General features: G+C 33.0%; 194 protein-coding genes, 20 tRNA genes, 14 rRNA genes, 81 pseudogenes, 1 riboswitch and 3 other annotated features (2 of these 313 running past the window's edge). Of the genes and pseudogenes, 202 read left to right on the forward strand and 107 right to left on the reverse strand.

Features of this window, described 5'->3' with window-relative positions; all coding sequences use genetic code 11:
* From PL321_RS08045 to PL321_RS08085, 8 genes and pseudogenes are all read right to left on the reverse strand, one after another.
* Window positions 1-297 (reverse strand): 16S ribosomal RNA (locus PL321_RS08045) (it extends 1221 nt beyond the left edge of the window).
* Window positions 298-690: 393 nt separating this feature from the next.
* A pseudogene (locus PL321_RS08055) lies at window positions 691-2063 on the reverse strand (sodium-dependent transporter); the annotation flags it as partial.
* Between the two features lie 126 nt (window positions 2064-2189).
* Window positions 2190-3550 (reverse strand): annotated as a pseudogene (gene murD, locus PL321_RS08060) (UDP-N-acetylmuramoyl-L-alanine--D-glutamate ligase).
* A 13-nt stretch (window positions 3551-3563) separates the two neighbouring features.
* Window positions 3564-3824, reverse strand: coding sequence for a uracil-DNA glycosylase family protein (locus PL321_RS08065; protein ID WP_337961128.1), 261 nt, complete (start codon window positions 3822-3824; stop codon window positions 3564-3566).
* Entirely contained in the window at window positions 3821-4135 is a 315-nt protein-coding gene (locus PL321_RS08070; RefSeq protein WP_273964137.1) for a uracil-DNA glycosylase family protein, read from the reverse strand. The genes PL321_RS08065 and PL321_RS08070 overlap by 4 nt, the downstream gene beginning before the upstream one ends.
* A gap of 146 nt (window positions 4136-4281) precedes the next feature.
* Window positions 4282-4503, reverse strand: coding sequence for a DUF3892 domain-containing protein (locus PL321_RS08075; protein WP_273964138.1), 222 nt, complete (start codon window positions 4501-4503; stop codon window positions 4282-4284).
* A gap of 57 nt (window positions 4504-4560) precedes the next feature.
* On the reverse strand, window positions 4561-5088 hold the full coding sequence (locus PL321_RS08080) for a uracil-DNA glycosylase (protein ID WP_273964139.1): 528 nt from the start codon (window positions 5086-5088) through the stop codon (window positions 4561-4563).
* Window positions 5089-5326: 238 nt separating this feature from the next.
* The gene (locus PL321_RS08085) at window positions 5327-5641 is read right to left on the reverse strand and encodes a winged helix-turn-helix transcriptional regulator (RefSeq protein ID WP_273964140.1); all 315 of its coding nucleotides are present in this window, start codon (window positions 5639-5641) and stop codon (window positions 5327-5329) included.
* A gap of 145 nt (window positions 5642-5786) precedes the next feature.
* Here PL321_RS08085 and PL321_RS08090 point away from each other — a divergent pair.
* Window positions 5787-6346: pseudogene (locus tag PL321_RS08090) on the forward strand (nitroreductase family protein).
* A gap of 519 nt (window positions 6347-6865) precedes the next feature.
* Here PL321_RS08090 and rrf (PL321_RS08095) read toward each other — a convergent pair.
* The 23 genes and pseudogenes from rrf (PL321_RS08095) to dnaA form a co-directional block, all read right to left on the reverse strand.
* Window positions 6866-6980: ribosomal RNA gene (rrf, locus tag PL321_RS08095) — 5S ribosomal RNA — on the reverse strand.
* 17 nt (window positions 6981-6997) lie between these two features.
* Window positions 6998-7073 (reverse strand) — tRNA-Ala (locus tag PL321_RS08100).
* A gap of 9 nt (window positions 7074-7082) precedes the next feature.
* Window positions 7083-7159, reverse strand: a tRNA-Ile gene (locus PL321_RS08105).
* A 6-nt stretch (window positions 7160-7165) separates the two neighbouring features.
* Window positions 7166-7280, reverse strand: a 5S ribosomal RNA gene (gene rrf, locus PL321_RS08110).
* A gap of 28 nt (window positions 7281-7308) precedes the next feature.
* Window positions 7309-10197: ribosomal RNA gene (locus PL321_RS08115) — 23S ribosomal RNA — on the reverse strand.
* Between the two features lie 97 nt (window positions 10198-10294).
* Window positions 10295-11812 (reverse strand): 16S ribosomal RNA (locus PL321_RS08120).
* 778 nt (window positions 11813-12590) lie between these two features.
* Window positions 12591-12725, reverse strand: a pseudogene (locus PL321_RS21205) (alpha/beta hydrolase family protein); the annotation flags it as partial.
* A gap of 107 nt (window positions 12726-12832) precedes the next feature.
* Window positions 12833-13165: pseudogene (locus PL321_RS21210) on the reverse strand (alpha/beta hydrolase); the annotation flags it as partial.
* Between the two features lie 568 nt (window positions 13166-13733).
* Window positions 13734-13849 (reverse strand): 5S ribosomal RNA (gene rrf, locus PL321_RS08130).
* Between the two features lie 17 nt (window positions 13850-13866).
* Window positions 13867-13942 (reverse strand) — tRNA-Ala (locus tag PL321_RS08135).
* 9 nt (window positions 13943-13951) lie between these two features.
* Window positions 13952-14028 (reverse strand) — tRNA-Ile (locus tag PL321_RS08140).
* A gap of 6 nt (window positions 14029-14034) precedes the next feature.
* Window positions 14035-14149, reverse strand: a 5S ribosomal RNA gene (rrf, locus tag PL321_RS08145).
* 28 nt (window positions 14150-14177) lie between these two features.
* Window positions 14178-17065 (reverse strand): 23S ribosomal RNA (locus PL321_RS08150).
* A 218-nt stretch (window positions 17066-17283) separates the two neighbouring features.
* A 16S ribosomal RNA gene (locus tag PL321_RS08155) occupies window positions 17284-18801 on the reverse strand.
* A gap of 258 nt (window positions 18802-19059) precedes the next feature.
* Window positions 19060-21492, reverse strand: a pseudogene (gene gyrA, locus PL321_RS08160) (DNA gyrase subunit A).
* A 12-nt stretch (window positions 21493-21504) separates the two neighbouring features.
* A pseudogene (gyrB, locus tag PL321_RS08165) lies at window positions 21505-23408 on the reverse strand (DNA topoisomerase (ATP-hydrolyzing) subunit B).
* Window positions 23409-23423: 15 nt separating this feature from the next.
* Window positions 23424-23680, reverse strand: a pseudogene (remB, locus tag PL321_RS08170) (extracellular matrix regulator RemB).
* Window positions 23681-23775: 95 nt separating this feature from the next.
* The gene (locus tag PL321_RS08175) at window positions 23776-24078 is read right to left on the reverse strand and encodes a hypothetical protein (RefSeq protein WP_337960995.1); all 303 of its coding nucleotides are present in this window, start codon (window positions 24076-24078) and stop codon (window positions 23776-23778) included.
* A gap of 166 nt (window positions 24079-24244) precedes the next feature.
* On the reverse strand, window positions 24245-24571 hold the full coding sequence (locus PL321_RS08180) for a hypothetical protein (RefSeq protein WP_273964141.1): 327 nt from the start codon (window positions 24569-24571) through the stop codon (window positions 24245-24247).
* Entirely contained in the window at window positions 24568-24852 is a 285-nt protein-coding gene (locus PL321_RS08185; RefSeq protein ID WP_273964143.1) for an AAA family ATPase, read from the reverse strand. Before PL321_RS08185 ends, PL321_RS08180 begins: the two co-directional genes overlap by 4 nt.
* 8 nt (window positions 24853-24860) lie before the next feature.
* Window positions 24861-25070 carry an RNA-binding S4 domain-containing protein gene (locus tag PL321_RS08190; protein WP_273964144.1) on the reverse strand — a complete coding sequence of 70 codons (210 nt, stop codon included), beginning with the start codon at window positions 25068-25070 and terminating at the stop codon, window positions 24861-24863.
* 63 nt (window positions 25071-25133) lie between these two features.
* The gene (dnaN, locus tag PL321_RS08195) at window positions 25134-26198 is read right to left on the reverse strand and encodes a DNA polymerase III subunit beta (RefSeq protein WP_337961130.1); all 1065 of its coding nucleotides are present in this window, start codon (window positions 26196-26198) and stop codon (window positions 25134-25136) included.
* A 297-nt stretch (window positions 26199-26495) separates the two neighbouring features.
* Window positions 26496-27877: pseudogene (gene dnaA, locus PL321_RS08200) on the reverse strand (chromosomal replication initiator protein DnaA).
* Between the two features lie 528 nt (window positions 27878-28405).
* On the opposite strand from dnaA, the pseudogene rpmH reads away from it, so the two are divergent.
* The 9 genes and pseudogenes from rpmH (at window position 28406) to noc (ending at window position 35391) form a co-directional block, all read left to right on the forward strand.
* Window positions 28406-28538: pseudogene (gene rpmH / locus PL321_RS08205) on the forward strand (50S ribosomal protein L34).
* Between the two features lie 76 nt (window positions 28539-28614).
* Window positions 28615-28940 (forward strand): annotated as a pseudogene (gene rnpA, locus PL321_RS08210) (ribonuclease P protein component).
* Window positions 28940-29149 (forward strand): membrane protein insertion efficiency factor YidD, encoded by a 210-nt coding sequence (gene yidD, locus PL321_RS08215; RefSeq protein ID WP_027308714.1) that lies wholly within the window; start codon window positions 28940-28942, stop codon window positions 29147-29149. Before rnpA ends, yidD begins: the two are co-directional and overlap by 1 nt.
* Window positions 29133-29840 (forward strand): membrane protein insertase YidC, encoded by a 708-nt coding sequence (gene yidC, locus PL321_RS08220; protein ID WP_273964146.1) that lies wholly within the window; start codon window positions 29133-29135, stop codon window positions 29838-29840. The genes yidD and yidC overlap by 17 nt, the downstream gene beginning before the upstream one ends.
* A gap of 17 nt (window positions 29841-29857) precedes the next feature.
* Window positions 29858-30517 (forward strand): annotated as a pseudogene (jag, locus tag PL321_RS08225) (RNA-binding cell elongation regulator Jag/EloR).
* 60 nt (window positions 30518-30577) lie between these two features.
* Window positions 30578-31956: pseudogene (gene mnmE, locus PL321_RS08230) on the forward strand (tRNA uridine-5-carboxymethylaminomethyl(34) synthesis GTPase MnmE).
* 11 nt (window positions 31957-31967) lie between these two features.
* A pseudogene (gene mnmG, locus PL321_RS08235) lies at window positions 31968-33836 on the forward strand (tRNA uridine-5-carboxymethylaminomethyl(34) synthesis enzyme MnmG); the annotation flags it as partial.
* 87 nt (window positions 33837-33923) lie between these two features.
* A pseudogene (rsmG, locus tag PL321_RS08240) lies at window positions 33924-34563 on the forward strand (16S rRNA (guanine(527)-N(7))-methyltransferase RsmG).
* Window positions 34564-34592: 29 nt separating this feature from the next.
* Window positions 34593-35391, forward strand: a pseudogene (noc, locus tag PL321_RS08245) (nucleoid occlusion protein).
* Here noc and PL321_RS08250 read toward each other — a convergent pair.
* Window positions 35344-35694: a TMEM165/GDT1 family protein gene (locus PL321_RS08250; protein ID WP_337960996.1), complete on the reverse strand. Its 351-nt coding sequence runs from the start codon at window positions 35692-35694 to the stop codon at window positions 35344-35346. The pseudogene noc and the gene PL321_RS08250 sit on opposite strands and share 48 nt — an antisense overlap.
* Window positions 35695-35784: 90 nt before the next feature.
* Between PL321_RS08250 and PL321_RS08255 the strand changes: the two are divergent.
* The 4 genes and pseudogenes from PL321_RS08255 to PL321_RS08270 all read left to right on the forward strand — a co-directional run bounded on the left by PL321_RS08255 (window position 35785) and on the right by PL321_RS08270 (window position 38223).
* Window positions 35785-36550 (forward strand): annotated as a pseudogene (locus tag PL321_RS08255) (ParA family protein).
* 45 nt (window positions 36551-36595) lie between these two features.
* Window positions 36596-37391: pseudogene (locus PL321_RS08260) on the forward strand (ParB/RepB/Spo0J family partition protein).
* A gap of 45 nt (window positions 37392-37436) precedes the next feature.
* Window positions 37437-37923: pseudogene (locus tag PL321_RS08265) on the forward strand (DUF4446 family protein).
* 45 nt (window positions 37924-37968) lie between these two features.
* The gene (locus PL321_RS08270; RefSeq protein WP_273964147.1) at window positions 37969-38223 is read left to right on the forward strand and encodes a YkuS family protein; all 255 of its coding nucleotides are present in this window, start codon (window positions 37969-37971) and stop codon (window positions 38221-38223) included.
* Window positions 38224-38291: 68 nt separating this feature from the next.
* Here the strand turns inward: PL321_RS08270 and PL321_RS21215 are convergent.
* From PL321_RS21215 to PL321_RS08290, 4 genes and pseudogenes are all read right to left on the reverse strand, one after another.
* A pseudogene (locus tag PL321_RS21215) lies at window positions 38292-38527 on the reverse strand (DUF1256 domain-containing protein).
* 38 nt (window positions 38528-38565) lie between these two features.
* Window positions 38566-38850: a DUF1256 domain-containing protein gene (locus PL321_RS08280; RefSeq protein ID WP_337961132.1), complete on the reverse strand. Its 285-nt coding sequence runs from the start codon at window positions 38848-38850 to the stop codon at window positions 38566-38568.
* Between the two features lie 78 nt (window positions 38851-38928).
* Window positions 38929-39516 (reverse strand): AI-2E family transporter, encoded by a 588-nt coding sequence (locus PL321_RS08285; RefSeq protein ID WP_273964149.1) that lies wholly within the window; start codon window positions 39514-39516, stop codon window positions 38929-38931.
* Between the two features lie 62 nt (window positions 39517-39578).
* Entirely contained in the window at window positions 39579-39971 is a 393-nt protein-coding gene (locus PL321_RS08290; protein WP_273964151.1) for a hypothetical protein, read from the reverse strand.
* 71 nt (window positions 39972-40042) lie between these two features.
* Between PL321_RS08290 and PL321_RS08295 the strand changes: the two genes are divergently transcribed.
* The 28 genes and pseudogenes from PL321_RS08295 (at window position 40043) to PL321_RS08435 (ending at window position 57037) form a co-directional block, all read left to right on the forward strand.
* Window positions 40043-40336: an ArsR/SmtB family transcription factor gene (locus PL321_RS08295; RefSeq protein ID WP_273964152.1), complete on the forward strand. Its 294-nt coding sequence runs from the start codon at window positions 40043-40045 to the stop codon at window positions 40334-40336.
* Window positions 40333-40482 (forward strand): hypothetical protein, encoded by a 150-nt coding sequence (locus PL321_RS08300; RefSeq protein WP_273964153.1) that lies wholly within the window; start codon window positions 40333-40335, stop codon window positions 40480-40482. Before PL321_RS08295 ends, PL321_RS08300 begins: the two co-directional genes overlap by 4 nt.
* Window positions 40483-41201: 719 nt before the next feature.
* Window positions 41202-42049: pseudogene (locus PL321_RS21220) on the forward strand (sigma-54 interaction domain-containing protein); the annotation flags it as partial.
* Window positions 42050-42219: 170 nt separating this feature from the next.
* Window positions 42220-43518 carry an L-cysteine desulfidase family protein gene (locus PL321_RS08315; protein WP_273964154.1) on the forward strand — a complete coding sequence of 433 codons (1299 nt, stop codon included), beginning with the start codon at window positions 42220-42222 and terminating at the stop codon, window positions 43516-43518.
* 116 nt (window positions 43519-43634) lie between these two features.
* Window positions 43635-44946 (forward strand): annotated as a pseudogene (glnA, locus tag PL321_RS08320) (type I glutamate--ammonia ligase).
* Between the two features lie 13 nt (window positions 44947-44959).
* Complete coding sequence (locus PL321_RS08325; RefSeq protein ID WP_273964155.1) at window positions 44960-45466, forward strand: ANTAR domain-containing response regulator; 507 nt, start codon at window positions 44960-44962, stop codon at window positions 45464-45466.
* A 69-nt stretch (window positions 45467-45535) separates the two neighbouring features.
* Window positions 45536-46114: a sulfurtransferase-like selenium metabolism protein YedF gene (gene yedF, locus PL321_RS08330; RefSeq protein WP_273964157.1), complete on the forward strand. Its 579-nt coding sequence runs from the start codon at window positions 45536-45538 to the stop codon at window positions 46112-46114.
* Window positions 46115-46127: 13 nt separating this feature from the next.
* Window positions 46128-46385 carry a DUF3343 domain-containing protein gene (locus PL321_RS08335; protein WP_273964158.1) on the forward strand — a complete coding sequence of 86 codons (258 nt, stop codon included), beginning with the start codon at window positions 46128-46130 and terminating at the stop codon, window positions 46383-46385.
* Window positions 46386-46417: 32 nt separating this feature from the next.
* The gene (locus PL321_RS08340) at window positions 46418-46603 is read left to right on the forward strand and encodes a hypothetical protein (RefSeq protein WP_273964159.1); all 186 of its coding nucleotides are present in this window, start codon (window positions 46418-46420) and stop codon (window positions 46601-46603) included.
* A 40-nt stretch (window positions 46604-46643) separates the two neighbouring features.
* Window positions 46644-47063: a mechanosensitive ion channel family protein gene (locus PL321_RS19855; protein WP_337960997.1), complete on the forward strand. Its 420-nt coding sequence runs from the start codon at window positions 46644-46646 to the stop codon at window positions 47061-47063.
* A complete protein-coding gene (locus PL321_RS19860) occupies window positions 47060-47263 on the forward strand; it encodes a mechanosensitive ion channel family protein (protein ID WP_337961133.1) in 204 nt (67 codons plus the stop codon). Before PL321_RS19855 ends, PL321_RS19860 begins: the two co-directional genes overlap by 4 nt.
* On the forward strand, window positions 47264-47476 hold the full coding sequence (locus PL321_RS08350) for a DUF951 domain-containing protein (protein WP_273964160.1): 213 nt from the start codon (window positions 47264-47266) through the stop codon (window positions 47474-47476).
* An 84-nt stretch (window positions 47477-47560) separates the two neighbouring features.
* The gene (rpsF, locus tag PL321_RS08355; RefSeq protein ID WP_027308691.1) at window positions 47561-47848 is read left to right on the forward strand and encodes a 30S ribosomal protein S6; all 288 of its coding nucleotides are present in this window, start codon (window positions 47561-47563) and stop codon (window positions 47846-47848) included.
* A 19-nt stretch (window positions 47849-47867) separates the two neighbouring features.
* The gene (locus tag PL321_RS08360) at window positions 47868-48311 is read left to right on the forward strand and encodes a single-stranded DNA-binding protein (RefSeq protein ID WP_273964161.1); all 444 of its coding nucleotides are present in this window, start codon (window positions 47868-47870) and stop codon (window positions 48309-48311) included.
* A gap of 30 nt (window positions 48312-48341) precedes the next feature.
* Window positions 48342-48581 carry a 30S ribosomal protein S18 gene (gene rpsR, locus PL321_RS08365; protein WP_027308689.1) on the forward strand — a complete coding sequence of 80 codons (240 nt, stop codon included), beginning with the start codon at window positions 48342-48344 and terminating at the stop codon, window positions 48579-48581.
* A gap of 96 nt (window positions 48582-48677) precedes the next feature.
* The gene (locus tag PL321_RS08370) at window positions 48678-49001 is read left to right on the forward strand and encodes a MazG-like family protein (RefSeq protein WP_273964162.1); all 324 of its coding nucleotides are present in this window, start codon (window positions 48678-48680) and stop codon (window positions 48999-49001) included.
* A gap of 2 nt (window positions 49002-49003) precedes the next feature.
* Complete coding sequence (locus PL321_RS08375; RefSeq protein WP_273964163.1) at window positions 49004-49153, forward strand: hypothetical protein; 150 nt, start codon at window positions 49004-49006, stop codon at window positions 49151-49153.
* The gene (locus PL321_RS08380) at window positions 49123-49965 is read left to right on the forward strand and encodes a YybS family protein (RefSeq protein WP_273964165.1); all 843 of its coding nucleotides are present in this window, start codon (window positions 49123-49125) and stop codon (window positions 49963-49965) included. The genes PL321_RS08375 and PL321_RS08380 overlap by 31 nt, the downstream gene beginning before the upstream one ends.
* A gap of 25 nt (window positions 49966-49990) precedes the next feature.
* Window positions 49991-50299: a hypothetical protein gene (locus tag PL321_RS08385; RefSeq protein WP_273964167.1), complete on the forward strand. Its 309-nt coding sequence runs from the start codon at window positions 49991-49993 to the stop codon at window positions 50297-50299.
* Window positions 50296-50547: a hypothetical protein gene (locus tag PL321_RS08390; RefSeq protein ID WP_273964168.1), complete on the forward strand. Its 252-nt coding sequence runs from the start codon at window positions 50296-50298 to the stop codon at window positions 50545-50547. The genes PL321_RS08385 and PL321_RS08390 overlap by 4 nt, the downstream gene beginning before the upstream one ends.
* Window positions 50548-50597: 50 nt before the next feature.
* Window positions 50598-50987: a hypothetical protein gene (locus PL321_RS08395; RefSeq protein ID WP_443110762.1), complete on the forward strand. Its 390-nt coding sequence runs from the start codon at window positions 50598-50600 to the stop codon at window positions 50985-50987.
* Window positions 50988-51037: 50 nt separating this feature from the next.
* On the forward strand, window positions 51038-51520 hold the full coding sequence (locus PL321_RS08400; protein WP_273964170.1) for a DHH family phosphoesterase: 483 nt from the start codon (window positions 51038-51040) through the stop codon (window positions 51518-51520).
* A gap of 79 nt (window positions 51521-51599) precedes the next feature.
* A complete protein-coding gene (locus PL321_RS08405) occupies window positions 51600-51866 on the forward strand; it encodes a DHHA1 domain-containing protein (RefSeq protein WP_273964171.1) in 267 nt (88 codons plus the stop codon).
* A 96-nt stretch (window positions 51867-51962) separates the two neighbouring features.
* Window positions 51963-52409, forward strand: a complete 447-nt coding sequence (rplI, locus tag PL321_RS08410) for a 50S ribosomal protein L9 (protein WP_273964172.1) — start codon at window positions 51963-51965, stop codon at window positions 52407-52409.
* A gap of 65 nt (window positions 52410-52474) precedes the next feature.
* Window positions 52475-54293: pseudogene (gene lonC, locus PL321_RS08420) on the forward strand (Lon family ATP-dependent protease).
* 11 nt (window positions 54294-54304) lie between these two features.
* Window positions 54305-55635, forward strand: a pseudogene (locus PL321_RS08425) (replicative DNA helicase).
* Window positions 55636-55964: 329 nt separating this feature from the next.
* Window positions 55965-56126: a transposase family protein gene (locus tag PL321_RS21225; protein WP_443110716.1), complete on the forward strand. Its 162-nt coding sequence runs from the start codon at window positions 55965-55967 to the stop codon at window positions 56124-56126.
* The gene (locus tag PL321_RS08435; RefSeq protein WP_337961026.1) at window positions 56099-57037 is read left to right on the forward strand and encodes an ISL3 family transposase; all 939 of its coding nucleotides are present in this window, start codon (window positions 56099-56101) and stop codon (window positions 57035-57037) included. The genes PL321_RS21225 and PL321_RS08435 overlap by 28 nt, the downstream gene beginning before the upstream one ends.
* Before the next feature lie 207 nt (window positions 57038-57244).
* On the opposite strand, the gene PL321_RS08440 is transcribed toward PL321_RS08435, so the two are convergent.
* The 7 genes and pseudogenes from PL321_RS08440 to PL321_RS08470 all read right to left on the reverse strand — a co-directional run bounded on the left by PL321_RS08440 (window position 57245) and on the right by PL321_RS08470 (window position 61650).
* Complete coding sequence (locus PL321_RS08440) at window positions 57245-57460, reverse strand: transposase domain-containing protein (RefSeq protein WP_273963010.1); 216 nt, start codon at window positions 57458-57460, stop codon at window positions 57245-57247.
* Window positions 57379-57693, reverse strand: a complete 315-nt coding sequence (locus PL321_RS21230) for an IS66 family transposase (protein ID WP_443110763.1) — start codon at window positions 57691-57693, stop codon at window positions 57379-57381. Before PL321_RS21230 ends, PL321_RS08440 begins: the two co-directional genes overlap by 82 nt.
* A pseudogene (gene tnpC / locus PL321_RS21235) lies at window positions 57663-58525 on the reverse strand (IS66 family transposase). Before tnpC ends, PL321_RS21230 begins: the two are co-directional and overlap by 31 nt.
* A gap of 5 nt (window positions 58526-58530) precedes the next feature.
* Window positions 58531-58875 carry a transposase gene (locus tag PL321_RS08455; RefSeq protein WP_273964176.1) on the reverse strand — a complete coding sequence of 115 codons (345 nt, stop codon included), beginning with the start codon at window positions 58873-58875 and terminating at the stop codon, window positions 58531-58533.
* Window positions 58876-58967: 92 nt separating this feature from the next.
* Entirely contained in the window at window positions 58968-59189 is a 222-nt protein-coding gene (tnpB, locus tag PL321_RS08460; protein ID WP_273964477.1) for an IS66 family insertion sequence element accessory protein TnpB, read from the reverse strand.
* A gap of 213 nt (window positions 59190-59402) precedes the next feature.
* Window positions 59403-59645, reverse strand: coding sequence for an IS66 family insertion sequence element accessory protein TnpA (gene tnpA, locus PL321_RS08465; RefSeq protein ID WP_273962111.1), 243 nt, complete (start codon window positions 59643-59645; stop codon window positions 59403-59405).
* Window positions 59646-59734: 89 nt separating this feature from the next.
* Window positions 59735-61650 (reverse strand): annotated as a pseudogene (locus PL321_RS08470) (NAD(+) synthase).
* 72 nt (window positions 61651-61722) lie between these two features.
* Here PL321_RS08470 and PL321_RS08475 point away from each other — a divergent pair.
* The 8 genes and pseudogenes from PL321_RS08475 (at window position 61723) to PL321_RS08510 (ending at window position 65872) form a co-directional block, all read left to right on the forward strand.
* Window positions 61723-62034, forward strand: a complete 312-nt coding sequence (locus tag PL321_RS08475; RefSeq protein WP_273964177.1) for a hypothetical protein — start codon at window positions 61723-61725, stop codon at window positions 62032-62034.
* On the forward strand, window positions 62031-62198 hold the full coding sequence (locus PL321_RS08480) for a hypothetical protein (RefSeq protein ID WP_273964178.1): 168 nt from the start codon (window positions 62031-62033) through the stop codon (window positions 62196-62198). Before PL321_RS08475 ends, PL321_RS08480 begins: the two co-directional genes overlap by 4 nt.
* 556 nt (window positions 62199-62754) lie before the next feature.
* Window positions 62755-64134: pseudogene (locus tag PL321_RS08485) on the forward strand (NAD(P)/FAD-dependent oxidoreductase).
* 4 nt (window positions 64135-64138) lie between these two features.
* Window positions 64139-65422 (forward strand): annotated as a pseudogene (locus tag PL321_RS08490) (adenylosuccinate synthase).
* 133 nt (window positions 65423-65555) lie between these two features.
* Window positions 65556-65630 (forward strand) — tRNA-Glu (locus tag PL321_RS08495).
* 3 nt (window positions 65631-65633) lie between these two features.
* A tRNA-Val gene (locus PL321_RS08500) sits at window positions 65634-65709 on the forward strand.
* Between the two features lie 5 nt (window positions 65710-65714).
* Window positions 65715-65791: transfer RNA gene (locus PL321_RS08505), tRNA-Asp, on the forward strand.
* Window positions 65792-65796: 5 nt separating this feature from the next.
* Window positions 65797-65872: transfer RNA gene (locus tag PL321_RS08510), tRNA-Thr, on the forward strand.
* Between the two features lie 85 nt (window positions 65873-65957).
* Here PL321_RS08510 and PL321_RS08515 read toward each other — a convergent pair.
* The 3 genes from PL321_RS08515 to PL321_RS08525 are packed head-to-tail and all read right to left on the reverse strand — an operon-like array spanning window position 65958 to window position 67867.
* Entirely contained in the window at window positions 65958-66332 is a 375-nt protein-coding gene (locus tag PL321_RS08515; RefSeq protein ID WP_337961134.1) for an ATP-binding protein, read from the reverse strand.
* 22 nt (window positions 66333-66354) lie between these two features.
* On the reverse strand, window positions 66355-66939 hold the full coding sequence (locus tag PL321_RS08520; protein WP_273964179.1) for a hypothetical protein: 585 nt from the start codon (window positions 66937-66939) through the stop codon (window positions 66355-66357).
* Window positions 66929-67867, reverse strand: a complete 939-nt coding sequence (locus PL321_RS08525) for a DnaD domain protein (protein ID WP_273964180.1) — start codon at window positions 67865-67867, stop codon at window positions 66929-66931. Before PL321_RS08525 ends, PL321_RS08520 begins: the two co-directional genes overlap by 11 nt.
* A gap of 177 nt (window positions 67868-68044) precedes the next feature.
* Here PL321_RS08525 and PL321_RS08530 point away from each other — a divergent pair, with 177 nt between their 5' ends.
* The 3 genes from PL321_RS08530 to PL321_RS08540 are packed head-to-tail and all read left to right on the forward strand — an operon-like array spanning window position 68045 to window position 69391.
* On the forward strand, window positions 68045-68311 hold the full coding sequence (locus PL321_RS08530) for a hypothetical protein (RefSeq protein WP_273964181.1): 267 nt from the start codon (window positions 68045-68047) through the stop codon (window positions 68309-68311).
* Window positions 68312-68337: 26 nt separating this feature from the next.
* Window positions 68338-69222: a G5 domain-containing protein gene (locus PL321_RS08535; protein WP_273964182.1), complete on the forward strand. Its 885-nt coding sequence runs from the start codon at window positions 68338-68340 to the stop codon at window positions 69220-69222.
* Window positions 69200-69391 carry a M23 family metallopeptidase gene (locus PL321_RS08540; RefSeq protein ID WP_273964183.1) on the forward strand — a complete coding sequence of 64 codons (192 nt, stop codon included), beginning with the start codon at window positions 69200-69202 and terminating at the stop codon, window positions 69389-69391. The genes PL321_RS08535 and PL321_RS08540 overlap by 23 nt, the downstream gene beginning before the upstream one ends.
* A 10-nt stretch (window positions 69392-69401) precedes the next feature.
* Here PL321_RS08540 and PL321_RS21240 read toward each other — a convergent pair whose 3' ends face one another.
* From PL321_RS21240 to PL321_RS08555, 3 genes are all read right to left on the reverse strand, one after another.
* The gene (locus tag PL321_RS21240) at window positions 69402-69755 is read right to left on the reverse strand and encodes a S8 family serine peptidase (RefSeq protein WP_443110764.1); all 354 of its coding nucleotides are present in this window, start codon (window positions 69753-69755) and stop codon (window positions 69402-69404) included.
* Window positions 69740-70327 carry a S8 family serine peptidase gene (locus PL321_RS08550; protein ID WP_273964185.1) on the reverse strand — a complete coding sequence of 196 codons (588 nt, stop codon included), beginning with the start codon at window positions 70325-70327 and terminating at the stop codon, window positions 69740-69742. The genes PL321_RS21240 and PL321_RS08550 overlap by 16 nt, the downstream gene beginning before the upstream one ends.
* 137 nt (window positions 70328-70464) lie before the next feature.
* The gene (locus PL321_RS08555) at window positions 70465-70593 is read right to left on the reverse strand and encodes a hypothetical protein (RefSeq protein WP_273964186.1); all 129 of its coding nucleotides are present in this window, start codon (window positions 70591-70593) and stop codon (window positions 70465-70467) included.
* 132 nt (window positions 70594-70725) lie between these two features.
* Here PL321_RS08555 and PL321_RS08560 point away from each other — a divergent pair, with 132 nt between their 5' ends.
* Window positions 70726-70887, forward strand: coding sequence for a zinc ribbon domain-containing protein (locus PL321_RS08560; protein WP_273964187.1), 162 nt, complete (start codon window positions 70726-70728; stop codon window positions 70885-70887).
* 26 nt (window positions 70888-70913) lie between these two features.
* Here the strand turns inward: PL321_RS08560 and PL321_RS21245 are convergent, their stop codons facing one another.
* The 3 genes from PL321_RS21245 to PL321_RS08570 form a co-directional block, all read right to left on the reverse strand.
* Window positions 70914-71042: a Spo0E family sporulation regulatory protein-aspartic acid phosphatase gene (locus PL321_RS21245; RefSeq protein ID WP_443110765.1), complete on the reverse strand. Its 129-nt coding sequence runs from the start codon at window positions 71040-71042 to the stop codon at window positions 70914-70916.
* 423 nt (window positions 71043-71465) lie between these two features.
* A complete protein-coding gene (locus tag PL321_RS19865) occupies window positions 71466-71996 on the reverse strand; it encodes a LysR family transcriptional regulator (protein ID WP_337961135.1) in 531 nt (176 codons plus the stop codon).
* Window positions 71993-72088, reverse strand: a complete 96-nt coding sequence (locus PL321_RS08570) for a LysR family transcriptional regulator (protein ID WP_273964188.1) — start codon at window positions 72086-72088, stop codon at window positions 71993-71995. The genes PL321_RS19865 and PL321_RS08570 overlap by 4 nt, the downstream gene beginning before the upstream one ends.
* 202 nt (window positions 72089-72290) lie before the next feature.
* On the opposite strand from PL321_RS08570, the pseudogene PL321_RS08575 reads away from it, so the two are divergent.
* Window positions 72291-73560, forward strand: a pseudogene (locus PL321_RS08575) (UDP-N-acetylglucosamine 1-carboxyvinyltransferase).
* Between the two features lie 35 nt (window positions 73561-73595).
* Here the strand turns inward: PL321_RS08575 and PL321_RS08580 are convergent.
* Window positions 73596-74767 (reverse strand): annotated as a pseudogene (locus tag PL321_RS08580) (NAD(P)-dependent malic enzyme).
* Window positions 74768-74871: 104 nt separating this feature from the next.
* Between PL321_RS08580 and PL321_RS08585 the strand changes: the two are divergent.
* The 8 genes and pseudogenes from PL321_RS08585 to PL321_RS08620 all read left to right on the forward strand — a co-directional run bounded on the left by PL321_RS08585 (window position 74872) and on the right by PL321_RS08620 (window position 80711).
* Window positions 74872-75658: pseudogene (locus PL321_RS08585) on the forward strand (MBL fold metallo-hydrolase).
* Window positions 75659-75987: 329 nt separating this feature from the next.
* Window positions 75988-76599, forward strand: coding sequence for a S1C family serine protease (locus PL321_RS08590; RefSeq protein WP_273964480.1), 612 nt, complete (start codon window positions 75988-75990; stop codon window positions 76597-76599).
* A gap of 23 nt (window positions 76600-76622) precedes the next feature.
* Window positions 76623-76745, forward strand: coding sequence for a hypothetical protein (locus PL321_RS08595; protein ID WP_273964481.1), 123 nt, complete (start codon window positions 76623-76625; stop codon window positions 76743-76745).
* A gap of 85 nt (window positions 76746-76830) precedes the next feature.
* On the forward strand, window positions 76831-77310 hold the full coding sequence (gene rlmH / locus PL321_RS08600; protein WP_273964482.1) for a 23S rRNA (pseudouridine(1915)-N(3))-methyltransferase RlmH: 480 nt from the start codon (window positions 76831-76833) through the stop codon (window positions 77308-77310).
* A gap of 255 nt (window positions 77311-77565) precedes the next feature.
* Window positions 77566-77661 (forward strand): annotated as a pseudogene (locus PL321_RS08605) (IS200/IS605 family transposase); the annotation flags it as partial.
* A 60-nt stretch (window positions 77662-77721) separates the two neighbouring features.
* Window positions 77722-78792, forward strand: a pseudogene (tnpB, locus tag PL321_RS08610) (IS200/IS605 family element RNA-guided endonuclease TnpB).
* Between the two features lie 369 nt (window positions 78793-79161).
* Window positions 79162-79680: an RNA polymerase sigma factor gene (locus PL321_RS08615; protein ID WP_273964483.1), complete on the forward strand. Its 519-nt coding sequence runs from the start codon at window positions 79162-79164 to the stop codon at window positions 79678-79680.
* Window positions 79677-80711, forward strand: coding sequence for a DUF4179 domain-containing protein (locus PL321_RS08620; RefSeq protein WP_273964189.1), 1035 nt, complete (start codon window positions 79677-79679; stop codon window positions 80709-80711). Before PL321_RS08615 ends, PL321_RS08620 begins: the two co-directional genes overlap by 4 nt.
* A gap of 146 nt (window positions 80712-80857) precedes the next feature.
* Here PL321_RS08620 and PL321_RS08625 read toward each other — a convergent pair.
* The 14 genes and pseudogenes from PL321_RS08625 to PL321_RS21250 all read right to left on the reverse strand — a co-directional run bounded on the left by PL321_RS08625 (window position 80858) and on the right by PL321_RS21250 (window position 95281).
* Window positions 80858-81639, reverse strand: a pseudogene (locus tag PL321_RS08625) (ABC transporter permease).
* A pseudogene (locus PL321_RS08630) lies at window positions 81629-82445 on the reverse strand (ABC transporter permease). Before PL321_RS08630 ends, PL321_RS08625 begins: the two co-directional pseudogenes overlap by 11 nt.
* 1 nt (window position 82446) lies before the next feature.
* A pseudogene (potA, locus tag PL321_RS08635) lies at window positions 82447-83485 on the reverse strand (spermidine/putrescine ABC transporter ATP-binding protein).
* A 17-nt stretch (window positions 83486-83502) separates the two neighbouring features.
* Window positions 83503-84040 (reverse strand): annotated as a pseudogene (locus tag PL321_RS08640) (helix-turn-helix domain-containing protein).
* A gap of 231 nt (window positions 84041-84271) precedes the next feature.
* A complete protein-coding gene (locus PL321_RS08645) occupies window positions 84272-85030 on the reverse strand; it encodes a Na+/H+ antiporter NhaC family protein (RefSeq protein ID WP_337961136.1) in 759 nt (252 codons plus the stop codon).
* A complete protein-coding gene (locus PL321_RS19870; protein WP_337960998.1) occupies window positions 84984-85382 on the reverse strand; it encodes a Na+/H+ antiporter NhaC family protein in 399 nt (132 codons plus the stop codon). The genes PL321_RS08645 and PL321_RS19870 overlap by 47 nt, the downstream gene beginning before the upstream one ends.
* Before the next feature lie 640 nt (window positions 85383-86022).
* Window positions 86023-86634, reverse strand: coding sequence for a molybdopterin-dependent oxidoreductase (locus tag PL321_RS08655; protein WP_337961137.1), 612 nt, complete (start codon window positions 86632-86634; stop codon window positions 86023-86025).
* On the reverse strand, window positions 86594-87223 hold the full coding sequence (locus tag PL321_RS08660) for a hypothetical protein (RefSeq protein ID WP_273964191.1): 630 nt from the start codon (window positions 87221-87223) through the stop codon (window positions 86594-86596). The genes PL321_RS08655 and PL321_RS08660 overlap by 41 nt, the downstream gene beginning before the upstream one ends.
* On the reverse strand, window positions 87220-89112 hold the full coding sequence (locus PL321_RS08665; protein WP_337961138.1) for an FAD-dependent oxidoreductase: 1893 nt from the start codon (window positions 89110-89112) through the stop codon (window positions 87220-87222). The genes PL321_RS08660 and PL321_RS08665 overlap by 4 nt, the downstream gene beginning before the upstream one ends.
* Window positions 89022-89519, reverse strand: coding sequence for a 2Fe-2S iron-sulfur cluster-binding protein (locus PL321_RS08670; RefSeq protein ID WP_273964192.1), 498 nt, complete (start codon window positions 89517-89519; stop codon window positions 89022-89024). The genes PL321_RS08665 and PL321_RS08670 overlap by 91 nt, the downstream gene beginning before the upstream one ends.
* A 15-nt stretch (window positions 89520-89534) precedes the next feature.
* Window positions 89535-91286 (reverse strand): annotated as a pseudogene (locus tag PL321_RS08675) (NADH-ubiquinone oxidoreductase-F iron-sulfur binding region domain-containing protein).
* The gene (gene nuoE / locus PL321_RS08680; protein ID WP_443110701.1) at window positions 91276-91812 is read right to left on the reverse strand and encodes an NADH-quinone oxidoreductase subunit NuoE; all 537 of its coding nucleotides are present in this window, start codon (window positions 91810-91812) and stop codon (window positions 91276-91278) included. Before nuoE ends, PL321_RS08675 begins: the two are co-directional and overlap by 11 nt.
* A gap of 195 nt (window positions 91813-92007) precedes the next feature.
* A pseudogene (locus tag PL321_RS08685) lies at window positions 92008-93173 on the reverse strand (iron-containing alcohol dehydrogenase).
* A gap of 194 nt (window positions 93174-93367) precedes the next feature.
* Window positions 93368-95281 (reverse strand): annotated as a pseudogene (locus PL321_RS21250) (sigma-54-dependent Fis family transcriptional regulator).
* Between the two features lie 203 nt (window positions 95282-95484).
* A riboswitch (Fluoride riboswitch) is annotated at window positions 95485-95544 on the forward strand.
* Window positions 95545-95603: 59 nt separating this feature from the next.
* Here PL321_RS21250 and PL321_RS08715 point away from each other — a divergent pair.
* The 4 genes and pseudogenes from PL321_RS08715 to PL321_RS08730 all read left to right on the forward strand — a co-directional run bounded on the left by PL321_RS08715 (window position 95604) and on the right by PL321_RS08730 (window position 98146).
* Window positions 95604-96813, forward strand: a pseudogene (locus PL321_RS08715) (cation:proton antiporter).
* Window positions 96814-96827: 14 nt separating this feature from the next.
* The gene (locus PL321_RS08720) at window positions 96828-97088 is read left to right on the forward strand and encodes a hypothetical protein (RefSeq protein WP_273964196.1); all 261 of its coding nucleotides are present in this window, start codon (window positions 96828-96830) and stop codon (window positions 97086-97088) included.
* A complete protein-coding gene (locus PL321_RS08725) occupies window positions 97043-97819 on the forward strand; it encodes a chloride channel protein (RefSeq protein WP_273964197.1) in 777 nt (258 codons plus the stop codon). Before PL321_RS08720 ends, PL321_RS08725 begins: the two co-directional genes overlap by 46 nt.
* A gap of 168 nt (window positions 97820-97987) precedes the next feature.
* Window positions 97988-98146 (forward strand): hypothetical protein, encoded by a 159-nt coding sequence (locus PL321_RS08730; protein WP_273964198.1) that lies wholly within the window; start codon window positions 97988-97990, stop codon window positions 98144-98146.
* 95 nt (window positions 98147-98241) lie between these two features.
* Here PL321_RS08730 and PL321_RS08735 read toward each other — a convergent pair whose 3' ends face one another.
* The 5 genes and pseudogenes from PL321_RS08735 to PL321_RS08755 all read right to left on the reverse strand — a co-directional run bounded on the left by PL321_RS08735 (window position 98242) and on the right by PL321_RS08755 (window position 102129).
* The gene (locus PL321_RS08735; protein ID WP_273964199.1) at window positions 98242-98778 is read right to left on the reverse strand and encodes a DUF5317 domain-containing protein; all 537 of its coding nucleotides are present in this window, start codon (window positions 98776-98778) and stop codon (window positions 98242-98244) included.
* 3 nt (window positions 98779-98781) lie between these two features.
* Window positions 98782-98934 (reverse strand): hypothetical protein, encoded by a 153-nt coding sequence (locus PL321_RS08740; protein ID WP_273964201.1) that lies wholly within the window; start codon window positions 98932-98934, stop codon window positions 98782-98784.
* 44 nt (window positions 98935-98978) lie between these two features.
* Window positions 98979-99590 carry an HD-GYP domain-containing protein gene (locus tag PL321_RS08745; RefSeq protein WP_273964202.1) on the reverse strand — a complete coding sequence of 204 codons (612 nt, stop codon included), beginning with the start codon at window positions 99588-99590 and terminating at the stop codon, window positions 98979-98981.
* Between the two features lie 684 nt (window positions 99591-100274).
* Window positions 100275-100892: a hypothetical protein gene (locus PL321_RS08750; protein WP_273964203.1), complete on the reverse strand. Its 618-nt coding sequence runs from the start codon at window positions 100890-100892 to the stop codon at window positions 100275-100277.
* A 212-nt stretch (window positions 100893-101104) separates the two neighbouring features.
* Window positions 101105-102129 (reverse strand): annotated as a pseudogene (locus PL321_RS08755) (branched-chain amino acid aminotransferase).
* Window positions 102130-102322: 193 nt separating this feature from the next.
* Window positions 102323-102563 (forward strand) — a binding site (T-box leader).
* A 74-nt stretch (window positions 102564-102637) separates the two neighbouring features.
* On the opposite strand from PL321_RS08755, the pseudogene PL321_RS08760 reads away from it, so the two are divergent.
* The 6 genes and pseudogenes from PL321_RS08760 to ptsG all read left to right on the forward strand — a co-directional run.
* Window positions 102638-103407 (forward strand): annotated as a pseudogene (locus PL321_RS08760) (amino acid ABC transporter substrate-binding protein).
* Between the two features lie 11 nt (window positions 103408-103418).
* Window positions 103419-104060, forward strand: coding sequence for an amino acid ABC transporter permease (locus PL321_RS08765; protein ID WP_273964204.1), 642 nt, complete (start codon window positions 103419-103421; stop codon window positions 104058-104060).
* Window positions 104061-104068: 8 nt separating this feature from the next.
* A complete protein-coding gene (locus tag PL321_RS08770; protein ID WP_273964205.1) occupies window positions 104069-104245 on the forward strand; it encodes an ATP-binding cassette domain-containing protein in 177 nt (58 codons plus the stop codon).
* A gap of 17 nt (window positions 104246-104262) precedes the next feature.
* Window positions 104263-104631 carry an ATP-binding cassette domain-containing protein gene (locus PL321_RS08775; protein ID WP_273964206.1) on the forward strand — a complete coding sequence of 123 codons (369 nt, stop codon included), beginning with the start codon at window positions 104263-104265 and terminating at the stop codon, window positions 104629-104631.
* 213 nt (window positions 104632-104844) lie between these two features.
* Window positions 104845-105665, forward strand: a pseudogene (gene speD, locus PL321_RS08780) (adenosylmethionine decarboxylase).
* A 246-nt stretch (window positions 105666-105911) separates the two neighbouring features.
* Window positions 105912-107414, forward strand: a pseudogene (ptsG, locus tag PL321_RS08785) (glucose-specific PTS transporter subunit IIBC); the annotation flags it as partial.
* Window positions 107415-107443: 29 nt separating this feature from the next.
* On the opposite strand, the pseudogene PL321_RS08790 reads toward ptsG, so the two are convergent.
* Window positions 107444-108844: pseudogene (locus PL321_RS08790) on the reverse strand (alanine/glycine:cation symporter family protein).
* Between the two features lie 110 nt (window positions 108845-108954).
* Between PL321_RS08790 and PL321_RS08795 the strand changes: the two are divergent.
* From PL321_RS08795 to PL321_RS08820, 6 genes are all read left to right on the forward strand, one after another.
* Window positions 108955-109491 carry an MBL fold metallo-hydrolase gene (locus PL321_RS08795; protein ID WP_273964207.1) on the forward strand — a complete coding sequence of 179 codons (537 nt, stop codon included), beginning with the start codon at window positions 108955-108957 and terminating at the stop codon, window positions 109489-109491.
* Window positions 109492-109508: 17 nt separating this feature from the next.
* Window positions 109509-109784 carry a hypothetical protein gene (locus tag PL321_RS08800; protein WP_273964208.1) on the forward strand — a complete coding sequence of 92 codons (276 nt, stop codon included), beginning with the start codon at window positions 109509-109511 and terminating at the stop codon, window positions 109782-109784.
* Window positions 109744-110349: an MBL fold metallo-hydrolase RNA specificity domain-containing protein gene (locus tag PL321_RS08805; protein WP_273964209.1), complete on the forward strand. Its 606-nt coding sequence runs from the start codon at window positions 109744-109746 to the stop codon at window positions 110347-110349. The genes PL321_RS08800 and PL321_RS08805 overlap by 41 nt, the downstream gene beginning before the upstream one ends.
* 40 nt (window positions 110350-110389) lie before the next feature.
* Window positions 110390-110607, forward strand: a binding site (T-box leader).
* Window positions 110608-110690: 83 nt separating this feature from the next.
* Window positions 110691-112082, forward strand: coding sequence for an asparagine--tRNA ligase (asnS, locus tag PL321_RS08810; RefSeq protein ID WP_273964210.1), 1392 nt, complete (start codon window positions 110691-110693; stop codon window positions 112080-112082).
* 123 nt (window positions 112083-112205) lie between these two features.
* A complete protein-coding gene (locus PL321_RS08815; RefSeq protein WP_273964211.1) occupies window positions 112206-112442 on the forward strand; it encodes an ECF transporter S component in 237 nt (78 codons plus the stop codon).
* 17 nt (window positions 112443-112459) lie between these two features.
* Window positions 112460-112654 carry a hypothetical protein gene (locus tag PL321_RS08820; RefSeq protein WP_273964212.1) on the forward strand — a complete coding sequence of 65 codons (195 nt, stop codon included), beginning with the start codon at window positions 112460-112462 and terminating at the stop codon, window positions 112652-112654.
* A 217-nt stretch (window positions 112655-112871) separates the two neighbouring features.
* Here the strand turns inward: PL321_RS08820 and PL321_RS08825 are convergent, their stop codons facing one another.
* Window positions 112872-113180 carry a DUF3842 family protein gene (locus PL321_RS08825; protein ID WP_273964213.1) on the reverse strand — a complete coding sequence of 103 codons (309 nt, stop codon included), beginning with the start codon at window positions 113178-113180 and terminating at the stop codon, window positions 112872-112874.
* Between the two features lie 136 nt (window positions 113181-113316).
* Window positions 113317-113529, forward strand: a binding site (T-box leader).
* Window positions 113530-113643: 114 nt separating this feature from the next.
* Between PL321_RS08825 and proS the strand changes: the two genes are divergently transcribed.
* Window positions 113644-115086 (forward strand): proline--tRNA ligase, encoded by a 1443-nt coding sequence (gene proS, locus PL321_RS08830; protein WP_273964214.1) that lies wholly within the window; start codon window positions 113644-113646, stop codon window positions 115084-115086.
* Window positions 115087-115108: 22 nt separating this feature from the next.
* On the opposite strand, the pseudogene PL321_RS08835 reads toward proS, so the two are convergent.
* The 6 genes and pseudogenes from PL321_RS08835 to PL321_RS08850 all read right to left on the reverse strand — a co-directional run bounded on the left by PL321_RS08835 (window position 115109) and on the right by PL321_RS08850 (window position 124096).
* Window positions 115109-116093, reverse strand: a pseudogene (locus PL321_RS08835) (asparaginase).
* Between the two features lie 52 nt (window positions 116094-116145).
* The gene (locus tag PL321_RS19875; RefSeq protein ID WP_337961141.1) at window positions 116146-116538 is read right to left on the reverse strand and encodes a zinc dependent phospholipase C family protein; all 393 of its coding nucleotides are present in this window, start codon (window positions 116536-116538) and stop codon (window positions 116146-116148) included.
* Complete coding sequence (locus PL321_RS21255; RefSeq protein WP_443110702.1) at window positions 116508-116732, reverse strand: zinc dependent phospholipase C family protein; 225 nt, start codon at window positions 116730-116732, stop codon at window positions 116508-116510. Before PL321_RS21255 ends, PL321_RS19875 begins: the two co-directional genes overlap by 31 nt.
* A 133-nt stretch (window positions 116733-116865) precedes the next feature.
* A complete protein-coding gene (locus tag PL321_RS08840; protein WP_273964215.1) occupies window positions 116866-119808 on the reverse strand; it encodes a hypothetical protein in 2943 nt (980 codons plus the stop codon).
* Window positions 119724-123044: a hypothetical protein gene (locus tag PL321_RS08845; RefSeq protein WP_273964216.1), complete on the reverse strand. Its 3321-nt coding sequence runs from the start codon at window positions 123042-123044 to the stop codon at window positions 119724-119726. The genes PL321_RS08840 and PL321_RS08845 overlap by 85 nt, the downstream gene beginning before the upstream one ends.
* Window positions 123045-123247: 203 nt before the next feature.
* Window positions 123248-124096 carry a hypothetical protein gene (locus PL321_RS08850; protein WP_273964217.1) on the reverse strand — a complete coding sequence of 283 codons (849 nt, stop codon included), beginning with the start codon at window positions 124094-124096 and terminating at the stop codon, window positions 123248-123250.
* Between the two features lie 153 nt (window positions 124097-124249).
* Here PL321_RS08850 and PL321_RS08855 point away from each other — a divergent pair, with 153 nt between their 5' ends.
* The 9 genes and pseudogenes from PL321_RS08855 (at window position 124250) to PL321_RS08895 (ending at window position 129805) form a co-directional block, all read left to right on the forward strand.
* Window positions 124250-124720 (forward strand): hypothetical protein, encoded by a 471-nt coding sequence (locus tag PL321_RS08855; RefSeq protein WP_273964218.1) that lies wholly within the window; start codon window positions 124250-124252, stop codon window positions 124718-124720.
* A gap of 449 nt (window positions 124721-125169) precedes the next feature.
* Window positions 125170-125349: a hypothetical protein gene (locus PL321_RS08860; RefSeq protein ID WP_273964219.1), complete on the forward strand. Its 180-nt coding sequence runs from the start codon at window positions 125170-125172 to the stop codon at window positions 125347-125349.
* 69 nt (window positions 125350-125418) lie between these two features.
* Window positions 125419-125826 carry a hypothetical protein gene (locus PL321_RS08865; protein WP_273964220.1) on the forward strand — a complete coding sequence of 136 codons (408 nt, stop codon included), beginning with the start codon at window positions 125419-125421 and terminating at the stop codon, window positions 125824-125826.
* A gap of 82 nt (window positions 125827-125908) precedes the next feature.
* Entirely contained in the window at window positions 125909-126049 is a 141-nt protein-coding gene (locus PL321_RS08870; RefSeq protein ID WP_273964221.1) for a hypothetical protein, read from the forward strand.
* 20 nt (window positions 126050-126069) lie between these two features.
* On the forward strand, window positions 126070-126252 hold the full coding sequence (locus PL321_RS08875; RefSeq protein ID WP_273964222.1) for a hypothetical protein: 183 nt from the start codon (window positions 126070-126072) through the stop codon (window positions 126250-126252).
* Between the two features lie 157 nt (window positions 126253-126409).
* The gene (hepT, locus tag PL321_RS08880; RefSeq protein WP_443110766.1) at window positions 126410-126784 is read left to right on the forward strand and encodes a type VII toxin-antitoxin system HepT family RNase toxin; all 375 of its coding nucleotides are present in this window, start codon (window positions 126410-126412) and stop codon (window positions 126782-126784) included.
* 94 nt (window positions 126785-126878) lie between these two features.
* Window positions 126879-127140: pseudogene (locus tag PL321_RS08885) on the forward strand (metal-sensing transcriptional repressor).
* Between the two features lie 8 nt (window positions 127141-127148).
* Window positions 127149-129596, forward strand: a pseudogene (locus tag PL321_RS08890) (heavy metal translocating P-type ATPase).
* Window positions 129593-129805, forward strand: coding sequence for a heavy-metal-associated domain-containing protein (locus PL321_RS08895; RefSeq protein WP_273964223.1), 213 nt, complete (start codon window positions 129593-129595; stop codon window positions 129803-129805). Before PL321_RS08890 ends, PL321_RS08895 begins: the two are co-directional and overlap by 4 nt.
* 13 nt (window positions 129806-129818) lie before the next feature.
* Here the strand turns inward: PL321_RS08895 and PL321_RS08900 are convergent, their stop codons facing one another.
* The 3 genes from PL321_RS08900 to PL321_RS08910 all read right to left on the reverse strand — a co-directional run bounded on the left by PL321_RS08900 (window position 129819) and on the right by PL321_RS08910 (window position 131934).
* Window positions 129819-130382: an MFS transporter gene (locus PL321_RS08900; protein ID WP_273964224.1), complete on the reverse strand. Its 564-nt coding sequence runs from the start codon at window positions 130380-130382 to the stop codon at window positions 129819-129821.
* Entirely contained in the window at window positions 130379-130627 is a 249-nt protein-coding gene (locus PL321_RS08905; RefSeq protein ID WP_337961142.1) for a hypothetical protein, read from the reverse strand. Before PL321_RS08905 ends, PL321_RS08900 begins: the two co-directional genes overlap by 4 nt.
* A gap of 446 nt (window positions 130628-131073) precedes the next feature.
* Window positions 131074-131934 (reverse strand): AraC family transcriptional regulator, encoded by an 861-nt coding sequence (locus tag PL321_RS08910; protein WP_273964226.1) that lies wholly within the window; start codon window positions 131932-131934, stop codon window positions 131074-131076.
* A 119-nt stretch (window positions 131935-132053) separates the two neighbouring features.
* On the opposite strand from PL321_RS08910, the gene PL321_RS08915 reads away from it, so the two are divergent.
* Complete coding sequence (locus PL321_RS08915; RefSeq protein ID WP_273964227.1) at window positions 132054-132971, forward strand: carbohydrate kinase family protein; 918 nt, start codon at window positions 132054-132056, stop codon at window positions 132969-132971.
* A 29-nt stretch (window positions 132972-133000) separates the two neighbouring features.
* Here PL321_RS08915 and PL321_RS08920 read toward each other — a convergent pair whose 3' ends face one another.
* From PL321_RS08920 to PL321_RS08945, 4 genes and pseudogenes are all read right to left on the reverse strand, one after another.
* Window positions 133001-133528 carry a hypothetical protein gene (locus PL321_RS08920; RefSeq protein ID WP_273964228.1) on the reverse strand — a complete coding sequence of 176 codons (528 nt, stop codon included), beginning with the start codon at window positions 133526-133528 and terminating at the stop codon, window positions 133001-133003.
* 83 nt (window positions 133529-133611) lie between these two features.
* A pseudogene (locus tag PL321_RS21260) lies at window positions 133612-134020 on the reverse strand (lipopolysaccharide core heptose(II) kinase RfaY).
* Between the two features lie 23 nt (window positions 134021-134043).
* Window positions 134044-134442: an AarF/UbiB family protein gene (locus PL321_RS08940; protein WP_337961143.1), complete on the reverse strand. Its 399-nt coding sequence runs from the start codon at window positions 134440-134442 to the stop codon at window positions 134044-134046.
* Between the two features lie 195 nt (window positions 134443-134637).
* Window positions 134638-134942, reverse strand: a pseudogene (locus PL321_RS08945) (phasin family protein).
* A gap of 180 nt (window positions 134943-135122) precedes the next feature.
* Here PL321_RS08945 and PL321_RS08950 point away from each other — a divergent pair.
* Window positions 135123-135467, forward strand: a complete 345-nt coding sequence (locus tag PL321_RS08950; protein WP_273964230.1) for a hypothetical protein — start codon at window positions 135123-135125, stop codon at window positions 135465-135467.
* 126 nt (window positions 135468-135593) lie between these two features.
* Here the strand turns inward: PL321_RS08950 and rocF are convergent.
* Window positions 135594-136516: pseudogene (gene rocF, locus PL321_RS08960) on the reverse strand (arginase).
* Between the two features lie 540 nt (window positions 136517-137056).
* Between rocF and PL321_RS08965 the strand changes: the two are divergent.
* The 11 genes and pseudogenes from PL321_RS08965 to PL321_RS09015 all read left to right on the forward strand — a co-directional run bounded on the left by PL321_RS08965 (window position 137057) and on the right by PL321_RS09015 (window position 145656).
* On the forward strand, window positions 137057-137560 hold the full coding sequence (locus PL321_RS08965) for a hypothetical protein (RefSeq protein WP_273964233.1): 504 nt from the start codon (window positions 137057-137059) through the stop codon (window positions 137558-137560).
* 302 nt (window positions 137561-137862) lie between these two features.
* A complete protein-coding gene (locus PL321_RS08970; RefSeq protein ID WP_273964234.1) occupies window positions 137863-138150 on the forward strand; it encodes a hypothetical protein in 288 nt (95 codons plus the stop codon).
* A 249-nt stretch (window positions 138151-138399) separates the two neighbouring features.
* Window positions 138400-139816, forward strand: a pseudogene (cls, locus tag PL321_RS08975) (cardiolipin synthase).
* Between the two features lie 71 nt (window positions 139817-139887).
* Window positions 139888-140088, forward strand: a complete 201-nt coding sequence (locus PL321_RS08980; RefSeq protein WP_273964235.1) for a helix-turn-helix domain-containing protein — start codon at window positions 139888-139890, stop codon at window positions 140086-140088.
* Between the two features lie 136 nt (window positions 140089-140224).
* Entirely contained in the window at window positions 140225-140539 is a 315-nt protein-coding gene (locus PL321_RS08985; protein ID WP_273964236.1) for a S24 family peptidase, read from the forward strand.
* Window positions 140540-140699: 160 nt separating this feature from the next.
* Window positions 140700-141149, forward strand: a complete 450-nt coding sequence (locus PL321_RS08990; protein WP_273964237.1) for a hypothetical protein — start codon at window positions 140700-140702, stop codon at window positions 141147-141149.
* 25 nt (window positions 141150-141174) lie between these two features.
* Window positions 141175-142278, forward strand: coding sequence for a sodium-dependent transporter (locus tag PL321_RS08995; RefSeq protein WP_273964238.1), 1104 nt, complete (start codon window positions 141175-141177; stop codon window positions 142276-142278).
* 530 nt (window positions 142279-142808) lie between these two features.
* Window positions 142809-143087, forward strand: a complete 279-nt coding sequence (locus tag PL321_RS09000) for a hypothetical protein (RefSeq protein ID WP_273964239.1) — start codon at window positions 142809-142811, stop codon at window positions 143085-143087.
* Window positions 143088-143708: 621 nt separating this feature from the next.
* A complete protein-coding gene (locus PL321_RS09005) occupies window positions 143709-144125 on the forward strand; it encodes a hypothetical protein (RefSeq protein WP_273964240.1) in 417 nt (138 codons plus the stop codon).
* A gap of 224 nt (window positions 144126-144349) precedes the next feature.
* Window positions 144350-144862, forward strand: coding sequence for a GGDEF domain-containing protein (locus tag PL321_RS09010; protein ID WP_273964495.1), 513 nt, complete (start codon window positions 144350-144352; stop codon window positions 144860-144862).
* A 68-nt stretch (window positions 144863-144930) separates the two neighbouring features.
* Complete coding sequence (locus PL321_RS09015) at window positions 144931-145656, forward strand: phosphatase PAP2 family protein (RefSeq protein WP_273964241.1); 726 nt, start codon at window positions 144931-144933, stop codon at window positions 145654-145656.
* Between the two features lie 150 nt (window positions 145657-145806).
* On the opposite strand, the gene PL321_RS09020 is transcribed toward PL321_RS09015, so the two are convergent.
* The 5 genes from PL321_RS09020 to PL321_RS09040 form a co-directional block, all read right to left on the reverse strand.
* Window positions 145807-146880, reverse strand: coding sequence for an ISL3 family transposase (locus PL321_RS09020; protein ID WP_273964333.1), 1074 nt, complete (start codon window positions 146878-146880; stop codon window positions 145807-145809).
* A gap of 173 nt (window positions 146881-147053) precedes the next feature.
* Complete coding sequence (locus PL321_RS09025; RefSeq protein ID WP_337961144.1) at window positions 147054-148316, reverse strand: SpoIID/LytB domain-containing protein; 1263 nt, start codon at window positions 148314-148316, stop codon at window positions 147054-147056.
* 106 nt (window positions 148317-148422) lie between these two features.
* On the reverse strand, window positions 148423-148806 hold the full coding sequence (locus PL321_RS09030; protein ID WP_273964242.1) for a hypothetical protein: 384 nt from the start codon (window positions 148804-148806) through the stop codon (window positions 148423-148425).
* Between the two features lie 243 nt (window positions 148807-149049).
* Window positions 149050-149712, reverse strand: coding sequence for a hypothetical protein (locus tag PL321_RS09035; protein WP_273964243.1), 663 nt, complete (start codon window positions 149710-149712; stop codon window positions 149050-149052).
* Complete coding sequence (locus PL321_RS09040) at window positions 149676-149834, reverse strand: hypothetical protein (protein WP_273964244.1); 159 nt, start codon at window positions 149832-149834, stop codon at window positions 149676-149678. The genes PL321_RS09035 and PL321_RS09040 overlap by 37 nt, the downstream gene beginning before the upstream one ends.
* Before the next feature lie 548 nt (window positions 149835-150382).
* Here PL321_RS09040 and PL321_RS09045 point away from each other — a divergent pair.
* From PL321_RS09045 to PL321_RS09085, 9 genes and pseudogenes are all read left to right on the forward strand, one after another.
* Complete coding sequence (locus tag PL321_RS09045; RefSeq protein ID WP_273964245.1) at window positions 150383-151477, forward strand: ISNCY family transposase; 1095 nt, start codon at window positions 150383-150385, stop codon at window positions 151475-151477.
* A gap of 237 nt (window positions 151478-151714) precedes the next feature.
* Complete coding sequence (locus PL321_RS09050; protein ID WP_273964246.1) at window positions 151715-152005, forward strand: hypothetical protein; 291 nt, start codon at window positions 151715-151717, stop codon at window positions 152003-152005.
* An 85-nt stretch (window positions 152006-152090) separates the two neighbouring features.
* Window positions 152091-152594: a hypothetical protein gene (locus tag PL321_RS09055; protein ID WP_273964247.1), complete on the forward strand. Its 504-nt coding sequence runs from the start codon at window positions 152091-152093 to the stop codon at window positions 152592-152594.
* A 301-nt stretch (window positions 152595-152895) separates the two neighbouring features.
* Window positions 152896-153891 carry a hypothetical protein gene (locus PL321_RS09060; protein ID WP_273964248.1) on the forward strand — a complete coding sequence of 332 codons (996 nt, stop codon included), beginning with the start codon at window positions 152896-152898 and terminating at the stop codon, window positions 153889-153891.
* 364 nt (window positions 153892-154255) lie between these two features.
* Window positions 154256-155364, forward strand: a pseudogene (locus PL321_RS09065) (ABC transporter ATP-binding protein).
* A 13-nt stretch (window positions 155365-155377) separates the two neighbouring features.
* Complete coding sequence (locus tag PL321_RS09070; protein WP_273964249.1) at window positions 155378-156304, forward strand: PucR family transcriptional regulator; 927 nt, start codon at window positions 155378-155380, stop codon at window positions 156302-156304.
* Between the two features lie 5 nt (window positions 156305-156309).
* On the forward strand, window positions 156310-156558 hold the full coding sequence (locus tag PL321_RS09075) for a LacI family DNA-binding transcriptional regulator (RefSeq protein WP_273964250.1): 249 nt from the start codon (window positions 156310-156312) through the stop codon (window positions 156556-156558).
* Window positions 156559-156563: 5 nt separating this feature from the next.
* Window positions 156564-157334 carry a substrate-binding domain-containing protein gene (locus PL321_RS09080; RefSeq protein ID WP_273964497.1) on the forward strand — a complete coding sequence of 257 codons (771 nt, stop codon included), beginning with the start codon at window positions 156564-156566 and terminating at the stop codon, window positions 157332-157334.
* Window positions 157335-157421: 87 nt separating this feature from the next.
* Window positions 157422-158128: pseudogene (locus PL321_RS09085) on the forward strand (2-phosphosulfolactate phosphatase).
* Here the strand turns inward: PL321_RS09085 and PL321_RS09090 are convergent.
* Window positions 158095-159236 (reverse strand): annotated as a pseudogene (locus PL321_RS09090) (class I SAM-dependent rRNA methyltransferase); the annotation flags it as partial. The pseudogenes PL321_RS09085 and PL321_RS09090 sit on opposite strands and share 34 nt — an antisense overlap.
* Before the next feature lie 492 nt (window positions 159237-159728).
* On the opposite strand from PL321_RS09090, the gene PL321_RS09095 reads away from it, so the two are divergent.
* The 6 genes from PL321_RS09095 to PL321_RS09120 all read left to right on the forward strand — a co-directional run bounded on the left by PL321_RS09095 (window position 159729) and on the right by PL321_RS09120 (window position 162908).
* Complete coding sequence (locus PL321_RS09095; protein WP_273964251.1) at window positions 159729-160064, forward strand: hypothetical protein; 336 nt, start codon at window positions 159729-159731, stop codon at window positions 160062-160064.
* Window positions 160065-160220: 156 nt separating this feature from the next.
* A tRNA-Pro gene (locus tag PL321_RS09100) sits at window positions 160221-160296 on the forward strand.
* A gap of 107 nt (window positions 160297-160403) precedes the next feature.
* A tRNA-Pro gene (locus PL321_RS09105) sits at window positions 160404-160479 on the forward strand.
* Between the two features lie 133 nt (window positions 160480-160612).
* Complete coding sequence (locus tag PL321_RS09110) at window positions 160613-160879, forward strand: hypothetical protein (RefSeq protein ID WP_273964252.1); 267 nt, start codon at window positions 160613-160615, stop codon at window positions 160877-160879.
* A gap of 297 nt (window positions 160880-161176) precedes the next feature.
* The gene (locus tag PL321_RS09115) at window positions 161177-162568 is read left to right on the forward strand and encodes a transposase (protein ID WP_273964253.1); all 1392 of its coding nucleotides are present in this window, start codon (window positions 161177-161179) and stop codon (window positions 162566-162568) included.
* A 264-nt stretch (window positions 162569-162832) separates the two neighbouring features.
* Window positions 162833-162908 (forward strand) — tRNA-Pro (locus PL321_RS09120).
* Window positions 162909-162962: 54 nt separating this feature from the next.
* On the opposite strand, the pseudogene murC reads toward PL321_RS09120, so the two are convergent.
* Window positions 162963-164337, reverse strand: a pseudogene (murC, locus tag PL321_RS09125) (UDP-N-acetylmuramate--L-alanine ligase).
* A gap of 212 nt (window positions 164338-164549) precedes the next feature.
* On the opposite strand from murC, the pseudogene purR reads away from it, so the two are divergent.
* The 36 genes and pseudogenes from purR to PL321_RS21280 all read left to right on the forward strand — a co-directional run bounded on the left by purR (window position 164550) and on the right by PL321_RS21280 (window position 185434).
* A pseudogene (purR, locus tag PL321_RS09130) lies at window positions 164550-165359 on the forward strand (pur operon repressor).
* A gap of 89 nt (window positions 165360-165448) precedes the next feature.
* A pseudogene (gene spoVG / locus PL321_RS09135) lies at window positions 165449-165729 on the forward strand (septation regulator SpoVG).
* 199 nt (window positions 165730-165928) lie between these two features.
* Window positions 165929-166306, forward strand: coding sequence for an NTP transferase domain-containing protein (locus PL321_RS09140; RefSeq protein ID WP_273964499.1), 378 nt, complete (start codon window positions 165929-165931; stop codon window positions 166304-166306).
* Window positions 166273-167253, forward strand: a pseudogene (gene glmU / locus PL321_RS09145) (bifunctional UDP-N-acetylglucosamine diphosphorylase/glucosamine-1-phosphate N-acetyltransferase GlmU); the annotation flags it as partial. The gene PL321_RS09140 and the pseudogene glmU, both read left to right, overlap by 34 nt.
* 16 nt (window positions 167254-167269) lie before the next feature.
* Window positions 167270-168222, forward strand: a pseudogene (locus PL321_RS09150) (ribose-phosphate diphosphokinase).
* 143 nt (window positions 168223-168365) lie between these two features.
* Window positions 168366-169043 (forward strand): response regulator transcription factor, encoded by a 678-nt coding sequence (locus tag PL321_RS09155; RefSeq protein WP_443110703.1) that lies wholly within the window; start codon window positions 168366-168368, stop codon window positions 169041-169043.
* A gap of 84 nt (window positions 169044-169127) precedes the next feature.
* Window positions 169128-169523 (forward strand): hypothetical protein, encoded by a 396-nt coding sequence (locus tag PL321_RS09160; protein WP_273964255.1) that lies wholly within the window; start codon window positions 169128-169130, stop codon window positions 169521-169523.
* Window positions 169524-169584: 61 nt separating this feature from the next.
* Window positions 169585-170451: a HAMP domain-containing sensor histidine kinase gene (locus PL321_RS09165; protein ID WP_273964256.1), complete on the forward strand. Its 867-nt coding sequence runs from the start codon at window positions 169585-169587 to the stop codon at window positions 170449-170451.
* 74 nt (window positions 170452-170525) lie between these two features.
* Window positions 170526-170699: a hypothetical protein gene (locus tag PL321_RS09170; RefSeq protein WP_273964257.1), complete on the forward strand. Its 174-nt coding sequence runs from the start codon at window positions 170526-170528 to the stop codon at window positions 170697-170699.
* 200 nt (window positions 170700-170899) lie between these two features.
* Window positions 170900-171649 (forward strand): S1C family serine protease, encoded by a 750-nt coding sequence (locus tag PL321_RS09175; RefSeq protein ID WP_273964501.1) that lies wholly within the window; start codon window positions 170900-170902, stop codon window positions 171647-171649.
* A 122-nt stretch (window positions 171650-171771) separates the two neighbouring features.
* Window positions 171772-172340 (forward strand): annotated as a pseudogene (pth, locus tag PL321_RS09180) (aminoacyl-tRNA hydrolase).
* 388 nt (window positions 172341-172728) lie between these two features.
* A pseudogene (locus tag PL321_RS09185) lies at window positions 172729-172967 on the forward strand (hypothetical protein); the annotation flags it as partial.
* A gap of 90 nt (window positions 172968-173057) precedes the next feature.
* The gene (locus tag PL321_RS09190; RefSeq protein ID WP_273964720.1) at window positions 173058-173432 is read left to right on the forward strand and encodes a hypothetical protein; all 375 of its coding nucleotides are present in this window, start codon (window positions 173058-173060) and stop codon (window positions 173430-173432) included.
* 164 nt (window positions 173433-173596) lie between these two features.
* Window positions 173597-175841, forward strand: a pseudogene (mfd, locus tag PL321_RS21265) (transcription-repair coupling factor); the annotation flags it as partial.
* A gap of 63 nt (window positions 175842-175904) precedes the next feature.
* Entirely contained in the window at window positions 175905-176096 is a 192-nt protein-coding gene (locus PL321_RS09220) for a SurA N-terminal domain-containing protein (protein WP_273964262.1), read from the forward strand.
* Window positions 176080-176265, forward strand: a complete 186-nt coding sequence (locus PL321_RS09225; RefSeq protein WP_273964263.1) for a hypothetical protein — start codon at window positions 176080-176082, stop codon at window positions 176263-176265. Before PL321_RS09220 ends, PL321_RS09225 begins: the two co-directional genes overlap by 17 nt.
* A gap of 47 nt (window positions 176266-176312) precedes the next feature.
* Window positions 176313-176510, forward strand: a complete 198-nt coding sequence (locus PL321_RS09230) for a hypothetical protein (RefSeq protein WP_273964264.1) — start codon at window positions 176313-176315, stop codon at window positions 176508-176510.
* A 49-nt stretch (window positions 176511-176559) separates the two neighbouring features.
* Window positions 176560-176877: pseudogene (locus PL321_RS09235) on the forward strand (peptidylprolyl isomerase); the annotation flags it as partial.
* A 99-nt stretch (window positions 176878-176976) separates the two neighbouring features.
* The gene (locus tag PL321_RS09240; RefSeq protein WP_273964265.1) at window positions 176977-177129 is read left to right on the forward strand and encodes a hypothetical protein; all 153 of its coding nucleotides are present in this window, start codon (window positions 176977-176979) and stop codon (window positions 177127-177129) included.
* 126 nt (window positions 177130-177255) lie between these two features.
* Window positions 177256-177805, forward strand: a pseudogene (spoVT, locus tag PL321_RS09245) (stage V sporulation protein T).
* A 173-nt stretch (window positions 177806-177978) separates the two neighbouring features.
* Window positions 177979-178488 carry an oligosaccharide flippase family protein gene (locus PL321_RS09250; protein WP_273964504.1) on the forward strand — a complete coding sequence of 170 codons (510 nt, stop codon included), beginning with the start codon at window positions 177979-177981 and terminating at the stop codon, window positions 178486-178488.
* A 65-nt stretch (window positions 178489-178553) separates the two neighbouring features.
* Window positions 178554-179405 (forward strand): polysaccharide biosynthesis C-terminal domain-containing protein, encoded by an 852-nt coding sequence (locus PL321_RS09255; RefSeq protein ID WP_273964266.1) that lies wholly within the window; start codon window positions 178554-178556, stop codon window positions 179403-179405.
* Between the two features lie 4 nt (window positions 179406-179409).
* Window positions 179410-180907: pseudogene (gene mazG, locus PL321_RS09260) on the forward strand (nucleoside triphosphate pyrophosphohydrolase).
* A 50-nt stretch (window positions 180908-180957) separates the two neighbouring features.
* On the forward strand, window positions 180958-181233 hold the full coding sequence (locus PL321_RS09265) for an HU family DNA-binding protein (protein WP_027309061.1): 276 nt from the start codon (window positions 180958-180960) through the stop codon (window positions 181231-181233).
* 77 nt (window positions 181234-181310) lie between these two features.
* On the forward strand, window positions 181311-181568 hold the full coding sequence (locus PL321_RS09270) for an RNA-binding S4 domain-containing protein (RefSeq protein WP_273964267.1): 258 nt from the start codon (window positions 181311-181313) through the stop codon (window positions 181566-181568).
* A gap of 152 nt (window positions 181569-181720) precedes the next feature.
* Window positions 181721-182005, forward strand: a complete 285-nt coding sequence (yabP, locus tag PL321_RS09275) for a sporulation protein YabP (RefSeq protein WP_273964268.1) — start codon at window positions 181721-181723, stop codon at window positions 182003-182005.
* A 134-nt stretch (window positions 182006-182139) separates the two neighbouring features.
* Window positions 182140-182442 (forward strand): spore cortex biosynthesis protein YabQ, encoded by a 303-nt coding sequence (gene yabQ, locus PL321_RS21270; RefSeq protein ID WP_443110767.1) that lies wholly within the window; start codon window positions 182140-182142, stop codon window positions 182440-182442.
* Window positions 182443-182475: 33 nt separating this feature from the next.
* The gene (locus PL321_RS09280) at window positions 182476-182799 is read left to right on the forward strand and encodes a septum formation initiator family protein (RefSeq protein ID WP_273964269.1); all 324 of its coding nucleotides are present in this window, start codon (window positions 182476-182478) and stop codon (window positions 182797-182799) included.
* Between the two features lie 33 nt (window positions 182800-182832).
* Window positions 182833-183232, forward strand: a pseudogene (locus PL321_RS09285) (S1 domain-containing RNA-binding protein).
* Window positions 183233-183447: 215 nt separating this feature from the next.
* Window positions 183448-183537 (forward strand) — tRNA-Leu (locus tag PL321_RS09290).
* 7 nt (window positions 183538-183544) lie between these two features.
* Window positions 183545-183620: transfer RNA gene (locus PL321_RS09295), tRNA-Met, on the forward strand.
* A 4-nt stretch (window positions 183621-183624) separates the two neighbouring features.
* Window positions 183625-183701, forward strand: a tRNA-Met gene (locus tag PL321_RS09300).
* Window positions 183702-183775: 74 nt separating this feature from the next.
* The gene (locus PL321_RS09305) at window positions 183776-184264 is read left to right on the forward strand and encodes a hypothetical protein (RefSeq protein WP_273964270.1); all 489 of its coding nucleotides are present in this window, start codon (window positions 183776-183778) and stop codon (window positions 184262-184264) included.
* Window positions 184228-184410: a hypothetical protein gene (locus PL321_RS09310; RefSeq protein ID WP_273964271.1), complete on the forward strand. Its 183-nt coding sequence runs from the start codon at window positions 184228-184230 to the stop codon at window positions 184408-184410. The genes PL321_RS09305 and PL321_RS09310 overlap by 37 nt, the downstream gene beginning before the upstream one ends.
* A 22-nt stretch (window positions 184411-184432) precedes the next feature.
* Window positions 184433-184857, forward strand: a pseudogene (locus PL321_RS21275) (DNA adenine methylase).
* Between the two features lie 136 nt (window positions 184858-184993).
* Window positions 184994-185434 carry a DNA adenine methylase gene (locus PL321_RS21280; RefSeq protein WP_273964505.1) on the forward strand — a complete coding sequence of 147 codons (441 nt, stop codon included), beginning with the start codon at window positions 184994-184996 and terminating at the stop codon, window positions 185432-185434.
* A 213-nt stretch (window positions 185435-185647) separates the two neighbouring features.
* On the opposite strand, the gene PL321_RS09325 is transcribed toward PL321_RS21280, so the two are convergent.
* Window positions 185648-186226 carry a hypothetical protein gene (locus tag PL321_RS09325; protein WP_273964272.1) on the reverse strand — a complete coding sequence of 193 codons (579 nt, stop codon included), beginning with the start codon at window positions 186224-186226 and terminating at the stop codon, window positions 185648-185650.
* 329 nt (window positions 186227-186555) lie between these two features.
* Here PL321_RS09325 and spoIIE point away from each other — a divergent pair, with 329 nt between their 5' ends.
* From spoIIE to PL321_RS09445, 28 genes and pseudogenes are all read left to right on the forward strand, one after another.
* Complete coding sequence (gene spoIIE, locus PL321_RS09330; protein WP_273964273.1) at window positions 186556-188931, forward strand: stage II sporulation protein E; 2376 nt, start codon at window positions 186556-186558, stop codon at window positions 188929-188931.
* Between the two features lie 138 nt (window positions 188932-189069).
* Window positions 189070-189306, forward strand: a complete 237-nt coding sequence (locus PL321_RS09335) for an ATP-binding protein (protein ID WP_273964274.1) — start codon at window positions 189070-189072, stop codon at window positions 189304-189306.
* A 100-nt stretch (window positions 189307-189406) separates the two neighbouring features.
* Window positions 189407-189778: a tRNA lysidine(34) synthetase TilS gene (gene tilS / locus PL321_RS09340; RefSeq protein WP_443110704.1), complete on the forward strand. Its 372-nt coding sequence runs from the start codon at window positions 189407-189409 to the stop codon at window positions 189776-189778.
* A gap of 104 nt (window positions 189779-189882) precedes the next feature.
* The gene (locus PL321_RS09345) at window positions 189883-190263 is read left to right on the forward strand and encodes a hypothetical protein (protein WP_273964276.1); all 381 of its coding nucleotides are present in this window, start codon (window positions 189883-189885) and stop codon (window positions 190261-190263) included.
* A complete protein-coding gene (gene tilS, locus PL321_RS09350; protein ID WP_273964277.1) occupies window positions 190247-190432 on the forward strand; it encodes a tRNA lysidine(34) synthetase TilS in 186 nt (61 codons plus the stop codon). Before PL321_RS09345 ends, tilS (PL321_RS09350) begins: the two co-directional genes overlap by 17 nt.
* A gap of 1 nt (window position 190433) precedes the next feature.
* A pseudogene (hpt, locus tag PL321_RS09355) lies at window positions 190434-190975 on the forward strand (hypoxanthine phosphoribosyltransferase).
* A 67-nt stretch (window positions 190976-191042) separates the two neighbouring features.
* Window positions 191043-192842 (forward strand): annotated as a pseudogene (gene ftsH / locus PL321_RS09360) (ATP-dependent zinc metalloprotease FtsH); the annotation flags it as partial.
* 136 nt (window positions 192843-192978) lie between these two features.
* Window positions 192979-193316, forward strand: a pseudogene (locus tag PL321_RS21285) (thioesterase family protein).
* Between the two features lie 127 nt (window positions 193317-193443).
* Window positions 193444-193641, forward strand: a complete 198-nt coding sequence (locus PL321_RS21290; RefSeq protein WP_443110768.1) for an OadG family protein — start codon at window positions 193444-193446, stop codon at window positions 193639-193641.
* Window positions 193590-193772: a hypothetical protein gene (locus PL321_RS09370; RefSeq protein ID WP_273964278.1), complete on the forward strand. Its 183-nt coding sequence runs from the start codon at window positions 193590-193592 to the stop codon at window positions 193770-193772. The genes PL321_RS21290 and PL321_RS09370 overlap by 52 nt, the downstream gene beginning before the upstream one ends.
* Window positions 193773-193786: 14 nt before the next feature.
* Window positions 193787-194002 (forward strand): hypothetical protein, encoded by a 216-nt coding sequence (locus PL321_RS09375; protein WP_337961003.1) that lies wholly within the window; start codon window positions 193787-193789, stop codon window positions 194000-194002.
* Between the two features lie 5 nt (window positions 194003-194007).
* The gene (locus PL321_RS19900; RefSeq protein WP_337961004.1) at window positions 194008-194118 is read left to right on the forward strand and encodes a biotin/lipoyl-containing protein; all 111 of its coding nucleotides are present in this window, start codon (window positions 194008-194010) and stop codon (window positions 194116-194118) included.
* A gap of 14 nt (window positions 194119-194132) precedes the next feature.
* Window positions 194133-195277 (forward strand): annotated as a pseudogene (locus tag PL321_RS09380) (sodium ion-translocating decarboxylase subunit beta).
* A gap of 94 nt (window positions 195278-195371) precedes the next feature.
* A pseudogene (locus PL321_RS09385) lies at window positions 195372-196147 on the forward strand (type III pantothenate kinase).
* Window positions 196148-196151: 4 nt separating this feature from the next.
* Window positions 196152-197099 (forward strand): annotated as a pseudogene (gene dusB, locus PL321_RS09390) (tRNA dihydrouridine synthase DusB); the annotation flags it as partial.
* A gap of 398 nt (window positions 197100-197497) precedes the next feature.
* A complete protein-coding gene (locus PL321_RS09395) occupies window positions 197498-197821 on the forward strand; it encodes a helix-turn-helix domain-containing protein (RefSeq protein WP_273964279.1) in 324 nt (107 codons plus the stop codon).
* Window positions 197815-198021 carry a hypothetical protein gene (locus PL321_RS09400; RefSeq protein ID WP_273964280.1) on the forward strand — a complete coding sequence of 69 codons (207 nt, stop codon included), beginning with the start codon at window positions 197815-197817 and terminating at the stop codon, window positions 198019-198021. Before PL321_RS09395 ends, PL321_RS09400 begins: the two co-directional genes overlap by 7 nt.
* A 10-nt stretch (window positions 198022-198031) precedes the next feature.
* The gene (locus tag PL321_RS19905) at window positions 198032-198394 is read left to right on the forward strand and encodes a hypothetical protein (protein WP_337961005.1); all 363 of its coding nucleotides are present in this window, start codon (window positions 198032-198034) and stop codon (window positions 198392-198394) included.
* The gene (locus PL321_RS19910) at window positions 198388-198687 is read left to right on the forward strand and encodes a hypothetical protein (protein WP_337961006.1); all 300 of its coding nucleotides are present in this window, start codon (window positions 198388-198390) and stop codon (window positions 198685-198687) included. The genes PL321_RS19905 and PL321_RS19910 overlap by 7 nt, the downstream gene beginning before the upstream one ends.
* A 70-nt stretch (window positions 198688-198757) precedes the next feature.
* The gene (locus PL321_RS19915; RefSeq protein WP_337961007.1) at window positions 198758-198958 is read left to right on the forward strand and encodes a hypothetical protein; all 201 of its coding nucleotides are present in this window, start codon (window positions 198758-198760) and stop codon (window positions 198956-198958) included.
* Window positions 198959-199206: 248 nt separating this feature from the next.
* Window positions 199207-199641, forward strand: coding sequence for a transcription elongation factor GreA (greA, locus tag PL321_RS09410; protein WP_443110769.1), 435 nt, complete (start codon window positions 199207-199209; stop codon window positions 199639-199641).
* A gap of 18 nt (window positions 199642-199659) precedes the next feature.
* A pseudogene (gene lysS / locus PL321_RS09415) lies at window positions 199660-201178 on the forward strand (lysine--tRNA ligase).
* 352 nt (window positions 201179-201530) lie between these two features.
* Window positions 201531-201605 (forward strand) — tRNA-Asn (locus PL321_RS09420).
* Window positions 201606-201792: 187 nt separating this feature from the next.
* Window positions 201793-203309, forward strand: a 16S ribosomal RNA gene (locus tag PL321_RS09425).
* A 142-nt stretch (window positions 203310-203451) separates the two neighbouring features.
* Window positions 203452-203528, forward strand: a tRNA-Ile gene (locus PL321_RS09430).
* A gap of 45 nt (window positions 203529-203573) precedes the next feature.
* Window positions 203574-206460 (forward strand): 23S ribosomal RNA (locus PL321_RS09435).
* A gap of 28 nt (window positions 206461-206488) precedes the next feature.
* Window positions 206489-206604: ribosomal RNA gene (gene rrf / locus PL321_RS09440) — 5S ribosomal RNA — on the forward strand.
* 12 nt (window positions 206605-206616) lie between these two features.
* Window positions 206617-206691, forward strand: a tRNA-Asn gene (locus PL321_RS09445).
* 214 nt (window positions 206692-206905) lie between these two features.
* On the opposite strand, the gene PL321_RS09450 is transcribed toward PL321_RS09445, so the two are convergent.
* Window positions 206906-207979, reverse strand: a complete 1074-nt coding sequence (locus PL321_RS09450; protein WP_273964333.1) for an ISL3 family transposase — start codon at window positions 207977-207979, stop codon at window positions 206906-206908.
* A 344-nt stretch (window positions 207980-208323) separates the two neighbouring features.
* Between PL321_RS09450 and PL321_RS09455 the strand changes: the two genes are divergently transcribed.
* From PL321_RS09455 to PL321_RS09500, 11 genes are all read left to right on the forward strand, one after another.
* Window positions 208324-208399: transfer RNA gene (locus PL321_RS09455), tRNA-Ala, on the forward strand.
* A gap of 12 nt (window positions 208400-208411) precedes the next feature.
* Window positions 208412-208488: transfer RNA gene (locus PL321_RS09460), tRNA-Ile, on the forward strand.
* Window positions 208489-208533: 45 nt separating this feature from the next.
* Window positions 208534-211588 (forward strand): 23S ribosomal RNA (locus tag PL321_RS09465).
* Between the two features lie 28 nt (window positions 211589-211616).
* Window positions 211617-211729: ribosomal RNA gene (rrf, locus tag PL321_RS09470) — 5S ribosomal RNA — on the forward strand.
* A 12-nt stretch (window positions 211730-211741) separates the two neighbouring features.
* A tRNA-Asn gene (locus tag PL321_RS09475) sits at window positions 211742-211816 on the forward strand.
* Between the two features lie 351 nt (window positions 211817-212167).
* A complete protein-coding gene (locus PL321_RS09480) occupies window positions 212168-212542 on the forward strand; it encodes a hypothetical protein (RefSeq protein WP_273964281.1) in 375 nt (124 codons plus the stop codon).
* Complete coding sequence (locus PL321_RS09485) at window positions 212539-213300, forward strand: LuxE/PaaK family acyltransferase (protein ID WP_273964282.1); 762 nt, start codon at window positions 212539-212541, stop codon at window positions 213298-213300. Before PL321_RS09480 ends, PL321_RS09485 begins: the two co-directional genes overlap by 4 nt.
* Window positions 213287-213484 (forward strand): hypothetical protein, encoded by a 198-nt coding sequence (locus tag PL321_RS09490; RefSeq protein WP_273964283.1) that lies wholly within the window; start codon window positions 213287-213289, stop codon window positions 213482-213484. The genes PL321_RS09485 and PL321_RS09490 overlap by 14 nt, the downstream gene beginning before the upstream one ends.
* A complete protein-coding gene (locus PL321_RS09495; protein WP_273964284.1) occupies window positions 213454-214611 on the forward strand; it encodes an acyl-CoA reductase in 1158 nt (385 codons plus the stop codon). The genes PL321_RS09490 and PL321_RS09495 overlap by 31 nt, the downstream gene beginning before the upstream one ends.
* A gap of 9 nt (window positions 214612-214620) precedes the next feature.
* Window positions 214621-214827: a hypothetical protein gene (locus PL321_RS19920; RefSeq protein ID WP_337961008.1), complete on the forward strand. Its 207-nt coding sequence runs from the start codon at window positions 214621-214623 to the stop codon at window positions 214825-214827.
* The gene (locus tag PL321_RS09500) at window positions 214812-216020 is read left to right on the forward strand and encodes an aspartate aminotransferase family protein (protein WP_337961145.1); all 1209 of its coding nucleotides are present in this window, start codon (window positions 214812-214814) and stop codon (window positions 216018-216020) included. Before PL321_RS19920 ends, PL321_RS09500 begins: the two co-directional genes overlap by 16 nt.
* An 18-nt stretch (window positions 216021-216038) precedes the next feature.
* Here PL321_RS09500 and PL321_RS09505 read toward each other — a convergent pair.
* Window positions 216039-216644: pseudogene (locus PL321_RS09505) on the reverse strand (DNA-3-methyladenine glycosylase).
* 213 nt (window positions 216645-216857) lie between these two features.
* Between PL321_RS09505 and PL321_RS09510 the strand changes: the two are divergent.
* A complete protein-coding gene (locus PL321_RS09510) occupies window positions 216858-217133 on the forward strand; it encodes a hypothetical protein (RefSeq protein WP_273964285.1) in 276 nt (91 codons plus the stop codon).
* Window positions 217134-217696: 563 nt separating this feature from the next.
* Window positions 217697-221035: pseudogene (locus PL321_RS09515) on the forward strand (ribonucleotide reductase N-terminal alpha domain-containing protein).
* 13 nt (window positions 221036-221048) lie between these two features.
* On the opposite strand, the gene PL321_RS09520 reads toward PL321_RS09515, so the two are convergent.
* The 7 genes and pseudogenes from PL321_RS09520 to PL321_RS09545 form a co-directional block, all read right to left on the reverse strand.
* Window positions 221049-221270 (reverse strand): hypothetical protein, encoded by a 222-nt coding sequence (locus PL321_RS09520; protein WP_273964286.1) that lies wholly within the window; start codon window positions 221268-221270, stop codon window positions 221049-221051.
* A gap of 100 nt (window positions 221271-221370) precedes the next feature.
* Window positions 221371-221655 carry a methyl-accepting chemotaxis protein gene (locus PL321_RS09525; RefSeq protein ID WP_443110705.1) on the reverse strand — a complete coding sequence of 95 codons (285 nt, stop codon included), beginning with the start codon at window positions 221653-221655 and terminating at the stop codon, window positions 221371-221373.
* Between the two features lie 28 nt (window positions 221656-221683).
* On the reverse strand, window positions 221684-221827 hold the full coding sequence (locus PL321_RS09530; RefSeq protein ID WP_273964287.1) for a hypothetical protein: 144 nt from the start codon (window positions 221825-221827) through the stop codon (window positions 221684-221686).
* A complete protein-coding gene (locus tag PL321_RS09535; RefSeq protein WP_273964288.1) occupies window positions 221818-221979 on the reverse strand; it encodes a hypothetical protein in 162 nt (53 codons plus the stop codon). The genes PL321_RS09530 and PL321_RS09535 overlap by 10 nt, the downstream gene beginning before the upstream one ends.
* A 6-nt stretch (window positions 221980-221985) precedes the next feature.
* Window positions 221986-222084: pseudogene (locus PL321_RS21295) on the reverse strand (HAMP domain-containing protein); the annotation flags it as partial.
* A gap of 221 nt (window positions 222085-222305) precedes the next feature.
* Window positions 222306-222428, reverse strand: coding sequence for a hypothetical protein (locus tag PL321_RS09540; RefSeq protein ID WP_273964289.1), 123 nt, complete (start codon window positions 222426-222428; stop codon window positions 222306-222308).
* A gap of 125 nt (window positions 222429-222553) precedes the next feature.
* Window positions 222554-222835, reverse strand: coding sequence for a hypothetical protein (locus PL321_RS09545; RefSeq protein ID WP_273964290.1), 282 nt, complete (start codon window positions 222833-222835; stop codon window positions 222554-222556).
* Window positions 222836-223321: 486 nt separating this feature from the next.
* On the opposite strand from PL321_RS09545, the gene PL321_RS09550 reads away from it, so the two are divergent.
* The 7 genes and pseudogenes from PL321_RS09550 (at window position 223322) to phoU (ending at window position 229364) form a co-directional block, all read left to right on the forward strand.
* A complete protein-coding gene (locus PL321_RS09550) occupies window positions 223322-225061 on the forward strand; it encodes a GGDEF domain-containing protein (RefSeq protein ID WP_273964291.1) in 1740 nt (579 codons plus the stop codon).
* Window positions 225062-225204: 143 nt separating this feature from the next.
* On the forward strand, window positions 225205-226110 hold the full coding sequence (locus PL321_RS09555; protein ID WP_273964292.1) for a PstS family phosphate ABC transporter substrate-binding protein: 906 nt from the start codon (window positions 225205-225207) through the stop codon (window positions 226108-226110).
* 51 nt (window positions 226111-226161) lie between these two features.
* Window positions 226162-227067 (forward strand): phosphate ABC transporter permease subunit PstC, encoded by a 906-nt coding sequence (gene pstC / locus PL321_RS09560; RefSeq protein WP_443110706.1) that lies wholly within the window; start codon window positions 226162-226164, stop codon window positions 227065-227067.
* Window positions 227067-227282 (forward strand): hypothetical protein, encoded by a 216-nt coding sequence (locus PL321_RS09565; protein ID WP_273964293.1) that lies wholly within the window; start codon window positions 227067-227069, stop codon window positions 227280-227282. The genes pstC and PL321_RS09565 overlap by 1 nt, the downstream gene beginning before the upstream one ends.
* Window positions 227276-227938: a phosphate ABC transporter permease PstA gene (pstA, locus tag PL321_RS09570; protein ID WP_273964294.1), complete on the forward strand. Its 663-nt coding sequence runs from the start codon at window positions 227276-227278 to the stop codon at window positions 227936-227938. Before PL321_RS09565 ends, pstA begins: the two co-directional genes overlap by 7 nt.
* Window positions 227939-227950: 12 nt before the next feature.
* Window positions 227951-228705, forward strand: a pseudogene (pstB, locus tag PL321_RS09575) (phosphate ABC transporter ATP-binding protein PstB).
* 14 nt (window positions 228706-228719) lie between these two features.
* Entirely contained in the window at window positions 228720-229364 is a 645-nt protein-coding gene (gene phoU / locus PL321_RS09580; RefSeq protein ID WP_273964295.1) for a phosphate signaling complex protein PhoU, read from the forward strand.
* Between the two features lie 21 nt (window positions 229365-229385).
* Here phoU and lepB read toward each other — a convergent pair whose 3' ends face one another.
* Complete coding sequence (lepB, locus tag PL321_RS09585) at window positions 229386-229715, reverse strand: signal peptidase I (protein ID WP_273964508.1); 330 nt, start codon at window positions 229713-229715, stop codon at window positions 229386-229388.
* Window positions 229694-229900: a S26 family signal peptidase gene (locus PL321_RS21300; RefSeq protein ID WP_443110770.1), complete on the reverse strand. Its 207-nt coding sequence runs from the start codon at window positions 229898-229900 to the stop codon at window positions 229694-229696. The genes lepB and PL321_RS21300 overlap by 22 nt, the downstream gene beginning before the upstream one ends.
* Window positions 229901-230126: 226 nt before the next feature.
* Here PL321_RS21300 and fusA point away from each other — a divergent pair.
* Window positions 230127-230686: pseudogene (fusA, locus tag PL321_RS09590) on the forward strand (elongation factor G); it runs 1524 nt beyond the window's last position.

A 230686-nucleotide genomic window follows, 5' to 3' on the forward strand; every position in this document is an offset into this window, starting at 1 on the left:
GCCGGCTACCCATCGTCGCCTTGGTGAGCCGTTACCTCACCAACTAGCTAATGGGCCGCGGGCCCATCCTTGAGCGGAATTAACCTTTGGCTAAGACGCCATGCAGCATCTTAGCGTTATGCGGTATTAGCAGGCCTTTCGACCTGTTATCCCCCTCTCAAGGGCAGGTTACCCACGTGTTACTCACCCGTCCGCCGTTGAGGTTCAAGAAGCAAGCTCCTATCCCCTCCGCTCGACTTGCATGTGTTAGGCACGCCGCCAGCGTTCGTCCTGAGCCAGGATCAAACTCTTATGTTATAACCTAGCTTTTATTTGGTACGTTCGCTCTCGCTGTTCAGTTTTCAAGGACCGTTGACGCTTATTTATATTATCACGTCTTTTTATCTTGTCAACACCTTTTTATCGATGTTTTTTATTTTCTTCTGTCGCTCGCTTCAAGCGACTTTTATATAATATCACTCAGCCTTTATTATATCTAATGTATTAAACCCAATTAATATGAATTACCACATAATATCTTTAGATTTTTTGTTTTTTCTCTTTTTATTTGCTATGACACACCTAGTTCCGTTGAAGAACTTTTTATTATATGCTGTTTAAAATAATATATAGCAACTTTTCTTCAAACCTTAAAATACCCATTACTTAATTTTTATAAGTAATGGGTATTTTAAATGTAAAATCAATTTCTTATTTTAAAATTATATTAAGTATTTTATTCATAACACCTATTGAGTTTAGGAATATTATTACAACTAATATTGGAGATATATATCTTACTAATGTAAAGAATATAGCAAGTACTGCATTGTTACTTATTCTTCCTCCATTGCTTAATTCATTTACTATATCGTTTCTATCAATAAAATATCCAATAAATAAAGTGATGAATAATCCACCAAGTGGTAGTAGTATATTACTTGATATAAAGTCAAATAAATCAAAAAGTTCTTTCCAAAGGCCTTAACTTCAGCTATTGCATTTCCACCTGCTATTGATGCTGTCGCTAAGAATCCAAATGCAAGTATTATTACTCCTGTTAGTAAAACTGCCTTTTTCTATCCATCTTCTTTTCTTCTGATAGATATGCAACAGGAACTTCTACCAACGAAATCATTGCAGTTGTAGCTGCAAAGGAAGTTAATAAAAAGAATAATGTCAATAACACTCTACCTAGTGGCATCTTTGAAAATACTAAAGGTATTGTCATAAACAGAAGTCCTGGTCCTGCTGTTGGTTTCATTTGAAAACTAAATACAGCTGGAAATATAGCTAATCCTGCAAGTAGTGATACTAAAAGGTCTGAAAACGCAACTTTAACTGCAGTTTGTGGCATATCATTATCTTGTGTAAAGTAACTACCATAGGTAATCATAGTTCCCATACCTATTGAAAGTTTAAAGAAGGCTAATCCTAAAGCTATTAATATACTTGCTTGTGTAACCTTAGAAAAATCAACTTTAAATAGGAATTTTACACCTTCAAATGAGTTTGATAATGTTAATGCTCTAATATCCATTATAATAATCAATATAAATAAAATTGGCATTAAAGTTTTAGTTACCTTTTCTATACCATTTTTAACTCCCATTATTAAAATTGTTGAAACAACAACAATAACAATTACTTGCCATAAATATGCCATACCGTAGTTTGATATTGTTGAAGTAAACAACTCTTCTGCTTTTTCTGGAGTTACTCCATTGAAGGTACCTATCAAACTTTTAAATACGTATGAATAAACCCATCCTGCAACTCCACTATAAAAAACATAATTAAAAAGATGATAAAACACCCATAAGTCCTATAAATTTAAAATTACTTTTATTTAATTTTGAAAATGCCCCTACAGCATTTGATCTTGTTTTTCTTCCTATATAGAATTCACTTATCATTATAGGTATACCAACAAGCAGTATACACAATATGTAGATGAATAAAAATCCACCTCCACCATTCATACCTGTAATATATGGGAATCTCCATATATTACCCAAACCTACTGTTGATCCTAATGTTGCAAAGAAAACTGCAAGTCCCGATGAAAACGTCTCTCTTTTTTGTTCTGCATAAAAATCCCCCTTTAATAATTTAAATTGTTAAACTTTTGTTATAAAACAAGGCACCCAACATATTTTGGGTGCTTTGTTTATTGTTTATAATTTTATAAAAATGCAAGTTTAAGTCAATTAAATTTTATTTACAAATTCTTTGAAGATTCGACCTCTTTCTTCAAAGTTTTTAAACATATCAAAACTAGCACACGCTGGTGATAGAGTTATTATGTCTCCTTTTTCTGCTGCACTATATGCCTTTAATACTGCATCTTCTAAGCTATCTGCAATTATTATTGGCAATTCTATATTTCTTTCACCCATAACCTTTAAAAATGCATTTTTATCTTATCCTTTGTCTTCCCCAGTAACACTAAACATTTTATATGCTCTATACCTTCTTCTGCCAATGGCTCAAAGGGTATATTTTTGTCATACCCACCCGCGATTAATATAACCTTTTGTTTAAAGGATTTTAAACCTGCTATCGTTCTTGCTGGACTTGATGCAATTGAATCATTATAGAACTTTATTCCATTTACTTCTCTTACAAACTCTATTCTATGTTCTACTCCAGAAAAATTCATTGCAATGTATCTCATAGTATCTATAGAAACAAAATCATATACTGCTGCAAAGGCAGCAAGTAAATTTTCTATATTATGCATACCAGGTAGCTTTACTTCATCGATATTACAAACTATATTACCATTTACTATTAATTTATCATCTTCTAAGCACGAAAAAGCCTTATCTTTTCTTGAAAATAACCTAACATTTTTATCTGTTTCTTCGGATATTTTTCTTGTTATATCATTATCCTTATTTAAAACAACAATACCCTCTTCATTTTGATTTAAGAATATATTTTTCTTTGCATCTATATACTCCTGCATATCCTTATGAATATCTAAATGATTAGGAGTAATATTAGTTATAATAGATACTCTTGGAGAGTATTTTGCATCAATGAGTTGGAAACTTGATAATTCAAGTACTACAAAATCATCTTCTTTTATCTCTTCTACCCTATGAAATAAGGGATTTCCTATATTTCCGCCTAAAAATACATTGTATCCTTGCTTTTTAACATTTCATATACAAGAGTTGTTGTAGTTGTTTTTCCATCGCTACCTGTAATGCCTATTACTTTTCCTTTACAATACTTTAGAAATTCCCCATCTCTGATGTTACATAAGCACCTCTATCAATAGCTTCTTTTATATATGGATTTGTTGGCATTAAAGATGGTGTTCTAAATATTATATCTGCATCTTTTATTCCTTCTAAATATTTTTCACCTAAATAAAGTTCTACACTCTTATTTTTAAGCTCTTCTTCATATTCTCCTAAACTTGTCTTTTTATCACAAACAACTACATCTGCACCTAAATCTAACATCATTTGAATAAGAGGTGTATTACTTACTCCTGCTCCGACTATAGCTACTCTTTTTTAAATACAAAATTTTTAAATTCATCAAATGAATGTACCAATTAAAACGCCTCCCTAAAAATTACTCTTGATATACTTCTTTAAATTTTTAAGATCTTCAATGTAAACATCATATAAGGCTCTATTATATATTATACTAGCAGGATGATATAATGGATATACAAATCTTCCATTATAATCTATTAATTTTCCGTGTAAATCTCCAATTCTTACATTTCCTAACAACGCCTTCAAAGGAGTATTTCCTAAAGTTACAATTATTTTTGGTGATACTATTTCAATTTCCTTTAGTAAAGTATCTAAGGATAACTCTATTTCTTTTTATTTGGAGCTCTATTTACTTTTCTTCCTGTTTTTTCGTTTATTTTAAATGGCCTTATCTTAACAACATTTGTAATAAATAAATCCTCCCTATTTATCTCTAATATATCTATAAATTCATCTAAATTTTTCCCAGCTTGACCAACAAAAGGTTTGCCTTGTTCTTCTTCAAATCTTCCAGGTGCCTCTCCTATTAGCATAATTTGTGCATTTATATTTCCATCTCCATAAACTATCTTTATATCTTCTCCATAGGCTTCTTTTATTTTATTTTCATATTCATTATAAATAGTTTTTAAATCCATACTTTCACTCCTTATTATGTATTTAATATAATATCTAAAATTAGAAAAAATATAGTATTAAAAGCACAATAAAAATTATATCACATTGTAATAATTTAATTGATTATAAATTATTACAAACTAAAAAATAGGTGGAAAACCACCTATTACATTATCTCAGGTAAATTATCAAGGTTATTTCTACTATCTCCATCAGGTAAACTTCTTAAAAACTTTTCTCCTGTTTTTGATACACCAACTGTAACACCTTCTATCTGTCCTTGTTCTGCAAGCTTTATACCTTCACCCTTGGAAATTATTTGTCCCGTACTTAATCTATAAGAAATTATTTCTCCATTTTTATCGTGCTTTACTCCAGTAATTCTCATTTAAACCCCTCCTTTTTAGTTATTGTTTCACTTAAGGAAGAGTTTCATACATTGCCTTTATCTTTTTAAATCCTCCCAAGCCAGTTTCTTTTTATTTTCATCTCTTAATAGAGCTGCTGGATGAAAGGTTGCTAAAATATAAAAATTACCCTTTTTATACCATATCCCTCTATCCTTTGTTATCTTTATTTTTTCATCTATAACATACTTTGCCGCTGTAGAACCTAAACAAACAATTATTTTAGGTTTTACTATTGCAACCTGTTTTCTTAAATAAACTATACAAGTCTTTGCTTCATCTTCAAAGGGAACTCTATTATTAGGCGGTCTACACTTTACTATATTTGCAATATAAACCTCTTCTCTTTTAATATTTACTGCCTCAAGCATCTTATCTAAAAGCTTTCCTGCCTTTCCTACAAAAGGCCTACCTGTATTATCTTCTTCTTCACCCGGTCCTTCACCTATAAGCATAAGCTTTGCATTTATATCTCCCTCACCAAACACAACATTTTTTCTGTTTTGAGATAGTCTACATCTTTCACAATTATTAACATATACTTTTAATTCTTCTATACAACTCATATAATCTACCCCTATTTATTGTTATAGAACGTATTAATGTATTATATAACAGAATATATAATACATTAATATATTTATTACTTAAATTTTTTATTATTTTTAATTAAATATGTTGCACTTTAAATATAAATGTGTTATATTTATATTGTATTAAATAGCGAAAAGACCCTTTCATATAACATATCCCCATGATTAAACCCTATTAACTGACCCTAGCCAGGAGACCCCTGGCTCTTTTTTACATATTTTTAGAACCCCATTCACAAAGTGCCTTTAAAACTGGCATCAACCCTTTTCCTTTTTCAGTTAAAGAATACTCTACCTTTGGTGGAATCTGATAATATTCCTTTCTATTTATTAGACCATCCGCCTCTAACTCTTTTAGTTGATTGCTTAATGTTTTGTGTGTTATTCCATTTAGAAGTCTTTTTAATTCACCATATCTTAATACCTCATTGTTGGAAAGATGCCATAATATTACTGTCTTCCATTTACCACCTATTATACTTAACGTATATTCAACAGGACAATTGTATTTTTTATCTCCTTGCATTTTCTTTACTCTCCTTTTTGATAGTATATTACTTTAAAGTGCATACTTTATTTTTAAATTATATGCTTTATAATTTAAGTATAATATGTTCGAACATAGATGTAAATAATAATATAAAAATATACGTAAATTATGGAGGTAAAAAATGAACGAAACTTTAAAGGTAATAAAATCAAGAAGAACAACCAGAAAATTTAAATCTGAACAAATAAAGAATGAAGAACTTCAATCAATAATTGAAGCAGGTTTATATGCTCCAAGTGCCCATAATCAACAATCTTGGAATTTTACTGTTATTCAAAATAAAGAAATTATACAAGAATTAAATAGAGAATCTAAAGAAGCTGCAAAGGGATTTAATGATGAGGTAATTCAAAAATGGCTAACAACGAGAAACTGGATGTATTTTATGGAGCTCCTACACTAATAATAGTATCTGGAATGAATAGTGCTATGATGCCCCAAGTAGATTGTGCTGCAGCTACTGAAAATATGTTAATTGCTGCTGAATCATTAAATATAGGTTCCTGCTGGAATGGATTTATATCCTTCTTATTTAATAGTCCTAAAGCTGAAGAATATAAAAACAAATTAAATATACCAGAAGGATTTACTCCATACTATGCTGTTGCACTTGGATATAAAGATACTAAAGCAATAAATGCACCAGCAAGACGTGAAGGAACTGTACAATATATAAAATAAGTTTGTTTTAAAAAATATAAAAAATTAGCCGCTTGAAGGATTACTTTGACATTTCTTCAAGCGGCTCTTTAATTTAAATACATTGTATATCTTTTCAAAAACTAAAGCTATGATTTGATATTAACAGAGCAATAAAAAGCAAATCTTTAAGCGGCCTACTCTCCCACACCGTACAATGCAGTACCATCGGCCCTGCGGAGCTTAACCGACCTGTCTCGGAATGCGTACGGGTCCTCCAACGATTTTTTCTATGGCAATAAAAAAGCAAATCTTTAAGCGACCTACTCTCCCACACCGTACAGTGCAGTACCATCGGCCCTGCGGAGCTTAACCGACCTGTCTCGGAATGCGTACGGGTCCTCCAACGATTTTTTCTTGGCAATAAAAAAACAAATCTGGCAACGACCTACTCTCCCACACCGTACAGTGCAGTACCATCGGCCCTGCGGAGCTTAACCGACCTGGCTCGGAATGTGTACGGGTCCTCCAACGATTTTTTCTATGGCAATAAAAAAGCAAATCTGGCAACGACCTACTCTCCCACACCGTACAGTGCAGTACCATCGGCCCTGCGGAGCTTAACCTTCGTGTTCGGAATGGGAACGGGTGTTTCCTCCGCGGCATTGTCACCAGATTTGCTTTATTCTTTTATGGTGGAGATGAGGAGATTCGAACTCCTGACCCCCTGCTTGCAAGGCAGGTGCTCTCCCAACTGAGCTACACCCCCATATTATGTTGGTGGGCCTTCAGGGACTCGAACCCCGGACCGACCGGTTATGAGCCGGTTGCTCTAGCCAGCTGAGCTAAAGGCCCTTAACTATCCGGCAACGACCTACTCTCCCACACCGTACAGTGCAGTACCATCGGCCCTGCGGAGCTTAACCTTCGTGTTCGGAATGGGAACGGGTGTTTCCTCCGCGGCATTGTCACCGGATTAGTTCTTTCAAAACTGCACAGCCTATATGATCAAGCCCTCGACCTATTAGTACCAGTCAGCTAAACGCCTCACGACGCTTACACCTCTGGCCTATCAACCTGATGTTCTTTCAGGGGTCTTACTAGCTTAACGCTATGGGAAATCTCATCTTGAGGTGGGCTTCGCGCTTAGATGCCTTCAGCGCTTATCCCTTCCGAACTTGGCTACCCAGCTGTGCCACTGGCGTGACAACTGGTGCACCAGAGGTTCGTCCATCCCGGTCCTCTCGTATTAAGGACAGCTCCTCTCAAATTTCCTACGCCCGCGACGGATAGGGACCGAACTGTCTCACGACGTTCTGAACCCAGCTCGCGTGCCGCTTTAATGGGCGAACAGCCCAACCCTTGGGACCTACTTCAGCCCCAGGATGCGACGAGCCGACATCGAGGTGCCAAACCTCCCCGTCGATGTGGACTCTTGGGGAGATCAGCCTGTTATCCCCGAGGTAGCTTTTATCCGTTGAGCGATGGCCCTTCCACTCGGTACCACCGGATCACTAAGCCCGACTTTCGTCACTGCTCGACTTGTCAGTCTCACAGTTAGGCTCCCTTCTGCCTTTGCACTCTACGCGCGATTTCCAACCGCACTGAGGGAACCTTTGGGCGCCTCCGTTACTCTTTAGGAGGCGACCGCCCCAGTCAAACTGCCCGCCTAACAATGTCCCGTGACCAGATTCATGGCCTCCGGTTAGAGCTTCAGTATCATCAGGGTGGTATCCCAACGTCGGCTCCATAGCGCCTAGCGACGCTACTTCTCTGCCTCCCACCTATCCTGTACAGACAATACCGAAACTCAATGCTAAGCTGCAGTAAAGCTCTACGGGGTCTTTCCGTCCAATCGCGGGTAACAAGCATCTTCACTTGTACTACAATTTCGCCGGGTCCCTTGTTGAGACAGCGCCCAGGTCGTTACGCCATTCGTGCGGGTCGGAACTTACCCGACAAGGAATTTCGCTACCTTAGGACCGTTATAGTTACGGCCGCCGTTTACTGGGGCTTCGGTTCAAAGCTTCGCTTGCGCTAACCTTTCCCCTTAACCTTCCAGCACCGGGCAGGCGTCAGCCCCTATACATCGTCTTTCGACTTAGCAGAGACCTGTGTTTTTGCTAAACAGTCGCCTGGGCCTATTCTCTGCGGCCTACCTTGCGGTAGGCACCCCTTCTCCCGAAGTTACGGGGTCAATTTGCCGAGTTCCTTAACAAGGGTTCTCCCGCTCGCCTTAGGATTCTCTCCTCACCTACCTGTGTCGGTTTGCGGTACGGGCACCAGCATCCTCGATAGAGGCTTTTCTCGGCAGTGTGAAATCAGCTGCTTCGTCTTACGACTCCCCATCAACACTCAGCTTATCCTCCCGGATTTGCCTGGGAGGCACGCCTTGTGCCTTGGACACACATATCCATCAGTGTGCTCAGCCTATCCTCCTGCGTCACCCCATCTCTCAAACGGCTACTGGTGGTATCGGAATATCAACCGATTGTCCATCACCTACGCCTTTCGGCCTCGGCTTAGGTCCCGACTAACCCTCAGCGGACGAGCCTTCCTGAGGAAACCTTAGGTTTTCGGCGAATAGGATTCTCACCTATTTCTCGCTACTTATGCCAGCATTCTCACTTCTTAGCAGTCCACCAGTCCTTCCGGTCTGACTTCTACCCGCTAAGAAAGCTCCCCTACCACCCGTTAGGGTCCATAGCTTCGGTGGTATGTTTGAGCCCCGGACATCTTCGGCGCAGGACCTCTCGACCAGTGAGCTATTACGCACTCTTTAAATGAATGGCTGCTTCTAAGCCAACATCCTGGTTGTCTTGGAAATCCCACATCCTTTTCCACTTAACATACACTTTGGGACCTTAGCTGATGGTCTGGGCTGTTTCCCTTTGACCACGGATCTTATCACTCGTAGTCTGACTCCCGGGCATCAAGATCATGGCATTCGGAGTTTGATAAGGTTCGGTAACCTAGACGGCCCCTAGCCCATTCAGTGCTCTACCTCCACGTCTCTAACCCGAGGCTAGCCCTAAAGCTATTTCGGGGAGAACCAGCTATCTCCGAGTTCGATTGGAATTTCTCCGCTATCCACAGCTCATCCCATGGTTTTTCAACACCAACGTGGTTCGGGCCTCCAGTGAGTTTTACCTCACCTTCACCCTGTCCATGGATAGGTCACCCGGTTTCGGGTCTACGGCATGCAACTTTTCGCCCTTTTCAGACTCGGTTTCCCTACGGCTTCACACCTTAAGTGCTTAACCTCGCTACATACCGTAACTCGCTGGCTCGTTCTACAAAAGCACGCCGTCAGGCCTTAACGCCCTCCGACTGCTTGTAGGCACACGGTTTCAGGTTCTATTTCACTCCCCTCCCGGGGTTCTTTTCACCTTTCCCTCACGGTACTATACGCTATCGGTCACCAGGTAGTATTTAGCCTTGGGAGGTGGTCCTCCCTGCTTCCCACAGGGTTTCACGTGTCCCGTGGTACTCTGGATCAGGTCTAGCTTAAATTCTCTTTCGCCTACAGGGCTATTACCTTCTGTGGCCGGCCTTTCCAGGCCTCTTCGACTAGAGATTTTAAACCGTTATGACCTGTCCGCAACCCCAGAGTTTCCTCTGGTTTGGGCTCTTCCCTTTCGCTCGCCGCTACTTAGGGAATCGATTATTCTTTCTCTTCCTCCGGGTACTTAGATGTTTCAGTTCCCCGGGTGTGCCCTCCTTAACCTATGGATTCAGTTAAGGATACCTAGTGTTTACTAGGTGGGTTCCCCCATTCGGACATCTGCGGATCACAGCCTGTTTGCGGCTACCCGCAGCTTTTCGCAGCTTACCACGTCCTTCTTCGGCTCCTGGTGCCAAGGCATCCACCATGCGCCCTTTGTAGCTTGATCTTACAAAGAACTTGTTACCTTTGGCTGTGCAGTTTTCAAAGAACTTAGAACCTTAACGGTTCTTCAAAACTAAACAGCGAGAGCTATTTCCTCTTAGAAAGGAGGTGATCCAGCCGCAGGTTCTCCTACGGCTACCTTGTTACGACTTCACCCCAATCACCAGCCCCACCTTCGACAGCTGCCTCCCTTGCGGGTTAGCCCACTGGCTTCGGGTGTTGCCGGCTCTCATGGTGTGACGGGCGGTGTGTACAAGGCCCGGGAACGTATTCACCGCGGCATGCTGATCCGCGATTACTAGCAACTCCAGCTTCATGTAGGCGAGTTGCAGCCTACAATCCGAACTGGGACCGGTTTTTGAGATTAGCTCCCCTCGCGGGTTTGCAACTCATTGTACCGGCCATTGTAGCACGTGTGTAGCCCAGAGCATAAGGGGCATGATGATTTGACGTCATCCCCACCTTCCTCCTGGTTAACCCAGGCAGTCCCTCTAGAGTGCCCAACCGAATTGCTGGCAACTAAAGGCAAGGGTTGCGCTCGTTGCGGGACTTAACCCAACATCTCACGACACGAGCTGACGACAACCATGCACCACCTGTCTCACCGTTCCCCGAAGGGCACCCCCGTGTTTCCACAGGGTTCGGTGGATGTCAAGCCCTGGTAAGGTTCTTCGCGTTGCTTCGAATTAAACCACATGCTCCGCTGCTTGTGCGGGCCCCCGTCAATTCCTTTGAGTTTTAATCTTGCGACCGTACTCCCCAGGCGGGGTACTTAATGCGTTAGCTGCGGCACAGAGGGCTTCGCCCCTACACCTAGTACCCATCGTTTACAGCGTGGACTACCAGGGTATCTAATCCTGTTTGCTCCCCACGCTTTCGTGCCTCAGCGTCAGTTACAGTCCAGAAAGCCGCCTTCGCCACTGGTGTTCCTCCCAATCTCTACGCATTTCACCGCTACACTGGGAATTCCGCTTTCCTCTCCTGCACTCTAGCTCTCCAGTTTGGAGTGCAGTTCCTGGGTTGAGCCCAGGGATTTCACACCCCACTTAAAGAGCCGCCTACGCACCCTTTACGCCCAGTAATTCCGGACAACGCTTGCCACCTACGTATTACCGCGGCTGCTGGCACGTAGTTAGCCGTGGCTTCCTCCTCCCTTACCGTCATTATCGTCAGGGAAGACAGAGCTTTACAACCCGAAGGCCTTCATCGCTCACGCGGCGTCGCTGCGTCAGGGTTTCCCCATTGCGCAATATTCCCCACTGCTGCCTCCCGTAGGAGTCTGGGCCGTGTCTCAGTCCCAGTGTGGCCGACCACCCTCTCAGGCCGGCTACCCATCGTCGCCTTGGTGAGCCGTTACCTCACCAACTAGCTAATGGGCCGCGGGCCCATCCTTGAGCGGAATTAACCTTTGGCTAAGACGCCATGCAGCATCTTAGCGTTATGCGGTATTAGCAGGCCTTTCGACCTGTTATCCCCCTCTCAAGGGCAGGTTACCCACGTGTTACTCACCCGTCCGCCGTTGAGGTTCAAGAAGCAAGCTCCTATCCCCTCCGCTCGACTTGCATGTGTTAGGCACGCCGCCAGCGTTCGTCCTGAGCCAGGATCAAACTCTTATGTTATAACCTAGCTTTTATTTGGTACGTTCGCTCTCGCTGTTCAGTTTTCAAGGACCGTTGACGCTTATTTATATTATCACGTCTTTTTTATCTTGTCAACACCTTTTTATCGGTGTTTTTTATTTTCTTCTGTCGCTCGCTTCAAGCGACTTTTATATATTATCACGTAATGAATGTATTTAATATATCATTATACGTTATTAACTTAAAATATACACTATAATCTTAAAAATTCTATATATATCTCTTGTTTTCATATAGTGACACTCTAGGTAATGTTGTATGTAAACAAACTACCACAACTTATAAAAGTATCACTTCATAGTCAAGATTACCCAAGCTCAAAGGGCTTACATCCTAAGTTTTATCATTCATACAACCTGTTTTCCTTGATACTAATGATATTACTAAGGAAGGATTTTTATCAAGCGACATTCATCACCCACTTATAGAAGTGGGCGATGAATGTCGCTGATTAGGTTAAATATTTAATAATACGTTATTTTATTATGTTGTCTTCACTATAATCTATACCTATGGATAGATATCATAACAACATAACTTACCCCAACAAAAATGCTATAATATAAAAAACTACTTCACATTTTTAAGTGAAGTAGTTTTTCCTTTTAAAATCCTATCTCTTCTAAAAACTCACCTACTAACCTATCATATTCCTCTCTATTATTCCAATACGCTTCAGCGTGTCCAGCATTAGGTGCCAAATATATTTTTTAATTCCCTTCTTTTTAGAATTATACATATCTACACTCATCTTATATGGAACATAATCGTCATCTTTTCCGTGAATGAAAAATATAGGTGTTTCAACATTTTCAATAGCTCTAATTGGAGATACTTCCCTAAAAATATTCCTGCTCTTATTTTTGTTATCAAGCTTGCTGAATAGTACAATGGAAAGGGATGTAGGTGAAAATCTTTTCTCATTCTATGTTTTAGGATATCAGACATACTTGAATATGGACAGTCTGCAATGTAAAATGAAATTCTATCGTCTATTCCTGAATTTAATAATACTGTTGCAGCTCCCATCGATTCCCCCATTATTCCAACTTTACCACCATATCCTAATTTTTGAAACAACCAATCTGAAACGGTCTTTAAATCATACTTTTCATAATGACCAAAGGTTGTATTTTTGCCTCCACTTAATCCGTGATTTCTATGATCATATATTAATACACTAATTCCTCTGTTAAGAAACAAGTCTATGTATTTAACAGAACCATACAGTGTGTATGTTATTCCGTGGCATATAATAACGGCTTTCTTTGAATTTGGAACTTCAAAATATAAGGCATTTAATTCATATCCATAAGGAGATTTTATACTAATAGTCTCTTTTTTAGGTTATTGAATTTTTCCTCAACTATTCTTCCCTTTTCTACTTCTATCTTATATGTTTCTTCATATTTGAAACACTTAGGATGTATTACTTGTTCTGAAAAGTAAATACCTCCTATTAATATTATTAATACAATCCCCCAACTAAAACTTCTGCTACCATTATTAAATCCCCTTTAAATATTACTCAATCTTAATTATATTTTATCATTAAAGTTAATTATACCAAATATTTATATAAATTTATTTATCCACAACCTTCATAGGTTTTAATTTTATTTATGTATTAATACTAATTTTGCTGTTAATAACTTTAAGTTTAATAAAATAAAAAAGCAGGCATTTGCCTACTTTCATTATTTTAAATTTAACCGACCTGTCTCGGAATGCGTACGGGTCCTCCAACGATTTTTTCTTGGCAATAAAAAAACAAATCTTTAAGCGGCCTACTCTCCCACACCGTACAGTGCAGTACCATCGGCCCTGCGGAGCTTAACCGACCTGGCTCGGAATGCGTACGGGTCCTCCAACGATTTTTTCTATGGCAATAAAAAAGCAAATCTGGCAACGACCTACTCTCCCACACCGAATTGGTGCAGTACCATCGGCCCTGCGGAGCTTAACCTTCGTGTTCGGAATGGGAACGGGTGTTTCCTCCGCGGCATTGTCACCAGATTTGCTTTATTCTTTTATGGTGGAGATGAGGAGATTCGAACTCCTGACCCCCTGCTTGCAAGGCAGGTGCTCTCCCAACTGAGCTACACCCCCATATTATGTTGGTGGGCCTTCAGGGACTCGAACCCCGGACCGACCGGTTATGAGCCGGTTGCTCTAGCCAGCTGAGCTAAAGGCCCTTAACTATCCGGCAACGACCTACTCTCCCACACCGTACAGTGCAGTACCATCGGCCCTGCGGAGCTTAACCTTCGTGTTCGGAATGGGAACGGGTGTTTCCTCCGCGGCATTGTCACCGGATTAGTTCTTTCAAAACTGCACAGCCTATATGATCAAGCCCTCGACCTATTAGTACCAGTCAGCTAAACGCCTCACGACGCTTACACCTCTGGCCTATCAACCTGATGTTCTTTCAGGGGTCTTACTAGCTTAACGCTATGGGAAATCTCATCTTGAGGTGGGCTTCGCGCTTAGATGCCTTCAGCGCTTATCCCTTCCGAACTTGGCTACCCAGCTGTGCCACTGGCGTGACAACTGGTGCACCAGAGGTTCGTCCATCCCGGTCCTCTCGTACTAAGGACAGCTCCTCTCAAATTTCCTACGCCCGCGACGGATAGGGACCGAACTGTCTCACGACGTTCTGAACCCAGCTCGCGTGCCGCTTTAATGGGCGAACAGCCCAACCCTTGGGACCTACTTCAGCCCCAGGATGCGACGAGCCGACATCGAGGTGCCAAACCTCCCCGTCGATGTGGACTCTTGGGGAGATCAGCCTGTTATCCCCGAGGTAGCTTTTATCCGTTGAGCGATGGCCCTTCCACTCGGTACCACCGGATCACTAAGCCCGACTTTCGTCACTGCTCGACTTGTCAGTCTCACAGTTAGGCTCCCTTCTGCCTTTGCACTCTACGCGCGATTTCCAACCGCACTGAGGGAACCTTTGGGCGCCTCCGTTACTCTTTAGGAGGCGACCGCCCCAGTCAAACTGCCCGCCTAACAATGTCCCGTGACCAGATTCATGGCCTCCGGTTAGAGCTTCAGTATCATCAGGGTGGTATCCCAACGTCGGCTCCATAGCGCCTAGCGACGCTACTTCTCTGCCTCCCACCTATCCTGTACAGACAATACCGAAACTCAATGCTAAGCTGCAGTAAAGCTCTACGGGGTCTTTCCGTCCAATCGCGGGTAACAAGCATCTTCACTTGTACTACAATTTCGCCGGGTCCCTTGTTGAGACAGCGCCCAGGTCGTTACGCCATTCGTGCGGGTCGGAACTTACCCGACAAGGAATTTCGCTACCTTAGGACCGTTATAGTTACGGCCGCCGTTTACTGGGGCTTCGGTTCAAAGCTTCGCTTGCGCTAACCTTTCCCCTTAACCTTCCAGCACCGGGCAGGCGTCAGCCCCTATACATCGTCTTTCGACTTAGCAGAGACCTGTGTTTTTGCTAAACAGTCGCCTGGGCCTATTCTCTGCGGCCTACCTTGCGGTAGGCACCCCTTCTCCCGAAGTTACGGGGTCAATTTGCCGAGTTCCTTAACAAGGGTTCTCCCGCTCGCCTTAGGATTCTCTCCTCACCTACCTGTGTCGGTTTGCGGTACGGGCACCAGCATCCTCGATAGAGGCTTTTCTCGGCAGTGTGAAATCAGCTGCTTCGTCTTACGACTCCCCATCAACACTCAGCTTATCCTCCCGGATTTGCCTGGGAGGCACGCCTTGTGCCTTGGACACACATATCCATCAGTGTGCTCAGCCTATCCTCCTGCGTCACCCCATCTCTCAAACGGCTACTGGTGGTATCGGAATATCAACCGATTGTCCATCACCTACGCCTTTCGGCCTCGGCTTAGGTCCCGACTAACCCTCAGCGGACGAGCCTTCCTGAGGAAACCTTAGGTTTTCGGCGAATAGGATTCTCACCTATTTCTCGCTACTTATGCCAGCATTCTCACTTCTTAGCAGTCCACCAGTCCTTCCGGTCTGACTTCTACCCGCTAAGAAAGCTCCCTACCACCCGTTAGGGTCCATAGCTTCGGTGGTATGTTTGAGCCCCGGACATCTTCGGCGCAGGACCTCTCGACCAGTGAGCTATTACGCACTCTTTAAATGAATGGCTGCTTCTAAGCCAACATCCTGGTTGTCTTGGAAATCCCACATCCTTTTCCACTTAACATACACTTTGGGACCTTAGCTGATGGTCTGGGCTGTTTCCCTTTGACCACGGATCTTATCACTCGTAGTCTGACTCCCGGGCATCAAGATCATGGCATTCGGAGTTTGATAAGGTTCGGTAACCTAGACGGCCCCTAGCCCATTCAGTGCTCTACCTCCACGTCTCTAACCCGAGGCTAGCCCTAAAGCTATTTCGGGGAGAACCAGCTATCTCCGAGTTCGATTGGAATTTCTCCGCTATCCACAGCTCATCCCATGGTTTTTCAACACCAACGTGGTTCGGGCCTCCAGTGAGTTTTACCTCACCTTCACCCTGTCCATGGATAGGTCACCCGGTTTCGGGTCTACGGCATGCAACTTTTCGCCCTTTTCAGACTCGGTTTCCCTACGGCTTCACACCTTAAGTGCTTAACCTCGCTACATACCGTAACTCGCTGGCTCGTTCTACAAAAGCACGCCGTCAGGCCTTAACGCCCTCCGACTGCTTGTAGGCACACGGTTTCAGGTTCTATTTCACTCCCCTCCCGGGGTTCTTTTCACCTTTCCCTCACGGTACTATACGCTATCGGTCACCAGGTAGTATTTAGCCTTGGGAGGTGGTCCTCCCTGCTTCCCACAGGGTTTCACGTGTCCCGTGGTACTCTGGATCAGGTCTAGCTTAAATTCTCTTTCGCCTACAGGGCTATTACCTTCTGTGGCCGGCCTTTCCAGGCCTCTTCGACTAGAGATTTTAAACCGTTATGACCTGTCCGCAACCCCAGAGTTTCCTCTGGTTTGGGCTCTTCCCCTTTCGCTCGCCGCTACTTAGGGAATCGATTATTCTTTCTCTTCCTCCGGGTACTTAGATGTTTCAGTTCCCCGGGTGTGCCCTCCTTAACCTATGGATTCAGTTAAGGATACCTAGTGTTTACTAGGTGGGTTCCCCATTCGGACATCTGCGGATCACAGCCTGTTTGCGGCTACCCGCAGCTTTTCGCAGCTTACCACGTCCTTCTTCGGCTCCTGATGCCAAGGCATCCACCATGCGCCCTTTGTAGCTTGATCTTACAAAGAACTTGTTACCTTTGGCTGTGCAGTTTTCAAAGAACTTTTTGCTTAAACTAAAAGACGTATCCTATTTAAAAGCGTCTTTAATCGAAGGGATTTCGGCCTTTCGGCTCCGGGGCAATTTAAACGCTAATTTGATTAGCTAAATTGCCCGCCGAAATCCATTCAGGATTTCGGCCCCTCAAAACTAAACAGCGAGAGCTATTTCCTCTTAGAAAGGAGGTGATCCAGCCGCAGGTTCTCCTACGGCTACCTTGTTACGACTTCACCCCAATCACCAGCCCCACCTTCGACAGCTGCCTCCCTTGCGGGTTAGCCCACTGGCTTCGGGTGTTGCCGGCTCTCATGGTGTGACGGGCGGTGTGTACAAGGCCCGGGAACGTATTCACCGCGGCATGCTGATCCGCGATTACTAGCAACTCCAGCTTCATGTAGGCGAGTTGCAGCCTACAATCCGAACTGGGACCGGTTTTTGAGATTAGCTCCCCTCGCGGGTTTGCAACTCATTGTACCGGCCATTGTAGCACGTGTGTAGCCCAGAGCATAAGGGGCATGATGATTTGACGTCATCCCCACCTTCCTCCTGGTTAACCCAGGCAGTCCCTCTAGAGTGCCCAACCGAATTGCTGGCAACTAAAGGCAAGGGTTGCGCTCGTTGCGGGACTTAACCCAACATCTCACGACACGAGCTGACGACAACCATGCACCACCTGTCTCACCGTTCCCCGAAGGGCACCCCCGTGTTTCCACAGGGTTCGGTGGATGTCAAGCCCTGGTAAGGTTCTTCGCGTTGCTTCGAATTAAACCACATGCTCCGCTGCTTGTGCGGGCCCCCGTCAATTCCTTTGAGTTTTAATCTTGCGACCGTACTCCCCAGGCGGGGTACTTAATGCGTTAGCTGCGGCACAGAGGGCTTCGCCCCTACACCTAGTACCCATCGTTTACAGCGTGGACTACCAGGGTATCTAATCCTGTTTGCTCCCCACGCTTTCGTGCCTCAGCGTCAGTTACAGTCCAGAAAGCCGCCTTCGCCACTGGTGTTCCTCCCAATCTCTACGCATTTCACCGCTACACTGGGAATTCCGCTTTCCTCTCCTGCACTCTAGCTCTCCAGTTTGGAGTGCAGTTCCTGGGTTGAGCCCAGGGATTTCACACCCCACTTAAAGAGCCGCCTACGCACCCTTTACGCCCAGTAATTCCGGACAACGCTTGCCACCTACGTATTACCGCGGCTGCTGGCACGTAGTTAGCCGTGGCTTCCTCCTCCCTTACCGTCATTATCGTCAGGGAAGACAGAGCTTTACAACCCGAAGGCCTTCATCGCTCACGCGGCGTCGCTGCGTCAGGGTTTCCCCATTGCGCAATATTCCCCACTGCTGCCTCCCGTAGGAGTCTGGGCCGTGTCTCAGTCCCAGTGTGGCCGACCACCCTCTCAGGCCGGCTACCCATCGTCGCCTTGGTGAGCCGTTACCTCACCAACTAGCTAATGGGCCGCGGGCCCATCCTTGAGCGGAATTAACCTTTGGCTAAGACGCCATGCAGCATCTTAGCGTTATGCGGTATTAGCAGGCCTTTCGACCTGTTATCCCCCTCTCAAGGGCAGGTTACCCACGTGTTACTCACCCGTCCGCCGCTGAGGTTCAAGAAGCAAGCTCCTATCCCCTCCGCTCGACTTGCATGTGTTAGGCACGCCGCCAGCGTTCGTCCTGAGCCAGGATCAAACTCTTATGTTATAACCTAGCTTTTATTTGGTACGTTCGCTCTCGCTGTTCAGTTTTCAAGGACCGTCATTCAACATAAATTATTTTATAACACTCAATCAATTTTGTCAACAACTATTTTTATTTTTTATTTAATCTTTACTTGCTTGCTGCTGACATTTATATATAATATCATCCAAATCATTTTATGTCAACACTAATTTTTATATTCATTTTTCTTAATGAAAATAGGCAGAAATTCTAATTGAATTTCTGCCTATACCAGTAAAATTATTCTTCATCATTATCTTCATTTATTATCTTAGCAATAGAAACAATTCTTTGATCTGAATCTGTCTTCATTAGAGTAACTCCCATTGTATTTCTGCTTGTTTTTGAAATCTGTGCAACCTCTAATCTGATTATTACACCGTTGCTGTTTATTAGCATTATCTCATCTTTATCTTTTACTGTCTTTGCTCCAACTATGTGTCCAGTTTTTTCTGTCACCTTATATGTTATTAATCCTTTTCCACCTCTGTTTTGAATAGAATATTCTGTACAAGGTGTTCTCTTACCATATCCATTTTCACTAACAACAAGTAGATCTGAATCCTCATCAAATACATCCATCGCTACTGCTACATCGTTATCTCTCAATGTAATACCTCTAACCCCTGCTGCAGTTCTTCCCATACATCTTACATCACTTTCTTCAAATGTTATTGAATATCCGTTTTGTGTAACTATTGTTATTTTACTATCTCCATCAGTAAGCTTTACTCCTATTAATTCATCATCAACCTTTAAGTTTATTGCATTTAGACCGCTTCTTCTAATAGAACTAAATTCACTTAATGATGTCTTCTTAACAATTCCATTCTTGGTTGCAAAGAATATAAACTTATCTTCATCAAATTCCTTAATAGCTATAACTGCTTGTATTTTTTCTCTTGGGCTAAGAGGTAGTATATTAACAATATTTGTACCACGTGCTGTTCTTCCTGCCTCTGGTATTTCGTAAGCTTTTAATTTATATGCTCTTCCTAAGTTTGTGAAGAACAATATATTGTTATGTGTTGAAGTTATAAATATATTTTCAACAAAGTCATCTTCTCTTGTTGTTATACCTTGAATACCCTTTCCGCCTCTTTTTGACTCTTATAAGTATCAATAGGTATTCTCTTTACATATCCTGCGTGTGTAATAGTTATAACAACTTCTTCTTCTTGAATTAGGTCTTCTATATTTATTTCTTCTGTACTATTTATTATCTTTGTTCTTCTTTCATCTGAATACTTTTCTTTTATTTCTATTAGTTCATCCTTTATTATGTTAAGAACTAATCTTTCATTAGCTAAAATTTCTCTTAATCTATTTATTGTTTTTAAAAGTTCCTCATATTCCTGCTCTATCTTATCTCTTTCAAGACCTGTAAGTCTTTGTAATCTCATATCTAATATAGCCTGAGCCTGTTTTTCTGAAAGTCCAAATCTACTCATTAATCCACTTCTTGCTTCATCAACTGTCTTAGAACCTCTTATTAAATTAATAACTTCATCTATATGATCAAGTGCTATTTTTAGTCCTTCTAAAATATGTGCCCTTGCTTCTGCCTTATCTAATTCGTATTTAGTTCTTCTTCTTATTACAACCTTTTGGAATTCTAAGTAGTGCGTTAAAACTTCCTTTAGATTAAGTATTTTTGGCTCTCCTTCAACTAAAGCAAGCATAATTACACTGAAGGTGTCCTGCATTTTTGTATGCTTGTATAGTAAATTTAAAACAACATTAGGATTTGCATCCCTCTTAAGTTCAATAACAATTCTCATTCCTTCTCTATCTGATTCGTCTCTCAAATCAGATATACCTTCTATTTTCTTATCTTTTACAAGCTCTGCTATATCCTCAATTAATTTAGCTTTATTAACTTGATAAGGTATTTCTGTAACTATTATTCTATGTTTTCCTTTTCTTCTTCTATTTCAGCCTTTGCTCTTACAGTAATTCTTCCTCTTCCTGTCTCATAGGCCTGTCTTATTCCCTCTTGCCAAGTATTACTCCTGCTGTTGGAAAATCTGGGCCTTTTATCTTGGACATTATTTCCTTAACTGTGGCCTCAGGATTGTCTATTAACACAACAAGTCCATCTATTACCTCACCTAAATTATGAGGTGGTATGTTTGTTGCCATACCAACAGCAATACCTGATGAACCATTAACTAAAAGATTAGGATATCTTGAAGGAAGAACCAATGGTTCCTTTTCTGTTCCATCAAAGTTATCTATAAAATCAATGGTATCCTTGTTTATATCCCTTAAAAGTTCCATTGAAATCTTTGAAAGCCTTGCCTCTGTATAACGCATTGCAGCTGCACCATCACCATCAATGGAACCAAAGTTACCGTGTCCATCAACTAAAGGATATCTTGTTGAAAAATCCTGAGCCAATCTTACCATTGCATCATAAACAGCACTATCACCATGTGGGTGATATTTACCCAGAACATCCCCAACGATTCTGGCCGACTTTCTGTACTGCTTATCAGGATATAATCCTAATTCGTGCATTGAATATAAAATTCTTCTATGAACAGGTTTTAAACCATCCCTAACATCAGGAAGTGCACGACCTACAATTACACTCATTGCATAATCGATATAACATTTTTTCATTTCATCCTTTATATCGACTGAAACAATTTTTTCTCTTATATCTTCCATTTTTCCACCTCATTATATGTCAAGATTTTGAACCTTCTTAGCATTTCTTTGTATAAATTCTCTTCTTGGCTCAACCTTATCTCCCATAAGTATAGTAAATATCTCATCTGCTGCTACTGCATCCTCTATTTCAACCTTAAGAAGTGTTCTTGTTTCTGGATTCATAGTTGTTTCCCAAAGCTGTTCTGCATTCATTTCTCCAAGACCCTTATATCTTTGAATTTCTACATTATCTCTTCCAATTTCATTAAGCTTCTTTTCAAGTTCCTTATCTGAATATGCATAATGAATCTTTTTATTCTTAGTTATCTTATAAAGTGGTGGTTGTGCAATATAAACGTGTCCTTCCTCAATAAGCGGTCTCATATATCTATAAAAGAATGTTAATAATAGTGTTCTAATATGTGCTCCGTCAACATCGGCATCTGTCATTATAATTATCTTATCATATCTGATTTTGCTTATATCAAATTCGTCTCCAATTCCTGCCCCAAAAGCTGTTATCATATTTCTTATTTCTTGATATGATAAAATTTTATCTAATCTTTGCTTTTCAACATTCATTATTTTTCCTCTAAGAGGAAGTATAGCTTGGAATCTTCTATCACGTCCACCCTTTGTTGATCCCCCTGCAGAATCACCCTCAACAAGGTATATTTCACAAAGTTTTGGATCCTTTTCTGAACAGTCAGCAAGCTTACCTGGAAGAGATGTAGAGTCTAAAACAGATTTTCTTCTTGTTAATTCTCTTGCTTTTCTTGCTGCTTCCCTTGCTCTTTGAGCCATTATACATTTTTCTAATATTATCTTTGATACATGAGGATTTTCTTCTAAAAGGCTGCAACCTTATCTCCAACTATTGTATCAACAACACTTCTAACTTCAGTATTACCAAGTTTAGTCTTTGTTTGACCCTCAAACTGAGGATTTGTAATTTTAACAGATATAACTGCAGTCAATCCTTCACGTGTATCTTCTCCTGCTAAGTTTTTATCATTTTCCTTAAGAAATCCGTATTTTCTTGCATAATCATTTATAACCTTTGTAAGTGCTGTTTTAAATCCACTTACGTGAGTTCCACCTTCAGGGGTGTGAATGTTATTTGCAAAGGAGAATATATTTTCATTGTAGCTGTCGTTGTACTGCATTGCTATTTCTACTATTACATCATCCTTTACACCTTCTACATATATAGGTTCCTCACTTAAGACCTCTTTATTTCTATTTAGATACTTTACAAACTCCTTAATTCCACCTTCATAATGGAACTTTTCTTCCTTCTCTTCTCTTTCGTCCTTTAAAGTTATACTTATTCCTTTATTTAAAAATGCAAGTTCTCTAAATCTTTGTGCTAAAGTATCATAGTCATATTCCAATTCTTCAAATATTTCAGCATCAGGTTTAAAACTTACAGTTGTTCCTGTACTTTCCGCATCTCCTACTTCCTTTAAATCGCAAAGAACCCTTCCTCTTTCATACTTTTGATAATATTCTTTTCCGTTTCTTCTAACTCTTACTTCAAGCCATTCTGATAATGCATTAACAACTGAAGCACCAACTCCGTGTAATCCCCCAGATACTTTGTATCCTCCGCCTCCAAACTTACCACCTGCGTGTAAAACTGTAAATACAACTTCAACAGCAGGTTTATTAAGTTTTGGGTGTATATCAACTGGTATACCTCTACCGTTATCTACTACTGTTATTGAGTTATCCTTATGTATTATAACTTCAATATTACTACAATATCCTGCTAAGGCTTCATCTATTGAGTTATCAACTATTTCATAAACTAAATGGTGAAGCCCCTTAGGCCCTGTACTACCTATATACATACCTGGTCTTTTTCTTACAGCCTCAAGCCCTTCAAGAACTTGTATCTCATTTGCACTATACTGCTGTACATTACTGCTCATTTTTTTCACCTCTTCTTATAGTTCATTTAAAAATTCTGTTCTTTTTACCAATGTAAGTGAAGAAATTGGAGAAAGATAGATTATACTTTTTTATTTCTCTCCGTTAAAACAAAGGATTTTGGTGGTTCATTTGTTATTCTTGTTACAAAGCCTTCTTCTTCTGCTATCTTTAGAAAATTTCTTGTGTCAGAATTGAAGGTAGAATTTATATCGAAGATTGCAATAACTTCACTTAATGGAATAACTACATTTTCTCCTAAATGAAGAAACATAAAAAAGCCTCCCTATTTAAAAATCATTTTTATTATAAATCTAATTTACAAAATAAACAACATATTTTATTACAATCGAACAATAGTTCCTCTTTTTACTTCAAATACACTTTTTCGGCAAATTTCTTAATATCTATATCTTTAGTACTTGTACAAGTTATTATAGTTTGTATATCCTTTAAAGAATTAAGCAAATAAAACTGCCTTTTAGGATCAAGTTCTGAAAGAACATCATCAAGAAGCAGTACAGGATATTCTCCTACTTCTGATTTTACAATCTCAAGTTCAGAAAGTTTTAAAGAAAGTGCTGCTGTTCTTTGCTGTCCTTGAGAACCAAAATTTCTAACATCTATGCCATTTATAAATATAGCTAAATCATCTCTATGCGGACCAACCAAAGTAAATCCTTTTTTATGTCATCTTCAGTACGATTAATATAGTATTCAAGTAAATTTTCCTTAATTTCTTTAAGTGATGTATTAACATTTATATCACTTCTATATAAAACTTCAAGTTCCTCTTTACCATCTGTAATTTTTCTATGTATTAATCTTGCTATTAAAGTTAATTTTTTATGAATTCTATTCTATTTTGAATTATTACGCTTCCATAATCAGCAAGCTGTTCACTAAAAATCTCTAAAGTAGTCCTATTAGAAGGAGAAAACATCAAGGTTTTTAAGATATTGTTCCTCTGCATTAAAACTTTGTTGTATTGGCTTAATATATAATAATACTTTGGTCTTATCTGACTTAATTCATTATCTATAAATCTTCTCCTTAAAGCAGGTCCTTCTTTTATTAACTTTAAGTCTTCAGGTGAAAAGATAACTGTATTTAATGTCCCTAAAATATCAGTTGATTTATTTACTTTAACTCCATTTAGTTTCATCTGTTTTTGCCTTCAACATCAAGCAAAAACTCTAATTTATAATTACCTAAATTTTTAACAATATCCGCCTTAACATATGCTTTATTTTTATTCCAAAGTATCAACTCTCTATCTTTGTTGGTTCTATGAGACTTTAATGCACTTAAATAATACATAGCTTCTAAAACATTTGTTTTACCCTGTGCATTTTCTCCAACAAATATATTAATTTTATTGTTTAACTTAAGTTCAAGCTTTTCATAATTTCTGTAGTTTATTAGTTCAATTCCATCTATATACATATTCCCACCTATACCACCTTAAAACTTCCTACACCTTCAACCTCAACTATATCTCCCTTATAAATCTTTTTTCCTCTATTTAAAACTACTTCACCATTAACCCTAACATCTCCATTTTGAATTATGAGTTTAGCAAAAGCTCCTGAATCTGCTATATTTGCCCATTTTAGCAGCTGATCTAATTTTATATATTCTGTGTTTATAGTTATCTGTTCCATTTATATAACCTCCTCCATTAAATATAAAAAGCAAGGGGACTATCCCCCATTGCTTTTTACATTTTATTCTTCAACTAATCTAACAGGTAATACAAGATATACGTAATCATCAGAATTGCATTTTTTAACCACACAAGGACTTACATTTGTAGTAAATTCTAAATAAATTTCCTCTGAATCTATTATTCTTAATACATCTAAGAAATATTTAGAGTTGAAGGCTATTTTTAAATTTTCTCCCTCAAGTTCAATATTAACTTCTTCATAAACTTTACCTAATTGTGAATTAGAAGTAATTATCATACTTGAATCCTTTATATCAAACTTTATCAAATTAGTCTTTCCTTCTCTTGCAAGAAGTGATGCTCTTTCTATACTGTCTAATAATTCGTTTCTATTTACTTTAACCTTTAGCTTATATTCTTCAGGTATAATTTGTCTATAATTTATAAACTCACCATCTAAAAGTCTTGATATTACTTTAGTATTTCCTAAGTTAAACAATATATGATTTGGTGTGAAAGTTATCTTTGCCTTTTCATCTGTTGTTTCAAGTATCTTAGATATTTCATTTAAAGTTTTCCCTGGTATTACAGCACTTATTTCATTATCCGAATGTATATCATATCTTTTTAAAGCTAATCTATATCCATCTAATGCAACAAAACTTAATTTTCCATCTTTTACTTCAAACAATACCCCTGTAAGTATAGGTCTTGTTTCTTCCTGTGCAATTGCAAAGATTGTTGAACGAATCATACTTTTTATTAAATCTTGTGAAATTTCATACATGGAATTTTCGTTTATTGTTGGAAGCTTAGGAAATTCATCTGGATTATTTCCTAAGAGTACAAACTCAGATTTTTGGCAAGTTATATATACATTGTTGTTTTCCATTTTTATTATTATCTTGTCATTAGGAAGTTTTCTTATAAATTCCCCAAATAATTTAGAATTAACAACTGTTGCACCTTCTTGATAAACTTCAGTCTCTATAAAGGTTTCTATACCTAAATCTAAATCTGTCGCAGTAAAGGTTACTTTGTTATCCTTTGTTGCCTTTATATGAATTCCTTCAAGGATAGGATATGTTGTTTTTGTTGAAGTAGCCTTTTGAACAGTATTTATTGCTTCTTGTAATAATTCTTTTCACATATAAACCACATAATTAAATCCTCCTTTTATCCACAGTGGATAATTTTTTATTATAGATAGAGGTTATAAACAATATTTTAGTAGTAATAGTAATAGGTGCTGTTGATATGTTGATAACTATATCAAAGCAAGAAAATAAAATGGTTTAATAAAAAATAATTTGTGGATAAGTTGATGAAAATATCTTAATTTTATCCACATTATAAAGAGAGTAAAAATTAAAATCCAACTATCCACAAATTATAAACTGCGATTATTAACATATGTGAATTATTTTTGGTGTATCTTTTTAATTAATTCATCTATTGTTTCCTTTAGTGCATCGTCCTTTTCTAAGTCCTCAGAAATCTTTTCATATGCGTGGATTACTGTTGTGTGGTCACGTCCACCAAATTCTTCTCCAATCTTAGGTAGAGATAAATCTGTAAGTTTTCTTGCTAAATACATTGCAATTTGTCTTGGGTAGGCAACGTTTTTAGTTCTCCTTTTTGATTTAAAATCATCTATTCTTAGGTTGTAGTAACTTGCAACTACATCTTGAATTAGTTCAACTGTAATTTGTTTATTGTTTTTATTAGATATTATGTCCTTTAGAACATCAGTTGCAAGTTCCACACTTATTTCTTTATTTGATAGAGAGGCAAAAGCAACTATTCTAATTAATGCACCCTCTAATTCTCTAATATTTGATTGAATTTTATTTGCTATATAAACCATTACTTCATTTGGAACTTGTAGATTTTCCATATCAGCCTTTTTCTTTAGAATGGCTATTCTTGTTCTCAAAATCTGGTGGTTGTATATCTGCTATAAGCCCCCATTCAAATCTTGATCTTAATCTGTCTTCCAGTGTAGGAATTTCCTTTGGAGGTCTATCACTTGATATAATTATTTGTTTATTTGCTTCATAAAGTGCATTGAAGGTATGGAAAAACTCCTCTTGTGTTCTTTCTTTTCCGGCAATGAACTGTATGTCGTCTATTAAAAGAACATCAACGTTTCTATATTTATTTCTAAATTCAACGTTTTTATCATCTTTTATAGAATTTATAAGTTCATTAGTAAATTTTTCAGAGGATACATATACAACTCTGGCTTTTGGATTGTTGTTTAAAATGTAATGTCCTATTGCGTGCATCAAGTGGGTTTTCCTAAACCTACTCCTCCATAGATAAACAAAGGGTTGTATGCCTTTGCAGGAGCCTCTGCTACAGCTAAAGATGCAGCGTGGGCGAATCTATTACTATTTCCAACCACAAATGTATCAAAGGTGTATTTTGGATTTAATGTAGAAGTTGTAAGCTCATCGTTTGTTTGTTTAGGTTTAGATTCAGTATTGGTTTCATTTGAAGTTGCTTCAGAAGGTTTATTTAATGATCCGTCTAATTCTTTAAAAATATCATCGCTTTCCAAAACAAACTTTATTTCATATTTTTTAGAAGCAACTAATTTAAAGGCGTTACCTATTAAGTCTTTATACCTTGCATCTAATATGTTTTTGAAAACTCGGTTGGAGCTAGTAAATAGAAGGCATCCTGTGTTAATTTTATGGGCTTTAATGATTTAATCCATGTATTAAAACCTACTTCTGTAAGTTCTGTTTTTACGATATTTAAAGTTTTTTCCCAGAGAGAATGGATGTCTGTGCCCATAATAAACCTCCTGTTCTTAAGTAAATTTTTGTAACAAACAAATAGGCGAATATATATTAACAAAGTTATTCACAACCTTATAATCAAAAATTAGTTGTTGACAAAAAATAAAAAGATATTCACAGGATGTGAAAAAATAATTTTATTTTTGTGCTAAATAAAATTATTCACAAATTAAAATCAACACAATTAACAATCAAAAAAATTATATTTCTTAAAGGTTTTATGAAAATAATAAGAAGGAATTCAACAAGTTATACACAAGCTTATCCACAGAATGTGAATAACTTTACATAATCCACAAAAATAAACAAAAGCACATAAAATTATCCACATTGTATTAATATATTATCAAATTAATTATTCACAGGCAATAGTTATCCACAAAAACACATATGTGAATAAAAAATTATCAACAACAAAGTATTTCTTGACATTAGTAAGACATAAATATATAATTTTTATGTAATATGCCTTTTGAAAATGTTACCCTGAGATATATATTCTTTTTAAAGGAGGTGCATTTAGATGTTAAGAACATATCAACCAAAAAGAGACAAAGAAAAAGGAACATGGCTTCAGAAAGAGAATGAAGACTAAGAATGGAAGAAAAGTTCTACAAAGAAGAAGAAGAAAAGGAAGAAAGAGATTGACAGCATAAGGCCGCGATACGTGGCCTTTTTATTCAATATTATGTTTTTAATAATCTGAGGGATTAATATGAAAAAGAAGAAAGAATTAAAAAGAATGCTCACTTTAGGCTGATATATAAGAAGGGAAAATCAGTTAGTGATTCAAATTTGGTTATGTATTATAGTAAAAATGGTAATAATTTAAATAGGGTTGGTGTATCAGTAAGTAAAAAGTAGGTAAAAGTGTAGTAAGAAACAGATATAAAAGATTAATTAGAGAAAGTTTTAGAAAAAATAAGTCTATTTTTAAACAAGGATATGATATAATATTTATAGCAAGAGTTGGTATATTAAAAAGTAATTACAACGATGTAGAAAAATCAGTGATTGGACTTATGAAACGCGTAGGTCTGTTAAAAGAGGGAAAATAATGCGAAAATTTTTAATATTTATAATTAAACTATATAGAAAGTACATATCGCCCTTAAAGCCGCCTAGTTGTAGGTTTTATCCAACTTGTTCTATGTATGCAATTGAGGCTATAGAAAAGTATGGAGCTTTAAAAGGGGGATATTTAGCTATAAGAAGAATTTTAAGGTGTCATCCACTAAATAAGGGTGGTTATGATCCTGTTCCATAAAGGAGGTAATTTATTTGGCAGGTATCAATTCAGCTTTAACAAGTTTTTTAATCTAATTCACAGCGTTGTAAGTTTAGGGGTTAAAAATTTAAGTTTTGCATATTTCTTGGATATTTTTATATTTACAGCTATAATTAAGCTAATACTTCTGCCACTTACTATAAGCCAAACAAAATCCCAAGTTAAAATGACAGAAATGCAACCTAAATTAAAGGAATTACAAGAAAAATATAAGGGAGATCCTCAAAAGCTTCAACAAAAACAAATGGAACTATATAAAGAGATGGGGGCAAGCCCATTTTCAGGTTGCCTACTAATATTTATTCAATTCCCTATATTCATAGCAATGTACCAAGTAATATATAAATACACAGGATTTAACGACGTAGGATTCTTATGGATTAAGAGTTTAGGACAAAAGGATTCACTTTACATACTTCCAATATTATCAGGTATAACTACATACATACAAGGTATAATGATGACACCAAAGGGTGATGATGCACAGGCAAAGAGCCAAAAGCAAATGAACATTTTTATGACATTGTTTATAACTTGGGTATCTATTAATTTTAAAGCGGCACTTGTTTTATATTGGATAATAAGCAACGTAATACAAATTGGTATACAATATTTCATAGTAAATAAGATAAAAAATAAGGAACAGGAAGCTTTAGCGATTAAGAAGTAGGGTGGTGATTTGGGCCTATGAAATCAATTGAAATGACAGGGAAAACTGTTGAGGATGCTATTGAGGCGGCACTTAAGGAACTTGGAGTTAAGAGTGATTCGGTTGATGTTGAAATTTTAGATAGGGGAAGTAAGGGTATATTAGGATTGATTGGTGCAAAGCCTGCAAGGGTTAAAGTTACTTTAAAGAAGGATTATGCAGCAATAGCTAAAAGTTTTTAAGAGATGTCTTAGACAAGATGGGTGTTAAATGTGAAATACATATTAAAGAAGAAGATGATGTGCTTAAGATTAATTTAATAGGTCAGAGATTAGGAGTGTTAATTGGACATAGAGGAGAAACATTAGATGCTCTTCAATTTTTAGTAGGTTTAGTGATAAATAAAGATAACACAGATGCAGAACATAAGAAGGTTATATTAGATGCAGAGAACTATAGAAAAAGAGAGAAGAGATACTTATTGGTTTAGCTAAGAAGCTTGCATACAAGGTTCAAAAACAAATAAATGTGTAAAGCTTGAACCTATGAATCCTTATGAGAGAAGAATAATTCACTCAGCATTACAGGATCATCCATTTGTAACTACTTATAGTGAAGGAGAAGAACCCTTTAGAAAAGTTGTAATTGATTTAAAAGATAATAAAATATGCCTGCCAAATGGCAGGCATATTTCTTGATTATTGTTTCTTTATATTTTGGTATAATATATAATGACTACACTTATAGAGGTGAATTTTATGTTTATAGATGACACTATAGCGGCAATTTCTACACCTGTTGGAGAAGGTGGAATTGGAATTGTTAGAATGTCCGAAAAGATTCTTTAAATATTATAGAAAAGATATTTAAAAGCTATAAAGGAAAAAATATTAAGGATATGAAGTCTTATACGATGATGTATGGATTTATAATAGATCCAAATACAGAGGAGAAGGTTGATGAAGTTATAATAAGTTATATGAAGGCCCCAAATACTTATACAAGGGAAGATATAGTAGAAATTAACTGTCACGGTGGAGTTGTTGCAGTAAAGAGAATATTATCTTTAGTTTTAAAAAATGGTGCAAGGCTTGCAGAACCAGGTGAATTTACAAAAAGGGCCTTTTAAATGGAAGAATAGATTTATCTCAAGCTGAGGCAGTTATTGATTTAATAAGAGCAAAGACAAGTGAAAGTATGCATATTGCATTAGAACAATCTCAAGGAAAATTATCACAAAAGATAAAAGGTATAATGAACAGGCTTTTAGGTATACTTGCCCACATAGAGGCATCAGTGGATTTTCCTGAAGATGATATTGAGAATGTTGTTTCATCTAAGATTATTAATGACTCAAATGAAATAATTAAGGAACTTGAAAATTTAATTAAAAATGCTGAAACAGGAAAAATATTAAGAGAAGGTTTAAATACAAGTATAGTAGGTAAGCCTAATGTAGGAAAATCTTCTCTACTTAATGCACTTTTAGAGGAAAAAGGGCAATTGTAACTGATATACCAGGTACAACAAGAGATGTTATTGAAGAATATATAAACATAAGAGGAATCCCTGTTAAAATTATAGATACAGCCGGGATTAGAGAAACACAGGATATAGTTGAAAAAATAGGTGTTGAAAAGTCAAAGGAGTATATAGAAAAATCTGATTTAATTATTTTTATGTTAGATTCAAGTAGACCACTTGATGATGAGGATTTTGAGATAATAGAGCTTATAAAGAGTAAGAAGGTAATAGTTGTAATTAATAAAATAGACTTACCTATGAAATTAGATTTAGATATAATTAAAAGTAATTTCAGTGAAGAGAATATTTTATTTGCTTCTATTAACACAGAAAAGGGTATAGAGGATATAAAACAAAAATTGAAAATTTTGTATTCTCAGGAGAGGTAAAGTCAAAGGATATATTTGTTACTAATGTAAGACATAAGGATATATTGTTTAAGGCAAAGGAAAGTATAGAAAAGGGAATAGAAACTATAGAATTAGGACTTCCTTTAGATATTGCTTCTGTAGAGTATAAGGATGCATATTTAAAGCTGGGTGAAATAACTGGAGATACAGCTGCAGAAGATATTATAGATAGGATATTTAGTGATTTTTGTATAGGTAAATAGGAGGTGAGTTTTTGTATTTTGCGGGTAGCTATGACGTTATAGTAGTTGGAGCAGGACACGCAGGATGTGAGGCAGCTCTTGCGGCTGCAAGAATGGGATGTAAAACACTATGTATTACATTAAACTTAGATAGTATAGCAATGATGGCTTGTAATCCTTCAATAGGAGGTACAGCAAAGGGACATTTGGTAAGAGAAGTAGATGCTCTTGGTGGACAAATGGGTATAGCTATTGATAATACATATCTACAATCAAAAATGTTAAATACAGCTAAGGGACCAGCTGTTCAATCATTAAGAGCACAAGCAGATAAAAAAGATATCAGGAATATATGAAGCACGTTTTAGAAACACAGGAAAATTTAACCTTAAAGCAGGATGAAGTTGTTGCACTTGATGTAAAGGACAATAAAATAGTAGGTTTAAAGACTAAAAATGGTGCTTATTTTGAATGTAAAACAGTAGTAATCACTTCGGGAACATATTTAAAGAGTAGAATAATAATTGGTGACGTCAGCTATAACGGAGGACCAAATGGTTTGTTCCCAGCAAATGAGCTTTCAGACAGCTTAAAAGAATTAGGGATAAGTCTAAGAAGATTTAAAACAGGTACTCCAGCCAGAATTAATAGAAGGTCTATAGATTTTTCTAAGATGACGATACAGCCAGGAGATGAAAGAGTAATACCCTTCTCCTTTATGTCAGACAATATTGAAAGGGTTCAAATACCTTGTTATTTAACTTATACTACAGAGGAAACTCATAAAATAATAAAGGAAAATATACATAGATCACCACTTTTTACAGGAGATATTGAGGGTGTAGGTCCAAGATATTGTCCTTCAATAGAAGATAAAATAGTAAAATTCCCTGATAAAGAAAGGCATCAAATATTTGTTGAACCAGAGGGAGAAAATACAGAAGAAATGTATATTCAGGGAATGTCAAGTTCAATGCCTGAGGATGTTCAAATAAAATTTTATCGATCAATTCCAGGTTTAGAAAATGCAGAAATAATGAGAACAGCCTATGCTATTGAATATGATTGTATTGATCCTCAGCAACTTAAACTTTCACTTGAACTTAAATTTATTGAAGGATTATTCTTTGCTGGTCAGATAAATGGAACTTCAGGATATGAGGAGGCTGCTGCACAGGGAATAATAGCAGGTATTAATGCTGCACTTAAAGTTAAAAATAAGGAACCATTAATACTTGATAGGTCAGATGCGTATATTGGAGTATTAATCGATGACTTAGTAACAAAGGGAACTAATGAACCCTATAGAATGATGACATCAAGGGCAGAATATAGATTACTTTTAAGACAGGATAATGCAGATTTAAGATTGACAGAGAAGGGATATAATGTAGGTCTTGTAACAGAGGAGAGATACCAAAGATACTTAAAGAGAAAAAGGCTATTGAGGAGGAAATTCAAAGAATTAAAAAGGTTACGTTGCCTCCAAGCGAAGAAGTAAATGAGTTTTTAAGAAGAAATAATAGTTCAGAGATAAAGTCAGGAATACATCTTTATGATTTAATAAAAAGACCTGAACTAACTTATGAGTTAACAAAGGAAATCGATAAAGAAAGACCTGATATTCCTTATGATGTTGCAAGAGAAGTTGAAAATCAAATAAAGTATGACGGATATATACAGAAACAACTTCAACAGGTAGAACAGTTTAAAAAGATAGAGCAAAAAGAATTCCTGATTTTATTGATTATAACCAAATACAGGGGCTTAGAATTGAAGCACAGCAGAAACTTTCAAAGATAAGACCTCAGAACATAGGTCAGGCTTCAAGAATATCTGGAGTATCACCAGCAGATATTTCAGTACTTCTTATATACTTAGAACAGCTAAGAAGAAAAAGGGAGAGTAGTTATGGAATTAAAGGAACTTCTTTTGAGGGTGCAAAGGTATATGGTATTGAATTAGATCAAAACAAAATAGAGCAGTTTATGCTCTATAAAGAATTATTAAAGGAATGGAATGAAAAAATAAATTTAACAGCTATAACTGATGATGAAGGAATAATAAAAAGCACTTTATAGATTCAATTTCAATAGTTAAAAGTGGATATATAAAGGAAGGAATAAAGGTTATTGATGTTGGCACTGGAGCAGGATTTCCAGGTATACCGATAAAGATAATAAATCCCAATGTAGAAGTAGTACTACTTGACTCATTAAATAAGAGGATTAACTTTTTAAATGATGTTATATCTAAGCTTGGACTTAAAGGTATAGTTGCAGTACACGGAAGAGCAGAGGATATGGCAAGAAAAGAAGATTATAGAGAAAAATTTGATATTGTAACAGCAAGAGCAGTAGCAAATATGATGGTTCTTACAGAGTACTGTATGCCATATGTAAAGGTTGGAGGTAAGTTTATTGCTCTAAAAGGTCCTTCAGCATATGAAGAGGTAGAAGAAGCAAAAATGCAATTGGTACTTTAGGAGGAAAATTAAATAGTATTGTAGAAACTAATATATTAGGTGAGGATATTAAGCATAACCTTGTTATAGTCGATAAAATAAAGAGCACTGATAAAAGATATCCAAGAAAACCAGCTCAGATTGAAAAGAAGCCTCTAAGATGAATTTTAATATTTTAAAAGGGATGGTGGATATGAGGGCTGAAAAAGAAATTATTAATATACCAATAACTAAAATCAGACAAAATATGTATCAGCCAAGAAAAGTATTTAACCAAGAAGCACTACTTGAACTTTCGGAGTCAATAAGGGAGTTCGGAGTATTACAACCTATAAGTGTACGAAGAATAGATGATAATTTATTTGAATTAGTTGCAGGGAGAGAAGGTTAAGGGCATCTCAACTTGCAGGATTAACAGAAATACCTGCAATAGTTGTAGATATAACAGATACTGAATCAGCTGTACTCGCACTTATTGAGAATCTCCAAAGAGAAGATTTAAACTATATTGAAGAGGCAGAAGGATATTTTAATTTAATTAAAGAACACGGTTTTACGCAAGAGGAGTTAGCGGTTAGAATAGGAAAAAACAGTCTACTATTGCTAATAAGCTTAGATTATTAAAACTGTCAAATGAAGTGAAAGAGAGACTTATAAGTGAAGGGTTAACAGAAAGACACGCAAGAGCGTTACTCAAGCTTGAGGATGACGAATTACAAAAAAGGTAATAGATGAAATTATAAAAAAGGTTTAACAGTTAAAAAGACTGAGGAATTGATTGAAAAAATTGTAAATGAGAGACAAGAAAAAGTAAAAATAACAAAAATAAAAACAACAAGTATAAATGGAATATAAATACAAAAATAATAACTAATACCATAAAACAAATTATGGAAAAAAGTGGAATAGAAGCAGAGTACAAACAAAAAGAGTTAGAGGATTGTTTAGAAATAGTAGTGAGAATTCCAAAAAGTGAGAAACAAAAAGTGTAAAAAGAATATTCTGAAAAAAGGCCTATTAGGCCTTTTATATTTTTCTAAAAGCAGTAATATTCCTATAGTAATAAAGGCTATTGCAGCACCCTTTTGTATATATTGGGGTGGGATAATACTACTTAATTTATCTCCTAATACAACAGCAACTAAGGAAGAACAAATTAAGGCTAAGCTTGAACCAATAAATATTATTGATTTTTGTTTTGAATTGGCAGAGAGCATCATAGTTGCAATTTGTGTTTTATCACCTAATTCGGCTAAGAAAATTGTTATAAAAGTTGAAAATAATAATTTTATCATAAAATCCTCCTAAATGTATTTAAACTAATTCATTCTTACTGTAAAATATATTATATGACGTGTCATAATATACATTGGGGTGTAATTTTAATGGGAAAAATAATATCCATATTTAATCAAAAGGGTGGTGTTGGGAAAACTACTACCAGTATCAATTTAGCTGCGTATATTGCAAGTTTTGGGAAAAAGTTTTATCTGTTGATATAGATCCACAGGGAAACACAACAAGTGGTTTAGGTGTAGATAAAGATACTTTAGAGTATTCTATGTATGATGTTATAATGGGATTAGATGCAAATAAAGCAATAGTTGAAGTTTTTGAGAATTTATATTTACTTCCTTCAAATGTTGAATTGGCAGGTGCAGAAATAGAATTAACGGCAAGAATTAATAGAGAGAGTAAATTAAAGGAGGCGTTAATGGGTATAAAGGATGATTATGACTATATCTTCATTGACTGTCCGCCTTCCCTTGGGTTATTATCAATTAATGCACTTACAGCTTCAGATAGTGTGCTTATTCCTATTCAATGTGAATTTTATGCACTTGAAGGGGTAGGGCAATTGATGAATACCATTCAGTTAGTTAAAAAGAGTTTAAACCCAAAGCTGGATATACAGGGTGTAATTATGAGTATGTTTGATGGTAGAACTAATCTTTCTATTGAGGTTGTAGAAGAAGCAAAAAATATTTTAAAGGAAAGGTGTATACTACAATTATTCCAAGAAACGTTAAATTGGCAGAGGCACCAAGCCACGGTATACCTATAATGCTGTATGATAAAAGTTCAAGAGGAGCAGAGGCATATATGGAGCTTGCAAAAGAATTTTTAGAATATGATGAAGGAGGATATTGATATGACTGCAAAAAGAGTGCATTAGGTAAGGGATTAGGTGCTCTAATACCAGAAGTTGAAAATAAAGGCCAAGAGGGTGTAAAGGAAGTCGATATAAATGATGTTTTTCCAAACGAGGAACAGCCAAGAAAAAATATTGACACAGAAAAAATAGAACAATTGGCACAATCAATAAAGGAACACGGTATAATACAGCCTATAATAGTAAAAAAGAAGGTGAATATTTTAAAATTATTGCAGGAGAAAGAAGATGGCGTGCAGCAAGGCTTGCAGGGTTAAAAAAGTACCTGTTATAGAAAAGGAAATTAGTGAAAAGGAAGTAATGGAGATTTCATTAATAGAAAACATACAAAGAGAGGATTTAAACCCTATTGAAGAGGCTCTTGCATATAAAAAGCTTATTGATGAATTTGGTTTAACTCAGGATGAGTTAGCTAAAAGGCTTGGAAAATCAAGACCTGCAATTACAAACTCTTTAAGACTTTTAAATTTAGATAAAAGAGTAATAGATATGATTTTAAATTTAGATATAACTGAGGGACACGGTAAAGTTATTGCAGGAATAGAAGATAAAAATAATCAGTATGAAATAGCAATAAAGGTTGTAAATGAAGGATTGAATGTAAGGCAAACAGAAAAGTTAATTCAAAATTTTAATAATATGATGGATAAAAAGAAAAAAAGAAGTAAAAGATATATATATCAAGGATATTGAAGATAGATTGAAGAATGTCTTTGGTACAAAGGTAAGCATAAATAAGGGTAGAAAAAAGGGAAAATTGAGATAGAATATTATAGCGAAGACGATTTACAAAGAATATTAGATATATTAAATTTATAACAAAATGTTTCACGTGAAACATAAAAAAGGGGTTGATTTTATGGAATTTATAAAAAACTTTTTCAGGCTTATGGCCTTTTTATTAACATAGGTATATTAATATTAGTTCTTTTAATTTTATTTTTAGAAATATTAAACAGAGTAGAGCTTAACAGAATAGAAAAGCGTTATAGAAGGTTAATGAAGGGTAACAATAATAAAAATTTAGAAGAATTAATAATGCAATATACAGATAATATTGATAAGGCATTAGAAGAGGTTAATAAAAACACACAATTATACAATGATGTAAACCAAAGATTAAAAAATGCATACAAAAAGTAGGTATTGTAAGATATAGAGCCTTTGATGATGTAGGAAGTGATTTAAGTTTTTCAGTTGCACTTTTAGATGAAAATAATGATGGAATAGTACTTACTGGTCTTTTGGAAGAAGCGAGTGCACTACCTTTGCAAAACCTATAGAAAATGGTATTTCTAAATATGATTTGTCAGACGAAGAAAAACAAGCATTAGAACAGGCACTTAAGTAATAATAAAGCACCTCCTGTGAAATAATAAAAACAGGAGGTGCTTTTATGATTATAAGTGTTCAGGATAATCTAAGGGAAGTAATATTGAATTTAGAGAGTTTGGGTTATAATGTTCATAAATTTAGTGAGGGTGTACCTTCAGATGTATATATTTATAAGGACGAAGAACTTGGTTTATCTAATTTAACAAATCATATAAAAACATCTGATAGAGGAGCACTTCTTATAAATATAGATAATAAAAGTATGAAAGAAATTCTGTATGCCATTAATAATAGAACCTATTCACCTCTATTTTAGTCAAATCGTATAAAAAATCAGTTTTATAATTGCGGGGAATAAGTGGTATGTTCAAGAAAATAATATATCTATTCTATTGCAACTTTACAATTGTAAATTTGTTTTATAGCCATATAAATGCTTGTTGTTATAACTTCAGCCATTTTCATTACAATACTTAATCTTGTATTTTGTAGTACTATATATTCCATAAAACCAGAACTATTAACGATACCAGTTACACTTATATCTCCTATAGGCTGAAGTTTTTGTTAACACCTGCACCTGGATAAACAGGTCCCTTTATTAAATTTATATTGCCTATATTTTCAGTTTTTCCGAGAGATGCATCTACAGCTAAAACTAAAGGATTTTTATGTTATTATATATAAAGTCAATATGTTCATCTAAATTTTTAGCGTGTACGGGAGTATTAAGGGTTCCAAATATATCTATATTTTTGTTTAAGGTTAATCTGTTGAGTTTATAACCAACGAGGGGACCTAAGCAATCTCCTGTAGATCTGTCTGTACCTATACAAAGTATAACTAATTTTTTATTATATATGTCATTATCTATAATTACCTCTATTAACTTTTTAGAAAGTAGATAGCTGGAGTTTATGTTGTTTATGTTGGTTGAAAAAATATATTATTATTTATAGACATAGTAAAACCTCCCATTTTTCTATATAGTAAGTTTATCCAAATGGGAGGTTTTATATTCCTATAAAATTTTTGTTTTCTTTAATATGTTATATAATACCATTAGAAAAATGAGATATATCATACCTATAAAACCATAGGCCTTTATACCTATAAAAATAGCAGCTAAAACTGCAACTGGATGAAGACCAAGCGAGGCAGATACAAGTTTAGGTTCTAATATTTGACGTACAACGGTAACTAAAAGATATAATATAAATATTCCAATAGCAATAATATAATTTTTAGTTATTATAAAATAAAGAGCAACAGCAGTATAAACTGCTCCAATTCCTAATATAGGTAAAACGTCAAATATAGCAGAAATAATACTTAATATTAAGGCATACTTTATGTTTAATATTGAAAAACCTATATATGTTTCTAAAAATGTAAGTGTAACAATAAAGGAATATGCTCTCATATAACTTGTTAAAGATTTATTTAATTCCTCAACAATCAATGAAAATTTTCTTTTTCCATCAGGTGTAAATATATTTAATATTGAGGCTCTAAAGTTTAGCATATCTTTACTAAAGAAATAAGAAGATATAAGAGAAACAAAAAGTATTAAAAATATAACAGGAAGTTGTATTATAATAGACAACAATTTATTTAGTGCTGCTAAGGATATATCTAAACTTGTATATGCAAACTTTGTAATCTGTTCATTTATTTTTGAACAATAGTTGGATCAATTGTGTCATAATATAATCTTAATTTATCAAAGTATTCTTGAATGTATGGAATAAATGTGTTAACGTTAGGTATAGAAGATATAAGTTGTTTTATCTCAAAGGTTATTTTTGTGAAAATACCAATCAGTAATAAAATAAATATAGAATAGACTAAAAGGACAGAAGCTAATGATGCAATAGAATCCTTAAATTTTAATTTGTGTTTTAAAAATTTTACTAATGGTAAAGAAATTAAGGAAACAATAATTCCTATAACAAATGGAAGTGTATAGGACAAGGTTGAAAAAAATATAAAAAATACTAAAGTATAAATAGCTATGAAAATAGCAAAATTTCTTAATTTAATTAGAAATAATTTGTCAAACATACATAAAACCTCCTTTATTTTAACATTATATCACAATAAATAATAATAATCATCTGGAAGAGGTGAAAATTATGAATAATTTAGACAATCAAGTATTCTTAGAAACTGCAGAGATTTTAAAGGTTATAGGTCACCCTATTAGACTGTGCATATTAAAGGGGTTATATGTTGAAGGTGAAAAAAATGTAACTACTATGCAAGGATGTTTAAATATTCCACAATCTACTGTTTCACAACATATTGGAATTTTAAAAAATAAAGGTATTATAAAGGGAAGGAGAAATGGACTTGAAATAAATTATTCCATATGCAATGAAAAGGTTATTAAAATATTGGAGACCTTATTAAAAGAGGAATTGATATGAAAAACTTAAAGGATATTAAGGATTATGCTCAGAATATAGCAGATATTATAAAAAGCGTAATTGGTGTTGACGTTACAATAGTTGATTCAAATAATATTAGGGTGGCTGCAACTGGAATGTATAAAAACTTGATTGGAAAAAGATAGTGGATAAGTCTGCCTTTAAAAAGTCAATGGAATTAAAGAAGATATTAATAATAGATAATCCGAGGGAAGATGAAATATGTCTTGAATGCGAAAATAAAATTAATTGTATAGAATATGCAGAGGTATGTTCTCCTATCGTAGTTGAAAGTAGTGTTGTAGGAGTAATTGGATTAGTGGCACTCTCAAAGCAACAAAAGATGCAATTGAATAATAATAAGGAAAATTTAATAAAATTTTTAACTAAAATGAGCGATATGATTAGTACTAAAATTTCTGAATTAAATATATGTGAAAAACAAAACTTGATTATAAGACAAATAGAAACGATAATTAATTCAATTGATGAAGGGATTATTGCTGTTGATTTAGATAAAAATATTTTATTCAAGAACAAGATGGTAAATGAAATTTTAAAGGAGGAAGAGATAAATCTATTTATTTCTAAACTGCTACAAGAGGATATATATAAGAATGTCCTTTTAGGTAAAGAGATAAAAAATATACAGTTTGGAATAGAGGATAGAAATTTTTTGGTTTCTATAAAACCGATAGTTGATTGTAATAAGTTGCAAGGAACTATTATTTCTTTAAAAAATATGAAGGATATTAGTAAAATAATAAGAGATATGACACTTATAAATAGTGATACAACATTTGATAGTATTATAGGGAATTCAGATAATTTTTTAAAGGCTATAGATATAGCAAAGAAAACATCAAAATCAGACTCAACAGTATTGATACTTGGAGAGAGTGGAACGGGTAAAGAGTTATTTGCAAGAGCTATACATAATGAAAGTAAAAGAAAAAAAGGCCCTTTGTTGCGGTAAACTGTGCAGCAATACCAGAATCGCTTCTTGAAAGCGAGCTTTTTGGTTTTGAAGAGGGAGCCTTTACAGGTGCCAAAAGGGAGGTAAAATTGGTAAATTTGAACTTGCACAGGGAGGAACACTTTTTTAGATGAAATAGGGGATATGCCTTTGCATTTACAGGTTAAACTTTTAAGGGTGCTTCAAGAAAAATATATCGAAAGAATAGGCAGTAATAGGCAGATAGAAGTTGATATTAGAATTATAGCAGCTACACATAAAAATTTAGAGGAAATGGTGTTAAAGGGAGAGTTTAGGCAGGATTTATATTATAGGTTAAATGTTATTCCTATTAAAATACCTCCTCTTAGGGAAAGAAGAGAGGATATTAAGGTACTTATGGATTACATATTAAATAAGTGCTCTTTAAAGCTCAACAAGAATATAAAGGGTTTTGATGAAGGTGTATATGAGGCATTTTTAAATTACCATTGGCCTGGAAATGTTAGAGAATTAGAAAATATAATAGAATATCTTGTTAATATAGAAAATGGAGAATTTATAACCTATGATAAAATTCCAGAAAAACTAAAAAATAAAAAGCAAGAAGGTGCGACTATATTTGATCTAAAATATCACGAAAAAATTTAATAAAAGAAGCACTTGAAAAATTTAATTCAAGGGATGAAGCTGCAAAGGCATTAGGAATAGGAAGGGCGACCTTGTTTAGAAAGATAAAGGAGTATGGATTAAATTAGTATCAAAATGATACTTTTAGTATCATTTTGATACTAAAGAAAAGGGTATTTGAATAGGTGGTTTTAAGGGACAATAAGTATCAATTTGATACTTATTGTCCCTTAAATTGTTTATTTTATTTTGGCACGTGTTTTGCAGTAATATATGTAGGTAAGGTTATTTAGGAGGTTTGCAGTATGAGAAATTTAATAAAAACGTGCTAAAGCAAGAAGTAGTATTGGCATTAGGATGTACAGAACCAGTAGCAGTTGCACTTGCATCAGCTTCAGCTTATAGTGTAGTAAAGGGTGAAATAGATAATATAAACGTTATAGTGAGTTCAAATATATTTAAAAACGCCTTTGCAGTTGGTATTCCTGGAACTAAAAATGTAGGACTTCATATTGCAGCTGCATTAGGTGCAGTAGGAGGAGACTGCAAATTAAAGCTTGAAGTATTGAAAAATATAAATTTAAATCACGAAAAGCAAGCTAAAAAAATAGTTGAAGAGGGAAGAGTTAGAATAGATGTTGATGATTCAAAGGCACCTTTTTATATAAGGGTTGAAGTTTATACAAATAATGGTTTAGGTGTTTGTGAGATAAGGGAAAAGCACTCCAATATAGTTTATCTTGAGGCAAATGGAAGAGTTTTATATGAAAATAGGGAGGTAGCTTTAAGTAATTCAAAGGTTGAATATGATTTAAAAAATTATAGACTATTAGATTTAATTAAATGCATAGAAGAAATGGAATATGACGAATTAGAGTTTTTATTAGAAGGTGCTGAAGTCAATATTGAAATTGCAGAGGAAGGTCTAAAGAACAGCTATGGTATGGAAATAGGAAAAAGATATAGGAAAATGATTGAAGAAGGAATTTTATCCAATGACATTCAGAATAATATAATAATGATGACTGCAGCAGCTTCAGATGCAAGAATGGCGGGATGTTTTATGCCTGTTATGAGTAGTGCAGGTTCAGGAAATCACGGAATAACTGCAATTATTCCTGTTGCGGTTTGTTCTAAACTTTTAAATAAAGATAAAATTACACTTGTGAAGGCACTTGCTATATCACATATAACAACAATATATATAAAACAGTTTACAGGTAGATTATCAAGCGTTTGTGGTTGTGGTGTTGCAGCAGGAGTAGGTGCTGCCTGTGGTATTTGTTATTTATTAGGTGGTAAAGAAAAGGAGTTTGAGTATACAATTAAAAATATGGTTGGGGATATAAGTGGTGTAGTTTGTGATGGTGCAAAGCCAGGATGTGCTATAAAACTATCTACAGCAGCTGCTGCAGCCTACAAAGCAGCACTACTTGCAAATAGAGGAGTTTATGTTCCTTGTGGAAATGGAATTGTAGGATGTGATATAGAAGCTACTATAAGAAATTTAGGTGTATTTACTATAGAAGGAATGAAAAATGTTGATAGAACAATAATAAACATAATGCTTAAGAAGGAATACGAGTCTGTATGCTGATTTATGTATAGGTATTTTAACATTTTCACCATTAACAATAGTTTATAAATTGTTAATGGTGTTTTTGTTTTGGAATATTATAATAGAATAAAAGGAGGTTGATAGATTTGAATAAAATGGATATTTTAAACAGAATAAAAGAGGAAGAAGTTGAGTTTATTTATCTTCAGTTTACAGATATATTTGGAATAATGAAAAATGTTGCCATTACAACAAGTGAGCTTGAAAGAGCGTTAAATAACGAGATAGTTTTTGATGGTTCGTCTATAGATGGTTTTGTTAGAATAGAAGAATCCGATATGTATCTATATCCTGATATTAATACATTTTTAGTGTATCCTTGGTACTCAAGTTTTGGAAAAGAAGCAAGATTTATTTGCGATATTTATGATTCAGAGGGCAAGCCCTTTGAAGGAGATCCAAGATATGTTTTAAAAAAGGTATTAAAAGAAGCAAAAGAAATGGGATATAGCATAAAAATAGGTCCTGAGTGTGAGTTTTTTTATTTAATACTGATGAATTTGGTAAGCCAACATTAACAACCCACGATGATGCAAGCTATTTTGATTTAGCACCTGTAGATTTAGGAGAAAATGCAAGGAGAGAGATGGTTTTAACCCTTAATAAAATGGGATATGAAGTTGAGGCATCACATCACGAGGTTGCACCGGGCCAGCACGAAATAGATTTAAAAAATGATGATGCATTAGCCTCTGCAGATAAAATAGTAACCTTCAAACAGGTTGTAAGGAAAATAGCTAAAAATCACGGTTTGCACGCTACTTTTATGCCAAAACCAATATACGGAATACCAGGTTCAGGTCTTCATACCAATATATACGTATACAAAGAGGGTAAAAACATATTTTATGATAAAGATGACAATCTGAATTTATCTAAAGAGGCATATAGTTTTATAGCGGGTATTATGGAGCACGCAAAGGCTATATGTGCAATAACCAATCCCAATGTTAATAGCTATAAAAGGTTAGTATCGGGTTATGAGGCTCCAATGTATATATCTTGGTCTTGCAAAAATAGAAGTCCTTTAATTAGAGTACCTTCAAGGTTAGATAAAAATGCAAGAATAGAACTTAGAAGTCCAGATCCTTCTTGTAATCCATATTTAGCATTAGCAGTTATAATAAAGGCAGGATTAGATGGTATAAAAAAGGATTAAAACCTTCTGAACCTGTAGATAGAAATTTATATGAACTTACTGATGAGGAAAGACAAGAAGTAGGTTTAGATTTACTGCCTCAATCACTTAGGGAGGCAATAAAAGAACTAAAGAGGGATGATATTATAAAAGAGGCGTTAGGAAGCCACGTATATAATAGATTTATTGAGGCAAAAGAGATGGAATGGAAGGAATACAAAAGTGTAGTTACATCTTGGGAAGTAGAAAGATATTTAACAAAGTATTGATGAGGGGCTAAATATGGATAGGCTTAAAATAGCTTTAGCAGATAATGATGAAGAAATATTAAAAACTGTTCAGATAATGTTAGTGCAAATGGGATTTAATGTAGTTGCAACTGAAAAATCAGGTTCATCACTTTTAAGAAAAATAAGAAGTATAAATCCTGATGTTGCTATAATAGATGTAAATTTAAGAGGTATGTCTGCCTTTGAGATAAGTGATGTAGTTGAAAAACAAGGTATATGCCCTTGTATTATAACTATAAAAGGAAGTATAGATGAATATTTTGATAGATTAAAAAATAAATTAGTATTTGCATATATTCAAAAGCCCTTTAATGCTACAAGTTTAAGATATGCAATAGAGTCAGCATATTTTAACTACAAAAATTTAATGGATATGGATAGAAAACTAAAGGAACGAAAGCTTATTGATAAGGCTAAGGGATTAATAATGAAGAAGTACAACTTAACTGAAGACAAAGCCTATGAATATATTAGAAAAAAAGTATGGATAAAGGGTTAAGTATGTATAGAATTGCCCAGGCAATAATTGATATAATTGAAGGTAGTAATAAAAATGGAGGGGATAATAATGAAAAAGCTTGATTGTAGAGGTTTTGCTTGTCCAAGACCTGTAATTATGACAAAGAAGGAAATAGATAATATGGTTAGTGGTGAAATTGAAGTTTTAGTAGACAATCAAGGAGCTAAGGAAAATGTATCTAAACTTGCACAAAGCTATGGACTTGAGTATAGTATAAAGGAAGATAGTGAAGGAATACACGTAATTATTAAAAAGACACAGATTAAAGAAAACAGTTTAGATAAGGATGATAAAAACATTGTAATAGCTATAACAACAGATTGCTTTGGACACGGAGATGATGTATTAGGTAGAACGTTAATGAAGAGCTACATATATTCTTTAACAGAGGTTGATAAAAAGCCCAAAACATTAATATTCATCAATGCAGGAGTAAAATTAACTACTGAAGGTTCTGAGGTTTTAGAAAGTTTAAAGGTTTTAGAAGAACAGGGAGTAGAAATATTATCCTGCGGAACGTGCTTGAATTTTTATAATTTATCCGATAAATTAAAAATAGGTACTGTATCCAATATGTATACAATAGTTGAAAAGATGCACGAGGCAGCAAATACTATTAAAATATGAGGTTGATGTGTATATGGAATATATTATAGTTACATTTGAAAGCACAAACTTTGCAATACAAGCAGAATCAGTATTAAAACAGCTAAATCTTAATGTTCAAATAATACCAACTCCCAGAGAAATTACATTAAGTTGTGGAATATCTATTTTAACTCAAATTGAAAATCTTAAAGAAATAGATGAACTTGTTAAAGTAGGTAAGATAAGAATTAAGGAAGTATATAATTATATAAAGGATGATGTAAAGAAACTTGAGAGATTAAGACCATAGGTCTTAATCTCAAATTTTAAGGAGGTGATATTATGAATATAGTTAATAAATTTAAAGAGGCAGTTGAGAGTAATTTAACACAAGAAAAAATTATAGAAGGTTCTTTGAAATTTTTTAAGGCGATTGCAATAATAGTAATATGTTTAGTAATAATAAAGATAGGTGAAAAGATAATTCATTCATTTTTGAAAGGCAAAAGAAGTCTAAGTTTGGTTTAAATGAAAAAAGGCTGCAACGCTTCAGGAGCTTTTTAAGAGTTTGCTAAGATATACAATGTATTTTGTTGCAGCTATATGGATATTTGATATAAAAACAGTTATTGCAGTAACTGGAGTTGCTGGTGTTGCAATAGGTTTTGGTGCACAAAATTTAGTTAAGGATATAATATCAGGAGTTTTCATATTGTTTGAGGATCAATTTGCAGTAGGTGATTATGTTGTTATAGATGGTTTATCAGGATTTGTGGAAACTATTGGTATTAGAGTAACAAAACTAAGAGATTTTTCAGGAGATTTGCACATAATACCAAATGGAACAATATCTAAGGTTACAAATAAAACAAGAGGTAATATGAGGGCTCTTGTTGATGTAGATATTGCCTATGAAGAAGATATAGATCACGCAATCTCTGTTATAAAAGAAGTTTGTGAGGAAGTAAAAAAGATTTACAAGACATAGTAGAAGGTCCAGATGTTCTTGGAGTTGTAAAATTAGGTGAATCTGGTATAACTATAAGAGTGGTAGCAAAGACTATTCCAATGAGACAGTGGGCTATTGAAATGGAACTAAGAAGAAGAATAAAATATAGATTAGACAAAGAAGGAATTGAGATACCATATCCAAGAAGAGTTATATATAGCAAGGAAGGAGGAAAGTAGTTGGTAAAGGTATTTAATTTAGGCGATATAGTTGAGACAAGAAAGGAACATCCCTGTGGAAGTAAGACGTGGGAAGTTATAAGGCTTGGTGCAGACATAAAAATAAAATGCACAGGCTGTGGAAGGATAGTTATGCTTCCAAGGGCAAAATTCGAAAAGTCTGTAAAGAGGATAATAAAATCAGCAGTTGAAGAAAATAGTGACTTGACTTAATATTAATAATGTGTTAATATAGAGAAGTTGTAATCCCTGCTCATTTTATGAGCCGTTTAGTCCGGAGGGAGGAGGTGAACGATAATGAGAAAGTACGAAGCACTATATGTTTTAGCACCAAACCTAACTGAAGAAGAAATAAAGGCAAACGTAGAGAAGTTCAAGAACGTTGTTGTTAATGGTGGTGGAGAAGTAGAAAATATAGACGAGTGGGGCAAGAGAAAGCTTGCTTATGAAATAAACCACGTTAACGAAGGATACTATGTACTTATGAACTTCTCAGCTAATTCCGAACTACCAATGGAATTAGACAGAGTGCTAAGAATCTCCGATAGCGTTATAAGACATCTTGTTGTTAATTTACAAAAGTAATTTATAGGTGGTGTTTAAAGTGAATAAGGTTGTTTTAATTGGCAGATTGACAAAGGACCCTGATCTTAGATTTACAGCTGGGTCTGGTATTGCCGTAGCCACCTTTACTGTTGCAGTAGAAAGAAATTACGTAGGTCAAAATGGACAAAGAGAAGCAGATTTTATACCAGTTATTTGTTGGAGAAAACTTGCTGAAAATGTTGCAAACAACCTAAACAAAGGAAGGCTTGTGGCAGTATCTGGGTCTATTCAAACAAGAAAATATCAGGCTCAAGATGGAAGCACAAGATATATTACAGAGGTTGTTGCGGATGAGGTTAAATTTTTAGATTGGCCAAAGGACGGAGGTTCGGCACAAAGAGGAGCTTCAGGCATGTACGGCCAAAGCTATGAATCTCCTATCGATGATTATAACGGTGGAGATTTTATTCCAGTTGATGGAGAAGAAGAAGTTCCATTCTAGTCTAATTCTTGAGGTAAGGAGGGTAGAAAAATGGCAAACGCAAAAGGAAACTTTAAGCAAAGAAAGAAAAAGAGAGTTTGTGCTTTCTGTATGGATAAAGTTGAATACATCGATTACAAGGATGTAGCAAAGCTTAAGAAGTACATCACAGAAAGAGGAAAGATTCTTCCAAAGAGAATCACAGGAAACTGTGCAAAGCATCAAAGAGAACTAACAATAGCAATAAAGAGAGCAAGAAATATAGCTCTTCTTCCATATACAGCAGAATAATAAAGTGCCTAAAATTTAGGCACTTTTTATTTTACATTAATAATAAATATGCTATAATTGTATTAATGTAAACATAGAAATTTTTGGGGGATTTATATGTTTAATGCCGATGAACTTAATATATTAGATAATATAAAACTTATTGAAAACTACAAAGCATTTTTACTTTCATCAGTTGCAGATCTTTTTACAAGTATGGCAAAGGGAAATAAATCAAGTACCGATGAAATAACAGATGAATTATCAGAAATAATAATATTATCCTATATGCTTGGAAGAAGATTAGGTATTAGCTTTTCAGAAATAGATGAAAAGGTAATAAAGAAGCTAAAGCTTGGACTTTTAAAGGAGGAGGCAGATACACAGTATCAAGACTGTGCAAAGCTTATATCTTACATTAGAGAAGGAAGAGAGGTTTGATTATGAAAGATAGAACATCAACTCGCTCGATAGTAGAAGCAGGTTTGTTTACAGCTATAAATGTTGTATTAATTTTAGCCAGTATATACATTCCTTTTATATACTTTGTAGGCATATTTTTATGGCCAATACCTATAGCATTGACCTTTTAAGACATAATTTTAAGTATAGTCTATTATCTGTTATTGCAACAGGTGCAATTGTTGCTTTTACGGTTGATCCAATTACTGCAGTTACATTTGCAATTATATATGGTGCACTTGGACTTGTAATGGGCTATTGTATAAAAAATAAAAAGTCAGTTGCAATTACATTTACTTTTATGGCTGTAGTTGTATTTATATCAACAGCAATACTTATTAAACTGTCTAATTTAATTTTAGGACAGGATTTATTGAAATCTATGATACAGATGATAGAAGAAGCCTCAAAAATGACAAGAAAATTATATGTAGGATTAGGAGTACCAAAAGAGCAGATAGATGCGTTATTAAGTAGGCTGATACCAAGCTCAGAAGTTATTACAATGGTATTCCCAGTGACAGTGCTTTTATATTCATTGTTAAGTGCACTTATTAGTTACCTATTTGCGTACAAAATATTTAATAGATTTGGTTATAAGGTAGAAAAGGTAAAAACACTTTCACAGTGGTATATTCCTGTTAAACTTGCAACGGCAATATTAGTGATTGTATTAATTAGTTATATACTTGTAGTAACAAATTTCCCAAATGCACTATCATATTATTTTAACGCACAAATTTTATTTAGTTTTATATTTACTATAAATGGCATTGCGGCAATTGATTTTTATTTAATAAAGAGAGAGATGAAGGGATTTTTAAGGTTTTTGATAATCTTCTTTGTTATGACTTCGCCACTTGCTAATATTGTATTTATAATAGGTATTATGGATTATATATTTAACTACAGGAAACTTGATTATAGGAGAATAAGAAAATAAAAATTCCTCGCAGGAGGAGATATTTATGGATAATAAATTTTATAGATTTTTTCCAAATACAAAACTTTATATGTTATTTATAGCTATTCTTTTAGCCTTTTTAATGTTTTATAACTATCCTATAGGCATTATAGGTTTAGTTATTTATGCTTATCTTATATACTATAATTTAAAGATAAATAAAATAAGAAGCCAGGAGTTTTCAAAGTTTGTAGAGACTCTCTCGGCGGATATTGACATTGCTGGTAAGAACACACTATCCAAAATTCCTATTCCTCTTGTTATAGTAGATAGTAGTGGTAAAATTCTTTGGGCAAATTCTCTTTTTATATGAATACAAAAATTAATTTATATGGCAAGGATATAAGGGAATTCATAAAGAATTTTGATTCAAATTTAATATTAAAAAATAAAGAATATTTCTTTGAAAAGGTAGCAATTAAAGATAAGATATTTAATGTTTTGGTCAGTCCGGTTGAGGCAGAAAAGGAAAAGGATAGATATATATTTTTGCTTTATTTTATTGACTATACTAATTATTATACTTTATACGATATGTATAATGAAAAAAATCTATTGTAGCACTTTTAGAGGTTGATAATTTTGATGAAGTCATAAAAAGTACAGAGGATATAAACAGACCTACACTTCTTGCAGAGATAGATAATAGAATTAATGCATTTGCCTATTCCATAGATGCATTGATAAGAAAGTATGACAACTATAAATATATATTAGTGTTTGAAAGCCACTATTTTGATGTGTTAGTAGAAAATAAGTTTGATATATTAGATAAAATAAGAGAGATTGATGTAGGAAATAAAATACCTGTAACGTTAAGTATTGGTTTAGGTAGAAATGGAGAAACAATTGCAAAAACACATCAATTTGCAGTTGCAGCAAAGGATTTGGCATTAGGTAGAGGAGGAGACCAGGCTGTTGTTAAAGATGGCGATAGGTTATCCTTCTATGGTGGAAAGACAAAGGAAGTTGAAAAAGAACAAGGGTTAGGGCAAGAGTAATTGCCCACGCTATTTCAGATTTAATAGAACAGACAGAAGAAGTTGTAATTATGGGGCATGAAGTTCCTGATATAGATTGTTTAGGGGCTTCCCTTGGGATGTATAGAGGCGTAAAATTATGTGGTAAAGAAGCCTATATAGTTTTGAATACTGTTAATAGTTCAATTGAAAAAATGATGGAGAAGGTTATAAAGTCTGGACAATATAATGGAGTTTTTATTAAAAGCGAATTAGCATTACAAAAGGTGATGGCAGGTGCACTTTTAATCATTGTGGATGTTCATAGAAGAAATTTGTTGGAGTGCCCAGAACTTGTAGATTATGCCAAAAATATAGTAATAATTGATCACCATAGAAAAAGTGCAGATTTTATTGAAAAAGCAACTATGAACTATATTGAGCCCTATGCAAGTTCAACCTGTGAACTTGTTACAGAAATACTTCAATATCTAAAAGAAAAACCTCAAATTGAACCTTTAGAGCTTCAAGCACTAATGGCAGGTATATATATGGATACAAAACTTTTCATTTAAAACAGGAGTTAGAACCTTTGAAGCAGCAGGTTTTTTAAAGAAAAATGGAGTAGATATAATAGAGGTAAAAAAGTTGTTTATGGATGATTTAGAAACATATAAAGAAAGGACAAAATTAGTTGCAAATGCAGAAATAAATGATAAAATAGCAATTGCAGTATATGATGGTATAGTTAAAAATCATTTGGTAATACCGCAGGCTGCAGATGAACTTTTAACTTTAGAGGGTGTCGAAGCATCCTTTGTACTTGCAAAATTAGATAATGAGGTTGTAATAAGTGGAAGATCTTTAGGTGGTATTAATGTACAGCTGATATTGGAAAATTTAGGGGCGGAGGTCATATGACCATAGCAGGTGCTCAACTTAGCAATGTTGATATACAGGACGCAAAATTGTTGTTATTAGAATCAATAAAAAATACTTTAAGGAGAGTGACGAAAGATGAAGGTAATATTAAAGGCTGATATTAAGGGTGTAGGTAAAAAGGATGAGGTAATAAATGTATCAGATGGATATGCAAGAAATTTTCTATTTCCAAAGAAGCTTGCAGTTGAAGCAACAGAGGGCAACTTAAGGGTTTTAGAGGAACAAAAGGCAAAGGAAGCTGAAAAGAAAAGAGAAGAGATAAAGGCTGCACAGGAGCTTGTAAAGAAGTTAGCTACATTGACTGTTGAAGTTGCTGTAAAGGTTGGAGATAATGGTAAGATTTTTGGTTCAGTAACATCAAAGGATATAGCAGATGCATTAAAGAAACAACACAATATAGATATTGATAAGAAGAAGATAGATTTACCTGAAGCAATAAAGATTGCTGGAGTATACACTGTTGATGTTAAGGTATATCCAGAGGTTACGGGAAAGCTTAAGGTATCTATTTTACAAAAATAGAGAGGAGTATTTGATTGAATAAAAGAAATAACTTAGCAATTGATTTAAAAAATAATTTTACAAATATGATGAATGACATTGATGTACAGGTTGAAGCACTTAAGGAACTATTAAATAAGCTATATGGTGAAAAATATGTAAATGATGTGTTAAAGAAATTAAATCTAAAAAGCAGTATAAAAGTGATAAAGTAGAAGACAAAATATTTGTTTTACAAAGGTTAATTTTAAAGAAGGAGGATTATATAGATAATCCTATAGAATGTCTTCAGGAGATAAAAAGGAACTCTCAAAAAAATAGCTTTAAGACACGTTGAGGATGAAATAGACGGAGAGGTTGAAAAATATCTTCTTGAAAAACAAGACAAGCTTATAGAGGAAGTAAAGCTAAGCATAATTAAAAAGAAAAATGGTTCAGAAAACAGCAAGACATTAAAGAAACTTGTGGAATTACAAAAGCTTGATACAATAAAACTTTCAAAATCAATAATGGAGTTCTTAAGGCCTGAAAATAAGGATGAAATAGTAGGGCAGGAAAGAGCTTTAACAGCACTTGTATCAAAGCTCTGTTCACCATACCCACAGCACATAATACTTTATGGTCCTCCAGGTGTTGGAAAAACAACAGCAGCAAGACTGGCACTTAAGATTGCAAAGGAGTTTAAGACGTCTGTATTTAATGAGGATGCACCCTTTGTAGAAGTTGATGGAACAACATTAAGGTGGGACCCAAGAGAGATAACAAGTCCTCTTTTAGGTTCTGTGCACGATCCTATATATCAAGGAGCAAAAAGGATTTTATAGAAACAGGAGTCCCAGAACCAAAACTTGGACTTGTAACAAAGGCCCACGGTGGTGTTCTTTTTATTGATGAAATTGGAGAAATGGATGAAATGCTCCAAAACAAACTATTAAAGGTATTAGAAGATAAAAGGGTTGAGTTTTCATCATCATATTATGATCCTGATGATGAAAGTGTGCCTCTTTATATAAAGAAACTATTTAATGAAGGAGCACCAGCTGACTTTATATTAATTGGTGCAACTACAAGGGATCCAAGTGAAATAAACCCTGCATTAAGGTCAAGATGTGCCGAGGTGTATTTTGAACCTTTGACTAAAAAGCACATTAAGCAGATTGTTTTAAATGCAGCAAATAAGTTAAAAATTAATATAGAAGATAGGGCAACTGATGCAATAAGCGAATATACGCTTGAAGGAAGAAAGGCTGTTAATATACTTGCTGATGTATATGGATATGTTGTTCAAAAGAGGGAACAGAAAATATTACAATAACCCTTCAAGATGTATATGAGGTTGCTGCACTGTCAAGATTAACTCCTCAGTTTAAAAATTATTCAAAGGAGACTAAGGAAATAGGAAAGACTTATGGACTTGGTGTATATGGATTTTTAGGTTCTGTTCTTGAAATAGAGGCAGTAGCCTTTAAAAAGGATTCGCCTTCAGGTACAGTAAGGTTTAATGATACTGCTGGAACTATGGCTAAGGATTCTGTCTTTAATGCAGCAACTGTGATAAGACAGATTACTGGAGAAGATATTTCAAATTATGATGTTCACGTTAATGTTGTGGGCGGAGGAAATATAGATGGTCCTTCTGCTGGACTTGCTATAACACTATCTATTTTAAGTGCAATTGAAGAAAAACCTCTAAGACAGGATATTGCAATAACAGGTGAAATATCTCTAACTGGAAGTATTAAGCCTGTTGGAGGAATACCTGAGAAGATATATGGGGCTCTTCAGGGAGGAATTAAGAATATTATTATTCCAAAGGAAAATTTAAAGGATGTTCCAATAAACATTGAAGAGGCTAATATTATACCTGTAGACCATATTAATGAAGTACTTGATATTGTATATTAGGAGGTGAGGAAATGGAAACACAGTTAAGAGTTCCTCCACATAATATTGAGGCAGAACAGTCTGTACTTGGTGCTATGATAATAGAAAATGATATTATCTATGAAGTGTCTGAAATACTAACAGGTGATGAGTTTTATAAAGAGGGACATAGAGTTCTGTATAAAACTATAATGGAAATACACAATGATGGAAAACCTGTTGATACAATAACATTGATTGATACTTTAAAGGGAAGAGATTTGCTTGAGGTAGTTGGAGGAATTTCTTATATAAGTGACCTTATCTCCTCAGTACCTGCAGTATCAAATGCTAAGCACTATGCAAAGATAGTTGAGGAAAAGTATCTACTTAGAAGCTTAATATCTGCATCTCATAGAATTATGGATAAATGCTATAATGAACAGGATGATGTAGAAGAGGTTTTAAGTGATGCAGAAAAAGTATATTTGATATATCTCAAAAAAGAAAAATGAGGATTTTGAATCAATAAAGCCTATATTAGAGAGAAGTTTTGAACAAATAGAACACGTATACAAATTTAAAGGGGATACAACAGGAATACCTTCTGGTTTTATTGATTTAGATAAAAAACATCTGGTTTTCAAAAGGGAGATTTTATACTGGTTGCGGCAAGACCATCAATGGGTAAAACTGCCTTTGTATTAAATATAGCTCTTCACGCTGCACTTAGAGATTCAAAAGCGTAGCTATATTTAGTCTTGAGATGTCAAAGGAACAGCTTGTATATAGAATGCTTTGTGCAGAGGCAAATGTTGATATGCTAAAGCTTAGAACAGGGGATTTAGATGATGAGGATTGGCTAAGACTTGCAAGAGCAGCAAGCCCTATGGCAAAGGCTTCAATATTTATTGATGATACACCAGGTATTTCAATAATGGAGATGCGTTCTAAATGTAGGCGATTAAAGATGGAAAAGGGCCTTGATTTAATAATGGTAGACTACCTTCAGCTTATGAGTGGAGGTAAGAAATCTGAAAGTAGACAGCAGGAAGTTTCAGAAATATCAAGGTCATTAAAGGCTATTGCTAAGGAGATGAATGCACCTGTAATTGCATTATCCCAGCTTTCTCGTGCACCAGAGGCAAGATCAGACCACAGGCCAATTCTATCAGACCTTAGAGAATCAGGTTCTATAGAGCAGGATGCTGACCTTGTTATGTTTTTATATAGAGATGAATACTATAACAAGGAATCGGAAAAGAAGAATATAGCAGAAGTTATTATTGCAAAGCAAAGAAATGGTCCAACGGGAACTGTTGAACTTGCTTGGCTTGGACAATATACTAAGTTTGGAAATCTGGATAAGTACCATAATGTGTAAAAAGCAAAAGGTGCAACACACCTTTTGCTTTTTTATGTAAGCGTCAAAATTTTAGCACCTACAACTTTTATAAAAAGACATTAAAATATCCGGTTCTATAATAAATGTTGGGGCGTAGACCCAGCATATTTTTTACAAAAAATATGTGCACCTGATTAGACACCTGGTAAAATTAAAATAACCAAACAAAAACCTTACCTGAAAGGAGGCATCCATCAAGTGCACACTAATAATTCTATCAAAAATTTATTAGGTTTTAAAGATGTTATTATAAAAAGATTATTCATAATGACACGTACATTGAGATATACTTAGAAACTAAGAAAAAAATTTGTACTTGCCCTAATTGTAATTCCAAAGTTACAAGAGTTCACGATTATAGAATTCAGCGTATTAAAGACATACCCTTATTCTTTAAACATACTTTTATCATTCTTAAAAAACGTAGATATCGTTGTAATGCCTGCGGCAAAAATTTTATGAACATATAGAATTTTTACCTCGTTATCATAGAATAACTAATAGATTAGCTATGTTTGTAATTTATGAATTATCTAATGAATATAGTATGACATCAGTTGCTAGAAAAACTAATCTATCTATCGATACTATAAAACGTATTTTTGATAATGTATCTTACTCTTCTCCTACTAATTTACCTAAAATAATATCTATAGATGAATTTAAAGGTAACTCTGGTGGTTCTAAATATCATTGTGCAATAGTCGATCCTGTTAATCATAAAATACTAGACATTATTAAAGATAGAAAAGAGCATATTCTTATAGATTATTTTAGAAAAATTAAAAATCGCGATAGCGTTACACACTTTATTTGTGATATGTGGCAACCCTATATTGATTTAGCTAAAACTTATTTCAAAAATGCTGTAATTGTTATAGATAAATTTCACTATATTAGACAAGTCATATGGGCAGTAGAAGCGGTAAGAAAACGTATCCAAAGAGAACTATCAATTAAATTAAGAAAATACTTTAAAAGAAGTAAAAAGCTTATTTTAAAAAGATATGGCTTACTTGATACAGATTCAAAGTTAGCTTTACAAGTTATGTTTTCTTATAATAGTGAATTAGCAATTGCCCACACTTTAAAGGAAAAGTTATTGAGTATTATTGATGCTTCACCTTCTTCTAACGAAGCTCGTGTCCTCTTAAAAGATTGGATTAAACTTGCACAAAATAGTGGTATCAATGAATTGAAAAGATGTGCAAATACCTATATCAGATATTTTAATGAGATTTGTAATTCTTTTGATATTCCTTATACAAATGCTTGTATAGAAGGATTTAATAATAAAATCAAAGTTATTAAAAGAATAGCCTTCGGCTATAGAAATTTTGATAGATTCAGGAATAGAATTCTTCATTGTTGTAATAAATAATCTGTTAAATATTGTATTTTAGGAAATCCAACTATCGTTGGTCTTTTTGTCGTGCAATTTTTTAAGGGTAAACTCCCCTCATCCTATCTATCTTGCTAAAATCATTATCAAATAAGAAAGGACAGGCATTCTAATCTAATGCCCGCCCCAACTATTGACAAAGAGCCAAATATCCTAGTAAGGCAAATAAGCTTTACTAGGATTAATTTATTTCTTATCTTTAATTTTCATATCTTCAGGTATTTTATGAGACCAAGGCATAAGATTACCTAAGCTATCGCTATCTTGCATATCTATTTTTGATAGGTTATCAAACAAATAGACTAAATACTTTTCTACAACTATATTGTTAGCCTTGGCAGTTTCAATAATACTATATATAATAGCACTAGATGTTGCACCTTTTGCTGTATTTGCAAACAAAAGTTTTTTCTACCTATTACAAAAGGTTTGATAGCTCTTTCTGCTGCATTATTATCAATTTCTAAAGAACCATCAAGCAATACATTCTTTAGTCCAGGTAAATGTTTTTTAGCGTAGTCTAGTGCTTTGCCTAATGGACTTCTTGGAAGAGCATTAGGTATTTCTCTTTCAACATAATCTATAAATTCATCTAATAGCGGAGCTAATTTTTCAGCTCGTATTTTATATCTAATTTCATAATAGTTTTCATCACTTGAATAAGATTCTCGTAATTCTTTTCAAGTTTATAAATTTGCTCACAAAAATTAAACCCTATTATAGCTCTAGAGTCCTTTAGGGCTTCCTCATCCAGCTCTGCAATTATATTATAAAAGTGTCTTCTTATATGAGCTAAGCAGTACACTCTTGTAGCATTTGAAACAGAGTTATAGCCACTATAACCATCTGTTTGAAGATACCCACTAAAATCTCCTAAGAAATTTTTAGGGCAAGAGCTTGAACAGGTATTTTGATAATCATACAAAATTACAGGCTTTGAATTAGTATTACTCATATATAACCACATATATTTTTAGATTTAGACTCTGTACCATTATCATTAATTACAGTTAGAGTAGTTTCATCTGCATGAATATAATTTCTACTTAACAATTCTTTTTTCATGTGGTTATATATTGGTTCTAGAGCTTTGGCTGCCGCCATAGTCCAGTTTGATAGAGTTTGCCTTGAAAGTGTGGCTCCCATCATATCAAAATATGTTTCCTGCCTGTAAAGTGGTATAGCATGTTGATATTTTAAAGTAAGAGTATGTGCAACCAATTCATGTGAAGCCATGCTGTTGTAAAAAATAGTCTTTGGAGCTTCCGTTGAAATTATATTACTTTCGCCTGTTTCTTTTTCACAAGCTTTACAAGCGTAGCTGTATATAATATGTTCTTCAACTATAAGTTTAGCTGGAACATACTTTATAATTTCCTTTCTAGATTTAACACCAATTTCAACAAGATCTTCACCACATTCTTTGCATTTAAGGTCTTCGCCTTCTAATTTATGTTCAATAACCACTCTTTCTAAATTTGCAAGATTATCTTTTTACCTGTACTGTTATTTCTCTTAGCTCTTCTATATGTAATTTCTTCTAAAGTAGGTTCTTCTGCTTTTGAATCACTATGTTTTTCAGCCTCGTTAAAAAGAGATAGTTGGTTAGCATCTACTTGTTCACTAGATGTTCCAAATATCTTTTTATTCTTATTTGATATAATAGACTTTAAAAATTCTATTTCATTTTTAAGATTTTTTATTTCTTCATCTTTTTGACTTAATTCCTTTGATTTCGCATTGATTTCTTCTTCCATCTTTTCTATTAATGCTTTTGTAGTATCATCTATTTCATTAGTTAAAATTTCGTGATTCATCGTAAAGTACCTCTTTAGAATTTATTTTACAAATTAATTATATCATAAAAGTCCTTGAAAATAAAGGTTTCTCAAGGACTTTTTATGTTCTATTAAAAATAATTACTTGGTTTTATAGGTTTAAATTTAGATACTGTTCTTACTTCGTAACCTTTTAAAAGCCAACGTAATTCTTCTATATTAACTTTTAATGCTTCTTGTGGATTTGATGGCCATTTAAAGCGATTAGCTTCTAAACGATAATAATATAACCAAAAGCCTTCGTCAAAATGCAGAATCTTTAATTTATCCATTTGTTTGTTGCAAAAACAAATAAGGCTTTTTCAAATGGGTCTAGCTTCAATTGACTTTGGACTATCATTACTAGACCATCTATACTTTTTCTTAAATCCGTAAAGCCGCAGGCAAGATAAACTGTTTGTACTTTTTCTATATTTAGCATGATATAGATAATTCCTTTATTATTTTAGATATTAGATTGACTTCATCAGAAGGAATGATTACAGTTACATTACCTACGGTAATTTTTACTTCTTTTGATAATTTAGCAGTTTCTTTTGCTCATCTTGTATAGCTAATGGAATAGCGTGAAATACAATGTCTTTTCTATCATTTGATTCTTCCTTTTGCAATCTTTTTCTATGGTAATAGAATTGTGTTTTACAAATGTCATTTTCTATACAAAAATCCTTTACTGTTATTGAACCATTATATGATTCAAATTTCTTTATATATTCTTCCCATTTAGCATGACTCATTCTTTTACCCATAAATTACCTCCCATTAATAATATTTGCTTTTATTCTATCAATGGGAGGATGAGATATCTAGGTACTTAATTTTTGACGCTTACTTTTTATTATACTAACCATATACTTGAATCAGCATCTGAGGGCATTCTAAGGTCTCCTCTTGGGGAGAAGCATACGCTTCCAACTTTAGGGCCATCAGGCATACAAGAACGTTTAAACTGTTGAGAGAAAAATCTTCTATAAAATACATTTTGCCACTTCTTTATATATTCCTTATCATATTTATCGGAAAAGGCATATTCAGCCAGGAATAGTACCTTTTCAGGAGGCATATTGTATCTTACAGCATAGAAAATAAAGAAATCGTGAAGTTCATAGGGACCTACTGCATCTTCTGTTTTTGTTTTATATTACCCTCTTTATCAGGGGGAAGAAGTTCTGGGCTTATTGGTGTATCTAATATATCCTTTAGTATGTCTTGTGTTTTCTTATCTTCTGTTTTTTCAGCATACCAATTTACTAAAAATTTAATAAGTGTTTTTGGTATACTTGCATTTACAGCATACATTGACATATGATCTCCGTTATATGTACACCATCCAAGTGCAAGTTCAGAAAGGTCGCCAGTACCAACAACTATTCCACCTATTTTATTTGCTATATCCATTAGTATTTGAGTTCTTTCTCTTGCTTGAGTATTTTCATAGGTTAAATCGTGTATATCTTTATCGTGTCCAATATCCTTAAAGTGCTGTAGGCACGCATCTTTAATATTTATTTCCATTAAAGTACATCCAAGAGATTTAATTAGATTAACAGCGTTTGTATAGGTTCTATCTGTTGTTCCAAAGCCAGGCATTGTTATAGCAATAATGTTTTGAGAAGGTATGTTTAATTCCTTAAAGGTTTTATAGGTAACAAGAAGAGCAAGGGTAGAATCAAGTCCACCAGAGATACCTATAACAGCCTTTTTAAGTCCCGTATGTTCAAAACGCTTTGATAAACCTGCAACCTGAATATTAAATATTTCATTACATCTAATGTCTATTTCTTGTTTATTGGAGGGTATAAAAGGAGTTTTAGAAATATATCTGTCAAAACCTTCGATATTAATTTTATTAAAGTTAATATAGACTGTTTGAGGTTTTATATTAGAGATTTTTAGGCTATCTATAAATGTCTTGTTAATTTGTCTTTCGGAGTTTAATCTGTCTATATCTATGTAGGAATATATAATTTGACTCTCTCTTTTAAACCTTTGTGAAGAGTTTAATAGAGAACCATTTTCACATATTAATAGGTCTCCGCTAAAGACCAAATCAGTTGTCGATTCGTGAACTGATGCAGAGGCATATATATATCCACATATGCATCTTGCACTTTGGCCCTTTATGAGCTCACGCCTATAATCTGACTTTGCAACAACTTCATTGCTGGCAGATAGGTTTAATATTATATTTGCACCATTTATACAAAGAAAACTACTTGGAGGTATAGGTGCCCATACATCCTCACATATCTCAACACCAACTCTTAAGTCTAAGTTTTTATCTTCAATTATCACATTTCCAAAGGGAACTTTTTGGTCTAATAAAGTTATCTCCTCAAGGCTTTCAACCTCAAATCCAGAAGAAAACCATCTTTTTCATAGAATTCTCGGTAATTAGGGATATACATTTTAGGTACAACGGAGAGTATTTTTCCAGATTTAAATACAACTGCACAATTTAAAAGTATATGGTTTACTAAAATAGGCGTTCCAACAGCACAAAGTATATCTGTATGCTTTGTTGATTCTATAATGTTTTTTAGTGCTGTATAGGCGTCGTTTATTAATTTTTTTGGGAAAATAAATCAGCACAGGTGTATCCGGTTATACTAAGTTCAGGAAATACAATTATCTTTGCTGAATTTTTATCTGCCTCTAATATAATATTTTTATTTCCTCTGCATTATAAAAGGGATTAGCAACTTTTAGCTTAGGTGAAGATGCTGCCACCTTTATGAAACCAAAATTATTCACAGTATCACTCCCTCTTTAGTATCTAATTCTAATTTACTACAAATTTTTAATTTTGGTAAGAAGGATATATTAATGTTAGATAGAACTTTTACTATTGAGGAGAGTGATATAATGTATAGAGCAACGAAAAGTGCAAAGATTGAGAGTTTACTGCTTGTAATGTTTGGTGTATCCATAGGTATTATTCCTTTATTAAGTGGGAAAAATATAGGCGTTGAAAATATTTTAACTTCTATTTTAGTGATAATACTCAGGATTTTTATGTACAAAAGGGTAAACAGGATAAGGGTTATTATCCACAATGACAGGGTAGAATACTATGGTGAGTCTAAAAAAGCGATAGAGTTATATACTTTAACAACATATATCTTGTGGAAACTGTGAATAAACCAGGAGCTTTTTTAACCTTTATTGTGGATAAGTATAAAGAGGGTGGAAGATGGATTATTAGAGGTACTTTTCCACAGGCAACAGAGAGGGAAATGGGAAAGGATAAGGATATTAAGCTGGATTTTAAAAAAATCTTTGTATTGACAGCAGAAAGATAGAAAAAGCAGAGAAATAATAGAGATTATATGCTCTAAAATATCAAAAACAAGAATTGGAGATGGCACAGAGAGATATATAAAGGGGATAAACGAAGAGCATAGGGATGAGGCTGAGGAGGTTAAGATAAGTAGTTTTGTATATAAAATAGTAATGTCGATTAATTTAATAGGTCTTTTAATAGTTTTAATGATATTAGAAGGAAAATCTCCTATATTACGAAACACTTATTTTAGAATAGTAACGTTAATAGTTTTTTATTAAATGGAGTTTTTTCATTATATTTACGTGTTAAATATAAGAATAATAAAAACTATAAAATCATATTTAATATAGGAATGATAATAAGTGCTCTTATAATATCATTACTGTTTATATAAGCCCTACAATGCAGTAGGGCTTATATACGTTATAGTTGGAACTATTATTATTATCTACAAGATTAATGTACGCTAATTAACGAAAAATATATAATTCAATAATAATATTATTCGATTTTTCGTTGACTTATTAAAAAGGGTTTGGTAGTATTTTATTGGAGTAAAAAGGAGGGGTATTATGAAAAAATATGATGTAATTATAGTAGGTGGAGGACCTGCTGGAATTTTTACTGCCCTTGAATTAGTAAAACAAAATCCTAACTTAAGTATTGCACTCTTTGAAAAGGGTAAAAGTATGCTAAATAGAAAATGCCCCAGCAGCGAAAATAAGGTAAAATGCGTAAAATGCAATCCTTGCTCTATTGTTTCTGGATGGGGAGGAGCAGGTGCGTATAGTGATGGTAAGCTAACTTTAACAACTGAATTTGGCGGAGTGTTAGACGAATATATTAGTAAAGGCGAACTACAAAGTCTAATTGATTATATAGATAATATATATTTAGAATTTGGAGGACCGAGTGAAATACACGGAGAGATAACTCCAAAGGTCGAAGAAATAATGAGAAAAGCAGCTGCTGCTGATTTAAAATTTATACCAGCAAGAATAAGACATTTAGGAACAGACAATTGTTTTAATATATTAAAGGAGATGGAAGAATATTTAAGAAAGAAAATAGATGTTTATACTCTAAAGCCTACAAGGGAGCTTATAATTGAAAATGATAAGGCAAAGGGAGTCATTACACAGGATGGAGAAGAGTATACTGCTGAATATGTTGTAGTTTGTCCTGGACGTGAGGGTTCAGATTGGTTTTTAAAGAGGTTGAAAGATTAAATTTAGAGTTTGATACAAACCCAGTTGACATTGGTGTTAGAGTAGAGTGTCCAGCAATAGTTATGAAGGATATAACAGATGCGGTCTATGAGTCAAAGCTTATATACTATACAAAATCCTTTGATGATAGGGTTAGAACGTTTTGTATGAATCCAAATGGTGAAGTGGTTGTGGAAAATAATGATGGAATAAAAACCGTAAATGGGCACAGCTATGCCAATAAAAAACTAACAATACTAATTTTGCACTGCTTGTAAGTAAAAACTTTACAAAGCCCTTTAAATCTCCAATAGCCTACGGTAAGTATATTGCCAGCCTTGCCAATATGTTGGGAGAAGGGGTTATAGTGCAAAGATTAGGAGACCTTTTAGAGGGAAGAAGAACAACCGAGGAAAGGTTAAAAGAGGACTTGTTGAACCAACTTTAGTTGATGCAACTCCTGGAGATTTAAGTTTAGTTTTACCATATAGGTTTTTAACTGATATAATAGAAATGTTAGAAGCTCTTGATAAGGTAGCTCCAGGCATTTATTCTAAACATACTCTTTTATATGGTGTAGAGGTTAAGTTTTATTCAATGAGATTAAAGCTTACAAATAACCTTGAAACTCAAATTAAGAATTTATTTGCAGCAGGTGATGGAGCAGGAGTAACAAGAGGACTTGCACAAGCTTCAGTATCTGGGGTTATTATTGCAAGAGAAATTATTAATAGGATGAGGTGATTATATGTCAGCACTTGTAGTTATTGGAGCCCAATGGGGAGATGAAGGAAAAGGAAAAATAACAGATTTTTTAGCAGAGGGAGCAGACGTTGTAGTTAGATATCAAGGTGGAAATAATGCTGGTCATACAGTTGAAGTTTTAGATAAAAATATAAGCTTCATTTAATTCCATCAGGTATTCTTTATGATACAAAACTTTGTGTTATAGGAAATGGAGTTGTTATTGACCCAATGGCGTTTTTGACGAGTTAAATTATTTAGAAGGAGAAGGGGTTAAGGTTTCACCAGAAAAATTAGTTGTGAGTGATAGAGCCCACGTTATAATGCCATATCATAAGATTTTAGATAAACTATCAGAACAAAAAGAGGAAGTAGAGATATAGGTACAACAGGTAAGGGGATAGGTCCCTGCTATACAGATAAACACGAAAGAACTGGAATTAGAGTTTGTGATCTTTTGAATAAAGAAACCCTAAAGGAAAAACTTGAGCTTAATATTGCTGCAAAGAATAAAATAATAAAGGAAATATATAATGGAGAAGAATTAAGCTTTGATGAAGTTTATTCACAATATATTGAGTTTGGAGAAAGATTAAGACAGTACGTTAGAGATACTTCAGTCATTCTATATGATGCTATAAAATCTGGAAAAAAGGTTTTGTTTGAGGGAGCACAGGGAACGCTTTTAGACATAGATTATGGAACATATCCATATGTAACATCTTCACACCCAATTTCAGGTGGTGTATGTATTGGAGCGGGAATTGGACCAACTATGGTTTCAAATGCAATAGGAGTATGTAAGGCTTATACAACAAGAGTTGGTAAAGGACCTTTCCCAACAGAGCTATTTGATGAAATGGGAGATCATATAAGAGAAAAGGGATTTGAGTATGGAACAACAACAGGACGTGCAAGAAGATGCGGATGGTTGGATTTGGTCATATTAAAGTATGCAGTTAGAATATCAGGATTAACAAGTCTTGCAATAACTAAATTAGATACTTTATCAGGTATAGATAAAATAAAGGTTTGTGTAGGGTATGAGCTTGATGGAAATGTAATAGATTATTTCCCAGCCTCCTTAGATGATTTAGAAAGATGTAAACCTATTTATAAAGAGTTTGATGGTTGGGATAGCTCAGTAGAGAAGGCAAAGACCTTTGATGATCTACACGAAAATGCTAAAAAGTATTTAAGATTTATAGAGGAGTATACAGATACAAGGATATCAATAGTATCAGTAGGTCCAAACAGAAGTCAAACTATAGTGGTTAATAAATATTAAAATGAGGGTGGTTAGATCCACCCTTATTCCAAAAATTACATCAAAAATTTTTTAAAAAAGGTGTTGACTTTCAAAAAAAATCGTGTATTATATACAAGTGTCGGGGCGATGAGCCGAGACGATAAAGAAAGTTGGCCCCTTGGTCAAGCGGTTAAGACACCACCCTTTCACGGTGGTAACAGGGGTTCGAGTCCCCTAGGGGTCACCATATGGGCGCGTAGCTCAGCTGGGAGAGCATCTGCCTTACAAGCAGAGGGTCACAGGTTCGAGCCCTGTCGTGCCCACCATAAATGGCCCAGTAGCTCAGTTGGTTAGAGTGCCGGCCTGTCACGCCGGAGGTCGAGGGTTCGAGCCCCTTCTGGGTCGCCATATTTGCCGGCTTAGCTCAATTGGCAGAGCAACTGACTTGTAATCAGTAGGTTGTAGGTTCGATTCCTATAGCCGGCTCCAAAAGCACGCATAATGCGTGCTTTTAATTTTTGTGGCAACTTATTTTAATGTCAGTTAAAAAATGCTGGGTTCTTCCCAGCATTTTTTATTTTTTAAACTTTTTCTGTATTCTTATATCCTCGCCATAAAACTTAAATAGAGTAAAATGGCCGAGTATTCTTGAGGTTATTCTTTCAGGATAGTTTTGTATTATATCATTTAGTTGAAAATTTGTAGATATAAGCATTTTCTTTTTATTTAATATTCTTGTATTTATTATATTAAAAAGTTCAGAGTATGAATAGGGTGTTACAGGTTCTGTTCCAAGGTCATCAATTATCAAAAAGTCGCACTCTAAAAGCTCATTTAGTTCATTATAGTTAGAAGTATCTTCAAACCTACATCTTCTTATAATATCCATTAGGTTTGAGGCAGTCTGATAAATAACTACTTTTCCTTTATCAAGAAGCTCCTTTGCGATGCAGTTTGATAAAAGGTTTTTCCTAAACCAGAACTACCATAGAAGAAAAGACTCTCGTTAGTTTTATCGAAGTTTTTGTATAGTTTACTGCATAGGCATATATTTTTTCTATATTTTCCCTTGGGCTTAAGGGTTCGTTTTCATAGGGAATACTTGAGTAATATTCAAAATTGAAGGTATCAAAATTTTCAACTCTTAAAATTTCATTTAAATTTGACTGCTGATAATATCTATTTATTAATTTTTGTCTAAAACAACTGCAGAACTTATTGTTAATATATCCTGTATCCTTACATTTTTTACATTTATATTTTATTTCCATATAGTCAATTGGATATCCGTATTTTGATAAAAGCTCTGTTTTTTCAATTTTTAAATCGGTTATTCTTTCCTTTTGAGTTTTGATATATTCTTCTACATCTTCTATCTCTTTTGAAACAACTGAAGTTGCTATATTAAATCCTATGGAGGATATCTCTTTATCTATTTCTTTAATTCGTGGTATTTTAGTATATATTTCTTCTATTCTTTTTTCTTGTTCAGTTTTTGCATATTCCCTAAGTTTTTCATATTCATTTATAATTTCAGATACATATTTATTCTTCATTTAGTTCACCCCTTCCAAGGAGTTTTTTCTCAAGCTCACTAATATCGTACTGCCTTTGTCCGCTATATGCAATATAAGGATGCTGAGTTTTTGACGTTTTATCCTTTTTACTTATCTTTTTATCAAGTCGTTTTATATCGCTAACATTTTTTACACCCAGATTATACCAATCTGTTACTATTTTATCTATATAATTTAAGTTTGGTTCATTTATTCTCATAATAGCAATTCTGCAGGCCTCCAAAACAACATCAATAGGCATACTGTAATTATATAGCCATTTTTCTAATAGTTCTTCTTGTGGGACAGAAATATCTGAATCCTTAAGGCCAATGAAGTTTAAAATTTGTCTATATTTTGTCCATTTTTCTTCATATTTTCTTATGTGGTTTTGAGCATCTTCTATAGTTTTTATCCCCTTTTCGTGCCAACCTATGGCTACCTTTTCGATATACCTGATATCTGTCTTTTTCTTAGATACGCAGTATTCAATTAAAAATATTAAAACCTCAAAGGAAAAATGAAATTTGTCCATAAGCATAGTAAAAAATTTGTAATCAGAAGGGGTTAGAGGTCTTGCTAAAGCTATTTCAATATCCTTAAAAATGTTTTTGTTATTGTCAATGATAACAAAACAGGAATCGTCATCTAAATTTAATGTATTAAAGCTAACCTCTCCAGAATCCGATATGTGAATCAAACCATTTTCCTGCCAATAGCCTAAAGCATTTATAATTTCAGATTCAGATATATTTAACTTCTTTGAAATAGATTCTGTTGAGCAACTTGTGTTTGTATAGGAAAGTCTAAGCAGAGTTAGATAGACTTTAATATAATCTCCGTGGGCTTTAGGAATATATTTGTCTATAAATAATGTTGATAGAGGTATAAATTTTGGTTCTGGAGGTGTTAAGGATATATTTGGCATTTCAATCACTTCCCAATGTTTTTTAGCTTATATTATTATATCAGAAGTGATTTCATACCACAATAAAGTAAAGATATGAATAAAATATTAAAAAATACATATAATATGTTAGAAACTGTTACTTGCCCAATTTAGTAAGTTATAGTATCATAGAAGTGTATGAAAGGAGGGGAAGTGGTGTATTCATTGGGGAAAATACAAAAGAAAATAAATATTTCTTCTTTATTGGGGGTTCTATTAGGATTAGTATTATCACTATTTGCATTAAACCTTCAAATTAAGTCTAATTCAATCTATATGGTTAAAGCATTAGATAAAGAAGTAGGTTATGTAAAAGGTATTGATGTAGTAAAGAATGTTTCAAATAAGATAAGAATGACAGATGGAATAGATTTATCAAAGGATGTTAAAGTGATTGTTGAAAAAATACACATAAACATTTAATAGACGAACAAGAACTTGAAGTTAAGTTGAGAAAGGAATTTAAGCTTAAAATACCTGCCTATGTTGTAAAAGTAGGAAATGAACAAATAGCAGTACTTGCAAGCAAGAAAGATTATGAAACATTAATTGAAACAATAAAAAGCAGATATATACCTAAATATGAAAAAACTAAGAATGTGGAAATAAAATCTTTTAAAATAGATGAAAATGTTTTAGCAACAATACAATACGTAGATGCAGCTTTAGTTGAAGATGTTGATGATGTAGCAGAAAAAATAATAAAAGGAAAGTTAGTTGAAGAAAAGTATGTAGTTAAGCAGGGAGATACAATATGGAATATCTCATTAGAAAAAGGAATAGGCATTGATGAAATAGCTACATACAATCCTAACCTAAATTTAGATAAGATAAAACCTGGTCAAGAAATTATAATAGTTAAAAATGAACCATATCTTAATATTGAAATAGAAGTTAATATAGTAGCAGACGAAGAAGTTCCTTATGAAGAAAAGCAAGTTTTTGATAAAACTATGAATAAAGGTAAAAAAGTAGTAAAGGAACAAGGTAAAAATGGTCTTGCTGAAGTTACTAAAAGTGTAAAGATTGTAAATGGTAATGTTGTAGAGGAAAATGTAGTTTCATCAAAATTAATAGAGGCACCTAAAAATAGCCTTGTAGTAATTGGAACTAAGCAATCAAATATAGTTGCAACAGGAATGTTTATAAGGCCATCAAGAGGATATATATCTTCTTATTTTGGTCAAAGATGGGGTAGAATGCATCAAGGAATAGATATAGCAGGTCCAACAGGAACACCAATATATGCTGCTGATGCAGGAAAAGTTGTTTTTACTGGTTGGATGGGTAGTTATGGTAAGTGTGTTATGATTGACCACGGAGAATGGTTATAGAACTGTATATGCCCACGCAAGTAAAATATATGTTTCTGAAGGAAAAAGAGTAACAAAGGGACAATTAATTGCAGCAGTAGGCTCAACTGGTAGATCAACTGGACCACATCTTCACTTTGAAATCAGAAAAAATGGAGTACCTCAAAATCCATTAAAATATATAAAGTAAGCCTTTAGGCTTACTTTATTATTTTATCAAAAACAAACATTCCGCTGCCTTGAGCATTCTTGCTTTCACCAATTGATTTAGAGGATAATGTAAGAAGGCTTTTAATATCCTTTATTGAAACATTGTTATATTTTTCTAAAATTAGTGCAATAGAAGCACATATTATGGCACAAGCAATAGATGTTCCAGAGGCAGATTTGTAAGGGGTTGAAATTGAATATTTATGTTTTGCTGTTGGTATATATTTTGTATCTGAATTTAAAGATACTATATCTATACAAGGAGCTACAATATCAGGTTTATTGATTCCATCAAATATTGGCCCTCTTCCTGAAAATTCAGCAATAGTTATGTGTTTTTTGATAAATCGACATAAATTCCACCTACTGTTATGACATTTTTCATATTACCCGGGAAATAAATGCTCATATTTTGCGGTCCTAAATTTCCTGATGGCACAACAGGTATGATATTATTATCTAAAAGTTTATTAATTGCCATCTCTAAAGGGTTAAGGTATAGTTTGTTTAAATAAGGAAATTCAAAGGGTAAACAGGCTATTTTGAGATTGTATTGATCTTTTATAAGAATTGCTTCTTGAATGGCTAATATAATATCTGACATATAACCGAAACCAAGGGAATTAAAACATTTAAATATACAAAGTTTAGAATCAGGTGCAATTCCTTTATAGGATTTATTAGTATGCCCGCTTGAAGCAATTATACCCGATAAAAAGGTTCCGTGCCCGTTATCATCATAGGGTTTGTCAATTTTATTTATATAATCTTTAAAGTATATAATTGTATTTTTATTTGTTATGAGATCAGGATGAGGAAAGCAACCAGTATCAAAAAGTGCAATTCCGATGTCTTTGCCTGTTAAGTTGAGATTATGGGCAAGTTTTACACCTATACTTTGTGAAACATTATTCAAACATAGAGAGGCTTTGTAATCAAAACAAATGAAGGAAATGTCAGGATTTTCAGACAACCTATCTATAGATGAGGGAAAAATTTCGCAGGATACTGCATTTATTATATTGTATTCATATTTTATTTTTCCACCATTACTTAGGATGGAACTTTTTGTAGATTTAATATTTTTTTATAACATACAATAACAGGAATCCTTCTTTTAGATGTTATTGTAATATATTCTTTTAGTGCTTTATCTATCTTTTTATTAAATAATAAAAACATAAAACCACCTAATAAATTTATGCAATACATTATATGCATTTATTTTGAAAACTGTTACAACTTGATTGTATTTATAGAGCAGCAATGTTAAAATAATAGGGGAGGGATTAATATGGCACTAATAGATTTTAAATGCAAAGAATGTGGACACGAATTTTTGAAATAGTAAATTCAGAAGAAAAGGTTAATTGCCCAAAATGTAAAAGTGAAAATGTAGAAAGAGTATATAAGGGAAAGTTCTATGGAAAAGGAAATTGTAGTGGAGGATGTTCAACCTGTTCTGGATGTCACTAAATTCTATTTAAAGTATAAAAACTGCCTCAACTTATGTTGAGGCAGTTTAAATTATATAGATAATACTTTTTTGTATATGATACTATTAGTTTGTCAAGTTCTTGGCTTAATTTTAATATTTTATGGTATTCATCTTTTTTATTCCATCTTTTAATTCTAAATTAAGTTGATTTGAAAGTACTTCTATTTTACTTTTAATTTCATCTTTTAGCATTTTCATCCCCCACCATTTACACTTTTTAAGACAGCGACAAGGGATATTTTAACACTATTAAAGATGTAAATCAATGATTGTTAAAATAAAATTTTTAAGATTGTGTAATAAATTGACTGCGTTTTATGTGTTCAATAAATGTTCTTGAAGCAGGTGATAGTGTTTTTTGTTGTGATAAACAAGATAAATAGGTCTTGTTATATCTAAATCTTTTATACTATGAAATCTTAAAAGATTAGCTTCTATTAAATCTTTACAGGCATAATAGGAGACAATAGCCACTCCTATTTTATTTTTACTAATTGTATTACTGTTTCTAAGGAGTTTGCATTTATTATTACGTTTAAATCATTGATATTAACTCCTATTTCAGATAGTTTTTTTCAAATATATGCCTTGTTGCAGAACCATCTTCCCTTTGAATAAAGGGCAATTTAATTAGGTCGTTAAAGTCTATCTTTTGATCTAAGAAATTGAAATTGCTGATTAGTACAAGCTTATCTTGAAATATATTTGTGTATGTTAGTTTGCAGTCATCTATCATATCTCCAACAATACCTAAATCAACATTAAAGGATGTTAGCTGGTCGACTACATATTGTGTACTTCCTTCCTTAATATCATAATTTATGTCATTATATAGTTTGTTGAAGGATTCTATAGCTTGTGGCAGTAAAAATCTACAAGGTGTAGTGCTGGCAGCAATAGTTATTGTACCGCATATTCTATTATCATAAAGAGAAAGACTTGAAATAGCATTATCTCTGATGCTTATTAAGTTTATAGCATATTCATAAAAGAGTTTTCCTGCTTCAGTTAAGCGTATATCCTTTCCATTTCTATCAAATAAAACAACTTTTAATTCCCTCTCTAAAGAGGAGATATGAGAACTTATTGTAGGTTGTGATAAAAAGTAGCTTCAGCTGCCTTAGAAAAACTTTTATATTTTGCAACATTTATAAATGCTTCAATTTGTTTAAAATCCATACCATCACCCCAATTATATAGTATATGAATAGTATTAATTTTTCAACAAATAATACACATTAACAATAGAGTTATAATTTGTTATCAAAAATATAAAAATATGTATTAAAAAATTGAATATAAAATGCTATAATATCAATTATGGGTATAAAATAGGATAATTATCTCTAAATATAGATTACAAAAAGGATGGGTGCTGTTTATGGAAAAATTAATTATAGAAGGTGGTATTCCTTTAAAGGGAGAAGTAGTTATAGGCGGAGCAAAATGCGGCTGTAGCAATACTACCTGCAGTTATACTTGCAGATAAGGGAGAGTTTATAATTGATAATCTTCCTGAAATTGAAGATATAAAGTGTCTTGAAGAAATATTAAGAGGCCTTGGGGCTAAGGTTGAAGAAGTTAGTGATACAGCAGTAAAAATAGACACAAAGGAAGTTAAGGATTTTAGAGCATTAGGTGAAGAAGTAAAGAAGATGAGGGCTTCATACTATCTGTTAGGTTCACTGCTTTCTAAGTTTGGACGTGCGGAGGTTGCATTCCCAGGCGGATGTCCAATAGGAGTAAGACCAATTGACCAACACATCAAAGGATTTGAAGCAATGGGAGCAAAGGTAACTATTGAGCACGGTGTTATTAAGGCCTATACAGATAATGGTCTAAAGGGTGCTCATATCTATCTTGACGTTGTAAGTGTAGGAGCAACAATAAACATTATGCTTGCTGCCACTAAAGCAAAGGGTGTTACAATTATTGAAAATGCTGCAAAGGAACCTCACGTTGTTGATGTTGCAAACTTTTTAAACAGTATGGGAGCAAAGATAAAAGGTGCAGGAACAGATGTTATAAAGGTGTATGGTGTTGAAGAATTGGTTGCTTGCAATTACAGTGTTATACCAGACCAAATAGAAGCAGGAACATATATGGTTGCAGCAGCGGCAACAAGAGGAGATGTGGTATTAAAGAATGTAATACCAAAGCATCTTGAGTCTATTACTGCAAAGCTTTTAGAGATGGGTGTAACGGTTGAAGAGGGTGATGATACAGTAAGAGTCTGTGCAGATAAGAGACCGAAGGCAATAAATATAAAAACTCTTCCATACCCAGGTTTCCCAACGGATCTTCAACAACCTATGTCAACTCTTTGTACTATATCAGAGGGTGTTAGTATTATAAACGAAAGTATCTGGGAAGGTCGCTTTAAGCATTGTGATGAACTAAAGAGAATGGGAGCAAAAATTAAGGTTGAAGGAAGAGTAGCCGTAATCGAGGGAATTGAAAGATTATCTGGTGCAGAGGTTGTAGCAACAGATTTAAGAGGTGGAGCTGCCCTTGTTGTTGCTGGTCTTGTAGCAGATGGCGTTACTGAAGTTACAAATATACGCCATATAGATAGAGGATATGAAAAGATAGAATATAAGCTTCAGGCCTTAGGTGCAAAAATAAAGAGAGTAAAAGAAGGGGATAACTAATAGGTTATCCCCTTTAAAAATCTGACTTTATGATTTTATTTGTTTCTTGCCACTCCACTTTTTATAGCTGATTCAAATACGGATTTTGCAACCTTTTTTGTACTTCTAAATTAAAGGGTTTAGGAATTATGTATTCCTCATTTAGTTCATTTTCTGTAACTGATTCTGCTATTGCAAGGGCTGCTGCTATTTTCATATCTTCATTTATTGTTTTTGCCCTTGCATCAAGTGCACCTCTAAATATTCCAGGGAAGGCTAAAACATTATTTATTTGATTTGCAAAATCAGAACGGCCTGTACCAACAATTCTTGCCCCTGCTTCCTTTGCATCTTGTGGGAATATTTCTGGTGTTGGATTTGCCATTGCAAATACAATAGCATCTTTTTCATTGTTTTAACCATCTCTTTGGTTAACACGTTTGGAGCAGAAACACCTATAAAAACGTCTGCATCTGCTATTACATCTTTTAGTTCTCCTTTTTCGTTGTTTGGGTTTGTAATTTCTGCAAGTTTCTTTTTGCCTCATCTACATTTTCTATTCCTCTATAGAGTGCACCTATCTTGTCACATACAACTATATTTTTAGCACCATAGGATAAAAGAAGGTTACATATGGATGTTCCTGCAGCACCAGCACCATTTATAACTATTTTTAAGTCTTCAAGTTTTTTATTTACTATTTTTAGAGAATTAATGAGTGCTGCAAGACATACAATAGCAGTTCCGTGCTGGTCGTCGTGAAAAACCGGAATATCAAGCTTTTCTTTTAGTTTTTCTTCGATTTCAAAACATCTTGGAGCAGAAATATCCTCAAGGTTTATTCCTCCAAAGGAAGGGGATATTTTTGTAATTGTATCAACTATTTCATCAACATCCTTTGTATTTAGGACTATTGGGAAGGCATCGACGTCTGCAAATTTTTTAAACAGAACAGCTTTTCCCTCCATAACAGGCAGTGAAGCAAGAGGTCCTATGTCACCAAGTCCTAAAACTGCAGTTCCATCTGAAACTACAGCAATAGTATTCCATTTTCTTGTGTAGGTATAAACAAGTTCATGATTTTTATGTATTTCTATACAAGGTTGTGCAACACCAGGTGTGTATGCAAGAGATAGGTCAACGGAATTATTTACTTCAACTCTTGATATTACCTCTATTTTACCCCTTTTTCTTCGTGAAACTTTAGTGCTTCATCATAAATACTCATTTTATCACCCCGTTTTTTTAATATCAAGAATATTATAACATAAATAATTTCCATTGTAGTTATAAATGAAAAAAGTAAAATATACATATGAAAGGAGAGAGAATATGGATTTTTGTAGTTTGTACAGTGGAAGTAGTGGTAATTCAATATATGTAGGGAATCAAAGAACAAAAATATTGGTTGACGCTGGGTTGAGTGGAAAAAGATTCAGGAGGGGCTTTTGGAAATAGGAGTTAAACCAAATGAAATAAAGGCAATTTTAATAACTCACGAACACGATGATCATATTAAAGCAGCAGGAATACTATCGAGAAGATTTAATATACCTATCTATGCAAATTCGGACACTTGGAGTGCAATGGAGTCACAAATAGGTGAAGTTAAAGAGGAGAATATAAAGGTATTTAGTAATTATGAGCCCTTTGAGATAGGGGATATAACAGTTATACCCTTTAAGATACCTCACGATGCGTCAAGTCCTTGTGGATATAGTTTTGCTGAGAAAAATAAAAAGATTTCAATAGCAACAGATATTGGTCACGCAAGTAAAGAAGTAAAGGATAATATAAAGGATTCTGACTTAATACTTCTTGAATCTAACCACGATGTTGAGATGTTGAAGGTAGGACCATACCCTTACTATTTAAAAGAAGAGTATTAAGTGATGTAGGACATTTATCAAATGAGGATTGCGGAAGAACAATTGTGGATATACTAAATAGTAGGATAAAAAGGATAATATTAGGTCATTTAAGTAAAACAAATAACTATCCAGAACTTGCATATAGAACGGTTTTATCTATATTAGAGACTAATGGAATTAGGGATGGAGTAGATATTGATTTAGATATAGCACATAGGGATAGGGTAGGTAAATATTATTCAGTATAAGAGGTGAGGTTATGGAGTATTATGGCAGGAGAAGACCTTCTCCGTTTGGCTATTTTTATCAGCATTTCTTGGGGCAATTGTAGGTGGATTTTTACTTTTAACCTTTGCACCTGAGGCACTTTTTCAAAGGTTTCAGGTTAATGAGCCAGAGAAGGTTGAGGTTAAAAGGAGGTTGTTTATGAGACTGCAACCTTTGATGTTACAAAGGCTGCAGAGGAGGTTATTCCTTCTGTTGTTGGTATAAAAACAACAAAAATACAAAGAAGTTTTTTCAAAATAAAAGAGTTCAGGGTGTAGGAAGCGGAATTATAATAGATAATCAGGGGTATATACTAACAAATAATCACGTTGCAGGATATTCGACTTCTAATATTGTTGTATCCTTATATGATGGTAGGGAGACAAATGGTAGAGTTGTTTGGGCAGATGAGGTTTTAGACCTTGCTATTGTAAAGATAGATGAGGCAAACTTAAATATTGCAAGGCTTGGAGATTCTAAAAATGTAAAAATAGGGGAGCCTGTAATTGCTATAGGAAATCCTCTTGGGCTTACATTTCAAAGAACTGTTACAGCAGGAATCGTAAGTGCTTTAAACAGAACAATTGAGAATTCTGAGGGAGTCTTTATGGAGGATTTAATTCAAACAGATGCCTCAATAAATCCAGGAAACAGTGGAGGACCTTTGGTTAATACTAAAGGAGAAGTTATAGGTATAAATACTGTAAAGGTTACGACTGCAGAGGGAATAGGTTTTGCAGTTCCGATAAATATAGTAAAACCAATAATTAATTCAATAAAGGCAACAGGAAAATTTGAAACACCTTCCCTTGGAATAAAGGGATTTGATAAAAATCTTGCAGGATATTATGATTTTAAAATAGAAAAGGGTATATATGTTTATGATGTTTTAAGGGAAGTCCAGCAGGGAGGGCAGGTATAAAAGAAGGAGATGTTATTGTATCTATTAATGGTAAGGAAATAAATACTATGATGGAGTTAAAGGAAGAAATATATAAGATAGGTGTTGGAGGCAGCTGCACTATTACAATAAAAACTCCCGTTGGAACAACAAAAATGTGGAAGTAAAACTATAGGCCTAAATAGGCCTATTTTTATGTATAAAAGGGATAATTCTATTGGTAAATATGGTTCATTAGAAAGGAGAGTAAAAATGAATATAACTATAATATCAGTAGGAAAATTAAAGGAAAAATATTTAAAGGAAGGAATAAATGAATATCTAAAGAGACTTTCAAAATATGCAAAGGTTGATATTATTGAGGTTCCAGACGAAAAGGCACCAGAGAACCTTTCACAAAAAGAAGAGGAGATGGTTAAGGATAAAGAAGGACAAGGTATTTTAAAGCATATAAAGGATAATATGTATGTTGTAGTGCTTGATATAAAGGGTAAACAGCTCTCTTCAGAGGAACTTGCAGACTTTTTAAGCCAAAGGGCTCTTTTAGGTGAGAGTAATGTTGCATTTATAATTGGAGGTTCTTTAGGGCTTTCACAAACTGTCCTAAACAGGGCAAACTATAAATTGTCCTTCTCAAAGATGACCTTCCCACATCAACTTATGAGGCTTATATTGCTTGAACAAATATATAGGGGATTTAGGATTATAAACGGTGAACCGTACCATAAGTGAGGGGAATTTTGATAAAATATGTTAAAAAATATTAAGTAAAAAGGTTAAAATATCGAATAAAAATTAATGTTTCATAAATATAAGAGAATTTTCAAAATAATTTTCTTAACAAGGTAAGATATAGTAAAAAGTTTTGATTTTAACCTAATCAGCGACAGAAGTCACCTACTTCTATAAGTGGGTTATGAATGTCAGTTAACAAATTCATCGTTCAGATACAAAATAAGCATTAGAAAAATGAGGTTATATAGATATATAGATTTAGATAATAATGATCATTCAGTGTTCTTGCTATATTATCATCTTGTTTTAGTAACGAGATATAGAAGAAAGCTTATAAATGATAATATTGTGAAGGCAAATTGAAGTTATTAAAAAATATATAGAAAAGCAAGGTGAATAGGTGTGACTTTGCTAAAAGCCTATAAATATAGAATATACCCAACAAAAGAACAAAAGGAATATTTATCAAAAGTATTTGGTTGTGTAAGGTTCATATACAACAAAATGCTTAATGATAAGATAGAGCATTACAAACAAACAGGAAAAATACTTAAAACAACTCCTGCACAATATAAAAAGAATATACTTTTCTAAAAGAAGTAGATAGCCTTGCTCTTGCTAATGCACAGCTTAATTTAGAGAAGGCATACAAGAGCTTTTTTAGAGATAATAGCATAGGCTTTCCTAAATTCAAGAAGAAAAAAGGATATCAATCCTATACAACAAATAATCAAAATGGGACAGTTGATATTATAGACGGTTACTTAAAAATACCAAAGTTAAAAACAAAGATAAAAATAAAACAACATAGGCAATTTGAAGGAATTATTAAATCAGTAACAATATCTAAAACACCAACAGAAAAATATTATGCTTCTATATTAGTAGAAACAGAGATAAAGGAGTTACCAGAAGTAGATAAAAAAATTGGAATAGATTTAGGGTTAAAGGAATTTGCAATATTATCAGATGGAGCAAAAATAGAAAATCCCAAATGGCTAAGAAGAACTGAAAAAAGAATAAAGAAACTACAAAGAGATTTATCAAGAAAACAAAAGGGCAGTAAAAATTATGAGAAAAATAGACAAAAACTTGCTAAATTACACGAAAAAATAACTAATCAAAGAAGAGATTTTCTTCATAAATTGTCCTCTAAAATTATAAACGAAAACCAAGTTATAGTTTTAGAGGATTTGAAGGTAAAGAATATGCAACAAAATAGATGTTTATCAAAATCAATAAGTGAAGTATCCTGGGCAGAATTTAGAAGAATATTAGAATATAAAGCAAAGTGGTATGGAAGAGAAATAATAATAGGCACCACAAAACTATGCATCAAGTCAAATATGTTCAGAGTGTGGATATAAAAACATAGAGGTAAAGAATTTAGCATTGAGGGAGTGGGAGTGTCCTAATTGTGGTGCTAAACACGATAGAGATGTAAATGCAGCAAAGAACTTACTAAAATTAGCCATATAAATGGTAAAACTGGGGATGGAACAGCCCTTTGAGCGTGGGTAAACTGGTAGCAGAAGCTACCTTGACCACGAAGCCACCACCTCTATAGGTGGGGGTAGTTCACATATGGTGGTAATATGATAAGAGTAATATAAGGAGACACACTGGTTATTAAAGAATTATAAAAAGGAGAACCATTGGATTAGAATAAGACTTGTATTTATGTTTATATTTTAGAAAAATTTTTAGCTCTAAGATAGATTGTTGCAACCATTTTCTGTTTTTTATGTCTAATATATGTAACAAATTCATATGCGCATATGAAAGCTTAGGAGGACACTTTATGGAACTACTTATAAAAAAGCACAAAAGGGTGATAAAGAAGCATTTATACAATTGATAAATGATAATATGAATCAAATGTATAAGGTTGCAAAATCCAGACTTCTTTCGGATGAGGATGTAGGTGATGCAATTCAAGAGACTATTCTTGCAGCGTATAAGAATCTTGATAAACTTAAGGAGGTTCGTTATTTTAAAACTTGGCTCATTAGAATACTTATCAATAAATGCAATGATATTGTCAGTAAAAGTAAGAATATTATTTATATTGAGGATTACAGTTTAATTAATAATGGAATGAGTATGAAAACAAATAATGAGAGTATTGAAGACAGACTTGATTTTATAAAGACTTTAGAAGTGCTGAGTGAGGATTATAGAACCGTTGTTGTACTGTATTATGTAAATGGTTTCACTACTAAGGAAATAAGTGAAATATTAGGTGAAAAAGAAGGGACTATTAAGTCAAGACTTAACAGGGCAAGACAGAGGCTAAAGGATTATTACTTAGAAATTAATGATGATAAAAGTTTGATAGGATATAAAATAGGAGGGGATACGTTATGATTAACAATTTTGAGGATAATATTAAAGATTTACTATCTCAAGATATTAAAATACCAGATAGTGTATTATCAAAGGCGGAATTGGCTTTTGAGCAAATAAGATATTCTGAAGATGTAAAGACTACAAAGTTTAAGGAATTTAAAAGACAATCTATTGCAGCGGTGGCAGTGATATGTGTTTTAAGTCTAACTGTATTTGGAGGTTCTGCTTTTGCATTAATTAGAGCACTTTTTAGTGATAAGGGCATTCAAAATGCTGTAGAAAATGGATATGTCCAATCATCATTAGGAAATGTGGTGAAAGACAATGGAGTTGCAATAAGTGTTGATGACATAGTAGTAGACAAAACGAAGATGGCAGTTTCCTTTACATTAAATTTTGACGATAAAAGCAAATTAAGAAATGTTAGTGATATATTATTAGGATTAACAATAAAGGATTATAAAGGAATAATTATAGAGGAAGATGGAAATGCAGATTCAGTGGTTAGAGGATTGTTTTCAAAAATTGATGCATCTCAAAAGGAAAAAGGAGAACTAAAATATTATTTAGAGATGTATTCAACATCAGGAGAAATCACAGGTATAGATAATGTGATAATAGATATAAACTCTGTTAACTTATTCGAAGAGGATAAAGGAAAAAATATTGAAAATATTAATGGTAATTGGAAATTTTCATTAAAATTAGATGATAAGTTTACAGAATCAAAAGAAATTAAATTTAGAGCTGAAAATAAGAGTGATATTATTGAAATTGTATCAGCAAAGATGCTGCCAACAGGAATGTCTATAGAGTGTATTGTTAATAAGCCAGTAGATGAAAATATAATAAACAAAATAAATTTAATAGATGAGCAGGGGAATATATATATACCATCACCAATTGCTTCAATTGATAGTATATCAAATAATAGAAATGTAATTAAATTGACCTTTGATGCGACTTTATTCCAAAGCAAAGATAAGTTAATAATGCGTATAAGGGATATTTATGGTAAAAACGAAGAAATTAGATTGGTTAAGGAATAATATAGTGATTAGCCTAATGTAAAAACGTTCTTTTAGTGCAAAGTAAATTTTTTATAAACTTACTTCTGTGTTTATAAATGGTAAATTAAGGAGAGTATTTGCTCTCCTTAATTTTTTAAACTCTGTAAAAATAGATATATTTTCACCTATTTCAATTCCTTTGTTTCTTTATTTGATATTTTGTTTATTAAAAGTAAAAGAATTAAAACTACTGTAAACAATATAGTTGATAGTGCATTAATTTCAGGTTTAATTCCTCGTCTGGCCATAGAATAAATAGTTATTGATAGATTTGAAACACCGTTACCTGTAGTAAAAAACTTATAACGAAATCATCTACAGATAGAGTAAAGGCAAGTAGAGCTCCTGATATAATTCCAGGCATTATTTCAGGGATTATAACCTTTCTAAGAGCATATGAAGGTGTCGCACCTAAATCTAATGCAGCCTCATAAATGTTAGGATTAAGCTGTTTTAGTTTTGGAAGAACAGATAAAACAACATATGGCAAACAAAAAGTTATGTGGGCAATAATCATTGTTAATAATCCTAATTCAAGCTTAATAGCAATAAATAAAACCATTAAAGATATTGCTGTAACTATGTCTGGATTTAATACAGGTAAATAGGTTAAATTTAAAGATATCTTTTTAGGTGTTTTTCTCATATTATGTATTCCTATTGCAGCAAATGTACCTAATATTGTAGATACAATAGAAGCAATAGATGCAACTAAAAGTGTATAGTACATTGACTGCATTATTTGTCTATCTCTTAATAATTCTTTATACCATTTTAAAGTAAATCCAGTAAAGTTTCCTCTGGATTTAGACTCATTAAAGGAAAATATTATTAAGATTAGGATAGGGGCATATAAGAAGATATAAATTAGTATTGCGTAAAGTCTTTTTAAAAATTTATTTACCATAGATTAACCCCTCCTTATCCTTATCAAATCTGTTCATAATTCCTATGGAAATTAAAATTACAACCATCATTACGATTGAAATGGCAGAACCAAAATTCCAGTCACCAACAGTTATGAACTGTCTTTCTATTAGGTTGCCTATTAAAGTAAACTGACCACCACCTAAAAGTCTGGATATTGCAAATGTAGTAACAGAAGGCATAAATACCATAGTAACACCTGATATTACCCCGGAAGGCTAAGAGGAAAAACAACTTTAATAAATGTAACTAATTTATTTGCTCCAAGGTCATAGGCAGCCTCAATATAACTTTTATCGATTTTTATAAGAACTGTGTATATTGGTAGAACCATAAAAGGTAAAAAGTTATAAACCATTCCAAGTATCACAGAACCATTTGTGTATAGCATTGAAAGAGGTTTAATTCCAAATAAGGACAAAAATTTATTTATTATACCATTTTTTTCGAGTATGGTCATCCAAGCATATGTTCTAAGCAAAAATTCATCCACATAGGTATAATGAAAAACAATATTAATGTATTTCGTGTTTTTATATTTGATTTTGAAATTATATATGCCATTGGATAGCCGAGGATAAAACAAATTATTGTACTAATTAAGGCTAAGTTTATAGAACGGATAAAAACATCTAAATATAATGGGTCAAAGAATTTTAAAAAGTTCTCAAAGGTAAAAGAACCATTTTTAGTAGTAAATGCATAGAATAAAACTAAAAATAGTGGGAGTACTGCAAAAATGGTCATCCAGGTTAAATAAGGTATTGAATAGGAGTTTCTTTTCATATTACTTCACCTTTTTCATTATATGAATATTTTCAGGTTCAACATCTAAATAAACTTTAGTTCCCACAGGCTCCATTTTTGTGCTATGTATTTTGAATTTAAATCCTGCGGTATCAACAATCATTTCATAATGTACTCCCTTAAAAATAACATTTTCAACATATCCTTCTATCTTGCAATTTTTTCTCTACTTATCTCAATGTCTTCAGGTCTTATAACAACGTCTACATTTTCATTAATAGAAAAGCCTTTATCTACACATTTAAACTTATGTCCCATAATTTCAACAAGATAATCATCAAGCATAATTCCATCAAGTATGTTGCTTTCGCCGATAAATTCTGCAACAAAGGCGTTTTTAGGTTCGTTGTATATATCTTCAGGACGACCTATTTGCTGTATAATACCACCATTCATAACAACAATAGTGTCTGACATTGTTAGTGCTTCCTCTTGGTCGTGTGTAACAAATATAAATGTTATTCCAAGTGCCTTTTGCATCTTTTTAAGTTCGGTTTGCATCTCTTTTCTTAGTTTTAAGTCAAGGGCACCAAGAGGTTCATCAAGTAGGAGAACTTTTGGTTCATTTACAAGTGCTCGAGCGATTGCAATTCTTTGTTGTTGTCCACCACTTAGGGAGGAAATTTCTCTTTCTTCATAACCAGAAAGGTTAACTAAAGAGAGCATATTTTTAACCTTTTGTTTTATTTCAGTTTCAGATACCTTTTTAAGTCTAAGTCCAAAGGCTATATTTTCAAAAACGTTTAAGTGAGGAAAAAGAGCATATTTTTGAAAAACGGTGTTTACCTGTCTTTTATAAGCAGGCAAATTTGTAATGTCTTTATCCTCAAAAATATTCTACCGCTGGTTGGACTTTCAAATCCTCCAATAAGTCTTAGTGTTGTTGTTTTACCACATCCGCTGGGACCTAAAAGTGTGATAAATTCATTTTTTCTTACATAAAGGTTTAAGTTGTCAAGAACTGTATTACCATCATAAATCTTTGTTAATCCTTGTAGATCCAGTATTTTTTCTGACAATTAAAAAACCTCCCTTTCTAAAAACTTGGTGGACTAGAAATCCATAAAACTTGAGCCTTTGTTTTACCATTATTTTTAATATAATGGTTTTTGTTTGGTTTAAAGTAAAAGGATTCGCCCTTCTTTAATTTGTATTTTTATTTCCTATGAAAAGGATAACAGAACCAGATAAAACATAACCAAATTCTTCTCCTTGATGGGGTGCATCTATTTCTGATGAGCCTTCTACATCAAGAGTAATTAAAATAGGTTCCATTATATTCTTCTGTGCATTTGGTATAACCCAAGTTATTTTGTTTTTTAGTTCTTCATCTTCCTTTTCAAACATATCCTCCTTTTTAAAAACAACTCTTTCATCATCTGTTTCGTTAAAAAGTCCTTTATATTTGTTCCAAGACATTCAAGAATGTCCATAAGAGTTGCAATAGAAGGGGATGTTAAATCCCTCTCAAGTTGAGAGATAAATCCTTTAGATAATTCACACCTACTTGCCAGTTCCTCCTGTGTCAACCCATTTTTAATTCTTAAATCTTTAATTTTTTCACCTATATTCATTTTAACACCCTTTTACATTATATTAAACTTTATGTTTACAAAGACTAAACTACAATGATTATAATTATACAAAATATCAAATAAATGTCAAGAAAATTTTGAAATAAAACACAAAAAAGGAGAGATCACTCCTTTTTTATTCCAGATATTATAAAAAACATATTATTAATAAACTAACTTTTAAGATTTAAATGTATATGGAAAATTTAATAGAAATAAAAGAATTATGCGTTAGTTATTGTTTGGTAAAAATTTATTTAATTTTACTTCTGAAAAGTAAATGTAAGTAAAATTAATTATAGGTAGTAGATATAGATAAACTGCATAGGGTATAAAACCTGTACTGCTAACCTTCATAGCAGTTGTAGGTACAAAGGCAGCAATATTCCAAGGTATTATAGCAGCTAAAACAACTGCAGTATTTTCAATATCTAATGATAATTGGTAGTTATCAATTTCGTTGTTTTCGTAGCTTTTACTCATAAGATGCTGAGTAAGTATAATTGAAATAGATTGATTACATCCAAAGGCTGCAGTTATTATGCTTGTTATAGCTGTATACAAAAATAAAGTATACCTACTCTTTGCTTTTAACAACACTTCTTCAACAGTTTTAAACATATTTGTTGTACTAAATATACCAGATAAAGCACAGGATATAAAAACAACTAAAGCAGCTTTCCACATAGAAATGATTCCGCCACCCTTTAAAATAAAGTTTAGTGGGTTTGAAGAATCAAGTTTAAAACCTAATACTAAAAATATGAATACTTCCTTTACAGTGTATTTTTGAAGCAGAACAGCAATAGAGGAGGCAGTTAGGATACTTATAAACATTGAAATTTTAACATCTACTTTAAATAAGGATAATATTAATATAATTATTGCTGGAATTAGAACGAATGCGTTTATTTTAAAGGTTTCTATTATTTGTTGGCTTAAGTTATTTTGTATGAAACTTATTGGCTTTTGCAGAGATAAAAGAAGTATATAAGGATACTAAGTATAAAAGGGAAATAGACGTCTTTAACATATTCTGTATGTTAGTATATAGATTTGTCTTGGTAAGATTTGCAACAAGGTTTGCACTTGATGCCATTGGAGAACATCTATCGCCAAAGTATGCACCAGCTATTATAGCACCTGCTACAATATTTATATTGATGTTAGTGCTCTTTGCCATTAGGGTAAGTGCTACTCCAACAGTACTTACAGTAGCAAGAGCAGAACCTAATAGAAGAGATACGATGCAGCTAATGATAAAGCTGTAAAGTATAAAAAACTTTGGATTCATATATTTTATACCATAGTATATGATTGCAGGAACTGTTCCTGAAGCCATCCATATACCTGTTATTGCTCCAATTAATACAAATATTTTAAGTACAACAAGGGATTTTTACTTCCGTCAAGGGACATTGAAATAATGTCTTTTAAACTAAAGCCTCTTTTAAAGGAAATAAAAGAGAAAATTAAAAACCCAAGTATTAAGGGATACCCCACAAATATGCCTTTATAGATAGAAAATACTATTACTAAAAAGTAGCTGCCATACCAAAAATAACATCCATATTAACCCCTCTTTCGTATTTTATTCCCCTTTAATTAGTTACAAAAATATAACAAATATTCACAATTGTATAATAACATAAACAAATTATTTATACAAAGTATTTTTATGACGAAGAAGAAAATTTGTAGAAAATACAATATTTTAGAAAAATAAATAGATTGCTTGTACATTTTGTATCTGTTAGAATAGAAGGTGATTTTAATTATTTTCAACTACTTGATATTTTAAAAATTTGGAGGATGGGTATATAGTAGTTTTATAATAATATATCTTATGGAACAAAGCTTTATATAAAGTAACCCTGCAAAGCTCTGCTTTGCAGGGTTACTTTATATTTTTATGTTGTTTTTCTGTGCAAAATTATAAAAATCTTCTTCAACGGTATCATAAACCTTTTTATTATGGAATATTAAATTAGCCTCTTCAAAAATAAGGTTAGCCTTTTTATTATCCGTCTTAAATCCATCTGTGTATAATACTTGACTTCCCTTGAATTGTCCAATGGTACAAAAATGTTTTCTAAGTTATTATACAATTTATAGAAACCTTTGTAATTTGGTACTTCTTTAGATATATGTTCTATAACATCTTTAATATCTTTAAACTCTATACCAATATTTGTTGCAAGTTTCAAGAATAATTCTAAGTTATCAACTCCTAATAAAGGTTTGATTGCTCTATTTAATTTTTGTATTTTTCTACAGGAGTTTGTGTAGGTTCCATATCCTTCTGCAGAACTTGCTATCGGTATAATTATATTTGAATTTTTTGTAGTATCTGTTTCAAATAGGTCAAAGGTAGCAAGAAGTTTTAAATTCTTTAGTGTGTTTGAGTAATCACTATATATGTCTTCGCCTATTACGACAAGTCCCTTTATTTGTCCGTCTTCGATTGCTTTTATTATTTGGTCTCCAGATGTAGTTATTCCCATATCAATAAATCCCTGTGTATTTGCCTTTGAGCGAAGGATTATTATACCATTATGGGGGTTCCAACTTTTTACATAAGGAAGCCGCGTCAGCTAAGAGCATAAGGGCAGCATCATAAGTAGTGTCCTCATCAACTACTATTATTGCCTTTTTAGCTTCTGCGTAAATGCTTGCAAACTCCTCAGCTTCATAAGATGGAACAGTATCCTTTACAAAATTCTTTAATGCTTCAAAATTGTTGCATCTATTTACTACTTCCTTTTCATCAATATACTTTTCTATAAGTGTTTTTATAAATCCCTTTAAAAAGCTTAGGTTATTATCCACCTTATAGAACTTGTTTGACCATTCCTTAACTCTTGTATCACTACTATTTACTGAAATAAGTTTTACTTTGTTTGAAGCATCCTTTAGCCTTGCAGCAAAAGCAGGATGATTTTCAGCTACATCTCCAAAGGATACTATAAGTTCAGTACTAAATAATTCATCGTAGCTATTTGTTGAGGCATCATAACCAAATGTCTTTTCAAGTACATTATTTTTAATTGCCATAGAACCTATATATTTTGTATTCAACTTGTCAGCAATTTTTCTTAAAACAAAGGCCTCTTCATTTGTAAACTTTGGAGAAACTAAAATACCAATACTATCTTTTCCATATTGTCCTTCAATAAGTTTCAATTTCTTTGATAGAAGTGATATAGATTCATCAAGAGGAACTTCATTTTTATATCATCATAAACAATATATGATGTTTTAATCCTTAAATCACTGTTTATGTGCTCTGTACCAAATCTTCCTCTTGCACAGAGTATTCCTGACTTTTGTTTATTTGGTAGAGCCTTAAATACTAAATCTCCCTTTGATTGATATACAACTTCACATCCAGCTCCACAGAAGCTACAGATAGAAGTAGTTTCATCCAATTCAACAGGAACCTGTTTTTTAACAGAGGCCTTATCGATTAATGCACCAGTTGGACAAACATCTACACACTGTCCACAGGAGATACAGGAGCTTTGGTTAAGAGGAAGGTTAAACTCAGGTACAACCTCGGAATTAAAACCTCTTCCTTTAAGTCCAAGGGCTGTTATTCCCATAACTTCTTCACAGGTTCTATAGCAAAGCCCACATAAAATACACTTGTCAGCATTCCTTAAAATGAAAGGATGAGCATCATTTATATCTCTTTTATGTTTTTCTCCCTTAATTCTATCTGTTTTAATATTATATTTTTGAAGATAGTTTACTAATTTGCATTCAAAATAGTCGTGACATCCACATTCAAGACATCTTGATGCTTCTTTTATTGCTTGTTCTTCTGTAAGTGCCTTTGAAATAGGCCTAAAGCTCAATCTTCTTTCACTACTTGGAAGTACATATTGTTCTTGTCTTTCTTCTTTATCATATTTAATAAAATCTTCTTGAGTTAAATCATCTTGCACAATAAAGCAGGGGTTTGCAACAGAAACATCTTCGCCCTTTAAGTAGTTATCTATAACGTAGGCGGCATTTTTACCCTGTGCAATTGCTTCTATTGCTATTTTTGGGCCTGTTACAGCTTCACCACCAGCAAAAACACCCTCTATACTTGTTTTGAAGTTGTTTGGGTTTACTGAAATAGTTCCCCATTTTGTTGTTTCAAGTTCCTTTACACATTCAGGATTAACCTTTTGTCCGATTGCAGAGATTATAAGATCGGCTTCAAAGGTAACTACTTCACCTTCAATTGGAATAGGTTTTCTTCTGCCTGATTTATCAGGTTCACCAAGCATCATTCTTTGACATTTTATTGCCTTTGCTCTTTTTCCATCTCCAACAATTTCAATAGGAGCAACAAGGAAGGTAAATTCTACACCTTCTTCCTGTGCTTCTTTAACTTCTATCTCTTCTGCAGGCATTTCTTCCTTTGTTCTTCTATATAAAACTTTTACACTTTTTGCACCAAGTCTGACAGCAGTTCTTGCTACGTCCATAGCAGTATTACCGCCACCTATAACAACAACATTTTCTCCAAGGTATATAGGCTCTGAAAGGGTTGCTTTTCTTAAAAATTCAATTCCACCCATAACCCCATCTAATTCTTCACCTGGACAATTAAGTGGTGTGCTTGCCCAAGCACCTATTGCTATGAATACAGCATCATAGTTTTTCTTTAGATAAGGTAGTGTAATATCTTCACCAAGTTTAGTATTGCAGACTATCTCAACACCCATTTTAGTTAATGTGTTTATCTCAGCATCTAAAAGATCCTTTGGAAGACGATATTGAGGTATTCCGTATCGTAGCATTCCTCCTGGATGAGGCTGTGCTTCATATATAACTACTTTGTGGCCCTCCATTGATAGAAAATAGGCACAGGATATACCAGCAGGTCCCCCTCCTATAATAGCAACTTTTTTGCCTGTTGAAGGCTTTATTTCTGGAACATAGGTGCCATTTTTTACATCAATTTCACCAATATATCGTTTTAAATCTGCTATGGCAATAGGTTTATCCACTTTACCACGCCTACATTCGCTTTCACAGGGATGAGGACAAACTCTACCAATGCTTGCAGGCAGAGGTATAACCTTTTAACAAGCTTTATAGCCTCATCATATTGTCCGTTTGCAATAAGTCCAACATATCCCTGGCAGTCAGTATGTGCAGGACAGGCATTAACACAGGGTGGCCTACAATCTCCTCTGTGGTCGGAGGATAAAAGTTCAAGGGCTGTTTTTCTTGCAGCTATTGTACGTTTTGTGTTCGTTTTTATAATCATCCCATCGTATGGAAAAGTTGAACAGGCACGAACAAGTTTAGGATTTCCCTCAACCTCAACAACGCAAAGCCCACAGGAACCATAGGGTTTTGTTTTTTGACTGTAGCATAGGTTTGGTATGTCAATGCCATTTTCAAGAGCAATCTGAAGAATTGTTTTATCATCCGTTGCGGCAATCTCCCTATTATTTATATTAACCCTTATTAAAGACACATCCATCACTCCCCTTTATTCAATATAAATAGCACTAAACTTGCAAGTCTTTAGGCAGTTTCCGCATTTAATGCATTTATTTTCATCTATAGTATGTGGTTGTTTCCTATCGCCTGAAATTGCATTAGTAGGACAGTTTTTGCACACATTGTACATCCTATACATTTTCGGAGTCAATTTTATAGTATAGAAGTGATCTGCATTGTTTTGTAGGACATTTTTTATCATTTATATGAGATAAATATTCCTCCTTAAAATATTTTAGTGTTGTAAGAACAGGGTTTGGTGCTGTTTGGCCAAGTCCACACAATGAACCATCCTTTACGCTATAACAAAGTTCCTCAAGTATTTCAAGGTCTTCAATGGTTCCTTTTCCTTCAGATATGTTGTTTAAAATTTCAAGCATTCTTTGAGTACCTATTCTGCAGTAAATACATTTTCCGCAGGATTCTTTACAGGTAAAGTCAAGGAAGAATCTTGCTATATCCACCATACAGGTTGTCTCATCCATAACTATCATACCGCCAGAACCCATAATAGCACCTGTACTATTTATTGATTCGTAGTCAACAGGAGTGTCAAGAAGTTCCTTAGGTATACATCCTCCAGATGGTCCACCCATTTGTACAGCTTTAAATTCTTTATCTTCCTTAATACCTCCACCTATATCATAAATAACTTCCCTCAAAGTCATACCCATAGGAACTTCAATTAGTCCACCACGCTTAATTTTACCTGCAAGTGCAAAGACCTTTGTTCCTTTGCTTTTTCTGTACCGTATCTTGCAAATGCACTACCACCATTTTTGATTATCCAAGGTACGTTTGCGTAGGTCTCAACGTTATTTATGTTGGTTGGCTTGCCCAAGAAACCTGATTGTGCTGGGAATGGTGGCTTTAGTCTTGGCATACCACGTTCCCCTTCAAGGGAGGCGATAAGGGCAGTTTCTTCACCACATACAAAGGCACCAGCTCCCATTTTAATCTTTAGATCAAAATCAAATCCAGAATTCAATATATTCTTGCCAAGAAGGTTCTTCTCCTTTGCTTGGTTTATTGCAATATTTAATCTTTCTATTGCAAGAGGATATTCAGCACGAACATAAACAAAGCCTGTATGTGCTCCAATTGCATAGGCAGCAATTATCATACCCTCTATAAGTGAATGAGGGTCACCTTCAATAACACTTCTATCCATAAAGGCACCAGGATCACCTTCATCGGCATTACAAACTATATATTTTTCATCTCCCTTTGAGGCTCTTGCAGCATTCCATTTAAACCAGGTAGGGAACCCTGCACCACCTCTTCCTCTAAGACCAGATATTTTTATTTCTTCAATAACCTGCTCTGGAGTCATATCATTTAGAACCTTCTTAAGTGCAGAGTAACCACCAGATTCTATATATTCTTCAATGTTTTCAGGATTTATAATTCCACAATTTCTTAATACAATCCTAACTTGTTTTTCAAGCTGAGGGTGAGGTTTTTTATCGGTTGATACAATGTACTTTTCAATAGGTAACCCCTTTTGAATATGTTCTTTAAATATTTCTTCAGCCATAGATGGTGTTACGTTAGCATATGTAAAGGTTCCATTATCATCAATAACATCCACTATTGGTTCAAGATAACACATTCCTATACATCCGGTTGTTACTATCTCAATTTTTATGTTGTTTATCTTTAAAAGCTCTTCAAATTTATTTTTAATCTTTCTACCCCCTGCGGCAATACCACAACTTCCAAGCCCTATCCTAATTTTCATCGGAGTTTTTCCTCCTTTCCTTTTCATATATATCCCTTATAATTTTTCTTGCACTATCTGGAGTTAGGTTACCGTAAGCTTCTCCGTTTATCATAATTACAGGTGCAAGACTGCAACATCCAAGACAGGCAACATCTTCAAGGGTAAAAATACCATCCTCTGTTGTTTCGCCAGGCTTTATATTAAGCTCTTCACATATTGCTCTGCTAACTTCCTTAGAACCATTTACGTGACAAGCTGTACCTTGACATTGAAGTATAATGTATTTACCTGTTGGATTTAATCTAAACTGAGCATAGAAGGTTGCGATACCGTATATTTTTGCCCTTTTACTTTCTGTTCTTTCAGCAATAAGATTTAGGGCACTTAAAGGAAGATAACCATAAACTTCTTGAGTTTCTTGAAGTATGCTTATAAGGTTAGTGCTTTGACCTTCATATTTTTTAAATATTGGCTCCATAAGACTTAAATCAACATTTTTATCATCGAAATTTAAAGCTAATTTTTCTTCACAGGAACAACCCACATCCATTCCTCCTTTTAAAAAATACAGAATATTAAATAAACTATAATTTTATTTTTGCATAAAAATCAGTTTGCTTCAAATATTTATTTTTTAACAAAGATATAAATGTTTAAATATGTAATTTTAATTATTTTATTCCTAATGATAAGTAAAAACATTAAGCTCTCAAAGAGAGCTTAATGAATACTTATTCTATTAAAAATCAATATCTTTTCCTTCATATATGTATTCAAGAACCCTTTCCATAGCAGCATCATCTATTGTTCTTGGGTTTGAACCAGTACAAGCATCAAGGACAGCGTTGTGTGCTATTGACTTAACGTTTGCTCTAAAGTCTTCTTCACTAACTCCATATCCCTTTAAGGATAGAGGAATGTCCATATTTCTATTTAGATCTCTAATCATTTCAACAAGAGAAGTTACAAGTTCATCGTCACTGTTTCCAGATAATCCAAGTGTCTTTGCTATTTGTGCATATCTTTCTTTACATTCCTTTGCATTATATTGGATAACATATGGTAGGTATATTGCGTTTGCACATCCGTGAGGAATATGGAATACAGCACCAGTTTTATGAGCAATAGAGTGTGTAATACCAAGTAGAGCATTAGAGAATGCCATACCAGCAAGGCATTGTGCATAGTGCATCTGTTCTCTTGCTGCTTTATCTCCGTTATAGGATTTAACAAGGTTGTCTTTAATCATAACTATTGCGTGCATTGCAAGTGGGTCTGAGAATGGTGACCTTTGAGAAGCCACATAAGCTTCTACAGCGTGAGTTAGAGCATCCATACCTGTATGAGCTGTAAGTGATTTTGGCATTGTTTGTGCAAGTTCTGGATCTACAATTGCTACATCTGGAGTTATATTAAAGTCAGCCAGTGGATATTTTATCTTTGCTTTATAATCAGTTATAACTGAGAAGGCTGTAACTTCAGTTGCAGTTCCACTTGTTGAAGGTATTGCTACAAATCTTGCCTTTTTCTTAACTCTGGTAGACCAAAAGGAACAACAGCTTGTTCAAAAGTGAAATCAGGATATTCATAGAAAATCCACATAGCTTTTGCAGCATCAATTGGAGAACCGCCGCCTACTGCAACTATCCAGTCAGGTTCAAATTCTCTCATTATTTCTGCACCCTTCATAACTGTTTCTACTGATGGGTCTGGTTCAACACCTTCTATAAGCTTTGTTTCAAAACCAGCTTCGTGAAGGTAGGCTTCTATTTTATCAAGGAAGCCAAATCTCTTCATAGAACCTCCACCTACAACTATAACAGCTTTTTTACCCTTAAGATTTTTTAATTCTTCTAATGAGTTTTTACCAAAATAAATATCTCTTGGTAGTGTAAATCTTGCCATAGGATCCCCCTCCTTTAATTTTGTCATAATATAATAAGCAAATAATATGCCAAGTTAGTTAATTAACAAACTTAGATTTTTTAATGCATAAAAAATTTTAAAATAAATCTGCTAAAAAATAGGACAGTTATACAAATTAAAAAATGTCCTATTTTTTAGCAATGTAATAAAATAGGACATTTTTATAATATTTTTTATAATAAAATATTATACTTTTTCATTTTTAAGTAAAGTGTATTTCTACTAATATTAAGTACCTTAGCACATTTTGAAATATTATTATCATACTTTTTTAAACAGCTTATAATTGCCTTCTTTTCCAGTTCATCAAGGGGACAAATTAAATCATCAGATATAAAATTATTTTGATTGTTTTGCGTTTTTTAATTTCTATATTTGAAGCTTGAAATTTACTCATCAAAAACTCTATATTTCCATCAAAATTTACTGCACTTTCAATAAAATTTTCAAGTTCTCTAATATTTCCTAACCAATCATAGGTCAGCATTTTTTCATATAAAACAGGTGGAAGCTTTGGAATAGGTTTTTAAGTTTTATTGATTTCATTTCAAGAAAGTGTTCTATTAAAGGGGTATGTCTTCTTTCCGTTCGCGTAAAGGAGGAAGTACAATAGGAATAACAGAAATTCTATAATATAAATCCTCTCTAAATCTACCTTCTTTAACTTCCTGAAGCAAATTTTTATTAGTAGCAGCAATTATTCTTACATCAACATCAATATATTTGTTTCCTCCAATTCTTGTTATACATCCCTCTTGTAGTACCCTTAGAAGTTTTACCTGCATATCAAGGGGCATTTCGCCTATTTCGTCAAGAAAAAGTGTACCACCGTTTGCAAGTTCAAACTTACCAGGATTTCCACCTCGCTTTGCACCAGTAAAGGCTCCCTCATCATATCCAAACAATTCACTTTCGATAAGGTTAGGAGGAATTGCTCCACAATTTATTGCTACAAAACCAAAATCACGCCTATTGCTGTTATTATGGATTGCTTGAGCAAGTATTTCCTTACCAGTTCCGCTCTCGCCTGTTATAAGTATAGTAGATGGACTATTAGATATACTCTTTGAATAATCAATTATTTTTTCATACAGGAGCTTTTAAAAATAATATCATCAAATGTATATCTTGCCTTCATTCCAGTGTACTTATTTATAAGGTTATAAACATTTTGAAGGTTTTTAAAACTTAAAACAGATCCAATAATTGTATCCTTATCATCCTTTATGGAATGTATACTCATAATATATTTCTGGGATTTACCTTTAATCCTAAAATTAATCTCTTCATCTGTTATTTTTTCACCTGATAATATCCTATTGTATATTTCATTCCATTTAAATAAAATCTCTTCAATAGGTTTTTCCAATAAATCTTCCTTTGAACAATTAAACATAGAACAGGCTGCTTCATTTATATTCTTAATTACCCCATCTTTACATAGGGCAATTATTCCAAAGTTTATTGACTCAATGATGGTATTTAGGTATTTATATGTTTCCATTAATTTATTGTTTGCCTCTTCGCTTTTTATTTGATTTTCTATAGAGCGAACAGCAGCAACGACAAGTCCTAATGTGTGGGGATGAACAAGATGGCTATTTCCAGTTAGGTTTAAAGTTCCAATGATTTCACCCTTTGTATTGTGAATGGGCGCAGCAGAGCAGGTCCAGCGATGATATGCTGTAATAAAGTGCTCCTTTGCAGATATTTGTATAGGCATATCCTCCTTTATTGCTGTACCCATTGCGTTTGTACCTATGCTGTTTTCATCCATATAGGCACCAACAACCATATTAAGTTCTTTTGCAGCAGCTATAATATCCTTATCACCTATTGTACTTAATATACATCCGTCTTTATCAGTAAGAACGATAAAAAACCAGAGCCTTCTAAAAAATCATATAGTATTTTTATAAAGGGAGATGCAATTCTTATAAGGTCTCTGTTTTTTCTTATCAAAACAGGAATTTCTTCCTTTGACAATATCTTTTAGGATAAACTCTGTTTATTTCAATTCCGTATTTATTTGAACGTTCGTGGGACTTTTTTATTATTTCTTCGTGATTCTTACATTGATTTTTCATTTATCCCCTCCCCAACCTAATATAGTTTTAGGTATTGCGAAATTTTGTTCATATTTTAATTTTATTACTTTAAAATTATCTTGTCTATAATTTAACAAAGTTTATAAATCTGTGTAATTATTTATAATAACAAAAGAATATAAAAGAAATTAACAAAATATAATGGAAAACCATACTTGATAATTAAAATATGTTTTGTTAAAATATGAAAAGGTGATGGAGTTCACCTTTAACCGCCTTTGGCTAATGACTCCTACAGAAAGCTTATAATTTCTGTAGGAGTTTTTGTTTTGGGCATAATAAATTAAGAGGAGGTAAATATATGACAGCAAGTATTGCATTAATGCTTATTTTAGGGTTGTTTTTTAACTATTTATTCACCAAAATAAAGCTTCCAGGGCTTTTAGGGATGTTAATTTTGGGTGTTTTAGCAGGACCCTATGTGTTAAACATATTAGATCCAGAGATTTTAAAAATATCTGCTGACTTAAGAAAGATAGCTTTAATAATTATTCTTCTTCGTGCAGGTCTTGGAATAAGTAGAAATGATCTAAACAAGGTTGGTTCAACTGCGTTGAAGTTCAGTTGTATACCAGGAATATTTGAAGGTTTTACAATAGCTTTTATTTCAACAAAAATATTAGGTTTCTCATTTATAGAGGGTGGAATATTAGGATTTATAATTGCGGCAGTATCACCTGCAGTTGTTGTACCACAAATGCTTGAATTTATGGATAAAAAGATAGGAACTAATAAAGGAATACCAACAATAATACTTGCAGGTGCATCTATTGATGATGTTTTTGCCATAACTTTATTTTCAACTTTTTTAGGCCTTTATAGTGGAAATCACGTTAATATTGGAATAGAGATATTTAAGATACCAATCTCAATTATATTGGGAATTTTATTTGGTTTAATAATTGGGCTTGTAATGGTATGGATGTTTAAAAGGTATCATATAAGGGATACAAAAAGGTAGCGTTAATATTAGGTTCAGCAATACTTTTAACTGTTATAGAAGGTGCACTAAAGAATAAAGTAGAAATAGCAGGGTTACTTGGAGTTATGACAATAGGTTTTATACTGCTTGAAAGAATACCAAATGTAGCAAAAGACTCTCTATGAAGTTTAATAAAATGTGGGTATTTGCCGAAATATTTTTATTTGTTTTAGTTGGTTCTCAGGTTAATATAACTGTTGCAATGGATGCAGGACTAAAGGGACTTTTAGTAATATTCATTGGTCTTTTAGGAAGAAGTTTAGGAGTTTTCGTTTCAACCCTTGGTACCAACCTAAATTGGAAGGAAAGAGTATTTTGTATGATTGCGTATATTCCAAAGGCAACAGTGCAAGCAGCAATAGGAGCAATACCTTTGTCCTTAGGTATTCCCTCAGGTGATGTTATTTTAGCAATTGCGGTTTTATCTATATTGGTTACAGCACCACTTGGAGCAGTACTTATTAAGATGTCAGCAAACGTATTACTTGAAAAGGAAAAAGTTAATAATGTAAAAGAAAAGGCTGTATAAAAGAGGGGGATAAAATGCATAGAAAAATAATACATTTTATTAAAAGACTCGATCATTTTATTTTAACAATTTCTTTAATAAAATGGTTATTTCTAAGCAGCATAGTAGGGGTTATAATGGGAGTTTTATCGGCATTATTTTTGAAGAGTTTAAAGTATGCAACAGATTTAAGAGAAGCAAACGCTTGGCTTTTGTTTTTACTTCCTGTTGCGGGTGCTACGGTAAGTTTTTGTATAGTAAATACGGTAAAAATTCTTCAAAGGGAAATAACCTAATAATAGAGCAGGCCTATTATGGCGATAGAGAAATACCTCTTAGGATGTCAGTATTAGTATTCATAGGTACTTTCCTAACGCATTTATTTGGGGGCTCTGCAGGGAGAGAAGGTACAGCAGTTCAGATGGGTGGAAGTGTATCTGAATTTATTGGAAGAATATTTAAACTTGATAAACACGATATGAAAATAATGCTTATGTGTGGAATAAGTAGTGGCTTTGGGTCAGTTTTTGGTACACCTCTTGCAGGGACTATTTTTGCAATTGAGGTAATAGCAATAGGTTATATGTATTATGAAGCACTTATTCCTTGTTTCATATCGGCCTTTGTAGGTGATTATGTAGCAGCTTTAGCAGGGGCAACACATTCTCATTATCATATATTGTCTATACCACCTGTAACACCTGTTAATGTGATTAAGGTAATAATAGCTTCGGCTTTATTTGGTTTGATGAGTATTATATTTAGTGAAAGCATTCATATATCAAAATCCTTATTTAACAAAATTACTACCAATCCAATGTTAAAGAGTTTTATTGGAGGGTTAGTAGTAATAGCTTTAGTTTTTATTTTTAATACAAGAGATTATTTAGGATTAGGATTGCCCATAATAAGTGAAGCCTTTGAAGGTAATGTTTCAAGATTTAGTTTTATATTAAAGACCTTATTTACTTCTGTTACTTTAGGAGCAGGTTTTCAGGGTGGAGAAGTAACCCCAATATTTTTGTAGGTTCAACTTTGGGGAATGTTATATCAGATGAATTATTATTGCCACCGTCTTTTTAGCAGCATTAGGTTTAATATCTGTATTCTGTGGTGCTACTAATACACCCATATCATCATTTATCTTGGGTATAGAAATGTTTGGAAGTAATGGAGTAGTATTTATGTTTATTGCTTGTATAGTAAGTTATCTTTTTCTGGACATCACGGTATATATACATCCCAAAGGGTATATAGAAGTAAAAGTAGACTTTTAAATACCTATAATGAAAAGACGCTAAAGGATATAAGAGAAAATAGAATAAAAAGGATATTAAATAAAGATGGAATGTAATAGTTTAAATGAATGAAGTATTATAGAAGAGTAAAACAGAGGAAAATGGTGAGATAAATAAGAATAAACAAGAGATGAAAAAGTAACTTACTTTTTCATCTCTTTACTATATACCATATAAGTCCTAAAGAAATAAAAATATCTCCGATACTTATAACATAATTTCTAAAATGTTTTAAAGGGATTACATCACCTAAAAAAGGGAAAATTGTATTTGAATTTTTAATAATATATAAACCTTCTGACGACGCCATAGTTTCCTTTATTTCATTTACTGAAGATACTATTCCAGCTTTAACCATAGCATCAGGACTTACTGGCATTGCACCACCGTTTAAAAAGATGGCAAGTGCATTTAAAATAATTCCTATACCTATTACTAAAAAGGCATAGTCCTTTCTATTTTTATAAATAAAAATCAAAATAAGTATATATTGAGTTAAATATAGTACATATGTTATGTTTCCTCTTGATATAATGCCTTTTCTAACTAAAGTGAAAAGAATAAATTCAATAGAAAAGGCTACAATAGCAAGGTAAGGTGATTTAACCTTTTCAACATCGATATTTTTTATATTACCTTTTAGTAAAAGTCCAATTGCTATACCGATTAAAAGTGCTGCTAAAAACATAACTTAACCCCTCAAATTACATAGATTTTCTCTTTCACATATTTTTAAATATATATCAACTACCTTAGGATGAAATTGAGTTCCCCTGCATCTTAAAAGTTCTTCTTTAATCTCCTGTGGATTTAATGAATTTTTGTAAACCCTTTTTGCTTGCATAGCATCAACTGAATCTGCTAATTGAAGTATATAGACATCTAAACTTAGTTCATTTTCTTTTTACCATCTGGATATCCTTTGCCATCATATCTCTCGTGGTGATGTCTTACAAGTTCAGGTATACTGCCAATACCTTTAATATCTTTAACAATATCATAGCCAATTGCAGGATGTTCCTTTATTTTTGCATATTCTTCGTCAGTTAGTTTTCCTGGCTTATTCAATATGTCATCAGGTATACCTATTTTACCAATATCGTGTAGGTAAGCTGCAAGTTCTAATTCTTCTAAATGACTTTCACTATAACCAAGTTCTCTTCCGATAGCTTTAACTATGTCTGCAACATTTCTTGAATGACCTTCTGTATATTTATCTCTCATTTCAAGAGCGTTCATAAGAACCTTTATAGTTTCTTGATATTTTGTTTTTGATTCAATATAGAGCATAAATGTATAGCGAGCAAATAGAATAATAATAGTTACAATTAGTACGCCTAAATAGTTAGATGTTTTATATAATATATATAAAAAATACCCTAATGGTGCCATAGAAACAATGTTTAAAAAACCAAGTGAAAAGTTATATAAAAATATCTTAATTAAACTATCGTTTGTTAATAATCTATAAAGAATAGATATAATTGTTGTGTTTAACAATAAAAAAATAAGTGTTAAAAGCGAAAATCTAAATATTTCATAAGAAGAATTTGAGAATGTATATTTTTTAATAAAAAATCGGTTATAATATATGAAGTATTTATACATATTACAATAATAGACAAGTTAAATAAGGTTTTGTATAAAGGTGTATTTAAAATATGTATATATTTATCATCGTCTTTATATATCTTAAATAAAAACCCAGCCCAATTATAATGGTAGACCAAAATGGGTTAAATAAATATATTGAAGCTAATGTGATTGCAAAGCCAGATGTTATATAAATTTTTTTATAAAAAACTGGAAATGATTCGGTTAGTGCGGATAACATAGACAAAAAAGAATAGAAGACAGTTGTATATTAGTAAAACTATACAATTTAAATGATTTTAAAAATAAAAGTATGGCTAATATATATATAAAAGCTAAATACGTTAATATTCTTTTTTCATTTTATAACCTCCAAGTGATAAATAAAGGCCGATTTAAAATTATCTCCAGAAAAAGTGTGAACCACCTGCTAAAACAAGTGTTAAAAGAGCAAGAATTGCAGGTAAGAATTTCTTCATAGATATCACTCCTTCGCGTTTTTGGGCTGACAGGTCTCCGCTAAACGCCTGTCGCATAACTCCGCTTAGGATAAAAATAAATTAAATCGGCCTTTTTAACAAGTATTAAGTTTTAAGAGGTAATTTTTTGAATTACCCTGTTGATGGCATCAAGTGTTGCTCTTGCTATTGTTTCATTTACATCATTTTTAACAAGTGCTGAACCTACTAAGACTTCTTCTGTTCCATATAACAGGGCATTTACAATTACAGTAACTACAGATATATCATTACTTGTGTTAATTAGCACATCCTGAACATCAAATATATATTCTTGTCCTAAGATTGTTTCTACAGCCTTAAGAGTAGTCTTTGATACCAATTTCTTTTTATTTATTGAAGTATTAATTGCTACATCCTCTACTGTGTATTCGTTATCATCATATATAAGTGTTACACTGCATTCTAAAGTGTTTAGCTGATTCTTCAGTTGAACACTATTAAATTTAACTCTTTTATTAGAAATTACATCTTCTGATTGAATAACTGCTATACTTATCTTATTTCTATCTATTTTAATATCAAACATTGCATAAAGTGCTGACTCAATATCTCTTAAGATTTGCTTTGGTGATTTTAATGTATTGGCTAATATATGAACTTCACTTATTTCATTATTATCTTTAACTACCTTTGACTTTATAACACCTTCTATTTTGTTAATAATATCCTGTATACTTAAAACGTCCATATATGTACCTCCATTTACAAATATTATCATATCATACAATTTTTTTAAAATCAACACAATTTTATATACAAAAACTTTATTTTCGTCAACTTTTCTCTCTACGCTTTATTAATTAGACAAAAAATATAAAAATCCTTCTAAAATATTCAAAAAAATATTAAGATTATATAATAAATAAGGCAGTAGGTTAGTATCCTACTGCCTTATTTTAATCACTTAACTTCAACTATCCATCCTTCAGGTGCCTTTTCATCTCCAAGTTGTATTGCAACAAGTGTATTATAAAGTTTCTTAGTTATTGGTCCAACCTCAGTTTCGCTGTAGAATACGTGGAGTTTTCCCTTGTATTCAATTCCACCAATTGGTGTTATAACTGCAGCTGTACCACAAGCACCAGCTTCAACGAATTCATCTAATTTATCTATATAAACATCTCTTTCTTCAACTTCCATACCAAGGTATTCCTTAGCAATGTGCATTAAAGAATATTTAGTTATACTTGGTAGTATTGATGGAGATTTTGGTGTTACAAACTTATTATCCTTTGTAATTCCAAAGAAGTTTGCAGCTCCAACTTCTTCTATCTTTGTGTGAGTTGCAGGGTCAAGATAGATGCAGTCTGCAAATCCCTTCTTTACTGCTTGTTCGTGTGGAAGAAGGCTTGCCGCATAGTTTCCACCAACTTTAACTCCACCTGTTCCGTAAGGTGCTGCTCTGTCATAATCTGAAACTGTAAAGTTAACAGGTTGCATACCACCTTTGAAATATGGTCCAACAGGACAGCAGAAAACAGAGAACATATACTCAGGTGCAGGTTTTACACCAAGGTTATCCCCAATACCTATTACATAGGGTCTTAAATAAAGTGAAGCTCCTGTTCCATAGGGTGGAACGAAATGTTCATTTGCCTTTACTACCTGAATACAAGCGTCTATAAATTTTCTTCAGGAATTTCAGGCATCATAAGACGTCTGCAGCTTGAGTTCATTCTTTTTGCGTTTTGGTCTGGTCTAAAGAGTTGTATTTTGCCATCCTTTGTTCTGTATGCTTTAAGTCCCTCAAAGCATTGTTGTCCATAATGAAGAGCTGTTGAGCCTTCGCTGATGGTAACTTTATTGTCTTCTATTAGTTTACCATCGTCCCATTTTCCGTCCTTCCAATAGGATACATAACGGAAGTCTGTTTTAATGTAGCTGAATCCAAGTTTCCCCCAATCTAAGTTTACAGTTTTGTTCATAAAATTCACCTCACTTAAAATGATTGAGAGGATTTTGTGTAACACATTCCCTCATTCCAACTTAATTATATCATAAAAAAACATTTATGCAGCAATAATGTTAAAATAATTTAGAATTTTAAATAAATTATTTTTTAACGAAAAAATATCTTGACACTAAAACTTTAATATGGTAAATTGATAAATAAATAAAGTAAAGACGATGAAGAGAAATAGTAAAAATAGCTTCCATTTCAGAGAGCATCCGGGTGGTGTGAGGATGTATGAGGGCTATTTTGAACACATCTCGGAGTTTGGTACCGAAGGTGTAGTAGGCTACCACGGGAACCTTCACCCGTTATAGTGATAGGGTATGTTAGTACCTAATAAGGTTAATGTCGTGAGGCATTAATGAATTGAGGTGGGACCACGGGAGTTAAGCTCTCGTCCTCAGAGGAGGACGAGAGCTTTTTGTTTTGTAAAAAGGCAGTACTGCTAAAAAATATATAATTTAAAGGAGGAATTTGATATGAAAAAATTCATTTTAGGTTTAATTATTATAATTTGTGCAACATTTCTTGCATCCTGCACACAGACTCAGGTGTTAAATAATGCAAGTAAAATTGTGGTAGTAGGACTGGATGATACCTTTGCACCTATGGGATTTAAAAATGAAAAGGGAGAAATAGTGGGATTCGATGTTGATTTAGCTAAGGAGGTCTTTAAAAGATTAGGTTATGAGGTTAAATTTCAGCCTATTGATTGGGCTATGAAGGAATCAGAATTAAACTCTAAAAAATAGATGCAATATGGAATGGATATACTATCACAGATGAGAGAAAAGAAAAAGTTGATTTTACAAACCCATATCTTGTTAATAGACAGGTTATAGTAGTATTAGGTGACTCTAATATAAATAAGAAGAGTGATTTAGAGGGTAAAAGGGTTGCCGCACAATTGAATTCAAGTTCCCAGGAGGCAGTAGAAAAGGAAAAGGAAATTTTACTTAAGTTTAAAGATGGTAAATTAAACCTTTATGAAACAAACAATGATGCACTTATGGAACTTGAAAATAGAAGAGTTGATGCAGTTGTTGTGGATGAAATATTAGCAAGATATTATATAAAACTTAAAGGAGAAGATAAGTTTAGAATACTTGAGGATAATTTTGGAAGTGAAGAATATGGTGTAGGTTTTAGAAAAGGAGATGAATTAAAGTATCAAGTTGAAAAAACATTAGATGAAATGAAAAAAGACGGTACCTTTGAAAAAATTTATAATAATTGGTTTGAAAAATAAGAGGTGATTTTGTGAAGTATATTATAGATTTATTTATTTCTATGAAAAGTGGTATGTTAGTAACCTTATATATATTTTCAATAACTTTGTTTTTTTCGTTTATTTTAGGCATATTAGTTGCAATATTAAGATTGTCTAAAATAAATATAGTAAAGATGGTAGTCTCCCTTTATATTTTTATAATGAGGGGGACACCTCTGCTTCTACAGATAATATTTGTATTCTTTGGATTACCAATAATTGGAGTAACATTTGATAGGTATACAGCTGTTTTCATAGCATTCATATTAAACTATGCTGCCTATTTTGCAGAGATTTTTAGAGCAGGTATTCAATCTATTGATAAAGGGCAGTTTGAAGCGGCAAAGGTACTTGGATTAAGTAGATTTGATACTTATAGATATGTAATATTTCCTCAGATGTTTAAAAATATTCTTCCTGCACTTGCTAATGAGGTAATTACATTAGTTAAGGATACTGCACTGGTTTATGTTGTAGGAATTTCTGATGTTTTAAGGGAGGGAAAAATTGCAGTAAATAGAGATGCAACTCTATTGCCCTTCTTAGTGGTTGCAGTTTTTTATGCTGGATATATATATATCCTAACTATCTTATTTAAAAAAATTGAAGGTAAATTTGAGTATTATAGGTAGGTGATAAAATGATATTGAAGGTAGATGGTCTTGAAAAATCCTTCAGAGGACAAAAGGTTTTAAATGATGTAAGCTTTGAATTAAAAGAGGGAGAAATAGTTTCTATTTTCGGTAAATCAGGAGCAGGAAAATCGACACTTTTAAGATGTATAAATGGAATTGAAAATATAGATAGGGGAGCGTAAAGATAGATGGCGAATATTTGTTTAAACAAAATGCAAATTCAGTAGAAATGGCAAAGGGTACAAGGTTAAAAAGGATAAGGCAATCCATAGGGTATGTTTTTCAAAATTTTAATCTGTTTCCCAACCTTACTGTTTTAGATAACATTATATTAGCACCTATTAGGGCATATAAATTGGACAAAGATATAGTTATGGAAAGGGCAAATAAGTTGCTTGAAAAACTAAATATATCAGATAAAAGGGATTATTATCCCTATGAATTATCAGGGGGACAAAAACAAAGGGTTGCAATTGCTCGTGCGTGTATATTATCACCTAAAATAATCTGCTTTGATGAGCCAACCTCTGCAGTAGATGATGAGGTTAAAAAAGTATTGCTGAAATAATAATGGAGCTTAAAAGGGATGATATTACTGTTTTAATAGTCAGTCACGATAAAGAGTTTTCATATTCTGTTTCAGATAGAATAATAAAAATAGAAGAGGGAAAAATAATATCATAAAAATTGTTTATATTGTCAGTATAAAGTTCTTGACATTCCCCGTAAAAATTATATAATTTTACTGAAAAATATTAATTGAAAGGAATGGGGAGTTGAATTGGAAAAAGGAAAGAACAAATTAAAACTATATGGATTTAACAATTTAACAAAGACTTTGAGTTTCAATATTTATGACGTATGCTACACAAAGACAGAAGAGGACAGAAAAAATACATTGAATATATTGACGAGCAGTACAATTCTGAGAGACTTACTAAAATACTAACAAATGTTACTGAAATGATAGGTGCTTGTGTTCTAAACATTGCAAAGCAAGACTATGATCCACAGGGAGCAAGTGTTACATTACTTATCTCTGAGGAGGAAGTACCTCTTTATATACTTGATCCTTCCTGCAATAGAGGTGTATTAACTCCAACAAGAGAGAATATTGTTGCTCACCTTGACAAGAGTCACGTTACTGTGCATACGTACCCAGAAACTCATCCCCAAAATGAGATAAGCACATTTAGAGTAGATATTGATGTATCTACTTGTGGACAAATTTCTCCACTTAAGGCATTGAATTATCTTATAGATAGCTTTGATTCAGATATTATAACAATAGATTACAGAGTTAGAGGGTTCACAAGAGATATACACGGTCACAAGTTATATATTGACCACGATATAACATCAATACAAGATTATATTGCACAAGAAACAATAGATAGATATAACTTAATTGATATGAATATCTATCAATCAAATATATTCCATACAAAGATGATGGTAAGGGATATAAAGTTAGACAATTATCTGTTTGAAAAGTCAGAGAGTGAACTTAATGAACAAGAAAAGAAGGATATAACAGATAAACTAAAGAGAGAAATGACTGAAATTTTCTATGGTATAAACCTACCAAATATAACAAAATAAAATATTTAGAAAATTTAATATTTAAAAGCTATTGCATTAATTGTTTCTTGCTGATATAATTAATTTTGCAAGTAAATATTAAATACTTTTACGTGTTACTGATTCGATCAGGCATGAGTAAAAGGTATGGAAAATTAGGTTCATCCATTTGGAGGCCTAATTTATTGTACCTTTACTCATGCCTTAATTTTTTTACACCATATAAAAATATATAAAACTCATTAGGAGGGGAAAGTTTATGTCAACAAAAAAGCATTTGGAGTCCTACAAAAGTAGGTAAAGCCCTAATGCTACCAGTTGCTCTACTTCCAGCAGCAGGTATATTATTAGCATTAGGTAATATGTTCCAAAACCCATCATTCTTAGAAAAAGCACCAGCATTCGGTTCAGCAGGTGTACAAGCTATAGCAAGGGTTATGGAACAATCAGGAGGTATTATATTTGGTAATCTTCCACTTATTTTCGCAGTTGGTGTTGCAGTAGGTCTTGCTGGAGGAGAAGGTGTTGCAGGACTTGCAGCAATAGTTGGTTTCCTAATAATGAATGTTACTATGGGAATAGTAGCAGGTGTAACACCAGAACATATAGGTAAGAGTCCAGCTTATGCAAATGTTCTTGGTATCCCAACACTTCAAACGGGTGTATTTGGTGGTATTATTGTAGGTCTTATAGCTTATGCGTTATATGAAAAGTACTATACAATAGAACTTCCACCATTTTTAGGTTTCTTTGCAGGAAAGAGATTCGTTCCAATTATAACAGCAGCAGTATCAATAATACTTGGACTTGTTATGGTTGTTGTATGGCCTCCAATACAAAATGGACTTAATACCTTCTCAACTTCAATGATTGATGCAAACAAGACTTTAGCAGCATTATTTTTGGTATTATAGAAAGAGCACTTATTCCATTTGGACTACACCATATATTCTATAATCCATTCTGGTATCAATTTGGTGAATATGTAAACAAAGCTGGGGAACTTGTAAACGGAGACCAAAGAATATTCTTTGCACAGCTTAAGGATGGAGTTCCATTTACAGCTGGTACATTTATGACAGGTAAGTTCCCATTTATGATGTTTGGTCTTCCAGCAGCAGCACTTGCTATGTATCACGAAGCAAGACCTGAAAAGAAGAAGGTTGTTGCAGGTATAATGGCATCAGCAGCACTTACATCATTCTTAACAGGTATTACAGAACCAATTGAATTTACATTCCTATTCGTAGCACCAGCACTATATGCTGTACACTGTGTATTTGCAGGACTTTCATTTATGCTAATGCACATACTAAATGTTAAGATAGGTATGACATTCTCAGGTGGTGTAATTGACTTTATATTATTTGGTGTAATACCAAACAGAACATCCTGGTGGCTTGTTATACCAGTAGGTTTAGTATTCTCAGTAATTTATTACTTCAGTTTAGATTTGCAATAAGAACGTTTAATCTAAAGACTCCAGGTAGAGAAGACGATGAAACTGTTGAAGCTGAAGCTGCAGCAACAAATTCAACACTTGCGGCAAATGTTTTAGAAGCTTTAGGTGGAAAAGAAAATATCAAATACCTTGATGCTTGTATAACAAGACTTAGAGTAAATGTAGTTGATCCTAAGAAGGTAAATAAGGACAGATTAAAGCAACTTGGAGCTGCAGGAGTAGTTGAAGTTGGTGATGGTATACAAGCTATATTTGGACCAAAATCAGATAACATAAAGAGTGAAATAAAGAAGATAGCAGGTATATAATAAAAAGGGCTTGGTTTAAACCAAGCCTTTTACTCTTCCCAACAATCAGCATTATTTAAGCCTTCGATATTTCTTGCTCTAAACTTAGGATCAAATCCTTCTTCTCTTTGCTTTTCATAATCCCATAGAACCTTAAAGGCAACATTTCCAAGAAGTAGAATTGCAATTATATTTAGTATAGCCATAAGTCCCATAAATAGGTCAGCTAAATCCCAAACTATTTGAAGTGATGCAACTGAACCCCACATAACCATTGCTATAACAAACAATCTATATATAGTTAAATAAGTTTTATTAGGTTTAATAAATTCAATATTTGTTTCACCATAGTAGTAGTTTCCTATAACTGAACTGTAGGCAAATAGGAATATACATATTGCTATAAAAATGCTTCCCCAAGAACCAACGTGGTGAACAAGTGCAGATTGAGTAAGCTGTATTCCTTGAATTTCAGGATTAGTAAACTCTCCTGATGTTAATATTATAAAGGCTGTAGCACTGCATATTAAAAGTGTATCTGTAAATACGCTAAGCGTTTGAATAAGACCTTGTTTTGCAGGATGTGAAGTATGTGCTGTTGCAGCAGCATTTGGGGCACTACCCATACCAGCTTCATTTGAGAATAATCCTCTTTTAATTCCCATCATTATTGCGGCACCTATTCCTCCACCTACTGCTTGTTTTATTCCAAAGGCACCTTCAATAATCATTTTAAATACTGTAGGGATTAATGTGAAGTTCTTTAAAACTATAAATAGTGCAACTAATACATATGCTATTGCCATAACTGGAACAATTGCTTCGGCAGTTTTAGCAATTCTCTTTATACCACCAAATATAATAAAGGCAGTAATAGCAGCAACTATGCTACCAGTTACATAGGTTTGAATTCCAAAAGCCTTTTGGAATGCCTAGGATATAGTGTTTGCTTGAACTGAGTTAAACACAAGTCCAAAACATATTGTTATAAGGATTGAGAAAAGTATCCCCATCCATCTTTGACCAAGGGCTCTTTCCATATAGTAGGCAGGTCCACCTCTATAGTTTTCTCCGTCCTTTACTTTATAAACTTGAGCAAGTGTACTTTCTACAAAGCTTGATGCACCACCTATAAGTGCTATAACCCACATCCAGAATACAGCACCAGGACCACCTACAGTTATTGCCGTAGCAACACCAGCAAGATTACCTGTTCCAACACGGGATGCTGTACTTATACAGAAGGCTTGGAAGGAGGATATATGGCTTGTCCCCTTTGCACTGCTTGTCCCTTCAGTTAGAAGTTTAAACATTTCTTTAAAATATCTTAGTTGAACAAATTTTGTTTTGAAGGAAAAATAAAGACCAGCTGCAATTAATAGAGCAATAATAACATAAGACCAAAGGATGTTGTTGGTAGTGTTGATCAGATTTGAAAGAATTTGGCCCATATTACACCTCCGAATTTAATTTTAACAAAATTGTATCAAAAACAAATTATAAAGTCAATTGAAAGAAAATTACAACAAAATATGATATAATAATAAAAAGGGGGCTTAAAATGAAGATTAAATTTTGTGGTGCAGCAGGACAAGTCACAGGATCCTGTTATCTAATTGAAACAAATAAAAGAAGGTTTTTGATTGATTGTGGTATGTTTCAAGGTAGTGTATTTGATTTAAATTATGAACCCTTTTCCTTTAATCCAAAGGATATTGATTTTGTTATATTAACCCACGCCCACATAGACCATTCGGGAAGACTGCCTATGCTTTATAAACAGGGATTTAAGGGAACTATTTATGCCACATCTGCAACCTGTGATTTAGTAAGTATAATGCTTAGGGATAGTGGACATATTCAGGAATTTGAGGCAAAATGGAGAACTAAAAAGAGGCTTAGGAAGGGACTTGACCCTGTAGAGCCCTTATATACAGTTCAAGATGCACTGGTTGTTAATGACTATCTTTATAAGGCATCATACAACAAATGGATTACTATAGATAAGAATATCGAGTTTATGTTTAAAGATGCAGGACATCTTTTGGGTTCTTCTATAGTTGTTTTAAAAATAAAAGAAAATAAAAAGAGATTATAATAACCTTTAGTGGAGATTTGGGAAACTTCAATATACCAATAATTAAAAACTATGAATATATTGATTATACAGATTATCTTGTGATTGAATCAACCTATGGAAATAGATTTCACGAATCAAGGGCAGAAGAGGTTAAATCATTATTTGATATAATAGTAAATACCGTAAAAACAGGAGGAAACGTTATAATACCCGCCTTTTCGGTAGGAAGAACGCAGGAGGTTTTATATATCTTAAATCAATATATTGATATTGAAAAAAGAAGAGTTAAAAAATATAGAGTTTTATCTTGATAGTCCTTTAGCAAAGGAGGCTCTTGAGATATTCGAAAAACATAAGGAATGTTATGATGAAGAGGCATTAAATCTACTATCTAAGGATATAGATGTACTTCATTTTGAAAATCTTCATATTGTCCAGTCAGCAGAGGAGTCTCAAGCATTAAATGAAAAACAGGGAGTAGTTATAATCTCTGCAAGTGGTATGTGTGAGGCAGGAAGAATAAAACATCATTTAAAGCATAATATCTGGAAGAAGAATACATCTATTGTTTTTGTTGGTTATCAGGCAGAAGGAACATTAGGTAGAAGGATATTAGATGGGGAAAAGAAGGTAAAAATATTTGGAGAAGAGATGGTTGTAAATGCAAAAATATATAGTATACCATCATTATCGGGACACGCAGATTTAGGAGGACTATTAAATTGGGTAAAGAACATAAAAAATGGTGTAGGTAAAAAGATATTTGTAACCCACGGTGAAGATGAGGCAGCAAGGAACTTAAAGGATGAACTTAAAAGATTTGTTAAATGTGAGGTTGAAATACCTAAACTTAATGATGAGGTTATAATTGATTGACAAATGTAATTATTAGTAATATAATTTTTATAATAAAATGATAAAGACTATGAAGGGAAGAGTAGGCTTAAGAGAAGGTTTAAGCGAGCCGGTGGTGGTGGAAGACTGGTACTGGACTTAGGCTGAAGAACATCCTGGAGTCTCTTACCGAAATCCTGTGAGAGTAGACTAAGACGCTGGTGGAGCGTTATATCCACATAGAGGTGGCCTTTTAGGCAATTTGGGTGGTACCGCGAAGATAAGCTCTTCGTCCCATTGTGGGATGAAGAGCTTTTATATTTATAAAATAATAGCTTAAGGAAAAATTAATCTTTACACATAAAACAAAGAGGAGGTAGCCTATGCAAACAGTAGAGGTAAAGCAACTCTATAGAGAGAGTGAAAAATATTTAAACCAAGATGTAAAAATATCTGGTTGGGTTAGAACTATTAGATCATCAAAGGCATTCGGATTTATAGAATTAAATGACGGTACTTTCTTTAAAAATCTTCAGGTGGTTTTTGATGAAAAATTGGAAAACTTTAAGGAAGTTGAAAAACTTCCAATAAGCTCATCAATAACAGTAGAAGGAAAATTGGTTGAAACTCCAGGAGCAAAGCAACCCTTTGAAGTTCAAGCTACAAATATAATTATAGAAGGTATGTCAAATTCAGATTATCCTCTTCAAAAGAAGAGACATACATTTGAGTATTTAAGAACAATAGCACATTTAAGACCAAGAAGTAATACCTTCTCTGCAGTATTTAGAGTTCGTTCTGTTGCAGCCTTTGCTATACACAAGTTCTTCCAAGAAAGAGGATTTGTTTATGTAAATACACCAATTATCACAGGAAGCGACTGTGAAGGTGCTGGAGAAATGTTTAGAGTAACGACTTTAGACTTAAATAATATTCCAAGAAAAGAGGATGGAAGTATAGATTTTTCAGAGGATTTCTTTGGAAGAGAAGCAAATCTTACAGTTAGTGGTCAGCTTGAGGCAGAAATTTTTGCCCTTGCTTATAAAAAAGTATATACCTTTGGACCAACCTTTAGAGCAGAAAATTCAAATACAGCAAGACACGCTTCAGAGTTTTGGATGATAGAACCAGAGATGGCGTTTGCTGATTTAAATGATTATATGGATACAGCTGAGGATATGGTTAAATATATAATAAGCTATGTACTTGAAAATGCACCAGAGGAAATGGAATTCTTCAATAATTTTATAGACAATACACTGTTTGATAGATTGAACAATGTTTTAAATTCAGAATTTGCAAGAATAACCTACACAGAAGCTATTGAACTTTTAAAGAAATCTGGAAAAGAGTTTCAATACCCTGTTGAATGGGGTTGCGACCTTCAGACAGAACACGAAAGATATATCACAGAAGAGATATTTAAAAAGCCAGTATTTGTAACTAACTATCCGAAGGATATTAAGGCCTTCTATATGAGATTGAATGATGATGGTAAAACTGTAGCAGCTGCAGACCTTTTAGTTCCAGGTGTAGGAGAAATAATAGGTGGAAGCCAAAGAGAAGAAAGATATGATGTACTTGTTAAGAGAATAGAGGAACTTGGAATGAGAAAAGAAGATTACTGGTGGTATTTAGAGCTTAGAAAATATGGAGAAACTAAGCACGCAGGATATGGTCTTGGATTTGAAAGAATGATAATGTATCTAACAGGTATGGGTAACATAAGAGACGTTATTCCATTCCCAAGAACACCAGGAAACTGTGAGTTCTAATCTTGAAACAGAGTTGAATATATATTATAATGTAGAAGAAGTCACGAAGGCTTCTATAGATATTCTTTATTAACAATATTTGCTTACCACGAAGGTAGGGCGTTTTGCTCTACCTTTTTATTTTTGTTACAACAATATAACCAACTTAATTTTTCAAAGGAGGGTTCTTATTATGTCAAGGACAAAAAATTAGTACTTGCATCATTATTCTTAGCACTTGGTCTTCTTATACCAAGCATATTTCATATGAGTGGTCTTCCAGGCAATGTATTTTTACCAATGCACATACCTGTTCTTCTGTGTGGATTTATATTAGGAGAAAGATATGGTGCACTTATTGGATTCATAACACCTTTTTAAGTTCAATACTTACAGGTATGCCACCTATATATCCTGTGGCTGTTGCTATGGCCTTTGAGCTTGCAACCTATGGATTTGTATCAGGATACCTATATAAGAGGAGAAAAATAAATCTGTTTGTTTCTTTAATTGTTGCAATGTTTCTTGGTAGGTTAGTTTCGGGTATTGCTAACTATATTCTTTTAACTTCAATGGGTAAAAATATATGCTAAATATGTTCATAACAGCATCCTTTGTGAAGTGTATATGGGGAATAGCAATACAACTTATTGTAATACCTGTACTTGTTAAAATTACAGAAAAGTACAAGCTTGTATAAAAGGGAGCTATATCTGCTCCCTTATTTTTCTACAAATATATCAATGCACTCCTTTATAGATAGCTCTTGAGTGTTGGGTATGTATATACCGTGTTTTTGTAGGGGTATAATTAATTTAGTTGCGGGGAGTTAAATATTGCCTTTGAAACTGTGGAGGTAACCTCACCACATATTCCACCAGCACAAAGTATTCCAATTGGTCCAATTATAAAGCCTATATCATTATTTAATATATATTCACTTATGTTTTTACTACCTATTATGCCTTCTTCTGCACCAGATTTTAACATATTTTTAAGTGCGGTTTTGTTAAGTCCAAGAGCTACGATTCTAACTTGGTTATCAAATTCTTTCTTTAATTTTTTAATAATTGCTTGACCAATTCCAGCACCTTGACCATCAATAACTGCAATTAACATAAAATCACCCCATAGAATATAATACTATAAAAAATTAATAATATGAATAAAAAGTTTATAACTGAAATTTTAAATTGTGTACAAAATGTAATTGCATTTTATAAAAATTGTGGTAAAATATTATGAAGAATTATATAAAAAGACTATGAAGAGGAATAGTAAAAGTTAGCTCCTTTTCAGAGAGGGAATGGTTGGTGCGAATTCCTAAAGGACTGATTTTGAACCCACCTCTGAGTCCTGCACCGAAGGTTAGTAGGCTGCAGCGGTTTGACCGTTATCAATTTGAGAGAATATGCATTTTGCATATTAATTAGGGTGGTACCGCCGAAATTACGCCTCGGTCCCTTTTGGGATTCGAGGTTTTTTTATTGCTAAAGGGAAAAGTATATTAATTAGGTGTATGTCTTAAACTAAAAGCATTAGAGAGATATGAAAATATTACATAAAATAAGGAGGAGATAATATGGCAAAGGAAAAGGATAAAAAGCTTGTAGAAGCGATAACTTCTATGGATGAAGATTTTGCCCAATGGTATACGGATATTGTTAAGAAGGTTGAATTAATTGATTATTCAAGTGTAAAGGGATGTATGATTATTAGGCCCTATGGATATGCAATATGGGAAAATATCCAAAAGGATTTAGACAAAAGATTTAAAGAAACAGGACACGAAAATGTTTATATGCCACTATTTATTCCTGAGAGTCTTTTAAGAAAGGAAGCAGAACACGTTGAAGGTTTTGCACCAGAGGTGGCTTGGGTAACACACGGTGGAAGTGAAGAGCTTACAGAGAGATTATGTGTTAGACCAACTTCAGAAACTCTATTTTGCGAACATTTTTCAAAGATAGTTCAATCCTACAAAGACCTACCAAAACTATATAATCAATGGTGTTCAGTTGTAAGATGGGAAAAGACTACAAGGCCTTTCTTAAGAACAACTGAATTCCTATGGCAAGAAGGTCATACAATTCACGCAACAGCAGAAGAGGCAGAGGAAGAAACAATTAGAATGCTAAACATATATGCTAAGCATTGTGAAGAGGTTTTAGCAATACCTGTTATAAAGGGAAGAAAGACAGAAAAGGAAAAGTTTGCAGGAGCAAGGGCGACATACACAATAGAGAGCCTAATGCACGATGGAAAGGCACTTCAAACAGGTACTTCCCACTTCTTTGGAGATAACTTTGCTAAGGCCTTTAATATAAGATACCTTGATAAGAATGGACAATTACAGTATGTATATGAAACATCTTGGGGAGTTACAACAAGATTAATTGGTGCAGTTATAATGGTTCACGGTGATAATAATGGCTTAAAACTTCCACCAAGAGTAGCCCCAATTCAAGTTGTAATTGTTCCAATTGCACAACACAAAGAAGGCGTGCTTGAAAAAGCAAATGAATTAAAAGAAAGACTTTCAAAGATAGTTAGAGTAAAACTTGATGATTCAGATAAGATGCCAGGATGGAAGTTTGCAGAGTACGAAATGAAGGGTGTTCCAGTTAGACTTGAAGTTGGTCCAAAGGATATAGAAAAGAATCAAGTTGTTCTTGCAAGACGCGATACTATGGAAAAAATAGTAGTGTCTATGGATAACTTAGAGGAAGAAGTAATGAAGCTTCTTGACGACATACACAACAATATGCTTGAAACTGCAAGAAAAAATAGAGATGAACACACATACGTTGCAACAAATATGGAGGATTTTAAGGATATAGTTGAAAATAAGCCAGGATTTATAAAGGCTATGTGGTGTGGAGACAGAGAATGTGAAGACAAGATAAAGGAAGAAACAGGTGCAACGTCAAGATGTATACCATTTGAACAAGAACAACTAAGTAGTACCTGTGTATGCTGTGGAAAACCAGCAAAGCATATGGTTTATTGGGGAAGAGCCTATTAAAAAGTGCCATTAATGGCACTTTTTAATTATACAATTCCATCTCAAAAATTTTCTTTATTTCATTTAAGTCCCTTGTCTTACTTAATGCAACAATAAGCTTTATTCTTGCCTTTTGGCCAGGAAGAGTATCTCCAAATATGACACCTAAGTTTCTAAGGTCGCGTCCTCCACCTGGATATCCATAGCTGTCTAAAACACGTCCCTCAAAGCATCTTGAAACAACCACAACTGGAATTCCAGAGTCTATTGCCTTCTTAATTGAGGGGACCATATTAGGTGGAACATTGCCTCTTCCCATACCTTCTATAACAAATCCATCTACTCTTTTTCAATACAGTAATCTATTAAAGTGGAATCCATACCTGTTACGCATTTGATGAGTTGAACATTTGCATTAACCTTGTCTATTTCGATATGTTGCTTTCTTATGCTGTCGCGGTAAAATATAACCTTATTGCTGTCTATTATTCCAATAGGTCCAAACAGAGGTGATTGAAATGCATTTAAGCTCATTGAATTTCTTTTGTAACTTCACTTGCACAGAAAAGCTCATCATTGAAGCAAACAAGAACACCTCTTCCCTTTGCTTCTTCTGAAATTGCAGTACAAATTGATGCTGCAAGGTTTGCAGGACCATCATATCCAAGTTCTGAGCTATTACGCATAGCTCCTGTTACTATTATTGGTTTTTCTGAGTTTATAGTTAGATCTAAAAAGTATGCAGTTTCTTCAAGTGAATCTGTACCGTGGGTTACTACAACACCTGATATATCGTCTCTATCAAGTATATCTTTTATGAATTTTGATAGTTCAAGCATTTTTTCAGGTGTCATATGTGGTCCTGGAAGTTTAGAAAATGTAAAACTTTCAATTGAGGCAAAACCTTCTACACCTGTTACCATTGCCATTATTTCCTCAGAGCTTAGACTTGGTACAGCAGCTTGAAGCTTTGGATCTACCTTCATTGAAATAGTACCGCCATTAAATACAACAGCTACTTTCTTCATAAGTTTACCCCCTATAGACTTATTTCAATTATATTATATATCATATATTTTTTTATGCTACATTATATTTCAGGTTTTCAAGGAGGTAATTGATTATAAAATTAGTTGCTGTTGTTGACACTTCAATAGCATAGTATATATCTTTTTCAATATGATGTGGAGTTGACATATAAATTTGGTGTTTAGCATCAATAAAGTTTTTAAGTTGAAATAGAGATGAAAGTTCAAGAGAAATGAATGCCTCTACAGAAGAGTTAATTATTTTATCAATTGATAGTTCTTGAAATACATTATGAAGTTCCTTTTCATATTTTAAGTGGAGAAGAATGGGATTAAGATTTTTATTATTATGGGCATAGCAAAAGTAATCACATAGAAAGTGAGTTATAACTCCAAGATTAGTGTAGAATAATTTCAGGTCTTTCTCTTGAAAAAGTTTAGAAATGTAAGATTCTTAATCATTTGAATTATATAGTCAAAGGATTTTTCTTTATAATGTGGAATTAAAAATAAAGGTATGGAGTAATCGGGTTTAACACATCCATTTAAAAACTGATGCTCGTAAATATAGATATCAAAGTTTTCCTTGATATTAGATATAATAGAGCTACCAATTAGTTTATGTGTAGAAGATAACATAATTTCACATCCTATTATTTATTTTCTTGAGTTAATTGTAATATTTTAATACTAAGCTTAGTTTATAGCACAGTTAAATTAAGGTAAAAAACAAAGGTGCATAGCACCTTTTGTTAGTCTGAATTACTTATTTCTAATATCTTTTTATAGACACTCCACGACTTCCTGAACCTTGATTGTTAATTATTACATTGTTAGATTTAATACCTTCAAAAACTATATCAGATTCTGGAGATAGTTTAAATGTCAAATCAGCTTTATTTTGAATTGTACCTTGAGCACGCCTTAGTATTTTAACTTTGAATATAAAGGTTTTTGTTTCGCCAACACCAATACTGTCTATATAAATATCAACAGTTCCATCGCTTGCTTCTCCTGTATGGGTAACTGTACCCTCCGAATATACAACTTCAATAAATTTCAAGTCACTGTTTAAAACATCCTTTATTTGTACTGAATACATTGGATTTGGTCCGCTATTTGTAACAACAAGTTTATATTCAACAAGCTGACCAAGAGAACCTACAATGTTTTCAGTTGTAAAATCTCCTTCCTTTGTTTTATTTCTTTGTTCTTTTAATAGGTTAGTTTCTATATTAGTAACATATACATTAGAACAAGTTTGAATTCCTGGTCCTAATTCTTCAGGTGTTAAATACCAAACTCCAAAGGCACAGTTTTGCTGAGCTTCAATTAAGGTTACAGGGTCTATAACTGCAGATTCTACTAATACATCAAAGGAGTAGTTGTAATATTCATCTTCTTCAGCATATCCATAAGGAACAACAGGGAATACTACTGTTTGGGCTTCAACTAAAACAGGTTCTATTGGATGTCCCATTAAGGTTGCATTTCCTACGTAGGTTTGACCAATTGGCAGTATATCTGTAAACTGTCCATTTACTATACTTGTTCCCTTTGGAAGTTTAAAGGTTACAGTATATCTAATAGTAGTTCCTATAGTGGTGTAATATATATCAGCAGTTTTGCTTGCCTCAATATCAGGGAATTTTTGAATAACTTCATTGGAATCTTCTTTAGGGTAGGTTATTGGAGTTGTATTATTAGTTGAGTATATAAAACTTCCTTTGTTTTTAGAGAATCCACCTGCAGGAATACCACCTACAACCTTAACTCTAAATATAAGTGATTTTACAGTGTTTATAGGAAGTTCATCTATAGTCCATTCTATCCTTCTTAAAAGAGGAAGGTAGTTAACATTACCTATAGAGGCGTCAAAATACCCTGTATATTCTAAATAAGGTGAGATATAATCTTCTACTGCTATATTGTAGGCTGTTGATGAACCAAAGTTGTGGACAGTCAATCTAAATTCAAGTATATCATCTGCTAAAACAGGCATTATATCTGTTGTATAACCTGTATCTTGGGTTATATTTCTTTGGGTTTTTGCAACAAATACATAGGGTCTTGTTACTTCAACATCAACATATTCTTCTATTTCAGGACTTAAAGTTCCTTCATCATCTATTTCGCTTGTTACTTTTACAATATTCCTTTGAGTTTCAACATAAGGCTCTACATTGTTTCCATCAAGTACCCTTGCAAGGAATGTTATTGTTATCTTTTTCTTCTCCAACCTTGCGTCAACAACTGGAATATTAAATATGATGTCGCCGTTAGAAAATATAGGGGTTAAGAAGGTTGAATCATAGCTTGCAGGGCCTAAATAAATCTGTTTAGATGGTAGGGTATCCTTTACAGCAATATTTTTAGCTATTGTTCCAAAGGGTACGGTTATTTCTATGAAGTAGGTTATAATATCTCCAACTCTAAAGCTTTCATTTGAGGCATATTTTAAAACAGATAGTTCACCTAAGATAGCATAAACTGTATTTGAATTTTTAGGGCCATAATAAACAAGTGGTGTTTCTCCTTGTATGCCAAAGATTGCATTAAAGCTATTTGGAATTCTTTCACCTGTAAGCCCACCGGAATTTACAGAAAGGGCTATTATAGCTTTATATTCAGTATTTGCTGGAATTGATGGTATAGTCCATAGTAAATTTCCTGATACAACTGTTAGTGTTCCTGTATCTATTGATGCTATACCTATAAAGGTTAGTAATTCATCTATTGTTTCTGATATAGTTACATTAACAAGTCCATAGCTATTAGGGTTATTTACTTTAAGTTCATAGTATATTAAATCACCTACGTTAACCAATATATCATCTGTTGTAAATGGACTAAATGGAGATGTTGTTACGTTCTTTTGAGATTTTGTTAATATAAGTTCTGCATCTGACACATAAATAGTCGAGGTAGAGGATTGCTGAGGCCCATCTGGACCAAGTGGAGTGTACTTCCAATCAAGAGTGGTTGTATTTATTTGTCCCTGCTGTGGAGGTGATGTTATACTATTTATTTTTGCCCTGAATTTGTACTCTATATTTACTTCTGATATTGTTGCATCTATCTCGGTTTCAGTAGGGAAGGTTAAGGTAGCAGATCCGATATTTACACCGTTTTTAGTAAGGGTAAACGGAACATAGCTCTGTTCAGTTGGTAATATATCGTTTATTGTAACATCATATATCTTTACACCAAGAGGAACCCTTACATTTATGGTATATTCAATTTCCTCTCCTACAAGTGCACTTTCTTTATTTACTGTTTTTATAATTTCAGGGTAGGCGTAGTTAAAGGTAACTATATTTGATTTTACAGGGCCTAAAGTTAATGGATTTACTGTATTTGTATCATAAAGACTTGTTGCAAAGTTTTCAACAGCCTCACCAGGTATAGGAATAGAATTTACTGTGCAGGAGAATATAAGTGTTTTGGTATCTGATACAGCAAGGAAACCTTCTGTCCAGGTTACTGTACCATCTGGTGTTGGTGGAGTAGGATGAACTACAGTACCTGATGGTGCAGGAGGTATAACAGATGAAAAGGTTAAATATACTGATAGATCGTCAGTTGTTACAATGTTAAATGCATCAGATAGCCCGTCATTTGTAATTGTTATCATATAGTGTATTTCATCACCAGATTCAATATCAAGGAGAGGATTTTTGTAAAGTCTCCACCCTTTGTTACGTTCTTTTGCCATTTTTCAATCTTTATATGAGGACTTCTAACCTCTACATCAACAAATGTTGAAACAACTGGTGCAGAAGGACCAACAGCAGTTAAATCCCATTTTATTGACACATTATTTCTTTGCATTTCAGTATAAGGTAGAGTTGTTTTACCATCTCTTACAATAGTTTTAAAAGTATATATTAGGGTTGTTGGTCCTAAAATAGGTGCAGATTCTTGATAGGTTATGGTGTTACCAATAACTGTTGGAGTAACAGGCAGTGAATTTCGTGTAAAGCTATCAATCACATATTCCTGCTTAATAGGAAATACATCTGTTACAGTTAAATTGTATGCTATGATATTTAGAGGAATAGGAATGGTAATAGTATAGGTTATTTCATCACCTATTTTTGCAGGGTTTGGAAGGGCTTCTTTTGTTATTGTAAGTGCAGGTATATAAATTCTTGTTGTGTTTGATTGTGCATTGTAGGTTACAGGATTTACATCATTTGAGTCATAGGTTGAGGTTGCTTTATTTGTTATTGAGTTTGATGCTGCAATTGGAGATTTAATTTTAACAGAGAATACAAGTGTGGCACTTGAGCCGTTGTTTAAAACAGGTATATTCCAATTAACTGCCTCAGGAGGACCTGCTACATAGGAAGGAGTTCCAACTGATGCACTAATTATTGATATAAATTCTAAATTAGAGTCTATTACATCGCTTAGGTTTATATTATAGGCAGGAGATGCACCATTTGAATTAATTGTTATTCTGTAATAGATTTCATCATCAGGGTTTGAGAATATTGCATCCTGGGTGTAGCCTATGCCTTGTGTTGCATTCATTTGTTCTTTAATTATAACTATATTTGGTGTTCTAACTGTTATATTTAAGTTTGATGTTCTATTTTTAGTTAGAGGTCCACCAGATACAAGTGCCCAATCTATTCTTGACTGGTTTTGCTGTGTTTGTGTGAAGGGAGGATTGTGGTTTCCGCTTATTACCCTTGCAATAAACTTATAAACAATAGTAATTGGATTAGGGTATGAGTAAAGGTTAGGTTCTGTTGGGAAGGTTACAACTTGACCAATAACAGTTGGTGTAACAGGTATAATTGGTCCACCGTCTTGCTGCCTTGTTGCTGGTCCAATATAAGTTTGTCCTGTTGGAAGTGTATCCCTTGGCCTAAGGGAATAAACATATACTCCATAGGGGATAGTTACGGTTAAGGTGTATTCAATATCATCGCCTATTTCTGCCAATAGTTGTGATGCAGTTTTTACCAAAGTTAGGTTTGGAGCTATTAGATTTACAGTGTTTGAACTTCCACTATATTCTATGCCATATCCATTGTCATTGGTGTTATAAATAAATGTTGCTTTATTTGATGTTGATGAGTTTGCTGCAAAGCCTGGTAATGTTTCAACCCTAAAGGTTAGTGTTGCAGACTGACCTGTAAGAAGTACAGGTATAGTCCAAGTTACTGTGCCTAAAGAGTAGGATGGAGTACCTAAAGTTGCGTTAAAGCTGCCAGAGACAAAACTTAAAAGTGGATTTAATACATCTGTAATAACTGTGTTATAGGCTGTTTCAAGACCATTATTATTTACTGTAATTCTATATTCAATTACATTTCCTACGCTAAAACTTAAATCAGTTGTTCTAAATGTTCCATTTAGTGTATAGTTTCTTTGCTCTTTAGTTGCAATTATATTTGGAGTTTTAACTATTAAATTCTTATTTGTTGTTTCTGGTATAGCAGGTGTACCTGAGGTATCAATATCCCATTCAACCTTTGCTGTATTTAGCTGATTTTCGCTAAATGGAGGAATATGGGCAGCAGATACAACCCTAATATCAAAGGAGTAAAGGAGTTTAACCTCATTAAGTGTAGCATTAACTACGGGTATAGTTGGAAAGATTACATTTGGTGGAGTAACTACTACGGTAATTGGGTTACCATCTAATGTTGCATTTCCAACAAAAACTTGTTCAGGAATTTTAAATGTGTCGGTTACCTTTACGTTATAGGCAATAGTTCCCTTTGGAACAGTTACTTCAAGTATATAGGTTGCAGTATCTCCTACCTTTACGGTTACAGGATTTATTGATTTTACTATTTTTAATCTTTCGGTTTTTAGTATAGTAGAATCTTCAAAGGGGTCTCCTGGGTATTGATAGGATATATCCATTTGAGAATAAGGCCTTGTAAGGATGGCTTTATTTATATAAACTTGACCACTTACAACTATGTTTGTAACTAAAACTTCATAGCTAAAGGTTAAGCTCTCACCAGGTGCAAGCTTTCTTATTAGCATAGAAACATTTTGTCCTACAAAACTTGGAGCATCATATATTCCTGTACCTGTTACGGAATAGTTACCGTTATACAAAAGTCCATCAGGAATTATATCTGTTAAGGTCATCATAAAGGCATCTGTTGTAAGATTATCTACTGTTTGGGTATTTTTTATTGTTATTGTATAGGTATAAACTTCACCAGCTTGAATTGCATTAACATTAGGCCCTGTAACTGATTTATCAAACTCTATATTTGGTGTTCCAAATTTTACTTCAACTTGGTCTCTATCGCTATATGAAAGCCCTAAACTATTTCTTCCTGCAAGCTTTGCAAGGTTGTTTTTTACAGTATTGATTGGTAGATTTAAAACAGGGATTTTAAAGGTTGCAGTCCACAGGGTATTTCCAGGTAAATCTCCTAAACTCCATCTAAATCCATTAGGTGAAACGGTAAAGGGAGCAAAAGGTCCTATCAATGTTCCACCATAGATGATTGGTGAAGGTGGCAAAGGTCCCATATTATATGGTGCATAATCATCTATTTCTATATTAAGTTGAGCAGCATTTAAGCTTAAGGCATTATATTCAATAAAAAATTCAATTAAATCTCCAGGAGAAGCCACATCAAATGGCTTAGGTGTACCGTCTTTGTAGTAGTAACCTAAAACTTGCTTGTCTATAAAAGGTCTTTTGATGTATGAGGTTGCAGAGGAACTATCTGGTGTTTGCCAAAGAGTAGACTGGTTTATTCCATTAATATTTGATCTATTTGTTAGACTGTCATTTGATGCAACAGGATTTGAATTTACATAGTTTGCTTTTGTTAAAGTTTGGAATGTTATAGTACCTGTTGTACCAGTGGTTAAGGTACCTAAATTCCAAATTAGGGTTGTTGTTCCATTAGGGTTTACAGTAATTGATGATGGAGAAGGATTTGCAGAACCTAAAACATATTCCATTCCATCAGGTATTATATCTTCTATTACAACATTGTTTACATTGTCATATTGGTTTACTTTATATATGAGTCTATATGAGTTTGTAACTCCAACGTCAGTTATAGATGAGCCTATAATAGATTTATCTATTGTAATATCCTTTGCGATAGTAGTTAAGTTTGCAGTTACAGGACCTGATAGACCATCAAGTATAGCTGTGTTTACTAAAGGTGTATCGTGGGGTATTTTTGTCCTGAATTTTCTGTGCAGCTTAAGGTATATTTATCCCATATAGCAACATCAAAGTTTATGGTGTTGGTACTTCCTGCAGATAAAGTTTTGCTACCCCAGTCTATAACAGTATAGTTTTTACAACCTGGAGAAGGTGAAGGTACTGATACATTTGGATTTAAAAAGCTTGAGGAATTAGGTCCTGAAGCAGTGATATTGCCTAAATATCTGATTCCATTTGGAAGGTTATCAATCAATGTTATATTTGACGATTCACGGGTATTGTTGTCTAATATAAGGGTATAGGTAAATGGCCAAAGTGGATTTGGAGCTAAAATCAATCCCGCGCCCTTTGGCATTTTGCCAGGCCCTTGTTTTATTAGATTGTATCTTAAGGGAATTATATTATTTGTTATGCTTTTTATAACTTCTAAATTACCAGGGTCGTCATTTCCTCTTGGGAGTGTATCAACCTTTGCAACTAAATTTAGATTTGGAACGGGTATATCAAAGGGAACAGGAAGTGAAGTGCTTCTAAAGTATTCTTCCGATTTTATTTCAACAGATACGGTGTAGTTTAATTCGTTTGGAGCAAGGTTCTTAACGTTAACCCACTTTACAGTAATTGAACCATCTAAGTTATTTATAACTTCTGTAGGAGAGATGCTGCTTGATTGAAATGAAAAGCCATCTGGAATAGTAAGTTCAAAGTAAAGGTTGTATCCTCTATCTACTAAGCTTGTGTTGGAGAAGGTAAGGTTTAAAGTAGAAGTTTTACCAAGTACAATTTTTAAAGGTTGTAGCGATTGATTTACTAAGAATTCTGATGGAGATATTGCCATATTGACCTCCTAAAAGATTTTTCTCGTATTATTATATTCATTCTTTATAACAATGATGAATGGGAGGTAACTTTATAAAATTTAGAAGATATTTATGTTTATTAAACATATAATAAAATAAAGCAATTATAGGAAAAAATGTATGAAGAATTTATGTGTCCTTTTTATTTAGATGGGAATAATGAGATTGAACCAGAAATATATAGTGCATTAGAGTTACTTTTACAATTTAAATCAAAGGAAGTTGATTTGTTTATTGAAGTTGGTAGAGAAAATAGAGAATTTGTTAAGGTAATAAGACCTTTAGAGAATATATGTGATGTAAAGGATAAATGGACTGGAGTAAGAAGGTATAATATAAAGGATGGAGTGGTAAATCATATTGATTTAGGAAAAAGGAATATGGCACATCCAAAGGAACTTTATGAATTTATATGTTGGGGGTTAAAAAATTCAAAGGCAAAATATAATGCACTTGTTATTGCTTCCCACGGTTTTTCCTTCGTTGGTGGAATAACGGATTTTACCTTTGATGTTCCCTATGTTATGCCTATAGAAGATATGTGCTATAGTATAAACAAGGCTCTTTTGGATTGTAGAAAAAGATTAGATTTGTTTTTTTAGATATGTGCTTTATGAACTATATAGAAATATTATATGAAATAAAAAAAGACAAGATAATATAAATTATATTTTAACTTATTATGGTGAAGGGGATTTTGGTGGAATTAATTATGTTAGCTTTATTGATAATTTTTTAGATTAATAGATAGGGATAAAAACCTATTATATTTTTAGAAAGAGATAATCTTATATTAAGTAGACCAACAAAATCAAAGATAAAGGAAATAAAGAATTTTTGTAGTAGTTTTGCAAAGGAATGTATAGAAAAAGGATATAAAGATATAGAAACTGTAAAAAATAATGTAGGACTTATTTATGTATATGAAAAAATAAATAATATAGTATGCTTTAAGTCAAAAAATTCCAAGGGAATACAAATAATAGATTTTAATATAGAACAATTAGATAAAATATATAGAAATTTAGCCTTTTCAATTGAAAATTATTGGATGAGTTTGATATCTAAGGATTATATAGTATGTAATAAGCAAGAAATAAATTTATTACCTAAAAGGCTTACTAAATCTGCAATACTTGGTCTTATACTTTCATTGAATAGTGGTATTGATATAAAGGAAGCAACAAATATTTTAAATAATGTAGTTAAGGTTAAAGGTTGGAATATTTGATTTAATTTTAAAGACATATTTATCTTTAGATTAAGCAAACTAATATTAAGATACAAAGGAGGTGTTTATATGCCTCACATAAAAAATAATCATAATGATTGTGAAGGACAAGACAGCTTAAAGGAAGTTAATGCAAGGAGAGTTGACCAACTTATAGACTTAGTTGAAAAGCATACAAGAACAGAAAGACATCTTGAGGAACACTCAAATATTACTGATTTAGACGAAATAAAATATGTACTTGAACTTCAAAGACAAAGGGAAGAACAGATTAAGCATTTAAGAAATTTAATTGCTTATGGGAAAGATGATGACTTTTATAAGAGGGAAGTTGAAAATATTGAAAAGAATCTAATTTATACAGAACATTATCTTGATCATAATAAGCATAATATGGATGAATTCACATTGCAAAAGACAATGGAAAAACAGGAGCATAGAAGGGAACAGCTTGAAAACTTAAAGCATTTACAATAGGTGGCACTGCCACCTATTTATTGTATAGACATATAATGGGTATAATGCTAATATTAAATTAAAAGTAGGGTAGGTGGTATATTTGATAAGAGATAAGAGGGTTGATTTTTCAAAGGTATATTCTAATTTAAATAAGCTTAAGGATATATTTAGTAAATATAAAGATAAGGTAATAGTTGCTTATCTTTTGGTTCAGTTCATAGAAGAGAAGTTACTCCTTTAAGTGACATAGACATAGCGATTTTGATTAATGAAAAATATGAAGGCATATTAGAGGAGATAGAAAAAGATTTATATGAGGATTTAATAAGTTGTTTAAAAACGGAAGAAATTGATTTGGTTTGTTTAAATAAAGCTCCTCTAAGTATTCAGTATGGAGTAATTAAAGATAAAGAGATACTGTATTTTTATGATAAGCAAAAGTAGTGGATTATGAAACCAGTGTTATAACAAAATATTTAGACATAAAACCTATGCGTAACTTTTTAAATATGGAGTTTTTAAAGAAGGTAGGGATTTAGATGGATGAAAAGTTAATAACACAATTAAGACTGCTGAAAAAATACTTGGATATGTTAAAAAAATTTCTCAAAATAGTGTAGAGGAGTATTTAAAAGATGAAATATTAAAGGGAGCAGCAGAAAGATATCTTCAGCTTTGCATAGAAACTTGTATAAACATAGGAAGTAGAATAATATCTTTAGAGCAATTTACCAAAAATATTTCTGTTCCAGAAACCTATGCAGATGTATTTGAAATATTAAAAGATATAGGATTAATTGATGAGGAGTTTTCTAAGAACCTTAAAAATATGGCTAAGTTTAGGAATAAGTTAGTTCATATGTATTGGGAATTAGACGATACAATTGTTTATGATATTATAAAAAATAACTTAGGAGATGTAGAAGAATTTATGAGGATTTCTGCTGAATATATAAAAAATAACTCACATATGTAGATGTGAGTTATTTTTATATATTCATATTGAAAAAGATAAATATGTATGTTATTATAATAATACCCCCACGGGGTGGGGGTGAAAGGAGGATATTATGAATAAGGAAAGAGAAGAAGCAAAAAATATTTAAAAACAGCAAAGGGTCAAATAGAAGGAATACTTAAAATGATAGATGAGGGTAGATACTGTATAGACATCTCAAATCAGATTATTGCAGCAGAAAAGCAAATAAAGAAGGCAAATATGTTGATTTTAAAGGGACATTTAAATAGCTGTGTAAAGGAAGCTTTTTAAACAATAACGGAGAAGAAAAGGTAGATGAAATAATAGATGTATTTGATAAATTAACAAGGTAGGTGAAAAGATGAATAATAAGTTTAAAATAACAGGTATGACTTGTGCAGCTTGCTCAAGGGCTGTTGAAAGAGCTGTAAAAAGTTAGAGGGTATTGAAAAGGCAGAGGTTAACTTAGCAATAGAAGAGCTTTATGTAGAATATGATAAAACAAAGATAAGTGAAGAAGACATAATAAAGGCAGTAGAAAGGGCTGGGTATGGAGCAAGCTTAAAAATATAAAAGAGGCTACTTTAAAGATAAGTGGAATGACCTGTGCCTCTTGTGCAAAAACAATAGAGAGGGTTTTAAGTAAAGAAGAGGGAATAATATCGGCAGAGGTTAACTTTGCAGTTGAAAAGCTGTATGTTAAATATGATTCATCTAAGATAAGAATTTCTATGGTAAAAAATCTTATTAAAAGGGCAGGGTATGAAGTTTTTGAGGATATAAAAAGTGTTGAAGATAATAAAATTAAAGATGTTAAAGATAAATCACTTAAAAACCTAAAAATAGCAGTAATCTTTACAATACCACTTTTATATATAGCAATGGGACATATGATTGGTTTTCCTATACCTGAGATTATTCATCACCATAAAAATCCTTTAAATTTTGCTTTAATACAGATTATACTTACAATACCAGTTATATATGCAGGAAGAAGGTTTTATAAAGTAGGATTTAGAAACTTAGTTAAACTATCTCCTAATATGGATAGTTTGATTGCTATAGGTACATCGGCTGCTATAGTATATGGACTATTTGCGATTTACCAAATATCTATTGGAAATACAGAATATGCAATGGAACTTTATTTTGAATCAGCAGCAACTATTATAACCCTTATACTTTTAGGAAAATATTTAGAGGCAAGAGCTAAGAATAAAACTTCTGAAGCAATTGAAAAACTTATTAATCTTGCACCTAAAATGGCAACAATTATAAAGGAGGATATGGAGATTGAAATACCAACAGAGGAAGTTGAAGTTGAGGATATAGTTTTAGTTAGGCCAGGAGAGAGGATACCTGTTGATGGAATTGTGATAGAAGGAAAGACCACAGTTGATGAATCGATGCTTACAGGAGAGAGTATACCCCAAATCAAAGAAGAAGGCTCTAATGTATTTGCAGGAAGTATAAATAAAAATGGTTCGATTAAATTTAAGGTAACAAAGGCAAAAGATGATACAGTTTTAAGTCAAATAATTAGGCTTGTTGAGGAGGCACAGTCTAAAAAGCACCTATTGCAAGACTGGCAGATATAGTTTCAGGATATTTTGTGCCTGTAGTTATTTTAATTGCAGTAGTATCTTCAATAGCCTGGTACTTTGGTACAAAAGATATTGTATTTGCTCTTACAATATTCATTTCAGTTCTTGTAATTGCGTGTCCCTGTGCCCTTGGTCTTGCAACACCAACAGCTATAATGGTAGGTTCCGGCAAGGGAGCAGAGCTTGGGGTACTTATAAAATCTGGTGAGGCCCTTGAAATGCTCCATAGGGTAGATGTAGTTATACTTGATAAGACGGGTACAATAACAGAAGGCAAACCGACGGTTGTAGAGATAAAAACTTTTGATATAGAGGAAGAAAAATTAATATCCTATGCGGCATCATTAGAGAGACTTTCAGAGCATCCACTTGGTGAGGCAGTGTATGAATATTCAAAGGAAAAGGGAATAGATACTTTCGATGTAACTGATTTTAAGAGTATTACAGGTCACGGTGTTTATGGAAGAGTACAAGAAACAGAGGTTTTAGTTGGAAACACTAAGCTTATGAAGGAGTACGGTATAGATATTTCAAAGGCAGATGAATATATAGGGGATATTTCAAAGCGTGGGCGAACAGCTATTATTGTTGCAGTAGATAAAAGGGTTAAAGGTATAATTGGAATTGCAGATAGAGTAAAGGAAAACAGCAAAAGAGCAGTAGACCTTATTAAGAATATGAAAAAGAAGGTGGTTATGCTAACAGGGGATAATTTCTTAACAGCAAAGGCCATTGCAGATGAGGTTATGGTAGATGAATTTATTGCAGAGGTTCTTCCGCAGGATAAGGCAAATGTTGTTAAGGAATATCAAAATAAAAATAAGAGGGTTTTAATGGTGGGAGACGGTATAAATGACGCACCTGCATTAGCACAAGCTGATGTTGGAATGGCAATAGGTTCAGGTACAGATATAGCAATTGAGTCAGCAGATGTTGTTTTAATGAAAAATGACCTATTAGATGCAGCCTATGCAATAGAGTTAAGCAGAAAAACAATAAAAAATATAAAGGAAAATCTATTCTGGGCATTTTTCTATAATGTAATTGGAATACCAGTTGCGGCAGGAGTACTTGTATTATTCGGAGGACCAAGACTTAATCCAATGATTGCTGCACTTGCTATGAGTTTTAGTTCTGTATCAGTAGTTTTAAATGCACTGAGACTAAAGGGCTTTAAGCCAAAAAATAAAGGAGGGTTAATATGAAAAAGAAGATTAATATTGAAGGTATGAGTTGTATGCACTGTGTAAGACACATAAAGGAGGCACTATCAGAAATTAAAGGAATATCAAACATTGAAGTAAATCTACAGGACAAATATGCAGTTTGCGATGTGGATAATGTGGATAACAAAGATATTGTTGAAAAGATAGAGGAATTTGGGTATAGTGTAGTTTCAATAGAGGAATTATAAAAGCACCTTAATATCAGGTGCTTTTTACGTTATTAAGATGTATAAATGCTATTGCCTGCATTATAAACACTGTTGCAGAAATAATAAAGGTTAGCGAATAACTAAGTTTTGTATATGAAATGATATTTCCTGCTAAGTAGGAGGAAATAGATACTGTTATATTACCTATAAGAACAACTAAACTATTAAATTTAGCCTGATGTTCTTGGTCAACTGAGTTCATAAAAATAATATTTTCAAGAGGCACGGTTATATTTATTAAGACAGACCTTGTAAGGAAGAATATACATAAGATAAGGGTTATAAATTTTAAACTTGAATTAAAAAATATAAATATTAAAACAAAGGGGAATGATAATAGCTTAGCAAAGGTTATTGTTTTAAATTGACCTATTCTTTTAGAGATTATAGGGGATATAATCATAGCTAAAAGATTTCCAAGCATATTAAAGTTGTTTACAAAAGCTGCAGTATCAGTGGAATAGTTCATTTTGTTTATTAAATAGGTTGTATAGTATGGTATTATCATTCCCACGGCAAAGGCACCACAAAAGGTGTATAGGAATATAAATTTCATTTTTTAGTTATTTTAAGTTTATTCTGCTTTTTATTGTTATTTTCTATCCTTTGGCTGGATGTTATGAATAGAGCAGGTATAAAGGCTAAAAAGCTTAAGATACCCATTATACTTAAAGTTGTATTAAAACCATACAGCTTTATTATTTTACCAGATAGGTAGTTTCCTATTAGGTTCATAAAGGTTGCATAGGTAAATATAAAGCTAAATAATTTTACTGTATCTAATCCATTGCTATTTTTAATTAAAAAGGAGGTTTAATTACGACTATTGCAGAAATACCCATTGCATATATGGATGCAGCTAATAATATAGATAGTTTTCCATTTGACAACATATAAAGTATACTTGATAAAAGACAAAGTAAACCTGTTAGGGCAAATATATATTTGTCTTTTAGGTATTTAGATATTATACCAACTATATAAGCAAATAGAGCAAAGCTTATTGTTTGTGTGACAGTTACAATACCTAAAAAGCTTTCGTTTAATCCCTTTGATAAGATATAAGGTCCTAAAAGAAGGAATAAAAACCAAAAAATATTCCTATAAATAGTTCAATCAATAAGTAGAATAATATATTTTTATTTACTTTTTTACCTTTTTAATCATATTTAATTATCTCCTTATAATGTTGATTACAGATTTATTTTAGCTAAATAAGAAGGAAGTGGCTATTTATATATTATCTTTTACTTGTACAAAATTATCTTTTTACGTTCGATGGAAGGGCTATGACCTTTATATTTTTTATATACTCTATTAAAATAGGCTATGCTTGAGAACCCTACCAAAAGTGCAATCTCTGTAATAGGTATATTAGTTGTATTAATTAACATTTCAGCTTTAGAGCATCTGTAGAAATTAAGATATTCTAAAAAGGTTTTTCCCATTGTGCTTTTAAAGAACCTACAAAAGTAATTAGGTGCTAAATTAAGAATATTTGCAGCATCATTTATAGTTATGTTTTCGTTGTAATGTTCATCAATATATCTTAACAGTTTTTCCAATCTTTGCAGATTTTCTTTATGCTTTCTATATGAAGGTTCGTTCTTAGAAGTAGTTTGAGAATATGCAATAATAGCTGCTAAAATTTTATAAATACTTCCCCTTATATCAATTTCAAATCCTAAGGGTTTTGTATTGTATTTGCTAATGATATCCTCCATATAGTGTCTTATTGTTTCTAAATAATCTATATAATTTTTGTTTTGTCTTATTATTTTATTATCGTCATTAAAGGGGAATAACTTATTAAACTCAATAGGGAGGTCTGTTGCAATGGTTGTGTCAAATTGAAGTACAAGATACTTTGAAAAACCATACACAGCGTGCACATCTAAGCTATTAAGAAGAACTATTTCGCCTGTTCTAATATCGTAGTAGGAACTATTTATCTGAACCTTTGCATCTCCTTGTAAAAAATAGATTATTTCAATAAATTCGTGCCAGTGGGGAGGCACATAAGTACAGGAGGGTGAAAGTTCTGTTATAAAAATCTTTACAGGTAATATTTTATTACCAATTTGTGTTATTTCTTTAAATGGTTCCATATGTATCATCTCCAAAAATAATGATATAATTATTATGAAAAAATTCGACAATAATTGCAATATTCCTTTATAATTGATATAATTTATTTTTGTGAAAATTAAAAGAAGGGGCGAATATCGTGGAAAAAGTATTTGATGTAGCTGTTTTTGGTGCGGTTTTTGTGGATATAAAGGGTTTTCCAAGAGATATATTAAATCCAAAGGGGACAAATATAGGGAGTGTGAAGTTTAAACACGGTGGAGTAGCAAGAAATGTAGTTGAAAATTTTAGTTATATGGGACTTAAGTCAAGGTTTGTATCAATTGTAGATAATAGTGCACTTGGTATGGAGGTTTTAGCAAGGCTAAAAAATGAAAAAATAGATACAGAGTATGTGGATATTGTAGATAAAGATGGTATGGGAATGTGGCTTGTTGTACTAAATGAGAAGGGAGATATTGCTGCCTCTGTATCACATCAACCAAACTTAAAATATCTATATGATATAATTGACAATCACGCTGAAGAAATTATAAAGGCGTGTAATAGTGTTGTGTTAGATCTTGATTTTGAAGCAAGCTATATTGAAAAAATAATAAACATAGCAAAGAAATATAATAAAAAGGTTTATGCTGTAATAGGTCATCTTGATGTAGTAAAGAGAAACAAACATCTTTTTAATAGACTTGATTGCTTAATATGCAATAACATTGAATTTGAACTTATAGCTGAAAGAACCTTTGAAACAAAGGAACAAGTTTTAGAGGCTTGTAAGGAACTTACAAAGAACGGTCTTAAGAAGATAGTTGTTACGATGGGTAAAAAAGGTTCTGTTTTTTATGATGCTGAGGTTGGTGAAGAAGGACACGTTGATATAGTACCAGTAAATGTTATAGATACAACAGGTGCAGGGGACTCCTTCTTTGCAGGAACGGTATATGGACTAATAAGTGGGTATAGTTTAGAGAAGTCAGTTTGCATAGGAACGCGTATAGCAAGTTTAACAATAAGCTGTAAGGATAGTACAAATCCAGAGATAAAGCAAAAATGCATATAATTGTAGTATGAGGGCTTAACTTTAAGCCCTCATATTTTTCCTGATTTTAAAATGGATATAAGAATCCACAGTCCAAGTATTCCCGCTACAATATATCCAGTAACGCCCAAGATAGAGATGTCATATATTTTAGGTCCAATGTTTGTATTTAATATTAAGGATGAACCTATGATTAAAGAGGAGGTTATTATTGCAAAAACTAAGCGATTTACCATTTTATGAAGTTCATATATGGGTTTAGATAAATTTTTGTGTTCAAGTTGAACTTTAGTTCTACCAGCATTAACACTGTTCAGTAATCTGTTTAGGTTGTGGGGTAATGATTTTAATTCTGTATTTAAGTTGATAATTTGGAAGATTAAATCATTAAAGTTTGGAAAAATCTTAGAAGGATACTGCTCTTTAACAAAGGGAATAGCAATATCTAATATCTTTATATTTGGGGATATTTTAGCAACAACCCCTTCAAGTATAACAAGTCCTCTTATCAAAAGAGTTAAATCCTTAGGAAGTCGTATATTATTTCGTTTTGCGGCCTCAAATATTTCTTCAAGCATTTGAGATATTTTAAGGTTTTCTAAAGAAGTTGTTAGGTAACTTGCAAATAGATAATCTATATCTTCATAGAGTTTACTTCTGTTTATATAACCCTTTTAATACCTATATTTAAAAGGGCAGTAATCATCTTGTCTATATCCCTAAAGGCTATAGAAAGAATAACTTCGTTAAGGGATTCTTTCATAGACTTTGAAAAACAACCTACAATTCCAAAATCGATATAATAAATTTTGCTGTCTTTTATAATTAAGTTTCCAGGGTGTGGGTCTCCGTGAAAGAAACCATCAGTAAAAATCTGTTTAAAATATGATAGGGCAAGTTTTTACCTATATCATCCAAGTCATATCCTTCATTAGATAGGGTTTCAATATTATCAATTTTAATCCCATCAATATATTCCATTGTGAGTATCTTTTGGTAGTTAGATCCCAGTAAACGTAGGGACAAGAAACAAATTTAATATTTGTGTTGTTAGTATAAAATTTGTCCAATGATTTAGCTTCGTTTATAAAATTTAATTCTTTTTTGTTGCTTCTTCAATTTCAGATAACGCCTCTTTAGGATTTATAAGTGCATCATTGAACTTTGTATTAGTAAACTTTAATATTCTCTTTAGTATTTCTATATCAAGTTTCATATTCTCTTCTATGTTTGGTCTTTGAAATTTAACTATTACGTCTTTGCCGTCTAAAAGTTTTGCACGGTGTACCTGTGCTATTGAAGCGGAGGCAACGGGCTTTTTATCAAAATAAGAAAAATATCTATTAAGAGGTGATCCAAATTCTTGTATGAATATATCGTTAATTTCTTCAAAGGGAATTTGTTGAACGTTATCTTGAAGTTTTTCTAATTCCTTAATATATTCATAGGGGAGAAGGTCAGGGCGAGTACTTAAAATCTGACCTATTTTTATAAAGGTTGGACCAAGTTCCTCAAAGGCTTTTCTTAAGTTTTCAGGAGAGGGAGATTGGTTTTTATTTTACTATCAACAATATATCCAAATCCGTACTTAGCAAGTATTTTAATTATTTCTCTAAATCTCTGTAATGTATTTTTTTAACCATACAATCATTCCTTTTAAATAAGCAAAAGGCTTAAGGCCTTTTGCTTATTTTAGTTTAGATTCAAGTTCTTCCAGTTTCTTTCTTAGTTCATCAAGTTCGGACTTAGTAGCAAAATTCATTTCCTTTAAAAGCTCTGCCATATCTTCTTTGGTTAACGGTTTAAATTCTGATGTAACCTTTTCAGTTTTTTCTTTGACAGTTCTTTTAAGTTCTTCTGTTAGTTCTTTTCCTTCTTCTACAGTTAATTGACCTTTTTTATAAGGTTTTCAATTAATTCAGTTGCTTTTTCGTAAGTATAAGCTGCAGAACCAACTCCTGCAAGGAAAATGTTTTTTAACTCTTCCTTCATAGCAAACCCTCCCTTTCAAACATTATACTACTCAGTATAAAAAAATCATTAATAATTAGTTAATTTTGCATAAAAAATAAGTAGTATGCTTTTATAATATTTAGAAAAGATATTGAATTTTCAAAATATTTATGATATAAAAACATTAGTAGAAAAATTGTTTATCTTTGGGGTGATATCATGGGAAAAACAGTATTATTAAAGTGCAGCTGTTGCGGAAGAGAAAATAAGGTTGAATGGGGAAGGGAGTTTTACGTAGACAGTTTAGGAAGAGAACATTACTACAATGAACTTGGTAATGTGAGTGATGAAGCAAGAAAAAGGGGTATATCAGGTTTTTGGGTTGATAAGGTGTGCAAAAATTGTGGGGAGGTTATGAGGGAAAGCAGGTATTTAGAGGATATTGCGGATGAACACGAAGTTGCTTGGATGAATTTTCCTAAGGTTGACATTGTTGAAAAATGTACAAAGTGTGGAAGTAAAGATGTAATGACACTATATGAGAATAATAATAGGAGAGGATAAAAAGGTACCTTGTAATTCTTGTAGAGATGGCAAAATGAAGGTTGAAGCAATTTATGAATAATTGTAAGAAGTAGAAATAAGAGAGTGCCGTGAAGTATAACTAATATTTAATCTTCACGGCACTTTTTATGCAGATAGTTCATCTGATAGGCTTAATTTCAATTTACTTAAAGTAGTTTTAATTAGTTCAATTGCAATACTTAAGGTCTTATTATCTTTATCTAACAGAGGATTAAGTTCAACTACATCTAATGAACACATCATTCCTGATGAGGCAAGACTCTCAAGAATATATTTTGCATCATCGACAGATAGACCGTCCTCAACTGGTGTACCGGTTCCTGGTGCAAACAATGAATCTATTGAGTCTAAATCAAAGCTAACGTGTATAGCATCCACTCTATCTTTAAAGTAGTTTAGCATATCCTTTACAACCTTTTTATTCCGAGTTCCTTAACCTTATCCATTGTATAAAATTGACCTTTACTTTTATTAATAAGAGCTACTTCTCCGTCATCAAGGTCTCTACCAGCTATATGAAAAACATTTTCTTCTTTTATTTTTATTCTACTTTCATATAGGTTGACTAAAGCTTCGTGCCCTACTCCGAAGGATGCTGCAAGGGGCATACCGTGAATATTTCCTGTTGGCGATGTAAGGTGTGTATTAATATCGCCGTGGGCATCAATCCATACAACACCTAAGTTTTCAATTGCTTTACTTGCTCCTGCTATACTTCCAAGCCCTAAAGAGTGGTCTCCTCCTAAAATAAGAGGAAAATCTCCTTTAGATATTGAATTATATACCTTTTCTGCAAGCTTAACGTTTGCATCAACTACTTCGTTTAAATACTTTAGGTTTGGATGACTTTTATATTTTTCTTTTTCATCTACTTTAAGTACTTCTACATCACCACAATCCTTTACTTCAAAACCAATAGATTTTATTATTTTTTCGATATTTGCCTCTCTGTAGGTTTTTGGGGCTAAATTTGAACCCATCTTGTCTGCACCTAAGTTTAAAGGTACACCAATTAAGTTTATCTTCATCTATCCGTCCTCCTTTGTTTATATATTATAGTCGGTTGCAGAATTCTGCAACCATTGATTTTACTATTTTTTAGCCATAAGGCTTTTATATTTTCCTCCACTGTGGCATTATTAAATTATAACAACCTTTAAAACTATCCACAGAGGAGGAGAATAGCATGTTTTGTATTAGCAAAATTAAGCAACTTAACTTTTTGAGCAAGTATCTGAATTTAAAAATATGGTTACTAAACAACCCGTAGGGTTTATTAAATTGCTTGCTGATAATTTTGATATTAATACATTTATCCCTAATTCTTTTAAAGAACATTACTATTCAGATTTAGGAAGAAATCGTGAATATGAGCTTTCTTCTATATTATCATCTTTGCTAATTATGCAAATATTTCATATACCTACAACTGCGTTGTTAAATCTATTTCTTGTATTTTCTACTGAAATTAGAGAATTTTGTGGTTTCTATAAATCTATACCTGATGAATCTTTTTCAGTAGATTTAAAACTACTTTTGAAAGTGATATCGCAGATTTATTTAATTCTATGGTTCCTAAAGTTATTGATATATGTGAAGATATTAATAATCTTCTTCCTGCTGATTCCCCATATAAAAATTTAAACTCAATTTTGATATATGATACATCTGGATTAAAGCCTCGTGTAAAAGAAAATAATCCTAAAACACTTGCAAGTGAAATAAATAAGCAAAAAGCATATTCAAAAATTATTAATGACAAGAACTTTAATCCCTATGCTGCCGCATATAAAAACATGCCTAAGTATTCTCAAGCTAACCCAAATATACGACTTGATTTCGTAAATGGACATTTTGGTTACTTCTATAAATTTGGATTATTAACTAATGGTTGGGGTATACCTTTAAGCATAAAATTCTTCGAAGAAGACTTTTATAAATCTGTAGAAAAAGAATTCTCTACTCCTGAAGAACAAAAATATTTTTATGATAATGCTTCATTGAAACCAGTAATTGTACCATTTTTGAATAACTTAAAAAAATATTCAAATTTTAAATTTAAAACTTTTTAGGTGATTCAGAATTTGATAGTTATGATAACTTTGGATTATTTAAACATTTAGAATTTGAAAAAGTTCTTATCCCACTTAATCCTCGTAGCCAATCCAATACAAAAATTGGAGAACTTGAATATAATACCGAAGGTATTCCTATATGCTCCTTAACACAAGAACCTTTTAAATTTGATGGTTCTTGTAAAGGCAAAAATAGAAGTTTAAGATATAAGTTTACTTGCCCTAAATCACATCGTGATAAAAATGGTAAACCTTATCATACATGTGAAAATCCATGTACTGATAGCAAAAGTGGTCGTATGACCTATGTTTATCCTGATAAAAATTTTAGACTTTATCCTGGTATTATAAGGAACTCTGTGGAATGGGAAAAAACTTATTCAATACGTTGTTGTATTGAGAGAGAAATAGCATCTTTAAAATCAAACCCTTGTATACAGCAACCTAAAACTGTTAATACCTATACAATGCGTGCTGACTTATATTTGACTGCTATATCTAAACTTATAAATGTAATATTGGCTTACGCCATAAATAAACCTGAATATTTAAGAAGTATATCAAAACTTCTTAAAATACCTGCTTAATCCACATATCCACAATCCAAAATTTGTATTTATGCTTCGCATGCCTTTTTATCAAAGGTTTTTGGCATGTTCTTTTTTGTGATTTTTTTAGTAAAATCCAAAAAGTTATCCACAATTTTAATTTTTACATTCTGCAATCATCTATTATATATTAAAAAACATTATTTATTTTATAAAAATATAGCTAATATGTCTATAATAAAAACAAAAAATAATTTTTTGTTATAATGTATTTAAGGAGGTGGTAGGATGAATTTATTGTCTGCTGCCATTATAATAAATGCTATAGTACTTACTGCTATCATAATTTTAGAAAGAAAAAGACCAGAAAAAACTATTGCGTGGCTTCTTTTAATTGCTATATTCCCTCCTCTTGGGCTTATACTGTATTTATTTTTAGGACGAAATTGGAAAAGACATAAGCTCAACGAGGAGTTTTCTCCAATAGTAAAGGATTTAATAAACAGAGTTATAAACAGAATTGATAGAGAAGATTATAAATATTTAGCAGAACTGCTTGCAAATAATAGTGATAGTCCTTTGTTTGTAGACAATGATATTGAAATATATGACAATGGAGAAGATAAATTTAATGCTCTTTTAGAGAAATAGAAAGAGCTCAACATCACATACATTTAGAGTACTATATAGTAAAGTCAGATTGTATAGGAAATAGATTAAAGGAATTACTTATAAGAAAGTCAAAAGAGGGAGTAAGGGTTAGATTTATAATGGATAGAGTAGGATCCATAAAGTTATCTAAAAAATACATAAAGGAATTAAGGGAAAATGGAGTAGATGTTGTCCAATATTCATATTTTCTTGCACCGCTCCTTAGAAGAATCAATACACAGATTAACTACAGAAATCATAGAAAAATAGCTGTAATAGACGGAAAAGTTGGTTTTATAGGAGGTATGAATATAGGGGATGAGTATAGGGGCTTGGCAAAATAGGTGATTGGAAGGACCTTCACATAAAGGTTACAGGAGACTTTGTTTTAGGGCTTCAAGGTGTATTTATAGATGACTATATGGCTGTAAAAAGGATAGATGATGGTGAATTTTTATGGAGGGGAGTTTGATAAATATTTTCCTCCAAGTCAAAGGTCTAAGGGCAAAATAATGCAGCTTGTAAAGAGTGGTCCAAATTCAGAACATCAAGCAATAATGCAGGGTATAATAAAGATGATTAATATGGCAAAAAGAGTGTATATATAACAACGCCCTATTTTGTACCAACTGAAAGTGTAATGGATTCACTTAAAATAGCAAAACTAAGTGGTGTAGATGTAAAAATACTTTTCCCTGGAAAATATGATCATTTTCTGGTATATCACGCATCAAAGACATATCTTGAGGAGCTTGTAAGATGTGGAGTAGAGGTATATTTTTATAATAAAAAGGCCTTTGTGCATTCTAAGGTAATGACAATAGATGATTCTATATGTACTATTGGAACAGCAAATATGGATATAAGAAGCTTTGAACTGAATTATGAGGTTAATGCTGTAATCTATGATAAGGATATAGCAATGAAGGTAAATGATTTATTCAAAAAGGATTTAGAAAAGAGTACAAGAGTAGATTTAGAATATTTCGATAGTGAACCTAAATACATAAAAATTATAGATGGAGTTTGCAGAATTTTCTCAGAGCTGTTATAATAGTTTTACTTTTCAGTAAAAGGTTAATTTGTTATACTATTTACAAATAAGGCAGCGTAAGGAGTGATATTGTGAGTAGAGTTGGAAATAGAATAAAACAAGAAAGAACAAAAGCAAATCTTTCTTTAAAGGAATTGGCAAAGAAAGTAGGAATTTCAGAAGGATTTTTACAGGATATAGAGATAGGAAGAAGGATAGCAAATGAAGATTTAATAAAAAGGATTGAAAAGGTATTAAATGTAAATTTAAGTGATTCTCTTTTGAAGAGGTAGAGGAGCCTATTGAAAATATAAAGGAGTACAGAGAACCAATTAAGGTAAACAAGCAACTTGAGGATGCCTTTTCAAGCATACTAAAAAAATCCCAGTATGTGACCTGTACTTAAAAGAAATATACGACTACAAGTATTTGCCAATCAAAGATAAAAAGGTTGAGGGTCTTAACGCTGAAAAGGTATTCTACATAATTGCACCTGATGATTCTATGAGAGGTTTTAGAATTGCTAAGGGTGATAGGGTTATGGTATATTTAACTCCTGAGCTTGAAACAAATGCGATATATGTAATAGAATTGGAAGGAAAGAGAATGATAAGACAATTAAAAAGACTTGATGCAAATAAGGTGTTATTAATTTCACAAAGCAATGAGATAAAAACTGAAAGTAAAGACATAAAAAATTTCAAAATTATTGGTAAGTGCATAAAGGTTGAGTTTGAATTATAAAAACTAAGGGGTAGAGCTTGTCTCTACTCCTTGGTTTTTATAAGACTTTGTTAAAAAATTAATATTACTAAAAATTCATAATTTAAAGTAATAAAGTAGTTGAAATTTTTAATAAAATGAATTATGATAAATAAAAAATTACATATAAAGGGGGATTAGTATGGAAGAGAGACGTGAAAATTGGGGAAGTAAACTTGGATTGATTTTGGCTATGGCTGGTAATGCAATAGGTCTCGGTAACTTCTGGAGATACCCTTACCAGGCAGCCAAAAACGGTGGCGGAGCTTTTATGATTCCTTATTTTGCCGCACTTATTATGCTTGGAATTCCATTAATGCTGGTTGAATGGAATCAGGGACGTTATGGTGGAAAATATGGACACGGTACACTTGGACCAATGGTATATCTTCAAGCAAGAGAGGGAGTAAAACCTAAGACAGCTGCAATATTAGGTGCAATTGCAGGAATGTTTGCTTTTTCAGTTACAGTTTTATTAAACAGCTATTATAACCATATTATTGGATGGACTCTTGGTTATTCTTATATGTCTGCAACAGGTCAATATATGGATAAAACAATTCAAACAGGGGCTTTTTTGGAGAATATCTAATAAGTCCAGGTAAGTCTATAGTATTTTGGGTTATTGCAGTTGCTTTACTTGGATTTGCGGTTATGCGTGGAATACAAAGGGAATTGAAGCTTGGGCAAAAATAATGATGCCAACAATATATATATTTGGTATTATACTAATAATAAGGACTCTTACATTAAGTGCCCCAGTTAGACCAGATTGGACTCCTATTGCTGGACTTGATTACATTTGGTCTCCAAAATGGAGTGAATTAAATGCAAAGGCAGCCCTTGCAGCAGCAGGACAAATATTCTTTACTTTATCACTTGGTATGGGAATAATTCAAAACTATGCATCATACTTAAAGCCAGATGATGATATAGTTGTTTCTGGACTTGCTACAGTTTCGTTAAATGAGCTTGCAGAGGTAATACTTGGAGGTACAATTGCTATTCCAATATGTTATGCATTTTTAGGACCAGAAGGATTAAGTGCAGGCGTTGGCTTATCCTTTGTTGCACTTCCAAATATATTTAGAACAATGGCTGGAGGAAGATTGTTTGGTACATTGTGGTTCTTACTTCTATTCTTTGCAGGCTTTACAAGTGCAATAGCTATGTACAACTATTTGGTTGCATTACTCGAAGAAGAAATGGGAGTAAAGAGAAAAGTAGGTTCAGTATTAGTATTTTCACTTTATATAATAATTGGTTTACCAGTTGCATTAGAATGTATAATTACTAAAAAGGCAGAGTTATTCTATTTAACTGAGCTTGACAACTGGGTAGGTAGCTATTTCTTAGTTGTTTTAGGATTGCTTGAGGTTATAGTTACTGGATGGTTAATGGGAGATAAAGCCCTTGAAGAAATGAATAGAGGAGGATACTGGAAGGTACCAAAATGGTTCTTCAATCTATTTATAAGATTCTTAGCACCTGTTTATATAGTTATATTATTAGTATGGTCTACAATTAATTATGCTAATGAAGGATATTTCAAACTTGTTCCATCATTTGCAGAAAAAGTTCCAGAACTTATTCCTTGGGTGCAGGGAGCAAGAGTTGTTATGTTTGTAGTATTGATTATAGGATTTGTACAATCATATAGAAGTATAAAGAGAAAATACGTAGACGAAATAAGAGAAGGCAAAGTTTTAGTTGTTAGATAGGAGGGGTAATATGTCAGGTGGAGCTCTTGCTTTTATGATAATATCCTGGGGACTAGTACTGGCGGCTTGTTATTTTACAATGTCAGCTTTGTTAAAAAATAACAAATAACAATTGAAAAAATACAGGAATGGTTTAAAATATATCTAACCATTCCTGTTAATTTTTATAATATACTGAAAATATATTAATATTTACAGGTGTATTTTATAGGGGTGTAAAAATGCAGATGATCAATGTTTTAAAGAGTTTGCTTGAAAAAGTTGAAAAATTGAATTTAGAGAAAAAAAGAAAAGTAAAATTAATAAAGAATTAAACTTTTTGATTCAAGAATACTCAAGTATTGATATAGATATAAATAACGAAGTGTATAAGGCATTAATTAAAAGGGGAAAGATGTGCTAAAGACTACTAATATTGTGGATATTGAAGGATATATTAGATATTGTGAGGCCGCCCTTTATGATTTTAAGGGTAATTTAAAACCTTTGAGCTATCTTTTTAGAGCTTTTTAATTACATCTATTTTGTTTATGCTTATAGCACCTCAGTATTTTGGACCAATATTACCATTAATTTTTATACTCCCTATATTCCTGGGTGTAAAGGGGTTAAAAAAGAGAAGTGCAACAGGATTGACTTTAGCTTTATCGGTATTACCTATGGGACTTTTAACTTCTGTTGCATCAATAAAAAATTCAGTACTTGTGTTGGGGGAAGGAGAAAAATTTTATAATCAACTGGCACAATATTATAATATAAGCCTTTCATCTGCGAAAGGTTTGTTTATAACGTTTTTGTTCTTTCCATAGTTTTAGCTTTTACATCGATTTATGCATTTGTTATAGGTGTAAGGCATAAGAAAATGTTTGTATAGGAAGTATACTAAAGTATTGGGGAGAAGTAGAATGAATAAAAGGTTTAGGTATTTTGTAGTTTTATTGGGGGTTATAGTATTTTTATTATCCTTTACAAAGTTTAGTCCTGCTTTAAGTTATAATTTTGTTTTTGGAGTGCCGTTATTTCTGCTGTAATAATGGATTGGTCTCTTCTTTATGTTGGAGAGTTTAATGTCGAATTTACAGAGACAATAACTGTATTTATATATTTATTTTTGGGGTATATGTTGCGGTTGTATTTGAGTTTATTTATACAATATTGGGTTTTATTATAGGTTATATTACAGGTAAGAGGGAACTTAACATATCAAGGTACTTATTCAACGTCTCTATGTTTTCGGTTATTACTTTGATATCAGGAAGGTTTGTAGAGGTTATAAGGTATAATATTAAGCTACCTTATATTACGATGTTAATATTTTCTGCTTTAATGTTTGATTTTATTTTTCTTATTTTAAATGTTTTATTTGTAACTATAGATAAAAGTTTAGAACAAAAGAAGTTTTTTCATTTAAGAACTTTGATTTTGTTATATTGGCATTGAACTTAATAATTTCAACTACACTTTCTGTAGTGCTGTATGTTATACACGGTGCTATTGGACTTACTGGCTTGATTTTAGTTTTTGGGGTTTTAATTATAATTCATTATGCATTGCATTTATATAATAAAATAAATTTTAAAACATCCTTAATTAAGAGGCTTTTAATAACAACAGATGATTTAATAAGACACGGGGATTTAAAGGAAAAATGCGATTATCTGTTATTACATCTTAAAGACTTAATACCCTACGAAATAGCTTCATTATATTTCTTTGACGAAAAGAATGAAGATGTTTCATATCCTATATCCTACTATTCAAATTGTGAATTGGATATAGGAGATTTAAGTATAAGTTTGAAAAATGGGGTTACATTTAATATTATAAAAAGGGAGATATCTATATAAGTAAAAATATAAAAAGGATGGCAAGATAAAGATAACTGGTAAACTTTTTGACTATTTAGATGCAGCTATATTTGTTCCAATAAAGATTAATTCAGAAGTCAGGGGTTAATTTTTGTTGGAGGAAAACTAAATTTAGTAGACTTTTTATCACAAGATATTAATGATATACTCAATATACTATCAAGACAGATGTCACTTGCACTTTTAAACTATGATTATATGTTATCAATAAAAAGGAAGCAGAGACAGATGCTTTAACTGGTTTAGGGAATAGAAGAATGTTTGATAGAGAGATACAAAATCTTATAAAACTAAAGAATAGATTTTCTCTGGTGATTTATGATATAGATGACTTTAAAAATGTAAATGATACATATGGGCATATTGTTGGAGATGAGGTGTTAAAGCACGTAACCAACATAATTAAACGTTCTATAAGAAAAACAGATATATCCTGCAGGTATGGAGGAGAGGAAATAGTAATATTGTTTAAGGATTTATCAAAGGAAGATGCCTATGTTATATCAGATAGGATTAGGAAACAAATTGAGACTTCTCAATTGTTTATTAATAATAAAATAATAAGAGTTACGGTATCGGGTGGTGTGGCATCCTTCCCAGATGATGGAAATACGGCAAAGGATATAATTGAAAAGGCTGATGCTATATTGTATAATGAATGTAAAAATAAGGGCAAAAACAAAGTCTGTGTATATCCAGGTATAGTGCAAAGTTAATAATAAGTTAATAAATATACTAAGGAAGATTATGTATAATATTAATAGGGTACTGAAAGGGGAAGGATATGAGAGATAAAGTTAAAAACTTATTCATACAGGCGTTTAAGGATTATAAAAATGTTACAGTAAGATTATTATTGCTTTTTTCGATAGCAGCACAGTCTAAAATATATGTTCTATTGAATAGTTATCGTGGGAAAGTATATCATATTCAATCCCCCGTTGATATGCTTATACCCTTTAACAAATATTTTATTGTTCCATATATTTATTGGTATATTTATCTTGGTTTTATATTCTTTTATTATGCAGTTTATGATGAAAAGAAATACTTTAAATTATTAGCTGGTGTTAATCTTGGTATGATTATATGCTTTATTATATATTATTTTTATCCAACCTATGTTCCAAGACCTCAGGTTTATGGTGAAGATGTTTTTGCAAATATGGTAAGGTTTATTTATGAGAGGGATAACCCATACAATTGTTTTCCAAGTATACACGTATTAGATTCTATTTTATTTGCTATTTATGTTAATAGAGATGAAACGATAGATTTAAAATATAAACTGTATTCTTCAACGATTTCTTTTTCAATTGTTATATCCACTTTGTTTGTAAAGCAGCATTATTTTTATGATGCAGTTTCTGCAGCAATTTTAGCATATATTATGTATGTTGCATTTAACTTTAAGGAAATTGTTGAGTTCTTTAAGTCAAGAGTACTTGTATATATAAAGAGTAGCACGCTTATGCGTGCTACTCTATTTTTAAAGGCTCTTTGTCAATAGTTGGGGCGGGCATTAGATTAGAATGCCTGTCCTTTCTTATTTGATAATGATTTTAGCAAGATAGATAGGATGAGGGAGTTTACCCTTAAAAAATTGCACGACAAAAAGACCAACGATAGTTGGATTTCCTAAAATACAATATTTAACAGATTATTTATTACAACAATGAAGAATTCTATTCCTGAATCTATCAAAATTTCTATAGCCGAAGGCTATTCTTTTAATAACTTTGATTTTATTATTAAATCCTTCTATACAAGCATTTGTATAAGGAATATCAAAAGAATTACAAATCTCATTAAAATATCTGATATAGGTATTTGCACATCTTTTCAATTCATTGATACCACTATTTTGTGCAAGTTTAATCCAATCTTTTAAGAGGACACGAGCTTCGTTAGAAGAAGGTGAAGCATCAATAATACTCAATAACTTTTCCTTTAAAGTGTGGGCAATTGCTAATTCACTATTATAAGAAAACATAACTTGTAAAGCTAACTTTGAATCTGTATCAAGTAAGCCATATCTTTTTAAAATAAGCTTTTTACTTCTTTTAAAGTATTTTCTTAATTTAATTGATAGTTCTCTTTGGATACGTTTTCTTACCGCTTCTACTGCCCATATGACTTGTCTAATATAGTGAAATTTATCTATAACAATTACAGCATTTTTGAAATAAGTTTTAGCTAAATCAATATAGGGTTGCCACATATCACAAATAAAGTGTGTAACGCTATCGCGATTTTTAATTTTTCTAAAATAATCTATAAGAATATGCTCTTTTCTATCTTTAATAATGTCTAGTATTTTATGATTAACAGGATCGACTATTGCACAATGATATTTAGAACCACCAGAGTTACCTTTAAATTCATCTATAGATATTATTTTAGGTAAATTAGTAGGAGAAGAGTAAGATACATTATCAAAAATACGTTTTATAGTATCGATAGATAGATTAGTTTTTCTAGCAACTGATGTCATACTATATTCATTAGATAATTCATAAATTACAAACATAGCTAATCTATTAGTTATTCTATGATAACGAGGTAAAAATTCTATATGTTCATAAAATTTTTTGCCGCAGGCATTACAACGATATCTACGTTTTTTAAGAATGATAAAAGTATGTTTAAAGAATAAGGGTATGTCTTTAATACGCTGAATTCTATAATCGTGAACTCTTGTAACTTTGGAATTACAATTAGGGCAAGTACAAATTTTTTCTTAGTTTCTAAGTATATCTCAATGTACGTGTCATTATGAATAATCTTTTTATAATAACATCTTTAAAACCTAATAAATTTTTGATAGAATTATTAGTGTGCACTTGATGGATGCCTCCTTTCAGGTAAGGTTTTTGTTTGGTTATTTTAATTTTACCAGGTGTCTAATCAGGTGCACATATTTTTTGTAAAAAAATATGCTGGGTCTACGCCCCAACATTTATTATAGAACCTTTTTAAATCATATAAATTTGTGTATTGAATATCCTTGTAGAATGTAGAGAGAATAGTTTTATAGTTTTCACCAATTCTTGATCTTTCTATCAAACCATATTGACTCATACCTACACCGTGACCATAACCTCCACCATAAACTGTAATTGAGGATAAATTTCCAGATTTAAATTCTCTATCTATACTGAAAAAGGCAGAGGGTATGCTTTCAAATTCTTTTATTGAATTTCCACCTAATCTTTGAATTTCGATCTTAGACTTTAAGCTTCTCTGATATTCTAATGAAGGAGTAACTAAGCGTTTAATAATATTTGTTCCCTCTACTTTATATGTTCCATTTTCTGAAATAAGCATCATTTCTTTTACTAATCCAGAGGGGCTGTGTTTAGAAATATATATATCTTTAATTTGACCTATACCGTCTTGGGTTATAGTGGCTTTAGTATAAATGTTAAATATCCATTTTTTCTTAAAGGCTTTAGGATTGTTTTTATATATAGTATAAATATTCTTGTTTATTGTGTTAATTAAATTACTGTAATTTAAAGTATACTTCCATCTAAAATAAGGTGAGGATGAATCAATGGCATTTATTGTCCAGTCCTTGAAGAAGGTTAGTGCAGTTGTATCATCTGTTAAATCCTTAATTTCCTTATTTGTATAATTATTAAAGGATAGATAAGGCTTTGTATTTTGTTCCTTCTCTTGCCAAACTTCATCATAGGATGCACCAAATCCACAGGAGGTGGAATAATATTTTGCATCTATTATCCTACCATTATAGGTCATAACAAGACTTTCTGTTTCTTTTACAGCGTTTTTAACAATATTGTTGGTAGGCTGACTGTTATAAACCTGTGAATAAGTTGAATCATCTACGTGAAAACCGTATTTTGCAAATCTTCCTGATAACATATCTGATATAGCATAGGTTCTTGCAGAAACAGCCTGTGCTTTATATCCTTCAACTCCAGCAGAATAAGGAACCTCTGATGGAACTACATAAAGTAAATAATCCTCTATTGGCACTATATTGGTTAATAAAAAACCTTCTGTTTTTGGAGTAAGTTCAATAAATCCTGGATAGGATGGAATATATGCATTATTTGCTTTATTTAAAAACTCTTTTTCTATGCTTAAAAGTGAATTTCTTATTCCTGATATTTTTATAGTATTTTTGTTTCTGTAAGTTTTGATTTAAGAGTATCTTTGGTATCAAGTATATTTAAGACTAAAGAATTATTTGAATATATTATTTGAAGCTTTTCTTCTTTTGGTAATTTATATGTTTGATTGTCTACCTCTACTTCAAGTCCCTTTTTGAATAAACTTTAATTTGTTTATGATGATATATGTTGTTATTGTTTGTTGATATACCTACCCTAATTACATCGAGTATGGGTGGTTTTTCTATAACAATTAGTCTTATTTGATTTTCAGTGTTAAAGTAATATTTATATCCTGAATTTCCAACTACAAAGAGTTTGTTTGAAACGCTTTTTGGTTTTCCATTTTCATACTGGATATATTGAACATCTGAAGATTTATTATATTGTTTCCTATCAATTTCTATAACACTTCCCTGCAGTGAATTGAAGGTACCGCTTATTTGTTTTGCTGGGGTTACTTCCTTTACGAATATTCCCTTAAACTTTATGTTATAGCAGGGGTAATTTGGATTAAACATATGTTTTGGTATAGTAATTTTTTTAGTGCTGTTGTTATAAAAAACTTCGACATCATAATTCTTCTTTTTTCTTCAGTGCTTACTACAAGACCACAATCTATTTTAGATTCTTTATAGAATATAAAATAATAGATAGAATATAAGACTCCCGAAAGAATCAAAATTAATATTATAAACCTTTTTATTTTTTTCAAGGCCACCACCCCTATCTGATGATGCCACTTGTGGTTGTAACTTCTATTCCTATTTTTCTAATTCATTAATTAATATATTTATACCTATTGAATCTGAAGGCATATGTCCTGCAACTATTACATTTCCAATATTCTGTTCAATTACAGCATTTCTTACATCATCAGGTACGTGCATACATATGATAGTTCCTACACCTGCTTCAAAGTATGCTTTAAATACATTTTTTCCACCGTTAGTACCACCAGCCATCAATACAGCAATTTTGCCAGCGTAGTCGTCAGGTGATCCAACACGTATTACGGGCTTTACAGGGGATTTTTGATATTCTGGTATTTCCATTAATGCATCTATAACATCCTTAAGTGTCGCTTTTAAATTATCTTTAAGTCTATTATTTAAGTGATTTTGCACAAAATTTTCTGTGATTATATCACAGGGCATATGGATATTCATATAGGGCATATTTAAAAGTTTTGCAAAGGATTGAACTCTATCAAAATTTTTAGGATGAGAAGCTCTTTCTAAGGTGGTTATTTTTTCTTTTAGAGCCTTTTGAGCCTTGTTTATTGGAACACCAAATTCAACCATTTTGTCAATTTGTCTATTTAGTACATTATGAAAGTTTATTTCTGGAAGTCCAGTATGTGGATGGTGGCTGATAACAGCATCATATCCTAATTCCCTTGCAAGTAGAAGTTCAGGAGTGTCCATATCAACTCCAAATAGTATTCTTTTATATTTTCTCCTTCTACAACAATTCCTGAATCCTGTGGAATTTCAGTAAGACCTGCTAACTTAAGAGCTAAACTCATTATATCTGAAGTATTAACCATAGTATTACCTCCCTTTTATTATACATATATAATTTTTAGTCGGTTGCAGAATTCTGCAACCATTGATTTTACTATTTTTTAGCCATAAGGCTTTTATATTTTCCTCCACTGTGGCATTATTAAATTATAACAACCTTTAAAACTATCCACAGAGGAGGAGAATAGCATGTTTTGTATTAGCAAAATTAAGCAACTTAACTTTTTGAGCAAGTATCTGAATTTAAAAATATGGTTACTAAACAACCCGTAGGGTTTATTAAATTGCTTGCTGATAATTTTGATATTAATACATTTATCCCTAATTCTTTTAAAGAACATTACTATTCAGATTTAGGAAGAAATCGTGAATATGAGCTTTCTTCTATATTATCATCTTTGCTAATTATGCAAATATTTCATATACCTACAACTGCGTTGTTAAATCTATTTCTTGTATTTTCTACTGAAATTAGAGAATTTTGTGGTTTCTATAAATCTATACCTGATGAATCTTTTTCAGTAGATTTAAAACTACTTTTGAAAGTGATATCGCAGATTTATTTAATTCTATGGTTCCTAAAGTTATTGATATATGTGAAGATATTAATAATCTTCTTCCTGCTGATTCCCCATATAAAAATTTAAACTCAATTTTGATATATGATACATCTGGATTAAAGCCTCGTGTAAAAGAAAATAATCCTAAAACACTTGCAAGTGAAATAAATAAGCAAAAAGCATATTCAAAAATTATTAATGACAAGAACTTTAATCCCTATGCTGCCGCATATAAAAACATGCCTAAGTATTCTCAAGCTAACCCAAATATACGACTTGATTTCGTAAATGGACATTTTGGTTACTTCTATAAATTTGGATTATTAACTAATGGTTGGGGTATACCTTTAAGCATAAAATTCTTCGAAGAAGACTTTTATAAATCTGTAGAAAAAGAATTCTCTACTCCTGAAGAACAAAAATATTTTTATGATAATGCTTCATTGAAACCAGTAATTGTACCATTTTTGAATAACTTAAAAAAATATTCAAATTTTAAATTTAAAACTTTTTTAGGTGATTCAGAATTTGATAGTTATGATAACTTTGGATTATTTAAACATTTAGAATTTGAAAAAGTTCTTATCCCACTTAATCCTCGTAGCCAATCCAATACAAAAATTGGAGAACTTGAATATAATACCGAAGGTATTCCTATATGCCCCTTAACACAAGAACATTTTAAATTTGATGGTTCTTGTAAAGGCAAAAATAGAAGTTTAAGATATAAGTTTACTTGCCCTAAATCACATCGTGATAAAAATGGTAAACCTTATCATACATGTGAAAATCCATGTACTGATAGCAAAAGTGGTCGTATGACCTATGTTTATCCTGATAAAAATTTTAGACTTTATCCTGGTATTATAAGGAACTCTGTGGAATGGGAAAAAACTTATTCAATACGTTGTTGTATTGAGAGAGAAATAGCATCTTTAAAATCAAACCCTTGTATACAGCAACCTAAAACTGTTAATACCTATACAATGCGTGCTGACTTATATTTGACTGCTATATCTAAACTTATAAATGTAATATTGGCTTACGCCATAAATAAACCTGAATATTTAAGAAGTATATCAAAACTTCTTAAAATACCTGCTTAATCCACATATCCACAATCCAAAATTTGTATTTATGCTTCGCATGCCTTTTTTATCAAAGGTTTTTGGCATGTTCTTTTTTTGTGATTTTTTTAGTAAAATCCAAAAAGTTATCCACAATTTTAATTTTTACATTCTGCAATCATCTAATTATACATATATAATTTTACCAAATATTTATTGTAATTAACAGTAAAATTAGAGAATAAAATTTAAAAGAATTGTAAATGGGGGATTTTTGTGAAGGATGAATTTAAAATAGCGGCGGTTTTTATAGGAACAATTATTGGAGCAGGGTTAGCTTCTGGTCAGGAGATATTGCAATTTTTTTCAAGGTTTGGATATAAAAGTTTTACAGGAATATTACTGTGTTTTGTTCTTTACATATTTTTATCATTAATATTTATAAATTTAGCATATGTAAGGCATTTTAGAAGCTATAACGATTTGGTTTGTTACTGTTTAGGAGAAAGGTTGGGTTTTGTTGCAGATTTTATGATAACTATATTTATTTTTTTAGCAATACAATAATGATATCTGGTGGAGGAGCAATGCTTAATGAATATTTAGGAATAAATAAAGCGTATGGGATTATAATAATGGCTTCTATAGCTTTTTGGTTGCACTGTTTTCGACAAATGGTGTGATTACAATTAATTCTTTTATTGTTCCTTTGTCTACAGCTATGGTTTTAATCCTTGGAGTTTTTGTTTTTGAAGAACATAGGTTTAATTTTAGTATTCCTAATTTTAATAATAAAATTATATATGGTTCTGCAGTGCTGTATGCGTGCTTTAATTTTATGACAGCAGTAGGTGTTCTATATCCTATGGCAAGTGAAGTTAAAAATAAAAACAGTTTTATTAAAGGATGTATATTAGGAAGTATAGTTCTTACTTTACTGGGTATTATAATTAACTACAACATTTTAACCTATTATCCTGGAAGTTTTAGCAGTGAGGTTCCTAATCTTTATATTGCAAAGAATTACGGTCCACTTTTACCTCTTTATTTAACCATAATAATATGGCTTGAGATGTTTACTACTGAAGTTGGATGTTTATATAGCTTATCAAGAAGAATGCAGATTTTTTTAACAAAAGCTATTTTATATGTTTGATATTTATTTTGGTAATTTCTATTCCCTTTTCATTTATTGGTTTTCCAACTTAATTAAGCTATTTTATCCACCCTTTGGTTTTTTAAGTTTTTTATTTTATTAGTTGGAATAATTAAATATATTATCTTAAGAAAATAGAATTAAAATAGTTTAAATACAAATAATAAATATAAAATACTAAAGATAGGTGATGTATATGAAAAGGTTATTTGTATTACTTCTATCAATTTTTGGTTTTATCAGCATCCTGTAGCAATAAAGGAGAAAATCAGGAAAAAAGAATGATAATAAAGAACAGGTTATGAAAATAGATGAAAAACAAGCGATGGCTTTTATTGACAACTATTTAAGGTATGTTTTAAAGGGTGATTATTCGGCTTTAACAGGTTACTATACAGATAAACTTAAAGCCTCTATAACAGAAATAAGTACACAATCTAATCCAAGACCTGTTGCATTTAAAATAGGTGAAGGAGATATAGAAAAAGATAAGGCAGAATTTAAGGTTACAATGTTCCATTCCTATGAAGAAAAGCCCTATTATTCAGTAGACTTCTTTAAATATGTTGTTATTATGGATAAGGATAAAATGCTTATTGACTCAATCGATAAGGAAAATTCAATAGACATATATGAACAGGACAAAACTTTATTTAAAAGGGATAAGGATTCAGGAAGAGGAGATAAGATATTTACATTAAAGGATCTACCACCTTTTGTTTATTCAAAAGAGACTGTAAGAGAACAAAAATATGAAGTGCCAAGAAAAAGTTTTGGTCCCTGTGCAACAACAGAGGATGGCAAAAATATATTGGTCAGCAGCATAGGTGAAAATAGTTATTTAGGATTTATAAAATTAACAGAAACAAAAGAAACCTTCAAAGTAGCACAGGGTGAAGAGGAGAAGAAAAAGGACGAATCAGGAAAAGCACAGGGTACAGAAGAAGAGGGTAAGGAGGATGAACAGAAACCTAAAATAAACTTTACTATTAAGGATATAGATTTTTATTTTAGTTCAACTATAACTTCTGTTATTTTTTCGCCAAATGGACAGAATCTTGTAGTTGAGGTTAAGGCTAAGGATGGATTATCATTTTTAGCCTTATACAAAGCTTCTGGGGAAAAAATGGATCTAAAGTTAGAGAGAAGATTCCCGAAGGATAGGTTTTCTTTAGTAAAACCATATTTTATTTCGGAAAATGAGGTTGTATTCTCTGTTATTCCTGCAAGAAACGCAACTGATGAGGAAACTAAATTAAAGGGGATTGGATTCTTGATATACAAAAGGGTGATGTAAGTCAGATAAAATAAAGGTTATCAAGATGTGAAACTTGTAGTATTATTAATAATAGGATATAATTTAAATAAATGAAAATTGCGAAAATTGAAAAGGGGTGCTATTATGGTGGGCAGGGGCAGTAAGGTTGTCAGTTTAAAAGTTTGGAGATTGAAGAAAAAGTGCAGAGGTTTATTATGTTTTATTGAATTTTTTAAGGGGATTTTTAAAGTACAGGGGAAAAGACAAAATAAGAATGTAAACTATAAAAAACCTGTTAATAATTAAGTTTGTTTAAAATGTACAAACTATTCATATATCTTTGCTATACTAAATAATAAAGAAAAGTTATACAATAATAAAAAAGACAATCGAGGGGAATAGTATGGCAAAGGTTGTATTAAAAAATATTTACAAAATTTATCCTGGTAATGTAGCTGCAGTAAAGGACGTAAATCTTGATATTGAAGATAAAGAATTCATAGTGCTTGTTGGTCCATCAGGATGTGGTAAGTCAACTACACTAAGAATGATAGCAGGACTTGAAGAAATATCATCAGGTGAACTTTATATAGGAGACAAATTATGTAATGATGTTCCACCAAAGGATAGAGACATAGCGATGGTTTTCCAAAACTATGCTTTATATCCACATATGACAGTATATGAAAATATGGCATTTGGATTAAAATTAAGAAAAGTTCCAAAGGAAGAAATAGATAAGAAGGTTAGAGAAGCTGCAAGAATATTAGATATTGAACATCTATTAGATAGAAAGCCAAAGGCTTTATCTGGAGGTCAAAGACAAAGAGTTGCTTTAGGAAGAGCGATAGTTAGACATCCAAAGGTATTCCTTATGGACGAACCTCTATCAAACCTTGATGCTAAGCTAAGAGTTCAAATGAGAACAGAAATATTAAAGCTTCATAAAAACTTGATACGACATTTATATATGTAACTCACGACCAAACAGAAGCTATGACAATGGGTACAAGAATTGTTGTAATGAAGGATGGTATAGTTCAACAAGTAGATACTCCAAGAAGAATATATGATCATCCAGCAAATATGTTCGTTGCTGGTTTCATAGGAAGCCCACAAATGAATTTCATAAACAGCAAGGTTGTAGAAGAAGGTGGAAAGCTATTTGTTGTATTTGGAAATACAAAGCTTCCAATACCAGAAGATAAGGCTAAAGTTGTTAGAGAAAAGGGCTATGTAGGTAAAGAAGTTGTATTTGGTATAAGACCTGAACATATAGATGACAGTACTGATTTTCTAAATGAGTTTAAGGACAGTATAATTGATGCTAAGGTTGAAGTTATGGAACATATGGGTTCAGAAACATATCTATACTTGGTATGTGAAGGTAACAATATAGTAGCAAGAGTTGAACCAACAACAAAGGCTAAGATAGATGCAAATGTTAAAGTTGCTGTTGATATGAATAGAATGCATTTATTTGATAAGGAAACTGAAATAGCTATACTATAAGGAGAGGGTAAGGATGGCATTCTGCGAAAATTTAAAGTCAGCATTAAAGGCTAATATTGCTGTTTATGATTTAAACGGAAATATATTAGAAGGTGAAAATTTAGGTTTTGTTTATACTAAGGATTTAGAATACAAAGATGGCTTAACCTATATAAATGCTTCAAAATATATAATTGTAATTTCAAAGGAGATATCGCAGGATGCTATAAACTTAGTTAGGATGCTTGTTTTAGCTAACATAGAAGAGGCTGCAGGATTTATGCAGCCTCTTGAATATATTTTAAAAAATGATGTATCAAGCGATAGTTTAAGAGGACGTTTTTCGGATTATTCAGTTTTATATATTAAATCAAAGGCAAACTTCAAGGAACTATTAGAGAGTATATATGAATCAACAGATACAAGTATTGTTCAAGATGAAGAGGGTACATATATAGTTAAAGTAATAGATGATTTAGAACAGGAAGCTGAATCAATCATAGATGGTTTATCTCAAGAGACAGGCTCAAGTGTTCTTATAGGTGCCAGCAGGAAAGTAGGGGCAAGCTATACAATAAAGGATGCTGCAAATCACGCTAAGATTTCAGCAAACCTGGCAAACTTATTAGGTTTTAAAGAGGGATTTTATCATATTGATAAAATGCTAATGTATGGTATACTATATTCGTGCAGTGATGAATCAGTTGAATATTATATGAATGGTGGATTTAGTGGTTTTTATGATGTAATAAAGGACAAGGAGCTTTTAGATACAGCAGAGGAATTATTTAAATGTCATCTTAATGTAAGTGAAGCCTCAAGAAAGCTTTATTTACACAGAAATACTCTACTCTATAGATTAGAAAAGATAAAGAATCTGACAGGTCTTGATGTTAAAAAGTTTGAGGAAGCTGTTATATTTAGGACTGTTGTAGCACTTTATAAGCTGAAAAGGAGATAGGTGTTATGGTAACTATAAAAGAGGTAGCAGAAAAGGCTGGGGTATCTCCGTCTACTGTCTCAAGAGTAATATCAGATAGTCCTCGAATAAGTGAAGAAACTAAAACAAGAGTAAGAAAGGTAATGGAGGAATTAGGATATCATCCAAATGCAATTGCAAGAAGCCTTGTTTGTAGAACTACAAATACTATAGGTATTGTTATGCCAAGGTCTGCTGAAGATGTATTTCTAAATCCTTTTTTCCAGAGGCTCTAAGAGGTATAGCAAAGTCTACCCACGAAGAGGGGTATTGTATACTAATTACTACAGGAAATACAGATGAAGAACAGCTTGATTCACTAAAAACAGTTGTAAATGGTGGAAGAGTTGATGGCATAATTTTGATGTATTCTAAGATAGATGATCCAATTTTAAAGGCTGTTAAAAAGATGAATATACCCTTTGCAATGATAGGAAGACCACCTAAGGAAGAAAGCTGTGATTTTGTAGATAATGATAATGTTGAAGCTGCCTTTAATGCAACTGAACATTTAATAAATATGGGTCATAAAAGAATTGGTTTAATAAATGGTTCTTTGAATTTGGTGGTTTCTATAGATAGATTTGAGGGATATAAAAGGGCTTTAGAAAAGCATAATATTGATATTGATGAGTCAATCATCGTATCAAGTGAGTTTGTTCAAGAAGGTGGATATGAGGGGATGAAGAAGATATTGCAGAGTCCTAATCCACCAACTGCAATTATAACAACAGATGATTTGATGGCATTTGGTGCTATTAAGGCAGCAAGAGAAATGGGAGTTAAAATTCCAAGGGATGTATCTATTATGAGTTTTAATAATATTCCGCTGTCAGAATTTGCAACACCCGCCTTAACGTCAGTTGAAATAAATGCTTATACCTTAGGGTATGAAGCAGCAAAAATAGTAATTGATAAAGTTAAGGGAAGGTGTAAGCACAAGGTTAAGAAGGTTTTGAAAACTCAGATAATACATAGAGAGTCTATAACACAAAATGTAAGTTGCAAATAAGGAGGTAAATTTGCCTCCTTTGTATATTTTAGGGGTGATAATATGAAGATTACACTATTTCCTACACTAAACAGTGTAGAAGAAGAAATGTTAAAGGGAACAACTGCAATTGTAATTGATGTTTTAAGGGCTACATCTGTTATAACTACTGCAATTTACAACGGTTGTTTAGAGGTTGTTCCAGTTCTTGAGATAGAAGATGCATTATCCTATAAAAACCAAGACGTTTTATTAGGTGGAGAAAGAAGAGGATTTAAAATAGAAGGTTTTGACCTTTCGAATTCTCCTCTCGAATATAATAGAGAAAATGTCTTAGGAAAAAGGATAGTTTTTACTACTTCTAATGGAACAAGGGCAATAATTAAGGCAAAATACTGTGATACCATATTAGTAGGAAGTATGTTAAATGCTAAGTATTTAGCTGAGCTTGTTGTAAAAAATAGAAAAGATTTAAACATAATATGTTCAGGTACAGATGGTAATTTTTCAATAGATGATTTTTGTGTGCTGGAAAGATAATCTATGAAATAAATGAATTGTTAAAGGTAGATATGACAGACTTTGCTACTTTAGCCTATTTAACATATAAGAATAATAGGGAGAATATATTTGAATTATTAAAATACGCAGGTCACTATAAGTATATGATGTCAATAGGACTTGAGGAGGATATAGAGTATTGTTTTAGAGAGGATATATTTAATGTAGTGCCATACTTTAAAGACGGAACCATAAAAAATACCCCTTATAAAGGGGTATTTTATATTACCTGCAATATCATAAACTTTAAGTAAAGCGTCTCATCTGAATTAAAAAGAACTGGGTGATCCTTAGATTGATTCCTATACTCAACAAGTCTTAGGGTTCTTTTGGCATCCCTTGCAGCATCCATAACTACCTCCATAAAAAGTTCAGGATACATAAAATGGGAACAGGAGCAGGTTACCAAATACCCCCTTTTTAACCATCTTAAGTGCACGAAGATTAATTTCTTTATAACCTCTTACAGCACCTTCTACTGCAGAACGAGATTTTGTAAATGCTGGTGGGTCTAAAATGACAACATCGTATTTTCTACCCTCTTTAGCCCAAGTTTTTAACACATCAAAGGCATTGTGAGCCTCGAATTTACAAACGTTCTCAAGACCATTAAGTTTTGCATTTCTTTTTGCAAACTCAACAGCGTGTTCAGATACATCTATACCAAGTACACTTTTTGCTCCAAAGTAACCAGCGTGAAGTGAAAAGGAACCTGTATGGCAGAAACAGTCTAATACATCAGCATCCTTAACTATATCCTTTATAGCATATCTGTTTTCCTTTTGATCTAAGAAATATCCAGTTTTTGACCATTTTCAATGTCTACATAATACTTAACTCCATTTTCTTCTGAGATTATAGTTGTATCAAAGGGTTCTGTCAAAAATCCCTTTCTCTGCTCAAGTCCCTCAAGTTCTCTGACAGGTACGTCACTTCTTTCATATATACCCTTTGGATTTAGTACTTCCTTTAAAACCTTTATTATTGTGTCCTTCCATCGTTCAATTCCTAAAGATAAAAATTGCACTACTAAATAATCACTAAACTTATCAACTATTAGTGCTGGAATAAAATCGGCTTCACCAAATATAACTCTACAGGAGGTAGTTTCAATTACTTTTTTCTATAATTCCAGGCATCTAATATGCGTTTTCTAAAGAAATCCTCGTTTATTTCTTCATCCTTTTCCCTTGTCATTATTCTAATTGTTATTTGGGATTTAGGATTTATATATCCTTTACCTATGAATTTACCTTTGTAGTTATAGACTTCGACTATGTCTCCAGGTTGAAAGTTTCCTTCAATGTTCTCAATTTCGTTTTTGTAAACCCAAGGATGTCCATCTTCAACTCTAAGCCCTTTTTGTAGCCAAGAAAAACTTTTGCCATATTTAAACCTCCGTTTTGTTGTCTTGTTTTAGTATATACGTTCTTATTTTGTGTATATCTTCTAATTTCAATGCAATAAACTCTCCTCCACAATAAAAAATCCATTATGGTTTTTGTTCCATCTAACTTTAACAAGTGCTTTAAAGGGAATATATTCATCTAATCTAAGAAAAAAGAAATAAAGGCGTCCTTTGGTATGTAAAAATTGGATTTTAAAGCTATTCCAGCTTCCAGATATATCAACAGTATACAGCTTACAATTATCAAAGAAGGTTCTTTTTCGTTATTATATATAACAGTAGGATAGAGTATTTCAGATTCAAGGCTTGCTCTTTTATATTTTCTTCTTTCTTCCCCATTATATCTCCTCCTTATAGCTATTATACTAAAATTTAACTAAAATAAACATATTTATTTTACATTAATATTTATAAGTTGCAAAAATATATTAAAAGGAGGTGTGTTTATGTTACAGGCTGACTATATGCAAAGACTTTTATTAATCGCATTGGCTAACATAGGTATAGTTATTGTGACATTCTTTATATTTTCATTTATATTTTCAGGAGAATGGAGACATAAGATTTGGGAAAAATATATTAGTTCCTTTGCAAAATTTGTTGTATATATATTTATTGTAAGTCTTATTATTAATATTATAACTGCTTGGGCTGTATATGCATTGCAACTTGACAGATATATAAACGTAATAGTTCCTATGGTTCAGTCCATAATAATAGGGTTTGTGGCTGCGTGTGTTCCAAGACGTGGTGTTGAATATAAAAGATATAGTGAAAAGTAAATTATGTATTTAAAAGGCAGAAGTCCGAAGAATTTCATATATGTGGCTTCTGCCATCTATATACAATAGATTTGTTTGGGTAAAAATTTGAGTTTAATATAAAAACAAAAAGTAGTTGCAATATATAAAAATAGATGTTATAATTGTATTTGTCTTCGGGGTGTGGCGCAGATGGGAGCGCGCGTGGTTTGGGACCATGAGGTCGCAGGTTCAATCCCTGTCACCCCGACCAAAAGGACTGCAAAATGCAGTCCTTTTTATTATCTTTTATAGAATTTTATACTATATTTTCATTATTATTACAAAGTGGTATAATTAGTATGTACTTTAAAAATATTTCGGGGTGTAGCACAGGTGGTAGTGCGTATGGTTCGGGACCATAAGGTCGCAGGTTCAAATCCTGTCGCCTCGACCAAAAAATAATCCCCTGATGGGGATTATTTTTTGCTGTTTCTAAATTTGGTATTTTATTTTTTACTTGTTTATCTATAAGGTCACAAGCGTGTCCCATAGGACATATTTGACACCAACTTCTTGGCTTAAATATTATGCCTATTATAATACCTACAAGTAATGAAAGGGACATAAATCTAAATAGAGCAAATCCAACTTTGTTTATGTTACCCTTTGTGTGTATCATTGCAAAGGTAAGCATTGAAATCATAAGTGTAAGTAATATGTTTTTAGCAGTTTTGCTTCTTAATGGAGCTGGAAGTGTGTTGTTTAATGAAATATACTTTAAAAATTTACCTAATAGGGACCCCCTGGGACAGTACTTAGAACAGTGTATCTTACCTCTACCTCTTAAAGCGTGATACATAGGAGCAGTCATACATACTATACCAAACAAACCAAATATAGGTTTTATAGCTGCTACTAATATAAATGTAACAAGTATAATCCAAGACCAATTTTGGTGGCTTTTCTTGCTCATTTAAGTCACCTCCATAAATATTTTACTAGCCTTGAGCATAACTCAAAGACCTTGATTTTACTAGCCCGATAGGACCAAATTTTTTATCACTCAAATTTATGTCATAGGATTTCCTCTCTTTTGTCGAATTATACTATATAACCACACATAATACAAAAACAATAAGGAGGAAATCTCTATGTACCAACGTCAAGAAATATTTAATATAATTGAACTTTTTACTTCTCAAAAACTTATCAATTTTTATACTAAAATCTTTGATAGTCTTGATTTATCTATATTACCCGATAGGATTCCTTCTAAATATGGTCCTAATGGCTATTCTCGCCATGCTCTTTTTAGAGCCTTTATTGTTATGAAATGTGAGAAGTTCGGCAAAATTACTGACCTAAAAGATTTTCTAGAAAATAATCTAATCATTGCTCAGCTTTGTGGTTTTAATATTCTTAAGCCTTTGCCTTCATACTCAGTTTTTCAGAGATTTATTAAAAATTTATCTAACTCTTATCTTAAGGAAATCATGAAAAATCAAGTTAATATTCTTAAAGAACTAGGATTTATTGACAACAACTTTATATCAGTTGATGCAACGCCTGTTAAAGCTAACACTAAATTTAATAATCCTAAATGCTTCGCAAATAACAAGTTTTCTAAAAATAACCCGCCTTCTTCTGATAAAGATTGTAAATTAGGTGTTCATACTGCTAATAACTCTATGAATGTTCAAGTTTCAGAAGATAAACCTAATAATTCAAAGAAAAAATATGAATTCTACTGGGGATACAAAAATCATGTTATTTGTGATGCTATCTCTGGTCTTCCCATTGCTGAATTTACTACAACCGCTGATGTCAATGAAATTTCTAACTTTACAGAAATCCTATCTGATACAAATGAGTGGTTCCCACTCAAAGGTAGTTATATTATTGCTGATAAAGGCTATGATTCAAAGCAAAATCATGACTTTATTCGTAATACCCTTAAAGGTCATGCTTTCATTGCATTAAATAAACGTGGAAGAAAGCCTAAAGACTTAACATCCACAGGTAATGTAATATGCGATGCTGGATTAGCAATGCATAAAGATGGCAAACAATATTTTGATTCCTATATTAAACAAAAGTTTTGCTGTCCTTTTAGAACTTCTAAAGATGATTCTTTATGTCCATGTAACCACGAAAAATTCTTTAACGGTAAGAAAAACAGAGGTTGTGTAAAATACATAAGTATTGGCACTGATTATAGATCTTCCATAAATCGTGATTCTATATTTTTCAAGAAAATATACAGTCTTAGAACTGAATCTGAAAGATACAATTCTAGATGGAAGAATCTAAATACTGAGCAAGCTTATGTTAAAAATATTAACTCTGTTGCTAATCTAAATACAATCGGACATATTTGTCTTTTAACTATTGCAATTGCTGCTATAAAATCTGGCTGTGTTGATAAATACAAATCCCTATCGGGATTAAAAGGACAGCTTAAACTAAGTTATATCAAAATTTTTAAGCATCAATTTCACCAAGGGGATAGTCTACCCTTTTTTGTTTCTTTCATTTCAATTTAAATTCCATTTTTGATAGTTAAGCTACGCTTAATAAAAATTGTAATAATTTAACTTTTGTTGTTTTATTTTTTATTTAATTATGCTCATATCTAATTTTACATAAAAGAATATACCCTGTAGGGGTATAAATGTCAATACCATAACATAAAGTTGTACAATTTAGAAAATTAAATATATCTGAGTTTTAAGAAAATAACAACTTTAAAATATTTTATTTAACCTCTTGTCAAATTAAAAGAAATAATATATAATAAATTTTGTCTTCGGGGTGTGGCGCAGATGGGAGCGCGCGTGGTTTGGGACCATGAGGTCGCAGGTTCAATCCCTGTCACCCCGACCAGAAGGACTGCAAAATGCAGTCCTTTTTATTATTTTTTATAAAATATAGCTCAACTTACAGTTGAGCTAAGAATTCCTCTCCAATTTTATAAACATCTCCAGCACCCATTGTTATTACAACATCACCCTCAGATAGATTTTCATCAATATACTTAACTATCTCTTCAAAGTCCTTCATATAAACCACATCAACACCATTTTTTTCTACAGCATCTGCTAACATTTTTGAATTAACAACTCCTAAATCCTTTTCACGTGCAGCATATATATCAGTTAATATTAGTTTATCAACTCCGTTAAAGGACTTTGAAAATTCATCAAATAATGTTAAAGTCCTTGTATAAGTATGGGGTTGAAATATGCAATACAGTTTTTTATGTGGATAGTTCTGAGCAGCCTGTATAGTAGCTTTAATTTCAGTAGGATGATGGGCATAATCGTCAATAACAGTTACACCATTTTTAACTCCTTTTTCTCAAAACGCCTGTGAGTACCTGTAAATTCTTGAAGACTATCCTTAATTATTTCAAAGTCAATTCCAAGTGATAGTGTACAACATATTGCAGCAAGTGAATTTAGTATATTATGCTTACCAGGTACGTTTAGGATTATTCTTCCTAAAATTTCGTTGTTTTTAACTACATCGAATTCAGCACATCCTCTTTCGTTGTAATTAATATTCTTTGCTCTTATTGTCCCTTCGTTTATTCCATAGGATAAAGTTTGTACATCAGATGCGTCTAATAACTGCTTTACTCTGTTGTCTTCCGCATATCCAATTAGAACACCATTTTTTCTATATTTTTGAGAACTTTACAAAGGTTTGATTAATTTCTTCTATGTCTTTATAATAGTCAAGATGATCGGCATCTATGTTTAGTATAATTCCTATCTTAGGATAGAATTGAAGGAAGCTTCCTTTATATTCACAGGCCTCTGTTATAAAGTATTCGCTATTTCCAATTCTTAAGTTTCCTCCAATTGCATCAAGTTCGCCACCTATCATTATAGTAGGGTCAAGTTGTGCTCTATAGAGAATTAATGAAATCATTGAGGTTGTTGTAGTTTTTCCGTGGGTTCCAGATACTGCGATACTGTTTTTATATTTTTTCATAACAAGACCTAAAAATTCGGCTCTATCCATAGTAGGTATATTTCTTTTATTGCCTCTTGTAATTCGGGATTGTCTTTTGGATGGCTGCAGTATATACTACAAGTTGCTGGTCAGTAATGTTTTCTGCAGAATGACCGATGTATATAGTTGCACCTTTACTTTTTAATTTTTCAGTAAGTTTTGAAGAACTCCTATCGGAACCTGAAACTATGCACCCTTGGTTTAGCATAATTTCGGCTAAAGCACTCATACTAATTCCACCGATTCCTATAAAGTGAATTTTATTGATTTGTTCATCTACTAATTTTACCATAATATCACTCCTGAAAATATTTATTATGATTATTGACAAAATGATTATAACATAATACAAGTATAGAATGAATTATTATAATTTATTGAAATAATTTTTTAAATAATCTACAATTAACTTAAAACATATTATTTCAAAATAACCTAATTTAAAATATATGAATAAAAAGATGAAACAATGACAAAAATATAAAAGAATGGATGGGAAGTGGTAATTTGGATAAATTGCAAAGGAAAGAGAGAGTAGCAGCTATAATAAAAATATTATCAGATAACCCTAATAAGGTATTAAGTTTAGGGTACTTTTCAGATTTTTGGGTCAGCACGTTCAACATTAAGTGAAGATATTTCCCTTGCAAAGAAGGTGGTTGAATATTTAGGGTGTGGTAAAATAGAAACAATTTCTGGTGCAGCAGGTGGGGTAAAATATATACCAGGGTTAAGTGAAGAATTAAAAAATGAGTTTCTCAATGATCTGTGTGAAAAGTTAAGTTCTCCAGATAGAATAATTAAGGGTGGATATATATATATGAATGATATTGTATTTTCACCCGATATATCTTCTAAAGTAGGAACAATACTTGCAGGTTATTTTATTGATAAAAATGTTGACTATGTAATAACTGTTGAAACAAAGGGGATCCCAATTGCACTTATGACAGCAAATGCATTAAACAAACCTCTTGTTATTGCAAGACGCGAAGTTGGAGTTACTGAGGGTTCCTCTGTTAGTATAAACTATGTCACTGGCTCGTCTAAAAAGATACAAAGAATGAGTTTAGGTAAAAGAGCATTAAAGAAGGGAAGTAGATGCATTTTTATTGACGATTTTATGAAGGCGGGAGGAACAGCTAACGGAATTGTAGAACTTCTTAAGGAATTTGATTGTGAGCTTGTAGGTATTGGAGTTTTAGTAGAAGCCTCTGCAGACAAAAACTTGTAACAGATTATATTTCTTTGTTGACGTTAGATATGGTGGATGAAGAAAACGGGAATATAAATATTTATCCAACTAAAAATAATTAAAAAATTCAAAAAATATTATTTATTTTAGCAGGATTTTTATAAAAAATGTAGAATACTATTAATTAAGCAACTTGGAAGGTGGTGAATTTATGAAGGTTACTGATGTAAGAGTAAGAAAGATTACAAACGAAGGGAAGATGAAGGCAATTGTTTCAGTAACATTCGACAATGAACTTGTAGTTCACGACATCAAGGTTATTGAAGGACAAAATGGACTTTTATTGCTATGCCAAGCAGAAAGACTCCAGACGGACAATTTAAGGACATAGCACATCCAATCAATTCAGAGACAAGGGAAAAGATTCAGCAAGCAATTTTAGCAGAGTACGAGAAGGCTAAGGATAGTGTAGAAAACGCAGAAGAACAATAATAAAGGGAAGCAATTAGCTTCCTTTTTATTTTTAGAAAATTATTAATATTACTCATTCTTGCTTTTTGAGCTATTTTAATTGAATAAATTTAGTATTTAGACTATAATAAAATAGGTATTAGAATTAAATATTTAAGGATGAGGTGCTATTATGAGTAACTGTTATGGTTTGATATTAGCAGCAGGCGAAGGCAAAAGAATGAAATCTAATTTGCCTAAAGTACTTCATAAGGTTTGTGGAAAACCTATGTTATTTCACGTTATTGATGCCCTAAAGGGTGCAGATGTAGATGATTTTATAGTTGTTATAGGACATAAATCAGATGTAGTTAGAGCAAGTCTTAACCAAAACATCAAAACGGCGTATCAGGATAGACAACTTGGAACAGGACACGCGGTTATGTGCTGCAGTGAGTTTTTAAAGGATAAAGAAGGAACGGTTATAGTTCTTGCAGGTGATGCACCTTTAATTACTGCAGAGACCATAAAAATGTCTTTGATTTTCACAAAAACGGTGGCTACAAGGTTACTGTACTTACAGGTGATGTTGACAATCCAGCAGGTTTTGGAAGAATAATTAGAGATGAAAAAGGGAATATTGAAAAAATAGTTGAGCATAAAGATGCTAATGAAGAAGAATTAAAAGTAAAAGAAGTAAATTCGGGAATATATTGCTTTGATATAAAATTATTATTAGATTCACTAAATAAGTTAGATAATAATAATGCACAAGGGGAATATTATTTAACAGATGTTATAGAAATATTAAAGAGACAGGGATATAATGTAGGGGCATATAAAGTTGATTTTACAGAGTTTATGGGAGTAAACTCAAGGGTTCAACTTGCAGAAGCAAGTGAAGTTATGAGAAAAAGAATAGTAAAAAAGCTAATGGATGAGGGAGTTACTATTATAGATCCAAATTGTACATATATTGATTCAGAGGTTAAGATAGGTAAAGATACAATTATATATCCTAATTGTGTAATAGAAGGAAATACTGAAATAGGAGAGGAATGTATAATAGGTCCTAATTCGAGAATAGTAAATTCTAAAATACATAATGGTGTTGAGGTTCAAAGTTCAGTTGTTTTAGATAGTACCGTTCACGACAATACATCCGTTGGACCCTTTGCATATATAAGACCTGAAAGTGAAATAGGAAAAAATGTTAAAATAGGAGATTTTGTAGAGATTAAAAAGTCTAAGATAGGTGATGATACTAAGGTATCACACTTAACATACATTGGAGATGCAGAAGTAGGTAAGGGATGCAACTTTGGCTGTGGAACAGTTGTAGTAAATTATGATGGAACAAACAAACATAAAACTGTTGTAAAGGACAATGCTTTTATTGGCTGCAATACTAACTTAGTAGCTCCTGTTACAGTTGAAGAAAATGCTTATATTGCTGCTGGCTCAACTATAACAGAAGATGTACCAAGTGGGGCACTTGCAATTGCAAGAGCAAGACAGGTGAATAAGGAAGGCTGGCTTGATAAGAAGGGTATTTGGAAAAAATAGCATAGGAGGCGTTTTTATGATTACACACGGTAAAAATATCAAAATATTTACTGGAAATTCTCATCCTGAACTGGCTAAGGAAATAGCAGATATTGTTGGTGTAAGCGTAGGAAATTCAAATGTTGGAAGGTTTAGCGATGGAGAGATATCAGTAGATATTAACGAAACTGTTAGAGGAGCAGATGTATTTGTTGTTCAATCAACTTGTGCTCCAGTAAATGACAATTTAATGGAACTTTTAATAATGATGGATGCCTTCAAAGGGCTTCTGCTGGAAGAATAACGGCTGTTATTCCTTACTACGGATATGCAAGACAAGATAGAAAAGCAAAGGCAAGAGATCCAATTACAGCAAAGCTTGTGGCAGACCTATTAACTGCTGCGGGTGCAGACAGAGTTCTAACTATGGATTTACACGCAGCACAAATACAAGGATACTTCAATATTCCTGTTGATCACCTTCTTGGTGTACCAATACTTTCAAAGTATTTCCAAGAGTTTAATCTAAATGAAGATGAAGTAGTAGTGGTTTCACCTGATTTAGGTAGTGTAACAAGAGCCAGAAAATTTGCAGATAGGTTACACGCTCCTATTGCTATAATAGATAAAAGAAGACCAAAGGCAAATGTTTCAGAAATAATGAATGTAATTGGAGATGTTAAGGGTAAGGTAGCAATACTGGTTGACGATATGATAGATACTGCAGGTACAATTACTAATGCAGCAAATGCACTTGCTGATTTAGGGGCAAAGGAAGTATACGCTTGCTGTACTCACGCTGTACTTTCAGGACCTGCTGTAGAAAGAATTAAAAATTCAGCAATAAAGGAACTTGTAGTATTAAATACAATTCCTTTAACTCAAGATAAGATGCTTGATAATATTAAGGTATTATCAGTTGCTCCTGTTTTTGCAGAGGCTATAAAGAGAATATATGAAGATTTATCTGTAAGTAAGATATTTGAATAAAAGGGATGGCAAGCTGCCATCCCTTTTTATAATAAAAAATTTTTAATAATGTGTGAATTTAATTTATCTAATGTTGTATAGGCTTGTAAATAATAAACAAAGATGCGAAAATATTAATAAGAATTATTAATGGAGGGATGTTTATGGTAGAGTCAAAAATACTGGTTGTTGATGATGATATTAATATATGTGAATTAATAGAAGTATATTTAATGAAAGAAGGATACAAGGTGTATAAAGCAAATGATGGAGAGTCTGCACTTAAGATTTTTAAAGAAAAACAGGTAGATTTGATTTTGCTTGATATAATGATGCCTAAAATGGATGGATATTCAGTTTTAAAGGAAATAAGAAGAGAATCTCAAATTCCAGTTATAATGCTTACTGCAAAGGGAGAAACCTTTGATAAGGTTTTGGGACTTGAACTTGGTGCAGATGATTATATGGTAAAACCCTTTGAACCTAAGGAACTTGTAGCAAGAATAAGAGCTGTTTTAAGAAGGTATAAACCGCTAAGTCAAAAGAGGGTTATAGAATATACTGATTTAGTTATTGATCCTGATTCTTATATAGTAATGTATAAGGGAAACAAAATTGAAATGCCTCCTAAAGAATTTGATCTTTTGTATTTTTTAGCATCTAATCCAAATAAAGTATATACAAGAGACCAACTTTTATATGAGGTATGGGGGTATGACTATCCTGGTGATTCAAGGACAGTAGATGTTCACGTTAAGAGAGTTAGAGAAAAATTAATGGAAAATGAAGAGTGGCAAATTAAAACTGTATGGGGCGTTGGATATAAATTTGAGGTGAAATGATACTATGAAGAAAAGTTTGTTTACTAAATTGATTTCAGCATATCTTGTTATACTTGTTATTTCTTACAGTTTGGTTGCTGTTTTTTGTCCTATTGGTTTTATAAATACTACTATAATCAAAACACTACCTTACTTCTTAATCAAGGTTATATAATAAATAAATCTATAAATGACTATTTAACCAGAAAAATATCTAAAGATAAGATGCTTACACAAATTAGACTTATGGATGAAATGAGTAATACAAGAATATTAATCGTAGATAAGTATGGTTTTATATATGCCTATTCTTCAAATGAAATGAAGGATTTTATGGGAAAACAAATAACAGATATTGAGTTACAGGAAGTATTGGATGGAGATATAGTCATTAAAAGTGGAGGATTTAAACAAATATTTTCAAAGCCTATGCTTATGGTAGGTATGCCTATAATTGTAGCAGATCAGGTGCAAAGTGCTGTTTTTTATACACACCTTTAAATGAAGTAAAAAACACATTAAAAACGGTTTATTTCGTTATATGGATGTCTGCATTTTTGCAATGTTTATTTCGGCTATAATAATATACTATTTTTCTGAAAAGATACTTATTAGACCTTTAAATAAGATAAATAGTACTGCGAAAAGTATTGCAAAGGGAGAATTCGATAAAAGAGTTGAGTTAGAATCAGATGATGAGATTGGTGATTTAGCAAATTCATTTAATTATATGGCGGATTCTCTGCAAAGTCTTGAGGATATGAGAAGAAGTTTTATTGCAAACATATCCCACGAACTTAGATCCCCTATGACCTCAATTAACGGGTTTATTACGGGTATAATTGACGGAACAATACCTAAGGAGAAATGGATTTATTATCTAAATATAGTACACGATGAAATTAAAAGGCTTATGAGGCTTATAAACGATATTTTAGACTTAGCGAGATTGGAATCTGGTGAGTTTTCTATTAATATAGGTGTATTTGATCTAAATGAGCTGATAAGACAGAGGGTTATTAAATTTGAGGATAAGATTAACAGACGAGGTATTGAGGTTAATGTAAAGCTTATAGAAAAGAAACTTAAGGTCAAGGGAGACAGAGATAGAATAGATCAGGTATTAACAAATTTAATAGACAATGCTATAAAATTTGTGGAGGATAAAGGACTGATAGAAATAAAAACAGAAATTAAGGAAAGAAAGGTTATAGTTCATATTTATAATAATGGGCCTGCAATTCCAAAGGAAGAAATAAAATATATATGGGATAGATTTCATAAGGTTGATAAGGCAAGATCAAAGGGTGGAGGAACTGGACTTGGACTTTCAATAGTGAGGCAGATAATTAATCAACACGGTGAAACAATATGGGTTGAATCAGGTGATTTTGGAACAAGATTTTCATTTACATTAAGTTTGGTTTAATTTTTTATATTTTTCAATTTTTATTCATATTTTGTTTAAATGTTGACAGTATAATCGAGTTAGGAGGTGTGGTTATGGATTATAATAATGGTTCTTGGCAAAGTGGAGTAAAGTTTGTTGAAGAAAAAAGATCTAAAAAAATATTAAGATTTTTAGCACTTGTTTTTATAGTATTCTTTTCTGCAGGTATAGGAGGAATTATTGGGGGATACTATGTAAAAAGAATTACACAGAAACACCACTTTTAACTAATCCATTAAATACAAAGCAAGAAGTAGTCACTAATATACCTAAAAACTCAATAACAAAGGTAGCAGAGGTTGTAGGACCTGCTGTTGTTGGAATAACAAATAATGTTACAACCTTTACAGGTAGAACGGTAAAACAGGGAACAGGTTCAGGAATAATATTTGATAAATCTGGATATATTGTAACAAATCAACACGTTATAGACGGAGCAACTGAAGTGTATGTCACTCTTGCAGGAGGAAAGAAACTTCCAGCAAGAGTCATAGGTTCAGATTATAGAACAGACCTTGCTGTTTTGAAGATAGAAGCACAAAACTTACCTGTTGCAAAGTTTGGAGACAGTTCTAAGGTGAGGGTTGGAGATATAGCAGTTGCTATAGGAAATCCATTAGGAGAAGAATTCTCAGGTTCTGTTACTGCGGGAGTTATAAGTGCTGTAAATAGAAAGATGACTGTAGATGGAAGAACTTATAAAGTTATTCAAACAGATGCATCAATAAACCCTGGCAATAGTGGAGGAGCTCTTTGCAATGAAGCAGGTGAAGTTATCGGTATAAATAGTTTAAAGATTAGTAGTGCAGAGGGAATGGGATTTGCGATATCTATAAATGAAGCAAAGCCAATAATAGAGTCACTTATGAAGAATGGGTATGTTTCAAGACCATTTATTGGTATTTACTATGAATTTATAGATGAAGAGATTGCAAGTGAATATAATGTTCCAGTTGGAGTGAATATTAGAGGGGTTGAAAGAGGAAGTGGTGCAGAAGAAGCGGGAATAAGACCTGGAGATATTATAGTGAAATTTGATGGAGTAGATTTAAATAAAATGGAAGATTTATCAGAAGCACTTGAAAAACATAAGGTAGGAGATATAGTATCTGCAAGGATATGGAGAGATGGTAAATATATAGATGTAAAAATAAAATTAGGTGAAAAAACTAAATAGTATAAAATCATTTAAATAAAGTGCCAGTTGTTGGCACTTTATTTTTATATAGTGGATTGTCTAACACATTTTAAAACATTATGGTATAATAAAGCACAGAAATAATTGCAAGGAGGATTAAGATGAAACTAATAGTTGGACTTGGAAATCCGGGAAGAGAGTATGAAAATACAAGGCATAATATAGGTTTTGATGTTATAGATTATATTGCTGACTTAGTTGGAGCAAATGTGAACAAGATAAAATTTAAGGGTCTTATGGGTGAGTTTATTTTAAATGGGGAAAAGGTTTTGCTTCTAAAACCTTCTACATTTATGAATTTAAGTGGTGAAAGCGTTAGAGAAGCAAAGGATTTTTATAAAATTGATGATAAAGATATAATAGTAGTATACGATGATATAGCAATTGATGTAGGTAGAATTAGAATAAGACCATCTGGAAGTGATGGAGGACATAATGGAATAAAAATATAATTTATCAGTTATCCAGTGATAAATTTAGTAGAGTAAGGGTTGGAGTTGGAGCACCTAAGGGTGACTTGGTTTCTCACGTTTTGGGTAAATTTACAAATGATGAAAGAAAGATAATTGATGAAGTTATAAAGGTATCGGCAGAGGCTGTTTTGGAGATAATTAAAAATGGGGTACAAAGTGCAATGAATAAGTATAACGGATATAGTGCTATAAAATAGGGGGTGTTTTTTGAGGTTTGAGGGGATAAAAGGGTATTTGAATCAGAGGAAAGCTATAGGCAACTTTTGAAAAATGTTAAGGAAGAAAACTTTATATGTCAAACCTATGGGCTTTCTGAGACTCAGAAGGCCTTTGTGTCCTTTTGTCTTTTGAGGATATAAAGGGGCATTTTTATATATAGCACACAATGAAATAGAGGCAAGAAAGATATTTGAAGACCTAAGTACATTTACAGATAAAGTTGCCTATTTTCCATCAAAGGAAGCGGCAATTAATGTGGATGTTACTTCCTCTGAGATAAAGCAGGAAAGAATAAGAACAATATTTAAGATATTTGAGAATAAAGATTTAATTGTTGTTACTTCTATAGATTCTATATTTTATAAGATGATACCCAAGAAAGTAATTAAAGAGAGTAGGATAATATTAAAGAAGGGGGATATAGTAGAACCTATAGATTTAACTAAAAATCTATATGATTTAGGTTATGAAAGAGTTGAAGTTGTAGAGGGTCCAGGGCAGTTTGTACAAAGAGGAGGAATAATTGATATTTTTCCTCTGAATGAAAATGCACCCTATAGAGTTGAGTTTTTGATGATGAAGTAGATACTATTAGAAAATTTGATATAGAAACTCAAAGAAGTCTTGATTATGAGGAACTTATAACAATATTACCTGCAAGAGAGATTATTATAAGAAGTCAAGATGTTAATAAATTGACAAATGCAATTCACTCAGAATACGAAAAGATTTATAAAAATTATAAGAAAAATAAAGATGCTCAGGATAGATTAAAACAAAAGTATAATTCTATTTTAGATGGAATATCTAATTTTAGATATTTTGAAGGAATTGAAAGTTTTATTACTACAATTTATGAGGATTCAGAAAACTTCTTAGATTATTTTAGTAATCCAATAATGCTTTTAGATGAAACTGCAAGGCTTATTACAAGAATTAAGTCCTTTGAAGAAGAATTTAGAGAAATATTTAAGTCAATGATGGAAAAGGGAGAAGTGCTTCCTATACAGGCAAATTGGGTTTATCATTCAGATTATTTGTTAGATATTATAAATAAAAAAGATGCATAGGTTTTAATTTGCTACCAAGAAGTATTCAGGATATAAATGTACGAGCTGTTGTAAATTTCAATACCGTTGTTAGTAACATAACATCAGTTAATTTAGAGTATTTTATTGATGAACTTAAAAATAGAATTCAGAAAAACTATTATGTTTTAATATTAGCAGGAACGAGGGCAAAGGCTGAAAGGTTAACAAAAGGATTAAGGGAAGAAGGAATAGAAGCAGAATATGTTGAAGAAGTTAAGGAGATAGTACCAAGAAAAATATATGTAACATATGGTAGCATAAAGAATGGGATAGAGTTTTTGAATGTAAACTTACTATGTTGTCAGAAAGGGAAGTTTATAAGACAAATAAGGAAAGAAAAAACAATTTAATAAGAAATCAAGAAAAATAAAAAGTTTTACTGATTTAAAGGTTGGGGATTATGTTGTTCACGCAAACCACGGTATAGGAATTTTTACGGGAATTAAGGAGCTTGTAATTGAAGGAATTAAACGAGATTATTTAGTTCTTAAATATCAAGGTGAAGATACATTATATGTACCTGTTGAACAGTTGGACTTAGTTCAAAAGTATATAGGGGATGAGGATAATCCTCCTAAGATTAATAAGTTAGGTACATCTGAATGGACAAAAACAAAGAAAAAGGTTAAAGAGTCTCTAAGAGAGGTTGCAAAGGAACTTGTAGCATTATATGCAGTTAGGAACTCAGTTGAAGGTTATGCCTTTTCTAAGGATACACCTTGGCAAAAACAGTTTGAAGATGAATTCCCTACAATGAAACAGAAGATCAACTTGTGGCAATTGAAGAAATAAAGAGAGATATGGAAAGCAAAACCTATGGATAGGCTTTTGTGCGGAGATGTTGGATATGGAAAAACCGAGGTTGCAATGCGAGCTGCATTTAAAGCGGTTATGGATGGTAAACAGGTAGCAGTTCTCGTACCTACTACAATACTTGCTCAGCAACATTATAATAATTTTAAACAGAGATTTTCAGACTTTCCAGTAAATATTGATATGATAAGTAGGTTTAGAACTAAGGAAGAACAAAAAGAACTTTAAAGGAACTTGCAGCAGGAAATATAGATATTATCATAGGAACTCATAGGATTTTACAAAAGGATGTAAAGTTTAAGGATTTAGGACTTCTTATTGTAGATGAAGAACAGCGATTTGGAGTTTCACATAAAGAAAAAATAAAACTTTTGAAGAAGAATATAGATGTATTAACCCTAACAGCGACCCCTATTCCAAGAACTTTACATATGTCTTTAATTGGTGTTAGAGATATAAGTGTTATAGAAACGCCGCCTGAAGAGAGGTACCCTGTTCAAACCTATGTTTTAGAATATAATGAGTTTATTATACGTGATGCTATTTTAAGGGAAATGTCAAGGGGAGGACAAGTATTTTTGTATACAATAGAGTTGATACAATAAAGGAGATGCAGTCGTATCTACAAAGATTAGTTGAGGGGCTAAAGTCCTTATAGCACACGGTCAAATGGATGAAGATGAATTAGAACAGGTGATACTCGACTTTGTATCGGGAGAAGCGGATATACTATTGTGTACTACTATAATAGAAACAGGAATAGATATGCCTAATGTTAATACTTTAATAGTATATGATGCAGATAGAATGGGATTGTCACAACTTTATCAATTAAGAGGAAGAGTTGGGAGATCCAATCGACTTGCCTATGCTTATTTTACCTATAGAAAGGATAAGATTTTAACAGAAGTTGCAGAAAAGAGACTTAAGGCTATTAAGGAATTTACGGAGTTTGGCTCTGGTTTTAAAATAGCTATGAGAGATTTAGAAATAAGAGGAGCAGGTAATTTGCTTGGAACAAGGCAACACGGACATATGATGGCGGTTGGATATGATTTATATTGTAAACTTCTTGAGGAAGCAGTTAAGGAAGTTAAAGGAGAAATTACTGATGAGGTTGAGACAAGTATAGATATTTTAGTAAATGCCCATATACCAGATGATTATATTAAAGATGAAAGGGTTAAAATAGAGGTTTATAAAAAGATTGCCGCAATATCATCATTAGAGGATAAGCAAGATGTTGAAGATGAACTTATTGATAGATTTTCTGATATACCAAAGCCTGTAGAAAATTTAATTATGATTTCCTATATAAAGTCTATTGCACAAAACCTTAAGATTACAAACATTAAACAGGTGCAAAAGGATGTTTTTGTACATTTTAAAGATGCAAAATATATAGATTATGAGAAGCTAAAGCAGTTAAATTCTAAATTTAATAATATAGTATCCTATGGAAGCTTAAAGGAACCTATTTTAAAGATTAGGTTTAGTAAATATTCAAATACACAACTATTGATAGTAATTAAGGACTTGTTGGAAGAATTGAAAAATTTGCATAATGAAAAATGATATTGTATAATAGATATTGATTTTAAAAAGGGAGAGGATGAAGGTGAAAATAGCTAAAAAGTAATGGCATTAGCATTATCAACTGTAGTTTTATTTAGTTTAGCATCTTGTGAACTTATTACTAAAACTGAAGAGGGGAAGATGAAGGAGGCTGTAGCAAAGGTAAATGGGTATACAATAACAAGAAGTGAATTTTTAAAGAGATTTGAAACTGAAAAGGCTAAAATGGAAAATCTATATGGAAAAGATTTTTGAAAAGAAGGAAAATGAAGTTTATGTAAATCAAATAAAACAGAATTTAATAGATAATATGATAAATGAAGTTTTACTTGTAAAGAGAGCAGAAGAGCTAAAAATTGTTCCTGATGAAAAGACACTTCAGGATGAAATAAATAAAAAAATAGAAGAGGGAAAAAGAATTTAGGTGGGGAAGATAAGTTTAATGACGCGTTAAAAAATTTAAAAATTACGTTGGAGGAATACAAGGGTTACCTTAAGAATGGAATAATTATTGATAAGTTATATGATCATTTAGCAAAGGATGTAAAGGTAACTGAGGATGAAATAAAAAAGTATTACAATGAAAATATTTATGACTATACAGAAAAACCAAATAAAATGAACGTTTCTCATATATTAGTTAAGACAGAAGAAGAGGCAAAAAAGTAAAGGCAGAATTAGATGCTGGAGCAAAGTTTGAGGATTTAGCAAAAAATATAGCCAAGACCCTGGCTCAAAGGATAAAGGTGGTAACTTAGGTGACATCTATTATAATGATAAAAATTATGACAAAGATTTTATGACAAATGCTATTGCATTACCAGAAGGAAAGGTTAGTGCACCAGTTAAAACACAATTTGGTTATCATATAATAAAAATAAATAAAAAAGAGGAATATAAACAATTGCCTCTTGAAAATGTAAAGGCTGATATTGAAAAGACGTTGCTTGAAGATAAAAAAGCAAAAGCCTTTCAAGATGAACTTAAGACTTTAAAAGAAAAGGCAAAGATTAAGATTTATGAAGAAAGATTATAAAAGGATGGGGAAAATTCCCTGTCCTTTTTAAATTTAATCATTGAATAAAAATATATTATGATGTATAATTATACTAAACAATTATATGGAGGTATATATATGAAATTACGTAGTGAAGAAATGAATCTTAGAGATATAGATAGAAGTTTGCAACGATATATGAAATTAGATTGTAGATATTGTGGTTATAGGAATAGAGCATCGGGTGGGGAAATGCAATGTAAAAAATGTATGATTAATAATACGAAATAAAGAGAGGAAAATTTTAACCTCTCTTTTATATTTTTGTAAATTTACTTATTTATTTACTAATTTTAAGGTATAATTTTTATTTTTTGTAGAGATTATTAATAAGAAGATAAAAAAGGAGGGATTTATTTGAAGGCTACAGGAATAGTTCGTAGAATTGATGATTTGGGAAGAGTTGTAATACCAAAAGAAATAAGAAGAACTTTAAGAATAAGAGAAGGAGATCCACTTGAAATATTTACAGACAGAGAAGGAGGAATAATATTAAAAAATATTCTCCTATAAATGAACTTAGTGATTTTGCTAAGGAATATGCAGAGGCACTGCATCAATCAATTGGTCACCCTGTTATTATTTGTGATAGAGATAGCGTTGTTGCTGTAGCTGGTACTGCTAAAAAGAATACCTTGATAAAAGGGTAAGCGATGAACTTGAAAAGGTATTTGAAGAAAGAAAAATTTTTGTTTTTACAGGTAAAGAAGGGAATGCAGTTCCTATTATTCCTGAAGAAGAGAAAATGGAGTATAAGGCACAAATAATTGCACCAATAATTGCTGAGGGAGATGCAGTAGGTGCTGTTGTAATTATGTCAAAGGAAGCTAATGTAACTTTTGGTGAATTAGAAAGAAAGTTAGCAGAAACAGCTTCAACCTTCTTAGGAAAACAAATGGAACAATAATGGAATACATACCTCCTAATTCTAATATTTTATTAAGAGAAGGAATTAGGAGGTTTTTTATGACCAAAAAAGTATTATAAAAGGTACTTTAGTTTTAATTATTTCAGGATTTATAGCAAAGTTTTTAGGACTTTTTTTAGATTGCCTATTATTTATATGATAGGTGAAGAGGGATAGGCCTTTATCAGCTTACATACCCAATTTATACGTTTTTGCTTGGACTTGCTGCAGGTATACCCGTCGCTATATCTAAAATGATATCAGAGAGAGCAGCCCTATCAAAATATGAAGATTGTAGAAGAATTTATAGGGCATCGATGCTTGTTATGTTTTTTATTGGTGGAATTTCTTCGCTTTTATTGATTGTTTTTGCAAAGGAATTAATAAACTATTTTTCTTGGAGCAAGGAGGCCTATTATTCTATTTTGGGTATTTCCTTTGCACCTCTATTTACTTGTTTATTATCTGTTTATAGGGGATATTTTCAAGGTTTTCAGAATATGAATCCATCTGGTGTATCTCAATTAGTAGAACAGATTGGAAGAGTAGTTGTAGGTGTAGGGTTAACCTATTTGCTATTACCTTATGGAATAGGTGTTGCAGCAGGAGGAGCAGCCTTTGGTGCTACCTTTGGAGCTTTTATAGCCTTAATTTTTTTGATGATTTTATATAAAAATCTGTAAAAGTAAATAAATATACGGATAAAGCTTTTTCATCCTATAGAAGCATTATTAAAGAATTAGTATTTTTGGCAATACCAATATCCTTAGCACACGCCTTAGGTTCTATAATGTCATTAATTGATTCGTTGACTGTTCCTAAATTGTTAAAGATGTCGGGTTATACAGAAAGTATAGCAACTGCACTTTATGGACAACTTACAGGAAAAGCATTTGTGTTAATAAACGTTCCCTTAACTATGGCAATGGCTTTATCTCAAAGTACTGTTCCAGCAATTTCTGAGGTATATACTTTGAATAATAAAAGTTTATTGAAAAAGAATATGGAAATGTGTTTTAAATTAGCTTCCATTTTAGCATTTCCCTGTGCAGCAGGTTTATATACTTTAGCACGACCTATATTTTATTTTGTATTTCAGGGTATGGACGATGGATGGGAACTTCTTCAGATATTATCTATAGCAGTTATATTTATAATATTTTCACAGGTTGCAACAAGTATAATTAATGGTATTGGAAAAACGTTTATACCTCTGATATCAATGATAATTGGAAGTATAGTTAAAGTTTTTATATCCTATCAGTTGATTTCTATATCAAATATTAACATTAAAGGAGCTGCGTATGGAACTTTAATTTCTTATGTTATAATATCCTTTATAAATATTTATTTTGTATTCAAATATACTAAAACAAGAATAAACCTATTTAAAAGCATTATATCTCCAATAGTTTGCTCAATTACTATGATTTTCATAGTTGTTATTGCATATACAAGGTTTTATGAATATACTTTAAGTATAAATATATCAACAATATTGTCGATATTATGTGGAGCATTTGTATATTTAATTCTTTTATTAATTACAAGAACGATAAGTATTAAGGATGTATTAGACTTGCAAAAGAAAAAGAGGTGATATATTGATTACTATTGTAGGTTTAGGACCTGGTTCCTTTGAGGATTTAACTATGAAAAGCATAAAACTAATGAAAGATGCTAAAAGGTTATATTTAAGGACGGAAAAACACCCAAATGTTGAAGAAATCAGGAAAATGGGTATAAAATTTGATACATTTGATAAATACTATGATGAGAGTGAGGATTTTGAAGAGGTATATAAAAAGATAGCAAGGGATATTGTTGATATTGAAGATGTAGTTTATGCAGTTCCAGGTCACCCTTTGGTTGCGGAAAGATCTGTTCAGCTAATAATAGAATATGCAAAGGAAAAAAATATAACTGTGGAGATAATACCTGCTTTAAGCTTTATTGATGCAATTATAAATACATTAAAAATTGATCCAGCTAATGGATTAAAGATAATAGACGCACTGGATATTGAAAACCAAAGGCCTGACAAAAGGGTAGGGAATATAATTACTCAGGTTTATAGTAGGTTAGTTGCATCGGAACTGAAGATAAAGCTTATGGATTATTATGATGATGAGTATGAAATTTATGTAATTAGAGCAGCAGGAGTAGAAGGGCTTGAAAAAGTAGAGAAAATTCCTCTTTATATGTTAGATAGGATTAGTTGGATTGATTATCTGACAAGTGTTTACATACCAAGGGTTGATGAGGAGGGTAAAAGGACTTTTATGATTTGTTAGATATAATGGAAAGATTAAGAGGAGACGACGGCTGCCCTTGGGATAGAGAACAAACCCACGAGAGTCTTAAAAATATTTAATTGAAGAGGCCTATGAGGTACTTGATGCTATAGATAAGGATGATATGGATGAACTCTGTGAAGAATTAGGAGATGTACTTTTACAGGTAGTATTTCACAGCCAAATAGCAAAGGAGTTTGGTGAGTTTAATATATATGATGTAGTAAATGGAATATGTCAAAAATGATTAAAAGGCATCCACACGTTTTCTCAGAGACAGTAGTAAATTCTGTAGAGGATGTGCTTGATAATTGGCAAGAAATCAAAAAGAAGGAGAAAAATATTGATAGTTATACAAAGGAAATGCAAAGAATTGCAAAGGCTATGCCGAGTTTGATAAGAAGCTATAAAGTTCAAGAAAAGGCTAAAGAAGTTGGCTTTGATTGGGATGATGTATCTGAGGCTATAAAAAAGTAGAAGAAGAATATAAAGAGGTATTAGAAGCTATAAAAATTGGAGATAATAATAAAATAGAGGAAGAGATAGGAGATTTAGTGTTTGCAGTAGTAAATGTAGCAAGATTTTGTAATATTAACCCTGAGATAGCCTTGACAAAAACGATAGAAAAGTTTATAACAAGATTTGAGTACATTGAAAAAAGGCTGAAGAATTAGGGAAGAATTTGAAAGATATGACATTAGAAGAGATGGATAAGATTTGGGATGAGTCAAAAACATATAAATTATTGAAAAAATCTTATATTAAAAGAAGGATTTTTCAATTTATGAAGAATAAATTAATTAGCTAAGTTTTATTTTAATAATTTATATAAGTGCATAAACTAAGGAGGGAAAAACTGTGAATAAGGCAGACTTAATTACATCAATAGCAGAAAAGAGTGGATTAACAAAGAAGGATGCAGAAAAAGCATTAAAGGCATTTATGGAAAGTGTTGAAGAAGCTCTTACAAAGAATGATAAGGTTCAACTAATAGGATTTGGAACTTTCGAAGTTAAAGAAAGAGCAGAAAGAAAGGGAAGAAATCCAAAGACTTTAGAAGAAATAGTTATTCCTGCATCAAAGGTTCCTGTATTTAAGGCAGGAAAGGAATTAAAGGATAAGGTTAATAAGTAATTATAAAAAATCAGGTCGTGTACCTGATTTTTTATAGCATATAAACTATGTAATTTTAAATTAGAGGGATGATAAAAATGAGGCTTGATAAATTCTTAAAGGTTTCAAGAATAATAAAGAGAAGAACAGTTGCAAAGGAAGTTTGTGATACAGGTAGAGTATTAGTAAATGGTCGTGTAGCAAAACCAGGTACAAACGTAAAGGTTGGAGATATTATAGAAATTCAATATGCTGCTAAAACAGTTAAGGCAGAAGTTTTATTAGAAAAAGAACATGTTACAAAGGATGAGGCAAAAGAAATGTATCGAATACTTCAAGGAGAAGAGATAGAATAGATTTCTATCTCTTTTTAATTAATAATTATTATCCACATACTGTGGATAAGTGTGTGGATAAATTGTGGGAATTATGTGGGTTAGTGTTGATAATTTAAAGTTATATTATTGTTAATATGTGAATATTATTTATATGAGAGTGGGGGATGATAATGGAAAATAATAAAATGGTTAAAAATCAAAATCATAACTTAAATATGATAAATAGACAAAAGCTTGATATTACAGGTGTTTTAAATGTTATTAACTTTAATGAAGAACAGATTAATTTAAGTACAATAATGGGGAATATGCTTATTAAGGGCAAAAATATGAAAATAAACAGATTAAATGTGGACAATGGGGATATGTGCATAGAAGGAGAGATTACAGCAATAAATTATCTAAACAAACAAACAAATAATAGTGAAAGTATATTTAAAAAGCTTTTTAAGTAATGTTATGGGTGATTAAATGACTCTACCTATTTATGTTCAAATAAAATATTTTGTTTCGACTATTGCTGTAGGTTTTTGATAGGAATTTTTTATGATATGTATAGACTATTAAGACAGGATAATTATAAAAAAATATATTATCCTCTTTATCTGATTTCTTGTTTTGGATTTTAATGAGTATTGTTGCATTCATTTTTATGTTAAAGACAAATAACCTCAATTTAAGATACTATTCCTTTATAGGTATGTTATTTGGATTTATAATCTACAGTTTGAGTATAAGCAAATATTTGTATAATTTATTAAATATAATATTATATGTTATAATTAAATTAATAAGGATTGTGTTTAGAACTATTTCATATCCCTTTAGAATTATTATTTTAGTTTTAAAAAATTTAGTTTATTTAACATTCAATTTTAGAAGGAAAATTTAAGCTTTTGAAGAATTAATACAAAAGAAAAAGGATGTGGGGGATATATATGAAGAAAAAAAGAAGAAAGTATTATTTCGACTCTTAATATTTTTGTTCTTTGCAATAATAATGATAAGACAACAAATTATAATTTTTAGAATAAATAAAGATATCAAAACCTATAATGAGATGTTAAATAAACTTAAGGCTCAAAATATAGAGCTAAAAGAAGAATTGAAAATTAGCGAAAGGATTGATTATATAGAGCGTCTTGCAAGACAAAAATTAAGGTTAATAAAACCAGGGAGATATTGTTTATTGATAAGAATAAAAAGAATAACTAAGTTGACGTGCATAATTTATTTTTATATAATATAAAATATGATTAAATTTAAGGAGGAATTTTTCGTCATGACCCTACAAGTAGGAAACATTTTAGAGGGCAAAGTTGTAAACATCACAAATTTTGGTGCTTTTGTTGAAGTTTCAGGTAAGACTGGATTAGTCCATATCTCTGAGGTTTCAGACACCTATGTAAAGGATATTAGAAAGCATTTAAAGGAACAAGACAAGGTAAAGGTAAAGGTTATTGCAATCGATGAGAATGGAAAGATAAGTCTTTCAATTAGGCAGGCACTTCCTAAAAATCATCAAGACCAGCAGAATTTGATTGGGATTCAGAAAAAGAAGAGCTGCTAATCTATCCTTTGAAGAAAGACTTGCAAAATTCCTTAAGGAAAGTGAGGAGAGATTCCAAGACTTAAAGAGAAGTCAAGATTCTAAAAGAAGTGGCGGATATTCAAGAAGGTAGATATACAAGGTATTTTGCTTTAGCAAAATACCTTTAAATTTTTTTAGGGGATAGGGAATAGGGTGTTGACAAACAAAAAAAATCTGTATAATAAAAAGAGTCAGCAGGACAGAGGCGAAGAAAAAGATAAAAATAAAAATAAAAAACTGTTGACATAATAAAAAAGATGATATATAATAATAAATGTCGCAAGGCGATGAAGAAAAAATGAATATGCCGGAGTGGCGGAACAGGCAGACGCACAGGACTTAAAATCCTGCGGTTTGAATAAAACCGTACCGGTTCGACCCCGGTCTCCGGCACCACTAACATCGCGGGGTGGAGCAGCTAGGTAGCTCGTCGGGCTCATAACCCGAAGGTCGGAGGTTCAAATCCTCCCCCGCAACCAACATGGCGGCGTAGCTCAGTTGGCCAGAGCATTCGGTTCATACCCGAAGTGTCAGCGGTTCGAATCCGTTCGCCGCCACCATAAGGGGCGAGTAGTTTAACTACTCGCCTTTGTTTTTGTTTTGATAAGCTTATAAGTTTAAAGAAGGTGATATCTTGATTAATCAAGAAACAATTTGTTTACAAAAGGAACTTTTAAAGGCTGTGCCATATTTAAAAGGTTGGACTAAACAAAATGATAAGGATGATAATTTAAGTAATTTTATTTATAATACAACTAAGTTTTCAGATATTATAGAGAAAGCAAAACAAAGAAAATTATCAATTAGCTATGTATGTCATAGATGGTATAATTTTCATACATCTAAAGAAACTGAAAATATCTTTGTGAAATATGGTTGTATTAGAGAGGAAAATAGAAAACATAAGGAAATAGACATTTATTTCAAACAAATTCCTTACGATATAAAGTTAACAGTTTTTCCTTCAAAATATAATGGTAATACTGATTTAAAAACAAGAACAGATAAAAATAATTTAATTGAATGGTATTATAAAAATCAATCTCAGCAAGGAAGAAAACATTTAGCCAATAGATTATTTGTAGTGTGCATTTCAAAAATAATACATATCAAGAAAACTTAAAGTTAAAATGTAATTTTACATTAATTGAAAAATCTATATCAGAATTTATAAAATATTATACTGACAGAGAGCTTAATTCAATAAGCATAGAAGATAATGGAGAAGTTAAAATTGTATATTCAGATATAATAATAGTTAGAAATTAAATCTTGAACTGGCGGTGAAATAATGAATTATATTGGATCAAAATATTCTCTAATTGATTTCATTGTAAATTCAATACAATCTGTAGTAGGAAATAAAGATACAAACAATAAAATATTTGCAGATTTATTTGCTGGTACGGGAGTTGTTGGAGCGACATTCAAAAACAGGGATATAAAGTTATATCTAATGATATACAATATTATAGCTATGTTTTAAATAAACATTATATTGAAAATAATGAAGAAATAGATATAAATAAATTCCATTACTTAAATAATATTGACGGTGTAGAAGGATTTATATATAAAAATTATTGTGAAGGTTCAGGGTCTGGTAGAAAGTATTTTACAGATGAGAATGGGAAAAAGTGTGATGCTATACGTCAAGAAATTGAAGAATTAAGAGTAAGTAGTAAAATAAGCGAAAAAGAATATTATTTTTATTAGCAAGCTTAATAGAATCGATAGATAAATATGCTAATACAGCATCTGTTTATGGTGCTTTTCTAAAACATATTAAAAAATCAGCACAAAAAGATTTGAATTAGAGTTTTTACCAATTATATATGGTGAGAATATTGGTATTGTATATAATAAAGATGTAAATGAGTTAATAAGAGAAATAGAAGGTGATATACTTTATTTAGATCCACCATATAACACAAGACAGTATTGTGCAAACTATCACCTTTTAGAAACTATTGCAAGGTACGATAATCCTGAAATTGTAGGAAAGACTGGATTAAGGAAAGATGATAATTTAAAAAGTAAATATTGTTCTAAGAGAACTGTTGAAGGGGTTTTTGAAGATTTAATTGCAAATGCAAAATTTAAATATATATTTTTAAGTTATAATAATGAAGGGTTAATGGATTTAGAAACAATAGAAAAAATTATGGGAAAGTATGGAGAATACAGATTATTTACTAAAGAGAATTATAAACGATTTAGAGCCGATAAGAAGGATAACAGGAATCATAAAGCCGATTTTACAATTGAATATTTACATTGTCTTATAAAGTGATGTTTTATTTAGAAAGCTTAAAATAGCACATTTAAGGTTAAATAGTAAAACCTTAAATGTGCTATTTGTTTTATTAGATAAGATTCTTTTCTTGAAGTTTTAATATAGACTTCATATTGAATCTAAACTTAAAACAGTCTCTCTTGTTATGGACTTGGAATTCACCTATACTAATCCCATAATATTTTACTGTACAGCTTTCTTTCCAAGTGTTTAGTGTTTGAGTAAAGGTAAACGCATCTTTTTCCAATCTGGAGATTTATTTGGTTTATTTAATACAATATAAGACGGATTAGAATTAATATTACCTATCTTATCTATGATATTAAAGAAATGTAGGTAATAATCGCATTCAAATATGTTATTCCAGTATTCCTTCATAACTAAATCTATTTTTTCGATAGTAATTTTTTTAAAAAGTTCTATTCTATTTTCATAGGAATCAGGAACGTCTTCATCAATTATATCTTTAAAATATTCAAAGTATGTTTTGCTTGTAGGTTGTCCAATTCTTTGTGGAGCTACTTTACCAAGAGATTTTTGATTTGTTTTAACAGATAGTGTTAAATTATTATCCAAAATAAAATCTATTGGGTTTTGGTCTTCGGCTATGTGTTTTTGTGGTTTAGGGAGTTGATGTTTTTCAAAAACAGTTATAACAGCTGGTTTTATAACATCTATAACTTCTTGTCTACCTCTTTCACGATAATAATCGGGTATTTTAATATCAAATATATCTGCTATTGCTATTTCAGCAGAAATTCCAATTTCTTCATTATTAAAATTAATCATTTTTCATATTCTCCTTATTTTATTTTGAAAACTTTATATATTTTTTAATTCTACATAAGTAACCATTTTCCTTTTAATATATTTAAACATCTAAATTTTTTTGTTATTTATAAAGCCTTTATATAATTACTATCGACAAATAATATTATTTAGATAAATTGCGTCTTTTTATAATAAAAATTTGTTGAATATAAGAGTCGAATATCTTTTTGTAGAATAATTTTTTAAATAAGCTGTCGGAAACTTTTTGTAGTATATCTGTAATAATGACAAATATTTCTGCATATATTTGGTATAATATCCCTACAATTTGAAATTGGGGGATATTTATGTATAGAGATGATATATTGCCATATAGGAGGGTTTCAGAAAATAAGGTTCATAAAAAGTTAAGTATTGATCTGTTTTCCTTAAGGTATTTGTTATTACTTCTAAGTGCTCTTTTGGTCAGTAGAGTAGTTATGTTAAAAGCACTTATGCCCTTTGGAGTTGCGTTTTTGGTAGCATCATATTCAGTGCTAAACAGGTTTGAATCATTTTTAGTATCCATATTTGTAGTTTTAGGTTATATACTATCATTTCAAAATAATTTATCCTATTCACACGTTGTTACAGTAATGGCACTTATGATTTTTATTCCGTTTTTATCAGAAAATAAGAAAATATATAAGTTTGCTTTATTAGCGTTTATTATAAATATTGTTGTGAATATTGTTTTTAAATTCTATGTCAACTTAGATATATTACCATATGATATTATAGTTTCAGTCTTTGAATCTTTGATAATGGTATCAACTGCATACATCTTTAGTTACGGTATACCATTGTATTTTAATAAACAGTCAAGGAAACTATATTCTAAAGAAGAAATTATATGCTTTATACTTGCATTATCACTTGTAGTATCAGGTTTATGGGATATTAGTATATATGGTTTCTCTATAAAAAACATTATAGCTATGCTGGTTGTAATATGTTTTGGCTATAGTGAAGGGGCAAGTATGGGGGCTGCTGTAGGAGTTACAATGGGAGTTGTTTCTGGCATTTCTGATCCATCAATGGCAATGAGTTTAGGTTTGTTTGGTTTTAGTGGACTTATTGCGGGTGTTTTTAAGGATTACAACAAATTTATAGTTGCTGTTTCTTTTACTATTGCAACGGCTATGCTTTCCTTTTACAGTTTAGGCAGTATAACTTTAAATAATATTTTTATAGAGGCTATGATTGCGGCATCTATTTTTATGATTATGCCTACTAAAAGGTTTAAAAAGTTAACCTCTTCTTTAGATGGAGATAAAAAATTAATAGAACTTCAAAAGTCATATATAGAAAAAGTAAAGGGACTTATGGAACTTAGGCTTTCCTCGATGTCAAGTACATTATATGATATATCATCAATTTTACAGGAGAATATAGAAAATGAGTTATCTAAGAAACAAGAAATAAATAGTTTAGTAGAAAAAATAGCAGATAGAGTATGTGCAAATTGTGATTGCAAAAGTATTTGTTGGGGTAAGGAGCTATATTATACTTATGATTCAATAGTAGAAATGTTAAGATTAATAGAAAAGAAGGGTATGCTCTCGGTTATGGAAATGCCTGAGAGTATGAGAAGAAAATGTATAAGACCAACAGAAATAATGAAGCAGTCGATACATCTTTTAGAGATAATGAGATTAAATAATAGATGGAGAAAGAAGTTAATTAATTCTCGTATGATTCTATCAGAACAAATAAAGGGAATATCTAATATAATTGAATCTATGGTTAAAGAAACATCAAGCTCCATTGTGTTTAGGAATGATGTAGAGGAGGAAATAGCAGTTGAACTTGATAAAGTGGGTTTAGAGTTTGATAATATAGTAGCTTTGAAAAATGGTAGAGAAAAATATGAGATAACCTTTTATAGAAAGCCTTGTAGAGGGAAAAATCTGTGTGTTAAGGAATTTGAAAAGGCAGTTTCAAGGGCATTAGGTATGAAGATGGTTGTAGATGGTTCGGGATGTAGAATAGACGAAAATAAGACTATGTGTCAGTTTAGGCTTATAGAGGCAGAAAGTTTTAGTTTAGTTACGGCAGTTGCCAAGGCTTCAAAGGAGAAGGTATCTGGTGATACATATTACTTTGGAAATATAGGAGAAGGTCGATATATGCTTGCATTAAGTGATGGAATGGGAAGTGGAAGAGCTGCTAATATGGAAAGCAATACTACTATTGCCCTATTAGAAAAACTTATGGAGGCTGGATTTGAAAGGAATACAGCAATCAAAGCAATAAATTCAGTTTTAGTTTTAAGATCCTGTGATGAAAGTTTTGCAACTGTTGATATGGGACTTATTGATTTGTATAGTGGTATGGGTGAATTTATAAAAATAGGTGCAGCACCAACATTTATAAAATCAGGAAGGGATGTTGAGGTAATAAAGAGTTCAGCACTTCCTGTTGGCATTTTAGATGATATAGATATTGAAAGTCATATAGTTGAGTTTAGAAGTGGCGATATGATTGTTATGGTAAGTGATGGAGTTGTTGATTGCAATGATAATCTTAAGGAAAAGTGGATTATAAAGGCACTTAGAGAATTTGATAGTGGAAACCCAAAGGATGTTGCAGATTATTTACTAAATAAAGCTAAGGAGTATTATGGTAATAACATAAAGGACGATATGACTGTAATTGTGTCAAAAATATGGAAGGTTAGTTAAAAAATAAATTTATAAGGTGCCGTGGACTTAATGAATTTAGATGTTCACGGCCTTTATATTTATTTTATGTGCCTTCTTGATGAATTTTATATATAACGTTATATTATATATATATCTTTTAAATGGAAGTGGTGAATTATGAAGCAGAAGGTTTTAGATTATATCAAAGAGAATGATTTAATTCAACCTGGTGATAAAATAGTTGTTGGCTTATCGGGTGGTCCAGATTCGGTTTGCTTATTGCATATTTTGTATTCATTAAAGGAAGAACTAAATATAACTATTTATTCAGCACATATAAATCATATGATACGAGGTGAAGAAGCCTTAAGAGATGAGGAATACTCAAGAATGCTTTCAAAAGGCTTAATATAGAACATTTTAGTATAAGGGTTAAGGTAGAAGAATTTGCAAAGGAACATAAGATGACATCGGAGGAAGCAGGAAGATTTATAAGGTATAAATTTTTGATGAAGTGTTAAATAAAGTAGGTGCAAACAAAATTGCTCTTGCCCATAATATGAACGATAATGCAGAAACAATAATAATGAACTTAATAAGAGGAACAGGAACGTTAGGGCTTGTAGGTATCCCTAATAAAAGGGACGGTAAATATATAAGACCTATACTTTGTTTAACAAGGGATGAAATAGAAAAATATTGTGAAGAAAATGGACTAAATCCTCAGATTGATAGTACAAATAAAGAAAGCATATATACCAGGAATAAAGTGAGATTAGAACTTATACCTTATATAAAGGAACATTTTAATTCAAATATAGTTGAAAGTTTAAATAGATTATCTCAAATAATAAAAAGTGAAGAGGATTTTTACAAGGTTATGTAGATGATATATTAAATGAACATTATATTAATAATAGATTTAGTATTGACGTATTTAACAAACAGCATATAGCAATAAAGAGGAGAATAATAAGAAAAATTATTGAAGTGGTATATGGGAATATAAGTGGAATAGAGCAAAAACATATAGATGATTGCATTAATTTAATACTAAAAGGAGAAACAGGTAAATATGTTGTTTTGCCTCATAATATTGTGTGTAAAATTGAATACAAAAACTTCTTAATAGAAACTATAAAGGATTATAGTGTTGAATATGAATATAAAATCAATATACCAGGAATTACCTATATACCAGAATTGAAGGCAAAAATTTATACAAATATATTAGAAAATTTAAATAATATTAAAGGTAATACATTTATAAAATACTTTGATTATGATAAAATAGGAAATGATATATTTGTAAGAAACCGCAAATCGGGAGATTACATTGTTTTAAGTGGTGTAGGTGGAAAGAAAAAATAAAGGATTTTTTATTGACAAAAAGGTTCCACGTGATAAGAGGCAGACTATACCACTTATAGCAAAGGGTTCAGAAATAGTATGGATAATAGGTATGCGTGACAACAGCCTATATCGCATAGATGATAAAACCAAAAGGATTTTGGAAATAAGATTTGAAAGAGGTGTATAGAATGAATAAAGATTTAGAGAGGATACTAATAAAGGAAGAAGATATAAAAAGAAGAGTTAGTGAACTTGCAAAGGATATAATGAAGGACTTTAAAGACGAAGAGCTTTTCTTTATAGGTGTATTAAAGGGTTCAGTAGTATTTATTGCAGATTTAATGAGGTGTGTTGAAAACGATGTAACAATGGACTTTATGGCTGTATCAAGTTATGGTTTATCATCTCAAACATCAGGTGTAGTAAGGATATTAAAGGATTTAGATTTTGATATAGAAGGTAAAAATGTAATAATAGTAGAGGATATTATAGATACAGGAACAACTCTAAAATATCTATATGAATATTTAAAAAGAGAAATCCTAAGGAATTAAAGATATGTTGCCTTTTAGATAAGCCTGAGAGAAGAAAGGTTGATATAAAGGCAGATTATATAGGATTTACTATTCCAGACGAATTTGTTGTAGGTTATGGACTTGATTTTGCAGAAAGATTCAGAAATTTACCATATATTGCTGTTGTCAAGGAGGAAGCCTATGCAAACAAATAATTGTATATATTATAATATTATGATAAAATTAAATAATACAAGTTGCTAATTTGAGAGGGGGCTTAAGTTGAAGAATTCATTTCTTAAGAGTGCAAGTGCTTGGATACTTATTATATTAGCTTTTTCGTGGCTGTAACTTATTTTGGAAATCCATCAACAAAAAGGAGCAGTTCACATATACAAAGCTTGATACAGCTATAAGTGAAGGAAAGGTAAAAAGATTGTGGTAGATGTAGATACTGGTGAAGCATCTGGAGAGCTTGTCGATAAGACACAATTTAAGGTTAATATAAATTCAGCTGAAAAATTACAAGAGAAGGTTGATGAGTATAATAAAACTCATTCAGCAAAAATAGATTTAGAATTTATACCACCAACTAAATTCCCAGTTTGGGTATCAGCAATTCCAAACATATTAATGCTTATTATGTTAGGTGTTGTTTGGTTTATATTTATTCAACAATCACAGGGAGGCGGCGGCAAAGGAGTAATGAACTTTGGAAAGAGCCGTGCAAAGCTTGTCAATAATGATAAGAAAAAGGTAACATTTAACGATGTTGCTGGAGCAGATGAAGAAAAGCAGGAACTTGAAGAGGTTGTTGATTTTCTAAAACAACCAAGAAAGTATATTGAGCTTGGAGCAAGAATACCAAAGGGTGTATTATTAGTTGGTCCTCCAGGAACAGGTAAGACACTACTTGCAAAGGCAGTAGCAGGTGAAGCTGGAGTACCTTTCTTTAGCATAAGTGGTTCTGATTTTGTTGAAATGTTTGTTGGTGTTGGTGCATCAAGAGTAAGAGATCTTTTGATACTGCAAAGAAAAATGCTCCTTGTATTGTGTTTATAGATGAAATTGATGCAGTTGGTAGACAAAGAGGTGCAGGTTTAGGAGGAGGACACGACGAAAGGGAACAAACACTAAATCAACTTCTTGTTGAAATGGATGGATTTGGTACAAACAGAAGGAATAATAGTAATTGCAGCAACTAATAGACCAGATATATTAGACCCTGCACTACTTAGACCAGGAAGATTTGATAGACAGATTGTAGTAAATGCACCAGATGTTAAGGGAAGAGAAGAAATATTAAAGGTTCACGCAAGAAATAAGCCGCTTGATGAAAATGTTGATTTAAAGATAATAGCAAAGAGAACGCCAGGTTTTTCAGGTGCAGATCTTGAAAACCTTATGAATGAAGCGGCACTTCTAACTGTAAGAAAAAATAAAAAGCTAATTGGAATGGAAGAATTAGAAGAGGCTATAACAAGAGTTATAGCAGGACCAGAGAAGAAGAGCAGAGTTATGAGTGAAAAGGAAAGAAAACTTACTGCTTATCACGAGGCAGGTCACGCTGTAGTTATGAAGCTTTTACCAAATGCAGCACCTGTTCATCAAATAAGTATAATACCAAGAGGAAGAGCAGGAGGATATACGTTGGCACTTCTTGAAGAAGATAAACATTACGCTTCAAAGACAGAATTAATTGAGGAAATTGTAGGATTACTTGGTGGAAGAGTTGCCGAAAAGCTTGTTTTAAATGACATAAGTACTGGTGCGAAAAATGATATTGAAAGGGCTACAAACATTGCAAGAAAGATGGTAACAGAATATGGTATGAGTGATGTTTTAGGACCTATTGAATTTGGTTCTGGACACGAAGAAGTATTCTTAGGTCGTGATTTTGCAAAATCAAGAAATTATAGTGAAGAGGTAGCAGCTTTAATAGATAAAGAAATTAAAGGTATAATTCACGAAGCCTATGAAAGAGCAGAAAATCTACTAAAGGAAAATATGAATAAGCTTCATAAAGTTGCAGAAGCTCTTCTTGAAAAAGAAAAGCTTGAGGCGGATGAGTTTGAAGCCATCTTTAATGAAGCATAGGGGTGATGAAAGTGAAGGAGATTAAGGTTGGAAAAAACACATAATTGATAGGGTTTGTGAAGATAAGGATTCTGCTATAAACTATGCAAGTGGAGGAGTAGATGTTTATTCTACTCCTGCTATGGTAGGTTTAATGGAATGTGCAGCAAAAGAGTGTTTAGATGAGTTTTTAGATGAAGGTTTTTCGACAGTGGGAATAAGCTTAAATATTAAACATCTTGCAGCTACTCCTATTGGTATGAAGGTTAGGGCAGAGGCAGAAATAATAGGTGTAGAAGGTAAAAGGTTATTTTTAAAGTCGAAGCCTTTGACGAGGTTGAAAAAATAGGAGAAGGAATACACGAAAGATTTATTGTTGATATGAATAAATTCTTAAGCAGGGTAAACAATAAGGCAAAAAGGAAGGGTAATTTTTACTCTTCCTTTTTGCTATTTTTATACCTTAAATATATAGTATGATTTAAAATTTTAAAAAATATGAAATTTTTATTGCAAAACATCTTAAATTTTGAATAACAATGTGGTAAAATAAATAATAAATATATAAGAGGGAGGGAAAGAGTTGAACTTAGGAGACAGACTGCTTTTGGGAATTAATACTACAATCATAGCAATGCTCATAGTATTTTTGGTATTAATATTCCTTGGGTTTATAATTAAAATTATTTCACTATTTGTTGAAAAAATGAATTTTAAAAGTCATAAAAGTGATACATCTACTAATAAAAGGATGTGCCTATTTTTAAAGGCGAGCCTGTTGAAAGGCAAACAAGTGGCAAATTAAGTGGACAAATCAATACAGAAGCAGAGCTTGATGATGAGGAAGCTGCGGCTATTTTAGCGGTTGTAGCACACGAATTAAAAAGACCTTTAAATGAAATAAAAATAAAAAGTATAAGATTATTAAATAAATAGATGGGAGGATATGTATGAAAAGGTATATAGTAAACATAAACGGTAAGAGATTTGAAGTTGAGGTTGAAGAGGTATCAAAGGAAAATAAAACAGACATATCAGAAGTGAAAAAGGAAACTGCTGTTTCATCCCACGATAAGGATGTTAAGGCTCCAATGCCAGGAACTATTTTAGATGTTAAGGTAAATGTTGGAGATAAGTTTAAAAGGGAGATGTACTCTTTATATTAGAGGCTATGAAAATGGAAAATGAAATAATGGCTGGAGAAGATGGAGTGATAACTGAAGTTTTAGTTAGCAAGGGTAATAGTGTATCTACAGATGATGTGCTTGCAAAATATAAATAGTATGGGGAAGTTGTATGTTCTTGGATATGGTGATAAATGCTTTTAGGGATATAATAAAGACCTCTGGATTTTTACATATGACTTGGGGTCAATTTATAATGATTATTGTTTCATTGGTTTTGATGTACTTAGCGATAGTTAAACAATTTGAACCTTTACTGTTACTTCCTATATCTTTTGGTATGCTTTTGGCGAATTTGCCCATAACAGGTATTATGGATGCACCTAAGGATGGGCATATGGGAGGGCTTCTTTGGTATTTATACCAAGGAGTTGAAAAGGAAATCTATCCACCACTGATATTCTTAGGTGTTGGAGCGATGACGGATTTTGGACCACTTATTGCAAATCCATCCAGTATAATACTTGGTGCAGCAACCCAATTTGGTGTGTTTATGGCCTTTTAGTAGCTCTTTTATTAGGATTTACTCCGCAAGAGGCAGCATCTATTGGTATTATTGGTGGTGCAGATGGCCCAACTTCAATATATTTAGCATCAAAGCTTGCACCACATAGATTAGGAGCTATCGCAGTTGCATCGTATTCATATATGGCACTTGTTCCTCTAATTCAACCACCAATAATGAAACTTCTTACAACAAAGAGGAACGAATGATAAAGATGGATCAATTAAGAAAAGTTTCTAAGTTTGAAAAAATAATATTCCCTATAGTGGTTACAATACTTGTATCTCTTTTATTGCCTTCTGTAGCCCCACTTATAGGAATGCTTATGCTTGGAAACCTATTTAGGAAAGTGGTGTAGTAAATAGACTTTCTGATACGGCTCAAAACGCTATGATTAATATAATAACAATATTCTTAGGCCTTACAGTTGGTGCTACTGCAAACGCAAAGAGCTTTTTAAACTTTGAAACAATAGCAATAACAGCATTAGGCCTTGTAGCATTCTCCTTTAGTACTGCAGGAGGCATCTTGCTTGGAAAGATTATGTGTAAAGTTACAAAGGGTAGGGTAAACCCACTTATAGGTTCAGCAGGAGTTTCGGCTGTTCCAATGGCAGCAAGAGTATCACAGGTAGTTGGTCAAAAGAAAACCCATCAAACTTTCTGCTTATGCACGCTATGGGACCTAATGTTGCAGGTGTTATAGGTACTGCGGTTGCAGCAGGTGTACTTCTTACTTTATTTGGAAGATAAGACGTCTAAAGGACGTCTTATTTTTATTGAATTTTATATAATTAGTTGTTACAATGTAAATGATGTGTTAAATATGAGTAAGGAGTGCGTTAATATGTTATTAGTGTTTGATGTAGGTAATACTAATATAGTTTTAGGTGTGTATGACGACAAAAACTTGTTATCGACTGGAGAATAGCAACAACTACACAAAGAACTGCTGATGAGTATGGAATTGTTGTAATAAATTTATTTGAAAAGGCAGGTTTGGACTATAAGGACATAGATGCTGTAGTTGTTTCCTCTGTTGTTCCAAATATTATGTATTCATTAGAACATATGATTAGAAAATACTTCAAGGTAGAACCTCTTGTTGTTGGACCAGGAATAAAAACAGGAATAAATATAAAGTATGACAATCCAAAGGAAGTTGGAGCAGATAGAATAGTTAATGCTGTTGCAGCTCATGATATATATAAGAGACCTTTGATAATAGTTGACTTTGGTACTGCAACAACATTTTGTGCAGTTGGCAAAAATGGAGACTACTATGGAGGTGCAATAACGCCAGGAATAAAAATAGCAAGTGATGCACTATTTGAGAGGGCAGCAAAACTTCCAAGGATTGAACTAATAAAACCTCCATCAGTTATATGTAAAAACACAGTTCAAAGTATGCAATCAGGTATTATATACGGATATGCTGGACTTGTAGACAATATTGTAACAAAGATGAAGGAAGAGATGAGGGAGCTTAAGGAGGAAACTCCTTATGTTGTTGCAACCGGTGGACTTGCAAAGTTAATCTCAACTGAAAGTAAAACAATCGACGAGATAAATCCTTATCTTACATTAGAGGGATTGAGAATAATATACGAAAAGAACAGGTGATTTTATGAACATAGGAAATTTCGTTCCAGAAAATAATGTGTTTTTAGCACCAATGGCAGGAGTAACAGACAAAGCATTTAGAATCATTTGTAAAGAATTCGGTGCAGGATTAGTTTATACAGAAATGGTAAGCTCGAAGGGGCTTTATTATGGAAGTCAAAGAACAGAGTTTATGCTTGATATAGATGAAAGAGAAGCACCGGCAGTTGTACAGATATTTGGTTCAGATGCTGATATTATGGGATATATGGCTGAAAAAATAAGTGAAAAAGAAGACGTAGCATTTATAGATATAAATATGGGGTGCCCTGCACCCAAGATAGTAAAGAATAAAGAAGGTTCCTACTTAATGAGAGAACCAGAACTTGCAAAGAGAATTGTAAAGAAGGTTGTTGAGAAGTCAAAAAGCCTGTTACTTGTAAAATAAGAAAAGGATGGGATGAAAATAGTGTAAATGCGGTTGAGTTTGCAAAGATGCTTGAGGATTGTGGAGTAAGTGCTATTGCTATTCACGGAAGAACAAGAAGTCAAATGTATGAAGGAAAGGCTGATTGGGATATAATAAAAAAGTTAAAGAGAGTGTAAATGTTCCAGTTATAGGTAATGGAGATGTGGTTACTTGCCAAGATGCAAAAGATTATTTGAACATACCGGTTGTGATGCAATAATGATTGGTCGTGGTGCCTTAGGTAATCCGTGGATTTTTAAAAAGGTTATTACTTACCTTAGGGAAGGTATAATTATAGAGGATCCACTACCTCAGGAAAAGATCGATCTTGCAATTACACATCTTGAGATGATGTATAAATTTAAAGGGCAACGTGGTGTAATTGAGATGAGGAAGCATATTTCTTGGTATTTAAAGGGGTTAAAGAATGCTACATCTATTAGGGATATGATTAATAGAATTGAAGGCAAAGAGGAAATTATCGAGCTTCTTGAAAGTTACAAAGGACTATATAAAATTATAGTCCTCATATTGTTGACTAACATAAAAGATGCTCAGATTATGAAACTGCCCCTTGAAAGGATTTCAGTAGGCTTTTCATAAGCTTTAGCAAGTCTTGCTTTTCGACTATGAAAAAGTCCGTAATTCGGCACACGATGTGCCGAGCCGAGCAGCCCTCAAGGATGAGGGCATCGCGAGGGTAGGACTTTTCAAACAAAGAAAAGCTTAGACTTGCTTAGCGAAATGAAGGAATGCCAAGGAAATCCTTCAAGGGGCTTATCTTGTATTGACTTTTTAACAGCCTGAGGACTATATAAAATTATAGTCCTTTTTGTATTGAATTTAATAAGCGAAAGGTATAAAATGTAATTGAGCACAAATTGTGCACCAGGAGGTATGATATGGATTTTGTAAAAATAGGAGATAAAACAATCAGTGTTTCACGTATAAATAAAAAAATTGAAGAAATAATAGAACTTAGGGGAAAAGGGTATTCCCAGCAGGAGGTTGCAAAGATATTAGATGTTGATAGAAGTTTTATATCAAGACTTGAAAGTATAGGGGAAGTGCGTAAGGGAGGAGATATTGCTGTTATTGGTTTTCCGATAAAAAATAAAGAAGAGATTATAGAGGTTCTTAGAACCTTTAATGTTGAATATATACTTCTTATGAACGAGGAAGAGAGACAGAATTTCATAAAAAACAGGGTGGCAAAGAGTTGTTAGAGAGTGTATTAAAGATAATATCAGAGGTTAGAAAATACAAGCACTGTATTATCATAGGTTCTAATGTTAGAACCAAGATTTTAGCAAAGCTTTTAGACAGCCACGTGTATACACTTGAGATAGGAGAATCACCCTTGAAAAATGACATATATGTAGAGCCGCAAAGGGTATTAGATATTATAAAAACCATAATAGATTAGGGGGATATTTATGAAAAGAGTTATTTCAGTTAGCTTAGGATCATCTTCAAGAAATCATTCTGCTGAGGTTGAGCTTCTTGGTGAAAAGTTTGTTGTTGAAAGGATAGGAACTGATGGAGATAAAGAAAAGGCTATAGAGTTAATAAAAGAATTAGACGGTAAAGTTGATGCTTTTGGTATGGGTGGTATAGATTTATACTTATACAATGCAAGTAAAAGATATGTAATTAAAGATGCATTACCTTTGATGGAGGCTGCTCAAAAGACACCGATTGTTGATGGTTCGGGTTTAAAGAACACATTAGAGAGAAGAGTTATAAAATACATAGATGAAAATATGTTTTCATTGAAAAATAAAAAGTACTTATGGTAAGTGCTTCAGATAGATTTGGTATGGCAGAAGCTTTTCATACTCACGGCGCGGATGTTACTTTTGGAGATGTAATTTTTGCACTCAATATACCAATACCAATAAGAAGCTATAGAGTTTTTCAGGCAGCAGCGGATATTATTCTTCCAATTGCCTGTAGAATGCCGTTTGAAAAATTGTATCCAACTGGTAAAGAACAAGAGGTTAATGTAGAAAAGTTTGAAAAGTATTTTAACGAAGCTGAAATAATAGCAGGAGATTTCCTGTTTATAAAAAATATATGCCTAAGGATTTAAGAGGAAAAATAATAATAACTAATACAGTTACAAAGGAAGATGTGGAAGAATTAAGAAAAGAGAAGCATATATGCTAATTACGACTACACCTGAATTTAAAGGAAGGTCATTTGGTACAAATGTGTTAGAGGCTGTGTTAGTTACATTGATAAATAAGCCGCAAGAACAAATAACAAGTGATGATTATAATGAGATGCTTGATAAGTTAGGTTTTAAGCCGAGGGTTGTAGTTTTAAAAGAAGAAGAAAGAAATGAAGAGATGGTAAAATAAATTATGAAAATTTTGAATTTGAGACATAATAATTAATATAATTATTGACACTAAGTATTAGGTGTTTTATAATAACTTCAATGGTTAATAACAAGCACTGTAAGTTTTCTTATAGTGCTTGTTATTAATTATAAAATGTGTTTTATTATTAATTATTTAGCATATAATATTATAAATTTAATGTTAAAAGGGAGTAATAATATGGCAGAAAACAAACAAGTTATTCTTACATATGAATGAATTAAAAAATAGAAGAGGAATTAGAATACTTAAAAACCGTTAAGAGAAAGGAAGTAGCACAGAAGATAAAAACAGCCATTTCCTATGGAGATTTAAGTGAAAACTCAGAATATGATGAAGCTAAGAATGAACAAGCGTTTGTAGAAGGAAGAATAGCAACCCTTGAAAATATGTTAAAGAATGCTAAAGTTATTGATGAAGAGGATATAAAGACTGATGTTGTATCAATAGGTTGCATAGTAAAAGTAAAAGATTTAGAATATGGAGATGAAATGGAGTTTACAATAGTAGGTTCTGCAGAGGCTGATTTTAAGAAGATGAAGATTTCAAATGAAGCTCCAATAGGAAAGGGATTAATGGGTAAAAAGGTTGGAGATAAAGTTGAAATTCAAGTACCAGATGGTACAATAACTTATGAAATATTAGAGATTAAAAGACATTAAAAAATGGAGGTATAAAAGATGGCAAATGAGGAACTAAATCGAGTTGAACTCAATCAACTTGAAGAGGAGTACAATGAGCTTATAAGACAGAGAATACAAAAGCTTGAAGAGTTAAAAGAAAAAGGACAAGACCCCTTTGAAATAGTTAAGTACGACAGAACCCATACATCAAAACAAGTAAAGGACGGGTATGAAGAACTTGAAAACAAGACAGTTAGAGTAGCAGGGCGTTTAATGTCAAAGAGAATTCACGGTAAAGCTGGTTTTAGCGACATACACGATAGATACGGAAAGCTTCAACTTTATGTAAAGATTGATAATGTTGGAGAAGAGAAGTTAAAGTTCTTCAAGAGCCTTGATTTAGGTGATATCATTGGGGTTGAAGGAGAGGTATTTAAGACTAAAACAGGAGAAATATCTGTTTTAGTTAAGGACTTTACTTTACTTACTAAGTCATTAAGACCACTTCCAGAAAAGTGGCACGGATTAAAGGATCCAGATTTAAGATATAGACAAAGATATGTTGATTTAATAGTTAATGAGAATGTTAGAGATACATTTATAAAAAGAACACAGATTATAAAGGCCATAAGAAAATTCTTAGATGATAGAGATTACATAGAAGTTGAAACACCGATTTTATCACCAATTGCAGGTGGTGCAGCGGCCAGACCTTTTATAACTCATCACAATGCTTTAGATATAGATATGTATTTAAGAATAGCTACAGAGCTATATCTAAAGAGATTAATTGTTGGTGGTTTTGAAAGAGTATATGAAATTGGAAAGAATTTTAGAAATGAAGGGATAGACGTAAGACATAATCCGGAATTTACTGCAATAGAACTTTATCAAGCTTATGCAGACTATAATGATATGATGGAATTAACTGAGCAGTTAGTTGAATTTGTTTGTATGGAAGTTTTAGGAACAACAAAGGTAACATATCAAGGTACAGAAATTGATTTTAAAGCTCCTTGGGACAGAATAACAATGAAGGAAGCTGTTAAAAAGTATGCTGGAGTGGATTTTGATTCAATTAAATCAGACGACGAAGCGAGAGAAATAGCTAAAAGATGAAGGTTGAAGATGAACTTAAAAAGGAATTGAAGGACTGTAATAAAGCAGATATATTGGTTGCTTTATTTGAAACATATGCTGAAAAGCATCTAATTCAACCTACATTTGTTTTAGATTATCCTGTTGAAGTTTCACCACTTACGAAGAAAAAACCAGATGATCCAGCGTTTACTGAAAGATTTGAAGCATATGTATTTGGAAGAGAAATTGCCAATGCATATTCAGAGCTTAATGACCCTATTGATCAAAAGGAAAGATTTTTACAACAACTAAGAGAACGTGAACTTGGCGATGATGAAGCATATATGATGGATGATGATTTTATAAATGCTCTTGAAATAGGTATGCCTCCAACAGGGGATTAGGTATAGGGATAGATAGATTAATAATGTTCTTAACTGATTCATATTCAATAAGAGATGTTATTCTATTCCCAACAATGAAACCTACAAAGTAATTAAATTGTTTTTTAAAATACAATAAGAAATAAAAGGCTGAGAGCTATTTAACCTAATTAGTGACAGAAGTCGCCCACTTCTATAAGTGGGTGATGAATGTTGCTAAAAGAGTGAAAAACAAACTACTAAAGTTAGCCATATGAATGGTAAAACTGGGGATGGAACAGCCCTTTGAGCGTGGGTAAACTTGCTCCGATGGGAGTATTGACCACGAAGCCACCACTTCTATAGGTGGTGGTAGTTCACTAATAACAAACTTATTTAACAAAACAATAAACAAAAATCATAATAAAAAATGCAAAAACATATTGCAAAAAACAAAAATATTGATATAATATAATCTGTAAGCGTTCCACGGTAGCTCAATGGTGGAGCATCCGGCTGTTAACCGGAGGGTTGGAGGTTCGAGTCCTCTCCGTGGAGCCAATTTAATTTTTAAAAAAGGTGTTGACAAGATAAAAAGATGCAATATAATAAATTATGTTGTTAGCGACACCGAGAATAAAACAAAAAAGGTGTTGACAAGATAAAAAGACGTGATAATATAAATAAGCGTCAACGGTCCTTGAAAACTGAACAGCGAGAGCGAACGTACCAAATAAAAGCTAGGTTATAACATAAGAGTTTGATCCTGGCTCAGGACGAACGCTGGCGGCGTGCCTAACACATGCAAGTCGAGCGGAGGGGATAGGAGCTTGCTTCTTGAACCTCAACGGCGGACGGGTGAGTAACACGTGGGTAACCTGCCCTTGAGAGGGGGATAACAGGTCGAAAGGCCTGCTAATACCGCATAACGCTAAGATGCTGCATGGCGTCTTAGCCAAAGGTTAATTCCGCTCAAGGATGGGCCCGCGGCCCATTAGCTAGTTGGTGAGGTAACGGCTCACCAAGGCGACGATGGGTAGCCGGCCTGAGAGGGTGGTCGGCCACACTGGGACTGAGACACGGCCCAGACTCCTACGGGAGGCAGCAGTGGGGAATATTGCGCAATGGGGAAACCCTGACGCAGCGACGCCGCGTGAGCGATGAAGGCCTTCGGGTTGTAAAGCTCTGTCTTCCCTGACGATAATGACGGTAAGGGAGGAGGAAGCCACGGCTAACTACGTGCCAGCAGCCGCGGTAATACGTAGGTGGCAAGCGTTGTCCGGAATTACTGGGCGTAAAGGGTGCGTAGGCGGCTCTTTAAGTGGGGTGTGAAATCCCTGGGCTCAACCCAGGAACTGCACTCAAACTGGAGAGCTAGAGTGCAGGAGAGGAAAGCGGAATTCCCAGTGTAGCGGTGAAATGCGTAGAGATTGGGAGGAACACCAGTGGCGAAGGCGGCTTTCTGGACTGTAACTGACGCTGAGGCACGAAAGCGTGGGGAGCAAACAGGATTAGATACCCTGGTAGTCCACGCTGTAAACGATGGGTACTAGGTGTAGGGGCGAAGCCCTCTGTGCCGCAGCTAACGCATTAAGTACCCCGCCTGGGGAGTACGGTCGCAAGATTAAAACTCAAAGGAATTGACGGGGGCCCGCACAAGCAGCGGAGCATGTGGTTTAATTCGAAGCAACGCGAAGAACCTTACCAGGGCTTGACATCCACCGAACCCTGTGGAAACACGGGGGTGCCCTTCGGGGAACGGTGAGACAGGTGGTGCATGGTTGTCGTCAGCTCGTGTCGTGAGATGTTGGGTTAAGTCCCGCAACGAGCGCAACCCTTGCCTTTAGTTGCCAGCAATTCGGTTGGGCACTCTAGAGGGACTGCCTGGGTTAACCAGGAGGAAGGTGGGGATGACGTCAAATCATCATGCCCCTTATGCTCTGGGCTACACACGTGCTACAATGGCCGGTACAATGAGTTGCAAACCCGCGAGGGGAGCTAATCTCAAAAACCGGTCCCAGTTCGGATTGTAGGCTGCAACTCGCCTACATGAAGCTGGAGTTGCTAGTAATCGCGGATCAACATGCCGCGGTGAATACGTTCCCGGGCCTTGTACACACCGCCCGTCACACCATGAGAGCCGGCAACACCCGAAGCCAGTGGGCTAACCCGCAAGGGAGGCAGCTGTCGAAGGTGGGGCTGGTGATTGGGGTGAAGTCGTAACAAGGTAGCCGTAGGAGAACCTGCGGCTGGATCACCTCCTTTCTAAGAGGAAATAGCTCTCGCTGTTTGGTTTTGAAGGACCGTAAGGTCCTAATGTGGGGTGTAGCTCAGTTGGGAGAGCACCTGCCTTGCAAGCAGGGGGTCAGGAGTTCGAATCTCCTCATCTCCACCATATATAATATATGGGCTCATAGCTCAGACGGTTAGAGCGCACGCCTGATAAGCGTGAGGTCGGTGGTTCGATTCCACTTGAGCCCACCAAGTTCTTTGAAAACTGCACAGCCAAAGGTAACAAGTTCTTTGTAAGATCAAGCTACAAAGGGCGCATGGTGGATGCCTTGGCACCAGGAGCCGAAGAAGGACGTGGTAAGCTGCGAAAAGCTGCGGGTAGCCGCAAACAGGCTGTGATCCGCAGATGTCCGAATGGGGGAACCCACCTAGTAAACACTAGGTATCCTTAACTGAATCCATAGGTTAAGGAGGGCACACCCGGGGAACTGAAACATCTAAGTACCCGGAGGAAGAGAAAGAATAATCGATTCCCTAAGTAGCGGCGAGCGAAAGGGGAAGAGCCCAAACCAGAGGAAACTCTGGGGTTGCGGACAGGTCATAACGGTTTAAAATCTCTAGTCGAAGAGGCCTGGAAAGGCCGGCCACAGAAGGTAATAGCCCTGTAGGCGAAGAGAATTTAAGCTAGACCTGATCCAGAGTACCACGGGACACGTGAAACCCTGTGGGAAGCAGGGAGGACCACCTCCCAAGGCTAAATACTACCTGGTGACCGATAGCGTATAGTACCGTGAGGGAAAGGTGAAAAGAACCCCGGGAGGGAGTGAAATAGAACCTGAAACCGTGTGCCTACAAGCAGTCGGAGGGCGTTAAGGCCTGACGGCGTGCTTTTGTAGAACGAGCCAGCGAGTTACGGTATGTAGCGAGGTTAAGCACTTAAGGTGTGAAGCCGTAGGGAAACCGAGTCTGAAAAGGGCGAAAAGTTGCATGCCGTAGACCCGAAACCGGGTGACCTATCCATGGACAGGGTGAAGGTGAGGTAAAACTCACTGGAGGCCCGAACCACGTTGGTGTTGAAAAACCATGGGATGAGCTGTGGATAGCGGAGAAATTCCAATCGAACTCGGAGATAGCTGGTTCTCCCCGAAATAGCTTTAGGGCTAGCCTCGGGTTAGAGACGTGGAGGTAGAGCACTGAATGGGCTAGGGGCCGTCTAGGTTACCGAACCTTATCAAACTCCGAATGCCATGATCTTGATGCCCGGGAGTCAGACTACGAGTGATAAGATCCGTGGTCAAAGGGAAACAGCCCAGACCATCAGCTAAGGTCCCAAAGTGTATGTTAAGTGGAAAAGGATGTGGGATTTCCAAGACAACCAGGATGTTGGCTTAGAAGCAGCCATTCATTTAAAGAGTGCGTAATAGCTCACTGGTCGAGAGGTCCTGCGCCGAAGATGTCCGGGGCTCAAACATACCACCGAAGCTATGGACCCTAACGGGTGGTAGGGGAGCTTTCTTAGCGGGTAGAAGTCAGACCGGAAGGACTGGTGGACTGCTAAGAAGTGAGAATGCTGGCATAAGTAGCGAGAAATAGGTGAGAATCCTATTCGCCGAAAACCTAAGGTTTCCTCAGGAAGGCTCGTCCGCTGAGGGTTAGTCGGGACCTAAGCCGAGGCCGAAAGGCGTAGGTGATGGACAATCGGTTGATATTCCGATACCACCAGTAGCCGTTTGAGAGATGGGGTGACGCAGGAGGATAGGCTGAGCACACTGATGGATATGTGTGTCCAAGGCACAAGGCGTGCCTCCTAGGCAAATCCGGGAGGATAAGCTGAGTGTTGATGGGGAGTCGTAAGACGAAGCAGCTGATTTCACACTGCCGAGAAAAGCCTCTATCGAGGATGCTGGTGCCCGTACCGCAAACCGACACAGGTAGGTGAGGAGAGAATCCTAAGGCGAGCGGGAGAACCCTTGTTAAGGAACTCGGCAAATTGACCCCGTAACTTCGGGAGAAGGGGTGCCTACCGCAAGGTAGGCCGCAGAGAATAGGCCCAGGCGACTGTTTAGCAAAAACACAGGTCTCTGCTAAGTCGAAAGACGATGTATAGGGGCTGACGCCTGCCCGGTGCTGGAAGGTTAAGGGAAAGGTTAGCGCAAGCGAAGCTTTGAACCGAAGCCCCAGTAAACGGCGGCCGTAACTATAACGGTCCTAAGGTAGCGAAATTCCTTGTCGGGTAAGTTCCGACCCGCACGAATGGCGTAACGACCTGGGCGCTGTCTCAACAAGGGACCCGGCGAAATTGTAGTACAAGTGAAGATGCTTGTTACCCGCGATTGGACGGAAAGACCCCGTAGAGCTTTACTGCAGCTTAGCATTGAGTTTCGGTATTGTCTGTACAGGATAGGTGGGAGGCAGAGAAGTAGCGTCGCTAGGCGCTATGGAGCCGACGTTGGGATACCACCCTGATGATACTGAAGCTCTAACCGGAGGCCATGAATCTGGTCACGGGACATTGTTAGGCGGGCAGTTTGACTGGGGCGGTCGCCTCCTAAAGAGTAACGGAGGCGCCCAAAGGTTCCCTCAGTGCGGTTGGAAATCGCGCGTAGAGTGCAAAGGCAGAAGGGAGCCTAACTGTGAGACTGACAAGTCGAGCAGTGACGAAAGTCGGGCTTAGTGATCCGGTGGTACCGAGTGGAAGGGCCATCGCTCAACGGATAAAAGCTACCTCGGGGATAACAGGCTGATCTCCCCAAGAGTCCACATCGACGGGGAGGTTTGGCACCTCGATGTCGGCTCGTCGCATCCTGGGGCTGAAGTAGGTCCCAAGGGTTGGGCTGTTCGCCCATTAAAGCGGCACGCGAGCTGGGTTCAGAACGTCGTGAGACAGTTCGGTCCCTATCCGTCGCGGGCGTAGGAAATTTGAGAGGAGCTGTCCTTAGTACGAGAGGACCGGGATGGACGAACCTCTGGTGCACCAGTTGTCACGCCAGTGGCACAGCTGGGTAGCCAAGTTCGGAAGGGATAAGCGCTGAAGGCATCTAAGCGCGAAGCCCACCTCAAGATGAGATTTCCCATAGCGTTAAGCTAGTAAGACCCCTGAAAGAACATCAGGTTGATAGGCCAGAGGTGTAAGCGTCGTGAGGCGTTTAGCTGACTGGTACTAATAGGTCGAGGGCTTGATCATATAGGCTGTGCAGTTTTGAAAGAACTAATCCGGTGACAATGCCGCGGAGGAAACACCCGTTCCCATTCCGAACACGAAGGTTAAGCTCCGCAGGGCCGATGGTACTGCACCAATTCGGTGTGGGAGAGTAGGTCGTTGCCGGATAAAATAGAATATTCCACGGTAGCTCAATGGTGGAGCATTCGGCTGTTAACCGAAGGGCTGGAGGTTCGAGTCCTCTCCGTGGAGCCACTTTGAATGTAGGAGGTTGCAATCGCAACCTTTTTTAATCACATTTTTGGGCTCTTTGTCAATAGTTGGGGCGGGCATTAGATTAGAATGCCTGTCCTTTCTTATTTGATAATGATTTTAGCAAGATAGATAGGATGAGGGAGTTTACCCTTAAAAATTGCACGACAAAAAGACCAACGATAGTTGGATTTCCTAAAATACAATATTTAACAGATTATTTATTACAACAATGAAGAATTCTATTCCTGAATCTATCAAAATTTCTATAGCCGAAGGCTATTCTTTTAATAACTTTGATTTTATTATTAAATCCTTCTATACAAGCATTTGTATAAGGAATATCAAAAGAATTACAAATCTCATTAAAATATCTGATATAGGTATTTGCACATCTTTTCAATTCATTGATACCACTATTTTGTGCAAGTTTAATCCAATCTTTTAAGAGGACACGAGCTTCGTTAGAAGAAGGTGAAGCATCAATAATACTCAATAACTTTTCCTTTAAAGTGTGGGCAATTGCTAATTCACTATTATAAGAAAACATAACTTGTAAAGCTAACTTTGAATCTGTATCAAGTAAGCCATATCTTTTTAAAATAAGCTTTTTACTTCTTTTAAAGTATTTTCTTAATTTAATTGATAGTTCTCTTTGGATACGTTTTCTTACCGCTTCTACTGCCCATATGACTTGTCTAATATAGTGAAATTTATCTATAACAATTACAGCATTTTTGAAATAAGTTTTAGCTAAATCAATATAGGGTTGCCACATATCACAAATAAAGTGTGTAACGCTATCGCGATTTTTAATTTTTCTAAAATAATCTATAAGAATATGCTCTTTTCTATCTTTAATAATGTCTAGTATTTTATGATTAACAGGATCGACTATTGCACAATGATATTTAGAACCACCAGAGTTACCTTTAAATTCATCTATAGATATTATTTTAGGTAAATTAGTAGGAGAAGAGTAAGATACATTATCAAAAATACGTTTTATAGTATCGATAGATAGATTAGTTTTTCTAGCAACTGATGTCATACTATATTCATTAGATAATTCATAAATTACAAACATAGCTAATCTATTAGTTATTCTATGATAACGAGGTAAAAATTCTATATGTTCATAAAATTTTTTGCCGCAGGCATTACAACGATATCTACGTTTTTTAAGAATGATAAAAGTATGTTTAAAGAATAAGGGTATGTCTTTAATACGCTGAATTCTATAATCGTGAACTCTTGTAACTTTGGAATTACAATTAGGGCAAGTACAAATTTTTTCTTAGTTTCTAAGTATATCTCAATGTACGTGTCATTATGAATAATCTTTTTATAATAACATCTTTAAAACCTAATAAATTTTTGATAGAATTATTAGTGTGCACTTGATGGATGCCTCCTTTCAGGTAAGGTTTTTGTTTGGTTATTTTAATTTTACCAGGTGTCTAATCAGGTGCACATATTTTTTGTAAAAAATATGCTGGGTCTACGCCCCAACATTTATTATAGAACCATTTTTGTATATGTATTTTGTATTTGTTTTGTAACAAATTAACATCAAAAAACTATTTTAGTGTGTTGACATAACATTATATTTTTGATATTATAATTAAGCGAGATGGGGGTGTAGCTCAGTTGGGAGAGCACCTGCCTTGCAAGCAGGGGGTCAGGAGTTCGAATCTCCTCATCTCCACCATATATAATATATGGGCTCATAGCTCAGACGGTTAGAGCGCACGCCTGATAAGCGTGAGGTCGGTGGTTCGATTCCACTTGAGCCCACCAAGTTCTTTGAAAACTGCACAGTCAAAGGTAACAAGTTCTTTGTAAGATCAAGCTACAAAGGGCGCATGGTGGATGCCTTGGCACCAGGAGCCGAAGAAGGACGTGGTAAGCTGCGAAAAGCTGCGGGTAGCCGCAAACAGGCTGTGATCCGCAGATGTCCGAATGGGGGAACCCACCTAGTAAACACTAGGTATCCTTAACTGAATCCATAGGTTAAGGAGGGCACACCCGGGGAACTGAAACATCTAAGTACCCGGAGGAAGAGAAAGAATAATCGATTCCCTAAGTAGCGGCGAGCGAAAGGGAAGAGCCCAAACCAGAGGAAACTCTGGGGTTGCGGACAGGTCATAACGGTTTAAAATCTCTAGTCGAAGAGGCCTGGAAAGGCCGGCCACAGAAGGTAATAGCCCTGTAGGCGAAAGAGAATTTAAGCTAGACCTGATCCAGAGTACCACGGGACACGTGAAACCCTGTGGGAAGCAGGGAGGACCACCTCCCAAGGCTAAATACTACCTGGTGACCGATAGCGTATAGTACCGTGAGGGAAAGGTGAAAAGAACCCCGGGAGGGAGTGAAATAGAACCTGAAACCGTGTGCCTACAAGCAGTCGGAGGGCAGTAACCACCCAACAAAACTTGTTTTGTTGGGGCCCGATTCGCCTGACGGCGTGCTTTTGTAGAACGAGCCAGCGAGTTACGGTATGTAGCGAGGTTAAGCACTTAAGGTGTGAAGCCGTAGGGAAACCGAGTCTGAAAAGGGCGAAAAGTTGCATGCCGTAGACCCGAAACCGGGTGACCTATCCATGGACAGGGTGAAGGTGAGGTAAAACTCACTGGAGGCCCGAACCACGTTGGTGTTGAAAAACCATGGGATGAGCTGTGGATAGCGGAGAAATTCCAATCGAACTCGGAGATAGCTGGTTCTCCCCGAAATAGCTTTAGGGCTAGCCTCGGGTTAGAGACGTGGAGGTAGAGCACTGAATGGGCTAGGGGCCGTCTAGGTTACCGAACCTTATCAAACTCCGAATGCCATGATCTTGATGCCCGGGAGTCAGACTACGAGTGATAAGATCCGTGGTCAAAGGGAAACAGCCCAGACCATCAGCTAAGGTCCCAAAGTGTATGTTAAGTGGAAAAGGATGTGGGATTTCCAAGACAACCAGGATGTTGGCTTAGAAGCAGCCATTCATTTAAAGAGTGCGTAATAGCTCACTGGTCGAGAGGTCCTGCGCCGAAGATGTCCGGGGCTCAAACATACCACCGAAGCTATGGATTCGGTAGCGTTACTAATGCTTATATGTGAAAATGGAAAAAGTGAGAGAGGACATCTCATGCTGCTACGCAGCGAAGCGAAGGAGCAGCATCAGATGCTTTAAAGCGAAAGCATACCATATAGGCGATAGTAACGCTACCGGGTGGTAGGGAGCTTTCTTAGCGGGTAGAAGTCAGACCGGAAGGACTGGTGGACTGCTAAGAAGTGAGAATGCTGGCATAAGTAGCGAGAAATAGGTGAGAATCCTATTCGCCGAAAACCTAAGGTTTCCTCAGGAAGGCTCGTCCGCTGAGGGTTAGTCGGGACCTAAGCCGAGGCCGAAAGGCGTAGGTGATGGACAATCGGTTGATATTCCGATACCACCAGTAGCCGTTTGAGAGATGGGGTGACGCAGGAGGATAGGCTGAGCACACTGATGGATATGTGTGTCCAAGGCACAAGGCGTGCCTCCCAGGCAAATCCGGGAGGATAAGCTGAGTGTTGATGGGGAGTCGTAAGACGAAGCAGCTGATTTCACACTGCCGAGAAAAGCCTCTATCGAGGATGCTGGTGCCCGTACCGCAAACCGACACAGGTAGGTGAGGAGAGAATCCTAAGGCGAGCGGGAGAACCCTTGTTAAGGAACTCGGCAAATTGACCCCGTAACTTCGGGAGAAGGGGTGCCTACCGCAAGGTAGGCCGCAGAGAATAGGCCCAGGCGACTGTTTAGCAAAAACACAGGTCTCTGCTAAGTCGAAAGACGATGTATAGGGGCTGACGCCTGCCCGGTGCTGGAAGGTTAAGGGGAAAGGTTAGCGCAAGCGAAGCTTTGAACCGAAGCCCCAGTAAACGGCGGCCGTAACTATAACGGTCCTAAGGTAGCGAAATTCCTTGTCGGGTAAGTTCCGACCCGCACGAATGGCGTAACGACCTGGGCGCTGTCTCAACAAGGGACCCGGCGAAATTGTAGTACAAGTGAAGATGCTTGTTACCCGCGATTGGACGGAAAGACCCCGTAGAGCTTTACTGCAGCTTAGCATTGAGTTTCGGTATTGTCTGTACAGGATAGGTGGGAGGCAGAGAAGTAGCGTCGCTAGGCGCTATGGAGCCGACGTTGGGATACCACCCTGATGATACTGAAGCTCTAACCGGAGGCCATGAATCTGGTCACGGGACATTGTTAGGCGGGCAGTTTGACTGGGGCGGTCGCCTCCTAAAGAGTAACGGAGGCGCCCAAAGGTTCCCTCAGTGCGGTTGGAAATCGCGCGTAGAGTGCAAAGGCAGAAGGGAGCCTAACTGTGAGACTGACAAGTCGAGCAGTGACGAAAGTCGGGCTTAGTGATCCGGTGGTACCGAGTGGAAGGGCCATCGCTCAACGGATAAAAGCTACCTCGGGGATAACAGGCTGATCTCCCCAAGAGTCCACATCGACGGGGAGGTTTGGCACCTCGATGTCGGCTCGTCGCATCCTGGGGCTGAAGTAGGTCCCAAGGGTTGGGCTGTTCGCCCATTAAAGCGGCACGCGAGCTGGGTTCAGAACGTCGTGAGACAGTTCGGTCCCTATCCGTCGCGGGCGTAGGAAATTTGAGAGGAGCTGTCCTTAGTACGAGAGGACCGGGATGGACGAACCTCTGGTGCACCAGTTGTCACGCCAGTGGCACAGCTGGGTAGCCAAGTTCGGAAGGGATAAGCGCTGAAGGCATCTAAGCGCGAAGCCCACCTCAAGATGAGATTTCCCATAGCGTTAAGCTAGTAAGACCCCTGAAAGAACATCAGGTTGATAGGCCAGAGGTGTAAGCGTCGTGAGGCGTTTAGCTGACTGGTACTAATAGGTCGAGGGCTTGATCATATAGGCTGTGCAGTTTTGAAAGAACTAATCCGGTGACAATGCCGCGGAGGAAACACCCGTTCCCATTCCGAACACGGTATTTAACCGCAGGGCCGATGGTACTGCACCAATTCGGTGTGGGAGAGTAGGTCGTTGCTGGATAAAATAAAATATTCCACGGTAGCTCAATGGTGGAGCATTCGGCTGTTAACCGAAGGGCTGGAGGTTCGAGTCCTCTCCGTGGAGCCACTTTGAATGTAGGAGGTTGCAATCGCAACCTCTTTTTAGTTCTTCTTTTATTACCTAATAGGCCCCTTTCAGGATTTGTTGGCTTTTCTTTATTTATAAGTCTATAGAAAAGACTTGCTGATGCTTCAAGCAACATCTCTATAATTAAAACAACTTGTCAGCTTATCAAAAATCCAAGGTATTTTTATAAAGTACATTCTCTATGAAAATCATCATAAACTTTATTTTTTAAATATGTTAATATATGTTAAAAAATATTTTGGAATATTTTATACATAATTGAAATAATTTGATTATATTGTTATAATAAGAATATGCACAAAATGTGCACAATTTTCCTTGGGGGATTAAATGGATTTCTTTAATGATTTTAAAAGAAACCTTGAAGGTCAATACGAAGAATGTATTGCATATAAAGAGTTGTGCAAAAGAGAAGGGTTTAATCCTTTTAGTGATTTAAAATCCGAATATGATTTAGAATATGTACCTTTTATTATGACTACATCTTTTAAAAAATCTTATGGGTTATTTACAAAACTATTAAGGGTGGGGGTAGATGACGTATATAAATGGACTGTATCAAGTAGCACAAGTGGAGATCCAAGTATAGTTGGTAGGAGTAGTGAAGATATAGAAACTTTAAGAAGGTTTGTTTTAGAAGATGAAATAAGACATAGAAAAGACAGAGATTATGAGTGTACTTTTTCCCAAGGGCAGAAGAAATGAAGGCCTTTAATAGAGGAAACTTCTTAAATAAGGTATGCGAATCCTACTTAGGAAATATAGTAGATATCTATACCTATTTAGAATCAACAATTTTTCTGCTTAAGTTACAGGATGGTAAAATGACATTAGATATACAACCCTTTATAGAATATATAAAGGAACATAATGGTAAGAATCATCGTGCAGCATTGGGAGGTTCTACCCCTTTGTTCTTTAAAACAGTTTTGAGCCTAAAGGACAAAATGAAGCCTGTTGAACTTGGAGATGGAGCAACAGTTCATACAGGTGGTGGCGGATGGGATGGAAGAAAAGGAAACATAAATATAGGTGCAACAATAGAAAGATGGAGGTTTGTAGAGGAAGTATCTAATTTCTTAGGTATACCTCAGGAAAATTTTACAGATACATATTCCTTTACTGAAAACAGTTTTACAATGACTGGCCACTATAGTAGAGAGCATAGGGATTATTTATTTCACGTTCCAGAGTTTGCGCACGTTATAGTAAGAGATATAAAGACATTAAAACCTGTTAAAGAAGGCCAAAGAGGTTTTATACAGGTGTTAAATGCCTATGGAACATCTGCTTTTGCTGGTGCAAGCATACTTGTTGATGATATAGGAGAAGTAGTATCATATACACAATGCCCCGAATGTGGTTATAGGGGAATGGTTATTAAGCTAATAGGTAGAGTTAAGGGAACAGAGGCAAAGGGCTGTGGTGCTACTTTAGGAGGTGATGGGGTTGGAGGTAATTAAAAGAGACTATAATGGGTGTGTTATTGATGTTGTTGAATACGATATCTCAGATATAAAATCGGAAATTTTGAGACTTAAGAATAACAAACAAATAGCACATAATACGTCAACAGAGGAAATTCTCGAGATTCTTGATTTATGTGCAAAAAATGGTTGGATCGAAACTATTCTAAGAAACACGTAGAGCATATAGCAAAGATAACAAATCAAAGTGAAGAGATGGTTTTATTTGAACTTGAAAATGCTATGCTGGGGCTGTTGAAGGAAAATACTAAAAAGCTTATAGAGGAAGAACTTAAAAGTGAGGATATTTTAGACACCTGGGTACCAACATACTATGGTTTTGTGCATAGACAGCCGAGGGGACTAGTATTTCATAATGTCTCAGGTAATGCCTTTATTGTAATACCTGTTAGTATTGCTATGGGGCTTATATCCAAGAATGTAAATTTAGTAAAGGTATCAAAGGATGAACCTTATTTTGCGTGTGTCTTTTACAAGAGTTTAATGGAGATAGATGAGTCAATTAAAGATAGGCTATCTATAGTCTACTTTGATAGTTCCTCAAGTGAAATATATGATTATATAGTTTCAAACTCTGATTGTGTTGTTCACTGGGGAGGAAAAACATCAAGGGATTATATGGCAAGTTTGTGTGCAAAACATTCTGTTCACTTTATAGAACACGGACCTAAAGTGAGTTTTGAAGTTATAGACAAAGAGCCAAGTATTGATGATATAAAAGGTATAGCACTTGATATGTCACTGTGGGAACAAAAGGCCTGTCTATCTCCAAGAATTGTTTTCTTAAACTCAGAAGTTAATAAAGAAAAATTTCTTTATTTCTTTAGGAATTGCTTAGAGGAAATTATACAAGTATTGCCCAAGGGATACTATGATTATTTTTCTTCTATAAAAACTCTTCAAGATAGACAACATTTATTTTTAAATAACATAGATAATCCTGATTTTAAACTTATTTGCAGCAAAAATTCAGACTTTACAATAGTCTACTCTAACAGTTTACCAAAAGAAAGAGAGATAGATATGTGTCTTGGTAGATTTATCTATGTTTGTCCGTATTACAATAAAAAGGAGGTAATAGATTATATCAACAACAATTTAAAGGGATATCTTCAAACAATGGGATATTGTGGAGATGATTTTGAATTTATTGAGCAAGTTACATTATGTGGTGTTAGCATTGTTACAAGACCAGGGGAAATGTCTCTTCATAAAAATGGTACATCACACGACGGTATATATAATTTGAATGAGCTAACTTATGTTGTTAGCTACCAAAGAGATTAGGGGGATAGTATGAAGGTAAAAGAATACTACAGAGATTATATTACAGTTGATGATGCTTTAAATCTTAAAAGAAATGATGTAAGAGAGAATTACAAGGAATATGTTAATTCTGCTGCGGTACAGCTTTTAGGTCTTTTAGATTTCGATAAACACTTTATAAAGGCAAAGGGTACTAAGGTTTATGATGAAGACGGGAAAGAATATATAGATTTTTAGGTGGGTATGGTGCACTTAATGTAGGTCATAATAATGAATATGTTTTAGATCAGATTAAAAAGGCCGTAGGGTTACCAAATATATTACAGGCATCAATATATAATTTTGCTGGTGCACTTGCTAAAAATCTTTCTCTTTTAACTGGTGGAAATTTAAAGAGGACATTCTTTGCAAATAGTGGAGCAGAAGCAGTTGAAGGGGCACTAAAAATAGCAAAGATTGCAAGTGGTAAAAGTAAAATAGCATACTGCCAAAACTCCTTCCACGGTAAATCAATGGGAGCACTTTCTGTAACAGGAAGGGAAAAGTATCAAAATCCCTTTAAGCCATTAGTTCCAGATTGTTATCCTGTTCCCTATGGTGATGATAAGGCTCTTGAGGATTTACTTAAGATGGGAGGCTTTGCAGCCTTCATTGTAGAACCTATTCAGGGAGAAGGAGGAATAAATGTTCCACCTTCAGGATATTTAAGAAGAGTTAGAGAAATATGTGATAAATACGGTGCATATTTAATTGTTGATGAAATACAAACAGGTTTTGGAAGAACAGGATATATGTTTGCATACCAGGCAGATGAAATAGTTCCAGATATAGTTTGCTTTGCAAAATCCATCGGTGGAGGAATAATGCCAATTGGAGGATACATAGCAAAGGAAGATATATGGAAGAAGGCCTATGGTTCTGTGGATAAGGCGTTTTTACACACATCAACCTTTGGAGGAAATACTTTAGCCTGTGCGGCAGGAATAGCTACCATTGAATATTTGGTTGAGAACAATCTTGATAGACAGGCACGGGAAAAGGGAGATTATTTTATAAAGAAGTTACTTGAACTTAAGGCAAAATATCCAGTAATAAAGGATGTCAGAGGAAGAGGACTTATGATTGGGCTTGAGTTTGAGGAACCAAAGGGTATATTAAATAAAATTACTGCTGGAAAACTATCAGAATTATCAAAGGAATATTTTGCATCTTTAGTTGCAGGAAAACTTATGAATGAGTATGGTATTATTACAGCATATACATTAAACAATCCTAATGTAATAAGGCTTGAACCACCACTAATAGTAGAATATGAAGAGATAGATAAAGTAATATTTGCATTAGAGGATATTTTTGAGAAAAATGGAGGATTTTTAAGCCTTGGATTAGAAAGTGGAAAGCAGGTACTAAAGTCTTTGTTTAAAAAATAGTGGCTAAATTTATAGCCACTATTTTTGTGAAACCCAAGGATTATCCTTTATATAAAATCTCCAAGGATAGAATCTGGCTTCTTCAGCATAATCAATATTTATTCTTGTGGTTTCAATAATATCAAAATCATTGTATCCTGCATCTTCAACATATAAAGCATCAGAAAATAGATTTATTCCATTTAAACTCTTATCAAGCTTAAGTGCAATACATAGTTTAGATGGTCCGTTTGTTAAGTTTTTTAGCTGAATTTTATTTATTTCAGCAAAGCTTTTTTGTATCTTAATTGACACATATAATCAATACCTTCAATAGGTTCAACAGCTCGTATTAAGACAGCACAGGGTTTACCTTCATCTTCAGTTACAATATTAAAACAATAGTACATACCATATATAAAGTAAATATAAGCATATCCAGCATCTTTAAACATTACTTCATTTCTTTGAGTTTTTGTTATTATATGAATGTGCAGCTTTATCGAAGGGGCCTATATATGCTTCTGTTTCTACAATTCTTGCTACCATTTTATGACCATCAATATTTCTTACAATGTTTTTACCAAGAAGCTCTTTAGCAACGATTAGAGTATCCTGTTTATAAAAATCTTTACTAAGCATAATAACCTCCAGAAAGGGATGATATTTTGAAAAAATAATTTCAGTTTTTAAGATAATTGGATTTCTACTAATGTATACATTAGGGATGTATTTGTTAGAGTTATTATTGAACTTTTTTCAATTTATTTTAACAATGCATATCTTTTTAACATAGTTTATTCTATTGGTATTGTTTTAGTTTTATTTATAAATACCAAGTTATTTGTTAAAAAGGATATGCTGAAATTCATAAAGCTGTCCTTTAAAAATATAGATTTTAAAAAAATGGCATATTTAATGTTGGCAGCGTTTTGTTTTAATATAATCATTACATTTATTTTGATATTTCTCAATAAATATTCGGTATATAGCTTTATATGGGATAAGCTTTATGTTGAAGACATATTAGGTGTAATTTTTACAGGAATAATTATATCATTATCATACTCAATAATTGAAGAAGTAATTTTAAGAGGGTATATATTTAATATGTTGCCAATAAAAAAGAAATAAATTTTGTCGTTCTTGCTCTAATATATGCATTATTTAATTCCTTGAGTAGAGGGTTTAATTTTATGTTTATTATAAATGCATTTTTGTTTGCACTATTTATAAACATAATATACTACAAATATGAAAACCTAATATATACAATAGCCTTTAGTTTTGTATGGTTTTATACATCTAATTATATTTTTCCTTAAGCTTAGAACCTGAAAACTTAGAATTATATTCAGTAATAAATTTAATGTATGGAAGTTACGATATTATAAGTGGTGGAGAGTATGGTATATTTGGAAGTGTTATATTTTTATATTTATATTAGCAATAAACTTATATGAAGCAAAATCCTTAAATGTTTTTAGTAAGCATAAATTTTAAACAGTACATATTTTTGATGTACTGTTTTTCTTTTCGTTAGTGTTTATAAAAGTTTAATATTTAAAATAAATACAAGATAGTAACAGATAATTAATGTTAATGGACAAAAATAAATTTAAAAAATTCAAAGATATGATACTATATTTAGTGTCAATGATGTATAATAATACTAAATATAGTAAGGGGCGATGTGTATGGGATTTTCTAAAAATGCTATAAAAGTTCTTGAAAAGAGGTATTTAGCAAAGGATGAAAATGGAAACATAATAGAAACTCCAGATGAACTGTTACATAGGGTAGCTAAAGCAGTTGCAGAAGCAGATAAATTTTACGATGAAAATGCAGATATTGAGAAGACTAAACAAACATTTTATGAAATGATGAAAAATTTAAACTTTCTTCCAAACTCCCCAACCTTAATGAATGCAGGGAGGCCTCTTGGCCAGCTTTCAGCTTGTTTTGTTTTACCTGTAGAAGATTCAATGGAGGGCATATTTGATTCTATAAAAAATGCAGCACTTATCCATAAATCAGGTGGAGGAACGGGATTTAGTTTTTCAAGATTAAGACCAAGTGGTTCAAGTGTAAAGTCAACAGGTGGTGTAGCCTCAGGCCCTGTTAGTTTCATGAAGGTATTTGATGCAGCTACAGAGGCAGTAAAGCAAGGGGGAACGAGAAGGGGTGCCAATATGGGTATTCTTCGTGTTGATCACCCAGATATATTAGAATTTATTAAGTGCAAAGAGGATAATACTGCTATTAATAATTTTAATATAAGTGTTGCAGTAACAGAAAAGTTTATGGAGGCAGTGATAAAGGGTGAAGAATATGAGTTAATAGACCCTAATACAAAAAAGTTAAGGGAAGGCTAAATGCAAGAGAAGTATTTGATTTAATAGTTAAGATGGCGTGGAAGAATGGAGAACCAGGTATAGTTTTTATAGACAGAATGAATAAGTTTAATCCAACACCTGATTTAGGAGAGATAGAGAGTACTAACCCCTGTCTACACGGAGATACCCTTATATCTACAAAAGAAGGGTTAAAAACCATATCTGAATTATATAGAGAGTATCCTGATAAAGAGGTTGATATATTAACGGACAATAGAGTACTAAATGAAGGTATTGGTATTAAAATAAGAGGTGCTAAAATAATTAAAACTGGGTTAAGAAAAACATTAAGAATAGAGTTGAGCAATGGACAAAATTTAATTTTAACACCAGAACATAGGGTTATGACTCAAAATGGTTGGAAAATGGCAAAAGATTTATCAGTTGAGGATGAAGTTTTTGTTCAAAGTGGAGAAGGGGTATTTGTATCAGAAGATAATATAGGAAGAGAGCTTGGATTTTTATTAGGATATGTATTAGGAGATGGTTGGCTCACCTTTAATAAAAAGGTTGTGGGTATTGTTTTTGCAGAGGATGAAAAGTATATAATGGAAAAAATTCAGGAGATTTCTGAAAAGCATAATGGAGGAAAAGGAATAGTTAATAAAAGAGAGAATGGTACTTGGCAAATATTATTCAAAAGAAAGGATTTTGTTAATAAGTTAATAGAGCTTGGATTAGAAGGCAAGAAGGCTCCGTATAAAAGAGTACCAAAATCTTTATTTACAGCTTCTAAAGGTACAATAGCAGCTTTTATAGATGGAATTTTTAGTGCAGATGGAACTGTAAATTATATTGATGAAGATCATAGGGATATAAGACTTACGTCTACTTCTAAAAATTTACTTTTAGATATACAATTACTTCTTTTAAATTTAGGAGTAACCAGCAAAATATATAATAGAACTAAAAAGAATCAAGTCCAATTTAAATATAAAAATAAAAATGGAGAAATAAAAAACTACAAAAGTAATAAATTATACGAATTAATTATAAATGGAAATGATATTGTTAAATTTAAAGATGCAGTAGGTGGCTTTACACATATAGATAAGAATATGAAATTAAATCAAATTTGTAAAGTTTCCCGTAAAAATGTGTATTATAAATTTAAAGTTAAAGAAATTAAAGAATGGGAAGAGTGCGAAGTTTATGATGTTATAGAACCAGTAACAAATTCACTTATAGCAAATGGAATTGTAGTACACAATTGCGGCGAGCAGCCTTTACTGTCCTATGAGAGTTGTAATTTAGGCTCAATAAATCTTGCTAATATGGTTAAGTGGAATGGAAAAGAGTATGAGATAGACTATGAACTTTTAGAGGAGACTGTATTTAATGCAGTTCATTTCTTAGATAATGTAATTGATGTTAATGTGTATCCTTTAAAGGAAATAGAGGCTACGACAAAACGTACAAGAAAGATAGGCCTTGGAGTTATGGGCTTTGCAGATATGCTAATAAAACTTAATATACCTTATAATTCAGAGAAGGCAGTTAAACTTGCAGAGGATGTAATGAAATTTATAAATGATAAATCTAAGGAATCAAGTAGAAGGCTTGCCAAATTAAGGGAGCATTCCCAGAGTTTAAAAACAGCATATATAAGGATGAAGAGCCATTAAGAAATGCCACCACAACAACAATTGCACCCACAGGAACTATAAGTATATTAGCAGGAGTTTCATCAGGTATAGAACCTCTTTTTGCATTAGCCTTTTGGAGAAATGTATTAGATAATGAAAGACTGGTTGAGGTAAATTATTTACTTGAAGATTACTTGAAGAATAAGGGACTTTATTCAAAGGAACTTATAGATAAAATAGCTGATAAAGGAACGTTAGAAGGTATTAAAGAAGTTCCAGTTGATATAAAGAAGATATTTGTAACAGCCCACGAAATAGAACCAATTTGGCATATAAAAATGCAGGCAGCTTTTCAAAAATATACTGATAATGCTGTATCCAAAACTGTTAACTTCAAAAACTCAGCAACTGTAGAGGATGTAAAGACGGTATATCTTCTTGCCTACAGGCTTGGATGTAAGGGAGTTACAATATATAGAGATGGAAGTAGAGAAGGGCAGGTTATAAACATAGGAAAAGATAAAAAGTTAAGATAGATGAACATACCCCAAGAGAACGACCAGAAATTACTATGGGTATAACTGAAAAGGTAAGGGTAGGATGTGGAAATCTTTATATTACGGTTAATTATGATGATAACGGAATATGCGAAGTGTTTACAAACGTTGGTAAGGCGGGTGGATGTCCATCACAATCAGAGGCAACAGCAAGACTTATATCAATAGCCTTAAGAAGTGGAATGGATGTAAAGGAAATAATTGAACAGCTTAAGGGAATAAGATGTCATTCAACATTAAGGCAAAGAGCCAACAATAAAGATATAAAGGTTCTATCCTGTCCTGATGCAATTGCAAGAACCATAGAAACCTTAATAGATATAAAAAAGGTTGGAGGAATAAAGGATTTAAACATTAAACCTGCAGAGGAAATAGAGGACTTGATTGCTAATACAAGCAATAAAACTAAAATTAAATGTCCAGAGTGTGGTAATGAAATAACTCATCAGGATGGATGTGTAATTTGCCCAAGTTGTGGCTACTCAAAATGTAGTTAGGGTGTAGAATTATCTACACCCTAAATTTATTGACAGTATTATTAAGATTTTGAGATAGATAGATTAAGCTATCAGCTTGTTGATTTATATTCTTAATTTCTTCTATTTGTTTAAGAACGTGAAGAGAAGAAGTTTCAGCAGTTTCTAAAAATTGTTCTGATACAGCCAAAGTATTTTTTATGCTTTTTTCAAGTGCACTACTCTTGCTTGTAATTTCATTAATTGTGTCATACATACTGTTTAAAGAAAAAGCATTTTTTCAACTGTAGTATTCAGATAATCAAAGGAGTCTTCAGTTGTTTTTACAGCATTACTTTGATTTAATATGTTTTCTTTTATATTTTTGTATATTCGATTGTTGAATCAGTTAGTGCTTGTATATCCTCTATAATCTTCTTAATATTATTAGTTGATATATTGGTCTCTTCGGAAAGTTTTCTTATTTCGTTTGCAACAACAGCAAAACTTCTTCCTGCCTCTCCTGCACGTGCTGCCTCAATGGATGCATTAAGTGCAAGGAGATTGGTTTGGGAGGATATTTGATTTATTACAGTTATAACTGAATTTATATTTTTTATGTGATTAACAAGCAGATTAATTTGGTTCTCAACATCCTGCATTGATTTAATAGTATGACTATTTTTTGCTTTAGATTATTAATTGATTCAAGTGCAACCTTATTTGAGTTTTCAATGTTGTAGCTTTCTTTAACAAGTTCACATCTTTTTCGTCTAATAGCTGTGCGTCTTCTACAAAGGCTTTTGCTATTTCAATTGAGTTTGTTATTTCCATTTTTGGTTTTCTGTTCCTGTTGATATCTCCTTCATTGCTATTTCTACAATATCAGAACCCTGTAGAAGTGACACTGCATCATCATTTAGATTCTTAGATGAGCTCATTAATATATTAGATGCAGACTGTATTTGTTCAATAAGCTGTTTCATATTAAGTAACATTTTATCTAAGTATTTTGATAGTTCCCCAAATTCATCCTTTGAGTCAATTGTAACATCAATTGTTAAATCCCCTGACCTATAGATTCCATATATTTAGTAAGTTTCTTAAGTTTCTTATTTATTTTATTTGAGAACATATATCCAATAACAAAGGATATAAAAGTAAAAATTATAAATACCCCAATCATTATATAAAACATAAACAAAGATTTTGAGTATATATCTTTTTATTTATTTGACCAACTATTTTCCAGTTAGATTTGAAATTATTTTGGTAAAATATATAGCTTTTTCATCATTAAAATTACTTTGTTTTAAGCTTTTTTACCTAATAATATTTCATTTATTGTACTTTTGTCTTTAATAAGCTCACTAATATTTTTATCAATAAACTGAGCTTGTCTTGTAGTAATTATTTTTCCATCTGTATCTAACAAGAATACCTGTCCACTATTTTCGGTAATAAATCCCTCAAAGGATTTTAAAAAGTCTGTTAAAGATATTGTAAATCCAATTATTCCAGCAATATTGTTTTCATTATCGTAGACTGTTTTTGTAAGAACTATTGAGGTTTTGTTTTTATTTTTTCTTTAACTGTTTTGCTCCAGTATGGATTATTAAAGTTATTTATTGTCTTATTATATATTTCAGAGGAAGTAGAGACATCTATATTTAATGAATCATTTGGGAAAAAATATACTTCTCCATTTTTATTAGAAATAAACACATTTCTTATATTTATGTTTGAAGACATAACTCTTTTAAACTCATCATTAAGTACCTCTTGATTAAGATCATATAGATGTGTTTTAACAGTTTTGTTTTCAGTAAAAAGAGTAAGCAAACTTTCAAAGGATGATAGCTTTTCATTTATTAAATTATTTAGTCTTTCAGAGGTTTGCTCAATTGAGCTGGTGTAATTTTTTCTATTGTTTTAATTAAAAATGAACTTGATATTGAACTAAATATAAGGATAGGTAGAAGTGAAATAAGGAGCATAATGGATATGATTTGATTTTTTACAGTTTTTAAATTTAAGGGTCTTAGTTTTATTTTTTTAAATTAATATTTTTAACATTAATTTTTTTAGCTTAAATGTTGGTAGTTTAAGTTTAATCTTTTTGAAAAATTTAAACTTCATATTGTTACCCCTTTGTGTTCTTAACATAAATATAAGTAGTTTTATTATTTAATACAATAAAATCGAAGAAATTTTAACACTATTAACCTGAATTTAACATAAAACAATTAACCGAAATTTAACCCAGATAAAAATGTCTATTTACATATAAAAAATAAAATTAAGTTAACAAAACAAAAGGGTGGTAGTATGGATAAGTATAAAGAACTAAGGAAAATACTTGACGAAAGGGATATAAGAACCTTCTTTCAACCAATTATCGATGTTAAAAATGCAAAGATTGTTGGATATGAGGCATTATCAAGGGGGCCTATTGGAAGCATTCTTGAAAGACCAGACGTTTTGTTTGAAACAGCAAAGCAGTGTGGACTTTTATGGGAAACAGAATACTTATGTAGGACATTAGCAATAGAGAGGGCAAAGAGGAATAAAATCAGTCAATACCTATTTTTAAATGTTGATCCACAAATTATAAAAGATTCAAAGTTCAGGGACGGATTTACAACAGAATTTTTAAAGCTCTATAACCTTTCTCCAGATAATATAATCTTTGAGATAACAGAAAAAACAGCGGTGGAGGATTATAAAGCCTTTAGAGAGGTATTAGAACACTATATTAAACAGGGGTATAAAATTGCTATTGATGACACAGGGGCAGGATATTCAGGATTCAGACTTATAACAGAGACAAAACCCCAATTTATTAAACTGGATATGGGACTTATAAGGGATATTGATAAAGACAGCTTTAAACAAGCACTTTGTAAAAACTTATTATCTTTGAGCAAAATAACAAATATGAAACTTATAGCTGAGGGTGTTGAAACTATAAATGAACTAAGTTTCTTAATAGAAATAGGTGTGGAGTTTGTACAGGGTTATTATTTAGCAAAACCAAGTGAAAATATTTCTGATTTAAGCCAGGAAATAAAGGATAAATTAATATTTTTACAAAATGAAAAGAGTAAAAAATTAACCTATAATGCAAAAACGTGTCCTATAGGAAAGATTGTTAGATTTGATACGCCAATTGAAGAGACTACAAAATGCAAGAATGTTAAGGAATATTTTGATAAAAGTTCAGTTCAAGGTGTAGTTATAGTTAAAGAGGATTACCCAATTGGATTAGTTATGAAAAGTGAGCTAAATTTTGCTCTATCAAGGCCCTTTGGTAATGAAATCTACTTAAATAGACCTATCCAAATTATTATGAATAAGTCACCTCTTATAGTAGATTATAGTTTACCTATTTCTGAAGTTGCTGAACTTGCTATGTCAAGAAGAGAAGAGCACTTATATGATTATGTAATTGTGGTGAAGGACAATAAATACTATGGTATAGTTACAGTTAAAAAGCTTTTAGAATATGCAATGGAATTGGAGCTAAATTACGCAAGACATTTAAATCCTCTTACTGGGCTTCCAGGTAATTTAATTATAGAAGAAAAGTTAAATAACATTATAGAAAATAAGATAAAATGCTCATTATTATATATAGATTTAGATAATTTTAAGCCCTTTAATGATTTGTATGGTTTTGAAAACGGGGATAGGGTAATTAAAATGTTAGCAGATATTCTGATAGAAATATCTAAAGAATATAATAGTTGTTTTATTGGACATATAGGTGGAGATGATTTTGTGATCATAATAGATGAAGGTACAATGAATACGGAAGGATTATGTAGACAAGTAATAAGGGAGTTTGATAGAAGAATTAGATCTTTTTATACAATAAAGGATTTGACTAATGGGTATGTTATATCGGTTAATAGAGAGGGAAAAGAAGTAGAATTTCCTTTGGTATCTGTTTCAATAGCGTGTATTGATGGAGATTTAAAAGGATATAAATCTGCTAAGGAGATAGGAGAACATTTATCTTATATAAAAAACAATGCAAAAAATCAAGGGGAGCTGCTTTATTATTGATTGATGTATATAAAAATATAAAAAACAAAAATAAAATTAGGCGTTTAACTTAGATTTAACACAAACGTGTAGGAACTTAACAATTGAAAAATGTAAAATGAAAATGTAAATTGAAAGAATAAAAAAATGAAAGGGAAAAAATTATGAAGGCTAAAAGGTTTATGACTTTAGCACTAACAGCAATTTTATCTTTATCAATGGTTTCTTGTGCAGGACAAAAGACTAAATCACTTAGTGGAACAGTTAAAATTGATGGTTCAAGTACAGTATACCCAATAACTCAAGCAGTGGCGGAAGAGTTTAAGAAGGAAAATCAAGGAGTTGAAATAACAGTTGGTGTATCAGGTACAGGTGGTGGATTCAAGAAGTTTGTAGTTGGTGAAATAGATATAAACGATGCATCAAGAAAGGTAAAGCAAGAGGAGATTGATAAGGCAAAGTCAAATGGAATAGATATAACAGAGATACAAGTAGCATTTGATGGTATAGCAGTTGTTGTAAATAAACAGAACGACTGGGCAAAGGATATGACAGTAGAAGAATTAAAGATGATTTGGGATAAGGATTCAAAAGTTCAATACTGGAGTGATGTAAGACCAGAATGGCCAAAGGAAAAAATAAAGTTATATGGTCCAGGAACTGATTCAGGTACATTTGAATACTTTACTGAAGAAGTTAATGGTAAGGCAAAGCAAATAAGAGCAGACTATACTGCAAGCGAAGATGATAACGTTCTTGTTCAAGGTGTTGCTGGTGATAAATATGCAATGGGATTCTTCGGACTTGCTTATTATGAAGAAAATATGGATAAATTAAATATTGTTAAGATAAATGGTGTAGAACCAACACTTGAAACTGTAAAGAGCGGAACATATAAACCACTATCAAGACCTCTATTTATATATGTTTCAAATAAGGCCCTTGAAAGACCAGAAGTTAAGGAATTTGTTAAGTTCTATCTAACAAAGGGTAAGGACTTAGTAAAGGAAGTTGGATACATTCCAATGGAGGATTCAAAATATCAAGAAGAATTAAACAAGATAAAATAATTTGGGCACCCCAAAAGGGTGCCTTATGGCCTGTAAAGAAGGGGAGATGTTGTGAAAAGAATACAATTTGAAGGAAAAGAAAGAATGAATAGAATTGAAAAACTTGTAAAGATAGTTTTAACTGCACTTGGACTTATATCTATTTTTACTACAATAGGAATAATTTTTTCCCTTTTTGAAGAAACTTTTATGTTTTTTAAAGAGGTATCAATAATAGAGTTTTTAACTGGAACAAAGTGGACTCCTTTATTAGAACCAACTCATTTTGGTGTATTACCACTTGTTGCAGGTACAATGCTAATAGTTGTAATAGCAGCCTTTATTTCAATACCGTTAGGGTTAGGTAGTGCAATCTACTTAAGTGAATATGCACCTAAGAAGGTTAGAAAGATTCTAAAGCCAATACTTGAGGTATTAGCAGGTGTCCCTTCAATTGTTTATGGTTATTTTGCATTAACCGCAATAACACCCTTAATTAGGAATGTATTTCCTCAAACAAGTGTGTATAATGCCTTAAGTGCAGGTATAGCAGTAGGTATAATGACTATACCCCTTGTATCCTCTATGAGTGAAGATGCAATGATGGCAGTTCCAGATTCCTTAAGAAATGGTGCCTATGCACTTGGTGCAACAAAACTTGAGGTTACAAAGGATGTTGTAATTCCAACTGCTATGTCAAGTATAGTTGCCTCCTTTATACTTGCTATATCAAGAGCTGTTGGAGAAACAATGATTGTTGCAATGGCGGCGGGTTCAACACCAAAGCTTACAATAAATCCTCTTGAGAGTATACAGACAATGACGGGGTATATTGTTCAAATAAGTATGGGTGATGTTCCTTATGGATCACTTGCATATAAGACATTGTTTGCGGTAGGAACACTTCTTTTCCTAATGACATTTATACTAAATGTTATATCAAGATATTTTGTAAGAAAATATAGGAGGGCTTATTAATGAATAATGAGGAATTAAGAAGGCTAAAAAGAAGAAAAATGTTAAATAGTATTATGCACGGCATATTTTTAGCCTGTACATTATTTGGAGTTGTTGTACTTGCAGTATTAATGATAGATATATTAAGAAAGGGTATTCCTTGGTTAAGCTTTGACTTTTTAAAGAATTTTCCTTCAAGATTTGCAAAAAATCTGGTATATATCCAGCCTTGTTAGGAAGCCTTTGGGTAATTTTTTTAACGGCCTTAATAGCATTTCCTATAGGTGTGGGAACGGCTATATATCTTGAAGAATATGCTGCTGATAATAAGTTTACGGAGTTTATAAAACTTAATATTGCAAACTTAGCAGGTGTACCTTCAATTATATACGGAATGCTTGGTCTTGCTGTATTTGTAAGGTTGTTTAGTATGGGAAGAACTATACTTGCAGCGGCATTTACGATGGCAATTTTAATTTTACCTATAATAATTATATCTTCACAGGAAGCAATAAAGAGCGTCCCTTCATCTTTAAAACAGGCTTCATATGCCCTTGGTACAACCAAGTGGCAGACTGTAACTGGAGTTATTATTCCTTATGCATTACCTGGAATACTAACAGGTTCAATACTTGCTATATCAAGAGCCTTAGGTGAAGCAGCACCGCTTATTGTTGTAGGTGCCCTTGCCTATGTTTCCTTTATACCAAAGGGACCACTTGACCAATTTACAGTACTTCCTATACAAATATTCAACTGGGCAGGTATGCCAAAGAAGGAGTTTCAAGATGTTGCAGCAGCAGGAATTATAGTACTTCTAATTATATTACTTGGAATAAATTCTGTTGCAATAATTCTTAGAAATAAATATCAAATAAGAATGAAGGACTAAGGGGGCTAAAAAATGGAACCAATACTAAGCATAAGAAATTTAAATTTTTACTATGGTGAACATAAGGCCTTAAAGGATGTGAATATGGATATCTATAAAAATAATGTTACAGCCTTTATAGGACCTTCTGGTTGTGGAAAATCTACTTTTCTAAGAGACTTTAAATAGAATGAACGATTTTATTGAGAACGTTAAAGTTGAAGGAAGCATAATATATGAAGGAAAGGATATTTACTCAAGGGAGATGGAACCTGTTGAACTAAGAAGAAGAATAGGTATGGTATTTCAAAAACCTAATCCATTTCCAAAAACTATATATGAAAACATAGTATACGGTTTAAGAAAAAATGGAGTAAATAAAAGGAAATTTTAGATGATGTAGTTGAAAAGACTCTAAAGGCAGTTGCACTATATGATGAAGTAAAGGACAAAATATATAAATCCGCATTAGAGCTTTCAGGTGGTCAGCAGCAAAGATTATGTATTGCAAGGGCTATTGCAATGCAGCCAGATGTTGTATTAATGGATGAACCTACTTCAGCACTTGACCCTATTTCAACTATGAAGATAGAGGAATTAGTACTTGAACTTAAAAAGGATTATACTATAATTATAGTAACACACTCAATGCAACAAGCAGCAAGAATATCTGATTATACAGCCTTTTTCTTAAATGGGAAGTTATAGAATACGATGAAACAAGTAAGATATTCTCAAACCCAAGGGATAAAAGAACAGAGGACTACATTACAGGAAGATTCGGTTAAAAGGAGAGGTTAATATGAGAGAACATCTTGACCAACAGTTAACAAGATTAAATCACGATTTAATTAAAATGGGTGCAATGGTTGAAACAATAATTGATAAGGCAGTTAATGCGTTAAAAAACCAGGATTTAGAATTAGCTAAAAACGTATACAAAGAAGATGATGCTATTGATGAAATGGAATTAAAAATTGAAAAAGAATGCTTAAATTTAATTGCTTTGCAGCAGCCAATGGCAAAGGATTTAAGAAGAATAGCATCTGCCTTAAAGATTATAACTGATTTAGAAAGAATAGGTGACCACGCAGTTAATATAGCAAAGATTACATTAGAGATTGGTAATGAGCCTTTAATGAAACCTTTGATAGACATACCTAAAATGGCAGAGATAGCTCAAAATATGATTAAATTAAGCCTTGATGCCTTTGTTAATCAAGATATAGAGCTGGCTAAAAGGGCAGCTGAAATGGATGAACAAGTTGATAATTTATATGACACAGTTATAAATGAAGTATTCCAATATATACAAAGGGATAGCAAATTTTTAAATCAAGGAATAAAGCTTTTATTTGTTGGAAGATATCTTGAGAGGGTTGCAGATCATACAACCAATATATGTGAAAGAATAATTTATATGGTAACTGGAGAAAAGTTGAAATAAATTAAGGTAGCCGTAGCTACCTTAATTTTTTATATCTGAAAAAGGATAAACTCTAATAACTGCGTGTCCTTTAAGATTTTTTATTGGAATAGGACCTATATAACGGCTATCTTCACTGACTTCTCTATTATCACCTAAAACAAATACACAATCTTCCGGCACTGTAATTTTTAAATCAACATCTGTATAGGTACCTGGTTCTAAATAGTCCTCTTGAAGTTTATCGCCGTTGATATAAACATTTCCATCTCTAATTTCAACAGTTTCATTTGGTAATCCTATTATTCTTTTTATATATATTCCTCTTCCTTTACTTCCTGGGTCTAATATTACAATTTCTCCTCTATAGATTTTTTTCTAAGCATACTTATTTTTTCAACTATAACCCTATCGTTGTTATGTAGTGTGGGTACCATAGATATTCCTGAAACCTGTATAATATCAAATATGAAAGCCTTTATAGTAAAGGCAAGGATAGCTGCAATAACCAGTGAATATATCCACTCTTTTATTTCTTTTTTATATTTTCCTTCAATTTTAGCACCTCCTAAATGTAACTAATAATATTATACACATTTTACATAAAATATGTAAGTAAAAAATAGAATATAAATAAAAGATAAATAAATGTATAAAAAACCAATAAAAGTATAAAATAATAAAAGATGTATTTTCGAAAAATTTTAACAATTAAAGAAGGATTTTAAAAAAATCTATAGAAATATAATAATAAGGCACAAAAACTGCCAAAGGGGAATTGATATGAAGGAGTACAAAGCCGAAAATGTCCGAAACATCGGGATTATAGGTCATGGAGGTACAGGTAAAACATCTCTTGCTGAAGCTATTCTATTTAACACTAAGGAATCTGATAGGTTAGGTAGAACTGATGATGGTACCTCTATATTAGACTATGATCCCGAGGAAAAAAGAGAAAGATTTCAATATCATCAGCAGTAGCAAACTGTATTTGGAATGGACATAAGATTTATTTAGTAGATACTCCAGGGTATTTTGATTTTGTAGGAGAGGTTATTCAGGGTCTTAAGGGTGTTGATGCAGCATTAATTAGTGTTTGTGGTGTTTCAGGTCTTCAAGTAGGAACTGAAAAATCCTGGGATTATGTTAATAGATATAAAATTCCAAGAGCATTTTTTATAAATAAATTGGATAGAGAAAATTCAAATTATGATAAAACATTGCAAAGTCTAAAGGAAAGATTTGGACTTGCGGTTGTTCCTATAGAAATCCCAATAGGAAGAGAAAGTGAATTTAAAGGTGTAGTTAATATAATAAATAAGAGGGCAAAGGTATATGATTCA

It is taken from the genome of Caloramator sp. mosi_1, assembly GCF_028622835.1.
In the GTDB taxonomy this organism is placed as follows: domain Bacteria; phylum Bacillota; class Clostridia; order Clostridiales; family Caloramatoraceae; genus Thermobrachium.

Bases quoted from the DNA above. Each gene is read 5' to 3' on its own strand.
- PL321_RS08560 (WP_273964187.1), top strand. From the start codon at position 70,726: ATGCAAAGAATGTGGACACGAATTTTTGAAATAGTAAATTCAGAAGAA.
- PL321_RS08340 (WP_273964159.1), top strand. From the start codon at position 46,418: ATGAATATAGTTAATAAATTTAAAGAGGCAGTTGAGAGTAATTTAACA.
- PL321_RS08405 (WP_273964171.1), top strand. From the start codon at position 51,600: ATGGATGATTTAGAAACATATAAAGAAAGGACAAAATTAGTTGCAAAT.
- PL321_RS09220 (WP_273964262.1), top strand. From the start codon at position 175,905: ATGGCATTAGCATTATCAACTGTAGTTTTATTTAGTTTAGCATCTTGT.
- PL321_RS08855 (WP_273964218.1), top strand. From the start codon at position 124,250: ATGTGTCCTTTTTATTTAGATGGGAATAATGAGATTGAACCAGAAATA.
- PL321_RS09325 (WP_273964272.1), bottom strand. From the start codon at position 186,226: ATGATTAATTTTAATAATGAAGAAATTGGAATTTCTGCTGAAATAGCA.
- PL321_RS08965 (WP_273964233.1), top strand. From the start codon at position 137,057: ATGGTTCCTAAAGTTATTGATATATGTGAAGATATTAATAATCTTCTT.
- PL321_RS08795 (WP_273964207.1), top strand. From the start codon at position 108,955: ATGAAGATTAAATTTTGTGGTGCAGCAGGACAAGTCACAGGATCCTGT.
- PL321_RS08555 (WP_273964186.1), bottom strand. From the start codon at position 70,593: ATGTTTTTATTATTTAATAAAAAGATAGATAAAGCACTAAAAGAATAT.
- PL321_RS09565 (WP_273964293.1), top strand. From the start codon at position 227,067: ATGAATAATGAGGAATTAAGAAGGCTAAAAAGAAGAAAAATGTTAAAT.
- PL321_RS08910 (WP_273964226.1), bottom strand. From the start codon at position 131,934: ATGGAACCATTTAAAGAAATAACACAAATTGGTAATAAAATATTACCT.
- PL321_RS08970 (WP_273964234.1), top strand. From the start codon at position 137,863: ATGACCTATGTTTATCCTGATAAAAATTTTAGACTTTATCCTGGTATT.
- PL321_RS08720 (WP_273964196.1), top strand. From the start codon at position 96,828: ATGCATAGAAAAATAATACATTTTATTAAAAGACTCGATCATTTTATT.
- PL321_RS08750 (WP_273964203.1), bottom strand. From the start codon at position 100,892: ATGGACGTTTTAAGTATACAGGATATTATTAACAAAATAGAAGGTGTT.
- PL321_RS09240 (WP_273964265.1), top strand. From the start codon at position 176,977: ATGAAATTACGTAGTGAAGAAATGAATCTTAGAGATATAGATAGAAGT.
- PL321_RS08920 (WP_273964228.1), bottom strand. From the start codon at position 133,528: ATGCTTGAAGAAATATTTGAGGCCGCAAAACGAAATAATATACGACTT.
- PL321_RS21255 (WP_443110702.1), bottom strand. From the start codon at position 116,732: ATGTTATCTTCTACACATAAACTAATTGGTAGCTCTATTATATCTAAT.
- PL321_RS08520 (WP_273964179.1), bottom strand. From the start codon at position 66,939: ATGAAGAATAAATATGTATCTGAAATTATAAATGAATATGAAAAACTT.
- PL321_RS09375 (WP_337961003.1), top strand. From the start codon at position 193,787: ATGAAAAGGTATATAGTAAACATAAACGGTAAGAGATTTGAAGTTGAG.
- PL321_RS09525 (WP_443110705.1), bottom strand. From the start codon at position 221,655: ATGCAGGATGTTGAGAACCAAATTAATCTGCTTGTTAATCACATAAAA.
- PL321_RS09530 (WP_273964287.1), bottom strand. From the start codon at position 221,827: ATGGAAATAACAAACTCAATTGAAATAGCAAAAGCCTTTGTAGAAGAC.
- rplI (WP_273964172.1), top strand. From the start codon at position 51,963: ATGAAGGTAATATTAAAGGCTGATATTAAGGGTGTAGGTAAAAAGGAT.
- yidD (WP_027308714.1), top strand. From the start codon at position 28,940: ATGCGAAAATTTTTAATATTTATAATTAAACTATATAGAAAGTACATA.
- PL321_RS09015 (WP_273964241.1), top strand. From the start codon at position 144,931: ATGAGAGATAAAGTTAAAAACTTATTCATACAGGCGTTTAAGGATTAT.
- PL321_RS08900 (WP_273964224.1), bottom strand. From the start codon at position 130,382: ATGAAATTTATATTCCTATACACCTTTTGTGGTGCCTTTGCCGTGGGA.
- PL321_RS19910 (WP_337961006.1), top strand. From the start codon at position 198,388: ATGGTAAGTGCTTCAGATAGATTTGGTATGGCAGAAGCTTTTCATACT.
- yidC (WP_273964146.1), top strand. From the start codon at position 29,133: ATGATCCTGTTCCATAAAGGAGGTAATTTATTTGGCAGGTATCAATTC.
- PL321_RS08860 (WP_273964219.1), top strand. From the start codon at position 125,170: ATGAGTTTGATATCTAAGGATTATATAGTATGTAATAAGCAAGAAATA.
- PL321_RS09030 (WP_273964242.1), bottom strand. From the start codon at position 148,806: ATGTTTAATCCAAATTACCCCTGCTATAACATAAAGTTTAAGGGAATA.
- PL321_RS08375 (WP_273964163.1), top strand. From the start codon at position 49,004: ATGAAAGATAGAACATCAACTCGCTCGATAGTAGAAGCAGGTTTGTTT.
- PL321_RS09395 (WP_273964279.1), top strand. From the start codon at position 197,498: ATGGATTTTGTAAAAATAGGAGATAAAACAATCAGTGTTTCACGTATA.
- PL321_RS09045 (WP_273964245.1), top strand. From the start codon at position 150,383: ATGGTTCCTAAAGTTATTGATATATGTGAAGATATTAATAATCTTCTT.
- tnpA (WP_273962111.1), bottom strand. From the start codon at position 59,645: ATGGGTAAAAGAATGAGTCATGCTAAATGGGAAGAATATATAAAGAAA.
- PL321_RS08325 (WP_273964155.1), top strand. From the start codon at position 44,960: ATGGATAGGCTTAAAATAGCTTTAGCAGATAATGATGAAGAAATATTA.
- phoU (WP_273964295.1), top strand. From the start codon at position 228,720: ATGAGAGAACATCTTGACCAACAGTTAACAAGATTAAATCACGATTTA.
- PL321_RS08250 (WP_337960996.1), bottom strand. From the start codon at position 35,694: ATGATAAAATTATTATTTTCAACTTTTATAACAATTTTCTTAGCCGAA.
- PL321_RS08820 (WP_273964212.1), top strand. From the start codon at position 112,460: ATGCCACCTATATATCCTGTGGCTGTTGCTATGGCCTTTGAGCTTGCA.
- PL321_RS09095 (WP_273964251.1), top strand. From the start codon at position 159,729: ATGTTACAGGCTGACTATATGCAAAGACTTTTATTAATCGCATTGGCT.
- PL321_RS08845 (WP_273964216.1), bottom strand. From the start codon at position 123,044: ATGGAATATGTTTTAGGTTCTGCAAATCCTTCTCCATCATCAATTACT.
- PL321_RS08770 (WP_273964205.1), top strand. From the start codon at position 104,069: ATGATATTGAAGGTAGATGGTCTTGAAAAATCCTTCAGAGGACAAAAG.
- yabP (WP_273964268.1), top strand. From the start codon at position 181,721: ATGGAAAATAATAAAATGGTTAAAAATCAAAATCATAACTTAAATATG.
- PL321_RS08400 (WP_273964170.1), top strand. From the start codon at position 51,038: ATGGGGCATGAAGTTCCTGATATAGATTGTTTAGGGGCTTCCCTTGGG.
- PL321_RS08620 (WP_273964189.1), top strand. From the start codon at position 79,677: ATGATTAACAATTTTGAGGATAATATTAAAGATTTACTATCTCAAGAT.
- PL321_RS09075 (WP_273964250.1), top strand. From the start codon at position 156,310: ATGGTAACTATAAAAGAGGTAGCAGAAAAGGCTGGGGTATCTCCGTCT.
- PL321_RS08380 (WP_273964165.1), top strand. From the start codon at position 49,123: ATGGCCAATACCTATAGCATTGACCTTTTAAGACATAATTTTAAGTAT.
- PL321_RS08085 (WP_273964140.1), bottom strand. From the start codon at position 5,641: ATGCAAGGAGATAAAAAATACAATTGTCCTGTTGAATATACGTTAAGT.
- rpsF (WP_027308691.1), top strand. From the start codon at position 47,561: ATGAGAAAGTACGAAGCACTATATGTTTTAGCACCAAACCTAACTGAA.
- PL321_RS08570 (WP_273964188.1), bottom strand. From the start codon at position 72,088: ATGGATTTTAAACAAATTGAAGCATTTATAAATGTTGCAAAATATAAA.
- PL321_RS09060 (WP_273964248.1), top strand. From the start codon at position 152,896: ATGAAAATAGATGAAAAACAAGCGATGGCTTTTATTGACAACTATTTA.
- PL321_RS08390 (WP_273964168.1), top strand. From the start codon at position 50,296: ATGAATACAAAAATTAATTTATATGGCAAGGATATAAGGGAATTCATA.
- PL321_RS09550 (WP_273964291.1), top strand. From the start codon at position 223,322: ATGGATAAGTATAAAGAACTAAGGAAAATACTTGACGAAAGGGATATA.
- PL321_RS08990 (WP_273964237.1), top strand. From the start codon at position 140,700: ATGGAAGAGAGACGTGAAAATTGGGGAAGTAAACTTGGATTGATTTTG.
- PL321_RS09225 (WP_273964263.1), top strand. From the start codon at position 176,080: ATGGAAAAGATTTTTGAAAAGAAGGAAAATGAAGTTTATGTAAATCAA.
- PL321_RS08295 (WP_273964152.1), top strand. From the start codon at position 40,043: ATGAATAATTTAGACAATCAAGTATTCTTAGAAACTGCAGAGATTTTA.
- PL321_RS08735 (WP_273964199.1), bottom strand. From the start codon at position 98,778: ATGTTTTTAGCAGCACTTTTAATCGGTATAGCAATTGGACTTTTACTA.
- spoIIE (WP_273964273.1), top strand. From the start codon at position 186,556: ATGTATAGAGATGATATATTGCCATATAGGAGGGTTTCAGAAAATAAG.
- PL321_RS08825 (WP_273964213.1), bottom strand. From the start codon at position 113,180: ATGTTAATTGCAGTTATTGATGGTCAAGGTGCTGGAATTGGTCAAGCA.
- PL321_RS09035 (WP_273964243.1), bottom strand. From the start codon at position 149,712: ATGGACACTCCTGAACTTCTACTTGCAAGGGAATTAGGATATGATGCT.
- PL321_RS08300 (WP_273964153.1), top strand. From the start codon at position 40,333: ATGAAAAACTTAAAGGATATTAAGGATTATGCTCAGAATATAGCAGAT.
- yedF (WP_273964157.1), top strand. From the start codon at position 45,536: ATGAAAAAGCTTGATTGTAGAGGTTTTGCTTGTCCAAGACCTGTAATT.
- proS (WP_273964214.1), top strand. From the start codon at position 113,644: ATGGCAAAGGAAAAGGATAAAAAGCTTGTAGAAGCGATAACTTCTATG.
- PL321_RS19905 (WP_337961005.1), top strand. From the start codon at position 198,032: ATGAAAAGAGTTATTTCAGTTAGCTTAGGATCATCTTCAAGAAATCAT.
- PL321_RS08270 (WP_273964147.1), top strand. From the start codon at position 37,969: ATGATTATAAGTGTTCAGGATAATCTAAGGGAAGTAATATTGAATTTA.
- PL321_RS09155 (WP_443110703.1), top strand. From the start codon at position 168,366: ATGGTAGAGTCAAAAATACTGGTTGTTGATGATGATATTAATATATGT.
- PL321_RS08865 (WP_273964220.1), top strand. From the start codon at position 125,419: ATGCCTCACATAAAAAATAATCATAATGATTGTGAAGGACAAGACAGC.
- PL321_RS08185 (WP_273964143.1), bottom strand. From the start codon at position 24,852: ATGTATATAGATGGAATTGAACTAATAAACTACAGAAATTATGAAAAG.
- PL321_RS08070 (WP_273964137.1), bottom strand. From the start codon at position 4,135: ATGGATTTAAAAACTATTTATAATGAATATGAAAATAAAATAAAAGAA.
- PL321_RS08080 (WP_273964139.1), bottom strand. From the start codon at position 5,088: ATGAGTTGTATAGAAGAATTAAAAGTATATGTTAATAATTGTGAAAGA.
- PL321_RS08740 (WP_273964201.1), bottom strand. From the start codon at position 98,934: ATGCAAGCAAAAAGGGTTTACAAAAATTCATTAAATCCACAGGAGATT.
- PL321_RS08180 (WP_273964141.1), bottom strand. From the start codon at position 24,571: ATGAAACTAAATGGAGTTAAAGTAAATAAATCAACTGATATTTTAGGG.
- PL321_RS08385 (WP_273964167.1), top strand. From the start codon at position 49,991: ATGGATAATAAATTTTATAGATTTTTTCCAAATACAAAACTTTATATG.
- PL321_RS09070 (WP_273964249.1), top strand. From the start codon at position 155,378: ATGGCATTCTGCGAAAATTTAAAGTCAGCATTAAAGGCTAATATTGCT.
- rlmH (WP_273964482.1), top strand. From the start codon at position 76,831: ATGAATATAACTATAATATCAGTAGGAAAATTAAAGGAAAAATATTTA.
- PL321_RS09000 (WP_273964239.1), top strand. From the start codon at position 142,809: ATGCTTATAGCACCTCAGTATTTTGGACCAATATTACCATTAATTTTT.
- PL321_RS08290 (WP_273964151.1), bottom strand. From the start codon at position 39,971: ATGTTTGACAAATTATTTCTAATTAAATTAAGAAATTTTGCTATTTTC.
- PL321_RS08950 (WP_273964230.1), top strand. From the start codon at position 135,123: ATGGGAAAAACAGTATTATTAAAGTGCAGCTGTTGCGGAAGAGAAAAT.
- PL321_RS09510 (WP_273964285.1), top strand. From the start codon at position 216,858: ATGCTGAAATTCATAAAGCTGTCCTTTAAAAATATAGATTTTAAAAAA.
- PL321_RS09170 (WP_273964257.1), top strand. From the start codon at position 170,526: ATGGATTATAATAATGGTTCTTGGCAAAGTGGAGTAAAGTTTGTTGAA.
- asnS (WP_273964210.1), top strand. From the start codon at position 110,691: ATGCAAACAGTAGAGGTAAAGCAACTCTATAGAGAGAGTGAAAAATAT.
- PL321_RS08840 (WP_273964215.1), bottom strand. From the start codon at position 119,808: ATGGCAAAAGAACGTAACAAAGGGTGGAGACTTTACAAAAATCCTCTC.
- PL321_RS08075 (WP_273964138.1), bottom strand. From the start codon at position 4,503: ATGAGAATTACTGGAGTAAAGCACGATAAAAATGGAGAAATAATTTCT.
- PL321_RS08895 (WP_273964223.1), top strand. From the start codon at position 129,593: ATGAAAAAGAAGATTAATATTGAAGGTATGAGTTGTATGCACTGTGTA.
- PL321_RS09165 (WP_273964256.1), top strand. From the start codon at position 169,585: ATGTTTATTTCGGCTATAATAATATACTATTTTTCTGAAAAGATACTT.
- PL321_RS09535 (WP_273964288.1), bottom strand. From the start codon at position 221,979: ATGAAACAGCTTATTGAACAAATACAGTCTGCATCTAATATATTAATG.
- PL321_RS08475 (WP_273964177.1), top strand. From the start codon at position 61,723: ATGTTAGATAGAACTTTTACTATTGAGGAGAGTGATATAATGTATAGA.
- PL321_RS08455 (WP_273964176.1), bottom strand. From the start codon at position 58,875: ATGAATCACGAAATTTTAACTAATGAAATAGATGATACTACAAAAGCA.
- PL321_RS09480 (WP_273964281.1), top strand. From the start codon at position 212,168: ATGGATTTCTTTAATGATTTTAAAAGAAACCTTGAAGGTCAATACGAA.
- PL321_RS09520 (WP_273964286.1), bottom strand. From the start codon at position 221,270: ATGTATGACACAATTAATGAAATTACAAGCAAGAGTAGTGCACTTGAA.
- PL321_RS09140 (WP_273964499.1), top strand. From the start codon at position 165,929: ATGAAATCTAATTTGCCTAAAGTACTTCATAAGGTTTGTGGAAAACCT.
- rpsR (WP_027308689.1), top strand. From the start codon at position 48,342: ATGGCAAACGCAAAAGGAAACTTTAAGCAAAGAAAGAAAAAGAGAGTT.
- PL321_RS09485 (WP_273964282.1), top strand. From the start codon at position 212,539: ATGAAGGCCTTTAATAGAGGAAACTTCTTAAATAAGGTATGCGAATCC.
- PL321_RS08850 (WP_273964217.1), bottom strand. From the start codon at position 124,096: ATGGCAATATCTCCATCAGAATTCTTAGTAAATCAATCGCTACAACCT.
- PL321_RS08370 (WP_273964162.1), top strand. From the start codon at position 48,678: ATGTTTAATGCCGATGAACTTAATATATTAGATAATATAAAACTTATT.
- PL321_RS09115 (WP_273964253.1), top strand. From the start codon at position 161,177: ATGTACCAACGTCAAGAAATATTTAATATAATTGAACTTTTTACTTCT.
- PL321_RS19870 (WP_337960998.1), bottom strand. From the start codon at position 85,382: ATGGCTTCAGGAACAGTTCCTGCAATCATATACTATGGTATAAAATAT.
- PL321_RS08190 (WP_273964144.1), bottom strand. From the start codon at position 25,070: ATGGAACAGATAACTATAAACACAGAATATATAAAATTAGATCAGCTG.
- PL321_RS09335 (WP_273964274.1), top strand. From the start codon at position 189,070: ATGAAGCAGAAGGTTTTAGATTATATCAAAGAGAATGATTTAATTCAA.
- PL321_RS09555 (WP_273964292.1), top strand. From the start codon at position 225,205: ATGAAGGCTAAAAGGTTTATGACTTTAGCACTAACAGCAATTTTATCT.
- PL321_RS09110 (WP_273964252.1), top strand. From the start codon at position 160,613: ATGCCTATTATAATACCTACAAGTAATGAAAGGGACATAAATCTAAAT.
- PL321_RS09040 (WP_273964244.1), bottom strand. From the start codon at position 149,834: ATGGTTAATACTTCAGATATAATGAGTTTAGCTCTTAAGTTAGCAGGT.
- PL321_RS19920 (WP_337961008.1), top strand. From the start codon at position 214,621: ATGAAGGTAAAAGAATACTACAGAGATTATATTACAGTTGATGATGCT.
- PL321_RS08525 (WP_273964180.1), bottom strand. From the start codon at position 67,867: ATGCCAAATATATCCTTAACACCTCCAGAACCAAAATTTATACCTCTA.
- PL321_RS08335 (WP_273964158.1), top strand. From the start codon at position 46,128: ATGGAATATATTATAGTTACATTTGAAAGCACAAACTTTGCAATACAA.
- PL321_RS19915 (WP_337961007.1), top strand. From the start codon at position 198,758: ATGCTAATTACGACTACACCTGAATTTAAAGGAAGGTCATTTGGTACA.
- PL321_RS09270 (WP_273964267.1), top strand. From the start codon at position 181,311: ATGAGGCTTGATAAATTCTTAAAGGTTTCAAGAATAATAAAGAGAAGA.
- PL321_RS19900 (WP_337961004.1), top strand. From the start codon at position 194,008: ATGAAAATGGAAAATGAAATAATGGCTGGAGAAGATGGAGTGATAACT.